Here is a 230,686-nt window from a genome sequence, read left to right on the forward strand (position 1 = left end):
AATGAAACAATTCCACCGTTTTTCCAAATGGTTACTGTGGAGTAAGTTTGTTTTAGTTGTTTTTGAGAAATTGGAATAAAATCATTGGAGATAAGAATATCCCCAGCAAATTCATTAGTAATTAGTTCAGCATCGCATCGTCCAGGTGGCGGAATAGGAGGAGGACAGGGGCAAATAGGTTGACAAATGATAGATAAAGGAGCAAAACAACCGATGTTTTTATGGGGTTTCAATGGAATCCCTCCTTTTAAAAAGGTATTTATTATTATTAAATGTAACAGCATGGCCGATGTGTTAAGAATGGACAAAAAAAATTAAATCGTGATAGTTTCATAGGCTCATATCTCTTAATAGTTTTTATAGGAAAAATTTAGTTATCTATTAGACAAAAAGTGCTTGTTTTATGTAAATGTGGCATTTAATATAAAATTGACTGTATATTTACAAAATTTAAACAAAATACATTTTTAGTTTAAATGAAGTTAATATATATTCGATACAATAACCAGTGTAATTAATTTATTATATGAGGAGGATTCATGTGGAAAGAACAGCTTTACGAAAAGTAAAAGGTCTTATTGGATTATTAATGGTTTTTGTATTAGCATTCGTATCATTTCCGTGGAGTACATCAGTCAAAGCGGAAGAGAAGAAGCAAGAAAAGGCACCAAGTGAAAAGAAGATAGTTTTTCCAGTCGTAAGTGATGTACATATTAAAAATAGTGGAACAGATGATACGTTTCGCTGGAAAAGAGCGATTGAACAGTTCAATACCCTTGCACCAAAGCAAGATGCGTTTGTTATCGTAGGTGATTTCACAGATACAGGGTCCGTGCAGCAATATGATCGTTTCATGCAAGTATATAATGAAAATGCAAATAAAGATGCAGTACGAATGAATTCTTTAGGCAATCATGATTATTGGAACGGTTTAACTGTAGAGGGAGCGCAGAAACGTTTCTTAGAAAAAACAGGTATGGAATCGATTTACTATCATAAAGTGGTGAAAGGGTATCACTTCCTTGTAATGTCTCCAGAGGATGGGACAACTCATGGATATTATTCAGACAAGCAAATTAATTGGTTAAAAGAAGAGATGGCAAAAGCGCAAAAAGATGATCCAGAAAAACCAATTTTCGTATTTTTACACCAACATATTAAAGATACAGTATACGGTAGCCAAGAATGGGGAACGAAAGATAGTGCGAAAATTAATGAGGTATTAAAACAATACCCACAGGTTATTACGTTTTCAGGTCATTCACATTATCCGTTAGATGATCCAAGATCGATTCATCAAAAAGACTTTACATCAGTTGGTACATCTTCTGTAAGCTATATGGAAGTTGAAGGTGGTAAAGTACAAGGAAATATCCCGCCAGGAGCTAGTACATTAAGCCAAGGTTTATTAGTAGAAGTAGATGATAAAGAAGTAACGATTAATCGCCGTGATTTCCATACAAATTCTTGGACAGGCGAACCGTGGAAAATTCAGTTGCCATCAAAGAAAGAGACATTTACACATGTAGAAGATCGTGATAAAGAAAAGCCTTACTTTGCAAAAGATGCGAAGTTATCGGTATCAAATGTAACAGAAAATGCAGCAACAGTAACATTCCAACAAGCGTTGGACAACCTTCTTGTTCATTCTTACCGTGTACAAGCAAGAGATAAGCAAACGGGAGAAATAAAGAATAAATTGTTGGCATTCTCAGAGTTTTATCGTGATCCAGTGCCGAAAGAACTGACATTTACGCTTGCAGGACTAGATGGCGGGAAAACATATACACTGGAAGTCGTTGCGATTGATTCATTCGGAAATGAAAGTGTACAACCATTAACGGCAGAAATTACTACGAAAAAAGATAATATTGACCCGAATGTGAAAGTACCCAAGGCGGATGTTTTTGATGTGAACTTTGCAGATGGTACATTTAAAGACAATTCATCATTTGGTACAAAAGGTGATGTTAAGGGTAATGTGACTATTGAATATGATAAAGCATTGAAAAAGAATGTTATGAAGCTAAACGGAAAAGCAAATACATTTGGATATCTTCCGTTTTCAGCAGCACAAAAAGAGAAAGTAGCAAATACGTTTACGTTAGAAACTGTGTTTTCAATGAATGAAATCCGTGGGCAAGGTATTTTACAAAATACAGAGAGCGGCGGAATTGGCTTTGAATCTACAGGAAGTGGTTATGTAGAATTATGGGCTCATATTGGCGGTAGCTATAAGCGTGTTGGCGTTCAATTAGAGGCAAATAAAACGTACCATTTAACTGGAACGTATAATGGAAGTGAAGTAGCCATTTACGTAGATGGTAAAAAAGTAAATAGCCAACCAGCTACAGGAAAAGTATATCACCCGAACGTACCATTTGCACTTGGTGCAGATCCAGATAGCAACGGGAATGGCGGTATTCCGTTAAATGGACAAATTGCGCTTGCAAAATTATATAGTAAAGCGTTAAGTTCTTCAGAAGTATTAGCAGCATATAATGAGTTTTCTAATCGTGCAAAATTAGAGCAAGTAAACGCGTTATATGAAGAGCTTGGAAAAGTAAAAGAAGTGTTAGCTGGTACGTATGAGTTTGGTGACAAACCAGGTCAATATTCAAAGGAAGCATTTCAAGCACTAGAGAAAAGCTATAACATTGCAAAGCAAGCATTTGAAAATGTAGGAAGTACTGGAGAGCAAATCGTTCAAGCGTATAACGAATTAAAAACAGCTAATGTAACATTTATACAATCTAAAGTAGCAGAAGAACAACCGAAAACACCGAAAGAAAAATTACAAATCAATATTGAATCTGCAAAAGCAGTAGTGAAAAAAGCGCAAGCTGCAAATGTAACGGACGGTTCAGTGAAATCATTGAGTCAAAAAATTACAGTGGCAGAATCTGTATTAAAAGATACGAAAGTAAAAGATGCACAAGTAGAAACGATGAATCGTACGTTGGAATATGCGATTTCACTCGTTGAAAAAAGCATAAACAAATAAGAGAGAAGAAAAAGAAGCTTATCATGATAGGCTTCTTTTTTGTTATACTAAAAATAGTATAGAATGAGGGAGCGAATAATTTGGAAGAGAAAAAGCTAAAAAGAATTCTTGAATATGTATGGATCGCGGTTGTGCTCCTTGTAGGATATTATTTCTTAAAAGAGAAAAGTATATGGGTTCTATTTTTAATGACGTTTTTATTAGCGGGTTTAGGCACGTTATTTATTAATTTCTTCTTTGATAGTCTAAATGCATGGAAGAAGAAAAAGAAGGGAACGAAGTAAAGGAGGGAATATATGCAAAAGTGGAAGCTCATATATCAGGTGATTCTTTTCATAGTGCTTGTAGGTATTGGCGTTTTAAAATATTCTACACCGATAGGAAATTGGGCATCGTTTACAGCTTGCATCGGCATATTTTTCATTTTACAATCGTTAACGAAAAAATATAATAATACAGAAAGATAGCTCACCGTTTTATCGGCGAGCTATTTTGTTATGCTTTTTTCTCTTCATCATTTGTTTTTTCAGTAGCTAAATGACTATGTTTTCTAGAGTAGAAGAAATAGAAACATAAGCCAACTATAAGCCAAGCTATAAAGCTAATCCATGTCGTTTTAGACAAATTAATCATTAAATATAAACAGCAAAGAATCGCGACAACTGGTAATACAGGTACGAAAGGTGCGCGGAATCCACGTTTTAAATCAGGATGTGTTTTTCGTAAAATGAGTACCGCGCAGCAAACGAATGTAAAGGCTGTTAATGTGCCGATGTTTACTAAATTCGCTAGTAAATGTAAGTCTAAAAGTCCTGCTAATAAAGCGGCAACAACACCAGTGATCCACGTGTTTAATAAAGGGACTTTTACTCTATTATTCACACGTGCTAACGCTTTTGGAAGTAGCCCGTCGCGGCTCATCGCATAAGAAACGCGAACTTGTCCATACATAACGACTAAGAGAACGGTTGTCATTCCAGTCATCGCTCCAACAGCGAGTAGTCCTGCAATTGTATCTTCGCCAACGAAGTGTAAGGCAAACGCAACTGGATCAGAAACATCTAATTGTGTATACGGAACCATACCTGTTAAAACGAAAGATACAATCATGTATAAAACAGTACAAATAAGAAGGGAACCGATAATGCCAATTGGTAAATCGCGCTGTGGTTTTTTCGTTTCTTCTGCAGCGGTGGCGATTGCATCAAAGCCTAAGAAGGCGAAGAATACAGTGGCAGCTCCAGTAATGATACCGTCGTATCCGAATGGAATGAATGGCGTCCAATTTTCAGGTTTTACGTATTTTGCGCCTGCTACGATAAAGGCGATAATAACAGCTAACTTGATAAGAACCATAACATTATTAATGCGTGCGCTTTCGCGTATACCGAAACTTAAAAGGCCCGTAATGAGTAGTAAAATACAAACAGCCGGTAAATCAATAATGCCGCCTTTTCCTACGCCAGGGGCCGAGGCGATTATGGCGGGCAGATGGATGTTAAACCCTTGTAGTAAAGATTGTAAATAACCAGACCAACCGACAGCTACAGCCGCGACTGCAAGTAAATATTCGAGCATTAAACACCAGCCGACGATGAAGGCGACGACTTCTCCGACTGTCATGTATGCATAAGTATACACACTTCCTGAGACAGGGATAGAAGAAGCAAATTCGGCATAGCAAAAGGCTACACAAGCACAAGTAAATGCAGCAATAAGGAATGATAGCATAATACCAGGACCAGAATGTTTCGCTGCGACTATACCTGTTAATACAAAGATCCCTGTCCCAATTACGGCGCCAATTCCTAAAAATGTTAAATCAAGTGCAGTTAATGTTCTCTCTAACTGCCGTGGTGATTCAGTACTAAGCGGTTTTTTTCGTAATAATGACTTCACTTTGGACTCTCCCCCCGTTTTTTCATTTCCATAACTGCGAATATAGTATGAGCCCACTAGAAAAGAGTATGTAAGTAAATGGAGGTACAGTTATGGTAGGTAGTTTTTTAAAATTGCTGGATTAATCTTAATATAATTCAGAATATTTTGTCAAATAAAAATATGACAAATAAAATGCGAATGAATAGGGGAAACTACTGGCAGGAATGGACGAGGATTAACAGAGTGACAAAACCACTCGTAAAAGTTTCACTTTATAAAGTAGGAGAAGATGTTATGTTATTTTATTTTGAACTTGTCGTCATTTTACTTTGTACAAAATTAGCTGGTGATATTAGTGTTAGGCTTGGCCAGCCTTCTGTACTTGGTAAATTAATTGTCGGTATTATTATCGGTCCGGCTGTACTTGGTATTATTAATAGTTCTGAACTCATTGATGAACTGAGTGAGATAGGTGTTTTACTACTTATGTTTATGGCAGGGCTTGAAACAGATTTAGAAGAGTTAAATCGAAATTTGAAATCTGCATTCGCAGTAGCGATGGGAGGAATTATTTTCCCGTTCCTTGGTGGGTATTTAGCAGGACTTGCGTTTGGCATGTTACAGTCGCATGCGATTTTTTTAGGGTTATTACTTTGTGCCACTTCGGTTAGTATTTCTGTTCAAACATTAAGAGATTTAGGGAAAATGAATACGAGAGAAAGTACGACGATTTTAGGGGCAGCTGTATTTGATGATGTAATTGTTGTTATTTTATTAGCATTTGTGATGAGTTTTTTAGGTACACAAGATGTAAATGTAACGCTTGTCATTGCAAAGAAAATTATCTTTTTTGTCAGTATCGTTTTCATATCTTGGAAAGTTGTTCCATGGATTATGAAAATGCTCGTACCACTTCGCGTAACAGAAGCGTTAATTAGTGCAGCTCTTATTATTTGTTTCTCATTTTCGTATTACAGTGAAATGATGGGGATCGCAGGTATTATTGGGGCATTTGCAGCCGGAATTGCCATTTCGCAAACAGAGTATAAGCACGAAGTAGAGCATAAAATTGAACCGATTGCATATGCGATATTTGTGCCAGTGTTCTTCGTAAGTATTGGAATGGAAATTACATTTCAAGGTATCGGAAGCCAGCTTTGGTTCATTATCATCATGACGCTTATTGCGATTTTTACAAAGTTAATCGGATCAGGTTTAGGAGCAAGACTGACAGGGTTCAACCTTCAATCTTCTATTAGTATCGGTGCGGGGATGGTTTCGCGCGGAGAGGTGGCGCTTATCATCGCAGCGAATGGACTTGCGGCGAATTTATTAGCGAAAGAAAATTTCACAGCGATTGTTATTGTTGTTATATTAACGACGATTATTACGCCGCCTCTTTTGAAGAAGTATTTTGTATAGAGAGGAAGAGCTTATCTGATGTAGGTAAGCTCTTTTTTATTGGAAAAAAGCAATAGTCATATAGCGTGAATAGGTTGTAATTATGGTAAAATCTACGTATATGATAAGTCGAGGAGAGAAAATGTGTGAGGATTACGAAGGGGAAGGTTATCGGTGTAATCATACTTATTGCACTATGTATACCATTTACTGCATGGAAAGAATCAAAAGTGAAAGATTTTCCAGTTTCTATTTTTTCTTCTTATGTAGAAGACGAAAATCCGAAAGACTATAAGTACACTGCTTTTGTACCTGACTTTGCAATTTGGATACATGGATGGGAAAAACAGCGATCTGAAGGTGAAATAACGTCATATAAAAAAGGGGATCGAACTGTAATTGTTCACCATCCTCCTGGCGATGATGGTTTTTATCTTTTTGAAGCAAGAGAAAATAAGTGAAAGCAACCGTAAGAAGTGGAGGTTAAATAGTGAAAGCTTCAACATTACTATTTAAAATTGAAAGTAATATGGATCAATTTTCACCAGCTGAAAAGAAGGTTGCCATGTACATAATGGGGAATGCAGAAATTGTTCCGAACTTAACGACGAAAGAAGTGTCAACGAATGCAGGCGCAAGTGAGGCGAGTGTTGTTCGCTTTTGTAAGTCGATTGGGATTGGAAGCTTTAAAGCATTTAAAATCGCGCTCGTTCGTGAATTGACGATTGCTGATTATAATATTAATGATTTTTCAGTTATGAATACGGAAGATGGACCGTATGACTTGTTTAATAAAGTTACGTATGTGAATAAAGCTGCAATTGAGGCGAGCGTTACTGCGATAGATAAAAAGGAACTTGAGAAAGCTGCAGATCGTATTGTAAATGCAGATAAAATTATATTTTACGGGGTAGGCGGGTCAGCTACTCCGGCGATGGACGGGGCTTATAAATTTACAAGACTCGGATTTACAGCGATGATGCTATCTGATTTTCATATGATGTTGCCGCTTGTGACGAATTTAAAAGAAGGCGATATATTTGTTGCAATTTCAACATCTGGTCGTACGAAAGATGTACTTGAAATGGCGCAGTATGCGAAGAGACAGGGTGCAACTGTTATCGGAATTACGAAGCTTGATCAATCATCACCGTTATATAAAGAGGCGGATATTCGTCTTTGTATGCCAGATGTAGAGCAAGATCATCGTATTGCGAGTATTGCTTCGAGAATGACACAGCTGAACATGATTGATGCTTTATATGTGATTACTTTTAATCGTATTGGTAATAAAGTGTTGGATCAATTTATGGAGACAAGAGAAGAAGCTCTGCGATTACGGAAGTTAAAATGAAAAGATGGGGAACCCATCTTTTTTTTCGTACAGACATAAATTCGTCATGAAAAGAAATAAAATTTCATAAAATAATAAAGTAATATTGATTTTAAATTTCTTGAAGTTATAATGAAAGTATGAAATTAAATTTCAAAGTGGGTGGTAATATGTTAGAAAATTTATCGACAGAACATCGTAATGAGAAGACGATGAATTTAGATGAGATGAGCATAAAAGAAGTGTTACAAAGTATGAATGAAGAAGATCGAACTGTTGCGTTAGCAGTTGAAAATGAAATAGAAGAAATTGAAAAGGTTGTACAGATTGTCATTAAATCCTTTGAAGATGAGGGCCGATTAATTTACATTGGGGCTGGTACGAGTGGCCGTTTAGGTATTTTGGATGCGGTGGAATGTCCGCCGACATTTGGAACAGATGATAAAATGGTGCAAGGATTTATAGCAGGTGGATTGAAAGCGTTTACTAAGGCGGTGGAAGGTGCCGAAGACCGCGAAGAGTTAGCAGAAGAAGATTTAAAGAGTATTGGATTAAACGAGAAAGATACAGTAATTGGAATTGCGGCAAGTGGTCGAACTCCTTATGTAATTGGCGGTTTGAAGTACGCGGCTAGCGTGGGAGCGAGCACGGCGAGTATTTCTTGTAATAAAAATGCTGAAATAAGTAAATATGCAAAACTAAATGTGGAAGTAGAAACAGGCGCAGAAATTTTAACAGGATCAACGCGTTTGAAGGCTGGTACAGCGCAAAAATTAGTGCTTAATATGATTTCAACAGCTTCTATGATTGGTGTTGGGAAAGTATATAAAAACTTAATGGTAGATGTTCAATCTACAAATGAAAAGTTAGTAGAACGATCAAAACGAATTATTGTGGAAGCAACAGGCGTTAGTTATGAAGTAGCAGCAGAGTGTTATGAAAAAGCAGAACGTAATGTGAAAGCTGCAATTGTTATGGTGTTATTGCAGTGTGAGTATGGGGAAGCACTGGAGAAATTAAAAGAAGCGAAAGGGTTTGTGAAGAAGGCACTATAAAATAATAGGGAGGGGGATTCTATTATGAAGAAAGAAGAGAGAATGGCCAAAGAGATTTCAGAGCAACTTGGGGGAGTAAAAAATATTCGTGGCATTGCTCATTGTATGACGAGACTACGATTAACGCTTCATGATGAAAGTAAAGTGAATATGGATCTTTTGAAAAAGGTTGAAGGGGTTATGGGTGTTATTGAAGATGAGACGCTTCAAGTTGTTGTTGGCCCAGGGACAGTAAATAAAGTAGCAGCTGCAATGGAAGGTTTAACAGGACTGCGAATTGGTGAGGTGGCAGATCATCACCTTGAAGATCTTGGGCAAGAGATGAAGTCAGAGATTAAGAAGAAAAATAATACACCAGTGAAAAACTTTTTAAGAAAAATAGGAAGTATTTTCATTCCGTTAATTCCAGGTCTTGTTGCGTCAGGGATTATAAACGGGGTCGCTAACTTTGCGAAAAACGCAGGTGCTGATCCGAATGCAACGTGGCTGCAAATGTTACTACTCATTGGCGGTGGTATCTTTACATTCTTAGGAATTTTAGTCGGCTGGAATACAGCGAAAGAGTTTGGTGGGACACCAGTTCTTGGGGCGATTGCTGGTATTTTAATTTTTAACCCGGCAATGGCGAATGTAAAATTATTCGGTGAAGCGCTCGTACCCGGACGGGGCGGATTGTTTGCAGTTATTTTTGCAGCATGGCTTATGGTTGTAGTAGAAAGGCAAGTTCGAAAAGCTGTGCCAAATGCAGTTGATATTATCGTGACACCGCTCATTACTGTGTTAGTAGTAAGTATCGTAACGATGTTAGCCATTCAGCCGGTAGCAGGTTTCTTATCTGAAGGAATTACAAGCGGAATTAATGGTATTTTAAGTATTGGCGGCGCATTTGCTGGAGCAGTGCTTGCTGGAACATTTTTACCTCTCGTTATGGTCGGATTACATCACGGTTTAACACCAATTCATATGGAGTTTATTAATCAAACGCACGTAACGCCTTTATTACCAGTACTAGCAATGGCTGGGGCTGGGCAAGTAGGAGCAGCGATTGCGATTTTTGTAAAAACAAAAAACAAACGACTTCGTAACGTAATTAAAGGTGCATTACCAGTTGGATTTTTAGGAATTGGCGAACCGTTATTATACGGGGTTACATTACCACTTGGGAAACCGTTTCTTACAGCTTGTTTAGGTGCAGCAGTTGGCGGTGCATTTCAAGCAGTTATGAAAACAGCCGCACTCGGAATCGGTGTATCAGGATTATCATTAATTCCGTTAATTGCTGATAATAAATATTTATTATATTTCCTTGGATTAGTAGTGGCATATACGTTCGGATTCATCTTTACGTACTTCTTCGGATTCAAAGAAGAAATGGCAGAAAACATATAGAGAAAGGGATTCCTTTCTCTTTTTCTATTCATAGAAAGGGAGATTCATATGATAGGAGTTTCAATTTATCTTGCAAAAGAACGCGTAAAGAAGCAAGAAGAGTGGCTAAAAGTAGCGAAGGAAAACGGGTTTTCATCTATTTTCACATCACTTCATATACCAGAGGATGATCCTGGTACGTATAAAGAGTTAATTGAAATACTTGGGAAACAAGCTCTCAAATATGAAATGGAATTAATGGTCGATGTTTCTCCAAAATCGTTACACCATTTAGGAATGACGTACGAAAATGTCGAAGAGTTAGTAGACTGGGGCATTACTGGTTTACGAATGGACTACGGCATCACACCGAAAGAAATTGCACGCGTATCTCATAAAATGAAAGTAGCTTTAAATGCGAGTACGATTACAGATTCATTTTGGACAGAGTTAATCATAGAAAATATAAAGGTAGAGAATGTAGAAGCGTGGCATAATTTTTATCCGCGTCCAGAAACAGGATTAGCAAAATCATTCTTACAAAAACAAAATGAATACTTACATGAGTGCGGCATAAAAACGATGGCATTTATTCCGGGAGATGGTGAAAAACGTGGTCCGCTATATGAAGGCTTACCAACGTTAGAAAAGCACCGTAATATGCGCCCACTTGAAGCGTACTTAGAACTTGTACAAGATTGTGGTGTCGATAAGGTGCTAATCGGGGATATAAGCGGAAGTGTAGAGAGTGTACAAGAGATAGCGAGTGCGAGCAGAGGAATTATTCCGCTGCAGTATGAGCCATTGATAAAGAAAAGTGAAGTATTAAAAATGGTAGAACAAGTGCATACAAATAGACTAGATCCAGCTCGTGATGTCATTCGTTCTGTAGAATCGCGAGAGGAGCATAAAGTGATTTTACAGCCGATGGATGCCATTGCAAGAAAGAAAGGCAGCATTACAATTGATAATGAATTGTACGGTAGATATGCAGGAGAGATGCAAGTTGTTGTACATGAGTTGCCTAAGGATGAGAAAGTGAACGTTGTTGGAATGGTTGTAGAAGAGGACTTGTCTTTATTGCCGTATGTTGGTGCTGGAAAAATGTTTCAACTTTTTTTGTGCGATAGAGTAAAAGCTTGAATTAACGCTATTTTGTAGGAAAACATTATCCGTAAAAGGGATAATGTTTTTTGTTTCCTTAAAAAAAGTATTTGACGAATGAAATGAAATACCGTATTGTTTTGACTTGTAAATAAAAGTTCACCATAACAAAACAAAAAGGAGAGTTCAAAATGAATCAACATATTGGGAATTTAATTATTCGTATCGTGTTAGGAGTAACGTTCTTTGCACACGGTTTAGCGAAGTTTCAATCAGGTATCGATAACGTAGCAGGATGGTTTACAAGCATCGGCTTACCAGGTGGTCTTGCATACGGCGTAGCAACAGTTGAATTAGTTGGTGGTATATTATTAATTATCGGTTTAGGCGTAAGATATGTAGGATTGTTATTTGCTCTTATTTTAGCTGGAGCTATCGTAAAGGTAAATGGAGCAGCAGGTTTATTAGGGGATGGAAAGAATCCAGGGTATGAATTAGATCTTGCATTATTAGCAATGGGTGCGTATTTATTTGTTGTAAAAGCAGAAGGATATGTAGATCGTTTCGTAAAAGAGAAAGTAATGAAAGCGAAGTAAACTTATGTATGAATTGTTGACTTGAATCATAATTGTAACTATAATGATTACAACTAATGGATTAAGAATAAAACAATTTAAATATTTTTTTACACAAGTTGTAACTGTATCGATTACAACTTGTGTAAAAAATAAATAAAACGGGAGGAATTAATATGTCTAAATCAAATTTAGAAATTATTCGAAGTACCTATGAAGGATCAGCTTCTTCGAATGCAAAACATTTAGTAGAAGCCCTCGCTGAAAAAGTAGAATGGACAGAGGCAGAAGGATTCCCGTACGGGGGAACTTATATAGGTGTAGAAGCAATTATGGAAAATGTATTTAACCGATTAGGATCAGAATGGGATGATTATAAGGCGAGTGTAAATATGTACCATGAAGTAAACGGAAAAGATGTAATTATTGCTGAAGGTGTTTATTCAGGAGTTTATAAAGAAACGGGAAAATCATTTGAAGCTGAGTTTGTTCACGTATGGCAACTTGAAAATGGAAAAATCGTAAAATTCAAGCAATATGTGGATAGTTATATTGTACGAGAAGCGATGAAGGTTTAAAATAAAATAAGGAAACAAATGGAATCGACTGTGCACAGGCGATTCCATTTGTTTATGTGATTATTAGGGGAATGGGGAGTATATAATATGAAGAAATGGATAATAGGGGCAATTACAATGATTGTAATTGCGATAGGAGCTGTATTCGGTGTTACTAAACTTCTTAATTATATAGAGGAAGAGGAGAAGAGTCTTAAAACACAAAAAGTGATGAGCCAAAAGGACAAGAAAGTTACGGAAGAGAAGCCACAATTTAGTGAGGATGAAATTATTTCTACCATGCATAGGATGGTACATCAAAAAGTGAAATCCTCTGAAAAATGGGGATTTATTGAAATGACAAATAGGGAAATTGTTAGTGCCAAGAAGGCAGTAGAAAGTAGTACAAATTTTAAATATAAATCAAAGTTACTTGCCACTTTAGAGCGCTGGGAGAAAGGGGATTTTTCACAAACGGTTGAGGAGCATAACTTTTTGTGGGAAATTCAAGGTGGTGATACTGGAAAGGCGACAGAACGTTTATCGCCAGAAGAAGAAAAACAGTATGTGAAAGAAATGAAAGGTAAATAAAAACATCGCCACTTTGATGGCGATGTTTTTGATTAAGAATGTTTTCGCATTAAAGCTCTAGTTGGCTGAACAGTAACCGTTTTGAAATGAGAAAATAAATAACATCCCGTCACAACGATCATTGTCCCGAAAATTTGTATCCACGTTAGTTCTTCTCCGAGGAAAAGGAATGCTAAAATAGCTGTAAAAATCGGATTGAAGTTTAGAAAAATACCGGATGTAGTCGCTCCTAATTTTTGCACGCCAATATTCCAAAACACCATACAAAGAACTGTGGAAATAAGCCCAGTATATAAAAGTGATGTTAGGAAAGAAGTATTTATGTTTGTAACAGTGAAGCTCCCTATGTTAAATGGCAGTAATAGAATAACGCCGAAAATACCAGAGTATAATGTTGCCATGAGCGGTGTAGTTGTTTTTGTTGCCCATTTACTACAAACAGAATACATTCCCCAAATACAAACAGCTGCCATCATCCATAAATCGCCGCTATTAAAATGTAGTGAAAATAAAAGTGCAAAGTTACCTTTTAATAGGACAAGAATAACCCCAAAGAATGAAAGAATCATGGATAGAATTTGAAGTGTATTTACTTTTTCTTTTAGAAATAATACTGAAAATAGTGCAATTGAAATCGCATTTAATGTAGAAATAAGCCCTACATTTGTTGCGGATGTTTTTTCTAGTGCTAGAAATTGAAAGATGTTAAAAAGAGCGACCCCTGAAATCCCCATTAGTAGTAGCGGAAGTAGTGCAGCACGAGGTGGAATGATTTTCTTTTCTTTAAACCAAACCATCGGTAATAAACAAACGATCGCAATCATCCATCTTAAATTTGTAAGTGTCATCGGAGACGCGTGATTAACGAGCGATTTTCCAACGACGAAATTTCCTCCCCATAATAAGCTAGTTAGTAATAGTAAAAAGACATAAAAATAAGGCATATTAAAATCCCCTTTGTTGTAATCAATGTGAATTGTAAATAATTTTAGCATTTTTCTTTATTCTGTAATATATTATTTTGTATAATGGATAAAAGTCGATAAAATATTTTGTTTTTGATGATATTTGTGGAAAAATATTCAGTTTTAAATAGATTATAATGTGTTTTTTCGAATAATCATCGGTAATAAAAAGGGGGAATTTTGATGGAGTCGTCAGTTATTAAAGTGTTAGATGATTTAGACGTACAAATTTTAGATATATTGCAGAAGGAGTCTCAAGTAAGTAATGCAGAACTTGCGCGACGCGTTAATTTATCACCAGCTGCGATGCATGCGAGAATAAAAAGATTAGATGGAGAAGGGTTCATTGATAAGCAAGTAGCCATTTTAAATCAAGAAAAGCTTGGTTTTGATTTGTTATGCTTCATTTTTATGAGTACGAATATTCATCAATCGGATAAACTTGACGTGTTGGAAAAAGAATTAGAATCGATGCCTGAAGTGTTAGAGTGTCACTGTTTAACAGGAGAGTATGATTATTTATTAAAGGTTGCAAATCGTGATCGTAAAGAGCTGGAGCAGTTTATTAGAAAACTGAACAAGCTTGGTATTACACGTATACAGACGAGTTTAGCACTTCGTGAAATTAAATATTCGACGGTATTACCGATCCGAAATGAGGAACCGAGCATCGATTAGATTGCTCGGTTTTTTGTTTGTATAAAGTGATTGACGAAGAGAAAAGAGAGATGTATTATTATATAAAATTATGTATTTAAATTCATTTCGGTTTATAAATATTAATATTAGGGGCAAGGGGATATAATATGAAAATCTTTAATGCGGTTACGAGTGATGTGAAAGAAATTTATAGTCTCATTGAAGATTATGCAAAAGAGGGAGTGGTTTTACCGCGCTCTCTTTTATCTCTCTATCAATATTTACAATGTTTATATGTTATGAAAGAAGGGGAAGAAATCGTTGGAGTTGCTGGTTTACATGTGTTAGGGGAGGACCTTGCAGAAGTAAGGTCATTAGTCGTTTCGCATACATATGCAGGAAAAGGAATCGGGCGTATGCTGGTGAACCATGTAATAAATGGGGCAGCGAAAATAAAAGTGAGTAGAGTTATTTCCTTAACATATGAAACGGAATTTTTTCAAAAGTGCGGGTTTGATTTTGTGAATAGAGAGGCGTTACCAGAGAAAGTATGGATTGATTGTAGACATTGTCCAAAGGTTGATTATTGTGATGAGGTGGCGATGATTCGGTATGTTGGTTGAAATTTTCAGAGAGAAAAAAGTCCCACTATTATTTAATTAATAGTGGGTATCTATATTTTAGGGGAAATTAAGAACTTGAATTCGTTTTTCTTACAGCAAAATTAAAAATGGGATTTTTAAGCTCATAGTTATAAGTAGCACCATCGACAAGCCCTACAACTTTATCGCTATCGTAAAGATCAAGCATAAATTGTGCCATTTGTTTTGCAGTGTGGAATTTCGGTACAACATTATTGTATTGGAATTCGTCAATATCAAATGAACGTTTTGCAAATTCTGTTTCAGTTGCAGCAGGAGCTAAAACTTTTGCTTGCAGTTTTGCACCTTGTTGTTTCAATTCGTGAGATAAACCTTCTGTAAATGCACTTACATAGAATTTCGTAGCGCAATACGTAACAGCATCAGCAACGATCGTGTATCCACCGCCCGATGAAACGTTGATAAGCTGGGTTCCATCAACCATGGAATAATCTCGAACGAAAAGAGAAGAGAGTATAGTTAGTGCTTCTATATTTACATGCAACATCGTCTCTATTTTATTTAAATTTTGTTCAGCAATTGAGGCGAAATTACCAAAACCGGCGTTGTTAATCCACGTTTCAATTTGAAAGGCTTGTAGGCTTTCATACAGCTTATAAACATTTTCCGTAATAGATAAATCTGTTCTTCGAATAACAACATCTAATTTTGGATTCATTTCGTTAATTTTTAATTTTAATCCGTCTAATTCTTCTTGTCTTCGAGCTACAAGTATTAAGTTCTTTCCGCGAGATGCAAAGGCTAAAGCTGATTCATAGCCAATTCCAGAACTAGCACCAGTAATAACAGTATATTTCATATAAAGTCCCCCTAAGTTCAAATAAATGTATTATGGTTAGATTTTATTTGTTAGAGTATACTCTAAGTCAAATGTTTTTTATAATTTGATAAGGCTCTAAAATATATGAGGGTAAGCACATGGAGGGAGTTAGAGTATGTACACAATTAGCGAGGTGGCTAAATTAATAGGAGTGAGTACACATACACTACGTTATTATGAAAAGGAAAATATATTAATTGCAAATCGTGATACAAATGGGAATCGACTTTATGAAGAGTCACATATAAAGTGGCTGCAGTTTGTCATGAAATTAAAACAAACGCAAATGCCAATAGCGAAAATAAGAGAATATGCTAGGTTATATTTAGAAGGGGAGCATACAACCGAAGCTCGTTTACAGCTCCTAGAAGATCATAGAAAATCTATTCAGATGCAAAGAGAAAACTTAGTCATTACAGAAAAGATGTTGGAGAATAAGATTATTGCATACAAAGCCTCTTTGGAAAATAAATAGAAAACATAATCCGACCCTTAATTATTTATGATAAAAATGGATTTGATCTTATAGTGTGCCGGCAAATAAAAAGAGCAGCTAGCAAAAGCTAACTGCTCTATTAAAGGGATCTCTCCAAGGGGGAGTGGAGAAAATATTATGTTACTAGCAGTATTGACAGGTTATTAGGAAATATACAAATCGGATGAAAGAAATTTCAAAAAAGCTTTCGGCATTGACAGTTCTTAAAATATTCATGTACAATATTTATGAATGACATTCAGTCATTTTTATGGAGTAGGATATAGTTTGCTTGGAAATGGAACAAATATAATGGTAAATGAGGATGATAGTTGTTATATATAGTAGTGATGTAAGGGAATATTTTTTTAAAACAAAAATGACTGATAGTCAGTCATAAGAGGTGAGAGGTATGAAAAATAGAGCTTGGTTATATGTCATATTAACATGTATCTTCGAAATTTTTTGGGTGTTTGGTTTTAATACCGCCGATACTTGGTGGCATTGGATTATTATTTTAGGTGTTATCGCTGTTGATTTTTACTTCCTTTCTAAAGCGTGTGAACATCTTGCGACAGGAACGGTATATGCCATTTTTGCCGGAGCTGGTACGGTAGGAACTTTCTTAATGGATGTATTCCTTTTCGGCGGAAGTTTCAGTGTAGGAAAGTTATTCTTTATCGTGATGGTTGTAGCCGGCGTTATCGGTTTAAAGTTAGCTGATAATAAAGAAGAAACTGTGGAAGGAGCTGCTTAAAGATGGGTTGGTTTTTCGTATTTTGTGCTGCAATTAGTGAAATAGTCGGTGTGATCGGTCTTAAAATGTATAGTAAAGATAAGACGTTAGCAAATGGTGCGATTTATATAGGTGGATTTGCTACATCCTTCGCATTCTTGTATACATCTTTCTTATTTTTACAAGTCAGTGTTGCGTATGCGGTTTGGATTGGTATTGGAACAGCAGGTGCCGTTTTATTAAACATGTTCCTATTTGGTGAGTCGAAAAGTAAAGCACGTATCATTAGTGTGGCTCTTATTGTATGCGGAGTGACAGGATTAAAGGCTCTTTCATAAAAATATACTGTATCTCCTAACAAGTCGTTAGGAGATTTTTATGATAAAAAGTGCACGATAATTGACAGTACAGCTAGTTATTTTATAAAATGAGTGACAGTCATTCAATACGCGTTTGAAAGGGTTTAGATGATGAATAAAAAAGAGAAAATTGTCTATGCAGCTATTGAAGTGTTTCAGGAAAAGGGCGTTGAAAAAACGAAGATTTCTGATATCGTGAAATTGGCTGGCATTGCACAAGGAACTTTCTATTTATATTTTCCTTCTAAGTTATCTGTTATGCCTGCAATAGCAGAAGTGATGGTTGAAAAGATGATACTTGCAGTGAAAGAAAAAGTGCAAAACGATGCGCCTTTCTTAAGTAAAGTGACGCAAGTAATAGATGCGGTGTTTCACTTTATAGAGGAATATCGTGAAATACAAGCTTTAATGTATGCGGGTCTTGCATCTACAGAACATATAAAAGAATGGGAAGCTGTGTATGAGCCTCTTTATATGTGGTTAAGCGAATTTTTAAGTGAGGCGAAAGAAGCTGGTGAAATTCGTGATTCGGTTCATGCGGAGCGAACAGCGAAGTTATTTATTGCTCTTGTTGAATCAGCGGCGGAACAAGTTTATTTATATGATCATAAAGATGAGGAGCAAGTCGAGCTACAAAAGGCAGAAGTACTAGATTTTTTAACACATGCACTACATATAAAGAAATAGTGAGGTGAACCTGTCTGAAAAGGTAGGTTCATTTTTAAGGGGAACTGAATGATAGTCATTCACCTAATGCTTATGTATGTGTGGAAGGATAGTGTGAAATTCTAATGAGTGGAGGCATCTCTACTCATGATTAGCTCACAAATAGCAGGATAAAGAAAAAGGTTCTTAGGCATTATTTTTTTGAGGAACTTACGGGAAGAGGTGTTAAAAAGTGAAGAAACCGATAAAAGAACAAAAGATGGTATTAGTCATTCTTTTGAGTAATATATTTATCGCTTTTTTAGGGATTGGATTAATCATTCCGGTTATGCCGTCCTTTATGAATGACATGAGTTTAACAGGGAAGACGATGGGGTATCTCGTTGCAGTGTTTGCGATGGCTCAGCTCATTACGTCACCTATTACAGGCCGGTGGGTCGATCTTTACGGTAGGAAGAAAATGATCATCATTGGATTATTTATTTTTGGTGTTTCAGAACTTCTTTTTGGATTAGGAAAAGATGTGTGGATGCTTTATGCAGCACGGGTGTTAGGCGGAATTAGTGCTGCGTTTATTATGCCTGGTGTTACGGCATATGTTGCGGATATTACATCTATGCAGGAACGTCCAAAGGCGATGGGATATTTATCAGCGGCAATTAGTACTGGTTTTATTATAGGGCCTGGAATTGGCGGATTTATTGCAGAGTATGGTATACGTGTACCGTTTTTCGTAGCAGCAGCAATTGCTTTTATAGCATGTGTAATTTCGATCTTTATTTTAAAAGAGCCGTTAACGAAGGAAGAGCTTGCAGAGATTTCTGCTAATACGAAAGAATCAAGTTTTATTGGTGATTTAAAGAAATCATTACATCCAATGTATGCAATTGCATTTATTATCGTATTTGTACTCGCATTCGGATTATCAGCGTATGAAACTGTGTTTAGTCTGTTTTCTGATCATAAGTTTGGATTCACACCGAAAGATATCGCAGCAATTATTACAATTAGTTCAATCTTTGGGGTAGTTGTGCAAGTCTTTATGTTTGGCAAATTGGTCGACATGTTCGGTGAAAAAGTGTTAATTCAAATATGTTTAATTGTAGGTGCAGTATTAGCCTTCGTTTCAACTGTAGTCTTTAATTATTGGATTGTACTTCTCGTTACTTGCTTCATTTTCTTAGCATTTGATTTACTTCGTCCAGCTTTAACGACGTTTTTATCAAAAGCAGCTGGAAAAGAGCAAGGATTCGTTGCTGGTATGAACTCGACTTATACGAGTTTAGGAAATATCGCAGGACCAGCGATGGGCGGAATATTATTTGATATGAATATTCATTATCCATATGCATTTTCAGGAGTTGTTTTAATAGTTGGTCTCGGCATTACATTTATGTGGAGAGAGAAACAGCTAGCTGAAAGTTTTGCGAAGTAATAAAACCCCTTACGACGGTAAGGGGTTTTTGTTTTATAAGCTTAATCCAAACCGTTTTAATTCAATGAAAATCCCCTCTAATTGCTTTCCTTTATCCGTTAATGTGTACTCTACACGAGGCGGAACTTCTGGATATACTTTTCTCGTTATAATGCCTTGAGATTCTAATTCTTTTAGTCGAAGCGATAATGTTTTCGGACTAATCCCGTCCATTGATTTTTGTAAATCACTAAAGCGTAATGTTCCTTCAATAAGAAGGTCACGAATGATTAAAAACGTCCATTTTGTACGAATTACATCAAGGGTTTTAGCAATAGGACAAGGTATGCCAGGTAAACCTTTCGTTAATTCAACTGGATCTATATTGTTCATGGAACTAGCCTCCATAAAATTTTTTTGAATGAATTTGCTTTATAGTATCACAAAACTATATTTTTGGTAACTATATGAAAAAAATATCACTACTTCCATAAAGGAAGTTAGTGCATATACAATAGCAATACGAAATAAAAAGGGTTTAGATGAGGAGGTGATTTTCATGGGGATAAAAAAGTTGTTTGTATTTCTTAGTTTGTTTGTTGTTTGTATTGTACTTGTAGCATGCGGCGTGGAAGAAAAAACTGAAGTCCAGCTATTAAAAGAAATGCCAAAGCCAAAAGCAATGACAATTGATCCCTCACTAAGTAAAAAAGAAGCGACAGAAATGGTTCATGCAGCGCAGCGTTTTTATGCATTTTGGGATACAGGTAAGGAGGAACTTATTCTGCAAACTGTTTCTGAAAATTTTTCCGATAATACATTGCCGAAAGGGCGACCGCAAGGAACTGAAGGATTAAAGTTTGCAGCGCAAAATTTTCGTAAAGTTGTGCCTGATATACATTGCGAGATTGAAGATTTATTAGTCGTCGGTGATAAAGTAACAGCTCGTCTTTCTTTTACAGGAACGCATAATGATAAGAAAATCAATTTTTTTGCAATTGATATTTTACATGTGAAAGACGGAAAGATAACGGAAGACTGGCATTTAGAAGATAATCTTACGCTGAAACAGCAACTTGGGTTAATAGCCGAGGAGTAAAATAAGGGAGAGAAAAGCGATGAAAAATATATTCATTATAAATGGACATGAAAAATACGGTACAAAGGAAGGCAGATTAAATAAAACGTTAGTGGATCATATGGTAACGGTATTAAGCGAGAATCATCATGTGAAAACAACAACGGTTCAAGATGGCTATAGTATTAAGGAAGAACAAGATAAGTTTTTATGGGCCGATGTTGTGATTTATCAAACACCGATTTACTGGTTTAGTGTACCGGGCTTATTTAAAACGTATATGGATGAAGTATATGAATACGGTTTGTTCTTTAAAGGTGCTGATGAATATGGAACAGGTGGTTTATTAAAAGAGAAGCAGTATATGCTTTCTACAACTTGGAATGCACCTGAAAAGGCATTTGGAGATAAGACGAAGTTCTTTGAAGGGGAAAGTTTAGAGTCAGCGCTTAGCCATTTACACCGCGTGCAAAAGTTTCTTGGCATGAGTTCGTTAAAGAGTTTTGCTTGTTATGATGTGGTGAAGCATCCTACTGTTGAGAAGTATTTAGAGAACTTGAAGAACCATTTAGAAGAATTCATTCAATAATTACAGCCATTCCCGTATTTAATGCGGGGATGGCTGTATCCATAACTTCGCAAAATTTGTCGAGCCGAATGAATCAATTGTTACATTTTTTAAAGAAGAAGGGTATGTTTTTTCTTTTTAAAACGGATCCACTTCAGCTAAGTCTGGAGTGTTACTAGGCTGTAGCAAAAGATTTTTTAACGTTCCTACTTCAGAAAGAGCTACTAATATGTAGCCACTAATCAGTACAATAAGCCCAATGACGCGTAACGTTTGTAAGGTTACTTCACGCTTATTTGTTTCTGTAGGATTAGGAGGCGTTGAAGGTGGATTGTTATTCATAAATAAGGCTCCCATCTTTTGTATTTATATATGTGTAAAATCATTATTTAACTTATGGATAGGAATTGTATAGTCATTTTCACTATATGAGAACTGCCTATGAAAAGTGATTAGAAATTTTGGGACGAAAAAAGAGGGGAATCCAAAGGTCATTAAAACTGAACTTTTGGATTCCCCCCTTTTTATTTATCTCGCGCTATTTGTGGAAGCGGATTTCCTGTAAACACCTGGTTGGTGAGGGGGGAATAACCAGTGGGGGATGAACAAACCCCCACTGGTTAAATTTTTTTCATACAAATAAAAGGAGGTTAACCAAAGTAGCTATCCTAATATACGCAACGATTCTTCAATAAAAGCGGGGATGTCTTCCGGTTGTCTACTTGTGACTAGCTGATTTTGGCATACGACTACTTCTTTATCATGAAAGTTTCCGCCAGCATTTTTCAAATCGACCTCAATGGATTTATATCCAGTCACATCGCGTCCTTCAAGTGTTTGTGCAGTGATGAGTAGCTGAGGTCCGTGACAAATAGCAAAAACGGGTTTTTCCGCATCCATAAATGTTTTGCTAAAGCGAACAAAACGCTCATCTGCACGAAGTATATCTGGGGAAAATCCGCCTGGTATGAAGAGGGCATCAAAGTTCTCTGGAGAAACATCATCAATACTTTTATCAATTACGACTTCACTTTTTCCTTGTTTACCGTGTACCGTTTTATCTTTTTCCATTTCAATAGTTGTTAATTTATATCCCTTTTGATTAAAAGCTTCTACTGGCTCTGTGTATTCTGTATCCTCGAAATAATCCGTTATTAAAATAGCAATTTTTTTACTCAGTGCAGTCAGCTCCTTACATTATATTGTCGGTTCCAGAATCATCCTTGGGCAAGGCCTTTTATAAAGTGAAACTTTAATTCATGTTTTTCTCATTCCCTTCCGTTCCTTTGCCCTGTTAATTTAATACATACCCTTTTTATTAGGACGTAAACATGTATTATCGTTTTTGTATGTGAAAATCATAAAATATCGGTTATTTCAGTGATTCTTGTTTGAGGAAGAAAAATAAAAAAGCCAAGGAGGTAATTTATTTTCTCCTTGGCTTTTAATCGTTAAAATGAAGAAATTCGTTTCTTCGTTTTTGGTACAATAATAAATTTGATCCAGAGTACCCCGATAATCATAATGATAAGGCTATGTAAAAATTGTACTGTAGCAATGAGGATAACAATTGAAAATACAATGAGTTGAATGATTAGCAATATAAAGATTAAGCGAAGAAATTGCTTCATTCGTTTTTCAATATCAATTGGATATAATGCTACGATAATATTTCCCGAAAAATATTTCCACAGGGAACGTAGCTGCATAGAAATCATATATAGGACGATGTAAGCGATAGCGCCTTTAACGTATATATTTGGTATAAAATATAAGGCGAAGGCACCGATCAACCCTAAGCGAATATATATACCGAAATAATCATTCCCGCGTAAAAATGCCAGTGTATGTAAATAGAAGAAAGTTGCTCGTTTTTTATGTAATAAAGGTTCAATCCAATTTGTAAGCCATTTCCTTTTATTTACTTGCTTATTCAGTTGCGGAACATCGGTGAAAATGCTAGCAAATTGATAAAAACGAACGTTCATTTTTTCTTCTTGTTCGATTATGTAATCCCACGGTATTCGTTTTGTAGGCTGTTTTTTCGTATATAGAAGTAGGAAAGCAAGTAGTAAGAGCAATCCGCCTAATAGGAGAACATGTGCCGAGTAAAACAGCATGTAAATGATTATGGCGTTACAAGTAATACGAATAATGAACCATATGTTTTTTTCATGACTATCACGCCACATCCAATGTGTATATATGTTCCAAGCTTTCATAATCATTAAAACGATAAAGATTGTACATAAGAAAGGTACAGTTAATTGTAATGATTGCAGGGCAAGTGGAACGAGAATAAGGAACGTAAATAATAATGGGAAAAGTTGAATGATGTAATTATATAGAAGAGATTTTTTAAAATAAGATGTTAGTTTCTCTTCTAATGCAAGTAAATAGACAGCATCAGGTTTTTGCATAAATGTACGGATCGGGCATCTCGTTATAATCGCTGTTAGGACGATTGTAATAAGTAATAAAGATAGTCCTTTAGAAGGAGCTGTCTTAAGAAACTTTGCGTAATAGTAAGCACCTATACAGGCAACGAAGATAAAGCTATATAGTAAACCGTTAATCATACGTGCAAAGTATGTAATGATATTTTGCATATGTTGTTGGAAGCGACTGCTCCATAGTGATTCGATTGACATGTTTTTCACCTCTTTGTTCTATTATATATGTTTTATAAAAGAAAAAACGAGCAAATTGCGTTATGCAACTTGCCCGTTTTTCTTTTCGTTATTTTTTTTCTGATCACGATTCATTAATGGATAGAAGGCAAAGCCGATTACGAATAAACCAATTCCGAGAAGGAACGTTTTTATATCGGCTGCGCCGGTTTTAATAACCCATAGTGCGTAGCAAATTGCAATAACTGCGACTATACCATCTGTAATTCTTGCCCGCATTTCATTTTTATATGTTTCACCAGTTGCGACTAGTTTTAACTGGAAGATTGGTGAAACGAGATATGGAATGAGGTAGGCTAGTGTTGATACGGTAATAACGAATGTATAAGCTTCCGCAATGGTTCCGGATAGTGTTGAGAATAAGAACACTTGCGACATAATGTTTGTTAATCGTAATGAGTAAATTGGACTTCCTTTTTTATTTGTTTTCGTGAAGAAGGAAGGGAAGAAACCTTCTTTTGCTGCTTGATACGGTACTTCTGAGCTTAATAAAATCCAGCCTAAGATGGAACCGAATAGGGAAGTAAGAGCAAGTAATGCCATCAGTTTCCCACCGCCATGACCCATTGCAGCATTTAGCGCATCTGCTAATGGACGTTCAGAAGCTTGTAATTTATCAACGTGAAGAACACCCATTGTTAAAATTGTAATTCCTAAGTAAATCGCAACTGTAATAAGTAATCCAGCCACCGTTGCGCGTTTTACTGTTTTAGGAGAGGTAGCACGGTTTGATAAAAGTACTGCCGATTCAATTCCGATAAATGCCCAAAGCGTTGTAAGAGCAGCTAAGTTTACTTGTGAAAGAAGGCCGTGTGATACACCTGATTTATCGATCATCGGTGTGTACCATTGTCCAAACTTAGAAGCTTCGAATGCAAATAACGTAACGACGATGAATAAAAGGAATCCAGTTACTTTCGTTGTTGTTGCTAAGAAATTTAGCTTTCCAGCTCCGCTTACACCGTTTGTTAATATAATATGAGTTCCCCAAAGTAAGATGGAACAAATCGTAAATGTAATTAGTTTTCCGACTTCTATGTTAAAAGAACCGATTGAAAATAGTAGTCGTGTATCTTTCATAATTGGGAAGAAGAGTGATAAATATCCCGCGAAAGATGTAATGATGGCAACGTTACTTGCCCAGTTTGCAACCCAATATCCCCATACCATACTAAAACCAGCCATTTTTTTCTTTTTTGGTGATGAGAATAAAGCATATGCATGACTTTGTGGCCCTGTCGTTAAATCAGGACGACGAATTGCTAAATTACCGAAAACAAGAGCTAGCATTAAAACACCAAACCCTGTTGTTAACCAAGCTAAAGTGACACCGAGAGGGCTTGCTGTTTGTGCTAACGTACTTGGCACCATGAAAATACCAGCGCCAACCATGTTACCGACAACGAAAGCTGTTAGTACCCAAAAGCCCCATTTTTTTTGTTGCATAGAAAATACCTCCAAAGTTAGTATAACCAAGTCAAGCGAGGAGATATGTATGTCTTCTTAGTAGAGAAGAGAAGTCCCAAACAAAACAAAAAAAGCACGTAATTTGCCGCTACATGCTTTCTATCTTATAAGAAACCCACGACATACCTCTCGATAGCTCTCCACAAACGAAACGTTTGTGACAGTTCTGCACTTATTAAATGCAGACCCAGCAAGCGTGCATGGTGGACACAACTTACTTCGGCAATCATTCCTTTCTCATTCCTTCATCAATGCCACTACATCTCCTGAAACGATACTCTTAATGATTGCAACCTCTACCTCACCGAGATACGAATGAGGATTTAAATATTAAATTAACGTAGTTAAGAGTAACAAATGTATTTTTATACGTCAATGGATATAGTAATAATCAGATTATAGAGAAGAGTTTGTTATTAGGAATGAATAATTATTTGATATAAAAAGAAGCTGATCTAAAACTAGATCAGCTTCTACATATAAGATTAAACGAAATTTAATACAGTTACTTTTTCACGTGTCATAGACTCAAGGCTCTTACGAATACCTTGTGCGCCCATACCTGAACCTTTTACACCGATGAATGGGAAGTGGTCAGGGCCGCGCTCTGTGCGTCCGTTAATTTGAACAGAACCAGTTTCGATTTTGTTAGCAATTGCAAATGCTTTGTTAATGTCTTTCGTGAAGACACTTGCTTGTAGACCGAACTCTGATTTGTTAGCAATCTCAATTGCTTGCTCATCTGAAGAAACACGGATGATTGGAAGGATTGGGCCGAATGGCTCTTCCCAAGCAACTTTCATTTCTTCTGTTACGTGGTCGATTAATGTTGGGTAAATTAAGTTACGCTCACGTTTGTTACCGATAACGATTGTTGCACCTTTTTCAACAGCGTCGTCAACTAAGCCTTGAACGAAGTCAGCAGACTTGTCGTCGATTAACGGAACGATTGTGCTGTCTTGTTCTGGAGATCCAACTGATAGTTCAGCTACTTGCGCTTTTAATAAGCTAACAAGCTCGTCTGCTACGTTTTCGTGTACAAGTACACGTTTAATAGCTGTACAACGTTGTCCAGAGTAAGAGAATGCACCGCTTACGATATGGTTTGCAGCATCTTGTAAGTCAGCATCTTCACGAACGATACCAGGGTCTTTACCACCAAGTTCTAATACAAGTGGAATCATTGCAGCTTTTTTCGCTAAATGTTTACCTGTGTTTGTACCACCTGTGAACGATACCATATTGATGCCTTCGTGTTCTACTAAGTAGTCACCAATTACAGAACCGCGTCCTGTAGCTACGTTTACAAGACCTTTTGGAAGGCCAGCTTTATGAAGTGCTTCAACCATTTTAATACCACTAATTGCACCTTGAGTTGCTGGTTTGAAAATAACAGCGTTACCCATAATTAATGCTGGTGCAAGTTTTGCAGCAGATAAGTTTACTGGGTAGTTAAATGGTGCGATTGCTAATACAACACCAAGTGGTGCGCGTTGGACGATCGCAAGTTTAGACTTCGTTCCGCCAGGGAAGCTATCGCCCATCATGCTTTCTCCGTGCATATGTAAAGCTTCTTCAATTGTGTAACGAATGAAATCAGCTGTACGAACAACTTCTTTCTTCGCATCTTTATATCCTTTACCGACTTCTTTCATAATGATATCGGCAATTTCATCTTGCATATTTACGAGCTCATCAGCCCATTTATATAAATATTTTGCGCGATCTTGTAGAGAAGCTTCCGCCCATGATTTTTGAGCTTCTTTTGCAGATGCAATTGCTTCATCTACTTCTCCGCGAGTAATTGCTTGTACTTGTCCAATTACTTCGTGTAAGTATGGAGATGGAATTTCGATTGTTTCTCCTGAAGAGGTTTCTCTCCATTCTCCGTTTAAATAAAATTTGTACGTATTGCTAGTTGTCATGATTAGTCCTCCTAAAATAGCAACTTGTAAGAGTGAGTATAAGGTGATTGTAGGGGGTTTGATAACATTTTTCAAATGAAATGTTTGTGAAAACGATTTCTTATTCTTTTTTTATTTTGTATGCCCTTTCTTACAGAAGATTCCCTTATTTCAAACGGATGTATCGTATTATGAATCCCCTTCATTTTTTTGTGATAAAAGATTATTTTATTCTATAGCTAAAAAAACAATTGACAGAATACTCAATAAAGTTGTAAGATTATAAATGGAAAATAAATGAAGGGGGTGTGCGTAATGAGTGTAATCGTAAATGTAATGGGCTTAGCTCTGTTAAATGGCAGAAAACATTCATATCATTACGCAACCCGTGCGGATATATAAGGCATCTTTGTCTTATAAAAAGCGTACGTTGCGTATATCGTAACGTACGCTTTTATGCATTTTTGTGCATATCGTCAAGCGGCGGTATGCTTTTTTTTGTTTTCCACGTTACTATATAAAACTTTGGAAGGTGGAAAAATGTGATGAGATTGTATGGATTACGAAATGTAAATGTGATGGGTCTGGATAGTGGGTAAAGAAATGGGAGTGAAACGAGAACGAGAAGGGAGAGGTTACATTGTTATCAGTATTACTAAAGCTAAAATGGTTTTTTAAAGAGCATTGGAAGAGATATAGTATCGCCATTGGAGCTCTTTTAATTGTAAATATAGTTGAAGTCATTCCCCCGAAAGTGTTAGGGGTTACGATTGATAATATAAAAACAGGAACGTTAACGAATGCGGCGATTATGCAATTTATTCTTATTTTAATAGGGGTTACGGTAATTGGATATGGTCTTACTTTCGTTTGGCAACATCAATTGTTTGGTGGTGCATTCGTACTGGAGAAGACGATGCGCTCTAAATTTATGGGGCATTTACTTAAAATGACACCGACGTTTTATCATAAAAATCGTACTGGTGATTTAATGGCGAGAGCGACAAATGATTTAAAAGCAATTGCTATGACAGCTGGTTTCGGTATATTAACGCTCGTGGATTCGAGTTTATATATGCTTACGATTGTCTTTATGATGGGATTTACAATCAGTTGGGAGCTTACATTTGCGGCGCTTATACCGCTTCCGATTATGGCGTATGCGATGAACATATATGGAAAGAAATTGCATGAAAGATTTACAGTTGCGCAAGATGCGTTCGGAGATATGAATGATAAAGTACTTGAATCGATTGCTGGCGTGCGCGTTATTCGTGCATACGTACAGGAGAATGCAGATGAGGGAAGGTTTCATCATTTAGGAGATGACGTATACGAAAAAAATATGAAAGTAGCGAGAATTGATGCATTATTCCAGCCGACTGTGAAAATGCTTGTTGGCCTTAGTTATTTAATCGGTTTAGTGTACGGCGCGTATCTTGTATTTCAATCAAAGGTAACACTTGGTGAACTTGTTTCATTTAACGTGTATTTAGGGATGATGATTTGGCCGATGTTTGCAATTGGCGAGTTAATTAATGTTATGCAACGAGGAAATGCTTCATTAGACCGTGTGAATGAAACGTTAGCATATGAACCGGATGTAAAGGACCCGAAAAATCCAAAGCTTGTACAAGAGCCGGACTATATTCAGTTTGAGGATGTTTCCTTTTCATATCCTTCATCGACTGGAGAAAATTTGAAAAAGGTTTCGTTTACATTAAAACAAGGGGAAACGCTCGGGGTTGTTGGAAAAACAGGAAGCGGAAAAACGACGCTCGTACGTCAGCTTCTTCGTCAATATCCGCTTGGAGATGGGGATATTGCAGTCTCTGATGTGACGTTAGATAAAATAACGAATGAAAATGTACTCGGGTGGATTGGGTATGTACCTCAGGAACATATTTTGTTCTCAAAAACAGCGAGGGAAAATATTTTATTCGGAAACCGAGAAGCGACGGAAGAAGAACTCGAGAAAGCAATTGAAATTGCGGCGTTTACAAAGGATTTAGAGTTTTTACCAGAAGGGTTAGAAACGCTCGTTGGAGAGAAAGGTGTTTCTTTATCAGGAGGGCAAAAACAAAGGATTTCGATTGCGCGAGCTGTTATTCAAAATCCAGAAATTTTAATTTTGGACGATTCTTTATCAGCTGTTGATGCTCGTACAGAAGCAGCGATCATTGAAAATATAAGAACAGAAAGAAGCGGAAAAACGACGATTATTACGACGCACCGTTTATCTGCCGTACAACATGCGGATTGGATTCTCGTTATGGATGAAGGTGAAGTAATGGAAGAAGGTACGCATGAACAGCTTATTCAAAGCGGAGGCTGGTATGCGGAGCAGTTTGAAAGACAACAAGGTGAAAGTGAAAGTGCAGATAGTGGGGTGAAAATATGAGCGTTTCAAAACGATTGTTTCAATATGCGATGAAAGTAAAAGGGACGATTTTTGCAGCGATGCTAATGTTATTTATTTTCGTCATCGCAGAACTTGCTGGTCCTTTCGTCGCGAAAACGATGATTGACGATCATATCGTCGGGATAGAGAAACCTTGGTATGAAACAGAAAAGAGTGAAGAGGCTGTTTCGTATAATGGTACCTTTTATAAGCGAAGTGATCGCTTCCAGGAAGGTGAGAAAAAAGGAAAAGAAGTACGCGTGATGCAAGTCGGTTTTCAATATTACTTTGTACCAAATAAAGTGAATGCTGAAGGATCACGTACTGTAAAAGATGATATGATTACCGTTCAAAATGGTAAGGCAGTGCAAGTGTATAAAGCGAAAGCATTAACGAAAGAAGAAGTGTTTGCATTTTATAAACCAGAAATAAACCCTCTATTATTACTTGGTGGTGGTTATTTCGCTTTATTAGTAGTTGTCTCATTATTTGCATACGGAAAGCAATTTTTCTTACAGAAAGCAGCGAACAAAATTATTCAAATTATGAGGGAAGATGTCTTTTCTCATATTCAAACGTTGCCAATTCGTTACTTTGATCATTTACCAGCAGGGAAAATTGTATCGCGTGTAACGAATGATACGGAAGCCATTCGTGATTTATACGTAACGGTACTGGCGACATTCGTTTCTAGTATCATTTATATTATTGGGATATTCGCTGCGCTATTTTTACTCGATGTAAAATTGGCGACGTTATGTTTACTTATCATCCCGATTTTAATTGTTTGGGCGATTCTTTATAGAAAGTATGCGTCTGTATACAATCATAAAATGCGTTCACGTTTATCTGATATTAATGGAACAGTGAATGAATCCATTCAAGGTATGCCGATTATTCAAGCGTTTCGTCAAGAGCGTGAAACGAAAAAAGAGTTTGAAGAATTAAATGGCGATTATTTTAAATATCAAAATAAAATTTTGAATTTAAATGCAGCAACTTCGCATAATTTAGTGTCTGTATTAAGAAATATCGCTTTTACAGGTGTGATTTGGTACTTCGGTGGCGCTTCATTAAGTGCTTCAGGCGTTATTTCTTTAGGGATACTGTATGCGTTCGTTGATTATTTAACACGATTGTTCTCACCAATTACAAATATGGTAAATCAGCTTGCTAATTTAGAACAATCGCGTGTTGCATCAGAACGTGTTTTTGAATTGTTAGAGGAAAAAGGGGAAGCGGTAGAAGAGGAACGTATGCCTCGCTTACAAGGAAATGTGAAGTTTGATAATGTATCATTTTCTTATAATGGAAAAGATGAAGTACTAAAAAATATTTCTTTTGAAGCGAAACAAGGAGAGACAGTGGCACTTGTCGGTCATACTGGATCAGGAAAAAGTTCCATTATGAATGTACTCTTCCAGTTTTATGAGTTTGAAAAAGGGAAGCTCACGATTGATGGTCACGATGTAAAAGAGATGCCGAAACAAGCAACGCGTGAACATATGGGAATCGTACTGCAAGATCCGTTTTTATTTAGCGGAACGGTTGCTTCTAATGTAAGCTTAGAGAACGAAAAAATTTCAAAAGAGCGCATCGTAAAAGCATTGCGTGATGTTGGTGCGGAACGGTTTGCGAACAATATAAATGAAGAGATTACAGAAAAGGGAAGCACGCTTTCCACTGGAGAACGTCAGCTTATATCGTTTGCTAGAGCACTCGCTTTTGATCCAGCTATTTTAATTTTAGATGAAGCAACGTCTAGTATTGATACAGAAACAGAGGCGATGATCCAACAGGCGCTAGAAGTTGTGAAAAAAGGAAGAACGACATTTATTATCGCTCACCGACTTTCAACAATTAAAAGTGCAGATCAAATTATTGTGCTTGATAGAGGAACGATTTTAGAAAAAGGCTCTCATGATGAACTAATGAAAAAGCGCGGGCGTTATTACGATATGTACAAAACGCAAATGGAAGGAAACCAGAGCGCTTAATATGTATGGAGGAGAACTTGTGATTTTCACAAGTTCTTTTTTAGTGAATCACGACAGTTAAATAAGAAGTATTGTTTTACCTTTTTCTTTATAAATGCTATATTAAAAAATGTTACTTATTTTTTGTATGTAGCATTATTTTCCCCTTTTGTTTGATTATGAAGAAAAAGGATAAACTAAATAAGAACATTTTCATTGAAAAATTGTTCAAGATTGCATACAATCAATATAGTTTTTAAATTCCTATCAGAATACTTGGAGGATTACCATCATGAAAAAATTATTTTCAGTACTTGCAGTAACTACATTAGCGATCGGGATTGTAGCCGGCTGTGGTAAAGAAGAGAAAAAAGATACAGCTAGTCAAGATGCGTTACAAAAGATAAAACAAAGTGGTGAACTTGTAATTGGAACAGAAGGTACATATCCACCGTTCACATTCCACGATTCAAGCAATAAATTAACTGGATTTGACGTTGAATTAGCAGAAGAAGTTGCAAAACGTTTAGGAGTAAAACCTGTATTTAAAGAAACACAATGGGATAGCTTACTTGCTGGTTTAGATGCAAAACGTTTCGACATGGTTGCAAACGAAGTTGGTATTCGTGAAGATCGTCAAAAGAAATATGATTTCTCTAGCCCATATGTTTCATCTTCAGCGGTATTAGTCATTGCGAAGGATAAAGATAAACCTGCTACATTTGCTGATGTAAAAGGATTAAAAGCAGCACAATCTTTAACGAGTAACTATGCAGATATTGCTAAGAAAAATGGTGCAGAAATCACGAATGTAGAGGGCTTTAGCCAAGCGGCGGAATTATTAAATACTGGACGCGTTGATTTCACAATTAATGATAAATTATCAGTGTTAAACTATTTAGAAACGAAAAAAGATGCAAAAATTAAAATTGTAGATACAGAAAAAGAAGCGTCACAAAGTGGGTTCTTATTCCGTAAAGGTAGCGACAAGTTAGTACAAGAAGTAAATAAAGCGTTAGAAGATATGAAAAAAGATGGTACGTACGATAAAATAGCGAAAAAATGGTTCGGTGAAAATGTATCTAAGTAGTGCGTTGGTTTCAGATCGATTGTCTACTTGGATAGATATTATGCAGTCTTCCTTCATGCCTATGCTGAAGGAAGCTGTGTTTACGACAATTCCATTAACGCTTATTACATTTATTATCGGGATTATACTTGCGACGTTAACGGCGCTTGCACGTATTTCAGGTAGTCGTATTTTACAATGGATTGCTCGTATCTATGTATCTATCATTCGCGGAACGCCACTTCTTGTACAGTTATTTATTATTTTCTATGGTCTTCCGACTCTTAATATTGAAGTTGAGCCATATACAGCAGCAGTTATTGGATTCTCATTAAATGTCGGTGCGTATGCATCTGAAATTATTCGTGCTTCTATCCTTTCCATTCCGAAAGGACAGTGGGAAGCAGCTTACACAATTGGGATGACATACCCGCAAGCATTAAAACGTGTTATTTTACCGCAGGCAACGCGCGTATCTATTCCGCCGCTTTCGAATACATTTATTAGTTTAGTGAAGGATACTTCATTAGCATCGTTAATTTTAGTAACGGAAATGTTCCGAAAAGCGCAGGAAATTGCGGCAATGAACTACGAGTTTTTAATTGTTTATTTCGAAGCAGGTCTAATTTATTGGGCAATTTGCTTCTTATTATCTATTGTGCAACAAATATTAGAAAAACGTTCAGAACGTTACACTCTAAAATAACCCTTTCATAAAAGGAGTTTTTGTTTTTATGATTTCAATTCAACATTTACAAAAAAGTTTCGGAGATAATACCGTACTAAAACATATAGATTTATCAGTTGAGAAGGGGGAAGTTGTTGTTATTATCGGGCCATCGGGATCTGGTAAAACGACATTCCTGCGTTGTCTCAACGTGTTAGAAACGCCGAACGCTGGTAATATTCGCATCGGTAATAAAGAGCTCGACTTTTCTCAAAAAGTATCGAAGAAAGATATTGTCAATCTTCGTACGCAAACAGGTATGGTATTCCAGCACCATAATCTATTTCCGCATTTAACAGCACTTCAAAATGTAATGGAAGGGCTCGTTACAGTGAAAAAGATGGGGAAAGAAGAAGCGAAGAAAAAAGCAAACTATTTCCTTGAAAAAGTTGGTCTCGCGGATAAAGTAGACTTATATCCGTTCCAATTATCAGGCGGACAACAACAGCGCGTTGGAATTGCTCGCGCGCTTGCGATGGAGCCGGAAGTATTACTATTTGATGAACCGACGTCAGCACTTGATCCTGAACTTGTTCAAGAAGTTCTGAAAGTCATGAAAGAACTTGCTAAAGAAGGCATGACGATGGTGATTGTAACGCATGAAATGCGTTTTGCGCATCAAATTGCGAACCGCGTTATTTTCATGGATGGCGGTGTCGTTGTCGAACAAGGTACACCAGAAGATGTATTTACAAATCCAAAAGAAGAACGCACAAAGAAGTTTTTACAAATGTTGCAGTAAATGAAGGAAGGTCTCAAGGCATATGCCTTGAGACCTTTTTGCCATATATATTTATTTTTGGAATCCGCCAAGGCTTTGCTCAGCCATTGCAACTAGACGTTTTGTAATTTCTCCACCAACAGAACCGTTAGCACGAGCCGTAGAATCTGCTCCTAATTGTACACCAAATTCTTGAGCGATTTCGTACTTCATTTGGTCGATTGCTGCTGTTGCTCCTGGTACTACTAATTGATTTGAAGAATTTTGGTTTGCCATAGGAATATATCCTCCTTAGAGTTATAAAAATTTTTTTGGTTGGACTAGCTGGATTTGAACCAGATTATCGCCCCGTTGGCGCTAATCCATCGGTAATTAAGTTTGTACTCATAGTATGGATGTTACCTAGAAAGATATACAAAATAATAATTTGTAAATTTTGTAAAAAAATCTTAGTGATTTCGTAAATTATGAAATAAGAGTAATCGTTGTATTTTTTAGAAAGAAGGCTAAACTAAGAGCGATATGAAATATGTTTTTCTTTTTGTATCCCGCTATTGTGGGGCAAATCATTAACTTCTTATTTATGACTTACTAAAATTAAATCGGTAGCAACTTTATAGTTCTATTTTAAGTAGGGGAACAGGACGCTCCTATGCACGGCTAGATGCTCGCTTGTAAATGATAACGTATGGAGGAATCGTGATGGGAATTTGCCCGCTTTGCAACGCATTAGAATCACAAACATATTCTTGTCAAAATTGCCAAGGTATACTCCAAGATTATGGGAAAACTGTAGATTACATAGACGATTATAGTGCGTATATGGATCAAGAATTATTAAGTGCAGTAGATGGTTTAACACATAGTAATTCACAAGAGTACTGCAATCATGTTTTTTATTGCGGGATGTGTAATGTGGAAACAGAGGTTGTAGTGAAACTTGTGTAAATAGAAAACTTCCACCTTATGAATGAGGTGGAAGTTTTTGTTTTCGTATTTGTGAGTGAATCATAGGAGACGGGATATGTTCAGTGTTTGATGGAGTTCCGGATTTTATTTGAGCCATTTTTTCTTTTGCATCGCGCAAAGAATGTTCAGTTAAGTAGATGGCATATTCGTAAAATAATTGGCGCGTCAGTTCACTTTGTTCTTTTAACTTTTCATCTTGGAATACAGTTCGCCCAGGTTTAGAGTTTGCTTCAAAGAGCCACGGGTTTTCCCCTGTGTCTAAACCGATATCAAAACCAATTTCTCCAATATTTCCGGTTACTTGTTCATCGAGCGCGTAACTGATTTGTAAGGCTGTATGTTTTAATTTATTTTCAATTTGAACTTGTTTCGTTGAATCTGGAAAAAGTTCTTGCAGTAATTTTGTATCGCCACCGCTATTTACATGCGTTGTTAAGCTACCTTTACCAGCAATTTTTGCAACGATTGCACTGACCATCCACTGGCCGAAATGATTTTTATTTGTATGAATGCGAAAATCAACAGGTTGCCCATCGAAGCGAAGTAAGGAAATACCTTGTTGTACGATAAACTTTTTTAAATCATGTCCTTTTAATACATGGTTCAGAAGCGTTTCTAATGATTGGTACTTTCTTAGTTTATTTTCTTCATTTTCGCGATAACGGCAGTAGTAGCAATTCTCTGTTTGAGAGTAAAATATTTGATGAATGTTTCTCCCAAAGCTACCGTGTATCGGTTTCATGTAAACAGATTTATACGTGCCAAGAAAGCGTTCTACTTGTTCGAAATGTTGAAAAGCTTCCGTGTTTGGTAATAAGGGAATAATGGATGCATCTTTCATAAGAAGTTGATGCACTTCCCATTTATTGAAAAACCCTGGGTTAAACCACGGAATGGAATAGTCATGCTCTAATTTTCTTTTTGCTCTTACGATCGGTTTATAATTTTCGGCTTTCCGATTTGGTAATCGATCATAAATGACATTCGGTAAAGGGACTTTTTTCTTAATCCACTGCTCCTCTTGAAAGAAATACCCTTCAATTGTTTCATCTTCCCAGTCTATATGTTGCACACCAAAAACGAATACAAATGGTCGCAAGGTGAATGGCGGCGTTAGTAACTCGCCAAGAGAAGTTGATCGGTTTCCTAAAGGGTTAGAAGAGTCATCGTTAAAACCAGTTGTGAAAATCCCGATTAATGGTCCGAAAATAATGGTTTCATTTTGCGTGAATGCATGGATAGTAGTGGAATGAGGAAGTAAAAGTTTTTCTGCAATTTGTTTTCCGATAATGATTTCGCGAGTAAAGGAATAATGAATTTTCACCTCTTCACTTGCAACATGGCGTACGCCGAAGGAAAGAGATGAAATTGGTGGTGTAATGGAAAAAATATAAGGTAAAGTAATACTATTCGGATGCTCATCTGAAATATTTAATGTATATATGTGCTCTTTCAAAATGGGTTTACCTCCTTTCATTATGGTGTGAAGCGACTAAACTTTAGTGGTCCGTGATATATTTTTTCGGCTAATGCATCACTATGACGAATGTAATGTTCGTACGGGGGAATCGTGTTGACATACATAAGCCAAATTGCCCCTTTTTGATCCATAATGGTGGAAAGCTCTAGCTCGAATAACGAAGAATAAGATTCATCTAATGTTTGAAACACTTCATTTATAATGTCATGTAAAGCGTCTTGTAATAATTGTACACCGGTACTAGATAATACGTATTTAATTTTTGAAAATGAATGCAGCGAGGAATCATCCGTTGCCGAAAGTAAAAGTTGATTCGGAAATGAGCTTTTTTGTATAAATTGGCCGATAGCAGTCCACTTCTGTTCTTTATTTTTTTGCAAAATGGTTCGAATATGGAGCGGGTATGTTAATTGATTTGGTGGTTGCAGCATTGTATGGGTGATGTAACGTGCTGATCGTATGTTAGATTTGTACCAAGATATAAATTCATCTGTCCGTTTGATTGGAGTAGAAGTATGATAGTCATCATTTATCGTATCGATATGAAACGTTTTATTTTTATAAGCAATCCGGTATAGACTTTCATTGGAATGTGTATGGGTAGGACGTATAATAATATCTTTTGTTTTTAATAACAGTTTGAAAATGTTTTGTATCGTTGCTATTTCAAATTTTGGTATATAAGGAGATAATTTTGTATTCGTGAGAAATAAATCATGTAGTTCGCTCAAGTCAATGAGTGTGTTATTTAAAAAGGTAGTGGAAGCACGGTTGTGTAATGAGTGAATAATTGATTTTGCTTTGTCGAAGTCTGTTTCCTCGTTAAAAGAAGAACGATCGTAAATATAAGAAGGAATAGGGAATATTTGCTCTTTCCATTTTCCTGTATCTGTATCATAAATCAGACCAGAGACAAGATCTGTTTTAGGATCAATACCAAATGGCGTAAACTGGGCAACGACATTATGATAAAACCGAGCGCGTTTAGCGATTTCGGTGTAATACATTTGCTCATAATGAGGGTGAGAAGTTAAAATACCGAGAACCAACGAAATCACTCCTTTACTAACAAAATGTTGGCATAATAGGCATAGCTATATATTGCAAATACGTTTTTATACCATTATACTTTTGTCCGTATGATGATATGCTATAGTTTTGAAGAAGCGAAAGGTTGATTGTAATGAATATATGGTTAAGTATGTTAACGACGACAGGGCTCGGAGCGATTATTGGAGGATTCACAAATCATTTAGCGATAAAAATGTTATTTCGTCCTCATCGCCCTATTTATATTGGAAAGTTTCAAGTTCCATTTACACCAGGGTTAATTCCGAAACGCCGCGATGAGCTTGCTGTTCAATTAGGAAAAATGGTTGTCGAACATTTGTTAACGCCAGAAGGAATCGGAAAAAAATTAACAAATGAAGAGTTTCAAAAAAGTTTAATTCAATGGACACAAGTAGAAGTGGATAAAGTAATTACGAATGAACAGTCGTTACGACAAATATTAGAAACATGGAATTTAGTACATGTAGAAAAAGAGGCGACCGAGAAAATCGAGCATGTAATTACAGAAAAAATAGAGGCATTTTTAGCAGAGTATTATACATATACATGGGAACAGGCTTTACCTCATTCTGTTCATGAAAAAATAGAGAATACAATCCCGAATGTCTCGGCGTTTATTTTAGAGCGAGGAATTCATTTTTTTGAAAGTGAAGAAGGAAAAGCACGTCTTTCAAAAATGATTGATGATTTCTTTGCTTCTAGGGGAACGCTACTTAACTTAGTCGGAATGTTTTTAGGGAATGTAAGTGTAGTGGATCGTGTGCAGCCAGAAGTTATTAAGTTTTTAGGGCAAGATGGCACAAAGCAACTTTTAACTGATGTACTGCAAAAAGAGTGGGAGAAGTTAAAAGGAAGAGATGTAAAAGAAGTAGAAACGTTTGTAGAAAAAGAAATGATTGTAAACTCCATATTGTCAGCAGTTAAAGTTGAAGAAACAGTGAGTAAATTTTTAAATCAATCTGTTCAGCAAGTATGTGAGCCAGTTCGAGAAACAATTATGGAAAAGGTAGTCCCAAGTGCAGTAACGAAAAGCTTAAAGTGGGGGACAGAAAACGTAGAAAGTATATTAAACAATCTACATCTTGCGGAAATTGTCCAGCAAGAAGTGTCTACATTTTCAACAGAGAGACTAGAAGATTTAGTGCTGTCCATTACAAAAAATGAGCTGAAAATGATTACGTATTTAGGTGCCTTATTAGGCGGAATGATTGGACTCGTGCAAGGGCTATTACTGTTGTTCCTTAGGTAGTAGAGATAAGTACATAGAAATAAAAGTGAAATTTCTTCACATCTCTTGCATAGTTTGATATGGTAAGAAGAGGTGCGTATGTAAATGCACTTAAAAGGCAGTGTGAGCGAAAAGCGCTAGCCTTCTAAAGGAGGAAAAATAAAATGACAAAAAACATTCATGATGTTGCATATGAATTACAAAAAGCAATCGCTGAAAACGAAGATTTCCAAACATTAAAAGCAAGCTACGCAGCAGTACAAGGTGATGCAAATTCAAAGAACTTGTTCGATGAGTTCCGCGCAATGCAACTTGGCCTACAACAAAAAATGATGCAAGGTCAAGAAATCAGTGAAGAAGATAACCAAAAAGCACAAGAAGTTGTAGCTCGCATTCAACAAGATGCTAAAATCACAAAGTTAATGGAAACTGAACAACGTTTAAACATCGTTATCACTGACGTTAACAAAATTATCATGCAGCCACTTGAAGAATTATATAACGCGCAACAACAAGCGTAATAGTGGAAGACGCCCCTGTATAGGGGCGTCTTTTTTGTTTGTTATTTGTGGAAATACTCCGTCTTAATATTCTTTTCCTTCAAAAATGTTTCAATTTCTTTTTGCTTCCTACCATTAACTTTCTTAAAGCGCTTTGTAAAAGAAAAATCAGTTTTGAATAAGTTACCATCTTCAGCGAGTTTTTCTAGTTCTTGCTCTAGTTCTACTGAAAGTGCCGTAGATGCTGAAATGTAATCATGAATTTCCTTCGAAGGCTGTTTGTAATCATCAGGGATCGTATTGCTACTAATAAAATCATGGAAATTCGCATCATTTTGTTTTGCTAAATCTACTAGTTTTTTTAATTTCTCCCGATCGGATTCGGTGACATTCTCGTCAGATATAGCTGACGAAAGTGGAACGATGTTTTCGTATAACTCTCCGCTATAATCTAAATAAGTTTTTATATTTTGTTTCATTTCGTCTTCGTTAATCGTTTCATTCTTTTTTGAGGAAGTGAATATAGTTTCTGGAATTTTTATCGTTACATCTTTAATAGATTGCACATCGTTTTCTTCCTTATGTTGTGCACTGTTTGAACAAGCTGATAGAAATAAAAGAGTAAGTAGCATGAGTAGATATAAAGTATACTTCTTCATTTGAATCTCCTTTCATATTCATTATTATCTTTGTAAAATAGCTATATTCCATTTCAAGTACTTTACTAAAGCTCCGTATAGATGTTTTACCATTTGGTAAGATATGACGGATATGAGTAAACCGACGCAAAAAGCGATGAACACATTATAAACATCGGAATAACTGATTTGATGAAACCCTTTAAAAAATCCTAATCCTATTAATAAAATAGGTGAAATAATTAATAATGGAGTGGCAATGATCAGTGCTAGAAGAACCGGTAATAAAAAGAGTAGTACGAAAAAGGCGATAATGATAAAGGTAAAGTTTAAAATACTTAAGCTCATAACAGAAAATAGTGCGGTTATCATATTTTTAAAGCTTCGTTTACTGTCAGCATTGCTTATTGCATATGAAACAGTAAGTTCTTTAGCAATAGTTTTAGGGTTTCCTAGTTTTTTAGAAATTTCTTCTTCAGATTTCCCATCTTGTTTACCGCTAATAAAATGAGTTTCATACTCTGAGATAATATCCTCTTTTTCTGAATTAGGCATATTCCGTAGGGAGGAACTAAGTTGTTCCAAAAATTCACTTTTGTTCATAACAATCACTTTCCTTTATAAAATGATGAATTACAGCTGAGAATCCTATTTTTTGAAAAGGGGAATACGAATTATAAAGTTCATTCCAATTATTGGGCATTCCAATATTTACAAATATATCATTTAGTAGTGTTCTTTGCAAGGTACTGTAATGTTTTTAATACTGTGACTAGATGAAAGTTTTTCGTGCATTTTTAGATGAGATATAAAACTATTATTTTAGGATAAATAAAGGGTTGTAAGCGGATTCTTTAATGGTTGTCAAAAAACTGTCAAATTCATATTCTTGGAAAAATAATGCATTTGTAATATAATGATAAATAATACTTCACCACATTAATTAACTAGGTGAAATTAAAAATCTTTATTACACACATTATGAAATAAAGGGATGATTAGTTTGAGTACAGGTGTGAAAGCAAACGACGTGAAAACAAAAACAAAAGGAGCAGATCTTGTTGTTGATTGTTTAATTAAACAAGGTGTTACACATGTTTTCGGTATTCCAGGAGCGAAGATTGACTCTGTATTTGATGTACTGCAAGAAAGAGGACCAGAGTTAATTGTTTGTCGTCATGAACAAAACGCAGCATTTATGGCAGCTGCTATTGGTAGATTAACAGGGAAACCGGGCGTATGTCTTGTAACTTCAGGACCAGGGACATCGAATTTAGCGACAGGTCTTGTTACTGCGAATGCGGAGAGTGATCCCGTTGTTGCTTTAGCTGGTGCAGTTCCACGTACGGATCGTTTAAAACGTACGCATCAATCTATGGATAATGCTGCACTATTCGAACCAATCACAAAATATAGCGTAGAAGTAGAACATCCTGATAATGTGCCAGAAGCATTAAGTAATGCATTCCGAAGTGCGACTTCCACAAATCCAGGAGCTACTTTAGTAAGTCTTCCGCAAGACGTTATGACTGCGGAAACGACTGTAGAGTCTATCGGTGCGCTTTCTAAGCCACAGCTTGGAATCGCTCCCACACATGAAATTACATATGTAGTAGAAAAAATAAAGTCAGCGAAATTACCAGTTATTTTACTCGGTATGAGAGCGAGCACAAATGAAGTGACGAAAGCCGTTCGTGAATTAATTGCGGATACAGAACTTCCTGTCGTTGAAACATATCAAGCAGCTGGTGCAATTTCGCGTGAGTTAGAAGATCATTTCTTCGGCCGTGTTGGATTATTCCGTAACCAACCAGGTGATATTTTACTAGAGGAAGCAGACCTTGTTATTTCGATCGGTTATGACCCAATTGAGTATGATCCGAAATTCTGGAATAAACTTGGAGACAGAACGATTATCCATCTTGATGACCATCAAGCAGATATCGACCATGATTACCAACCAGAGCGCGAATTAATTGGTGATATTGCTTTAACTGTAAATAGCATCGCGGAGAAATTACCGAAACTTGTATTAAGTACGAAATCAGAAGCAGTGTTAGAACGATTACGCGCGAAATTATCAGAACAAGCAGAAGTTCCAAACCGTGCTTCAGAAGGTGTTACGCATCCGCTTCAAGTGATTCGTACACTTCGTTCTTTAATTAGTGACGATACAACCGTTACATGTGACATCGGTTCCCATTCTATTTGGATGGCGAGATGTTTCCGTTCTTATGAACCACGTAGATTATTATTTAGTAACGGTATGCAAACGTTAGGTGTTGCACTTCCTTGGGCAATTGCCGCTACTTTAGTTGAACCGGGCAAGAAAGTAGTTTCCGTATCAGGTGACGGTGGTTTCTTATTCTCTTCGATGGAATTAGAAACAGCGGTACGTTTAAATTCTCCAATCGTCCATCTCGTTTGGAGAGACGGCACATATGATATGGTTGCATTCCAACAAATGATGAAATACGGCAGAACATCAGCTACAGAGTTTGGCGATGTTGATCTTGTGAAATATGCGGAAAGTTTCGGGGCGTTAGGTCTTCGTGTTAACACGCCTGATGAATTAGAAGGGGTATTAAAAGAAGCATTAGCAGCAGACGGCCCTGTCATTATTGATATTCCAATCGATTATCGTGACAACATTAAATTAAGCGAAAAATTATTACCAAACCAATTAAACTAATGGAGGCATGATTGAGATGACTGTTGCACAATTCATTGATATTGATGCAAAAAGAACGAAAACGAATAACGAAGTATATCAAACATCTACAATGCTTGCGCTATTAGATGGTATATATGACGGTGTGATTAGCTTTGAGGAACTAAAAGAACGTGGTGATTTCGGCATCGGCACATTTGATCAATTAGATGGTGAAATGATTGCGTTTGATAATGAATTTTATCATTTACGTTCAGACGGTTCAGCAGAAAAAGTAGAACCAGAAGAAACAACACCGTTTGCGACTGTAACGTTTTTTGAAAAAGAAATGAGTTATACGGTAGAGCGTCCGATGAATCGTGAAGAAGTCGAAGCATTATTACATGAATTAATGCCGAGTAAAAACTTATTTTATGGTATTCGAATGGATGGTACGTTCCGCGAAGTAAGAACGAGAACTGTTCCAAGACAAGAAAAACCGTATACACCGCTCGTTGAAGTGACGAAGTCACAACCGATCTTCTCATTTAAACATACAGAAGGTACGCTAGCTGGATTTTGGACACCAGATTATGCGCAAGGTATTGGTGTAGCTGGTTTCCACTTACATTACATTGATGATGAAAGAAGCGGAGGCGGACATGTTTTCGATTATGTTGTTGAAAACTGTACGATCCAAATTTGCCAAAAAGCTCATATGCATTTAGCACTTCCAGAAACAGCTGATTTTATGGCGGCTGAATTATCAAGAGAAAATTTAGAGGATAATATTGCGACTGCGGAAGGTGCAGAGTAAAAAGAGAAGCCGATTCGGCTTCTCTTTTATATTGGATTACTCCCGATATGCGGAACAATGCTCATCAGAAATGAAATAATTCTCTTTACCGGTTAAGGCTGATACTTCTATCAATTGATGCCCAAGTCCATCCCATACCGTAACAGTATATAAGGAGGACCATTCAATATTCCCACGAGCCAGTCGGAAAGAATAATAGTCGTTATCTGTTGTTACTAAAACTTTGTTATAAATAATATTTTTTGTTTTTATATTTTGTAAAATAAGAACAAAGTCTAGTTTATCTTCTTCTTTTGGAATTTGTAGTATTCTTGCTACAAACATTCCATTTGGGTTTTTCTTCGTTTTATATACTTTTTCTGATTCTATTTTTAGTTCAGGCTTGCCCCTCATAGTCTCTCCCTTTACATATGTTTATTTCTTTGAAACAAACGGATGCCCCTCATAATAAAAACGCCACGGATAATGCACAGCTTCTTCTGCATAGTCGATGTTAATACGAGGCCCTGCTGTTATTTTATATTGTGATGACATGTGTTCTTCTTCGGGAACGAGTTCAATATGTAATGTGTCGCTTTGTAATGATACGCCTCGTTCTTCTAACGTAATTCCGAGGGCACGGCATAGTTTGCCAGGCCCGTTCGTTAAATTTTTATACTGTGCCTTTGTAATGTCGGTTTTGTTGAAGCGCGCTAGTTTTATTTCTTCAATCCCGTCTACCGGTTCAAGGGCTCGAATGAGAACACCTTGTGGGGTGCCAACTGGCGCTGTAATGACATTAAAACAATGATACATACCGTAAATTAAATATACGTAAGCATGCCCTGGTGCGCCAAACATGACTTCAGTGCGACCTGTTCGTTTCCCGCCGTAACTATGTGCGGCCTTATCATCGGGACCTTTGTATGCTTCTACTTCTACAATGATTCCGCTTCGTTTTACTCCGTCTACAGTATGTACAAGTTTCTGTCCGAGTAATTTCTTTGCGACTTCTAACGTATCGCCTTCATAAAAGGAAGGAGGTGCCTGCATTGTACTATCTCCTTTGCTGAGTGTATATGTATATAGTAAACCAAATTTTCAGTAGTAATTCTAACTCGTTCTATTTGCTACATTTATTTCATAAATTATGGATAGAGTACAACAGCGAAGAGGGGGAGTGCGACATGATTTATCGCTTACTAGCTCTTAATATAGATGGGACACTACTATACAACAACGGAAAAATTGCAAAAGGATTACGAGAAACAATTGAGTTTGTGAAAAGAAAAGATGTATACGTTACATTATTTACGAGCCGTAATTTTCAGTCCGCTCATAAAGTAGCAAAGGCGTTAAAATTAGATTCTATATTAGTGACACATGGCGGTGCTTTCGTTTCAGCAACGTTAGATAAGCCGTACGTTCAAAGAAGATTATCGGAAGAGAAGACGTTTAACATTGTGCAAGTGTTAGAGCACTTTGATTGTAATGTCCGCATTTCTCATGAACGGTTTTCAATTGGAAATCGTGAGAGAAATACCCCGAACTTAATTGCGCGTACTGTATTATCAAGCGCAGATCCGTTATTTTACCCGGTTCAGTTTGTAGACTCGTTAGGTGATGCGCTTCGTGATCATCCAGTAGCGGCACCAAAAATTGATGTTATTTTCCAAAGTAAAGGTGAAAAAGAACGAGGGCTAAATACATTAAGAAAAGCATTCCAAGATATAGAGTATGTTGAGTGTGATTCAAAACGAATAGAAATTTTGCCGCAAAATGTATCAAAATTACGTGGATTACAATTGCTTGGAGAGCATTTAAACATTTCGCTAAACGAAATGGTTGCAATTGGAGATAGTTTAGAAGATCTAGAAGTAATTGAAAATGTAGGTCTTGGTGTAGCGATGGGGAACTCGCCTGTAGAATTAAAGCAAGCAGCCGACTGGATTACACGTTCAAATAGTGAGAACGGTGTAGAGTATATGATTAAAGAACATTTCCGTAAGCAATTCCCGCTTCCGTTTTTGAAGAATCATAAAAATACACCGAAACGATGAAAGAAAAACGTAGCTTTTGGCTACGTTTTTTATTCATTTTATTTTAGGAATGAAAGCGTTTCACGAAGGTGAATTGTGTCTGAAATCTATACAATTCACTTGAATCCTTTAGAAAACTGTTGTAAAGTGGATGATGTTGCCAAAATAGTTACACCACATGAAATATTCTTCAGATTAATTTTATTGAGCTCCCATAAGTAAAAACATTTCCGCATGTTAGTTTAGTTCACGCATTATCTCAAAAATGAATTGTAGTAATTTTATTAATTAGTTGTAGAGTTTCTTTGTTTTATTTAAATGGATTATTTTAAGTTAATGTGAGTAAGATTTGGTATATATGAAATGAGCTTCTTTTCATAAATCTAGGAATTATAAAAGGGGGAATAAATTTTTTGAGGAAATCATTTAATCAAAAAATAAAAAAATTAAGTAGTAGTTTTATAGTCGTGTTACTAATATGTATGAATTTTTTAATCCATTTACCAAATAAAGCAGAGGCAGCTACAACAGAATTAAAAGGTTTAGGTGATGTATCTTATTACAACGCAGTCATTTTTGGAGATCATAGTGCAACGAGTGCGGATATTGAAGGTGCGATGGCCATTCAAAAAAATATGAATGCATCAAGTTATACAGTCTTAGCAGCTGCAACTGGAGCGAATAATTTAGCTGGAGCGACATGGATAGATGAAGGATATCCATCATTATTACTAGGTGGTCAATTTACGAAAGCGGGAGCAGGACAAGTAATTATCCAAGATGGAACAGTGGCAATGACAAAAGATGGTGATCCAGAAGGCGCAATGAAAACATCATATGACCGCATCTCTTATAAAGAGCAAGCGGAGATTGATGCTAAGTTTAAAGAATTTAGAAAAGACGTTGATGGTGTAATTGGGGATGCGGGCCAATTACACACTGATAAGCCAACACTTAATATGAGCTTTGGAATCGGTGAAGATGTAAATAACCCTAATATTTATGTCTCTTCAGGCCAAACTGGAAAGAAAACATTTGATGTAAAAGACGTTTATCTTCCAAATGTAGAGAATAAAGACTTTATTGTTATTTATTCAGATGCAGAAGAAGTGAGTTTTGGTGGCGGTGCAATTTTGTATGATACAAGAAATACTGGGACGGCAACAGACTTAATTAATACATCTCAAGCATACGACCCTAATTCATCTTTTACTGAGTTAGCTAGTAAGGTAATTTGGGTGTTTCCTAATGCTACAAAGATAACAACTAAAGGTTATGGTGTAGTAGGTAGTGTGTTTGCACCTAATGCAGTTGTAGAGACAAAAGGTGGTTCTATTAATGGACAAGCCTATGTTGGAGGATTACATCAAAGAGATGGATTTGAGGTTCATAACTTTAAATTTAACTGGCCGAAATGGAATAAGCCAGCAGCTGAAAAAGGAAATTTACAAATTAAAAAAGTTGATGAAAACGATGAAAGCATTGTTTTAAAAGACGCAAAATTTGATGTTATAGACAAAGATAATAATGTTGTAGCTACTGTTACAACAAACGAAAAGGGTATTGCGGAAGTTAAAGATTTACCACTTGGTGACTATTTTGTAAAAGAAATTAGTGCACCAGAAGGATATATAAAAGTTGATACACCAGTCAAAGTAACAATTGATAATACAAACGTAATTGAACTTGTTATGAAGAATACGAAAAAAGTAGAGAATGGCCAATTTAAATTATTGAAAAAAGATAGTGAATCTGGTCAACTTTTACCAGGTGCAAAATTTGATGTTGTAGATAAAGATGGGAAAGTTGTGGAAACAATTATTACAGATGATAAAGGTGAAGCTTTATCGAAACAACTTCCAGTTGGAAGCTATACATTAAAAGAAGTAGAAGCACCGAAAGGATATGAATTATCATCTAGTTCAGTTTCTGTTGATGTAGAGACTAATAAAGTAGTGACTGTAGATGTGGTGAATAAAAAGATCCCCGAAAAAGTAACAGGTCAATTTGAAATCGTGAAAGTAGATGCGAATGATAAAACGAAAGTATTATCAGATGCAGAATTTGAAGTGTATAAAGACGGTAAGAAAGTAGATACGTTACGAACAGATAAAACAGGTAAAGTAATTTCTCAAAAATTAGAGCCAGGAAAGTACACATTAAAAGAAACGAAAGCACCACAAGGATATAAATTGTTAAAAGAAGAAATTGAAGTCGTTGTGGAAGCAAACAAAGTAGTACAAGTACAAGTAGAAAACGCAAAAGAACTAGGAAGCTTACAAGTAATCAAAAAGGATGCAGAGAGTGGAAAGGTTCTAGAAGGTGCAGAATTTAAATTAAAGAACGAAGCTGGTCAAGTAGTTGGAGAAGCGAAAACAACGAATAAAGATGGTGTTGTGAAGTTCGAAAACATAGTGCCAGGAAAATACACGTTAGAAGAAACGAAAGCACCGGAAGGCTACAAAGCGCTAGAAGTGACAGTAGAAGTAAATGTTGTAGCGAATGAAGTAGTAAAACAAGAAGTTACGAATGAAAAAGTAACAGGTCAATTCGAAATTGTGAAAGTAGATGCGAATGATAAAACGAAAGTATTATCAGGTGCAGAATTCGAAGTGTATAAAGATGGTAAAAAGGTAGCGGAACTGAAAACAGATGAGAGTGGAAAAGTGATGTCACCGAAATTACCATTAGGTGAATACACAGTGAAAGAGACGAAAGCACCAACGGGCTACAAGCTTTCAAATAAAGAATGGAAAGTAATAATTCAAAATGAGAAAGAAATAGTAAAAGTAGAGGCAGAAAACGAAAAAGTCTTAGGTTCTCTACAAATTATTAAGACGGATGATAAAGATCAAGCAAAACGTTTAGCAGGCGCAGAATTTACATTGAAAGATGCGAAAGGAAATGTTGTAAAAGAAGGAATTACAACAAATGAGTCTGGAACTGTAAAAGTAGACGGACTAGTGCCGGGGGAATATACGTTAGAAGAAACAAAAGCACCAGAAGGTTATGAGTTAACAAAACAAGTAATTCGTGTAACAGTTGACGGTGAAAAAGTTATTGATGTAAAAGTAACGAATAGTAAGAGCCTTGGTCAATTTGAAATTGTAAAAGTGGATGCAGAAGATAAAGCGAAAGTATTATCAGACGCAGAATTTGAAGTGTATAAAGACGGTAAAAAAGTAGAGACATTACGAACAGATAAAACAGGTAAAGTAATCTCTCAAAAATTAGAACCAGGAAAATACACATTGAAAGAAACGAAAGCACCACAAGGATATAAGTTGTTAAAAGAAGAAATTGAAGTCGTTGTGGAAGCAAATAAAGTAGTACAAGTAAAAATAGAAAATGCGAAAGAACTAGGAAGCTTACAAGTAATCAAAAAGGATGCAGAAAGTGGAAAAGTTCTAGCAGGCGCAGAATTTAAATTAAAGAATGAATCTGGTCAAGTAGTTGGAGAAGCGAAAACAACAGATAAAGATGGTGTTGTGAAATTCGAAAACGTAGTGCCAGGAAAATACACGTTAGAAGAAACGAAAGCGCCAGAAGGTTATAAAGCGCTAGAAGTGACAGTAGAAGTAAACATCGTAGCGAATGAAGTAGTAAAACAAGAAGTATTGAATGAAAAAGTGAAAGAAAAAGTAACAGGTCAAGTAGAAATTACAAAGGTAGATGCGAATGATACAAATAAAACATTAGCAGGCGCAGTTTTTGAAATTTTGAAAGACGGAACGAAAATAGACACATTAACAACAGATAAAAATGGTAAAGCAACTTCGAAGAAACTGGAACCAGGAGATTACATTTTAAAAGAAGTACAGGCTCCAGAAGGATACACTTTATCTAATAAGGAAATCAAGTTTACGATTTCTAATCAAAAAATTGAAGTTATAAAACTTCAAATTACAAATCAAAAAGAGCCAGGTGAAGAAACAGAAAAACCAGGTGGAGAAACAGAGAAACCGGGTGAAGAAACAGAAAAACCAGGCGAAGAAACAGAAAAACCAGGTGAAGAAACAGAGAAGCCGGGTGAAGAAACAGAGAAACCAGGCGAAGAAACAGAAAAACCAGGTGAAGAAACAGAGAAGCCGGGTGAAGAAACAGAGAAGCCAGGTAAAGAAACAGAGAAGCCAGGTGAAGAAACAGAGAAACCAGGTGGAGAGATAGAAAAACCAGGCGAAGAAACAGAAAAACCAGGTGAAGAGACAGGAAAACCGGGTGAAGAGACAGAAAAACCAGGTGAGGGAACAGAAAAGCCGGGCGAAGAAACAGAGAAACCAGGTGAAGGAACAGAGAAACCGGGTGAAGAAACAGAAAATCCGGGTGAAGAAACAGAAAAACCAGGTGAAGGAATGGAAAACGTAGATAAAGAAAAACCTAACTTACCAGAAAAAGAACAAGGCGCGTCTCATACGCAACGCCTTCCAGCCACAGGACATGATATGAATTATCTACCATTCATTGGTTTTGCTCTTGTTTTATTAGGAATACGTCTTAGATTTATGATAAAAAATAGCTAATAGTTTTATAAAAGGCATAAGAGAAATGTTATCTCTTATGCCTTTTAGTTTTTGGTTTAAGCTTCAATAACCTTAAGCATTCGATTTAAAAATGCGGCTGATTCAGCACGTGTTGCTGTGCCTTTTGGTACGAATTCATTCCGTTCGTTACCTTTTACAATTCCATATGCATAAACGTTTTGTAATGCTTTTTTATCGTATGTTAAGTTTTGGTCAGTGAATGGTAATTTCACTTCTTTTCTATAAATCCAGTTATATTCTAATGCACGGTCAATCATAATAACAGCTTCATCACGTGTTATTGTAGCATTGGGATCAAATTTATTATTCCCACGACCATTAATGATACCTGCGCTAGCGGCACGGTTAATTCCATCCACTAAAGATGGATGTGCCTCATTTAAGTCTGTAAATTTAGCGTTTCCAGCAGGTAATTTTAAAGCTCTTGACATTAAACTTGCAAACTCAGCTCGTGTGACAAGACGATTTGGCCAATAAGAACCATTGCCGTCACCGAACATGATTTTTCTAGCAGCTAACTGACGAATGTCTTGTTCATACCATCCACCTGTAATGTCGTCTTTTTCATGAGGAACTTCTGGCGGTGGAATAACATCTTTACGATGTTCATTATAGAAAGCATTCGTGCCCTTTAAGAAAGCATCCCATTGTCCGCGTTGAATCATAAATGCAGGGCAGTTTTTTCCGCTCCAAAATTGATGCTTTTGAACGTGATCTAGAGATATGTTTAATTCGTTCATTAAATAGGCTGCTAATTTCCGTGCGTTTTCTACCGCTTTAGCATAATTCCCATCACTGTTCACAGCAATTTCAATTCCGATAGATTCATAGTTTCCAGTCTTATTGCCAGCATGCCATCCAACTTCATTTAATGGAAGGTGTTGATAAATTTCTTTGTCATCTACTGTAAAATGCCAAGATGCTGAACGATCAGTATTTCCGCGGGCTTGACTATCTAGGTACTTCGCATGATTTAACGCGTTAGCACCTTTACTCGTATTAGCAGTTTCATGAATTGTAATGTATTTCGGTTCCATTGCGTAGCCAGGACGAATGTTTTCATTCCCTTTTGGAACGATCATTTCTTTAAATGTAACACCATAAACGTTATTTGTAGGCAAATTAGATGGTGTTTTGAAGAAAGTTACGCTTCTTTTTTCGATAGAACCTGTTTTTTCAAATAATGATGCTTTCGTACCTTCGAATGTAGCTGAAGGAGCATAAATCCATTTCTCAGTTCCGTTCAGTTGAATTTTAAACCAATTTCCAGCTTGTTCAGTAGGAGCTACTGTTTGTGGCTGTAATGTCGTTTCTTCTTTAAACGATTGGAAAGGGAATGAATATATTGATGTTTCATCTTTCACAATTAGTTTTTGATTTGAAAGTTTATGAATCTCTTGTATTTCTAAACTATTATTTTCTTTATTAACCCAACCAGAACCGGATGTAGTTTGTACGTAATATGTATTCCCTTTTTTCTTCGTTGCCTTTACTACTGGTTCAGTAATTTCAATATTTGTTTTGGTTTTTAAGTCGTTTGCATCGTATAGTGGAAGTTTTGTTGATAAGTGGAGAAGATATTCACCCGAGATTTCAAGGTCGTTTTCTTCATCATGTCTATGCTGCTTTGCATGTTCTTCAATACTTTTTAACGCTTGTTCATCAATAGACAATTCCGCAGTTTTCTCTATACTTTCTGCGAATGAATGGGTAGGTGCTACAAATGCTTGTAATGCCAAAGATAATGCTAAAATGTTGTAAAACTTTTTTTTCATAGTTGTTTTAACACGTGATAGTCTCTAAATGTCGTGTTAAGAGTCCTCCTTTAAGTGTATTTAATTTAGTAGCAAGTACTAATACGTTCTAGATTGTAACAAGAGTATATTACAATGTCTATACAACTGGAGAAAGTTCGTTAAAAATCAATATTCAGTTTGTTTTAAATAGGATATCTAAATAAGGTAAAACCTTCTGTATTGACCTACAAACGCCCTTCAAGTAAACTAAAGAGAGTTTGCAAATGAAAAGGTGATAATGTTGTTAATTTCAATTAAAACGTTACAAGATGATCGTTTTTTACGTCCGCTGCAAAATATTGGCGGCTTATTTTTTGAAGATAGTACGATTGGATTTGAACAAGAGGAAGCAAATCTTATCGTTGATATACACATTGAAGAGAATGTGAAAGCATCTGCTCGTTTAACAGATGTTGCTACTGGAAATGTGTATGAAGAAACATTCGCAAAAGATTTATCTGCTTTCACAGATGAAAAAGAGCGTATGAAGCAAGTGAAGCACGTTGTTTCTTATGTATATCTTTCTGTTCTTCAGCAGTTAACTGGTCTTGAACAAAGCTGGGGCATTTTAACAGGAGTTCGTCCGACAAAACTTCTTCATAAAATGCTTCAAAGTGGTATGTCAAAAGAAGAAGCACATCAAGAACTTCGTGAAAGCTATTTAATTCATGAAGAGAAAATTGAACTTCTTCAGCGTATTGTGGATTGCCAATTAGCGGTAGTTCCGGATTTATACCGTTTGAAAGAGGAAGTAAGTATTTATATCGGTATTCCATTCTGCCCAACAAAATGTGCATATTGTACATTCCCGGCGTATGCAATTAACGGACGCCAAGGTTCTGTTGATTCATTCTTAGGTGGTTTACATTATGAAGTTCGCGAAATTGGTAAGTTTTTAAAAGAAAAAGGTGTAACAGTTACGACGATTTATTACGGCGGAGGTACACCGACAAGTATTACAGCAGAAGAGATGGATATGCTGTATGAAGAAATGTATGAAGCGTTCCCAGATGTGAAAAATGTGCGTGAAGTAACAGTTGAGGCAGGTCGCCCAGATACAATTACGCCAGCTAAGCTAGAAGTGTTAAATAAATGGAATATTGACCGCATTAGTATTAATCCGCAGTCATACCATCAAGAGACACTAAAAGCAATTGGACGTCATCATACTGTAGAAGAAACAATTGAGAAGTATCACTTAGCTCGTGAAATGGGAATGAACAATATTAATATGGACTTAATTATTGGTCTTCCTGGTGAAGGGCTAGATATTTTCAAACATACGTTAGATGAAACAGAAAAGTTAATGCCAGAATCGTTAACAGTTCATACGTTATCATTTAAACGTGCTTCTGAAATGACGCAAAACAAACGTAAATATAAAGTAGCTGGTCGCGAAGAAATTACAGCGATGATGCATGAAGCAGAAGAGTGGACGCAAAAGCATAATTACGTACCATATTACCTATATCGTCAAAAGAATATTTTAGGTAACTTAGAGAACGTTGGTTATGCAATGCCGACGCAAGAAAGTATTTACAACATTGTTATTATGGAAGAAGTTCAATCGATTATCGGACTTGGCTGTGGTGCATCAAGTAAATTTGTTCATCCGAAGACAGGTGCAATTACGCACTTCGCAAATCCGAAAGATCCAAAATCATATAACGATGGCTTCGTAAAATATACAGAAGATAAACTGAAAATTTTAGAAGAGCTATTTGTATAAGAAGAAAGAGGTTGTTCCGATTTGGAACAGCCTCTTTTTTATTCCGCTATTTGTGGGAGTTGTGGTCGATACATTTCAAGTTGTGATCGATATATTCGGAAAACCGCTGATGTAATTTCACTTACCGATAAGCGGAACCGTTTGTAAAACTATGTCGATAATAATCAGAAAAATTAGTCAAATCATTAGAGGACAATGTCTACTTATGGACGAAATGATAGATTTATGAAAGAGAAAAGGGGGAAATTGTTGGCATGTACATGACGATAGGGAGAATATTTGATTTAGCGGTTGGTAAGTATCCGAATAAAGAGGCGTTAGTAGAGCCAGAAAAAAATATTTGCTGGACATATAAACAGTGGGATGAGCAAATAAATAAAACGGCGCAAGCTCTGTTGAAAGAAGGGGTAAGAAAGGGAGATACTGTATCTGTCTACTTATATAATTGCCGTGAATTTGTAAACGTTTACTTAGCTTGTGCGAAAATTGGGGCAATCTTTAACCCGATTAACTTCCGTTTAAAAGCAAAAGAACTATCGTATATCCTTCAAGATGCAGCCTCGAAAGTAGTGGTCTTTGAAAAAGCAGTTGAATCAACTGTTGCTATCATTGAGCGAGATTTTCCAAATTCGTCTTTTTGGTATGTAGAAGACGATACACCTTCCTATGCTAGTTCTTACCATGAAAAAGTGAATGCAGCATCAGCTGAAAAAGTAGATATTGAAGTCGATGAAATGGATTTTTGTTCTATGTTATATACGAGCGGTACGACTGGTCATCCGAAAGGCGTACTACATCGCCATCGTGATATGGCTGAGCATAGTATGATTTGTACGTATTTCTTAAAATATAATAGAGATAGTGCCGGACTTGTTGTAGCACCTTTATATCATTGCGGCGAGTTAAATGCTGGAATCATTCCGCGTATTCAAGTTGGCGGAAAGAATGTTATTTTGCATCATTTTGATACGGATAGAGTATTACATACGATTCAAGAAGAGAAGATTACGACGTTTTTTGCAGCACCGACGATGTGGAATATGTTACTGCAAAAAGATTTAACACAGTACGATTTAACGTCGATGAAGATTGGTATATATGGTGGAGCGGCGATGGCGCCAGCATTAGTAAAGGAATGTAAAGAACGTCTTTATATTGATCTTGTACAAATTTATGGAATGACAGAAATGGGACCAGTTGTTGCATTTCTCGTAGAAGAGGATCAAATTACGAAAGCTGGTTCAGCGGGAACACCATGCTTTAGTCATGAAATTCGAATTGTAAAGCCAAGCGAAGATGCACCGGCAGAGCCAGATGATGTATTGCCTCCGTATGAAGTAGGAGAGATTATTTTGCGTGGCCCAACTATGATGGCCGGTTATCATAACCGAGAAGAAGCAAATGCAAAATCGATGTATAAAGGATGGTATCATTCTGGTGATTTAGGCTACTTCGATAAAGACGGTTATTTATTCGTCGCAGATCGTGTGGATGATATGGTAATTAGCGGAGGCGTTAATATTTATCCACGTGAAATTGAAGATTTCCTTCATAGTCATCCTGGTGTATTAGATGTTGCGGTGCTTGGTGAGCCAGATGAATTATGGGGAGAACGTGTTGTGGCTGTTGTTGTAAAGAAAGATGAAGCGATTACAGAAGAGGATTTAGAAATATATTGTAAAGAAAGTGATGAATTAGCAGATTATAAACGTCCACGTCATTACTTATTTGTGGATGAACTGCCTCGTAATGCGAGTGGAAAATTACAAAAATTTGTCCTGAGAGAGTCGTTGAAAGGCGCAAAACAATAGGGAGTAGAACAGTCGTCTATACAAATAAAGCTATCTTTTTTAATAAGAAAAGATAGCTTTATTTTTTTGAAAACGATTGAAAAAATGGTGTGTATTTTCTATTTACACTCTCTTTTATTATTATGTAAAAATACTTTTTAATGGATTACATTTTGCTTATAAATGTATGTAATCCGCTTTAAATAAGGGTTTTGTGAACTTTTCAGGTGGATTGTATAGATGTTGAAATAATAAATGTAGTAAGAGTAGAATAAAGTGATTAGAGGAGAATTATTGCTGAAAGATAAAGAAAGTCAGTCGTCAGATGACCGTATGAATAAAATGGTCATTTAGTATATTTTGGTAGCATGAATATAGTAACAAATTAATATGTAAATGAACAGTCTTGTAATGTGTTTTTATTAGGAATAGTATTTATTGTTGGCTGCCCGAAAAAAGTAGGAATGAACATAATATAGTGAATGAATTGTATTGTTTATTACTTTATGTTGTAGAACTAACGATGGTTTGATGCTGCAAATAATCTTTAGTCTGTACCCCCTTAGTTTAAGGGGTATTTTGGGTGGAATGGATCTCACGATTACAAGTTTAACAATGAATATTGGAGGCTTTATGAGTACATATTTAAAAAGAATATCTGTAATTTGTTTTATTTTTACTGTTTTTATTGGACAAGTTTTTACGCCTATCGTAGGGCATGCTCAAGAATTAAATGCAACAGGATTTGTTGATAGTTTTGCATTTGAAAAGACGAAATTAAGTTATGGAGAAAAGACTACGATACATGTAAACTTTAGTGAAAAACCCGGAAAGAAGATGAAGTCTGGGGATACATTAACGTTAGCACTTCCTCCAGAATTAAAAGGTTATAGTGGCACAATTGCGTTAAAGGATGAGGCAGGGCGTGTTTTTGGCACGTGCCAAATTAATACAAATAATGTAGTTTGTACATTTAATGATACGGTAGAGAAGCTTGAGAATATTAGAGGGAACTTTAATTTCACTGTTCAAGGTACGAATGTTGAAGCAGGAAAGACGAAAGATGTACAAACGAATTTAGGGACAGATTTAGAAAAACAAATGGTAAGTATTACGCATCCAAAAGGAGAGGGTACAGAACCGGGGATCTTTTTCTATAAGTCTGGTGATATTCAGCCAGACAAAAGTAATGAAGTGCGCTGGTTTTTAAATATAAATTTAAAGAAACAATATTTACATGACAATATCGTTTTAAAAGATACATTACAAGAAGGACAAACGCTAAATAAAGATAGTTTTACTATTACTATCAATAATAAAGAGTATTTGTCTCTCGAGCAATTTCAACAGCGAGGTTATGGATATATTAAGTTTACTAGCGATAATTCATTTGAAGTTGTAGTTTATAGAAATATGGGGAACGCCACTTCGTTTACTATTGCCTATACATCAACTATAACTGAGAGTGGGAAAAAGTTAGAGTTTCTACAAAATGACTATAAACTTGACTATCAAATTTTATATGAGAAGCCTACTTCTGAATCTAATAGTGTAAAGGTTGAAAATATATCATTTGGCGGCGGGGCTGAAGGGGTTTTACCTGCGAAAGGAACGTTGCAAATTGTTAAGCATATTGAAGGAAACGAAGGGAAAGTGATCCCAGGTGTTTCTTTTAAATTATTTACAGAGTCAGGTCAGCAAATTGGTGATTCCTATACAACAAATCAAGACGGAATAGTTGAAGCGCCAAACCTTGCTCCAGGTAATTACTATGTGCAAGAAATTGCTGCTCCGAACTACGTAGAATTTGATCCGAAAGCAAAAATTTCTTTTACAATTAAGCAGGATGCTACAAACGGAATAAAACTTATGGTTCCAAATAAGTTAAAAACTACATCTGTTGCAGGAACGAAAACGTGGGAAGGCGATAAAGTAAACGATCGTCCAAAAATGATTAAAGTAGATTTACTGCAAGATGGTAAAGTCATTGCAACGAAAGAAGTTATGGCAGCAAATGGTTGGAAATATGAGTTTGGAAAGTTACCGGCAGTTGATAACGAAGGAAAAGCTCATACGTATGAAGTGAAAGAACAGCCAGTATCAGGATATCAATCGAAAGTTAATGGATATGATATTACAAATATAAAAATCTACGAAGTAACAGAAGTAGAAGAACAAGGTAAAGAAGAATCGATAGAAGAACTGGAAGCTCAAACTAACCCAGAAACACCAAAAGTAACAGAAGAGCCGAAAGAGCTAGAGAAGCCAGAAGTTACGGAGAAACCGGAAATTCATGTAACACCAGAAGAAGAAAAAGCCGAAGAAGAAACAACAGAAGAAATAAAAGAAGAAAAACCGGAAGAACCGAAAGTAACAGAAGAGCCGAAAGAGCTAGAGAAGCCAGAAGTTACGGAGAAGCCGGAAATTCATGTAAAACCAGAAGAAGAATCAACTCAAGAAGAAACAACAGAAGAAATAAAAGAAGAAAAACCGGAAGAACCGAAAGTAACAGAAGAGCCGAAAGAGCTAGAGAAGCCAGAAGTTACGGAGAAACCGGAAATTCATGTAAAACCAGAAGAAGAATCAACTCAAGAAGAAACAACAGAAGAAATAAAAGAAGAAAAACCGGAAGAACCGAAAGTAACAGAAGAGCCGAAAGAGTTAGAGAAGCCAGAAGTTACGGAGAAGCCGGAAATTCATGTAAAACCAGAAGAAGAGCAAATTGAAGAAGAAACAATAGAAGAAATAAAAGAAGAGAAACCGGAAACACCAAAGGTAACAGAAGAGCCGAAAGAGCTGGAGAAGCCAGAAGTTACGGAGAAGCCGGAAATTCATGTAAAACCAGAAGAAGAAAAAGTTGAAGAAGAAACAATAGAAGAAATAAAAGAAGAAAAACCGGAAGAACCGAAAGTAACAGAAGAGCCGAAAGAGCTAGAGAAGCCAGAAGTTACGGAGAAGCCGGAAATTCATGTAAAACCAGAAGAAGAGCAAGTTGAAGAAGAAACAATAGAAGAAATAAAAGAAGAAAAACCGGAAGAGCCAAAGGTGACAGAAGAGCCGAAAGAGCTAGAGAAGCCAGAGGTAAAAGAAAAACCGGAAATTTTAGTAACACCAAAAGAAGAAGAAACTAAAGAAGAAACAATAGAAGAAATAAAAGAAGAAAAACCGGAAACACCAAAAGTGACAGAAGAGCCGAAAGAGCTAGAGAAACCAGAAGTTACTGAGAAACCGGAAATTCTAGTAACACCAAAAGAAGAGCAAACTAAAGAAGAAACAACAGAAGTGTTAAACAAACAAAGTGTACAAGAAAAAGTAGAGGTACAAAACAAGCAAGAGGTACACAGTAAAGCAGAAGTGCAAAAAAAATCTGAGGTATCACCGAGTGAAGAAAATAATAAGAAATCAAAACTTCTTCCTCAAACAGGTGGAGCATCAACAGAAGCTACTTCTGTTATGGCAGGTATGTTCTTATTACTTTTCGGAGCGATGTTGTTTAGACGTCAGAAAAACTAATGAACATGAGAGTTCGTTTGGAAACAAAATGCATGTGAAAAAAGCGGAGACTATAGGTCGCCGCTTTTTTATTTTCGTACTTAGTTAAGCTAAATTTTATTGTTTTAATTGATACGCTTTAAAATCAAATGCTTTATGTTTTTACGAAATCGGGCGATTAGCGTAATGATAATCATACCGAAGAGAATTTTCCATATGTGTTGCCCAAGTATTTGGAAGATCTCTTCTAAATTTTCACCTAACCAATAACCACCGATCAAGAAGAAGGATACCCAAAATAGAGCACCTGAATAAATTGTCATCGCAAAGCGGCGAAATGGTAAGTTGATAATTCCTGCAAAGTACCCTGTGAAATGACGGACACCTGGGATGAAAAAGGCGATAAAGATTAGAAAGTAGCCGTATTTATCGAACCACATTTTTGTTAAATTAATTTTCTTTTGAGTTAAAAATACATATTTCCCATACTTCTGAATGAAGGGCATGCCTAGTTTATTTCCTACAAAGTATTGGAAGGTCATACCTACACTTGTCCCAATAAAAGATAACATAATTAAAATTGGTAGACTTAAATCTCCTTGGTGTGATAAAAATCCTGCATAGGCTAATGTAGGCTCCCCTGGAAACGGAAGCGCAATATATTCTAAAAGTAAACCGACAAGTACTACATAATACCCATATTGCTGAAATAATTCATGAATCCATTCCATGTTGTGCGCTCCTTTTTAAGTGAGTTTTCTCTATTTAAATCGACTTGAACGAATAATAGCGTTCATACTTAATATAGCTCTTTGCTAAGTAGCAAAGAGCATGGGATTGTACATATTACTATGAGTTAAAGTTATAGCGATACAAAAACACATTGAAATCTTCTTCTTTTGGTCCAAAATCAACTGCTTTTTCTTGTATACGCTGGAAGTTTTGTCTGTCATAAAATGCATAGTTGCATGCGTTATCTGTATATAAATATAAAGATGTTACCTCTTCTTTTTTCATGTATTGGAACAAATCGTTTAATAAATATTTTCCAACACCAAGACCTCTCGATTCTTCAGAAACGATAAATAATTGTATACAGCCTTGAAATTGATCTTCTTTTCCTTGTATGAGTTCTTTATATGTTTTTTTTACTTGTATAAATGCTTTTAAGAATTCCTTATTCTCTTTATTCGTTAGGAATAGTTTCAGCGTGTTATAGGAAAAGCTAACGGTGTTATGAAATCTCTTTAAACGGTTTTTATCTTTTTCAGAATCGCCTAAAATAACGCCGATCACTTTATTATCTTTTTCAGCTACTTTACTGAAGGAACTTCCTAAAATACAACTGTGTAGATAAAAATTTAATACTGAGTTTAAGAAATTTTTATCTGTAATGAATTCATTAAATCCAAATGCTTCACCGATTAAATGTTTTATAGGCTCATAGTCTTCCTTAACAAGACTTCTATATTGTACTGTGTTCATAATTTTATACTCCCTTTATTAATGTAAATGACTTATTATAAATAATAAGGTCTCCTCTAAGGGGAGAGTCAATGGTTATATGCGAAAAAATATAAGGGAAGAGATGCAAATGAAAAAAATGTTTTCTATTGGAGAAGTTGCAAAAATAAAGGATATTACGATAAAAGCGCTAAGATACTATCATAAGATGGGGATTCTTATTCCAAAACATGTTGATGAATCAACGGGGTATAGATATTATTCTATAGATCAATTTATTCACATTGATATTATAAAAAGCTGTCGAGAGTTGAACACGAGCATAGTAGAGCTGCAAGAGATTTTTAAGGAACGTAATACGGATAAATTGCTACGATTTTTACAAGTGAAGAGAGAAGAAGCGGAAGAGCATATAAAGAAAATGAAAGAGGTAATGGAAACGATTGATGACTTACATGCGAAAGTAGTGAGTTCACAGGAAATATTAAAGAATGATGAAATCTCTATTGAATTTTTTGAACAGCGTTATGTCGTTGTTGCGCCTTGTAAAGAAGTAGGGAGTTTACAGGAGTTACTGTATTATTCCGATTTAGAGAAAATCGTGCAAGATTATGAAGCGAAAATGGAAATGGAGATGGGGATTCTTTACAACGTAAATGCAAATTGGGATGTAGAACCGAAGTATGTTTTTAATAAAGTACGAGATGATGTACATATGGAAGAGATGCAAAATATAAAAGTATTACCGGGCGGGAAATATATAACGTTAGCGTATAGTAAAGAAAATGAGGAAGAACGTCGAAATACCATAATTAAATACATAAAAGAAAATAATATAGAAGTAGAGAGTTTTATTGAAGTGGAGTTAGTTAGTGATGTTTTCAATACGGAGACGTATAGTTGTCAAATTCAAATTTTGATAGGGGATAGTAAGAATAAGAAGTTTTGATGCTATAAATAAATTTAAATACATCGACTTAACTGGATCGCCTACTTATTAATAAGAGAGACCATCCCAAAAAATGGGACGGCCTCCTTAGATCGTATTATTTACGTGAAAATCCTTCTTCATCAAGGTATTCAGCAGCTTCTGGATAAGAGTTGAATGTACCGTCTAAGTTTACACCAGCGTACACGTTCCACATATCATCCTCTTGAATAAGAGTTAGGATGTGGCCGTCTTCGTTCTTCCATTCTTCTTCTGCAGCAGGTTCCATTGATGTAACAATTTCTTCTGGCTCCTGTGATAGACGTTCAATTACTTTTTCAATTAATGAACGCAGTTCTTCTTCTGAAAACTCACGGATGTTAATCATGCCTTTATCATCTGTTTTATAACCTTTAATGAAGTTTGCATATACAAAGCCGTTTCCATTTGGATGTAAATGATATACAACGTTCTTTTTATCTAAACGACTTTCTTCAAAGTGAAAGTTCACACGTTTTAATGATACGTTCTTTCTTTCTAATTCTGGGAAAGATTCAATAATCGATAATTTTTCTTCAAAAGTTAGCATAGTGCCTCCAAATATATAATAAAAGATTTAATTTATCTATTATAGCATAGTTATAATAGTTTCCAAAGATGCGGCGTGAGCTTACAATTGAATGCGTTTACGTCACGATACTGTAAAAAGTGGGCTAACGAATGTATTCTTTTAGGTGTACAATGGAAAATGGACTTTATATGAAGGTGGTTATTATATGTTTCAAAAAATAGCAAAGGAATGTTTAGCAGGTTTTACTGTTGCGATTGTTGCGTTGCCACTTGCCATTGCATTTGGTATTGCTGCAACGGGAACGTCAGAGGGAGCACTAGTCGGATTGTATGGTGCGATTTTTGCAGGTTTATTTGCGGCTTTATTTGGTGGGACGCCGGGGCAGGTTACGGGGCCAACTGGGCCGATTACGGTTATTGCGACAGGTGTTATTGCGACGCACGGGTTAGAGGCGAGTTTTATAGCCTTTATGATGGCGGGACTGTTTCAAATTTTATTCGGTGTATGTAAGCTTGGCTCTTACGTGCGATATATTCCGTATCCTGTCGTTTCAGGATTTATGAATGGTATCGCATTAATTATTATTTTAGGTGAAATAAAGCATGTGCAAAATAGTTTTCTACTCGTAGTATTAACGATTATTGTAATGATTGTTTCTGGAAAATGGATTAAGGCTATTCCATCTAGTTTAGTTGCATTAGTTGGTGTGACGGCTTTGCTTCCTTTATTTTCTTCTGCGTTAGAAGGGCTTACAGTGAAGTTGCCGATTATCGGAAACTTGTCATTAAATAAGGTGATTGAAAAGATTGGGACGATTCCAGAAGCGATGCCGACGCTTCATATTCCATCTTTAAGTGGAACAGGCATCGCAGAACTTATTTTACCAGCGCTTAGTATTGCTTTATTAGGATCGATTGACTCGTTATTAACATCGGTCGTAATGGATAATGTGACGGGTACACGTCATAAAAGTAATAAAGAACTGGTCGGACAAGGTATCGGTAATATGGTAAGCGGGTTGTTTGGCGGATTAGCAGGGGCAGGTGCGACTGTACGATCTATCGTTAATATAAGAAGCGGTGGTAAAACGGCGCTTTCGGCATGTATGCATAGTGTTATATTATTTATTTTCATTATGGGACTTGGATCGGTCGTACAATACATTCCGCTTGCTGTATTGTCAGGTATTTTAATTTTAACTGGTATTGGCATGTTTGATTGGGAAAGCATGAAGAAAATGAATGTAGCACCAAAAGGTGATGTCATTGTTATGCTTGTAACGATGATTGTCACAGTGAAGTTTGATTTAATGATCGCTGTTGCATTCGGTATTATTCTTTCGTTCATTATATACATGGTGAAATGTAAAGAACGTAAAGCTTCTATTGTAAAAGAAAAGGAAGCGACGTATAAAATTAAAGGTCCACTTTCTTTCCTAACAGTGGATCGTGTTTTTCAGACTTTACAAGACGTAAAGTCTCCGGTTGTTTTACGTATGAAAGATGTGCGCTATATGGATGTATCAGGAGCGATGGCATTGTTAAACTTTGTTGAGCAATCGGATAAAGCGGGCGCGAGTGTGACGCTGGAACATGTACACCCGCATGTTGAAAAGACGATAGTGACGTTGGCGAATGATGAGCAAAAAGATAAATTACAGTTTGTAAAAGCTGAGGCTATATAAGGAAATGCCCTCGTATGAGGGTGTTTTTTTTATTGTATTTAATATCACTATATAGAGATATTTTACGATTATTGACATTTATTAATCTTAGCAGTATAGTAACATCTTAGATTAGCAATATGCTATTATAAGAAGGTATATGAATTTTGAGATTCCTTTATATTCAGAAGGAAGAGCTTTAAGCTGGAGGGAATATTTGATGTACAAACAGTTACCACATGGAGTGAAGATCGGGATTACACGATCAATTGTTGTTTCTTTTGAGAAGTATATGAAAGAAATTGAATGGAATGAAGAAAAATTTGATATGCAGCAATTTGTTGAACAGTGGAAACAATATTTATACACAAAATCAACTTGGATTAATAAAGTAGACGAAGAGTTGAAAGGACATCCAGATTTCCATCAAGCATTAGCGATGAAAGTGAATGAAAAAATTAACGAGTTTATTAATGAAAAACCGAGCGAAGAGCAAGTAGAGCATTTAAAGAGGCATGAAATGCAACACGCAGATGAAATGTGCAAATTAGAAGCTGAATATCATATTGAACGTTTATTAGTAACGAAGTAAATTTTACATAAAGAATAAGCCTGTCCAAGGAGGTGTGATGACCATCTTTTTGAACAGGCTTTTTGTATGAAAAAGAATAAGAGGGGCTGCTTTGGAAGCAGCCTCTCTTATTAGTCTTGTGGTACAAACGCTTTCCAAGAAGATAGATCCATATCTTCTTTTAATATAGATGAAGCAGGGAAGACAAATGACCACGGTTTTGTAGTGTTCGCTTTAATTTCAAGATTCGGTAATGTGAAAGCACCTTTCACAACAACTGCACCAGAAGCATCTTCAATATGAAGAGGAAGCTGCTCTAGTTGAATGTTGTCTTTGCAACCGTTACGAATAAGAAGCGTTGTATGTAAATCACCGTTTTCTTTTCTTGCAGCTTGCAGACCTAGGAAGTTAATTTCACCATCATTTGGAGGTGTTAAATTGTCTACAAAATTACGTAAAGCTTCTTTGCTTGCTTCAGGTAACTGAGCTTCCCAAGATGGGTCTAAATCTAATGCATGCTTACTTTCAAGTTCAAACGCTAATTCCCAATCTGTTTGCGATAGTTCGGCATCTGTAATTGTTTCTTGCTCAAATGTAAAGATGAATGGCATATTTACATTTGCAGGAATATCTCCTAATGCAGAAAGGTTAAATGTTTTGCGGGCACATAGTTTCTTCTCTTTATTTAGAAGGATTAATGTAACCTCTTCGAAAGAAATTGGTTTCGGAACAGTGCTACGAATAAATACAGCTACGTCATAACCATTATCACGTTTTTCAATCTCAATTCCAGATAAAGAAATTTGATATTCTTGTAAACGTGTTAGTTCTTTATGTAAAAATTGATAAATGTATTTTTGTTCTTGTGCTACTGCACCCCAGCTTGGGTGGAAGTAAAGCGTTGGTTTTACAGTTTTATTTTCAGTATTTGTTTCTTCTTGTCCGAATAATTGATTACTAGAGACAGTCGTATCTTTTCCACTTTTCTTAGCTCTTTTTAGGAATGATAACATTATCTTTCACCTCGTTATTGTACGTTTTCAGGAACACCTAAATGTCTTGCAACATAGCGGCACATTTCTTTTTCGAAATTACCATATGTGTATAAAAAGATATCTAAACCTTCTTTTTGATACAGACGAGTAGGGTCTTCTTGTTGATATTGTCTTAGCCCGATGCCTTCTTTTAGGTGGGTCATTGCATCTAAGTGATTTACCCAGTTCTGATCTAGGAAATGAAGGGCAACATATCGTAGCGACTGCTGTAAATCAGTATGGCTATTTAGTTCATTTACCCGCTCTTTATAAAGAGATAATGTTTCTTTCAAAACGGATTGTAAATCTTCCGGTGAATGTACATTATTCGCTGATAGTGATGGCATATTTGTTACTGGTAAAATTTCGTTTATATTTTCTGTTAAACGAGCGAAATCCCATTCTTCCGGAAGCATACCTTCTAAAAGATGTTGCTTAGAAATGGCTTCTACAGCATGATCAATCATTGGAATAATGATTTCAATCATATTTATATCTTCTTGTAACAAGTTATTACGTAATTTATAAATAACGTTACGTTGGTCATTTATTACATCATCTAACTTTAAATTGTACTCGCGCATTGTGAAATGGCTACCTTCACAAATTAATTGTGTACGGTTCACGAAGTCATGAACTTTAGAAGTTAGAATAAGTCCTGTTTCATCTGACTTCAGTGATTTATTTAATTTCTCCATTTCTTCATGTGCGAAACGTTTTAGCATTTCATCTTCTAAAGAAAGGAAGAACTGAGAGCTACCTGGATCTCCTTGACGACCAGCACGACCTTTTAATTGATTGTCAACGCGTCTTGATTCATGGCGTTCTGTCCCGATCACATGTAATCCACCAATCTCATGGACACCCTCACCTAGTAAAATATCAGTACCTCGTCCGGCCATATTCGTCGCAATTGTAATTTGTCCTTTTTGTCCAGCTGTTGCGATTAAATCCGCCTCTTGTTCTGCGCTTTTTGCATTTAATAATTGATATGTAATATGCGCTTCATCTAAGTAACGAGCAACGGTTTCTGATTGTAAAATAGACATTGTCCCAATTAAAATCGGGCGTCCTTGTTTATTGTGTTTTAGAACATCTTCACGTACAGCTTTATATTTAGCATCGGCTGTTACGTACACGACGTCATTTTTGTCTTCACGAATGATAGGACGGTTTGTCGGAATCGGCATAACTTCCATGTTATATACACGGTTAAATTCTTTTTCTTCTGTTTTTGCTGTACCTGTCATACCAGATAATGCTGGATACATACGGAAGAAGTTTTGAATTGTAATGGACGCTTGTGTTTGGTTTTCTTCAGTGATTTCTAAACCTTCTTTCGCTTCAAGAGCTTGGTGTAAACCATCACTTAAAGAGCGACCATCCATAACGCGTCCTGTGAAAATATCTACAAGTAGAATTTTTTCATCATGTACAATATAGTCAACATCACATTGGAAAGCGACATGAGCTCGTAATGCTTGAATCATATAATGATATAAAGTTTGATGTTCTAAATCATATAGGTTATCGATATCAAATAAATCTTCTGTTTTTGTAATACCGTCTTCTGTAAAACTAGCAGATTTCGTTTCTGCATCGTACGTGTAATGAAGAGTATCCTGGAATGACTTAATAACTTTTGCACATAAATAGTGTAAATCAGAGCTGCTTGATTTCTTACCAGCGATAATAAGAGGCGTCTTCGCTTCATCAATTAAAACGCTATCAATCTCATCGATAATAGCAAAATGATAGGGACGTTGTACCTGCTCATTTTTTGAAGAGGCCATATTATCACGTAGATAGTCAAAGCCAAATTCTGTTCCAATACCATATGTAATATCAGCTTCGTAAGCAAGTTTCTTTTCGACAGGATCGATTTGAGGAATATTCAATCCAACCTTTAAGCCTAGAAATTCATGAACTTGGCCAATTAATTCTTTATCTCGTTTTGCTAAATAGTCGTTTACAGTAATAACGTGAACGCCTTTTCCTTCAAGAGCACGTACGTATGTTGGAAGAGAAGAAACTAATGTTTTTCCTTCGCCAGTTGGCATCTCTGCAATATTAGCTTCTAATAGTACAAGGCCACCAATTAACTGCACATCGTAGTGACGTAATCCAAGTACACGCTTTGCAGCTTCACGTACAACAGCAAACGCTTCTACTTTTATATCATCCACTGTTTTTCCATCGTGTAGCATGTTTTTAAATGTGATAGTTTTATGACGTAAGTCTTCATCAGATAAATCAGATAGTTTTTCTTCTAGATTATTAATTTCTTGAACAAGTTGTTCATATTTTTTTAGTTTTCTCTTTTGAGAATCTCCTAACAGCTTTTTTACCGAATTCAGCATGTTGTAAACACTCCTCTTACTGACAATAGCTACATTATAGCACATGTCTATCCTGAATAAGTAGAAGTAGTAAATTGAAGAAAAAACTGGATAAAAATAAGGTGTTATTACATATGATATATTTAAAAGCCGTAAAGAAAGAGAGTATTCAATGTATAATAAATTTGGTATGATAGCTAAATGAGATAAAGTGAAATTTTTCTAAAAAGAGAAGAATATAGTTATCTCGTTTTATGATGTAATATGTATGGAAATTATATATTGAAAGAAAAGAGCTAGAAGATGAATAATAAGTTTGTGAAAGGCGCTGCGATTTTAACGATTACAACGTTTCTATCGAAAGTGTTGGGAAGTTTTTTTCAAATCCCATTACAAAATATAGCAGGAGATGAAGTGCTTGGGATTTTCCGCCTTGTTTTTCCTGTATATATGATAGCTTTAACTTTATCAGTAGCGGGAGTACCGCTAGCTATATCACAGTTAATCGCTGAACTTCATGAGAAGAATGATAAAGATGGGATTGCAAAACTATTTACGTCAGCATCTATTATTGGAGTAATATTTGGGGTGCTTGGATTCTCGGTTATTATGATTGGATCAAGTATGTTTGCAAATATGCTTGGTGGACAAGATACGAGACTCCCATTAATTGTCACTTCGTTTGCTTTATTAATCGCACCATATATGGCGGTATATCGAGGGTATTTCCAAGGTTTTGGAGATATGATTCCTACCGGGGTTTCACAAGTAATTGAGCAGTTCATTCGTGTTTTCTTTATGTTAGCAATTGCATTCTTATTCGTATCTTGGAATAAAGATAGTGATGTTATAACAGGCGGTGCAATGATTGGTTCTTGCCTTGGGGTAATTATGTCACTTATTTATTTGAGATTGAAGTATGTAAAAAGTATATATCGTTATAAAAGTAATACATATTCACTGCAAGACTTTAAAAAAAATGCAAAAAAAATACTTCGGGTCTCGATTCCAATTGCGATTGGAGCATTATCGATGCCGTTGTTAAATTTAGTTGATTCTGTAACGATTCCACATATGTTGCATGAATCCACTACAACGATTCAAGAACAATTTGGTATATATAGTCGTGGCTTTGCATTTACACAATTAATTGTCGTGTTTGCAAGCGCGATGGTATTTCCGTTAATCCCGTTGTTAACTGCTGCATTAACAAAGAAAGATATAGCGTTAGCAAAACACACAATTGAACGAACAAATGAGCTTGCTCATGTTTTAACAACGCCGATAACAATCTGGCTCATGGCACTTACAGTCCCGTTAAATGTGGGGTTGTTTACAGATGCTAAAGGGAGCGGCATGTTAGCTATTTTAATTGGTAGTTCGTATTTCACATCACTTATGGTATTATCAATAGGAATTTTGCAAGGAATTAACCGTTCTAAGCAAGCGGCGTGGATAGTTGTTGGAGCGAGTTTTGTAAAAGTCATATTAAATATAGTACTCGTAAGTCAATTTGGCATAACTGGTGCGGCTTATAGTACACTTATCATATATATCATGATTTGTATCGTAAATTATATATACATTCGAAAAGAATTGGCTTATTCGATTCGCATGGGGAGATTTTTTGCTGTAATTGGAGTATCTAGTATAGTAGGTATAGGATTATATTTCACATCTACTGTAATAAATGTGGTAGATTCTAGACTTATTGCAGTAATATATAGTGGTTTAGCATTTTGTGTAGCCTTTTTCATATATGGCATATGCGCATTAAAGTTGAACTGGATATCCAAAAAGCAAATTCCATTTTTACGTAAGTAAATTTGTCTATAAATGAGTAGGGCTATTTATATGTTTGTGAAAGAAATCAATTTGAAGTTATCCAACTTTTCTTATTAAAGAGTTGATAGCAATTTGTTGAATGACAAAAAGTTGATTGCGAAATGTTGGAGGAGATTAAGAGTGCGGTTAGTTTTATCAGGATATTATGGTTTTTATAATGTTGGGGACGAAGCAATTTTGCAATCAATTATTAAAGCGCTACATGAAGAGGATCCTACTCTTGAGCTTGTTGTACTTTCGAATGACCCCGACTATACAAGAAAAATGTACGGTGTAGAGGCAGTAAATCGCTGGGATATAAGAGCAATTTATAAGGAAATAAAGAAAAGTAACGGTTTAATTAGCGGAGGGGGAAGTCTCCTTCAAGATAAAACGAGTATTAAAAGCATTTTGTACTATACAGGTATTATGCGGATTGCTCGTTTTTTGAAGAAGCCGTATTATATTTATGCGCAAGGAATTGGTCCAATTACGAAAAGACAAAATCGTTTATTAGTGAAATGGCAAGTATCAAAAGCGGCATATATATCAGTTCGTGATGAAGATTCATTTTTGTATTTAAAAGAAATGGGTATTAAGAAAGAGATCGAACTAGTTCCAGATCCAGTATTGGCATGTCAACCAGAAGGAATGAAGTCGGAGTGGCTTCAAAAACATTCGATTCAAGGGAAAGTAATTGCAGTTAGTGTGAGGTATTGGGACGCGAAAGAAGATTATATGAAGAAGCTAGCAGATACGCTGAAAAAATTTAAGCGTGAAGGATATCATATTTTATTCGTACCAATGCATGGACCATTTGATCAAAATGCATCACGCGATATTATTAACTTAATGGGAGAAGAAGCTCATATGCTTCCGTATAAGCTGGATATCCATGAGAAAATTTCAATTTTGTCGGAATGTTCGCTTCTAATAGGTATGAGACTTCATGCGCTTATATTATCAGCGGTTGCTAATATTCCTATGGTCGGTATTTCATATGATCCAAAGATCGATTCATTTTTACAACAAGTAAATCAGCCGATTATCGGAAACGTAGATGGTGACTGGACGGCTGAAACTTTGTATAACGTGGCAACGAAACAACTAGAACAAAAAGAATATGTACAAGCAACATTGGAACAAAGAGTAGAAGAATTGCGAGAACAAATTTCAACAGCGTCTCGCTACATCATAAGTGACTTGAATTCAAAAGAGTTCGAAAAAAGAGGAATGTAATCTTAATTTAAGAGGACATCCTCTTTTTTTATTTTTTGAAAAAAAGAAAATGTCGAAAGAAAAGGAACATTTGTAGAAGAATGTCGAATCTTACAAGTGATTTGAAACTTATGCTCATAAAAAAAGAAGTTTGAGAGATAAGATATATGTTTAATAATCCTAACATTCGTATATAGGGAATGTTAGGATTTGGTGTTTTACTTGGTAAATTATAAGAAAATAGGTTTGGTAATTTTGAAAAATGAGAAGGTAAGAAAATTGTCGAATTATATAAAAATAAGCTGTCGATTAATGTCGTAATATCTCTATAGTTAAATATTGAAATTGGAAACGTTTTTCTGTTATAGTTGTAAATGGTTATAAGAAGATTGTTAAAAATGTAATTCTGACGCGTTTTCCGTTCATTTAAAATATTCTGATTTTATAATCTGGATGCTTTAAAATAAAAGTCGAAAAAATGATCGTTCAGAATTTCGAAAATTCACTTTTTTGTCGAATTTGAGATTTTAAATTGGATGAAAAGAGTGTATGATTTCTTTATGATTCCGTAATACAGGATATTCTATTATTCTGTACAAAGAATACTTTAACCACATTTATATCTACTAGTTTCAAAAATAAATAGAATATCTATTTAAAAACTTATGGAACTAGTATTACATTCCTAAGGAGGAAATATATAAAATGGCAAAGACTAACTCTTACAAAAAAGTAATCGCTGGTACAATGACAGCAGCAATGGTAGCAGGTGTTGTTTCTCCAGTAGCAGCAGCAGGAAAATCATTCCCAGACGTTCAACCTGGTTCTTGGAGTGCAGAGTACATTGATTATTTAGTAGCAAAAAAAGCAATCGAAGGTAAGCCAGACGGAACATTCGCTCCAACTGAAGCAATTGACCGTGCTTCTGCAGCGAAAATTATGGCAATTACATTAGGTTTAGACGTTAAAGAGGGTGCAAAACCATCTTTCAAAGATGCTCAAGATTCATGGGCTGCTAAATATATCGCAGCTGTTGAAAAAGCTGGTGTAATTCAAGGGGATGAAACTGGTAAGTTTAATCCAAACAACCAAATTAATCGTGCTTCTATGGCAACAATGATCGTAAAAGCATACAAATTAGATGGTAAAGTAAGCGGACAATTAGAAACTAAATTCTCTGATTTAAAAGATCACTGGGGTGAAAAAGCTGCTAACATCTTAGTTGCTTTAGATATCACTAATGGTACTGGTAATGGTTGGGAGCCAGATAAATCTGTAACTCGTGCAGAAGCTGCTAAATTTATTGCTAAGACTGACATGCAGTTCGGACAAAAAGAAGAAGCTAAAGTTGAGTCTATTAAAGCAATCAACGCTAAAGAGATCGAAGTTAAACTTGGTGCTACAGTAACAGAAGAAACTGTGAAGAACGCGAAATTTACTCTTTCTCAAGGAGTTGATAACGTAACAGTAGTTGATGCAAAAATCGGTGAAGACAAAAAATCTGTAATCTTAACTTTAGAAGATGGTAAAAGACTTGCGAAAAACAATGCTTATGTTGTAACTGTTGAAAAATTAAACACTGCTGAAGGTAAAGAAATTCCAAAAGCATTAGAAGTTATCTTCTTTAACGATGAAGTAGCTCCAACTGTATCTACAGTATCTACTCCAGACGGAAAAGTTAAAGTTGTATTTAGTGAAAAATTAGATGCAGCAAAAACTGTAACTGTAATTGTTAACGGCCAAAAAGTAGAAGGTAAAGTTGAAAATAATACTTTCACTTCTAACCAAGCTTTAAACCTTCAAAATGGTAAAGAATTCTCAATCATCGTAACTGGTGCTACAGATTTAGCTGATAACACTATGGAAATGTACGAAGGCAAAGCTACTTATAAAGTAGAAAAAGATACTACAGCTCCAGAAGTTAAAGATGTAAAAGTTAAAGAAATTACTGCTGAAGGTAAAGCAACATTAGAGGTTACTTTCTCAGAAGAACTTGCTACAAATGGTCAAGGAACAGTTGTAGTTAAAAAAGGTAAAGAAGAATTAAAATCTACAATTGCTGTTGACGCTCAAGATAAAACAAAGGCAGTTATTGAAGTAACAGGCGCTCTTAAAGAAAAAGAAACTGCTACAGATCTTACAGTTGAATTTGTTGGCTACAAAGATGCAGCTAACAACGTAGGTTCTAAAGTATCTAAAGCAGTAAAAGTTTCAAAAGACGTTGTAGCTCCTAACTTCGTAAAAGTTGAAGCTGATCAAAATAAAGCAGCGACATTCACTTTTGACAAAGAAGTAACTGCACAAAACGGAAAACTTCGTGTGATTAACTTAGATACAAGTAAAGATGTAACTGCTGATGTAACTGTTGCACCAGCAAAAGATAACAAAAAAGGTATTACATTAACATTCCCAGCAAAAGGTAACTACAAAGTAGCTGCTACAAAAGGTCTTGTAAAAGATGCAGCTGGTAATGAGTCTGTAGCATTTACTAAAGAAGTAAAAGTTGTAGAAAAAGAAGCTGAAAAAGAAACAGATAAAGTAGCTCCAGTAGTAAAAGCTGTAGCTTATGATAAAGCGACAAATAAAGTTACAGTAAACTTTGATAAAGAAGTAAAAGGTGGTCAGGTTGCTGAATCAGCTGCTAATGTAAATAATTACACGTTAGCTGGTGCTAAATTACCAGAAGGTACTTTAATTGTATTAGACGGTACAAAAGCAATTATTGAATTACCATCTACATTTACTTTCGAAAAATCAGAAACAGTTAAATTTACAGTAGCTAATGTTGCAAACAAAGATGGAGTAAAAATGGGTACAGCGAACCTATTACTAGAAGTTAAAGATACAAAAGCTCCTGAATTTAAATCAGCTAAAATTACAAAAGTTGATGCTAAAGAAATTACTTTAACATTCTCTGAAGCTGTAAACGTTGATACAACTGACTTCACAGTTGATTTAAACGGTGTAGAATTAACTGTAGCAAAAGCTGACGCAACAGCAGAAGCTGCTAAAGACGTAGTTCTTAAAGTAACAGCTCCAACAGATGTTAACTTAGCAACTGGTACAGTTACAGTAAAAGCTAAAGAACTAGAAAATAATGCTAAATATGAGTTCAAAACTACTGACAAAGCAGAAAACGCACTTGTTGCTTTCAAATCAGTAACAGCAACTCGCTAATTGAAATTCATTTCAATAGAAAGAGTCCACATCATGTGGGCTCTTTTTTTATGGTTAATTTTTATATAAAACGATCTCTAGAGGATAGATCATATTTTGCAAATTAGTAGTTAGTTTTATTGAGAAACAAATCGAAAACGTTTTCAAAAATAGAAGAACACCTCATTAATATGTAAATTATTTGTAAATTCACACCTTTTTCTGTTAAAAAAACATTCGAAAAGGAGAAGAAAATGTCGAAATATAATAATTTCAGTCGAATATAGTCTGAATATTGTATTTATTGTAAAAAATATTTAAGTGATGAAGTGGAAATATATGCTATAATTCCAATTGTGTATTCGATATGAAAAATATACGAAGCGCAGTGAGGGTGGTTTATAGGAAAACAGTTTGTTCATTTCTATATTTGAGTATTATTAATATAATAATGATACGATTAAAAGACTGAAATATCGGAATATGTCGAATCTTCTTTTGAGAAAGTTCTTGATAACGAATGTTTTTGTATAGTATGATGAACTTGTTTCAAAAAATGGTATTTAAACCTTATATTTACATCTAGCGGTTTATATCATTTTATTATGTGAACTACTTTTCATTATAGTATTTTTGTTTGTGTTTTTATTGTTTTATGGTTTTTCTAACTAGCTAGTTTCAAATTTAATATGATATGAAACTAGTAGCATATTCCTGAAGGAGGAAATTTATAAAATGGCAAAGACTAACTCTTACAAAAAAGTAATCGCAGGTACAATGACAGCAGCAATGGTAGCAGGTGTTGTATCTCCAGTAGCAGCAGCAGGTAAATCATTCCCAGACGTTCCAGCTGGACATTGGGGATTAGATTCTATCAATTACTTAGTAGATAAAGGTGCAATCGAAGGTAAGCCAGATGGTACATACGCTCCAGCTGAAGAAATTGACCGTGCTTCTGCTGCGAAAATTATGGCAATTACATTAGGTTTAAAAGTTGAAGAGGGTGCACAACCATCTTTCAAAGATGCTAAAAATCATTGGGCTTCTAAATACATTGCAGCTGTTGAAAAAGCGGGTGTTGTTAGAGGTGATGGTAAAGAAAACTTCTCTCCAGATAAAAAGATTGACCGTGCTTCTTTCGCTTCTATGATAGTAGGTGCTTATAACTTAAAAGATAAAGTTAACGGCGAGTTAGTTACAAAATTTGAAGATTTATTAGATCATTGGGGTGAAGAAAAAGCAAACATCCTAATCAATCTTGGACTTTCTGAAGGAACAGGCGGAAACAAATGGGAGCCAAATAAATCTGTATCTCGTGCAGAAGCAGCTAAATTTATCGCAGTAGCAGATAAAAAATATGGTAAAAAAGATAATGCACAAGCAAATGTAGCTGATGTGAAAATTTCTGAACCAACGAAATTAACATTAACAGGTACTGGTTTAGATAAGCTTGCTGCTGATGATGTAACTCTTGAAGGAGACAAAGCTGTAGCAATCGAAGCAAGTGCTGACGGTACTTCTGCAGTTGTAACACTTGGTGGTAAAGTAGCTCCTAATAAAGATTTAAGCATTAAAGTTAAAAATCAGTCATTCGTATCGAAATTCGTATACGAAGTGAAAAAATTAGCAGTAGAAAAACTTACATTTGATGATGATCGTGCTGGCCAAGCAATTGTCTTCAAATTAAACGACGAAAAAGGTAACGCTGATGTTGAGTACTTAAACTTAGCAAACCATGACGTCAAATTTGTAGCAAATAACTTAGATGGTTCACCAGCAAACATTTTTGAGGGTGGAAACTCTACTTCTTCTACAGGTAAACTTGGTGTTGGTCTTTCGCACGGTGATTACAAAGTAGAAGTTCAAGTTACAAAACGCGGTGGTTTAACAGTTTCTAACACTGGTATTATTACAGTGAAAAACCTTGATACACCAGCTTCTGCAATTAAAAACACTGTATTTGCGGTAGATGCAGATAAAAACGGTGTAGTATACGGTAATAAACTTACTGGAAAAGACTTTAAGCTAAACAGCCAAAACTTAGTTGTTGGTGAAAAAGCACAAATTCATAACGTAGTTGCTACAATTGCTGGAGAAGATAAAGTTGTTGATCCAAACTCAATCAGCATTAAATCTTCAAATCACGGTATTATTTCTGTAGTAAACAACTACATTACAGCTGAAGCTGCTGGTGAAGCTACACTTACTATTAAAGTAGGCGACGTTACGAAAGATGTTAAATTTAAAGTAACGACTGATTCTCGTACTTTAAAATCAGTAAAAGCTAACCCAGATAAATTACAAGTTGTTCAAAATAAAACATTACCGGTTACATTCGTAACAACTGACCAATATGGCGATCCATTTGGTGCTAACACATCTGTAATTAAAGAAGTTCTTCCGAAAACTGGTGTAGTTGCAGAAGGTGGATTAGATGTAGTAACGACTGACTCTGGTTCAATTGGTACAAAAACTATTGGTGTTACAGGTAACGAAGTAGGAGAAGGTACAGTTCACTTCCAAAATGCTAACGGTGAAACGCTAGGTTCATTATATGTGAACGTAACAGAAGGTAACGTTGCATTCAAAAACTTCGAACTTGTATCTAAAGTAGGTCAATACGGCCAATCACCTGATACAAAACTTGACCTAAATGTTTCTAACACAGTTGCATATCAATTATCTAAGTACACTTCAGATCGCGTATACTCTGATCCTGAAAACTTAGAAGGTTATGTAGTTGAATCTAAAAATCCAGCTGTAGCTGAAGCTAAAATTGTTGGAAATAAAGTTGTTGTTAAAGGTTTAAAACCAGGTAAAGTTGATATCCACTTAACGAAAAATGGTGCAACTGCTGGTAAAGCGACAGTTGAAATCGTTCAAGAGAAAATCGCTATTAAATCTGTAAACTTCAAACCAGTTCAAACAGAAAACTTCGTTGAGAAGAAAATTAACATCGGTACTGTATTAGAACTTGAGAAGAGTAACCAAGATGATATCGTAAAAGGTATTAACTTAACGAAAGATACACAACATAAAGTACGCGTTGTGAAATCTGGTGACGACCAAGGTAAACTTTACCTTGATACAAATGGCAATGCTCACTTCGATTTATTCGATCAAGAGCTTGGTCATGTAACAGTATCTCAAACAAGTGATTCTGCACTTCCAAACTTCAGTGCAGACATCTACAATACTTTAACTACTAAGTACACTGACAAAGGTACATTAGTATTCAAAGTATTAGGTGAGAAAGATGTTCTAACAAGCGAAATCGGTTCACAAGCTGTACACGTGAACGTGCTTAACAACCCAAATCTATAAGTCGATTATAGATAGAGTGAAAAATCAGTGGGGATTTATTCCCGCTGATTTTTTTCGTAAATATCGAAAAGAAGCCTCTTGTACATTTACAAGAGGCTTCTTTTATTGCTTAAACTTAAACATATCCCCACTCAAATTCGAATCACTATACACGAACAATACCATGTTAATATTATTGTCTTTCATGTATTGATATACATCTTTTTCGTGATAGTGACGCAGGTCGAGGATGGATGTATGTTTAAAGCTTTGTGCTAAGTGTGGCACGATTGCGTTTGCGAATGAGTCTTTTAGGACTAAGGCGCGTACGTCATTTGGTGCATTGTTATTTTCGGTGACGATTTCTGGATAGTCGTCCGTGTAATAACCTGCGTAGGAAGTTGTATCTTTTTGTTTTTCTACGCCGTATATGTCATCTAAGTTTTGATGAACAGTACCTTTCACATCTTTTGCGGTAACGCTTGTGAAGCTGAAACCGCCTTCCGGTGTGTAGTAGCACAATTTTTCACCAGTTGCATCGATGAGTTGGTATAGTTGGTTGTTGAAGCTGCCGACTACATGTTTATTTTGCGCACATGTACGAGTGTAGTCTTCTTTTTTTATTTCTTTTCCTTTATATATAGAAGATTGTTGCCCGATTGTGTTCATTATATATTGGTAGCCTAAGAAGGCACCGTCCATATTCCAATGATGATCTGTTTTGAAATACATGTCCTGTATTTCTTCGTTCGTATAGTTCTGTTTATAGTGCTCCATCAGTTTTATTGGCTTTACGTCAGCTGGAAGTTTTTTTAGAAAGTAATTTAAATTTTCCTGTGCATATGTGTGAATATGAGAAGGTAATTTAAATGATAATGCATTCGTTTTTGACGGTGGTAAAGCAAAATAAAACTCAACGTTTTGTTCTTTTAAAAACTGAGATAAATCATTTATAGCAGGCATGGATTGATCAATTTCATTATATTTCTTCGTCCAAGCCGGGTTTTTAAGGAGCCATTTATCATCAGTTAAAATAATGTCGTTAATGAGAGATTTGCCCATATTAATTTGAGCGATCGTATAGTTTTTAATAAGCTCATCTCGTCCGATTAATTGATCATTTGTGTATGTTTCAAAATCTTTAAAGAAGCTACCAGTTAGGAGAGCTTCTTTCGTCAGTGCAGGTTTTTGAGCGAGCGGCCGATTTTCAACTGGTGAAATGGCTCGGTCTGGTTTGAGTAACGATAATATGCCAAATGAAAAGATAATGGTGAGAAAACCAATAAACAGGATGAGGTTCCCCAATTTTTTCATAATAACTTTTCCTTCCTACATCAGTTAAAACCTGAAATAAATAAATGGATTATATGTTGAGTTAATCAAGTACATAACCGAAATCATAAATAATGTTAGTAGTAATATAGGACGTACAATTTGCATCGTGAACATATACGTTTTTGGTGCAAGTTCTAGTATGTTTTTCATTCGTTTTAAAATTGGTGTCGCTGCGATAAAGGCAATGAGAAATACGATAATGTATTCATGTACGTATAACATTGTATTGTCATCGATGAAAGATTGTCCCCCTATTCCGAACATCGCTTTTAAATATTGGAATGAGTAAGCGAAGTTGTCAGCTCGGAAGAAGACCCAGCCAATCATAACGATTAGTAATACGTATGCATGTTGCAGCGGTTTCCATAGTTTGTTTAATATTTTTTCGAATCCGGCTTTTTCAATTGAAATAATAAAGCCATAATATAAGCCCCAGACGATAAATGTCCAACTCGCCCCGTGCCATAAACCAGTTAATCCCCATACGATGAAGAGGTTACGATAATTCGCTAGTTTTGAAACGCGGTTTCCGCCGAGCGGGATATATATGTAATCGCGGAACCAAGAACCAAGTGTAATATGCCATCTTCTCCAAAATTCTGAAATAGATTTAGAGATGTATGGGTAGTTGAAGTTTTTCGGGAAATCGAATCCGAACATTTTTCCAAGTCCAATTGCCATATCAGAGTATCCTGAGAAATCGAAATAAATTTGCAGAGTGTAGGCGATAATGCCGATCCATGCCGTTCCAGTACTCATTTCAGATGGTGGTAAGGCAAAAATCTTATCAGCGACGAATCCGACTTGATTGGCGACTAACATTTTTTTTGCTAGTCCGAGAACGAAAATTTGAATCCCTTCTGTGAATCGTTCAAAAGAATGGATGCGCGTTTTAATTTGCTCAGCGACGATATTGTAACGAACAATTGGTCCGGCAATAAGCTGAGGGAAAATAGATATATATAGCGCTAAGTTAAGTGGATTTTTTTGAACATCCCCATCTTTACGGTATATATCGATGACATAAGACATCGCTTGGAATGTATAAAATGAAATTCCAATTGGTAGTGGAATAGGTTCCACATGAATAGATAAGTGCAATACGTTGTTTAAAATGTCTGTGAAAAATGAAATATACTTAAAATAAGAAAGTAATAGTATATTCCCGACCACAGCCATAATTAAAAATGTGACTTTCATATTTTTTCGTTTATCATAATGATGCACGAGTAGGCCAAAGCAGTAGTTTAATACGATGGAAAAGAGCATTAAAAGAACGAAACGCGGTTCGCCCCATGCATAGAAAATTAAACTAAATGCAAGTAATACGAAATTACGTAGCTCGGCACGCACTATAAAATAGAGAAATAATACGAGAGGTAAAAAGATAAATAAGAAAATCGAACTACTAAATACCAAATGACTCTCCTCACTTTTTCTAAATACATTTCGTGAAAAAAAACCGACATATCTATTATATATTCTTTTATATAATGATGCCTTTAATATTTTAGCATGTTAATAATTCGATTAAAATAATTATTCCATTACTGTAGCAGAAAGAATTAGCACTTTGAATGCTAGAGGCGGTAAAGGGTTGGAATAGAAAGAAGCAGCATCCATCTGGATGCTGCTTCTTTTATTCTATTTCTAAATCAACAATTAAGTAAGCGAGTATCACAACAAAGAAAATGCTAACGGCTGGTGCTGTTAATACGTGTCCAGACATAAAGCCGATACCGAGCGATAAGACGAGTGTGCTAGCTAGTAGCATATGTTTTACGCTAAATAGTTTCTTGAAGTTTGTGATGATGCGAATGAATATTTTTATACCGAAATAAAGAAGCGGCAGTAAGTACATAAGGAAGCCAACAATTCCGAATGCGAAGAATAGGTCGTGGAAATCCATTTCGACTAACTTCATTTTCGTTGTATAGTTACCAGCGTACCCCATTCCAAATAGTTTTTGAGATAGTGGTGCTTCTTTATAGTATTGTTTATATACTTTTAAAAACTTGTCGCGATCACTGTAAATTAAACTTTTCATTTCAGAGTCTGTTAGTTCGCCTTGCTTATGTTCTTCTTCTGTAACTACTTTTCCTTCTTTTCGGTCTTTTTCTTCTTGTACTGATTTTTTGTATTCATATATTTGTAAATGGATGGTCATGTTTTTTGCGATAGGAGTTTGCGGTGTAAGTACGAGTAACCCTCCTAATACGACAGCAGCAACAACTGTATTTACAAGATATGTGAATCCTTTTCCTTCTTTTTTACGATGTATCATATATTCAATGAATAAGAAGAAAAGGGCGATACCAAGTGTAATAACGATGGCACCATAGCCTACTTTCGTTCCGATCATAATGCTTGCATACATCGCAACTACAGTTGGAATCCAGTAATACGCTTTTGAGAAAGAAGTTGTTTTATGAACTGAGTATAAGACAACGATTGGGAACATAATTGCGAAAATGGAACTTAAATCATTTCCAGCAAAGAACCATCCTCTTGAACCGATCTTTGAGTTCGGATAGCTTGGGAAATCTGTACCAGTTGCCATAGCCGCGATGATTGAAATACTTAAAATTAACGTTGCATATAAGAAATACGTAATGATTTTATGAAACGCGTAGTCGTTATTTTTTAATTCTTTTAGTGCGATAATATATCCAAACAGTAGTACTATTGGATATACACTTTTCAAAATAAATTTCACTTCTTCTCCAAATGAAACTGGAGATTTGACCATTAAATTATTCACAAGGCCAATTGCGAGTACAATGCCAAATAGACATAAATAAAGAATATACTTTTTCGCGCCTTGTTGTTTATGATGAAGAAGTAGATAACCTAATGCAAGAAGCATAAAGGCGAAACGGACTACGATTCCGACTGTTGCGCTCATGTGTAATACATAGATTGAAAAAGACGTTAATAAATCTAAAATTGGTTGAAACACAATGAATAGCAGTAGGAAATGCGGGAAGTAGTTATCCGTCTGTTTGAACTTAGTAACCATATGTTCCTCCATTTCTTCATTCCTTTATTTCAGAACCTCTATATAAATAGGAAGGAGAATGAATTTCTATATTTAATTTTTATATCAGACTTAAGAATACACCATTTCATTGTAATGGTAAATAGATGAAGAGAGGTGATAAACCGACTTTAATTTCTATATTTTTCAACGGAATTGTATGTTTTATACGAGGTCATATACAAATTACGAGATTATTAGACAGAAAATTGAGAAAAAAGAAGGGTTTTTCACCACCTTTCTATAATTATATAAGTATAATCTTTATGTAGAAAAGAGGGGTATATAATGGAAGTAACAAGTAAAACAGAATCTGTCATTGTGAAATATGAAGGGCACGTTGCAACGGTTATGGTCAATCGCCCAGAGGTGTTAAATGCATTAGATGAGCCAACGTTAAAAGAGTTATTACAAAAATTGAAAGAAGTAGCGGAGAGTTCTGCACACATTGTTGTGTTATGCGGAAACGGCCGTGGTTTTTCTGCGGGTGGAGATATTAAATCGATGCTTTCAAGTAATGATGAAAGCAAGTTTGATGGCATTATGAATACCATTTCTGAAGTTGTTGTGACTTTATATACGATGCCGAAGCTTGTTATTAGTGCTATTCATGGACCAACTGCTGGTCTTGGGTTAAGTATTGCGTTAACAGCTGACTATGTGATGGCAGATATATCATCCGTTATTGCGATGAACTTTATTGGAATCGCTTTAATTCCAGATGGTGGCGGCCATTTCTTCCTTCAAAAGCGCGTCGGTGAAAATATGACGAAGCAAATTATTTGGGAAGGAAAGAAATTATCAGCAACAGAAGCGCTTGATATCGGTTTAATTGATGAAGTAATCGGTGAAGATTTCCAAACGGCTGTGAAGCAAAAAATTAGTGAATGGTCACAAAAGCCGATTAAAGCGATGATTCAAACGAAGCAAATTTTATGTGAAGTAAATCGCTCCAATTTAGAACAAACGCTGCAACTTGAAAAGCGTGGCCAATATGCGATGAGACAAACAGCGGATCATAAAGAAGGCATTGCTGCATTTTTAGAAAAACGTTTGCCTGCATTTAAAGGGGAATAAAGTGAAATTTGAATTAATGGTAGTTTTACTGCCGGTTAATTTAAGGTAAAGGGGAGAAAGTGCTAACACATTTTAGTATAATTGTGTTAGCACTTTTTTTTAGGAGTAATATATGAAAAAAATTATCGGTGTTATCGGCATGATTGTCATAGCATATTATGCTTTGCATAGTACACCATCTATAGCTGTGCGAACTGCGTTGTTTTTTGAAGGACATCCAAGCGTTGCGTTTTCTAGCGAAGTGACGAAAGAAAAAGATGTGAAAAAAGAAGCCATTCCAGCTGAGTACCAAACTCTATATGGTAAGGAAGAGGAATCAGAGCACTATTTCTTTCCTCACGTAAGGGCACATGGATCAGGAATTGATATGCTTAGTGCGTGAAGAAAAAATGGTTTTTCTATAAAGCAGAGCTCGGATGTTATTAAACATAGGAGGATAAATGATGTCAGCATATAACAAGTTAGTAAGAGATCGTGTTCCAGAGAAGATTTTAATGTCTGGAAAAACATATACAGCACAAAAATTAACAGGACAAGCATACATACAAGCTTTAGCGAAAATTGGAACGGAAGAAATTCGTGAATTTGCTTCTATGAAAGAGCGTGAACATGCGCTAGATTCTCTTGCGGATGCACTGGAAGTAATTATCTCATTAGCGCGTGCAGAAGGTGCAACAATTGAAGATATAGAACGTCTTCGTAAGCAAAAAGAAATAGAGCGCGGTGGATTTGAAAGAGGCATTTATTTATTGGATGTTTCAGAGGAATAGTTTCGTAGGGAAAGCATAGCGTTAGTGAGTAACGCTATGCTTTTTTGTTGCAATTAAACTAATAATGAAGAAGATAGCTGTTAATACCGAGCCAATTGTAATAGAAGTAGTAGTGTGAACTGCATAAGAAACTTGTAAACAAAATAATGATGCTAAAAACCAAATGAGTGCAATGTGTATATGTTTTTTTGATATATTCATATTTTATAACTCCTTTTGTATACTAAAAAGAATTTTACCGCAATTTAGAAAATTAAGCTATATGAGTAGAGGATTTATAGTAAATTCGGTATACTAAATAATAGAGAAAATGAGGAGGGAACGACAATGGCACATCATGCGAAAGAAACGATGGAACTTATTAAGGAGCTTGTCTCTATTCCAAGTCCATCTGGAAATACAGAGAAAATCATTCGTTTTATTGAAAACTATGTAAGTGAGTGGAATGTAGAAACGAAGCGTAACAATAAAGGCGCTCTCATTTTAACGGTAAAAGGGAAAAATGATGCACAGCACCGTTTATTAACGGCACACGTTGATACGTTAGGTGCGATGGTAAAAGAAATTAAGCCTGACGGTCGTCTGAGTCTTTCTATGATTGGAGGATTTCGCTGGAACTCTGTAGAAGGAGAATATTGCGAAATTGAAACATCAAGCGGTAAGACGTATACAGGAACGATTTTAATGCATCAAACATCTGTGCATGTATATAAAGATGCAGGTGAGGCGAAACGCGATGAGAAAAATATTGAAGTTCGTATTGATGAGCGTGTGTTTTCAGCTGATGAAGTACGCGAATTAGGCATTGAAGTAGGAGACTTCGTTTCATTTGACCCGCGCGTTCAAATTACAGAGAGTGGATACATAAAATCACGTCATTTAGATGACAAAGTAAGTGTTGCGATTCTATTAAAATTAATTAAGAGATTACAAGATGAAAACGTAACATTACCATATACAACTCATTTCTTAATTTCTAATAATGAAGAGATTGGATACGGTGGTAACTCTAACATTCCAGAAGAAACGGTTGAATATTTAGCAGTTGATATGGGAGCGCTAGGTGATGGACAAGCATCTGACGAGTATACTGTATCTATTTGTGCAAAAGACTCTAGTGGTCCGTATCATTATGCACTGCGTAAACATTTAGTAGAGCTTGCGAAAACGAATCATATTGAATATAAAGTAGATATTTATCCGTACTATGGATCGGATGCATCAGCTGCGATTCACGCTGGATTTGATGTGAAACATGCATTAATTGGAGCGGGTATTGATTCTTCTCATGCATTTGAGCGTACACATGAAAGTTCGATTGCTCATACAGAAGCACTTGTTTATGCATATGTATTATCAGAGATGATTGCAGAATAAGAAAAGAAATAGGCTACCTCCTAGTAGCCTATTTTTTGTTTGTAGAGAAATCGACTTTATTTAACAAAAAGTAAATTAATTGTATTTTATTTTACAATATTAAGAAAGTAGGTTTACTACATAATTCGAGTATTATAAAATGATAGAGGCGCATTAATTTTTTTTGTTCGGATTTATCGAAATTTATATATTAAGATTACGCGTTATTAAAAGGTGATTGTTGAGAGGAGTATTATTTTTTATGAAGTATCGTGCAGTCGCGGCAGGTATTTTAGCCGCAAGTTTATTATCGTCTCCAGTAAGTAGTTTCGCAGCAGCGAAGAAGTTTTCGGATGTTCCTACATGGGCGCAAGAATCAGTTAATTATTTAGTAGAAAAAAAAGCGCTTGATGGAAAGCCAGATGGAACGTTTTCTCCATCTGAAGCAGTAGATAGAGGATCAGCTGCAAAAATCATAGCAGTCGTTCTTGGTTTACCAATTGATCCAAAAGCAAAACCATCTTTTAAAGACGCACAAAGCCATTGGGCAGCACCGTACATTGCTGCAGTGGAAAAAGCAGGTGTAATTAATGGAGATGGTACTGGTAAATTTAATCCATTCAATAAAATGAACCGTGCATCTATGGCATCTATGTTAGTACAAGCGTACTCATTAGATAAGAAAATTATTGGAGAACTTCCAACACAGTTTAAAGATTTGGAACCTCATTGGGGTAAGAAACAAGCTAATATTTTAGTAGCCTTAGAGATTTCTAATGGTACGGGAAATGGCTGGAATCCTGAAGGAACTGTAACTCGTGCAGAAGCAGCTCAGTTCATTGCGAAGGCTGATAAAAATAAAACAAATACATCAAAAAGAATGTATATGAACAGAAACTTTATTACATATCATCAACCATCATTATCATCTGGTATTACTGACGTTCAGCATAAGCCACAAATGGTTGAAGTGAAAGAGCAAAGAGCAGACGGCTGGTTGAAAATTGTAACAAGTAAAGGTGAGAAGTGGACACCTCTACAAGAAAAAACAGAAACAATTAACCAAGACTTTACTGCATATGAAACAGCTTCACATAGTTCTAAAGTGCTAGGTACATATAATGCACAAACAGTAACGATCATGGAAGAGAGTGGCAGCTGGATTCGTATTCGCGTAGGCGCTGGCTTCCAATGGGTTGATAAAAATCAATTAAACCCAGTAAAACAAGAGAACTTCTTAGAAGGTAAAGCAATTATTATTGATCCAGGTCACGGTGGAATTGACTCGGGTAATCCTGGTTATTATGAGAAAGAAAGTCAAACTGTATTAGATGTATCATTACGATTAAAGAAAATATTTGAGCAAAAGGCACCATTTACCGTGATGTTCACTCGTACAGATGATACACGCCCGGGAACAAGTGGTCCTGATTCATTAAAGAAACGTGTAGAATTTGCACAGGAACATAATGGAGATATTTTTGTAAGTATTCATGCTAATGGTTCTGAAGAGAAAAATGGACAAGGTACAGAAACATTATATTATAAGTCAGCAAGAGCAAAAGTAACGAATCCGCATGTAGAAGACAGTAAGTTATTAGCACAAAAAATTCAAGACCGTCTTGTAGCAGCACTTGGAACAAAAGATCGTGGTGCGAAACATCAGGACTTATACGTAACTAGAGAAAATACAATGCCAGCTGTATTAACAGAATTAGCATTTGTAGATAATAAAAGTGATGCAGATAAAATTGCTACACCAAAACAGAGACAAGCTGCAGCGGAAGCGATTTATCAAGGTATTTTAGATTATTACGAAGCAAAGGGTAATAGCGTATCTTCTTTCCGTTAATAAATAAAAAGAGATTGCCAATGGCAGTCTCTTTTATTTATTAACGTTTCTCTTTATTTCCGGCATGTGATATCATTTAATTTTATAAGAAAAGTATTGTAGCAATTGTAATCATAACAATTTTAAACGATAGAGGATGATCATAGATTGAATAATCATAGTAAAACACCTGCATGTATATATACGTATGCATTTCGCGAGGAGGAGCGTGCTTTATGTTACTTGGAAATGCGCTCGTTCTTTGGAATGGAGTCTCACGTTAATATTTTGAAAAGTGATGTCAAAATTGAACCGAGTAGAAGTGCGTTTATAAAAGAGCGCGTTGAGGTTATGTATGAAGGAGACGACTTAGAAAGTATTCTAAAACAAGTGGAACAAATTGATTTGGCGGGGGCGTCATTTAAAGTTATCTTCGTTAAAATCAATGACCTTGGGAAAGAAAATAAAATTGAATATGGGGAAAGACGTCTCATTGAACGCGACCTCGGTATGCATATTGAAGGAGAGGCAGATGTTCGTAATCCAGAGCGTGTATTCGGGATTGTTCCTCTTGGAGGACGCTGGTACTTCGGACACTATGTAGAAAGTGAGCCAGTTTGGTATCATCACATAAAAAAACCGCATAGTTACTCGACATCTCTTAGCACACGTGTTGCGAGATCAGTTGCTAATATTGCTGTACCAAATCCAGATGGAGTACGAGCAATTGACCCGTGCTGCGGTATTGGAACAGTAGTAGTAGAAGCACTTTCTATGGGGATTAACATCGTTGGTAGAGATATTAATCCACTGGTAGTTCTTGGAACGAGAAAAAACATCGCACATTTCGGATTTGAAGGGACAGTAACAATAGGTCCAATTGAGGAAATTACTGAGAACTACGACGTTGCCATTATCGATATGCCGTACGACTTATTTACGCATGCAACACCAGAAGACCAGTTCTCCATTCTTTCAAGTGCGCGCCGCATCGCTAAAAAGGTAGTCGTTGTCACGATGGAAACGATGGACGACATGATTCATGAAGCAGGATTTGAAATTGCAGATCGCTGTATTACAAGAAAAGGATCATTTACTAGACAAATTCTTGTTTGTAAATAAGAAAGGAAGGTCACCCGTTTGGGTGACCTTTTTTGTTTGATATTGATGTGTGATTGGTTGGTAGTGTAGATAGATGAATTAGGGGGATTTGTCGGTAAGTCGATATCCTATGTCGAATCGCCGATATTGTTACATTAGTATATTACTGTTCTTTTAATTTCTCTTGTTGTGCAAGTAATAAATTGCGTAAAACGTGCCCGCGGTAACTTTCTAGTTTTCGTCCTTCAAGATAGCGCACGCCTAATTTTTTTAATTCAGCTACGTACCAGCCTTTCGTTCCGTAATACATTGGATCACTTCCTTTTGCTTTTGAACAGTATATGTGGCAGGGGGAGAGAATTTTCTTTTTTATTCAGTATTAGGGCTACAAAATTGAAAAAACATGTAAGGAGAATATGATATTACTTCTATTTCTAGTTTATTAAAATAGGCTTTATAGTAAGAATTTCTAAAAGTATAAAGGAGGAATATGCTTTGTTTCCAGGTACTTTATATGAAACACATGTTAAAACAAGAAATTTAGAAGTAGCAAAAGAATTTTATACTAAACTTGGATTATTTCATGCTCGCACAATTGAAGAACGCCGTGTAGCATTCTTTTGGTTTGATAAAGATAATAAGAAGGAACAAATGCTGGGCATTTGGGAGGTATCAGAAGAGGAATTCCATAAAAGTCACTTTGCATTCAAGGTTAACTATGAAGAAATCATTCATGCAAGGGAATGGCTTCTTAATAAAGGAATAAACCCAAGGGCCGCTTTCGGTCTTGAACCGTCTGAGCCTATGGTCCAGACGTGGACACCTACTGCAAATCTTTATTTTTATGATCCTGACGGTAATTCTTTAGAATTTCTATATTTACTTCCTGAAAAGAAAAACGTAAAACAAGATGTCATGCATTTAAGTGAGTGGGAAAAATTGCCGAGTGACATATAAAGTGAAACTTTAATCAGTGGGGGTTTTGTTCATCCCCCACTGATTATTAGTTGAACCAATCGGGCTTTTACGGGCAGTTGATCTCCCACCTAACTTCTTTGCTTTCGCTCAATTTTGAGGTGGGGGTCTTACTGCCCGTTAAATGCGGGATAAATTTGATTTTGGCTCCAATCCAGCAAAATAATTTAAAAAGGAACCATAACTTTGCTCAAGTAGTGACGTTATGGCTTTTTTTTGTTTTGTACGGGCTAATAATCATTCGCTGTCTACTGTATAAAAAAATAGACAGTAGTGTATGCTTTTTTACACAATGTATACAAATTTATACCCTATGCGTTGGCATGATATTTGCAATAAAAATAGTATTAACATATAGGGGAGAGATAGAAATGAAGGTTAGTAAAGTGTATACGACAATTGATGCACACGTAGCTGGGGAACCGCTTCGAATTATTACAGGCGGCGTGCCAGAAATAAAGGGAGAAACGCAGCTGGAAAGACGCGCATACTGCATGGAGCATTTGGACCATCTTCGCGAAGTTCTTATGTATGAACCGAGAGGACACCACGGTATGTACGGTTGTATCATTACACCACCTGCAAGTGCTCACGCTGATTTTGGTGTATTATTTATGCACAATGAAGGCTGGAGTACGATGTGTGGTCACGGCATTATTGCGGTTATTACAGTCGGAATTGAAACTGGTATGTTTGAAGTGACAGGTGAGAAACAAAAGTTCATTATTGATAGCCCTGCTGGGGAAGTCATTGCGTACGCGAAATATAACGGGAGTGAAGTAGAGTCCGTATCATTTGAAAATGTTCCTTCATTTGTATACAAAAAAGACGTTCCTATTAAAATAGATGACTATGAATTTCAAGTAGATATCGCGTTTGGTGGAGCTTTTTATGCGGTAGTAGACTGTAAAGAATTTGGTTTGAAAGTCGATTTCAAAGACTTACCTGCGATTCAAACGTGGGGCGGTAAAATTAAGCGCTACATCGAGAGCCAAATGGAAGTAAAGCACCCACTTGAAGAAGGGTTAAAAGGAATATATGGTGTTATTTTCTCAGATGAACCGAAAGGGGAAGACGCAACTTTACGAAATGTAACGATTTTTGCTGATGGGCAAGTAGATCGTTCTCCTTGTGGTACAGGAACTTCTGCAAGAATCGCGACTCTTTTTGAAAAAGATGCTTTACAAAAGGGAGAGCTTTTCGTCCACGAATGCATTACTGACGGGAAATTCGAAGGGGAAGTATTGTCGGTAACCGCAGTAGATACATATGAAGCTGTCGTTCCGAAAGTAACGGGGAATGCCTTTATTACAGGGTTTCATCAGTTCGTTGTAGACCCGAGAGATGATTTGAATCGAGGATTTTTGTTAGAATAAAGTGAAACTTTAATCAGCGGAGGGGTTCATCCTCCACTGATTATTAGTTGAACCAATCGGGTTTTTACGGGCAGTTGATTTCCCATATAACTTCTTTGTTCAACCGAATTTTCAGATGGGAATCTTACTGCCCGTTAATACGGGGTAGAAGAAGGAGGTGGAAAGATATGCTAGTCATAAGCGCGAACGAACAACGAAACTTAGTAAATATGAATGAAGTCATTGAATACGCGGCGCTTGCTTTACAAGAATTTTCCGCAGAAAGAACAATTACACCAATTCGTGGCTCATTACCATTTGCGAACGAGAAAAATACGGCATTAATTATGCCTTCAGTAGCGGAAGGGCTTGAGGCACTTGGCTTAAAAGTAGTAACAGTAGTCCCCGAGAACAAAAAGATAGGAAAGAAAACGATAAACGGGATTGTGATGCTATCAGACTTTCAAACGGGAGAACCGCTCGCACTTTTAGAAGGATCCTACTTAACGATGATCCGAACAGGCGCCTTATCAGGAGTAGCGACAAAACATTTAGCTCGTCATAACGCAAAAACTTTATGCATCATTGGGACAGGAGAACAGGCGAAGGGAATTGCTGAAGCTGTATTTGCGGTGAGAGATATTGAAAAAGTCATTTTATACAATCGAACAGAAGAAAAAGCGTATGCATTTGCGCAACATATACAAGAGAGATTCAATAAACCTGCATATGTTCACACAAATGCAAATGAAGCAATAAGCGAAGCAGACATTATTGTCACAACTACGAACGCATCCACACCAGTCTTCTCAGAAAAACTACAAAAAGGCGTCCACATAAACGCCGTTGGTTCATTCAGACCGAACATGCAAGAACTACCATCCCACGCCATCGCGGGCGCTAACAAAGTAGTAGTCGAATCAAAAGAAGCAGCATTAGAAGAGACAGGGGATCTTCAAGTTCCGATACAGGAAGGTTTATTCAAAGCAAGTGACATTCACGCTGAACTTGGTCAAATTATAAGCGGAGAAAAAGCAGGCCGCGAAAGCGATGAAGAGATTACTGTTTTTAAATCGGTTGGTTTGGCGGTAGTGGATATTATTGTTGCGAAGTATTTGTATGAGAAGGCGGTGGAGCGTGGGGTGGGGAATAGGATTGAGTTTTGAGAGAGGCTGCCTTTTGGTGGTCTTTTTTGTTTATAATGCGCTTTTGCATCTCAAATGTAATGCAAAAGCTAGTGTTAAAGGGCATTTGCAAGCAGTTGTTGAACTCCTTCGCAAGGGAGAGCCCGAATGATAAGAAAGCAGCCGACTTTTATATAAAGAGTCGACTGTTTTTCTGTTTATTTAATACTTTAAGGATACACATCTTAAAGAATATAAGATAATTATGTTCAGAATGCCTTGGTAATTGATTAGAGAAATGAGTTTGGAAAATAGATTAATTTTAGTTAGAGAAGAAGAACTTAGAAAAACATCTAATCATATTATTAGTTTGAATGAAAAAATTAATATATCTTAGTATTTGGTTCTATTGGAGTTGTCTTTGTTTGTCCCTTATTTCCCAATTGGAGAATAAGGGACAAAGTTTTATGAAGGAGTAAATTTAGACACCAAGTATGCAGCTTTTTTACCATTCCCGCCATTCTTCTGTTATATCTTCTTCGGATTCTAAGCCAGCTATTCGTGCAGCTGCATCGATAAATTCATAGAGATCTTCTCTTTCCATTGTTTCGATAAAATGGTCATGTTCGATATTTAGTTCATTTATTTTAATAACTACCTCTTTAACAACTTGCATTACTTCGACTTCGGTTGGGTTCTCCCCTAATTGCTGCAAATTGTTAATGTAAGTGTCAAGAACCGTATTTGTTGCACTTATATTTTCTTCGGTGAAAAATTCCCCATCTTCATCATACTCAACCCATGAGGTTGTTGGTTTGGTTTTTTTCAATTCATCAAATGTCATGATAACCTCCTAAATGTTTTTTTTGACTTTAATTTCATTCTACATTTTCGATCATATATAACAATCATTTTAGAGGGTTTTTTTGTAGGTTGCTAGTTTCTGCGGAATTTGTCGGTAAGTCGATATGTTGTGCTGAAACGTTGATATATTCGGAGTTGTGATTGATATAATTGGATAATCGTTGATATGTTTTTTTGGATTGTTGTATTCATTGGCATTTTAAGAATATTACAGGTTAACTATATTGTTTTATCTAGAAAAAGAGTATAATCATATTGCTGGAATTATTATGAAATAAATGTCGTGCAATGTTAAAAAAATATTAGAAACGGACAAAAGTTGTCCACCTTCTTATGGTAAAGTAATCGTATAACTTAGTGGAAGAATAAGGATAGATTCTGTAGCTGAAATATCTAGTTTTGAATAGTTCTATATTACGTTTTTAATAAGGGATGGTGGGGAATTTGAATGAACGTGAGAAAAAAGCAATAAGACTTTTATCTTTATATGATCGTCTATGTAAGGGGAACGTGTTACTAAAGAAAGAAGAGATAGACAATTTTGGAGTTCATCCAAAAACAATTAAAAGGGATCTAGAAGAGATAGAGTTGTATTTAGAAATGAATTCGGGTAATTCATTGCAATTGGAACAGGACGATAAAAAACAACAAGTTCATTTGTCGCGAAGTAGTGATCTATGGCTTAGCAAAGAAGAAATCCTATCGTTAGGAAAAGTTTTACTAGAAACAAGGGCTTTTTCGAAGGATGAAATGAATACGTTACTTGATAAAATTATGAATCAATCAGCACCGAAAGATCGTGATTTTATTAAGGATGTTATGAGAAATGAGCGTCATCACTATGAACCATTACAACATCAAAGTTCTTTACTTCAAATGATATGGGACATTAGTGATGCGGTTAGAACGAAGAAGTTGTTGGAAATGGAATATAAAAAAGAAACGGCAACAGAAGCAACGAAAAGACAAGTAAAACCAGTAGGAATTCTATTTTCTGAGTATTATTTTTACTTAGCGGCTTTTCCGGTAGAACGTGACTTTGAATTCCCAACGATTTATAGGATGGATCGAATCGCAAACTATGAGATCCAAAAGGAACATTTTAAAGTTAACTATACAGATCGTTTTGAAGAAGGAGAATTTCGAAAGAAAATTCAATTTATGCATTCAGGGCCATTAATGGATCTTACATTCCGTTTTTCAGGCGCATCACTACAAGCTGTATTAGATCGTCTTCCAACTGCACGCGTCGTATCTCAAGATGACGATGGTGCCATCATTGAAGCGAAAGTATTTGGTAAGGGAATCAAAATGTGGTTACTGAGCCAAGGACCTTTTGTTGAGGTGTTGAAGCCAGTGGAATTTCGGGATGAGATGAGGGAGAGTTTGGGGGAGATGCTTGGGAAGTATGAATTATGTAGTAAATAGTGAAACTAGAAGATTTTAAGGAGGATGTTGTTATGTTTAATAAGAATTTACGTGAGGATGCTATTAGAAATTTGAAATCTGAGCAAGAGAGGTATGAGTTGCAAAATAAACAGCTAGTAGAGGATGCTGAAGAACTTTTTGGTATACGTATGCAATTCAAAAGGGTTATTGACGATGCATGGGAGTTTCTTAATAGCTTGCGTAATAAACCGACACAGTTAGATACTGAGTTAGAAGAAATTAAAATTCAAACAAATAAGTTTTTAGGTTTAATTGAGGGTGTAGAACAGGAAATCGAAAAGGCAAATTTAGCTACTGGTGGAACGGCAGCTACAGGTGTGGCTGCAGGAATTGGTGTAGCTGCATTCGGTCCTACTGCAGCAATGGCAATTGCGACCACATTTGGTACTGCATCAACAGGTACAGCTATAGCTTCTTTAAGTGGAGCGGCAGCGACCAATGCGGCATTGGCTTGGTTAGGTGGCGGTGCACTTGCTGTAGGTGGTGGAGGTACTGCTGCGGGCACAGCGGTACTAGGATTAGCTGGTCCAATTGGATGGGCGATTGGCGGTGGTGCGCTGGCTACTGCTGGATTAATTAAGAGCGGTAAAAATAAAAAGATTGCGGAAAAGGCAAATAGACAAGCAGTAGAGATACATAAGTATGTAAAAGTCATTGAAGGAACTAGGAAAGAAATTAAAGAAGTTATTTTACTTTCTTCTAAAAATATGGGGTTATTATCGGAGTTAGTACTAAAATGCCAAGGGTTTTCACATGACTATACTCGACTCTCGGTAGAAGAAAAACACAGATTAGGAGTATTAATTAATAATACAAAGGCTTCAGCAAAACTCCTTAATAGATCAATTGGTGCTAATAATAATTAATATGGAAGTTGATACGTATTAAATGAAATTTTCAGAGGGAAATATGGGGGTTCATCCAGTGGATATGAAGGTGTTGCTAGAGGGTGATTTACGAGAATTTGCAACAGTAGATGCTTATAAAGTTGAGCAAGGGCATATAGAGAAATTAGTTGAAGAATATAAAGGGGTAATGTTAACTACTATTATTAAACAATTTGGATTAGGTCCATATTTTGATAGCTTTAAGGATGGCGGAAATGTAACGACGTTGCATAATGCCCAGAATGATGTATTCTCAAATGAGGCAGATGCCGGGCGTTATAAAGAGTCCTTTAATCGGAAAAATTATGAGAAGGATTTTCCGCAAAAGCGAAAGAGAAAATTTCAAATGAGTGACTCTATATACGATGATTATACAGGGAAACAGCTATCAAAGGATGGAAGTACGCACCTTGATCATGTAGTATCGGCTAAATCAATACATAGTAATGATGAAGCGAGATTGTATATGAATGATGAAGAACGTAATAAGATGGCTACATCAGAAGAAAATTTAGCTTGGACGAATTCAAGTTTGAATCAATCAAAAAATGATAAAGATTTAGATGATTGGATGAATATGGAAAATAGAAAAAATCCTGATAAAACTAATGCTGAGCATTATGAAGTCAATCGTGACACTGCCAGTGAAAAGAATAAAGAAGCAAATAAACACGTTAGTGATACGGTAAAAAATGCAAAAGTTTCATATTATACAAAAAATGTTATATCGACAGGTGTAGATCAAGGTTATAATATGGGGAAAAAACAGGCTATAGGTTTGCTAATTTATGAATTTCAATTGGCGCTTATGGCGGAATTGAAAGGGTATTTCGAAAATTTCAAAGCGTATAAAACAATAAAAAATAAAATTGCAGAGTTTAAGAATGTATGCGGTAGAGTTAGTAAAAGAGTATTATCAAAGGCTAAAGATATATTGGTGGCATTCGGAGAGGGCTTTATTGGCGGATTTATCGCTAATATAGTGACGATATTTATTAATACGTTTGCCACAACAGCAAAGAATATTGCTAGAATATTGAATGATGGTTTACATGCTTTAATTAATGCCTTTAAATTGTTAGTTGCACCTCCAAAAGGAATGTCGACGAAAGAGGCCGTGGTTGAAGCGTCTAAAATCTTTACAACAGCTATAGTAGGTTCTGTAGGTGTTATTTTAACCGAGGCATTTTCTGTTTACTTAAAAACAACTCCTTTTTCCCCGTTTGCTGATTTAATAGCTGGTGTGTTTGGAGGAATACTGACTGGGATTGTTTCTGTGACACTTGTATATGTAATAGATAATTTTCAAAATATATTACGAGGTATTGGAGAGGCATTCCAATTAATAAAGTATCAGATAACGATGAGTGCAGAGAAGGTTAGAGATATATATCACCAAGCTATTTCAGGGGTGGAAGAAGAATATCGATTAATACTTAATCGAATTTATCAAGAATACGAAGAACTAAATCGTTTGCAGGATTTTGCGTTTGATTGTGGCTCATTGTCTAATGTTCAATTTGAAAATAGTATAAAATTAGCTAAAGCACATAGTGTGACGCATGAAGAGATTTTATTAACAGAGAGTGATATTGACGATTTTTTTATGAATTAAATAATGTATTAAATTGATGTTGGTGGAAGACATCGTAAATGAAGTTTGTTTGAAGTGAATAAGTATGTATTTTTGATAAAGGGATCACTTATTGCACCTATATTTAAGGGGATAAGAGATTCCTTTTCTATTGGTTTAGTTGAAAAAATATATATGACATAAATACTACCACATTACAAACTATAATTTACTTATAACAATTTATTAAAATGATTATTCAGGAGAATTGATTCACAAATTTATAAACGGCGGTGTTGGGAATGGATTATAATTTTGAGATTTTATCATTGCTAGATAATTCAATTGAGTTTGAGAAGTTACATAGTAAGTTTAATCGTTTTAACCCTTTTAAAATATTGAAGGTAGATAAATTTGAGATTAGACATTCTAATATGATTGCTTGGCTACTGGATCCTATGGAAAATCATCACTTAGGTTCTATGTTTGTAAATAAGATCCTTTCTAAAACGTTTGTAAAAGTGGAGAATGAGGAGTTAATTGGTCAATATAATTTTATTAAGTTACATAAGCAGTCCCTTCAAGATTTGGAAGTGTTCCGCGAAGTGCAAACGAAAAATAATAAACGAATTGATATTTTGGCAATATCAGAGGCGCAAAAGGTTGCTATTTTGATTGAAAATAAATATAAGTCATCTGAGTCAGATGGACAATTACAAAATTACATAAACTTTGTTAGTGAGAAATATGAAGGGTATACTATCATTTCAATATTTCTAAGTTTAGATGGTAGTGCTCCAAGTCATAAAGACTATTTCACTTTAGACTATGGGGATGTATTAAATATCTTGAAAGGGCAATTAGAAATTTATAGTGAGTATACGTCTAGTACGATAAAAGATTTTCTTTCCTACTATATTGATATATTAGAAGGAGAACTAGTTCGTGATGAGGAAGACATTGAACTAGCATTAACAGTGTATAAGAGCCATAAGGCCGCTGTTGATTTTTTATGTTTAAATGGTAACGGAAAAGTAGTTGGAAAGTTTGTGAATAAAGAGTTGTTAAGCGCTGTAAAGAAATTGAGTGTTGAAGAAAAAGAAGATCTTCGCAAAATTTATAAGAAGTATGCTGAAACGCTCCACTTTATACATGGAGCTGGAAATAGCGTTATGAGAGAGGCATTTTTACAATTTGTAGAGAAAAATCAAATGCCAGAAGATTGTTACCATGAACATATTCGCATTCCATCTTTCATTTTCGAAGAATGGAAACAGCTTGATGAGATTGTTGGTGTTCCTAATTATGAGTGGTGGCTAAACAATGCTCTTATAACTTGGTTTGAGAGAAAAGCAGATGGGCGCATGAAACTTATCGTTGAAGTTGGGCCATTGGAATACAAGCAGAGATTAAAGTTATTATGCAAGTTAGAGGAAAATGGAATTACTATTAAAGAAAAATCAAAAGAAGCTGGATCCATGTATACAAGAATTTATGCTGGATATGAAAATATAAGTGATTGGGCAGATCAAGATGAAATTCTCCGTGTGATGAATGATATGTATAACAATGCTGATTTTAATCAAGTGGTGGCGGCTATAGGCGATACTATAAAAGGGCTTGTATACGGAGAAGAAGATTCTTCTTCTGAAATTGTTGCGGTAGAGAGTAGTCAAACAGACGCGGATACTTTAGCTAATGCTTTTCAATTATTCGCCCATGAACAAAAGTTCCAAGAAGGTTTTTATAATATTCATCACCGATTACCATCATTTATTATGCCGGAGTTTCGCAAACTAGAAGAACAATTTGGAACACCGAAATGGAATTGGTGGTTAAATAACTGTGCAATTATGTGGTTTGAACGTTTGAAGGATAATAGATTGAAACTGACGCTAGAAATTGGACCACTAGAATCACAAAAGAGATTAGCACTATTAACAAGGATTGAAAGTAAAGGGAGAAAAATAAGCGCGGCAGCGAAAAGGCCAGAAGCGTCGTATACAAGGATTTACACAAATACAAGTAATATAAGTAATTGGTCGGATGAAGATGTTGTTATACAGGCTATGAACGAGTTATTTAATGATACGGACTGTCAAAATGTTATTCAAATGTTAACAGATATCGCTAAAGAGGAAGTTCATATTTAAAAAGCATTGCCAAGTGCAGAGGGATGTACTTGGCAATTGTTTTAATGTAATAAAGGAGATTAGTCATTAATGAAATTAGCAACAACACAGATACAACAATTTATATTAAAACAATTAGAGCGTTGTGAGTTGAAAGAACTAGATGTCGAGTTCGCAGTTCGAGGGTTGGATTTTGATCCAAACATGTTTATTCGTGCGGGAGAAAAAGGATTAGAAATAGGGTTTTATAGATTGGTATGGAATAGTCCTGTCGTACCAGATATGACACGGTTTACGCATCACATATTATTATGGGAACATCTAGAGGAATTAAGTGACAGTGAGAAAGCGGTGGAGATTAAAGAGAGTATTATTATTGTGGCTGATTTTAGAAAAAGGCGGTATCAGCAGTGTCAGTTTTGTGATACAAAGACTTTGCCAGAACATCTTGATAGGGATGGTGTATGTCAGGGGTGTGCTAGTGTGCATTTTGGGGTAATATATTGATTTTTTAGAAGTAATTATAGAAATAATTTAAAAGATAGTTCTATTCTTTTATACTTAAATGAGGATGGATGAATAGAAACGAGGAATTATATGAGTAAATTAAGTAACTGTCTATACATGATTGAGCTCCTGCATGCGAGAGGGAAAATGAGAATTAGTGAACTGGCAGAGTTATTAGAAGTGAAAGAGCGGATGGTCCGCATTTATCGTGATGATATTGAAATGGCAGGTATTAAAATTGAAACAACGAAAGGCAGATACGGTGGCTACTCCCTTTCAAATACATCGTTATTTCCTATTAAAAATATGTCTCAACAAGAGCTAGATGCGTTAACATTCTCTATTCAAAAACTAGTTTCAAAAGGTAATGACATTTATTCACGAGACGCACAAGTAGCATTAGATAAACTGAATGCCGTTCGGAAAGTGGAAACGAATAAAGAGCGTCATATTTATTTTGTGCAAAGATCGAAGCCAAACTATGCATTTTCGAATGAAAACCAAAAATATGTACGACTACAAGAAGCGTTATTTACAAGAAGTAAGGTGAAAATACAGTATGAGAAACGGTCTGGTGAAAGATCAGAACGAATTATCGATCCATACGGCTTTGTACACTACAATGAATTCTTTTATTGCCTAGCCCTGTGTAACGATAAAAAAGAAAAACGTATGTTTAAACTATCTCGAATGAAAGATATTAAAACTTTGTATGATACATATAAAATACCTGCTAATTTCGATATTAGGGAAGAATTTCCAAAATTCGGCATTATGAAAGAACCGTTAGAAGTAGAGTTACTAATCTATCCACCATTCGCCGTATCCGTACCAGAATCCATTTGGGGAGAGAATCAAAAAATAGAACATTATGATGATGGCAGTATCCTTTTCCGCGCGACGATGAGCGGGAAAGAGTCGGTTAAGAAGTGGATTTTGGGGATGGGTGCTTCGGTTAAGGTGTTGGAGCCCAGGGGCTTGAGGGAAGAGGTTGTTGAGGAGGGAAGGAAGTTGTTGGAGATGTATGGTTGATAATGTGTTTATTATCATATTAAAATATTGGTAAAATAAATTGTTATATTTTTGGAAGAATATACGGCTGAAAGTGACGCTATTAGTGCTGGTTTTAATGTTATAATCGAATAGAATGTAAAAGGATAGTAGATACATTTAATTACGATAATTATAGTTTTAGTCTATGGTCCTTGAAATTAGACTTTCCTTTATAAGTATATAAAGAATTAACAATTATATTTAAATAGAAAGGATAGAGTATATGAGCAACGAATTTTTATTTTCTTTTTTACAGCCGAAGTATAAGAAATTGGCTGATGTTGCAGAAGCGTTAGAAAAGCAGGTGTATAACGATGTTCCTTCTGCGTTATCAAAGGCGAGGCTTTTTGCGGAGAAGCTAGCAAAGTATGTAATGGAAATGGAAGATATTAATGTATATTACGAAATGAAGCACGTTGAAGTGATACATAAGTTGTATCGAGAAGGAATTTTAAATGAAGAAATGCATTTCCGATTTGAATGGATTCGCAAGATGGGGAATAAAGCAGTTCATGAAGCGAATTTCGGAAGTGTAGAAGATGCATTAAAAGCTCATAAACTTACATATGACTTGGCAGTTTGGTTCATGGAATTATACGAAGATGTTAATTTTAAGGCGCCGGCATATGCAAGCCCGAAAGCTATTGTAGAGCAGACGGTTAATACAGATGATATTAAACAAACTGTAGCAGAAACAGTGGAGAAAAGCCTAGAAAAAACACTTGAAGCGAAGTTCCGTGAAATGCAGGAGACATTACTCAAGTTAACACAGGTACAACAAAAAGAGAAAGAAGTCATACAAGTTGTAACTGAGCAAAAAGAACAAGAGCCGATGGTTGAAGAAGAGATACCTGTAAAGGAAGCAGAACAGGAGCCGGTGGTTGAGGAAAAGGTGCCTGTAAAGGAAGAAGAACAAGAGCCGGTTATGAAAGAAAAAACGCCTGAAAAAGCAGAAACAGCTGATACGGAAATTTTAGAAGAAGACTTTGATTTAATGAGCTATTTGCAAAGTCATGATATAGAAATCATTGATAAACGTTCTGCTGGAGGATCTCTTTGGTTAATTGGTGGTTGGGAATTAAAAGAGCTATTAGATCCATTAAAGCCACGTGAAATTTATTTCCGTTACACAGCTAAAGGTGGTCGCGTGACAAAGCGTAAGCCAGCTTGGTTTTTAATGGGGAATCATAGTGATGGTCCTAAGAAAAAGGAAAGTGTTCCTAAAAAGGAAGTAGAAGAACCGGAGCAAGTGGATGTGCCGAAAGAAATTGAGCAAGAAAAAGAAAAAGAAAAAGAAGTCGTGCAACAAGTAGTAGAAAAAAGAGAAGTGAATGATCAGCAGTTGATAGTTCCTTCTCGATTATTTGAATTGCGTATGAATGAATATGAAGGGAGCCCAGTTTATACATTTGGTGAACATTTTCATTTAGACACTTTTGGAGAGATAAAAGAAGATCATTTACGTGATTGGTATCGAATAGATAAACAAGCTTTTTATGATTTAGCAGTTCAGTTATGGTTTTTAGGTTGTGAGTATCAAGGGAATTTAGCGAAGCTTGTAAACTTGCCTCATGAACAAGAACGAGTATTAATAGAAATTAATGCTACACAAAATGAAGCATTAAGCGAGAAGCTTCCACAACACTTAACAGAGTTATTTGCTAAATTTGGTGTACGAAACATAAAGCAATTACATGGACTGCCAGTGTTTGCAGTTCGCTGGCTTACAGCTGAAGCATTTGATGAATTCTTAGGATGTTTAAAGCAGGAGGAGTCTGGTGCAGATGACGACAGTCCCAGTAGTGGCGTAGAAGAGAATATACAGAACGAAATCGAAGAAGATTTGCAAAATGAGGCTGGAATTGTGGTTTGTTTAGGAACAGAATGCCTAACCATCCCTATTGATATGAAAGATACAATTATTACAACTGAATTAATTACAGGTTGTAATAATTTTATAAGTCAATTAAAGAGTAAATTTGGTGTCCATACGATAGGAGAGCTTTCGAAAGACCTACTTCCATTAAGAGAAGGAATGCAAGGGGTTGGCCCTAAAGTAATTGAAAAATTCTTTAAGCAACTTGGGCAGCTCGGGAAACTTGAAGAAGTAGAAGTAATCGTTGAACCGAAGGGAACACAAGGAGAAGAAGTACTATTAAAAGGAGAGCGAGTAGCGATTCCGTCTTCTTTACAGGAAGAATCTTTAGAGTACGGTGATTATTTAAGTTGTCCATCGCTTATAGAAAAATTGCATGAAGCTGGTATTCGTCAGTATAAACAACTTCCTCTTGATTTACAGGAGCTGAGAAAGTTTCAAGGTGTTGGCGAGTCAGCTGTGAAGAGATTCTTACAGCACCTAAAAGAAAAAGTAGAAGTTGCTGAGAAGAGGGAACAGGAAGAAAGTTTTTACGCGACTATGACGCCAGAAGAGAGAGTACAGTACGAAACAGATCAGTTAAAAGAAATGCTGCAAGAAATGATAGAAACAGGAAGCATTCATACTAAGCTGAAGATAAATGAGAAAGCTCTTGCGATTATGCGTGAACGGTATGAAGGAACATTAAATGGAAAGCGCCCAACATTAGAAGAAACAGCGCAAAATCATGATGTAACGCGTGAAAGAATCCGACAAATCGTTAAAAATTCAGTTGGAAGGATTAGAATGAAAGCGGAAGTATGGTTTCAATTATTCCAAAATAGATTAGAAGCTAGCAGAAACTTTATGGGAAATGACATTCTTTCCGGGAACACTTTTTGTGAGTACTTAATTTTAGAAATGCTAGAGTTAGAGGATATATACCTTTGTTTTGATAATCAATTTTTCACTACGTTAACGAAAGCTGAGTTACAAGATTTTGATAGACAAATTTCTAATATTTTCTCTGAACGATTAAAAGGGAAATTGTTAGAAGAAGAGCAATATGAGGAAATGATAGAGAATGTTGCAGTGGAATTAGGGGTGTCTCCTTTTATTGTCAGGAATACTTGTAATGAAATGATGCGCCAGACAGATCAAAATCAATATGTATTAGCAAAAGCGAAGAAGATTGATGTAGCTGAGATTGTATTGAGACAGTTTCCGAGTGGTGCTGAAGTGTATAAAGAGTATGAGATGCTAAATGAGAAGGCGAATGAAATAATGCCGAATTCATTCTATGGAGAAAGAGATTTTCCTGCTATTTGTACGAGAGATGAAGCTTCAGACACGATTTATTTATGGGGCAGAGGTATTTATATTCACAGTAGCTTCGTTAAGCCGAATATAGAATTAATCGAGGTAATTGCAAAAGAAGCAGCTGACAAATTAGAGAAGAAACCGGTTATTACAGTTACATACTTGTTTGATCAATATGAAGACGTACTACTAGAAAATAATGTTCCAACAGAATATGCGTTGTACACATTATTAAGACATTATGGTTCTAACTATATTGCATTGCCAAAGTTCCCGAAAATTATTCAAATAGGGGACACAGGAAGTATAAGAAATGCAGATTTACTTCGAGATTTCATTAGAAGTAAAGGGCATGAAGTGAGCACGAAAGAATTAAGAGATGAGTTTATGGTAAATCGTGGTTGGAAGCCATTTACGGTGGACTTCACTTTATCTAGTACACAAGATATTATTCAGAGTAATTATGGAGAATACACATTACTAGAATTTTATGAGCAAATGCCAGTTCATATATTTGATCCGATCATAAAGCGCATAAATGAAAAATTAGAAGAAATTCCGCAGTTTCAAATTAATGGCATATTTAAAGAGTTTGAATCATACTGCATTGCAAATGGCATTCATACAAATTACTTACTCTATTATTTACTTCGTTCTAAGTGTGTAGAGCATTTTATGCTGCCGCGTTACCCACACATCGTGAAAATTGGAAGTGAGTTAGAAACTGCTAGTATTAGAACTTTAGTAGAAGATTATATTCTAGAGCAAGGATACGAGGTTTCAAGAGAAGAGGTAATGGATTGGCTTGTCAATGAACTAGGTGCCCGTGAAAACGCTCTGGATATTACACTACAGCTCTCTGATCGAATTTTTTACTACACGAGAGGCCAGTATGCTGAGTATGTACACGAAATGACAATTGGATGGAATGTAGAAAAGCAACTTATGTTAAAAAATGCGGTATTAGATGTATTAGCGAGAGAACAGCAAATAAATGATAAAAACTTTATATTGGTAGAACAATGTCTATCTGAAAATCTTCCAGAATTAGATGGAGGTTTATCTTGGACAGTTGATTTATTCGTAGATTGTTTAAAACGAGATGAAGAGTTTATTTTACTAGGTTCAAGGGGAATAATTATCGTACCTCGTACAAGCTCTATTCAATCAGAGACAGATTTTATCCAATATGTATTAGCAAAAGAATTTGGTGGATCAGCGAAAATGCGCGATGTAAAGAAAAAGCTAATGCAATACGGATTCTCAGCGGATGGAGAGTTGCTATTTGAGACAGAAACGTTACTAGCCGAAGGAAAAGCTCCTTTCGTTCAAATAGGTGATGAGCTTATCTCTAAGCACTTAGTGGAGGTGTAAAAGTTGCAGCAGGACTTAAAAGAAAAAATTGAACCGTATTTACAAAAAGAAGAAGAGATAACGAAAAAAATTGTGCTGAAGACGGTAGAGTTAGTGAGTACGCGTAAAAAATTATCTACACAAGCTTTAGTGAAAAAGTTAGATAGAGATATTGATAGTTTAATATAAGTGTGACATACAGGAGGTGTAAAGCATGCTAATTCAAAAAATCACCTTTCATCATTTTAGACAGTTTTACGACACGCAAAGCATTACGTTTGCAGGAGTAGATAATGAAGGGCTTGTTACAGTCATTTTAGGTGAAAACGGTCGCGGTAAAACAGGTATTTACCGCGGTCTTCTCTTCGGTTTATATGGAGATATGTATTTAGATCAAGATGCTGATGGAAAAGACGATATTGTTTTAACGAATACAAAAGCATTGCAAGAAGATTATGATGGTGAGAAAAAAGGTGTTACTTGTACAGTAACGATTGATTTTCTTCATAATCAAAATGAATTTTCTATTAGTCGTTCCATATTTGCGGTGCAAAATGATAAAGGTGAAAAAATTGAGCGATTACATGCTGCTGAATTAAAGAATGTAACGAACGGAAGTATTATTACAGATAAAGAAGAAATTCAGCAATTTGTAAATGAAATATTAGATGAGCGTGTAAAAAACTATTTCTTCTTTGACGGAGAACGTATCGAGCGCCTTACAAGAGCGTCAGAACAGCAACGTAAAGAAATCGCAAAAGGTATAAAAAACTTATTGAAAATTGATGATTTGCTTAAATCACAAGAAGTGTTACAAGCTCTTGATAAACAAGTGCTAAAAGAATTACAAAAACATTCTTCTGGTGATTATCAAAAGAAGTTAAAAGAAAAACTAGAAAATGATGAAGCGAAAGAAAAGGCTAAGCTAGAACTAGAAACAACTGGCGTACAGTTAGATAAAGCTGAACAACGTTTGGATCATCTTACTACGCAATTAGAACAATTCCAGGAAGAAGCACAGAAAATTAAAGAATTAAAACAACAAGAAGAACTTCTTCAAACGAAGCAACTCGAACAGCGAGCTGCGATGCAACATTTAGTCGGTTTTAACAACACGTTATCTTTATTATTAGCGAAAGATATTCTTCATTCTGTTAAAACAAAGCTAGAGATCGTACTCGATTATCAAACAGAAAAAATGGATATCGGTTTAGAGTTCATTCAAAACTTACTAAGCGATTTAAAATGTATGTGTGGTACTGCTCTGCAAGAAGGCTCTAAAGAGTATGAATCCATTATGAGACTAGAGAAAGTCGCAATTCGTAACGTTGAAAAGAAAGCCTTTTATGAACTACTAACAAACGTTATACAATTAATCGGTTTCCTTGAAGATAAAGAAAACGACTTAAAATATAAACTTGATGAAGTGAGTAAAAAAGAGTACGAATTAGAAACGATTCGCCAACAAGTTGAAAGCTTAAATAAACAACTGTCAGATACAGGTATTGAAGATTTAGCTACTTTAAATAAAGAGCGAAATGATGTACACAAACAACAAGTACAGTTAGATGTGCATATGAAACAATTGCGCGAAAGCATAGAAGAGCTTGAACGTAAAGAAGAGCAATTAGAACTAGCTCTGCGCGATCTAAAAGTGAAAAGTGGCGTACACGCGAAGCTTGCTAAAAAGCAAGAAGAAACAGGGAAAGCTGTAAAAGCAATTAATCAAATGATAAAAGAATTTGAAAAGATTATTATTGCTGACTTAGAAAAAGTAACAACAGATAATCTTCAGCAGCTATTAGATGATAGCGGGAATATGAATATTCAAGAAGTAAGAATTAAAAAGGATTATTCATTAGAAGTATTAAACAGCTACGGTCACTCTTTCCTAGCGAATATTTCACAAGGACAGCGACAAGTATTATCTTTAAGCTTTATTACCGCACTAGCACAAGTTGCAGGCGGACATGCTTCCTTAGAAATGCCGTTATTCATGGACACGCCGTTCGGTCGCTTATCTTCAAAACATGAACTGAACTTATTAAGCTTCTTACCAGAAGTATGTTCACAATGGATACTACTCGTAACAGATAGAGAATTCGGTGATCGCGAAAGAGCCATGTTCTTAGAAAAAGGATGCTGGGGCAAATATTACGAACTTCGCAGCGTCGAACCGAGCGTTACAAAAATTATCGAACATCCAATGTTCATCCCGCAACATTCATAAGAAGGAGGGAGTTATATGGAAGAAACTAAAACATCATTACGTGTCAAAGTACGCAAAGAGTACTTACCATTCTTTAAAGACTTACGAACAAAACATATATTTGAACAACACAGCTCCTTCTTCACACTATGTGCATGTGTAGGAGAACGACTAGGTAGAATAGATGAATCCTATAAAGGAATCGAATTATGCCAAGCCTACACATTCACAACATACGAAAAAACAATTTTACAATCACTCATCTACAACAAAACAAAACAACTAACAGAAGAAAGAGAAATGTTCGCTGAAGCAGAAAAATATGCAGATGCTGGATTTCGCTTTCTAATTGAAGGACCTTTCTCAAGCGTTGCGATCAAACTGGAGAGTGGGGAGTATTCCTTACATTCTGGTAGGGAGGAAGAACTGGAGAAGTTGATGGCGGGGTATGTTTTGGAGTTGGTTGAGGGGGTTCCGTTTTAGGAGGGACATTAGTCGTAATGAGGTTATTTTGTTATAGTAGTGGATAAATAACCTTGTTTAAAAACATACATGAAAATAGATATGATCCAAATGGAGGAAAGCACATGGAAAAATTAATATTACAACAATTGGAATCCCATCTGTGGGAATCGGCGAATATAATGCGAGGGAGTATTGATTCTTCCGATTATAAGAACTACATATTTGGGTTACTATTCCTAAAACGTTTGAATGATGTATTTGTAGAAACAGCCAAGCGTATAGAAGAGGAAGAAGGAGATGACTACGGTTGGACTGACCGTGATGAGCATCAGTTCTTTGTTCCAGAAGGTGCAAGATGGGAAGATATTCGTTCTAAAACACAAGATATTGGTGACGCCATTAATAAAGCATTCGAGAAACTAGAAGAAGAAAACGTATCACTACAAGGGGTACTAGCAAACATCGATTTCAATGATAAAGAGAAGTTGCCGGATAGTCTATTATTACAACTGATTCAACATTTCTCTAAAATCGATTTAAGCAATGCGAGCTTATCAGAGCCCGATATGCTTGGTCGTGCATATGAGTATCTTATTAAGCAGTTTGCAGATGATGCAGGGAAAAAAGGTGGGGAGTTCTATACGCCAAGTGAAGTAGTAGAACTTATTGTGAAATTGATTAAACCAGAAGAAGGAATGCGTGTGTATGACCCGACAGCAGGATCTGGCGGAATGCTTATTCAATCTGTGGATTACATTAAAGAAAAAGGAGGAGACTATCGTAATCTTATTCTGCATGGACAGGAAAGAAACCTTAATACATGGGCAATTTGTAAGATGAACCTATTATTACACGGATTAAGCGACCCACGCATTGAAAAAGGAGATACAATTCGTGAACCTAAGTTACTAGAGGAAGGCGAACTTGTTCTTTATGATCGTGTTATTGCTAATCCGCCTTTTAGTTTAAAGAATTGGGGACGTGAAGAGGCAGAAAGTGATGAATATGGTCGTTTTCGTTTTGGATTACCTCCAAAAAACGCAGGTGATTATGCATTTATACAGCATATGATTGCTACATTAAATCATGAAGGAAAAGCTGGAGTAGTTATGCCGCATGGTGTGTTATTCCGTGGTGGGACAGAAGGAAAGATTCGTACGGGAATTATCGAAGAGGACTTAGTTGAAGCGGTTATTGGTTTACCTTCAAATCTTTTCTACGGTACTGGTATCCCTGCGTGCATCTTACTGCTAAATCGAAACAAAGAGGAACATAAAAAGGGTAAAGTATTCTTCTTAAACGGTGCAAACGACTATCAAGACGGAAAGAATCAGAACGTTCTTCGTGACCAAGACATTGAAAAGATTGTTAGTGCTTATGACAAGTGGGAAGAGCAAGAGAAGTATTGCCGTGTAGTATTACTTGGTGAAATAAAAGAAAACGAATATAACCTGAACATCGCTCGTTACATTAATACAACTGAGGCAGAGGAGCATATTGATGTAGAAGATGCAATAGCCAAACTCCGCCAACTGGAGCAAAAAAGGGAAGAAATTGAAGTAACGATGTATAGTTACTTAAAGGAGTTGGGTTTTGGTGAGTAAAATTAAGGCTACAAAAGGTAAGGAAATTCCTGAAGGATGGGAATATGTCAAAATTGAGGATGTCTTTCAAGCAATTGACGGTGATAGGGGGAAAAACTATCCAAATGAAAATGATTTCTTATCAAATGGACATTGCTTATTTTTAGATACCAAGAACGTTACAAAGAAAGGGTTCTCTTTTAAAAAAAGAAAGTTTATTAGTAATGAGAAAGATAATTCTTTAAGAAATGGGAAGTTAGTTAGAAATGATATTGTAATGACATCAAGAGGTACAATAGGAAATATATCTCTGTATGATGAATCAGTACCATTTAAAAATGTGCGTATTAATTCTGCAATGCTTATTTTACGCCCAAAAAATGAGGGCATATGTAATAAATATTGGATTCAATTATTAAGGGGAAAAGTATTAGAGGAATTTATTCGAAAAGTAAAAGTTGGAAGTGCTCAACCACATATCACAAAAAAAAGCTTGAATAGCTTGAAAGTGTTAATACCTAAATGTATAGAGGAACAACAAAAAATTGCACACATCCTTACCTCAGTTGATGATGCTATTGAAAAAACAGAAGCTATTATTGAGCAAACAGAAGAAGTGAAAAAGGGATTAATGCAGCAACTTTTTACAAGGGGGGTTGGACATACAAAGTTTAAGAAAACAGAGATTGGGGAGATTCCTGAGGAGTGGGAAGTACATGAGTTGGGTGAAGTTACTAGTATCACACGTTTAGCAGGTGCAGAGTATTCAGACTTATGGGAAACAAGAGAGAATGGTGAAATAATTTCTTTGCGAGGATTTAACATTGGAAACAATGAATTAGTCCGACTTGAAGAAGTTGAACGTATTAGTGAATCTCTGTCTGAGCGGTTAATTCGTTCTAAACTATTTGAAGGAGATGTAGTCTTCCCTTGTGTTGGTACTATTGGTAAAGCTGCGGTGATAAGAGAAGCTAACAAATATCATATTAACCAAAATATAGCTAAGATCACAGGACATGACAAGTTAGAACCTGACTATATAGCTTATTTCCTTATGAGTGATATTACACTAAAGCAAATAATAAAGTACAATACTTCTAGTTCACAGCCAAATGTTTTAGTAGGAAACCTGCGGAAATTTGTTATATCAACCCCACCTTTGGAAGAGCAGAGAAAAATTGTAGATATTTTTATAAACGTAGACAAAAAAATAAAAAATGAACACCAAAAGCATGAGCAGTTTAAACAAGTGAAAGCGGGGCTTATGCAGTCGCTCCTTACAGGAAAAATCCGTGTAAAGGTCGATGAACCTGAGGTGAAACAAGTATGACTTACTCTGCTAAATGGAATGAGAAACAGCTTGTTGAAAACCGCATGATTACACAATTGAAAAAACTGGACTATGAACATTTTCATGGTCCTTCTCTTGATTCAGAACGAGAATCAAGAGGTGAAATCATATTAAAAGAACGCTTAAGTAAAGCTATCTTGCGACTAAACCCTTGGCTTTCCGATACAAACCTTGCAAAGGTCATGCGATCTATCACTCATATTGAATCAAGTAGTTTAATGGAAGCAAATCAAAAATTCCACGAAATGATAGTAAACATGATTTCTGTCCAACAAGACCTTGGTAAAGGAAAAAAGAACCAAACAGTAAAATTCATTGATTTCGAAAGACCTGAAAATAATGAGTTCCTTGTAGTAGATCAGTTTACGATTAGTAACGCAAAAGGAAATATTCGTCCTGATTTAGTTATTTTTGTTAATGGGTTACCGCTTGTTATTGTTGAATGTAAGAGCCCAATGCTATCTCCAGATGAACAAATTGGTGAAGGTGTACGTCAGTTACACCGATATCAAAAAAAACATGAGCAGCTATTTCACTACAATCAATTTATGATTGTAACGAGTAATGATCGTGCAAAAGCAGGAACGATAGGGGCAAAAGTACAGCACTATGGGGAATGGAAAGCCCCATATCCGAGAACTGTTGCAGAATTAGGTGTTTCTCCAACACCACAAGATATTTTAACGGCAGGAATGTTAACAAAAGAGAATTTACTAGATTTAATTCGTAATTTTATTGTATATGAGCCAGTAGATGGTCGGACAATTAAAAAGCTTGCTCGCTATCAGCAGTTCCGTGCAGTAAATAAGGCAATTGACCGTATTTTACGTGCAGAAGACAAGACGCAACGTGGCGGTGTTGTTTGGCATACGCAAGGAAGTGGGAAATCTTTAACGATGGTTTATCTTGCGGTAAAGCTAAGACAAGTTAAGGAACTTAAGAATCCTACTATTGTTGTGGTTACAGACCGCAAAGACTTGGATGATCAAATTACAAATACGTTCCGTCGATGTGGTTTCCCAAATCCGCAACAGGCAGAGTCAGTCGCACAATTAAGACAGTTGCTTGGACAAGGTACAGGTTCTACCATTATGACATTGGTACAAAAATTCCAAGAGGATGCGGAGACAAAAGAATTCAAGAACTTATCTACTGCAGAAAATATTTTTGTCATGATTGATGAATCTCACCGTTCTCAATATGGTGGATTAGCGACTACAATGAAAAGCGCTATGCCGAATGCTTGTTATTTAGCATTTACCGGTACACCGATTGATAAGGAAGATAAAAGTACAAATCGTACATTTGGACCATATATTGATAAGTATACAATTGAACAAGCAGTAGAAGATGGGGCAACATTACCGATTTTTTATGAAGGAAGAATGCCCGAGTTGCATGTGCAGGGAGATTCATTAGACGAATTGTTTGATCGACAATTCCGTGAGTACAGTGAAGAAGATCGAGAGCGTATTAAAAAGAAATATGCAACCGAACAAGCAATTATTTCATCTCAAAAACGAATTAAGCGTATTGTGCTAGATATGATTGAGCATTATGAAAAACATATTCAGCCAAATGGCTTCAAGGCACAAATTGTAGCGATTAGCCGTGAAGCGGCAGTTATGTATAAAGAGATGTTGGATGAATTAAGTAATTATGAATCAAAAGTTATTATGTCAGCAAGCCATAATGATGAGGAGCATCTCCAAAAACATCATTTATCAAAAGATGAAGAAAAAGATATAATTGCTCGTTTCAAAAAGCCAATGTCAGAGGATAATCTAAGTTTCTTAATTGTCTGTGATAAGCTACTGACAGGTTTTGATGCTCCAATCGAACAAGTTATGTATTTAGACAAGCCAATTAAAGAACATAATCTTTTGCAAGCTATTGCTCGTACAAATCGTACATATGATAAAAAGACTTATGGATTAATTGTCGATTATTACGGTGTTTCCAGATTTCTAGAACAAGCACTTGCTATTTTCAATAAAGAAGATGTACAAGGGGCTTTACAAAATATTGATACTGAAATACCAAGGTTACAATCTCGTCATCGTTCTGCTATGCGCTTTTTCGACTATATCTCGACAGATAATCTAGAAGCGTGCTTACAGGTGCTAGAACCAGAAGACGTACGAAATGAATTTGACACAGCATTTAAACGTTTTTCAGAAAGTATGGATATGGTAATGCCTAGCCCTAAGGCACATGATTACATAGTGGATTTAAAGTTTCTAGGTAAAGTACGACAAGCAGCAAAGTCTCGTTATCGTGTTGATGAGATGGATATTAGTGACTGTGGAGAAAAGGTGAAACAACTTATAGAAGAGCATCTTGCCGCAGTAGGAATTGCTGTTGTTCACGAACCAATTGATATTCTTTCAAATCGATTTGAAAAACAAATAGATGAAACGAAGACACCGGAAGGTAAAGCGGCTGAAATGGAGCATGCGATTCGCCATGAAATACGAGTTAAAATGGAAGAAAATCCAGTTTACTATACATCTTTAAAAGAGCGACTTGAAGAACTACTTCAAAGGCGTAAGGATCGACAGATGGATATCGACGAGTTGTTGGAAGAATATCGTAATATGGTAAATGATATGCGACAAGCAGCACAAAAGGGAGAAGAACACGGTTTTACTCGTGAGCAATATCCTTTTTATCAAATGTTGGAGAAAGAAATGCCTCCATATGATGATGCAGAGGATTTAAAAGCGTTAACTCATCTTATAACGGATGTTATTCAGCAAGAAGCACATATAGTGGAATGGACGAATAAAGAAGATGTGAAACGTGAAATGCGAAAGAAGATTAAGAAACAACTGCGTGTAAGTACTTGTCCAAAAGAAAAATTGGAGAGCTTAACACAGCAATTGATAGATTTAGCGACAGTACATTATAAGAAATAAAATGATAATATCAAAAGCCATCTCAAATGAGATGGCTTTTGATATTATTCCAATGTTAAAGTAGGACCGTTTACACGTAGCCACTCTTTACGCTGTTCATAATCTGGCAAGATAGAACGTACAAAATTCCAATAGTCATTATTGTGATTCATATATTTTAAATGTGCTAATTCATGCACGAGTACGTAATCTACAATGGACATTGGTGACATGACAATTCGCCAATTCAAATAGATATTCCCCTCAGATGTACAAGTCCCCCAACGCATTCTTTGCTCTTTTAGTTGTACATCATTAGGTGAAACGCCCATCTTAGCGCAGTATAGCTGTAAACGTGATTCTACCTTAGCTATACCGTGTTCAAGGTACCAAGTTTTAAACAACCCCAGTAATTGTCTCCTTTTTTCAGTCTCGTCTATCCCGGCTGGAACGCTTGCGATAAATTTTCCACGTACAAAGTTTAACTGTGATTTCTTTAGATCTTCTTCTCTATATACTTTTAATCGATAATTTCGTCCTAAATAAGAAAATTTTTCACCACTGACAAATTCCTTTGGCAAAGGAGGAGCAATTATTTCATTAACTTCTTTCATTTTTTGAAAGATAGTAGGTGCTTTCTTCCGTATAATTTCCTCAACTTGCTCATTAGTAATACCTGTCGGGACGATGAGCCGAATATCTTCCATCCATTCAACAATAATAGATACATCCTTTTTATCGTCGGCATATTCGATGTCATATTCAATAGCTGTAGTTCCATATTGAAAAGTCGGCATATTATAACTCCTTCCCATGCATATCATCATTTTACGGAATGCATTGTGATGTGGCAAATGTAATGTAATAATTTTTTTGGTGGATATATTAAATAAATGATATCGTTTTATTCATATGTTTTTTACTTGTTGATAGTTTGATAAAATAACAGTAATTGTAATTAATTGTAGCTATGGGGGATAAAGATGCTAGATAAAATAATGATTGGATTTATTAAAGTAAAACAGCGAATTACTCATATCATTGATAGTAAATGTAATTGGATTACGACGATAAAAAATAATGAAGTACATGTAGAAAGGGAAATTGGAATAGAAGAAGAGTTGGATTTAGAATTTAGTGTGAATGAGGAAGAGATCCAACAATTTTGGCGAGATTTAATAAATGTTCAATTAATTAATGTTGACGATTTTGTACGGGAAGAGGAGCGAAATGCCTTTCTTATATCGCTATTTGCAGAATTACCTTTTGTAAAGGTAACAAAAATTAATGGAGAAAGTGCAATTGCATTTGAAGACTTCAAAACCGATAACCTACCAAGTGAAAAATATGATAAAGTCATGCTCTTTTTAGAAGAGATAATAAATGGTACATATAATCCAAGTACGTTACGTGAACAAACGGATGAAAATTTATATAGTAGGAAGTCACGCGCGCGCCAGGATTTAAGATTGTTGGGCTTTTTGAATGAATCCCATGAAATGAATAAACTTCTATTAAGTGAATATGTTCAATCGAAGGATAAGAATGCTTACATCGCACAGCTAGTTTTAAAACAAGAATATTTCCGACATGCTTTATTTGTTCTTGGATTGCTAGAAAAATATTCAAAGGGTAAAAAGAAAGAAGCTCTAGTTGATTTTGGAATGACGATTGTCCGAAATTCATTAGGAGATAATTTGATGGTTGAATCAGTAGCGAGGCGGCGTACGAATAATTTACTAGATTGGCTTGAACAAGTAGGGCTGATTAATAATGAATGGATTCCATCTGAACAATACATAAAAAAGAGTGAAGAAAAGGGCGGTAATATGAGTAGTAGTTTACGTGAAGGCTTTTTAAAGATAATGAAAGAATATTTGGATGCAAAAACAGAAAAATTTGCAGGACATAAGTTAGGATTAACAGTCCGAAATGATATAGCAACAGAGATTATTCGTTTACCATTTATAAATGAGAAGCAGTACAGTGTGATAGGGTCAGTTGGAAAAGGGAATTGGGCAACAGTTCCGTGGATTGCGCTAATGCATAGAGATATTACAACATCGACACAGAGAGGTTATTATATCGTCTATTTATTTAGTGAAGATATGCAACGATTGTATTTGACCATTGGACAAGGTGTAACAGAAACGACTAAAGAAGAGATGCAAAAAATTAAAGAAGAGATTCGTGAACAAATACATATGTCCCAAAAGATGAAAAAAGATGATGAGATTTTCCTAGGGACAAGCCCAAAAGCGAAAGGATATGCGAATTCAACAGCAGCTTATATTGCGTACGATGTTAATAAAATGCCAAGTGAAGGTGAGTTAGTAGAGGACCTAGAAGAAATGCTTCGCTATTATGAGGGATTTATTGCTTATAAAGAGGAAGGAACGAAGTATGAAATGATTTATGAAAGGAAAGAAATGTATTTAGATCAGCAATCCATTATTGATCATGTGTCTTCTTATATTCAAAGTAAAGGTTTTTATTATGAGAAAAAGGATCTTATTAATTTCTTCCTTTCATTAAAGACGAAGCCGTTTGTGATTTTGTCAGGTATTTCAGGTACAGGAAAAACGAAAATTGTGCAGTGGTTTGCGGAGAGTTTAGGGGCTACGGAAGAGAATGGACAATTTACGCTTATTCCGGTTCGACCCGATTGGAGTGATAGCTCTGATTTACTCGGTTATGTGAATCTTCAAGGAGAGTTTCAAGAAAGACCGTTAATTAAAGTTCTTGAAAACGCAGAGGCAAATCCAAACAGACCTTATTTTGTAGTATTGGATGAGATGAATTTAGCTCGAGTGGAATACTACTTTAGTGATTTTTTAAGTGTAATTGAGAGCCGTAAATGGAAAGATGGAAAAATTGTTACGCCACCAGTACTTCCAGAATCAATTACGAATAAGCACATTACGATCCCATCAAATGTATATATTATCGGAACGGTAAACATGGACGAAACGACACATCCGTTAAGTAAAAAAGTATTAGATCGTGCGAATACAATTGAATTTAATACCGTTAACTTAGATTATTTTAATTTCTTAATGGACATGGAAGAGAAGGAAGCTGAAGTTGCTTCAAATCGCTCTTTAGAAACCGAGTATCTTCATCTAAAAGAATGCTTTAAAGAAAACGAAGATCTTGTGAGAAATATATCGAACGTTTTAATAAAAATAAATAAAATACTTGAATCAGTTGGAGCTCAAGTTGGGTATCGTATACGAGATGAAATTTGCTTCTATATGGCATATAACGAACAAGGGAAGTTATTAGCGTTCGATGAAGCGCTTGATTATCAAATATATCAAAAGATTTTACCGCGTCTTGCAGGAAGTGATGGAAGAACAGAAGAGGTATTAAAACAGTTGTATGTATTATGTACAAATGAAGAATATGATAGTGGCAACAATGAGGATTCATATGTTAAGTATCCTCGTTCTGCTAACAAGCTGTCTCATATGTTAAGGAGGTTCGAGTATGATGGTTTCACCTCTTTCTGGATCTAATAATGAGATAGAGCTAGTTAAGATTGAAACAGAGGAGCTATCATTGACGATTAAAGGAAATCCTTATCATGAAAAATATGAGAGTTTAAAAGAATATCACGCTATGAACGCAGATGAAATGATGTATTTTCATGTAGATGGGAAGACGGAATCCGTTTCTGTATTTGATGCAAGGTTGCAGGGGCTGGATGAATGGAATGAACATCCACCAATCTTTTTTGAAAATAGAAGTTATCAGCTTGTTGTTGTTTCGAAAAATAACAACAAGCTGTCCTTTTACCATGAACATCCGGGATTTCGAAAGCAAGTTAGTTCCATTCAAATGGGATCACTTCATGTGTTAATGGGAAATCTTTCGTTTCCGAATGAAGTAGGAAATACTACGTTTGAAATTAAAGATGATCAAGATACTTTATTAACTGTTACATTTGAAGTTTTCCCGGCAAAACTTGATTATAAGGATGATTACAGAGCCTTATTAGATGAAGTAAATGATGAAATTTATAATTTAGCGTTTCATTTACTAAAGAGAACTTACTTAGGAGCATCTGCAATTTACGCTACCAATCCATCGAAGAGTGAGTTTTATCGTATTTTAAGTGATTCCTTTGAGCGATTTATGAAGTCGATCTCTCATATTAAAAGACAACCGCATCATACGCTTATGACTAGGCATCAACTTGTACGAGGAGAAAAAATTCGTAAATTGGATTCTGTCGGAATGAACTATTTGCGAAAGCGACCACACTTGCTGCAAGGAGAAAACAATATACCGACTAAAGGCATTACAGCTTATAAGGGAGTTTCTTATGATACGCTGGAAAATCGATTTGTTAAATGGATGATTCAAAGAGTTATACATAAAATCGATGATTTACTTAAAGCGCTAGAGGAAAAGTCTAGATATACACGTGGTGAAACCGATGAAGATTTGCTGGAACGTGTAAAAAATATGAAGTATCGAATGAAAAATGAATTGAACGATCCATTTTGGAGAGAAATCGGAAAATTGGATCGCTCAGTCTTCTCACTCGTTATTCAAATGGCAGCAGGCTATAGAGATGCGTATCAAATTTTCTTAATGCTATCGCGAGGTTTAACATTACGAGGACAAATTTTTAAAATGTCGGTAAAGGATGTTGCAAGGTTATATGAATACTGGACGTATTTAAAACTTGGACAAATTCTATCTAAAAAATATATACCGCTCCATCAAGACGTTATTCAAGTTAAACAAGATGGTTTATACGTAACGCTTGATGAAAGTAAAACTGCGAAAAGAACGTTCAAACATCCAGTCACTGATGAAGTAATAGAACTTTATTTCCAGAAAAGAAACGGTAGACTGCCAACAGTTACACAAAAACCGGATACGATGCTCGCTATTGAGAAAAAGGGAAAGAACTATCAATATCAATACATTTTTGATGCGAAATACCGAATTGATTTTGCTGAAAGATCTCATTATAAAAGGAAATATGGCACCCCTGGTCCAATGGAAGAAGACATTAATACAATGCATCGTTACAGAGATGCATTAGTAGTGGAACAAGAGGGGCCTTTTGAGCGGACAGCTTACGGAGCGTACGTATTATTCCCGTGGAACCAAGAGGAAGCATACGAGAACCATCCATTTTATAAAAGTATAGAAAAAGTAAATATCGGTGGCTTCCCGTTCTTACCAAACTCAACAAGACTAGTCGAACAATTTCTAGACCATCTCATTGAAAAAAGCCCAGAAGAAATTATAAGAGAAGGTATCCTCCCAAGAGGAACAAAAGAAGAATGGCATTCCTCACTAGAAGAAAAAGTATTAGTGGGTAGCGTGAAAACTGAAAGTGACTATGAAACATATAGGAAAGAAGGCTTATATCAGTTACCAGTCACACAGCTAAAACCAGGATGGCAAGAAGCAAAGTACATAGCATTATATGCACCGAAAAAATGGCACGGAGAAAATGGCGGAATTCAATACGTAGCAAAAATCAAACACATTCAAATGCAACAAAACGATGAGTATGTACATTTCGAACTAGAGCCATGGAAAAAACTAGACTATCTCATCCGTCCAGTAGGATATGGAATTCAAACATACACCATAACAACTATGTCGTTATTAAAAGAAGTACAAGAACTCCCAGAACTCTTCATGAAATCAAAAGAAGAACGAACTCTTTGGAAAACGCTGCGTCGTTTTACGAAGCAAGTTAAGGTTGAGCTGGATCATCGTAATTTAGACGAGGCATCTTCTATTAAGAGTTATTATGTGCAGGATGTTCAGATTTGGGTTGATTATGAGAATGGGGTTGTTATGGTGGGGAGAGATGGGCGAGTTAAGGAAGTTCCTTTGGAGTTGGTTGTTGGTAGGGGTTCGGTGTTGTTTAGGGAAGTTTTAGAAGTGTTAAATGTTAGGGAATAGTGCTTAGATACGAGGGGATTAATGGGTAGGAACCAAGTTTATTTTTGTATGGAACAAGTGAGACGTTATGAACTGTTTTTACTTATTGGAGTTCATAATCTGCGGGATAATCGCAGATATATATATTGATCAATTTAAATGTATTATATTGGATAATATGGTGGACAACCTATTCAAAAAGTCTTTACAATAATGTAAAGACTTTTATATTACGTGGTGATAATAATGAAAAAAGCGTTTGATAGAGTTGGTAATCTTGTTCATGCGAAAGATGCTCATAAGGGCATTAATGGATATACATGCCCTTGCTGTAGGGAAGAAGTAACGAAGGCAGAGGGAGTAAGACAATCGGCTCATTTTCGTCATAGAGGTCGTCAGAAGAGGGAATATTGTGATTTATATGTACAAGGTTTAGGGAATTTTGATAGTTTTAATGACTATGCAACTAAAATGCGCATCCCATATATAACATTTGAAGAGAATGAAGATGATTGGGATTTTTATGCTAGGTTTCCTAAAATAAGAAGGGGACTTACAAGTATGTTTGAGGATTTCCAGCTATATTTTAATGTGACGTGTCTTGAAATGGGGTCTCAAATTTCAGCTATGAAGCTTAGGCATGATTCTGACAATAATAAAATGAAAGTTTCACCAAGGGATTCATACCATTTTGATATAGATGATAAGGAAGCCGCTAAGAAATTAGAATTACATTGGCCAATAAAAATCATTGGTTTTACAAGAGGAATATATATCTTCCGTTTTATTCATGGTGAATTTGTTCGAGTAGAGCAAGAATCTGTAACGATAAGTGATGTGTTTTATGTTGTGGCAAAACGAACAATCATATTTCCCGAGAAGATAATGGTACAAGAGTTGAAGTCTAAAAATGGATGGCTTGCCTATAGGATACAGTTACCTGAGGTGATGGATGATAGATTAATCAGCTCATTTTATAGAGAAACAGGGTATAGATTACAGAATCCATTTTATTATTTAGATTTATTAACACCGTCTATGTATGGAAGGAAGGACTATGCATATATGATTTATTCTAGTATGTGTAGTATGGCTATTACCTTTCAGATATTTCGAAAGAATGATTTTACAGTGGTCCATATAAGTCCTGATATGACATCAAAACAATACGGGAAATGTAAAGAAATAGTAGATGTTTCAAATTTGGAGCAAGGATTTCACACGTTTTACATAAAAAATCATGAGGGGAAAATGTTGAATTTATACGTAGATAGAAAAGCTAACCAGCATAGCGTTATTGAATATGAAGTCCCCTTTATAATTAATGGAGAGAATATAACCGTTTTTAAGGATAAAAAAATGAATATACAGGGGAGATTGAATATACCGGCTGATTACCCTCTTCCTTTATTGAAAAAAGAAATTGATAAATTTCCTTATGTTTTAAGCCGAAGTGTAAGTGATCATAATGTGAGTGAAGGTGAAAGGTTATATACACCAGGTGTATGGAGTGTTGAATTTGTAGGAAATGGGATAGATGACAATTTAGAAATAAATTGGTCAGATTTAATACTAGCATATTTAAAAATAGAAAGTACAAAAACATTTATTATTACAAATAAAAAATATCAGGGTCTTCTTAATTTAGTTGATACGATAGTGGACGAGAGTAAGAAAAAGAAATTGAAATTTTTTCTGACTATGTATCGTAATAGGGTTCCTAAAGATGTTAAAGATTTACTAGATCACATTTAAATCTTCTTGGAGGGGTTATATTGAAAGTTATCTTTGGTGCTATAGATTGGATAAATGAGAGGAAGCAAACGTTTATAAAAGTACTAGCAAAAGTACAGAATAATCACTTGTGTAGATTAGAAGATAGTATCGAGGAATTCCCAAACACAGGGAAAGTGTTTTATTACAAAGTACCATCAGATGCTTATAAAGGGAAATTAGGTTTTTATACGGTAGTTGAAAGTAATACCTATGATATTAATATACCAGTCTCTTCTAAGTATGTAGTTTCACAAGAAGCTTCTAATATTGGATACGTTGAAATTGTTAAGGTGGATTATTCTGTTGAAAGGCATGAACTAGAGCTCGTGTCTCTCATTAAGAATGGGATAGTGAAAACTCATGAATTCACTTCTAAAATAGTACTTTTAACTGCAGATGGGTATTTGATAGGCCCTTATTCACCAAAGCTTAACAAAGAAAATCAATGGATTGCCGAACTTAATGATAACGGGTTGTTGGATGTAAGAAAGAATAATGTTGATATCATTGAATATTATGATGTTAATTTTGGAGTTGAAAGATATTTTATTTCTACAGCTTTTATAAATACAAAAGTGGATCGTTATTTAGATTGTTCGAATAATGATAGGATAGTACGAGATGCTTTAAAAATATTGAAAGATGAGAAAGAGACCCATGAGATTACTAGGAAAATAACAAAGATGTTAGTTGATTTAGTTAGTGAAATTCCTGAAGAAGTAAGAAAAGGTCGTATTTCTCGAGCGGTTAATTTATTGCAAAATCATTTGATTTCACCAGAAGAGATGGAGCTATTTGAAAAAGAATTATTGCAATATGGACCGGTTATAAAAAAAATTAATGAAGAGGTAGATAAGGATTTAGTAGTAGCCCGAAAAAAAATAGAAAGTGATTATAAAAAAGTTATTAACGAAACAAAAAAATTAAAGCTTGAAAAAGAAAATTTAAAAGTAGAATTAAAGAATATGACAGATAAAAAAAATCGAATAGATGACCATATAAAAAAGGCTGAAGAGGCGTTGCAATTAAAGTTACGAGAGATGCAACAAAATGTGTATCAAACAATGTTGAATCTATTGCCTTTACCAATGACCTTGTCCACAGGCAATGAAGCAGAGTCTAGTGTTACTAATGTAAGAAGTTCACAATGGTTTGTTAGAGAGCAAGAAAAAGAAATTATGATAGATGGGATAGAAATACTAATTCGTAACATTATTACGAACTTAGAACGAATTCATGTGGAGAAGGAAAGGGCAGAGCTTATAGCATTAACTACTATCGGGGCCATTTTATTTAGAAATCCAATCATTATAGAAGGTGAAAATAGTTTTGATATAGCACAAATTCTAGGGTGGACAATTGCAGGTAACGATCATATTACTATTTTTCCTGATATAAAGGAGTATTCAAATGAGGTATTAACATCTTATTTTACCCAATATAATCGAATAGATAAGATTAAATCATTACATTTATCAAATATCGAGAGTTCATCTGCTGAGCTGTACATTCCTTCGTTTATTGATTACTGGAGTGTGTCAACAAATTGTAGATATCCTGAATTATTAATAGTTAGTATGAAAGATATAACGGAAGTAAGTAATGATTTTATAGGAAAGTTAAAATATGCTCCGGTTATTAATACAGATTCTATAGGAATAAAAGGCGAATTGCGCAAGGCACGCTTATTAGGAGAAATTAAGTTTGGCTTTATTTCAATAGAGGATTTTGTAGAGAATGAGCTATTAGTTGGGAAATCAAAAGCGTTTCGTGAATTTAAAGATGTGGTAGAAGAAATAGGTATGCAACCTAAAATGATTGTACATACATTTAAACAGTGGTTTTGTTTATTTGAGAAGGTAGATTGTGATGAGGAAATGATCATAAATTGGGTTTTACAAGTGTTTTTACAGAGGTATATTGATATAGAGCAGTTTAATTTTATTGCAGAGGAATTAGATGTGGAAGTGAGTGTATCTTTACCATAGGAGTTGTTTACTCATGGAGTTATTAGAATCAAAGCAAAAAGTTGATATTTTAAATACTCTTAATAATCATGTTAAATCTCAAATTATATTTTACGCGTTAGAGAATGGGGCAATACAGAAGGTTCATTTCTCAAGGCTATATCCTTTTGTTCAACGAATGCTTGGAATGGCAATGTTTCAAGAGATTATATATTTATTTGATAAAGAGGAAAATATGACAATTGCAAAGCAAGTTCTAAACATGCTAAGTAGTTTAGGTGAGGTTGCAAAATTGCCTAATGGTTACTATTTACCTTTGCCAGAGCGAGTGGTAGAGTTGCCGGTCTCAAAGAGGCAAGTTTTATTAAGTTCAACACAAGGTCGGGAAAAAAATACTAATTATATAGGAGTTGGAAGCGGATACGGTTCAGATGAGGTTGACTTGCCAAAGCTAATGTTAGAGGAATGGATGCCTTCTGTTGGAATAAAAGAGTTTTGTCAGATACTAAATCAATCTCAAGTGTGTAATTTATATGATAAACCAGATCAAATATTTATAGGTCGAAAAAAAAGGGAATGGATGAGTTATGAGAATGGAATATCTCAATGTAATGGTGCGGCTATAGTTAAATGCCATATAGCTCAAGGTCCAGCAAGTTATTATTGGCTGAAAAAAATTAGGAATCGGATAAGTTATTATAAGATTCCTAATGAGTATGTTGGCATAGCTAAATTTGCTTTAGAAAAACAAGCTGGAATTAGTAGGACAGCGGAATGTTTTGAGATAGATGCTACATTCTTTAAGGTGAAATTCTTCCATCGCATTCCTGAAAACGAGCGGAATATGCTTATGTTATTTGGGTTTCCAGAGAATGTGTATGATCCATTTTCCTGGATTATACCTACTGTACACTATGGCGACTTTGTTTACGTTATTAATAGATTAGGAATGAAAGTTGATTCTCCATCTATCACTAGTAGGTAAAAGTTTTTTTGTTTCATAGTATTTGATAAATGTATAGATAATAAGAGAGGGGAAGGGAATTTGACTGATTATACGATCAAATCGATATCAAAACGATTGCACCAAAAGCTTCAAGAATATATTGAGGCCCAATACCCAATAAGTGAAACGTCTTTATTACTTGAGCGTAGGAGGTTATTAGAATCCCAAGGTGTTATTTCAAAAGAGCCATATATAGAAGCTACACCGGTATACGAACCAGGTGAGATATATACGGATATTAAAATGCCTAAGCATTGTCAAGAAATGATGATGTCCCTTTCTAAAATGATTCCTGATGTAGGCGTATTCCCGCGACCTTATGTTCATCAAAAGGAAGCTTTAGAAGGTTTTCTTGAGGAGAAAAAAGATTTAGTTATTGCAACAGGGACTGGATCTGGTAAAACAGAATCCTTTTTACATCCTATTTTAAATTCATTATTGGATGAGGGATATAAAAGACCTGAACAATATAAAAGAAATGCTGTAAGAGCATTAATTTTATATCCAATGAACGCTTTAGTGAGTGATCAAATTACGAGGCTACGAAAATTGTTTGGAGATAAAAGGGTTTCTAATTATTTTGAAGAGAAATGTGGAAGACATCCTTTATTTGGAATGTATACATCGCGTACTCCATATCCAGGAGAGCGTACAGAAAAGAAAGATAAATATCAACTTGCTGAAATTATTAAATACTACAATGAAATTGAAGAGAATGATCCAAATTTAGGAGAGGAAATGAAGAAGAGGGGAAAGTGGATAGCAAAAGATTTAAAGAAATTTAGTCGTGGTAAGCGTGGTGAATGGGAATCAAAATATGTAACGATTCCTGGTGATCGAGAACTTTTTACAAGACATGAAATGCAGCAAACACCTCCAGATATTTTAGTTACGAATTACTCGATGTTAGAGTATATGTTAATGCGCCCTATTGAACGTTCTATATGGGAAGAAACAAAAGAATGGTTAGCACAAGATAAAGAAAATAAATTTATTCTAGTATTAGACGAAGCTCATATGTACCGTGGGACAAGTGGTGCTGAAGTAGCCCTACTAATTAGGCGTCTGCAAGCTAGGTTGGGAATTGATCGAGATCGCTTACAATGTATTTTAACGAGCGCAAGTTTAGGTAGTGACAAGGATGATAATGCAGCAACTGAATTTGCAAAGCAGTTGACAGGAAAAGCAGAAACAAGGGAATTTAAGCTTATTAAAGGTACAAGAGAGAAGCGGAAAGCGGGACGTATAGGTACAACGGAAGAAGCAAACATATTTGCCAATATAAATAGTGATCTATTTACAAAAAGAATTTACCAATATCGAGGGTTAAAAAAACATTTGGATGAATTATTAATGCAATTAGATTGGGAAGAAACGCCTTATGATATTGAAGATTTATCTTCATATTTGTACAAACAGTTAGATGGTTTTGGTCCGTTAGAAACTGTTATAGCTTCTATAAGTGGAAACGCTAAAAAGTTTACAGAAATCGCAGAAAGTATATTTCCAAAAGTAGAGAGAGAAGTTGCTGAGAAAGCTACTAGTAATTTACTGATGTTAGCAAATGCAGCAAAAGAAAAAGGAAGAGTTTTATTACCAGTTCGGATTCACTTGTTCTTCAAAGGGGTCTCGGGGATTTATGTTTGTACAAATGCAAGCTGTAATGTGAAAAGGAAAAATGATGAGCAGTCTTTACTAGGGAAAATGTATGATTCGTCAAAATTAAAATGTAGTTGTGATGACGGGGCAAGGGTGTATGAATTATTGACACATCGAAAGTGTGGATCCTCTTTCATTCGTGGGTATGTAGCGAAAAACAACCAAAACTATTTATGGGCAGAGAAGGGTTTTGGAATTGTTGGGGATGAATTGACAGAAATACATTTGTTAGTAGAAAAGCCTCATTCAAAAGTTTGGGATAGTTCTAATCCACCTAATCGTGTTTGGTTAGATATTAAGACTGGCTTCTTAGCATACAATCAACCGAGTGAAGAGGAAGAGTATTTACAGCTATATATTCCGAATCAGAAAAGTCAAGGGAAGAAGAAAAATAAAAAACAAGCTGTAATTACTTTCGATCAATGTCCTTGTTGTATGAGGAAAATAAATGGTACACTTCAAGATTTAAAAACAAAAGGGGAGCAACCATTTGCCAATATAGTTCGCGAGCAATTTATGTTACAACAACCTATTAAAAAAGATAGTAGTTTGCCAAACGAGGGACGTAAAGTTTTGCTATTTTCAGATGGTCGTCAAAAAGCAGCGAGGCTTGCTCGTGATATACCATATGAAGTAGAACTAGATTCTTTCAGGCAAGTAATACTATTAGCGGCACAAAAGCTAATTAGTGGGGATGAAGAAGCAAAATTAAGTGGCTCGTTATATACTGCTGTTTTGGACGTAATAGATAAACACAAGGTACATTTTTTTGAAGATGAAGATAGAAAATCTATTATGAAGAATGTACAAGTATTTAAAGAAAATTTTGATGATGATTATGACGAGTTAATTGATGATGGTGATGTGGAAGTATTAAATAGATTTAAAACCGAACTGTTACGCCAAATTTGTCATCCATTATATTCAATATACGCTACTGCAACAGGATTTATTGAGCCGATGGAAAAAGAAAAAAGGAAGATGAAAAAAGCATTAAAAGAAATTTTGAGTGAAAGTGATATTTATACAATTATAGCAGTGTTTATCCAAGAATTATTAGATAGTGTAGCAATTGATACAACTATTGAACCTCATGAACGTATTAAGGTGAAGGGATTTAACCAAGGGACTTGGGGAGTAGATAGAGGTTATAGATCGAGAAAGCTAAATAAAGTTATTGATATGTATATTGAAAAAGAAGAGGAAAAGGAGCAAGTTGTTGAAACACTTTATAAATTATGTGTAGAACATGAAGCGAAATGTTATTTAACTCCTAAAAAATTGAAACTAGTACCTGGAATTGAAGTGGATTGGTATAAGTGCAATCGTTGTAAGGAATTGAATATGGTTGTAGCAAAAGGGAAATGTATAAATTGTTTATCTGATGAAATTGAAATACTAAGTCCTGAGAGCACAATTTTAGATTCAGAAAAAGGATTTTGGCGCTCTCCTATTAATGGGGTTATAAATAAAAATGAGAAAATTTCTAATTTAACAGTTGAAGAACATACCGCACAGTTATCTCAAAAGGATCCGAAGGTTGCACTTGCAACAACTGAAGAGTATGAACTGCGTTTTCAAGATATTATTTTGAACGATTTAGACGGAGCGGTAGACGTATTAAGCTGTACAACGACTATGGAAGTTGGGGTTGATATTGGTTCATTAACAGCTGTTGGATTGAGAAATGTACCACCGCAAAGGGAAAATTATCAACAGCGAGCAGGACGAGCGGGACGCCGTGGTTCAGCATTATCGACAGTACTCACATATTCTCAAGGTGGTCCTCATGATCATTATTATTTTAAACAACCGGATATGATAATTAGTGGTGCGAGTAGGAAACCGATTATATATATTGATAATGAAAAAATTGCTAAACGTCATCTAAATGCGTTCTTTATTCAAACTTATTTTCATGAGCATGTTTTAAAAGATGGTAGAACAGATGGTGTTTTAAATAGTTCTCTAGGAGATACAAAAGCATTTTTTGAAAGCTCATCACTCCCAAGTATGGATGGATTTGAGGAGTGGTTAAAGTTTGTAACTAGCGATTTACCTATTTATTCTCCTGTGATTTTTAATATTATCCCAGATGAGGTTATTTCGAAGATGGAAGGCTCAGAAACAGCTGCTATAACATTAAAAATTAAAATAATAAAGGAAGCTGCCTCTCAATTAATTAATGATTTACGAGAAAATTATAAGGGAATTAAACATACCTTAATAGATATAGAAGATGAGGATACTGAGCATAATTCTAATAATAAGTTTTTAGATTTCTTATTTAATCATGGTATGTTACCTACATATGCTTTTCCAAAAGATTTGAGTAGTCTTTATATTGAAGAATGGGATCATATTTCAAAAAAGGTAATCACAAAACAGAGGCCACAACTGGAAATAAATAGAGCTTTGAGTGAATACGCTCCAGGAAAACAAGTTGTTGTAGACAAAAAAACATATAGGATAGGCGGTATTTTTGTCCCAACCCCTAGAAATCGATTAAAACCAGCAAGAGATTTGAAAATAGAAGGATTGAAGGAGGTCACATATTGTGATTCTTGTTTATTTGTATCATTAGATGAATTTGATAATACTCAATGTCCTGTGTGCTGCAGTAAGCTGAAAAAAGACTCATTTCTAAGACCAACTGGTTTTTCTCCAGAAAAGGGTAGAGAAGTAAGAGAAGGTGATAGAGAACAAGAGTTTACATATGCGATGCCGCCTCAATTACCAATACCAGTGAGTGAAGAAGGTTTAAATCTAAATACTTTTGAAGATTCCTCCTTACTAAAATATACAAATGCTTTAGATAAGAAGCTTATTGTTATGAATAAAGGTATAGATGGGAAGTCGGGATTTGAAATATGCGTAGATTGTGGTGCTATTTGGGTAGCAGGAGAAAAAGAGCGTAAACCTTTTCATGATGTCCCTTATCGTTTGAAAAAAGAGTTTGGTCAAAAAGAGTCGCAATGTAGAGGAGAAACACGAAAAGTATTTCTTGGAAATGTATTTCATTCGGATTTATTATTACTACGGTTACAATTTGGTAGTGATATAGATTTTAATTCTGAAAAACAATGGGTACATGACGGGTTAAAAACAATAGGAGAAGCTTTAGTGTTGGCAGCAAGTAGAGTCCTAGATATTGACTATAATGAGCTATCGGCAGGCTATCGTTTGTTGCCATTATCTATAGGTGGAGCGGATATATATTTATTTGATACACTTTCAGGCGGTGCTGGATACGCTCATATTGCAGGGACGGTATTAAAAGAAATAATAAAAGAAGCTCGCTATATTTTAGCTGATTGTGAAAATAATTGTGAAAAATCATGTTATAAATGTTTGCGTCATTATGCGAATCAATTTTATCATAATCAATTAAATCGTTTCGTTGCATTGGAACTACTTGATTATGTAGTAAGCGGGACTTTAAAACAATTATCATTAGAAGAACAAAAAGAAATTTTAGCACCTGTTAAAAGAATGATGGAGATTCATAATGAAGTATACGAAGAAATTGAACAAGACGGTAAGTACTTTATAAAGAAAGCTGATGGACATCTTATAGGTGCCAAAAATAATATAGAGTGTAAAATAGAGAAGCAGAATAAAATACCAACCAGATATGTTTCAGCCTATGAGGTATTATATGATCTGCCAAATGTCTACTTAGGCAGTGCAGATGTAAGTAAAGTGATGAGTTAAACAGGGTAGAGAGATTTTATTAATAAGTGTAAATGAAAAACAGGTATTAGGATTGAACTAACAATTCTAATACCTGTTTTTGTTTAGGTGGAGATTGGTATAAATGTCTAAATTAGATCCACATATTTTCTAGTAATTTCTAAAAGTGACGTAAATAATGCCTATTAACTTGTTATTCTTAAGATGTTAATTATTTGAAATTTTATTTAGATAATACTAACCATAACCATGTTCATTATTTTGAAGAAAGAAGTTGATAGGATGTCTCGAGAAATAGATGAATTTTTAAGAACTTATACAAAAGCAATTGAAGAATCGACAGCTGCGGTCTTTGCTGGTGCGGGGCTTTCAAAACCAGCAGGGTTTGTAAATTGGAAAGAGTTATTAAGAGATATTGCGGATGAAATAGGTCTCGATGTGGATAAAGAAACGGATTTAATTGGAGTAGCCCAGTATCATGTTAACGAAAATGGTGGCAATAGAGGAAGAATAAATCAGGTTTTAATAGAAGAATTTACAAAAGATACTTATGTGACAGAGAATCATAAAATACTAGCCAAATTGCCAATTCGAACATTCTGGACAACAAACTATGATCAATTGATAGAAGATTCATTAAAGAGTGAACATAAGAGGAGCGATGCTAAAATTACTCCGGAAAATTTTGCTACAACAATGCCGAATTGTGATGCTGTTATATATAAAATGCATGGTGATATTACACAAGCGCATCAGGCGGTTCTAACTAAGGATGATTATGAAAATTATAACTTAACAAGGCAAATATTCACAACTGCTCTTCAGGGAGATTTGGTTTCAAAAACCTTTTTGTTTATTGGATTCAGCTTTGATGATCCTAACCTTGAATATATTTTAAGTAGAATTAGAATTTTACTAGGGAATAATCAACGCCCACATTATTGTTTTATGAAAAAAGTTCAAAGAAGTGAATATGAAAAAGAGTCTGATTTTTTGTACGCAGAAATTAGACAGGAGCTTAAGATTAAGGATTTAAAACGTTTTAACATAAAAGTACTATTAGTAGAAGAATATAGTGAAATTACTGATGTACTGAGAGTATTGGAAGTTAAGTCGAAACAGAAGAATATTTTTATTTCTGGAAGTGCTTCTAATTATGGGGATTGGGGAGAAAAGCGTTCCTTCGAATTTGCTAGTTCTTTAAGTAAACAACTTATTCGAAATGGTAATAATATTGTTACTGGTTTTGGATTAGGAGTAGGTAGTTGTGTATTATCAGGTGCTTTAGAAGAAATATACAAAGTAAGAACTAAAAGAGTAGAAGAAAGATTGATATCAAAGCCTTTTCCTCAAGCTGCTGCTGCTGAGGTTGATTTAAGAAAATTATGGACTATCCATCGTAATAATATTATAGATAATATTGGTATTTCGATATTTATGTTTGGTAATAAGATAAACGAATCCAATGGTGAAGTTCTTGATGCTGAGGGGGTTATAGAGGAATTTAACATAAGTGTTGATAAGGGTTCAATGCCAATTCCTATTGGAGTTACTGGGTTTACTTCAAAAAAGCTGTGGGAAACAGTAATGGGCGATTTTAATAAATACATCCCTGACCAGAAATTAGAAAAATATTATCGTGTTATCGGGAATGACGAATGTAAAGACGAAGAGGTTATCCGAAATGTAATTCACATAATAAATCATTTGAAAAGAAGTAAATAAATTTTTAGAATAGGAGATTTGGAAAATATGGCGCGTAAGACGTTTATTTCGTATAAATATAGTGAGGCTCGAGACTTAAGAGATGATATTCTTGATGCATTAGGAGAGGACGCACAGTACTATAAAGGGGAAACAAGTGATTCTCCAGATTTAACTGATACAACAACAGAAAATATTAAGAAGAATCTACGTGATATGATATATGAAACTTCTGTATCGATTGTAATTATTTCTCCTAGTATGATTGATAGTGAATGGATTGATTGGGAGATTGAATATTCATTGAAAGAAATTACGCGAGCAGATAGAAAATCTAGGACTAATGGTATTGTTGGTGTGATTATGAAGCACAATGGTGGTTATGGATGGATTGAAACTAATCAAAAGAATGCGGATGGTTGTACTTCAAGGGTCCTTAGTAATAGCAAACTCTACAGTATTATATCAAATAACAGATTTAATTTAAAAACTCCAGAGTATACATGTGGAAAATGTAAAACTGTTAATTCGTTAACAGGATCGTATATATCCATAATAAATGAAGACGATTTTTTAGCAAATCCAAGTAAGTATATTGAAAATGCATTTGAGAAAAGTCAGGGAATTGACAAGTTTAATATTATAAAATCTCGATAATTAATATAAAAGGGCGCGTGTTTTAAATATTTTAAACATGGCTTTAGCCACAGCATATCATAAGGGTATTTCTTCATAATCAATGATCCCTGGATAGCGAATGTCTCTTTTGAACTCCTATCAAATTAAAAGTCAAATTAGGGGATATGTAGCGGAAACCAAAGTGGAGGGGAATGAAATTATGAAATTTAGATATAGTTCTATGTATATTAGAGAAGAAATTAGGTCTATAGAAGATTTGGTAAAGATATTAAATCCAAGTGTAATCCAATTACAATTAGATACTAATATTTGTATATATCTTAGAGAGTTTTATAGGACACCTAGTAAGACAATAGTAGATGAAGTACTTTGGTATGAATTGAAAAAATTTTTTATGCATATTGAACAATATAATGTATCCATTGATTATTCTCTAGGAGTAGAGGAATCCTGTAGGAACCTTAATAATTTTAAAATTAATTATGAGAAGTTAGATGAAACAGTTGATATTTTAAGAGATCTATTCAAAATGGATTTTCTACAAATAATCGAACATAGTAAATTAATTCAATTTTCGGAACCTGTAAAAGATAAGTCAAAACGAAAATTATCTAAAGCTGAAAGTTTAGAGCAAGAAAGTTCATTTCAAAATTTGATTATTTTAAGTTATGCATGTTTACTTAAATTATATTTGATTTATAATGATGTAACTGAATCTTCTAATGTAAAAAAAATGATTAATTATATTGATTTTCTAGCTAATGAAATCAATATAATGAGTTTAACTCATGTAATTTATGGTAATTTATTATTGAGTGGTCATCCTAAGGCTGTAAGATTAATCCATCCGAGTAAAAAAACTATTCCACACTTTATACATGGAATTTGGAATGCTGCATTAGACCTTACGTTACCTACACTAGTGAGTGGAAGATTTAGCTCTGCGAAAAAGGTTCCAGTGTTTGTAACAAGGGATGAATTACTTTGGTTAATATTTGATTCAATGAAAATGAAGTATATGTTTAGTGGTAGTGAGAAGTTTACTCATCCGCCTTTTATAGAAATAGATTTTTCTAAATGTAATTGGAATATGGACGAAATGGAACAAATAAATAAGCATTACAGTAAGATTCAAGAAAAACGTTTATATAATTTTATTATACAAAATGAAAGTGTAGAAGAAAGATTAGATAAGTTAAGGAGCTTATGTTTAGTTCTTGAAAATGATGTGAAAGAATTTTTAAGTACTAAAAATGGGTGGAAGTAACGGAATATTATATAAAAAGCCTTTCTAATCGGTAAAAGAATGAGAGTGGTTTTTAGAGATTTATATATAGTGGATTTGAAAAGATTGAATGCTCTCCTCTATCCTGAAGTAGGAGAAACTATGTATTATCTTGATATTTCACAAATTAATTTAGAAAGTATGATAATAGTTAAAAGGCATAAGTTCACTATCCGAATTTCTAGCTCTCTTCACAACCGAAGAAGAAAACTATATAAAAGAAGCAATCCAGCAGTTTAACCCCTAGTTAAACTGCTTTTCCATTATAATAGAAGAAAAACCAAACGGAGGAAAATCCCATGCCAACCTACAACAAACTAATCCGAAACAAAATCCTACAAATAATAAAAACCAACGGAAAAACACCCACAACAAGAATTCTACCCGAAGACGAATACATAAAAGAAATCTGCAAAAAAACACAAGAAGAACTAACCGAATATCTAGAAGCAGACACAAAAGAACATAAACTAGAAGAACTATCCGACCTACTAGAACTAATAAACGCCCTAGCCGAACACGAAGGCACGACACTAGAAGAAATCAACAGCATCCGTAAAAAGAAAGCAGAAGAAAGAGGTGGCTTCTCAGATCGAGTGTTTTTAATCGAAGTAACCGATAACTAGCCCCTTGCAAGCCCCTACCAAGTAATAAATCACTAAGAAAAAACATAACAAAACAAAAACACCAACAAACACCGTAGTAGGAGTCGAAAAAAATTTTGAAATAACACGCCAAAAACCCAGCCCTCCTTCCTATATATAGTACAAAGAGGAATTTTCATTTTTGAATGGAGACGGGAGGAATTTGGGTGGCGGTGTATCGTACTGTGCAGGTGAATTTTTGGCAGGATGATTTTGTTTTGGATTTGACGCCGGAGGAGCGGTATTTTTATGTTTACTTATTAACTTGTTCGAAGACGACGCAGTGTGGGATTTTTCCTTTTCCGAAGCGGTTAGCGGAGATGGAGACTGGTTATAATCGGGAGACTGTTGATAAGCTTGTGCAGCGCTTTGTTGATTATGGGAAGATTCTTTATGATGCGGATACTCGGGAGTTATTCGTTTTAAATTGGCTTCGTTATAATCCTGTGACGAATACGAATGTGGAGAAGTGTGTGCTTCGTGAGCTTAAGGGTGTGAAGAATAAGGAGTTTGTACATATGTTTCTTCAGAAGTGCGCCGAGGAGGAGCTGAATGTTCCGATGCTTTTAGCACATTTCGGTATGCCGAGTGATTTGGCTGTGGATGATGTTGAGCCAGTTTGTGAGGAGACAGAGGAAGAAGAGGTTATAGAGGAAGAAACGGGGAGTCGCGTGTTTTCTTTTTATGAGCAGCATTTCGGTAGTTTGTCTCCGCATACAGTGGAGGAATTGAGTGCGTGGATGGATGATTTGTCAGAGGAGCTTGTGCTGAAGGCTCTTCAAATTGCATTTGAGAATAATAAGCGGACGGTTGCTTATGTGAAGGGCATTTTGAGAGGGTGGCACGGGAAAGGATTTACGAAAGTATCTGAGGTTGAGGCGGATACGGCGAGCTTTAGGAAGAAGGAGTCGTCTGTTAGCACGGGGGAGACGGAGGAGTTTTTGGCGAGGTGTGAGGAGTGGGAGAAGAATGCGCCGTCTGAGGAAGAGTTGCAGCGCTGTTTAGCGGAGCGCGGGTGGCGTCCATGAGTATTCAAAATGTGGAGGCAGAAAAGACGGTGTTAGGTTCTCTATTACTTGATGGAGAGCTTATTAAGGAGTGCCGTTTGACGGAGCAGTATTTTTCTTTGTCGGTGCACAAGTCTATATTTCAGTTAATGCGAAAGATGGAAGATGAGGGGCAACCGATTGATCTTGTGACGTTCACTTCTAGAGTGGACCCGATGTTTTTGAAGGGAATCGGGGGACTGGAGTATTTTATAGGGTTAATGGATGGTGTGCCTACAATTGCTAACTTCTCTTATTATGAGGGGCTTGTTCGAGGTGCTTGGAAAATGTATCAGGCGGGTGTTCTCGGGCACAAGATGGGAGAGCGTCTTATTGCGGAGAAGAATGAGGAAATTATTGGTGAGACGATTACGGCACTTTGTGAGTTAGAGGAAAAGGACTGTGTATGTGAGTTTGATTTGAAGGATGCGTTAGTTGATTTATATGAAGAGCTTCATCAAGATGCGAAAGAGATTACGGGTATTGAGACTGGTTATATATCGCTGAATAAAATGACGTGCGGATTGCAGGAAGGTGATTTTGTCGTTCTTGGTGCGCGTCCTTCCATGGGGAAGACTGCGTTTGCGCTAAATGTCGGACTGCATGCGGCGAAGTCTGGAGCGGCGGTAGGATTGTTTTCATTAGAGATGAGTAGTAAGCAATTGTTAAAAAGGATGGCGTCTTGCGTAGGTGAAGTGTCAGGAGGTAGGCTGAAAAATCCGAAGCATCGTTTTGCGATGGAAGATTGGGAAAAGGTGAGTAAGGCGTTTGCGGAGATTGGTGAACTGCCGCTTGAGATTTACGACAATGCAGGCGTTACGGTGCAAGATATTTGGATGCAAACTCGTAAGTTAAAGAGGAAGCACGGTGATAAGAAGGTTTTAGTTATTGTAGATTACTTGCAGCTGATTATGGGCGATCCGAAGCATAAAGGCAATCGGTTTCAAGAGATTAGTGAGATTTCGCGTAAGCTTAAGGTATTATCGCGTGAATTAAATGTTTGTGTAGTAGCGTTGTCGCAATTGTCTCGTTCGGTAGAAGCACGGCAAGATAAGCGACCGCTTTTATCTGACCTAAGAGAGACAGGACAAATTGAGCAAGATGCGGATGTCATTATGCTTATGTATCGTGAAGATTATTACGATAAGGAAACGAAGCAGAAAGAGATGACGGAGATTCATGTGGCGAAGCATCGGAATGGACCTGTGGGCAGTTTTAAACTGCGATTTTTGAAGGAGTTTGGGCGGTTTGTGGAGAGGATGAATTAAGTGTTGGGAAAATAGCCGACTATTTTTATATGAAAAAATTATTAAGTTTAATACGCAAATTTTTTGATTTAAAGGCTCTTTAGTATATAAGTGTATAAAAATATTAAGTTAGTGTATTGGAAAAAATGGGGTTCATGTTTATGAAAGAAAGCATTATATTTTTGTATGGGATAACAGAGTATGAATACTTGAAAACTTTATAGGATTGTTGAACAAGAATTACAAGGGTGATGCATAACGAAGATGTATCACCTTTTATTTTTTATGACGTTTTAGGTATTGATAATTTGTAATAAAGTTTGATCAAATGTCCTATATTGATATGCAGGGTTTTTACTTTTTCAGCAAGTGGGTTATTTGTTGAATGGTTAAATACCTATTATTTTGCTGCGGTGAATATACTGGAGGGTATGTTAAGACTTTCATTAGGATAGGAGTGAATAAGTAATTATGAAACAAGCGATACGCGTCCTTATTTCTGGTGCGAGCATTACCGGTCCGGCACTCGCTTACTGGCTTCATCGTTATGGCTTCGACGTGACTGTAGTAGAACGCGCACCCGCATTGCGCTCTGGTGGATATGGGGTTGATATCCGTGGTGCAGCTGTTACGGTGCTTGGACGGATGGGTATACTCGATCAAGTTCGTGCAGCTGACACAAACATGACTGGTGTTTATTTCGTGAACAGCAAAGGTGAGGTTGAAGGTCAATTAAGTGAAGCAAGTCTAGCGAACCAGCATGGTGTGGACATCGAAATCATGCGTGATGATTTGAGTAATATTTTATACGATTTAACTAAGGATACAATTAAATACATTTGGAGCGAGTCGATTACTGCTATACATGAAAATGAAGCAGGTGTAGAAGTCCAATTTATTCATGAAAAGCCACAGACGTTTGATCTGGTCATCGGTGCGGACGGGCTACATTCTAATGTGAGGTCCCTGACTTTTGGTGATGAAGCACAGTTTAAACGTACACTTGGTTGTTATATATCGATTTTCACTCTCGAGAATTACCTTAACCTCGACCACCGCGTACTGCTTTATACAATGCCAGGAAAAACTGTGGGTATGTATAGCGCTCGTGGTAATACAGAGGCAAAAGGTATGCTCCTGTTCCAATCAGAGGCACTGGAGTACGACCGCTATGATGAAGAATCTCAAAAAAAACTTGTAGAAAATGCCTTTGTAGACCATACAGAAGACTGGGAAACTTCACAGATACTTAAAACTATGAAAGAGGCGAATGACTTTTATTTTGATGAGATTTGTCAAATTCACATGCCAACATGGTCAAAAGATCGAATTACATTGGTAGGTGATGCAGCGTATGGCCCATCACCTCTATCAGGGCAAGGTACTAGTCTAGCACTTGTCGGAGCTTATGTATTAGCAGGTGAACTCAAAAACGCGCATGGTGATCATTCCCGTGCCTATGTTGCTTATGAGAAAGAGATGAGAAAGTTTGTTGAGAAGAATCAAAAAATAGGAAAACTAGCTGCTGGGAGCATGGTTGAAAAATCGAACTTTAAAATCTTTCTGCGCAATTTCATGTTACGAGTACCAACCCTTATGGTCGTACAGTTTAAGATTATCTCGAAAATGGTAGCGAAAGCCGCTAACGGAATCGAGCTAAAAGACTATTGATATGAGTATTTAAGAAAAGAGCTTTGTCTCCATGATTTATATTACCGCATGAGATTGATTGTGATAGCTGTTCTTGAAAAGACTGAAAAATCGATAAATATAAATGAGATAATAAAATGAAAAAATTATTTGATAGGGGGAAGTTTTAAGCTGCGATTTTTGAAGGAGTTTGGGCGGTTTATGGAGGGGAAATAGTGAAAAGGATCGAGTATGGCTTGCGAATAAAATAAAGCATAAGTGTTTCATTTCATTAGCTTATGCTTTATTCTTTGATTCTTTTAATATACTCCTTATTTCCCCATAAAGAAGGATTTTCTCTCTGTAGTAATCCATTTCTCCAAATCATCTTGGCTACGTCGGACAAGTCGATTCACTAAAACATCATGCCATACATAATCCTCTAATAGGTATATATGAACGGGGTCATCTGTATAAAAAGCAACATTGCGCTCTTCAAGTGATGGTCCATAAATCATCTCTTTAGAATCTATCGATAAAATAAACCAATGTTCTGTAGAGCGAGTTTCTGTATAAGGTGTGATACGATGGGCTTCTAGATTTTTAATTGGATCTTCAACATGCAGGGTAATGCCTTGTACTGTAACTTTATCAGCTACCTCAGATAGTTCCTCTTTTAATGCTTCATACATCTCATCCCACATTGAAATGACAATACGTTGTTCTGCTTTTTTTATTAATGCCTGACAATAGCTAATGATTGTTTTTTTGTCTTTTAACGTAATCACTCGATTATCCGTTTTTTCCTCGGAAGTTTCTAGTTTTTTTAATGAATCACTGATTCCTTCATAAGTAGACTGCCATTCTGATTGAGCCTTTTGTAAAAAGATTTCAACAGGTAGAGGTGAATAGCGAGTGGTGTCATTTATTTCTTCCTTCATGACAATTCCTTTTTCTACAAGGTTACCTAAAATCTCATAAATTCGCGCTCTTGGGACACCTGAATCCTTACTCACTTGATAGGCTGTGACAGGCCCCTGTTTAACAAGAGATACATAAGATTTAGCTTCATATTCATTAAAACCCATTTTTTTAAGCTGTTGCACTATGTAGTCCACTTTTTTCGTCCTCCGATGTTTGCTTTTATCCCGCTATTTGCCGGGCAGTAAGACTCCCACCTCAAAATTCAGCGGAAGCAAAGAAGTTAGGTGGGGATCGGGCTGCCCGTAAAAGCCCGATTGGTTCAACTAATAATCAGTGGGGGATGAACAAAACCCCCCACTGATTAAAGTCTCACTTTATATTTCAACGTTACAATAACTGTTTACATTTAGCAAATTATTAGTTACTATTCGAATAGTGACTAAAGGGGAGGTTAATAGTATGGATTTTTATTTAGACCCATCAGTATTAATTATTTTGATTGCTTTTGGATTTTTAGCTGCATTCATTGATTCAGTTGTAGGAGGTGGTGGACTGATCGCCTTACCCGCTTTATTATTTACAGGACTGAATCCAGCAAGTGCAGTAGCTACGAATAAACTAGCGTCGACAATGGGGTGTGCAACTAGTAATATTGTGTTTTATCGTTCTGGTAATCTTGATTTGAAATCGGCGTTTAAATTAGTTCCACTCACTTTCATAGGTTCCATAATAGGGGCATGGACCGTTCATTTAATGAACCCAGAAGTACTGAAGCCATTGATGTTGATTATGCTTGGTGCGGTTGCTATTTATACGATATTCAAAAAGGATTGGGGTAGTATTTCTACTCATAAGAAATTGTCTGGTCGACACGTCATTATTTTTACTTTTTTTGTTTTTACTATTGGTTTTTATGATGGATTTCTAGGTCCTGGAACAGGTTCGTTTTTAATGTTTTCTCTTTTATTTATTGGGTATGATTTTTTAAAAGCAGCAGGTAATGCGAAGCTTCTTAATTTAGGAAGTAATGTTGGTGCGTTGTTGATGTTTATGTGTGTAGGGCAAGTAAACTATGCGTATGGTTTTATAATGGGGATTGCTCAAATTGCTGGAGGGATCATTGGCTCTAAATTTGCTATAAAAAAAGGAAGCGGGTATGTTCGTGCTCTTTTCATTACAGTAACTTGTTTATTGTTAGCGAAAAATCTGTATGACTATGTGCAGTAAGTAATGTAGAAAAGGTTAACTATGCAGGCTACATAAATATAATAATTCCTTGTAACATTTTTTAGATGCTACCTTATTCGAAGATAGCATCTAAAAAAATTAAGGTAAGAGGGTGAAAATAATACAAACGAATATTTTCGGGGTATGTTTATGTACGTTAGCGAAATAACTATTCCATATTTTTCTTATAATTAGGCCGCAACACCCCCTTAAAATCCACCTCAGCAATCAACACACTTACTAATATAAGTGTCGCGCCTAAGTATCCTTTCCCAGTAAGTGTTTCACCTGTGAAAACGAAGGCAAAGCCTGCGGAAAAGACAGGTTCTAATGAGAAGATAAGTCCGGTATGTGTAGGCGTCGTGTATTGCTGGGCGATCACTTGCACGATGAAAGCGACTGCGGTGCAAAATATGCTTAAGGCTAAGATGATGAGCCATGAGTTGGTTGTGCTAGGCAGTTTTGGTGTTTCTATAATGAATGAAAAAATAAGACTAAATAGACCGACGAAACCGAGTTGTATGACGCCAAGTGCAATGGAGTTCACATGTTTCGTTACGCTTCCAGTAATGATGACGTGAATCGCATAAAATAAGGCTGACAGTATGCAAAATATATCGCCATTACCGATCTTGAATTCGCTAGTTAATGTTAGTAAGCCGATTCCTATTATCGTTAAAAAGATTCCTACTATAACTTTCTTTTCCGGAATGTGTTTTAAAAATATAGCTGATAATATCGGAATGAAAATGACTGTGAGACATAGTAAGAAACCAGCATTAGAAACACTTGTGTACTTTGTACCGAACGTCGCGAAAATGTAAACGATAAATAAGACAGAAGCGAGTATAAATGCATATTTTACAGTTTTAAAATCGATTTTGAATAAATGTTTGTAAAATATTAAACCTGATAAAAGAAAGGCGATAATAAATCGTAATGCGATTAAGTTGTATTCTTCTATGCCTTCAAGTCCAACCTTTGTAAGTAAGATGGATGCACCCCAAAAGAATGTAACTAGTAGTAGCCCTAAATCCGCTTTTAATTGTAGTTTCATTTCTATTCCCTCGTTATGTATAAATTTTATAATCCCATACCCCTATCCCCATTTTTTATTTTAATGTTAATTCTGAATATTTTAAATGTAAATTTATCGACGTATTTTTCTTTTCCGAATACTGGGGAAGTATTGGTATGTATAAAAAAAGGCCCAGTTTAGAAGGGCTTTTTTCTGTGAGATTTTATTTGTTTACATAATATCTTTACAATCATTTGATAAAATAAAGTCAACTGCATATTGTGAGGGTGGGTGGTTATCCCTTCTTTCCATTTGGAAGGAAAGGGGGTGATAATATGGAGTTTTTGTTTGACCTTGTAAAAGAATTTGTAAAAGCGACTGTACGTGAAGTTTCAGCGTATTTTTTGCGGAAGCAACTTCTGAGTAAGGACAACAAAAAACCCACTCCGCGCCGTAGGAAGCAAAAGGGTGGGTTTCGTAAAAAATAATAACGTATAATAACCACCACCCTATACGGTAGCAGTTAAGGAAGAGATGTTAGCGCATCTCTTCTTTTTATTATATGCCATTTTATTTGATGTCATACTTATATAGTATTCTACGGAAAATATATCATATTCCTATTTTGTGGTCAATTTGATTACATAATTGAAAAGGTGTAGTCCTATTCCTCTTCAAAATGAAAAATATTCCGATTAATAAGTTGGTGGAGATATTGATCCATTTCTGCTGCAGAAACTTTTCTTTCATTTTTAAACCACCACGTGCTTAATGAGGTGATTGCCCCTGAATAAAATTCAATGATTAAATCATTTGGCATCGTATGATTTTTACAAAGTTGATTTAACGCTTCTATTTCTTGTTTTCTCGTTTCGTGACTTAAATACTGTGTCCGGCTAATAAATTGTTCATCAGACATTTGCGTCTCTAATATTTTACCGATTTCTTCATGATGTAGAAATTGTTCCATTACTTGAAATGGTTTACTTAATCGATCTGAAACCGGTATTTCAGCAATTATTTTGCTGTATCGTTTAAATCCAAATGCTAATAAAGCATCTTTATCTTCAAAATGTTTATAAAAGGTTGTTCGGTGTACCATCGCACGATCACAAATTTGGTTAATCGTGATAGTACTATATTTTTGTTTTGATTGCGTCATTAATTCAAATAAGGAATCCCACAATAATTTATGTGTACGTCTAATACGTAAATCAAGTTGTTTTTCACTATCATTCATCTACAATTCTCCTTTTTTGTAGATTAAGTATACAATGGCTGAAAATTGATTCTCCCTTTTTAATCTACATATGTATATTATATTACATGTGTTCCGGTTTATTTAAAGCTTTTTACGTAAGAAATAGGAGGAGAATTTGCAAATGAATATGACAACTAAGAGCCCTGCAAGTGGCAAAGTTGATATTTCTAATATGAAACATACCCCGATTTTAATTGCATTACTTTTAGGGGCAATGGTTGCATTATTAAACGAAACATTGCTTGGTAATGCGCTAACCGTATTAATGAAAGAGTTTGACGTAACAGCTTCAACGATTCAATGGCTTTCTACAGCTTACATGTTAGTAGTTGGTGTTTTAGTCCCAATTACAGCATTACTTCAGCAATGGCTCACAACGAGACAAATGTTTTTGATCGCTATGGTAACGTTTTTAGTCGGTACATTAATTGCGGGATTCGCACCGACATTTTCTGTTTTATTAGTCGGCCGTATCGTCCAAGCTGTAGCGACGGGATTAATTACACCGTTATTAATGAATACGATTTTACTCATTTGTCCCCCTGAAAAACGTGGTGCCACAATGGGATTAATCGCACTTGTGATGATGTCTGCTCCAGCAATTGGTCCTACATTATCTGGAGTAATCGTCGATTCACTCAATTGGCGCTGGTTATTCTATATCGTTATTCCGATCGTGATCATTTCAATTTTGATTGGGATGAAGTACATTCAAAATGTTACAGAGTTAACGAGGCCAAAAGTGGATTATCCATCTATCCTTTTATCGACATTAGGATTTGGCGGACTTGTGTATAGCTTTAGTGCATCGGGTGATTTAGGATGGTCCGATGCGAAAGTGTATGGCACTTTACTTGTTGGGCTTATCTCATTATGTATTTTTGTCGTTCGACAATTGAAAATTGAGAATCCAATTTTAGAATTACGAGCATTTAAAGTTCCGATGTTTACATTATCAGTTGGATTAATTGTCATTGTGATGATGTCGTTATTTTCAACGATGACTTTATTACCGATGTTCCTGCAAACAGTGTTACTCGTTACAGCTTTTAAATCAGGAATTATCATGCTTCCAGGAAGTATTATTAGCGCCATAATGGGACCAATCGCAGGTAAACTGTTTGATAAATTTAGTCCGAAAGTTATTATCGTTCCTGGTATTGTGTTAGTAGGGATTGCAATGTTCTTATTTAAAGGCATTACTCCTGACACATCAATGGTACAAATTATTGTCATGCATAGCGTATTAATGGTTGGACTCATGTTTGTTATGACAGCACAAACATACGGCTTAAATCAATTAACACCAGATTTATATCCGCACGGAACAGCACTGTTTAGTACGTTACAACAAGTAGCTGGCGCAATTGGTACGGCTATCTTTATTTCGAAAATGTCTTCAGGAACAACTAGCTATATGGAAAGTTCAGCAAATCCAATGGATCCAGTAGAGAAATTAAACGGTTTAACATCAGGATTCCAAGGTGCATTTACACTTGGATTAATCTTTATCATTGTTGCGTTTATCGTATCGTTGTTTTTAAAAGAAGAGAAAGAGGGAGTAAAGGCATCGAGGGTTTTACAGAACGAGAATTAAGGTTTATATAAAAAAGACATCTTTAAGAGATAAAGATGTCTTTTTACATTTCTTTTGTAACATCATACCTTAACAACTGCCCCTGATCATAAAACCTCTCAAAAATAATCCCCATTACATAGAAGAATACTAGCCCGAAACCAATATGAATGAGTGTAAAAGTAGCTCCAAACGAAGAAAATTCATACACGAGAATTGGCAATTTCGCAGTTGTCCAAACGCCTAAGAAAAATACGATGTATCGAATGCTTGCGCCTTTCTTTAATAGGAGTGCTGCAATTGGGAAGGCAACGTAGAGGGGACCAGCTGCAATGCCGCCTAATAATAGAGAGAATAAGATTCCGTATACGCCGGATTTTTCGCCCATATATTTCATAAGCGTTTCTTTTTTCACCCATTGATCAAGTAATCCTACAAATATTAGGACAGGTGGGAGTAAAAACAGCATATCTAAAATGCTATTTCCTGTTAGTTGTAATGCGCTCCATCCTAAAGATTGATTTATAAAAGTTAATACAATGAGTCCCAGTAATAAAATGAAAAAGAAGCGATATCTTTTTAGTTCCTTCATACCATCACCACCCAAATGATATAGGAGAATAGGAGAGACATGAGCAGAGCAGATGCATTACGTGCGTAAGCAAAGCTTCGCCCGAATATCTTTTGTTCCATCGGTAATGTTGTAATTCCTACTGACATGAATGTAGACATAAGTGCCGCAACTTGAGGAAGGCCTGCGCCGTGTTGGACTAACGTATTACCGAGAGGAAATACGACGAAGCTTGGAATAAGTGCAACGGAGCCGAGTATCGCTGAATAAATAATACCGATGAATCCAGATTGCTCCCCAATAATGGAAGAGATGAAAGACGGTGTTAATATAGAAAGCGATAAGCCAACGAAGAGCATGATGGAGAGCATCGCAGGTAGAAGATTGCGAAACATTTTCCATGACTTCATTAGAGCTTCTTTCGTTTTATTGCGGTCTTTCATAAAAGAAATCCCCGTAAGAATAATGGCTAAAGTGTAAAGGATCACGCCGTTAATCATGATTGGATTCCTTTAAGTCCTTATATTTGTCTATGAAAAAGGATAAGTTCTTCATTTTTTCTTCAATATCCATTTGGAAATCTGCCAATTGTTCCTTTCCAGCAGGTGTAATTTTGTACATCTTTCTCGGTTTGTCTTGATGATCTGTACTTACATAAGATTCAATCGCACCTTCGTTTTCTAATTTCTTTAGCGTACGATATAAAATGGCGCTATCGATTGGATTGACGGGAAGTTCTTCCTCGCACTTTTGTAATAATTGCCCGCCATAGTTATCACCTTCTGCCAAAAATAACAAAAGAAATGCACCTGTATGTCTTCCTGTATGTTTCATGGATATACCTCCTTGAATGAATTAGGATATATACTGTTAATGACAGTATACTGTTGTTAACAGTATATGGTGCATGAGGTGCTATGTCAATTTTAAAATGTGCGAATTTCGAGGGGCAATTACAAGGATACTGTTGATAAACTACCAATGAGAAGGGTTGTACATTAAAAAACACACAAAAAAAAGACACTCTCAAGAGTGCCTCTTATTAGCAGCCGAATCCGCCGCCCCAACAGCTAGCTCCTACGATGATCAATAAGATAAAGAGTACAACAAGTAAAGCAAATCCGCCGCCGAAACCGCAGCCTCCACCACAACTACCGCCATATCCCATATTAACTCCTCCTTCCATAAAGACCATTTAATTAATGGATTTAATTTACTTTATGTTTTTACGGATAAACTTGAGCAGGTCCTTTTGAAAAATAAAAGATACTTAGATTTTATAAGAATTGACGACCTTATTTTGTCACGGGTATTATGCTGATGACATATTGTATTTTATTCTGTGTATTGGGGGAAGGAGGATCTTTATGGCCAATTCTGAAATGATTTTACGATTACTTACGGATTTAAAGATTGAACAGCAAGCTTTAAAAGAACAGTTGGAAAAAATACAAACAGCTGTGACTACTCTTGAAGAAAAATCAGCGATTGTGGAAGAGAAACCAACGACTATTGAAGAAAAACCAGCTGTTGCTGCTGCAAAGCAAAGAGCTCATTCTGGACACCCAACATCTTTTCGTGCTTGGAGAGCATCTGCTCAAAAGAATTCATAAAAATATAAGAAAAGAAGACATCGATTACGATGTCTTCTTTTGCTTGTACAATCCAAATGCGATAAGAAGGTATATATCCATATTGCTTTAAAAATAAGAAGAAAATAACGATTGTCGACTCCTGTTTTAGTATAGCATGTAATAATAAATAATTTTATGCAATTCTGCATATATATAGATTATATGATGTTAATCTTATATATTTTAGTTGTCTGTTATTTGTTTTAATTCATTTACTTATATTATTTTTTTGAGCGCCCCAGTGATGGGGCTTTTTTTTATAATTGTTTTAAAGCGGAAACCCCTGAAGCATAATAAGGGGGCTCATAACTAGGCAAATGATTATTGGTGCTTAATGAGATGAAGTTCAGGATGTTGCTTCTGAATTTCTTCTAAATGGATTACTATTTATTTTTAAACTGTTCCCCATAAATGATAAACCATACCGAAAACAAAAAAAGCTAGTCCTACAAACAGAACGATTAAAGCAAGCATCCCGTTTTTATTATGTTCCATAAAGTCAGCTCCTTTTTTAGTTATATACAAAAAGCCTTTAGTTGTAATTATGGCTAAAGGTTTTAATCTTCATACTGTGTAGTTTATAAAAGAGTTGTACTTCTGTATGAATTTGGAATATGATTGTTTAAAGAGTAGGTGATGAGTACATGCAGGAAACAAAACAATTCCCGCTTATATCTGGAAATCTCTCATTAGATTTAGTAAATACAGAGCTAGTTAGGCGTGGACAACGTTATGATTTATTAATAACGGATGAAGATGTATTAGAATGGCTATATGTAATAAAGGTTAATCTGCCTTTTTGGAATGAAAAAACACTTATAGGGATTCAAGAGCGCATGAATCAAGTTACATCTAGCATATTAGAGGTAAGAGAAATACTGAGAAAACAGTTTGAGGTAATTGCTGATCAGCACGAAATTTCAAATGATTTTATTACGTATTTAGAAAAACAAATTGAGAAAGCACCATTTACATATAAAGTCATTGCACAGCGTCTAGTGCCTATCCCAGTTGGAGAAATTGAGGATGTACTTGTATCGTTAATTGCATTTGATGCTTTAACGTTAATAGCAGAAAATGAGCTTATTTCTCTTAAAAGGTGTTCAAATCCCGAATGTGTTTTATTATTTATAGATAAAAGTGGAAAACGAAAATGGTGTTCTATGAAAATATGTGGGAACCGGAAAAAGGTAGCAAAATTCCAGGATCGAAAATCTGGAGAAGTTTAGGGAATCAACTTATAACAGTTGATTCTGTTTTTCTGTATTTTTAAACTAACCCCTAAAGTGTGAATTGACTGGTTATTTTGTTCGGGATATAATTATTGATAAATAAGGGAGGCGAATGATGGATAATATAACAGCAGCTAAGCAGAAAGAGGCTCAACCAATAAGTGTAAGGTATTTTGCAAAAATGAAAGGGAAAGGAAGAAGTCCATTACAAGTAAATATAAAGGACTCTTTAACGGGATTATTGGGGGGATTTTTAACGATTCTCACCTTAACATATTTAACGAGTATAACTTCTACAGAATTGCTCATGGCTCCATTTGGAGCGAGTTGTGTATTAGCGTTTGGAGTTTGGAATGCACCGCTATCTCAGCCGCGTAATGTTATTGGAGGACATTTGATTTCAACTTTCATTGGTCTATCAATATATCATTTGTTTGGGAATGAATATTGGACAATTGCTTTAGCAGTAGGGATAGCAATAGCTGTTATGATGTTAACGAGAACAACACACCCTCCGGCAGGGGCCGATCCAATTATCGTTATTTTAGGAGCATATAGCTGGAGTTATTTAGTAACGCCGGTTTTAGTTGGTTCTCTTATTATTGTAGTTATTGCTTTATTTATTAATAATATGAGTAGTAAAAGGAGCTATCCAACTTTTTGGGTATAGTTTGTAAAGTGAAAAACAATATAAATAATTATATTATTTTTACTATGTTTCATTTTTTATATAGAAAAAGCCTTTAGTCGTAATTACGACCAAAGGCTTTCATTCTCATGCTTTTTAGTTTACAAAGAAAAGACACCCATATAAGAGTGTCTTTTCCAATAGTTTTTTAGCAGAAGCAAGAAGCTCCAACGATGATTAATAAAATAAACAATACAACTAATAGTGCAAATCCTCCAGAAAAACCGCAGCTTCCACCGCAACTACCACCAAATCCCATAATAGTTCCTCCTTTAATAAGAGGGGAAAACAAAGGGTCACTCATGTTTTTTAACGGATTCCATTTACTTTATGTTTTGACGCATAAACGTGAGCAGGTCCTTTTGAAAATAAAAAAAGACACCTTAAGATGCCTTTATCCCGCTTTAATGGGCAGTAAGACCCCCACCTCAAAATTCAGCGAAAGCAAAGAATTTAGGTGGGGGTCGGGCTGCCCATAAAAGTCCGATTGGTTCAACTAATAATCAGTGGGGGATGAAGAAAACCCCCACTGATTAAAGTTTCACTTTATGTAATTAATACTCGTTAGCATAAAACTCTTTTATTAGTTTTATTTCATTTGTATTCGGGTCAAACTTAAATATTTTAATTTGATTAGATTCGTCTTTATAGGCAAATGTATTATCGCCAACTGGGGTCATATTGCTCGTGTTTACGATAGGGTCACTACCATGGTCAGTAATTTCTACAGGTTTCTCACGATCCCAAAATGCAATGACAATGATCAAGATGATAAGGCATATACGTATGAACCTAAGTTCTCTTGCTACAGGATGCTCCATATGATAGTCTCCTTTTTCATTTGATAGATTGTGTGTATAAAAGAGATACTTCCTATGAGAATATAAATAAAAAAGACACTGTAAAGTGTCTTTTTTATTTGAGTTATGCGCATTGCTTAATAAGACGCTAGTTCCTCAGTATGAATATGAGTAACTATGTAGGGTAGTTTCATTATAACATTTTAACCATTACTGGGTCTATATGGAATTTTATTAATGGTTATGTTTGATTATTCAGGATGATAAACATGGTGAAATATGTAAGTTATCTACGGTAATTGTAAAATATAATGATGTACATAACTAGTCTTGTAATGAATGTAAGCAACAGCTGATTAATTGTTAGTATTTTTCTTTGTAAAAAAATATTCAATAATTTATCATTGCAACCGCTTACTCTTTGTGTATAATAAAGGTAAGTTAATAAGTAAAAGGATTGTTACTGTTCGGCAGGCAAAACCTAAATTGATCTAGAGGCTACGGGTGTAGTGTGGCTTTTGGAATCAGTTTAGGTTTTTTTTATACCTTTTGTGACTTTAAGAAGAAGAAGGCGGAACAATATGAGAATCCATAAAATCTTAAATAACAATGTTGTTTGTACGATGAAGGATAATGAGACAGAAGTTGTACTTATGGGCAGAGGTTTGGGATTTCAGAAAAAAGTTGGCGATGCGATTGATGAATCTAGGATAGAAAAAACCTTTGTATTAGAAACAAGAGAATTATCAGAGAAACTCGCTAGGTTGCTAACTGAAATTCCTGTAGAAAATTTAGAGATTACAGAGAGAATTATTCAGTTTGCTAAGACTGTTTTGCCGGGGAGTTTAAGTGATTATATTTATCTTACATTAACGGATCACTTAAGTTTCGCCTTAACTCGGCATAAAGAAGGAATGGATCTTAAAAATACTTTGCTTTGGGAGATTAAGAGGTTCTATCAGAAAGAGTTTGAAATTGGTCTACAAGCTTTGAACATAATTGAAGAAGAGACTGGGCTTAGACTTTCTGAAGATGAAGCAGGGTCAATTGCACTACATTTCGTTAATGCGCAGCAAGGAGAGCCGGCGATGCAACAAACGGTAGCGATGACGAAAATCGTCCAAGATATTTTAAATGTTGTAAAGTATCACTATAAGATGAACTTAGATGAAAGTTCATTTAATTATAGTCGGTTTGTAACGCATTTACGGTATTTTGCTCAGCGCTTAATGCAGAAGGAATTGAACTCGGCCGATGATGATTTTTTATACGAGCAAGTGAAAAGTAAGTATGAAGAGGCGTATTGTTGTACAGAAAAAATTGAAGCGTATTTACGGAAAGTACATAATAGTCATCTTTCAAAAGATGAAAAAGTGTACGTAACGTTGCACATTCATCGTGTAACGAAACGCAATGAATTATGTAATTGAATAAACGGGATTGTTACTGTTTGGCAGGCAAAACCTAAATTGACTTGTAATGGAGTGATTCGTATGTATCACGTCGTTATGGTTAGTTTAGGTTTTTTCTTTTATAAAAATAATAAATGGGATGATTGTAAGGAGGGGGAACGATTATGAAGTATGAACAGTTGGCAAAAGACATATTGAAACATGTTGGAGGAAGAGAAAACATAAATAGCGTTGTACATTGTATAACTCGCTTACGATTTCAGTTAAAAGATGAGGGGAAAGCAAATACGGAAGTACTGAAAGGTATGGAAGATATTGTGACGGTTATGAAAAGCGGCGGACAATATCAAGTTGTAATTGGTAACCATGTATCCGACGTGTATAAAGCGGTTATTGTTGCCGGAGGATTTCAAGAGACAGAGGAAGAAGACGCTAGTGATAAGAAAAAGAGTAGTCTTATAGATATTCTTTCTAGCATTTTCACTCCTATTTTAGGAGTGTTAGCTGCAACTGGGATGATTAAAGGATTTAATGCATTATTTGTAGCGTTAGGCTGGTTAAGTACACAGTCAGGAACGTATCAAATATTAAATGCAGTTGGCGATTCGTTATTTTATTTCTTCCCAATCTTCCTTGGATATACAGCAAGTAAGAAATTCGGAGGATCACCATTCATCGGTATGGCAATTGGGGGAGCGTTAGTCTATCCGGCTTTATCCGGTTTAAAAGCAAGTGAGCCATTATTTACGTTATTTGCAGGAACGATGTTTGAATCACCAATTCATATTACGTTTTTAGGCATACCAGTTATTTTAATGAACTATGCATCATCTGTTATTCCGATTATTCTCGCTGCTTATTTTGGAGCGAGAGTAGAACAGTCTTTAAAGCAAGTGATTCCGGATGTTGTGAAAACATTTGTACTACCATTCTTAACGTTACTAATCGTTGTACCAGTTACATTTCTCGTTATTGGCCCAATTGCGACGTGGGCAGGGCAGTTTTTAGGACAGGCAACGCTTTGGGTGTATCATGCAAGCCCATTAGTAGCGGGTGCTTTACTCGGTGCTTTCTGGCAAGTACTCGTCATATTTGGCCTTCATTGGGGCGTCGTTCCGATTGGCTATAACAATTTAGCAGTAAACGGTGTTGATCCGATATTAGCACTTATATTTGCTGCTTCATTTGCTCAAATTGGTGCGGTACTTGGTGTTTGGATGAAAACGAAAGACAAGAAATTAAAAACACTTAGTATTCCAGCTTTTATTTCAGGTATTTTCGGTGTTACAGAGCCAGCGATTTATGGTATTACACTTCCGCTAAAAAAGCCGTTTATTATGAGCTGTATTGCTGGAGGAGTTGGCGGCGCAATACTTGGCGTATTTGGTACACAAGCTTATATGACAGGCGGACTTGGTATATTTACGCTTCCGACATTTATTAGTCCGAAAGATGGGATTACAGCTGGATTTTGGGGCGCAATTGTTTCGATGGTTGTTTCTTTAATAGTAGGTTTTATTTTAACTTACTTATTTGGTTTTACGAAAAAGCAAATATCTACAGAAACAGAGGAAACAAGTAATAAAATTGCTGCATCAAACGATGATGAAGTAATCTTTAGTCCTTTCCATGGCGCCGTTATGCCGCTTCAAAACATTGACGATGCTGCATTTGCATCAGGTGCGTTAGGTGAAGGAGTTGCAATTGAGCCTTCAGAAGGAAAGTTGTTTTCACCAGTTTCAGGTACGATTTCTGCGCTATTCCCGACGAATCATGCGATAGGAATTACGGCGGATTCAGGTGCTGAAATTTTAATCCATATTGGAATGGATACTGTGAAATTAAATGGCGAATTTTTCTCTTCTCATATTGAACAAGGAGTGAGAGTAGAAAAAGGGCAATTACTTATTGAGTTTCATATAGCTGAAATTCAAAAGGCGGGTTACATTGTGACAACACCAGTTGTTGTTACAAATTATGATAAATATAGCATCAAAAAAACGGAGATAGAAAAGATTCAAGCAGGAGATTCTTTACTAAAGTTAGGAGTTAAATAGTAGTTACATTTCATACAGGTTCAAACGAAGAAAGGTATTCTTTAAAACTTACAATGCCTTTCCTCGTTCATTCTTATATAAAGGAGTTTTTCTATATGTCTAAAGTTAATTTTCCAAAAGGGTTTTTATGGGGTGGAGCAACTGCAGCCAATCAAGTTGAAGGCGCATATGTAGAAGACGGAAAGGGATTAACGACGGTTGATCTATTACCAACTGGTGAAAATCGTTGGGATATTATGAAAGGAAATATTCATTCCTTTACACCGGTAGAAGGAGAGTTTTACCCGTCACATGAAGCGATTGATTTTTATCATCGTTATAAAGAAGATATCGCTCTATTTGCAGAAATGGGATTTAAAGCATTACGTGTATCGATTGCGTGGACACGTATTTTCCCAAGTGGTGATGATGAAAAACCAAATGAGGCAGGATTACAGTTTTATGATAATTTGTTTGATGAACTGTTAAAGCACGGTATTGAACCAGTCGTTACGATGGCTCACTTCGATGTGCCTGTGCATTTAGTAGAAAAGTATGGAAGCTGGAGAAGTAGAAAGCTTGTCACTTTCTTTGAGACGTACGCAAAAACAATTTTTAATAGATATAAAGATAAAGTGAAATATTGGATGACGTTTAATGAAATTAATATGCTTTTACATTTACCTTTCATGGGGGCAGGTCTAGCATTTAAAGAAGGTGATAATAAAAAACAAATTCAGTATCAAGCAGCGCATCACCAACTTGTCGCAAGTGCGTTAGCTGTAAAAGCGTGTCATGAAATCATTCCAGATGCAAAAATCGGTTGTATGCTTGCGGCAGGTGCGACGTATCCGTACACATGTAATCCAGACGACGTTCTTCGCGCGATGGAACAAGACCGTGAATCATTCTTCTTCATTGATGTACAAGCAAGGGGAGCATATCCTGGATACGCAAAACGCTTCTTTAAGGATAACAATTTAACAATTGAAATGGAAAAAGAAGATGAGGAAATTTTAAAAGAGCATACAGTTGATTATATTGGATTTAGCTACTATTCAAGCCGAGCAACAAGTACCGATCCAGAAGTGTTAAAAAGTATAACGAGCGGAAATGTATTCGGTTCTGTTGAAAATCCATATCTTGAAAAATCAGAGTGGGGATGGACGATTGATCCGAAAGGCTTCCGTATTACAGCGAACCAACTGTACGATCGTTACCAAAAACCGTTATTTGTTGTTGAAAATGGCCTTGGTGCAATCGATCAATTAAATAGTGAAGACGAAGTGAATGATGCATACCGTATTGATTACCTAGAGAAGCATATGATTGAAATGTCAGAAGCAATCCAAGATGGAGTAGACATTATCGGATATACAAGCTGGGGCCCTATTGACCTTGTAAGTGCTTCTACTGGAGAAATGAAAAAACGTTACGGATATATATACGTTGATAAAGATAATGAAGGAAAAGGTTCATTAAAAAGATCGAAGAAGAACAGTTTCAATTGGTATAAAGAAGTAATTAAGACGAATGGTAAGAGTCTGGAATCTTAAGTTTGAAAGGGAGACATCTTAATGGATGTCTTCTTTTTTCGTTGTGAATAATGGAGCAACATTTCCCTTTACACAAACATAACGGTATAATATAGTTAAGTTAAGTGAACTTAACTATTAAAAATGAAATAACAGCATGGAGGAAGAATGCTATGACTAGAACGTATAAAGAAGTAATTAATGAAATGAATCGAGCCTACACGGAACTCTACATTTTACTATTTCAGGATTTAAAGGATGAGTTCGGTCTTACTGGGCAGCAAGAGAGCATGCTATTTCATATTAATTTAAATGAAAACACGACAGCAAATCACATTGCGACTACTTTTAATATATCGAAAAGTGCTGTCAGCCAAGTTTTATCGAAGTTGGAAAAGCAGAAGATGATTTCGAAACAAGTTAATCCTAACAATAAAAGGGAGTATTTCCTTACACTCGGACCAAACGGTAGTAAATATATCGAACGATTGTCAGAGTTAGATGATGTATTAATTGAGAAATACTTTTCTAAAATCGATATAAATGCTTTAGAGCAAATGACTGATACGTTAACGAAAATAAATAAAGTGATATTGGAAGAGAAACAGAAGGCTCTTGATTGTAATGAGTAAAAAGGAGGGGAAGCATGTGATGAGTTACATACCAAATATGATTACGATAGCAAACTTTGTGTGTGGGCTTTTGGCTATTCACGCTGTTTTCGTTCACGATATGTATGGTGCAGTTATGTTCATTATTACAGGTATGGTATTTGATCTGTTTGATGGTATGGTTGCTCGGAAACTAGATTCTGTTTCGGAAATGGGCGGAGAACTAGATTCATTTGCGGATTTAGTGACCTTTGGTGTGGCACCGTCTATTCTTGCATATAGTGCCTCGTTAAAAGATTTGCAGTCTATCGGGATGCTATGTGCGCTTGTTTATAGTGTTTGCGGAATGCTTCGGCTTGCGAGATTTAACACGCAGCAAAGTAAACTCCCAACCTTTATCGGCATGCCCATTCCATTCGCGGCAATGTGTCTTCTTATTTTATGCCTCCTAAATAACCCAGTTTCCGTGGCATTTGGCACATGCGTACTCGCTTATTTAATGGTGAGCAAAATCAAATTCCCCCATTTTAAAAAGGATATATCGGAAAGCTTGAAGTCCGAAAGATGGGATTAATAGGAAAGATAAGGAGAATAACATGATTCGTATGGCATTAAGATCATTCAACATACAAATATATTGTTTGCTAGGCGTGATATTATTGGGATGGTTGATGACACCTTTTCGAGCCCAGTTTGTAGGGATAAGCATTGGCCTTTTAGTAAGTATGTACTGCGCCTGGATTTTAGGAAGGCGTATCGAAAAGTTCGGAGATAGTATCGTAAAAAAAGAAAAAGCACCAATGCTTGGTATGATGAATCGGTTTGCAGCCGCAATACTCGGAGCGATTATTATGTATGAAATTGAACACCATGAATTCATGTGGACATTTGCAGCTGGAATTATGGGTGGGTATTTCTTGATTATTATTAATTTAGGGTATTACAGTATGAGGGATGCGAAGGAATAAAGTGCTGTGTAAATAACTAATTTGGATGTGAAAACCTTCCTTTATCAATTTAGCCAAGAAGACTCCTTCCTCAAGGAGCGTGAAGGACGTAGCCCAGCGAGTAGGTGGGAGATGAATTGGCTTCGAACAAGAGATGGCAGGAAGTCATCTTAATTGTTCGACATATGTAAAGTGTGTTACCGGACAATTTGTCATAATCACTTCACTATTAATCAAATGTATGTTTGGTTTATAATAGACATATATCGAAATGGAGGTGAAACGAAGGATGATCAATAAAGCGTATAAATTTCGTATCTATCCAAATAAAGCACAAGCGATCCTGATCAATAAAACGATTGGTTGTTCTCGTTTTGTATTCAATCACTTCCTATCTCTATGGGATAATGCATACAAAGAAACAGGAAAAGGTTTGACATATGGTACATGCTCTGCCAAACTTCCTGCCATGAAGAAAGAGTTTGTTTGGCTAAAAGAAGTGGATAGTATTGCTATTCAATCGTCTGTTCGCAACCTTGCGGATGCTTATACACGCTTTTTTAAAAAACAAAACAGTGCCCCGCGTTTCAAATCTAAAAAGAACAACGTACAATCTTATACCACAAAACAAACAAATGAAAACATTGCTGTTGTGGGAAACAAAATGAAATTGCCGAAACTAGGTCTTGTTCGATTTGCCAAAAGTCGTGAAGTAAAGGGACGTATTTTAAATGCTACGGTTAGACGGAACCCTTCTGGCAGATACTTTGTATCATTGTTAGTTGAAACAGAAGTGCAAGAACTTCCGAAAACAGATTCTTATATTGGAATGGATGTAGGATTAAAAGATTTCGCCATTTTGTCAGATGAAACAATCTATAAAAATCCTAAATTTTTTCGCTCATTGGAAGAGAAGTTGGCAAAAGCACAGCGTGTTCTTTCTAGAAGAATGAAAGGATCTTCTCGCTGGAATAAACAACGAGTAAGGGTAGCTAGAATTCATGAATACATAGCTAATGCTAGAAAAGATTACTTGGACAAAATCTCAACTGAAATCATCAAAAACCACGATGTTATCGGTATAGAAGATTTGCAAGTATCGAATATGTTAAAAAATCATAAGTTAGCAAAAGCGATTAGTGAAGTATCTTGGTCACAATTTAGAACGTTGCTAGAATACAAGGCAAAATGGTATGGAAAACAAGTCATTCCGGTATCCAAAACATTTGCTTCAAGCCAATTATGTTCTTGTTGTGGGTATCAAAATAAAGACGTTAAGAATCTAAATCTTCGTGAATGGGATTGTCCTGAGTGCAATAGTCATCACGACAGAGATATTAACGCAAGTATCAATCTTAAAAATGAAGCTTTAAGGCTTCTAACCGTAGGAACTACGGGGATAGCCTAATGAATTAGAAGCCGCTAGGCTTCTGTACTTAGGAATCTCCCACTTCAAACAGTCCGTAAGGACGTTAAGTGGTGAGTAGTTCAAAGAGAGCTTTTTATTACAAAGAAAAGACACCCATATAAGAGTGTCTTTTCCGATAGTTTTTTAGCAGAAGCAAGAAGCTCCAACAATGATCAATAAAATAAACAATACAACTAGTAAAGCAAAGCCGCCGCCACAATTACTACTACAACTACCACCAAATCCCATAATAGTTCCTCCTTTAATAAGAGGGGAAAACAAGGGGTCACTCATGTATTTTAATGGATTCAACTTACTTTATGTTTTTTACACAATAATTGAGCAAGTCCTTTTGAAAATAAAGAAAAGACACCCTAAGGTGCCTTCCTCCGACTTGAACCATCTTAATTTTAATAATATTGGACTCCCGTCCGAATATTATTTTACCATGTTAAGTTGTTTTTGGAAATATTTCATATCGATAATTGCAATACACGTTTTAGTTTTTGAATTATGTATCTGTCTAAACGTTGAAATTAATAAAGGAACGATATACTTGAGGGTTTTTATGAGTGATTGCAATCATACCATTAAAAAGAACCCCATAAATGATAAACCATGCCACTAACAAAAAACACTAATCCTAAAAACAAAACAATTAAAGCAAGTACTCCATTTTGATTATGTTCCATAAAATTAGCTCCTTTTAGAATTATATTTATCCCACTTTAATGGGCAGTAAGATCCCCACCTCAAAATTCAGCGAAAGCAAAGAAGTTAGGTGGGGGATCAACTGCTCATAAAAGTCCGATTGGTTCAACTAATAATCAGTGGGGGATGAAAAACCCCCACTGATTAAAGTTTCACTTTATATACAAAAAAGCCTCTAGTCGTAATTATGGCTAAAGGCTTTGAGCATTATACTTTTTAGTTAATAAAATCTTATAAGAAGAATTTATAATGTTTTTTATCGAATTTGGAACTGAAAATGTACTAGCTTGATAATGAAGCCTGGCTATTAGAATTGAAAAATTTTAGTTTTATTATAATTAATAGAAATGAGAGTAGTGTGAATATAAATCCGCTCCAAATAAGCTGGTGAATACCTAAGTTTGAAATGAACCAGCCTCCAATAGTGGTTCCTAAAGTAATCCCGAGATTTGAGAACGAAACGAATAGACTGTTACCAAATTCGGGTGCTTCTTTAGCTTCACTTATTAACCATGTTTGACCAACAATTAATCCACCAGCATGTACGATTCCCCAAATAATACGATGAAAATCATTGGAACAAGGTAGGAACCTAAATAATAAACCAATATGTAAACAATAGAATATAGGATAGGGAATGATATTACAGTGTTGATTATGCTTTTTTGTAGGAGACCACCAAATAAATGATTACCTAAAATCATAACTATACCAAATATGAATAGCATGATACTGATGAGAGATCCATTCATGGAAGTTACTTTTGCAAGGTACTCGGCGAAGTAGCTGTATACGGAAAACATGGCTGCAAAAAGGAATGTGACGGTTAAAATATTTAACCATAATCCTGGTTTGCCGAGTATACGAATTTGTTTGCCGAAAGACATTTTTTCTTTAACAGGCATAGAAGGAAGTAGGAGTAGTATTCCAATGAATGCAAGAGTGTTAACGAATGCTCCGAATAAGAAAGCCATTTCGAGTGAAAATTGGTCTGCAAGGTAAGATGTTAGTGGTACACCTAAAGCAAAGCCAACAGTAATTCCCATGAAAACTTTTGTAACTGCTTGACCGCTCTTTTCTGGAGGGACAAGTTTAGCAGCTGTTACAAGAGCGATTGAAAAGAAGAGTGGATGAAGCGCTGCCGGTAAAATACGAAAAATAAGCATGATTTCAAATTGCGTTGTATAAGCGTAGATTAAATTTGAAATAACAAATATGAAAATTGCTGTTAATAAAATTATTTTGCGATTAATACTAGAGACGAGCAGAATTAAAAACGGACCAGAAATAGCAACAACTAGTGCAAATATACTTACTAAAAAGCCAGCTTGTGTAGTTGAAATTCCGAATTTTTCAGTGATTTGTGGTAATACGCCGACAATACCCATCTCGGTAGTAATAATTCCGAACACACCTATTGCGAGTATCAGAATAAGTAAAGGATTTACTTTTTTCATTTATTAAACTCTCCATTCGTATCAGTATTTTGAAAGTAAATTCATTAACAAAGAAGCATTATTATAAGCATGATTGGATGCCAACATTATCAGGACTATGTAATTTAAAATACAATAACAGATATCTAAATAACTAGATGTGATATGTTAAAAAAATTTCTCCTTTCGATGTTTCTTGCTTTTATAGGCAGTGCAATTTATACAAAAGTCATTGGATACCTGTAAAAAAGCAGAATGTGTGAAAGCTAATAATCAATTAGTATGTTGATTATTAGCTTTCATTTTATAATTTGTTTTGGACGTATTTAGAAAACTCTCGTATTGTTTTTTCATTTCGACGATAGTAGGTCCATTTTCCAATTCGATCAGATTGTAGTAAACCTGCTTTTTTCATAGTTAATAAATAACTAGAAATAACTGATTGGGCTAAGCCAGTTTTAAGCTGGATATCTCCTACGCACACTCCGACTTGAAAGCTAAGGCCTTGCTCTAGATAAGGTTTTTCATCGAAATGGTTTTCTGGATTTTTCAACCATGATAAAATTTGACATCTTGTTTCATTTGACAATGCTTTATAAATTAATAAAGGTTCCATAAGGATATTATATCTACTTTTATAGATTTGTAAATGGGTTTTAGTGATTTTAAGGGAAGAAGGTATAGTTGATCCCCTTGAATAGGAATAAGGTGCTCTTGATCTGTACCCTTTGTAAAGGACATTCTAAAAAAAGTTAGGCAACCTAAAAAAGATGATTACTGTATGCAAACAGGAGTCATCTTCTTTACATTCTATTGATAGAAAGAGTGATTATAGTACGTCATATATTTCTTAATTTCATGTCTTAACTGAACAAACGATTCACATGGTTATATACTACAAGGGTTGCATGTGAAGATTTAAGAGAAATTTTATATTTACCCCACTTTTTATTTTAAAAGTTTTTCCTATCCTATAAACAACAAGATCATAGATGAAAATGTAAAGTTAGGGGATTCTACATGCATACAGGAGTTTTGATGAGTTATTTGTATACTTATTTTTTTACTATTATTTTTTGTATTGTGTTTCAAATTGGCTTTTATTTTAAAGCGAAAAAAAATATATCTATTCGGCATTTTCTATGGGTATATGTTTTTCTGTTCTACCTTTCGCTAGTGTATAAGGTGACGCAAATCGCGACTGTATGGGATATAAGTAGATATGAAACGTGGATTCGTGTAAATCAAATTAACTTGACTCTATTTGATACGGCAGGTAGTACGACGTATCTTTTGAACATTGTACTGTTTATGCCGTTAGGTTTTTTACTACCGACTATTTGGCCGCAGTTTAGAAAAATGAAAAACACCGTATGTACGGGATTCTTTTTTTCATTGGCAATTGAGTTAAATCAATTACTAAATAATAGAATTACAGATATTGATGATTTATTTACGAATACCCTCGGGGCGCTTGTTGGGTATGTATTATATAAAATATTATATACAGCATTATTTAAAATAATATTAAAAAGAGAGGGGAAAAAGCTGGATACGAACTCTTCTTTAGTTATAAAATACGAAGCTGTTTTTTGTCTAGTATGTTCATTTGTAGGTGCGATGTTCATTTATTATCCAGCTTTATTTGGGAGACCTGTAATCATTCAGTGAGGTGATTTTGTCCTTGTAAGATATCCTCGTTTATAAAATGATTCTAGTTCTCCAGGCTCAAACACGGTAAAATTTGAATGGATCATTCTGTTTTTCTAATTTAATAGATCCATTTTATGTATTACATGATAGGCAGGTGTAAATGTGTTACATGTTCAATTATCTCAATACTTATTAAAAGAGTCTAAACCAGCTCTTCATACAGATGAAAAACGAGTATATATGTTAAAAGATGAAGGGTTATCACCGTATCCTATTTATTTAAATCACCCTATTATGATAGGAGTGGGAACGAATTGGAATCAGCATACAGGATTCGAAGAAATCATTAAAGGATTTATGTGTACACATAACAAATTTCCTATGTATATGTTATTTGAAACTTATTTATGTAGAGACTTTATTGAAGGATTTTTAGAAGAGAATAAACTTCATTTTGAGCTAGTTTTTACTAATAAGAAAAAGGATACGAACTTTTTTAAAGTGTGCATTACCAATAGTGATGATATAACAACACTTATGAAGTATTTCTTCCAATCAGCACAAGATTCTCTCTATACGTTATTAAGCTATTCAGCAGACTGTAAGATGATCAGTAATCGTACGGGTGAGATTGAAATAAAGGCTGACAGTTTCTATCCAAGCTTTTCATTTATGTATGATGCGCAAGAATTATTTATTATTGGTGGAGAAGAAAAATGGTCACATATCCATTATATAAAAAGATTTTTTCATCTTGAGCAGATTACAGATGAGCTAACTATTGTTGTAAGAAAATGAGAGATGAGAAGAAATAGATGAGTAAACCCTCAAGTATAGAACGATATACTTGAGGGTTTTTATGTAGGAAGAAGGGCCTTGTATCATATATTTTATTCTTCATTCAATGTAAGTCTCATCCTAATTTCATTTGTAAAAACAATGTGTGGAATAGATCATTGAAGAAGGCTTTTCTCTTTTTCCCGAGAATGAACAGTAATATATAATCTAATTTCCGTGAATGTAATAGGGAGGCAGTGAAATTTGAACAGGAAAATTTGGTATGTATTTACTTGTTTCGCTTTTTTAGTAGCTAGTTATATTATTGTCCAATACTTTATTTTGAATGGATTTCAAACAGGACTTGTAAAAGCGAAGCTTATGTTTGGATCTAAATTAAGTGCGTTCTGGTATATGATGCTACTTATACATATTACAACTAGTATAGTAGCATTAGTAATTGGCCCTTTTACATTATCCACTAAATTTAGAGAAAGAAATATCAACCGTCATCGAATAGTTGGGAGAATCTATATGGTTGGTATATTATTAGGAGGCGTTTCTGGACTATATCTATCCTTTTATGCCACGGGAGGATTGGTAGCGAAGCTAGGTTTCGGTTTGTTATCCGTATTTTGGCTAACATCAGCATATGAAGCGTTACATAGAGTTAAGAATAAAAAAATTAAAGAACATCGGAATTGGATGATTAGAAATTATTCTTTAACCTTTGGAGCAGTTACATTAAGAATTTGGCTACCGTTGTTTATCGTTCTATTTGGAATAGAGCGGTTTGAACTTAGCTACGCTATTATTGCTTGGTTAGCGTGGGTACCCAATTTAATTGTTGCAGAATTATTCATAAGAAAAAGACTTAATAAAGGAAAATACGAAGGAAATGAGGATTTACATTTTTAATGTAAATTTGCTGTCATATTGAGTGCAGAATTCTTCAGTAATTGAATGTTTTTAATAGGTTAATTATGTGCAAAAATAGGATGGCCTATTGAAGCCATCCTATTTTTATTTGTATTACCAACTAGCAGCTCCCGTACTTTCCTTCAACCACTTCACCCAATCCAAATCTTCTACCTTAAGCAAACTCAGCGAAACACCCTTCATATCTAAAGAAGTTAGCAGTGTCCCAACTTTTACGAACTCCACATGTAATCCTTCAAGCTCACATAAACGGCGAATATCATTTGCGAAAATGTATTGTTCCATTAATGGGGTTGCGCCGAGTCCATTAATGAGGATGGCGAAGTTGTCGCCTTTTCTCCAGCGATAAATGCTTTTAAGTTTGTTCATTAGTTCGATCGCTAATATTTCAGAAGAGGATAGTGCTTCTTTACGGTATCCTTTTTCTCCGTGAATGCCGACGCCGTAGAAGACTTCATCGTCGTTTAATGAAAATGAAGCTTTTCCTTTCATAGGATCGTTTGCAGGTGAAAGGGCGACGCCTAATGTGTGTAAGTTTTTGATGATAGATTGCCCAAGCATTGTTAATTCTTCTAAAGAATGGCCTTCAAGAGCAGCCGCACCAAGTATTTTTTGAACGAAAACAGTACCAGCGACGCCACGTCTTCTTTTATTAAACGAAGCATCATCTTCAATTGAAACGTCGTCATTTACGATGATGTGGTCAATTTGTCTTCCTTCTTCTTTTGTGATTTGTTCTGCTGCTAAAAAGTTTGCTACGTCATCTTTAAAGTTTTTGATGATGAATAAAATACTCTTATTTTTTGGCATGAGGCGAGTTGCTGCAATAATTTGTTCCACTGTAGGCGGAGTGAAAATACTGCCGTTTACGGCCGCAGTAAGCATACCTTTTCCTACATAACCAATATCAGCAGGTTCGTGTCCACTACCACCGCCGCTTATGATAGCGACGTTTTGCTTCAGTTTTTCTATATCTTTTACATAAATGATGTTATTTGTTTCATCGTAATTTACTTTTTCGTTATGTTCAAAATAAAAGCCATGCATCATATCTTGAACAACATTTTCTACATCATTCATAATCTTTTTCATTGCTTTTTCCACCCTTTAATTACTTTGCTGATTGCTCCAGTAATAGTAGTAATTGATTGTTTATCATATTTTTCATGAGAGAAGACATAATGGACGGATCTACTTCGCATTTGCTTTCAATCCAATCTTTTATCGTTCCAACGAAGCCGTGACTATAAAAAGAGGCAATCGTATTTTTTGTCTCATCAGAAAGGCTGAATCCACAGCTCATAGATAATTCATCAATAATTTTCATATATAAGTTTTTCGTATGCTCAAATAAATAGTGGTTAAACGAGTTTTGCTCAATGACTTTAAAAGCATTTCGGTAAAATTTTTGATTTTCATAAAAGTAATCAAATAATAAATCGAAAATATTTTCCCACGTTTCATAGTCGAGAAAGTCGATAATGTTCTCTTTCGTTTCTTCTCTATAAATCCAGCTTAATAGCTCAAATTTATCTTTAAAATGATAATAAAAAGTTTGCCTACGCATTTGACAGTGTAACATAATATCGCTCACTGATATTTTATGAAACGACTCTGTTTCCATTAAATATTTCAATGAATTCGCGATTATCTTTTTAGAAATTATAGAAGAGGTCATCTGAATCATCCCTAGAATGTTAGTAATATGAAAATCCTATCTACAAATGAGAGCGGTGTCTTTAGACAGATTGTCCATTTTGTCCGTTTACTATAAAACGCTTTCATTTTAACATGGATAGTAAGAAGAAGATTTCAAATATATCACAATATATTAAAGGAATTGAGGGAGAATCACAATGAAAAAGATTATAAATAAACCAGAAACATTAGTAATGGAAATGTGTAACGGAATGGTTATGGCTCATCCAGAGCTTGAGCTTTTGAAAAAATATAAAGTCATTAAGAAAAAAGAAATGAACGAAAATAAAGTAACGTTAATTAGTGGCGGCGGTAGTGGTCATGAGCCAGCGCATGCAGGACTAGTCGGAAAAGGAATGTTAGATGCGGCAGTGTGCGGAGATGTATTCGCTTCGCCTTCACAAATTCAGGTATATCAAGCAATTAAAGAAACAGCGAGTAAAAAAGGTACGTTATTAATTATTAAAAATTACAGCGGCGATATTATGAATTTCAAAAACGGAGCGCATTTAGCGACTGAAGATGGAATTGAAGTCGACTACGTAAAAGTGGACGATGATATTGCGGTAGAAGATAGTCTATATACAGTAGGACGACGCGGCGTTGCGGGCGTTATTCTCGTTCATAAAATTGCCGGCGCAGCAGCGGAAGTAGGTATGGATTTAGGAGCGGTGAAAGCTGTCGCAGAAAAAGCAGCGGCTAACGTGCGCACAATCGGTTTAGCGTTAACGTCTTGTACTGTTCCAGCGAGCGGATCACCTACTTTCACACTTGCGGAAGATGAAATGGAATACGGCGTAGGTATTCACGGCGAACCAGGAATTAAACGTGAAAAAATGTTGTCAGCTGATGAATTAGCGAACCGTATGACAAATGATCTTGTAAAAGATTTAGGAGTAAAAGACGGCGAAGAAATTGCGCTTTTAGTTAACGGTTTTGGCGGAACACCACTGCAAGAACTTTACTTATTTAACAACGCAGTTACACGAGAACTAGCTGCAAGAAACATTAAAATCAATAGAGTATTCGTCGGTAATTATATGACGAGTATCGATATGGCTGGTATGTCTTTAACGGTAATGAAGTTAGATGATGAGCTAAAAACATTACTATCGAAAGAATGTAATACACCAGCGTTTAAAGTAGATGGGCCAGTTGAAAGTGTTGAGTATGTAAATGTACTTGAAGGAGCAGAAGAAAAGGAAGTTTCCTTTGAAATAGAAACAGCGGAAGAGCACGCTGTTATTAAAAATAATGTCATTACATTAAACAACATAATTTATCTCGTTGATAAAATGAGCGATATTATTATTAAAAATGAAGTACCGTTCTGTGAGTTAGATACACATGCGGGTGACGGCGACTTCGGAATGAGTGTAGCAAAAGGATTTAAGCAATTAAAACGTGAGTGGCATTCTATTGTAGATCAAGAGAACGTAACGATCGGGTCATTCCTTGACGGTTGCTCGATGATTATTATGGAACATTGCGGCGGCGCATCTGGTCCAATTTGGGGCGGAGCATTCCGTGCAGCTAGTAAAGCAGCAGGCGAGAAGCGTGAGTTAACAGTGAAAGAATTCGCAGAAATGTTGCAAGCAGCACTGCAAGGCATACAATCTATCGGTGAAAGATCATTCGGCAGAGGAGCGGTAGTTGGTGATAAAACACTTGTTGACGCACTTGCTCCATGTGTAGACTCTTGGTTAGCTAGCGCTTCAAACGAAGAAGACATGAAAACTGCCTTTGAAAAAGGTGCAGAAGCAGCGGTCAAAGGAGCAGAGTACACGAAAGAAATCGTAGCTCGCATGGGCCGCGCTGGTGCAGTTGGTGAAAGAAGCTTAGGATATCCAGATGCAGGTGCGCATGCACTTGGAGTTATCTTTACGGAGATTGCGGGTAGTTTGAAATAGGAATTAGAAAGTCCCCTCTGCCTTGTGGTGGAGGGGATTTTTTATAGTTGAGTGATATATAATTTCGCTAGATGTTTTCTACGTGAAGATGGGTATGTTTATAAATACTAAAATAATAGTTCTAAAAAAAGCAACGTGATTTCCTATAAATATGGAATTCAGGTTGCTTAATTGTATTTTTGAAAAACTAACTAATTGACAGAAAGTGCTCCAAAATTATGGTCGGACACCTTATGAAGTGGTTTGGAAGAGATGGAGAGATTGTTCCATAAGGTGTACCTTTTAGGATACATTATATTTGGTGTTTCTTGTATTTTAGAAAATTAAATGTTTTAGTAGTTAGATTTGTAAAATGTTTATATTTATAACAATTATCAAATGGTAATTGTAATAGAAAGGGAAGTTGGGGTGAAATTGATTATACATAGTGAACGAGTGAATCTCGTTACTTTAATAAATAGGGAGTTTTTATAATGGACAAAAAAATTAAGAAGAAAAGTAAACAGAATACTTAAGCATGGACGAAAAAAAGAAGCTGGGAAGAAAGGGAGTGTACAGAAATTAGATATCGTTTCGGAGATTACGCTAGTAGTTCAGGTAATGACACTAATCAAAACGTTAATAGAATTTGAAAATTTGTTTCTATGAGAAAAGTGAAAGAGTCCTAATTTAATAGGACTCTTTTTTGCTTGTTATGGAGATGTTAGTTAAGCCAACCAGTTGTATATTCAGGATCAGCTTTTAAATTTAAAACATGTGTAAATGACCAGAATCCTATAGAACCTGTAGCTGCAATTCTAAATTTACCAGTTGCAAAAGCCCAGCCAGCAGATGCCCAATGGCTTGCGCCTATGTCGGTTACAATAATTGATGGATTAATGTTAGTGTGTCCGTTATCAGCACTTAATGTTTTCGTTACATCTCTTGAGCCTAGTGGATGCTGAAATCTAACTTTCACCCAATAGATACTAGCGAAAATACCAAATACAACTACCTTTTGTGTTACATTTCTTTCTTTAACTGCATAACTTGCAAGAGTGTTAAATGGGGCCTCATTTTGAGGTTTAACTTCTTCGACAACGCTTGCTATGATAGAACCATTACTGAAAGATCTTGATTCACCTGGATTTAAAGTTGTAGTAGCTTGAAGTGCTTTTACAAATTCTTCGCTATTAAGCGCTTTCACAAAGTTTTTCTTATCTTCATCACTTAATTGAGCATACTGTTCATATGATTTTTTTGCTTCTGGATCAGTTGTAGCTAAATGCTTGATGTGGTTTTCAAATTCGATTTGTTGTTGTTCGATGGTGTTAGTTGTTGTTTCTGTTGCGGCGGCGAAAGACTGATTCACAAAAAGACCTGTGAACGTTAGTATGAAGGCTAAAAGATAGACGATTGGTTTTACTAGTTTTTTCAACATAATTCCCCCTATGCTTTGTTAATTTACGTAAATGCTCCCCTCAAATAAAGTAGTTTTGATTGTTATTAATCCTAAGAACATTAATAGAACAAAAACTACAAAAACTATAAAAATGATAATTATTACTTTTTGTTTCTTTGTAAATCGTTTCAATTTCTACACCTCTTTTCTTGTTCTCTATTAATAAATTATCATTCATTTTAGGGAAGTTAGCAAATCCGTAAATTCATACATATATTATAATGAATTGTAAAATATTTCAATATTTTACTTGCAATTGGAATATCATGATCTGTTGGTTCATTTTGGAAATTGTAATCTCGAATTCTTGTTCATTACTAATAAATGAAAGTTAGATTAATGGTTAAAAGTAGCAAGCAAAAATAAAAAGAACCTTTAGTGGGTTCTTTTTATTTTGTTAATAATTATTTATGTTACGCATTGTAAGGGGGTAATGACATAACTTTTTAGTATTATATTGTGTTAAATAGTTTCACCGTGTGCATATTGAACTAAATCTACATTTTCTTTTGATACAGATTGTAAGTTTGTAGTGTTACTGAAGCTGAAAGATAAAAAACCTGTGACAATAGTGAAAATTAATAGAGATTTTTTCATTATTTTAAAGCTCCTTTCTCTGAAGCCTTTTTATCAGCTTCATTTGTCATGTGTAGATACTTGCTCGCTTTTTCATACGATTTTAACTCGTAAAACTTATTACCTAGAACAGCTGAATAATCTTTTACGTATTTCCATAACTCTTCTTTCTTAAAATAACAAATTCCTGCCAAAATGATGTCTTCTAATTCATCTGTACTTATATTGTCATTTAATCCTTTTAGAATATTGAAATGATGGGTGTACTCTTCATTTGATATTTTTAATCCATTTTCAATATGCAATCTGACAGTGTTTGTATCATTTAATTTGAAATACTCCTGTGCTAATAAGAACAATGTTTTTTGGTTGTTTACAAGTGATCCATTTAGGTATTTAATTGCTAGTTCGGAAAGATTTTGATCTGCATACAATAATCCTAAATTATGTTTCACTTTTGCTTGTTGACGCACTTGCTCCATGTGTAGACTCTTGGTTAGCTAGCGCTTTAAACGAAGAAGACATGAAAATTGCCTTTGAAAAAGGAGCAGAAGCAGCGGTTAAAGGCGCAGAGTATACGAAAGAAATCGTAGCTCGCATGGGCCGTGCCGGTACAGTTGGCGAAAGAAGCTTAGGCTATCCAGATGCAGGTGCACATGCACTTGGAGTTATCTTTACGGAGATTGCGGGTAGTTTGAAGTAGGAATGAGAAGATCCCCTCTGCCTTATGGTGGAGGGGATTTTTATAGTTGATATGTAGAAGACTTCTTTCGGTGCTCTCTCTGTAAAGATATGAGTTTGTTAATATTTTTGATAAAATCTTATTTCAAAACTACAACTAATATTTCTCAACATTAATATATTGAAAATAGTTAGAATATTTAAGATAATCATTTATGAAGCAATATATTATAAAAAAAGGGGGAATTTATTTTGTTACGTCGCTTATCTATTTGTACTTTATTAACAGCTTTTATGTTTACTTTGTTTACATTTAACGGCTCTGCTTTTGCGGCTACGAATACTACTGAAAATAAAACTGTAGTAGCAGCTTGTGCAAAGGGAGGTACGGTAGGTGTATATGGTGCAAAGATGCGCAGTGGTTACACTGTTGGATCACCTGTCTTACATACATTTAATGATGGTGCGAAAATTACTGGAACATGGGTAACTGGTGAATATGTTCAAGGTCATTACAGTAATTCTAAACAGTGGTTAAAAGTTACATATAAAGGGATGACAGGTTATGTATCCCATACAACATTATATAACGTTTGCTCATAAAACTATGTACTATAATAGCTTTTGATGTATTGAGCTAATCTCTACTAGGGATTAGTTCTTTTTTGTCTCCTAGTTTTTAATGGAGCATTTTTTGAAAAAAACCAACGATTCATTAAATCGATGGTTTTATGTTTATATATTATTCATTTGTATCTATATCAAATTTTTCATTGCTTTTTGCTTATTTGAGACTTAGTTTTTTTGTGATTGCAACTTATCGATTTTCCAGTGTGCTCCTAGAGGATCTAAAGAGCTTTCAATATAAAACATATATTCATCTGCGGTACTTGGTACTTCAAAAGCTATTTTTAATTCTACCGTTTCATTTGGTTTAACTTGTATATCAGAAGGGTTTTGATCAAGCACCTTTCCTTCATAGGCCTTTCCGGCTTTTTCATCTTTTAAGTTATATTTTAATTCTGATAGTCCAATCGTTTGACCTCGTACATTTTTTACAGAGACATTAACAACGACGGAATCGTTACTAGCATTTAAATATGCATTTTGAACGGCGGTCAAGTAATAGCCTCCCTTAACACTCTCACCAACTAATAAAATACCTTGTTCCAAGCGGCTCATATCTTCTTTTTCTTCAAAATTTATTAATTCTTCATTTTCATTTTTTGCGGTGGGTTCTTCTATTGGACCATTTTCAACGGCACTATCTTTTTTATCTTGTGTGCAAGCAGCCGTAACACTGACTAATACTAGAATTAAAGTAAGTAATATGAATGATTTTCTCATAAAATTAATCTATCTCCTTAAGTTTCTTAATTTTGTGCAACTATACATATAAGATTAACATAATGTCTCATTATTGGCTCAAAATAGGTAATCTTTTAGACACCTTATTCTTTTTACTTTTAATATACATTCGATTGGGTCTCACGATATTTGTTAATCTTGTAAATCATTGTCTTAGTAATATCGAGGGTTATTATAGATATATGAATCATATAATTTGTCCCTATCAAAATGAATGTTTCTTGCATCTAATATATTGTAAATATATTTTATTTTGAAAGGATGTGATTATATGGCTCATAAATCTACTGGAGTGTTTCGAGTTCCAGTTTCTGAAAATGGGATTATTCCAACTGCTCTCAACATTATGTTAAACAATGATTCACGCTGCCATACTAGTGATGTAACGGTAACTGTTAAGAGAAGTCGAAACATTTCTTTCCCAACTCAAAATGAATTAGTTGAAATCTCTCGTACGTTTGTTTCTTTAGAACCAAACAGAACAACTAAGATTGTATTGTTTACGCCAGAATTCCAAATAGAAGATTTTCTTGATGTCATCATTAGTGGAAATAAAGATGATGTTAAGGATGTTCTTGTATATTCTTTCTTAGCAGATTCAGCAGGTCACAATCTGCCATCTACTGTTTTCAGAAATGCAGAATACACTTTTGCTTGCTGACACCGTGATGATGTATTCTTTACTGTCATATATGTGAAGGAAAATGTTAAATAGGATTTGATTTAACTTTTATTTGGGTTCTCCAAAGAAGCCTGCTTTAGCTAAATAAACAAGGAACTGACTAATAGGTTCCTTGTTTATTTGCATGTAATATGAAATTTAGTGTCAATGATTTCAAAAGCAACTTGGTTATACATGATGTTTTAGACATGATACAACATACCTCTTTATATATCCGCAAGTAAAACAACATAATACCCAAATCTCTATAACAATATAATTTTTCATATATCATTTAATGTATATCGGAAAAATAAGTATTAAAGGATTGATTTTTATTATTCTGATGATTATAATAAATGAAAATCAAACAATTCTTATGTTGAGAAGTGGAGGGACGGGCCCTATGAAACTTCGGCAACCTCGTTTTAGACGAAAGGTGCCAAATCCTGCAGGTGAAAAAACACCTGAAAGATAAGAGCGGTTCACTTAGTCAAGAAGGCTACTCTTATTTCGTTAAGAGTAGCTTTTTTTATGGCTAAAAGTTAAAGGGGGAATAGGTAGTGGAGTACGGTTTTTGGTTACCGATTTTTGGGGGATGGCTTCGAAATGTAGATGATGAATCTATGCCGCCTACGTTTGAGTATGCAAAACAAACAGCGCAAGCGGCAGAACAATTAGGTTTTTCAACAACACTTATTGCAGAATTAAATTTAAATGATATAAAAGGTGTTTCAGCACCAAGTTTAGAGGCGTGGACAACTGCGGCAGCACTTGCAGCAGTAACGGATAAATTAGAGATTATGACAGCTGTCAGACCTGGCTTCCACAATCCAGCTGTTACAGCGAAAATGGCAGCGAATATAGATCAATTAAGTAATGGTCGTTTTACATTAAATGTAGTTTCAGCATGGTGGGAAGAAGAAGCGAAACAGTACGGCGGAGTATTTACTGCACATGATGAAAGATATGATCGCACAGAGGAATTTGTCACAGTTTTGAAGGAGCTTTGGAAAGAAGAAAAGTTTTCTTATAAAGGGAACTTCTATGAGCTTCATGATACACATTTAAGTCCAAAACCTGTGCAGAAAAAAGGCATTAAGCTTTATGCAGGTGGTGAGAGTGAGCGAGGAAAAGAAGTAATTGTAAATCACGCGGATGCATATGTAATGCACGGGGGAACAGTGGAAGAAGTATTTGTAAAAATAGAAGATATGAAGAATCGTAGAAAGAAAGTCACAGAGGAGCCATTGCAGTCATTCGGGCTCGCGGCTTACGTCATTTGTCGTGATACAGAAGAAGAGGCATTAGAAGAATGGAGACGCATAACGGATGTGAAAGACGATGCTCTAGGTTATGCGGGTTATCAAGACTTTATTAGTAAATCGCATTTGGAACAGCAAGTGAAGCTCAATGATTATTCCGTATCTAATCGCGGGTTACGTCCTAATTTAATCGGAACACCAGAACAAATTGCAGAAAGGATACTTGCTTTTGAAAAAGTGGGTGTTACGTTATTACTTTTACAATTTTCACCGCAGCTTGAAGAGATGAAACGATTTTCTGAAAAAGTGATGCCATTAGTTGAATCAAAAAGAAAGGAATTGATTACAAATGAGTAAAATTTACATATTACATGAGAATAAGGAATGGACGGATCATTTGGTGAAAAGGTTGGAAGAACTGGAGTTACCGTATGAGGAATGGCTTTTAAATGAAGGAACACTTTCGTTAGAAAAAGAACCTCCTCAAGGTGTTTTTTATAGCCGCATGAGTGCCTCTTCACATACGAGAGGGCATCGATATGCACCTGAATTGACTGAAGGGGTTCTTGCTTGGCTAGAGGGATACAGGCGAACAGTATTTAATGGGTCTCGTGCGTTACGCCTTGAAGTAAGTAAATTGAATCAATATGCAGCATTAAGAAAATTTGGGATACAAGTGCCGAAAACAATTGGTGCTGTTGGCCGTGATCATATAGTAAAAGCAGCAAAGGAGTTAGGGAAAGTACCGTTTATTACAAAGCATAACCGTGCAGGTAAAGGCCTTGGTGTTCAACTCTTTCATTCCATTGATGCTTTAGAACAATATTTGGATGGTCCGGCATTTGAAGAACCCATTGATGGAATTACTTTAATCCAGCAATATATTGAAGCGCCCGAACCATATATTACACGTTGTGAGTTTGTAGGCGGCCAGTTTGTATATGCAGTTAAAGTAGATACATCAGAAGGATTTGAACTTTGTCCAGCAGATGCGTGTTCGATTCAAGATGCTTTTTGCCCAGTAGGAGAAGAGAGTAAGAAAGAGTCGTCAACAAAATTTGAAATTATATCAGACTTCCAAGAGCCAATTATTGAACAATACAAAGAGTTTTTGAAAGAAAATGAAATTACCGTTGCTGGTATTGAATTTATTCGCAGTTCGGATGGAACAATTTATACGTATGATATTAATACAAACACAAACTATAATTCTGACGCAGAGTCTGTAGCGAATCAATTTGGTATGCTTGAACTTGCTACATTCCTTGGAAGAGAATTAGAGAAACAAGTAGAGTCAGTTAAATAATATATAAGGTTCTAGTGAAAATCTTTGTTAAAGTAATAGTGGTCGTATGACCAAGTTTAGGATATCCAGATGCAGGTGTGCATGCGTTTGAAGTGATATTTGCGGAGATTGTGAGTAGTTTGAAATAGGCATAAGAAGATCCCCTCTAGCTTAAACTAGGGGGGATCTTCTTATGCCTATAATATATTTCAATAATCGATTCTATATAAAATCTTGCATACTCTTAGCGTGGTTATTTTCCAAAATGCTGGCGGTACCCCATGTAGAGGTTATGAGGAATGGTGTTTTTTATACGATTATCTATTCTTGGATATTATAAATAGCATCTATATGAACTTATTTTTTATTAAAAATAATAGAGTTTTTCAACAAGGTATTTCCTTTGTGGGAGAAAATGGTCCCAAATTCTTTTAGTTAAAAGCTCATGTCTTAAATCGATTCATATTTGAGGTATGACAAATGCGAAAAATGAAAAACGCGAATCCAATCGTGATAAAAGTTTGGAACTAGATAATGAATAAGGCACATAAAGAAAAGGTACCCATATATAGGTACCTTTTCTAATAGTTTTTTAGCAGAAACAACTGCATCCGATAATGATTAATAGAATAAATAATACAACTAATAAAGCAAATCCTCCAGCGAAACCGCAGCCTTCGCCGCAACTACCACCATATCCCATACCAATAGTGCCTCCTTTGGATAAAAGGGTAAAACTAGGGTTCATTCCATGGATTTTAATGGGTTCACTTTACCTTGTGTTTTAAAGAATGAATTGAGCAGGTCCCTTTAAAAATAAAGAAAAGACGCCATTAGGCGCCTTTCTTTTAGGTAGATAGGACTTTAGTTTTCCAATCTAAAGAAATTTTGTATCAGCTCTTTGTGAGTATATCATAATATCTGATTGATTTATTATGCATTGTTACATACTTTTCTAATAACCTCTATTTTCCATTTGATAAAATAAAATCCCAATATTACCAAAAATTAAATAAATATTTCTACATATTCAATATATTTACAAAAATTACAAAAGTGATAGATTTAAGTTGTAAGCTATAAAAACTATTAAAGGGGGATTTATTATGTTCAAGAAATTAGTAGTGGGAGCATTAGCAACTGGTATTGCATTAACAGGAGGAATTGGGGCAGTTTCGGCTGATACGCAAAAAGCTGTGAACTCTCCGAAGCAAGCAGCATGCTCAATTCCTTATGAGTATTCTAATGGTAAATTCAAAAGAACTCTCTATTACTCAAATGGAGTATATGCTAATAGTTTTAATGAAAATGTTTGTGGCGGGACGATTACATGGTATTTAAAACATGTTCAAAATGGAGTTGCTTTTTACGAAGGTAATTTAAAATAGTAGATTTTTTGAACCTCATTTATTGAGGTTCTTTTATTTTTAGTTTTTAAACTGATTCTCCATAAAAAAAGCACTCAAAGGTTCTTTCCTCAGATTGAAACCATTTAAACTCTAATAATATGTATTGGGCATCCGTCTGAATATTATTTTATTATGTTAAACAATATGGATCGTTGAGCAATATGATTCAATCCTATTATTAATCAACTTTATAGAAAGGTATGCTCAAGCGCTGTCATAAAGGTTGGGGGATTTATTAAATAGAAATAATTAGTTGTAATATAAAGTGTTTTTTACCTAATAAACCTTTTGAATTCTAAATATTAACTCCAAAGTAATTCATTTCATAAATTTTAATTTTTTGTTAACACTGTTATTATTTTATATATTATTATTCCAATAAGCGTTGTGTTAATTAGTTATTTTCTGATAATATCTCTGTGTGTTCTACTCTAATAATTATAAAAAGGTGGTGTTTTCTTTATGTCAAACATGTTTCATCAAATTGGTGATGCGATTGAAAGGAGTATGTATTTTAAAACTTGTTTTTATATCTTAACAGGAGCTCTGCTTATTTATATTGGTTACATTGTAGGTAAGTGGGTGGGTTCTGCTGTATTTTAAAGTAAAAAATGGAATTTAATCAAGAAAAGAGAATTTTTTCAAAAGGTGTAGTAATATAAAATTAATATTACTTAAACGTAATATGATTAACTTAAGAATAATAGATATTATTAAGGATTCAGTATTAAAAAATGAGCTGCCTAATTTAGCAGTATTAAGTAATGAGGAATTAAAAACAATGATGTTCATGGTGTCTACAGCAGTTTTTTTACTGGTCACTTTACTGTGTATTACGTTATATTTTAAAACACACGATAAACGTTTTATGTATCTTGGATATGTATCATTATTTTTAACTTTTTTTGTTATTGGTACTTTTTCATAATTAAATGTCCAATGGTTTATCACAAACTAAATTAAGAAGAGCATATATAAGAGAGAAAAGGCATTCATAAGAATGCCTTTTCTTTATCAATAGCCCGAGGAGAAGAGAATATACAGATTTCGATGTGCTACTTCTTGAGCAAATAGTTGTAATTCATCAGGTACAGAAATAGACATACAAAAATGTCATCTTTTCCTATGATTCTACAGAAAGAATAGCGTATTTTTCATTTTAGGGGGCATTTCTTTTTATTAGCTTGATAGCGATGTGACAGTACCCCATGCCCGTCAAGCTAAGATTTTAAGACACCCCTAAACGAAAATTACATATTACTTGTTTCTATCATTGCTAGTATTTGTTGTGGGAGCAATTAGCTCAACAACATGGGTATGTATAGTGACCTCTAATAAGGTATTTTATTTAAAAACGCAGTCTATTTTTTCTCTATCGTAATCTAGAATCCAATTATTATATTTTTCATAAATACCTTGGATAGAATCAATTGAAGCGGCTATCAAATCCGCGCCTCTATCATCGTAAATATGAAAAATAGTACCTTTTTTGATATTTATAAAAAAGACATCGTGAAGAATCTTCGGTTTTATTCCCATATCTTGATTACAAATTGCTTTTATCATTGTTGCATATTTAATATCAGATACTTTACATGTAAGGACAAACCTATGTGTTTTATATTTACCTTCTTCATCATCTTCCGGAAAAAGATAAGGGACTGTTATCCCATTTAATTTATATAAAACTTTTTTAGTTTTAATATAAGGAGAAAATACTTTTAGTTTATGTTTGAAAACTGATTTATTTCCAAAATCATCTATATTAGATACAATAATAATGTCATCTTCAGGAGCATGCAAGGTATTAAATAAATTAACTGCTCTTTCGTATACCTTTAGTAAATATGGACTTTTTGCATAGGCGTGTTTTACTTCATAATTTACACCTAACTCGAATCTAATTCCAATTTCCCAATTATAAAACAACGACGGTTTTAACTCCAATTTAGGGAAATGTTCATTCATATAATCTTTTAGTAGCATATTTGCACCTCATTTCATTCTATATTTCTATAATATAACATGGTAATAGAGAGAAAGCAGGTAACCTCCAGATTACCTGCTTTTTCTAAAATAATTAATCTCTGAGAATTTTTCCATTTTTATCTAAAGTCGCTATTCTTTTCCCTGCTTTATTTAATAATTTGTAAAAGCTTCCACCGTGAGGATTATTACCTCGGTCTCTAACAATCATCCAACCTGATTTAGGGTCTTTTAATCTTCCAGCAGTTTTAATTGTAAATTTCGATAGATTTACAGATTGTTGGCCTAATCTTATAGCAGCAGGTACTATTCGTAATATTGCCAAAACAATCGCTGGAATTACCGGTGCTAGGTACATTACATGATCTTGAACAACTTCAACTTCATTTGGATCAATATTTGCCATAACTTCTTCATAAGTTAATTCTACTTCATTAGTGTAATTATATTCATCAGCATATCCTTTCGTAGGGGCTAATGACGTAATACCTAATGATAAAACTGAAGCCATAAGTATAGATTTAATAAATTTTTTCATTGTATTCCCTCCAATTACTTTTTTTTACTATATATCCAAATATTAATTTTAATAGAACTTAATTGCAAGTCTAGTTATATATGTATTTTTTTGTTATGATTTACATGTAAAGAAATATAAATTTAACTAGGTTTATGATTGTAAATGTTCAGAAAACACGAAGTTTTAAACCTGAATCTTAGGGGGAATTATCTTTTTCTTATACTTGGCTTCACCATACATGCCAACCAACCTAAGGTTTTGTATTACTCCCAAAATGAAATTACCGTTGCGGGTATTGAATTTATTCGCAGTTCGGATGGAACAATTTATACGTATGATATTAATACAAACACAAACTATAATTCCGGCGCAGAGTCTGTAGCGAATCAATTTGGTATGCTTGAGCTTGCTACATTCCTTGGAAGAGAATTAGAGAAACAAGTAGAATCAGTTAAATAATAGATAAGTTTCAAGTGAAAACCTTTGTTAAAGTAATCATGGGAGTATGGCCGAGTTTAGGTGAGTACTACTTACAAGCTCTTATGGTTTTTGTACTAGAACGAAAAACAGCCCAAGTTTCAATGAGGAACTTGGGCTGTTTGTATGTTGTATTTCTTTTCTATTTATATATCCGCAAGTAAAACAACATAATATTAATATGGAAAAATATAAAAATATGAGTTTTTGCATATTTCAAAACTTAATATATCCTTCAAAAAATTTTAATAGTATAATATGTTTTGTCATATTATTTTAGATTTTTCAACAAAATATAAAAATAGAGAACGTATTGGGAGAAGGAATTATGTACACAAAACTATTAAAATCAATTACATCATTAACACTTATTGGTGGCGCTTTATTATATACAAATGGAAGTGATGTGAAAGCTGCTGAGGCGGGTATTTTTTCTGATGTTCCTACATCGCATTGGTCGTATCCCGCGATTAAAGATTTAGCGAGTAAAAATATTATTTCCGGTTATGGAAATGGAAAGTTTGGTTTTGGTGATGTTGCGACGAGAGAACAAGTTGCAGCTTTAATTTATCGTGTGTTAGTACCGAATAAGCAAGGTGGTACGTTCAGTAATGAAGGTGCTCGTTACGTATTAAAAGATGGATCAACTTTAAATAATCCGTATCGAGATATTCGCTCAGGTTCAACATTGTTTCCTGAAGAGGTTTTAACGTTAACGAAATTAGGGGTTTTTAAAGGTGATGCAAACGGTGGATTTAGACCGAAAGATTCTGTTAGCCGCGCAGAAATGGCACAAATTCTAACAAATGCTTTTCATCTTTCAGCGAAACAAAAGCATACATTTAACGATGTTCCAAGTGGTTTTTGGGGTGAAAATGCAATTAGTGCGGTGCAATCAAACGGGATTGCTTCTGGTACAGGCAAAGGGGGATTTGAGCCATATAGCACGGTAAAACGTGAACAGTATGCACAGTTTTTATATAATACTTTGAAATATAAAAAGCCTGAAGTTGCGGTGCAAAATACAGGGGATGCGGCATTATTAGCGGCATTTAAAGATGAAGTGCAAAAGCGTATTAATGCGTATGAAACGAATATTACACTTCCATATAAAACGAAAAATAGTGATCATGAAGAAGTAATGAAGACACTTTTCAATGCCTATAAAGAAGTCGCAAGTAAAAATGAGTATACAAATTATAATAGATCGAATGTTTCATATGGAATTTCTGGATCACCTGGAAATTATACGTTTACGTTAAAGATTACATATCGTGAAACGAAAGAACAAACGGAATATGTAATGAAGCAAGCAAAGGCAATCGTTTCTTCTATTACTCAAGTTGGAATGGATGATCACGAAAAAGTGAAGGCGATTCATGATTATGTCGTAAAGCATATTTCTTATGATACGTCTTATAAAGCTTACACAGCATATGAAGCACTCGTAAATCGTTCTGCAGTTTGCCAAGGTTACGCACTATTAACCTATCAATTATTAAAAGAAGCTGGTATTGAGAATCATTTTGTAGTAGGAACTGGAGACGGTCAGCCTCATGCTTGGAACTTAGTGAAAATCGAAAACAAATGGTATCACCTTGATACGACATTCGATGATCCAATACCAGATGAACAAGGCCGCGTAACATATTCTTATTTCAACTTATCAGATGAGCAAATCGCAAGAAATCATGAGTGGAACCGCGGGGACTATCCGCAAGCTACAACAAATTATTATAGTACATTAACAAATAAAATTGCGGTAGGTGGTACGAAAATCCCTGCATATCAGCAAATATTAAAAGATACAAAGTTAAATTATTTAGGAAATGAATACATCGCAAATAACTATAATGAATTCAAAAATAAAATGCAGCAACGTTATAACGCAAAGTCACCAAAGATTGAAATCCTTTATAAACAATCAATGGATGGCGCATTGCAAGATGTGAAAGAAGTAATTGGAGAAATCGGTTATCCACAAGGGGCAAACCGTGTTTCTTATAAAGCTGAGCCGTATAATGCAAAAGAGGGATATTCTTTAGTGACGATTACGTTTATGTAAGAAACAACCTAGATCATATGAGATCTAGGTTGTTTTTTTATGACTTAATTTGACATATACAGTCTAACTGTATAAAATCAAACTATACAGTTGAACTATATAGTTTAGCTATATATTTATCGTTACATTGGAGGTCTTTATGAATAGAGATAAAAATTTACCATTAACGGAAACAACGTATTACGTCCTTTTAGCGTTATTAGAGCCAGCTCATGGATATTTAATTATGCAAAAGGTGGAGGAACTGAGTAATCATCAAGTAAAAATCGCAGCGGGTACATTGTATGGTGCGGTTGAAAATTTATTAAAACAAGGGTTAATAGAATCGGTAAAAAGTGAAGATAAACGAAGAAAAGTGTATGTCATTACGGAACGTGGGAAAGAAGTATTGCACTTAGACTTTATGAGAATGCAACACATTATTGAGGTTACAAAGAGTTTATTACACGTATAGTTAGGGGGAAACGATGATGTGGAGATTGAAATTCTTTTTAGACTTTGAGAAAGAGGAAAAATGGTTAGAAGAGATGGCTTGGAAAGGCTATCAACTAGAAAGCAATACATTTGGTTATACATTTAGATATACAGAGCCGGAAGATGCGACGATTAGAATAGACCATAGAGTATTTAGTAGAAAAAGTGAATTTATTAATTACTGCACATTATTTGAAGATAGTGGCTGGGAGCATATAGCTGGTAATCGTTGGTCAGGTACGTACTATTTTAAAAAGGTAAATGAGGAAAGTGAAGATGACATTTTTTCAGATCAAATGTCACGAGCAGGGAAGTATAAACGTCTATCTAAAACATTTTTAGAATTAGCGATCTGTTATGTGCCGATATTATTTTTATTTATGTATAGTAGTAATACGATGAATTTAGGAGCATTTGTAAATCCGAAAGAACTATACTTGACTCCAGGATTATGGGATAAGCAAGGCGTATCGTTTCTATGGTCATTCTTATTTGAAACGCCATTTGCATTAATGAGAGGACTTTTTTTAACATTTATCCCCATTTCGACATGTATGTTTTTCTTTTTCTCATATAAAGCAAATCGGTTGTATGAAGAAAGAAGATGATAGGAGGTATCCCTTTAATGCTGACGCTTTGAGGGGATTTTTTGAGTTCGTAAATGGTATCTCTTTAAAATAGATAAAGGGAAAGAATGTGCATTGGAAACAAGTTATTATAATTTTAATTTTGTAAACAGTATTAGATGGAATAATATTCTTAAAATATCCAAAATTAACCTACATTGAAAATCTTTATATGTTAATATTAAAAAAGGTGTGTGTAATATTCTTTATGAACACGCTATGTTAAGGATAAGGGGATTCAATTATGAATTTTAAACAACTAATCTTGGCGGGGACAGTTATTGCATCAACAACACTAACGCCCCTAACAAATGTACAAGCAGAAAACAAGATAGGATTTAAAGATGTTCCTGTAAACCATTGGTCTTATAAAGCAATTATGGATTTACAAGAGAGAAATATTGTAGCTGGTTATGGAAACGGAATGTTTGGTTTTGGTGATAACATTACACGAGGACAAGTAGCTAGACTAATATATGCTTACTTGAAGCCAGTAGATGAACTTACTACACAAAATCCTTTCACAGATATAGAAGGGCATATGTTTGAAAAAGAAATTTTAGCTCTTAATAAAGCTGGTATTATGAACGGATTTGGTAATGGGAAGTTTGGTCCAGATAATGTTTTAACACGTGAACAATTAGCTGTTGTATTAACAAAGGCTTTTAACTTCCAAGCAACATCTACTACCACTTTCAAAGATGTTGATAAAAATTACTGGGCAACAAGTGCTATCAGCGCATTACAAGAAAATAAAATCACGACGGGCACGGGTGATAATAAATTTGAACCGCAAAGTCTCGTGACTCGTGAGCAGTATGCACTATTCTTATACAATGCAATTAATAAATCAGAAAAAGAGCCTGACTTAAAGCCTACTGTTATACCGCAAGATTTAGCAGATGATGATATTTATTATTATGAAGGTTGGATGGAGAGCTCATCTGTACTGAAAAAATCTGTATCGAAGGAAGCACAAAATCTTGTTACTCAAATCAACACAAAATATAATGCCGAATTAAAGTATGCAGCGATAGGTGGTCCAGGTTCAGAGGTCGTTTTATTTTCTCCGGTATTAGAGGGGATTCCAGAATTTTTTGGGAATTTCACTGTCAGGGGTGATGATGAAAATAACTTTAGCGTTAATTTTGTAATTGAGAGAGGCCAAGGTAATAAGGCGTTACTAGAGTTAGGGAAAAAGTGGATCACTATGATAAATCCAAACTTAGATTTGAGTAAAGAGATTGATAATATAGTGGCTTCTAATACACGCACAGGTAATTTTGAAATAAATAAAAACAATCTTAAAATAGAGATAAGCTTAGAGAAGCAAAATTCTAGTAGCGATCTAATGAGTGTTAAAATCCAAAAGTAAAAAAGAGGAGTGAAGTTTCACTCCTCTTTTAATTATGCTATTTCTACTTTTATCCCGCTATTCCACCTATGATGCTAACAGGAATTATAAACCCGTAGATCAAATGAATCCTGAAAAAATCAAAAAGTGTCATCACTGCAATTGTGCATGGACTACAAAAAAGATCGGATACAGATGACCAGCATAAATAAATTATTGTATTTCTCAATAAACAAAAACAACTTAACATGGTAAAATAATAGTTGGATGGGAGTCCAATACATATTATTAAAATTAAGATGGTTCAAGTCGGAGGAAGGCACCTTAGGGTGTCTTTTCTTTTTTACATTTAAACGCATTTTAGATACAAAATAACCGATTTCTTATACGGTAAGAAACCGGTTATTTATTTCCCTACTTTTTTAGGGGGCTTTTTCTTATAATGGTCTTAAATCATAAATAAAAGATAGAGTAAAAACTATATAAGAAATAAATGTAACGAAAACAAGAAAACATATAAACTGAGAATTAGATACATATTGTTCTATTCTTTTTTTTATGTTAATTCGTATTATTTTTCAAATGTGAAGTATCAATTGGGATTTGAGCTTTCCAAGATCCATTTATTTTTCCAATTCTAGTTATATTTACGTCTAAAGTAAGAGGCTGTTTAAAAACGTCTTTTTCTACATTAGTTATAACAAATGTAGAAACACCTTCGGGTTTATCATTATCACGGATGCCTATTTTATCTAATTTTTTACCTGCTGCCACAAGTTCAAAAGGAAGACGATCATCTGCATCATGGATAAATGATAACCTCCCATCATTTTTAATCTCAGGGTTTTCCTCTTGTTGCCCATTAATTTTACCATCACTTTCGAGATCTAATCCGGATGTATCAAATTCAAATGGTACTAAACTTCCGTCAGCTTTTTCCATTCTATAATGAACGGATATACGTAAATCTGCGATGAATAATTCTTTGAGATGCACAGTAATACCTTGATCTGTAATTTTTTCATCAATAGGAATATATTTACCATTCTTCATCATATCTTGTATGACGCCATTTTCATCTGCTATTCCTTCATTTACAACTTTATCATTTGTAATTGCATCAGAAAAATATGAAGCAACATTTGTAGCCGCCACTTGTACTTGTGGAATCATTGCTGTTGTGAAAAGTGCTGCTGCAGCTATTCCTATATAAATGAAACGTTTTGATTTTTTACTCATGTTTGTAAAGAGCCCCTTCTTCTGTTGTTTTTTGTGATTTATATTAGCAACATTCTCTAACTTGGAACGACTTTCAAATGTTTTCCATGCTTTTTCTATATCAATTTTGATTTCTTGTGGTGAATTTGCACATTCTTCATCTAGCATTACGTTTTCCCATTGATTTAATTTACTGATTTCTACTAATAAATCTTGGCATGCTTCACATGTATCTAGGTGCTTTGTGAATTCCTTTCTTATATCATGAGAAAGTTCGCCATCAATATATGTTTGAATAAATCCGATATCATAACATTTCATTTGTTATGCCTCCTCCATTTGTTTATAAATCTTGCGAAATTTCATTTTGGCTCGGACCAATAATGTTCCAATAGAAGATATTTCAATTTGAAGTATTTCTGCAATTTCTTTATATTGAAAACTAGAGAATTTCATTAGTAAAAGGGTTCTTTCTCGATCATTCATTTTATTTAGTATCGTTTGGACCTTTGTAATTTCTTCTTTTCTTATCCAATCATCGTCTAATGATGAAACATTTTGTACGTCATGGTATTGGATTTCTTTATCAATTTTCGCTTGCTGCCTTTTTTCAGATCGGAAATGGTTATAGGCTACATAAGTAGAAGATTTAATCAACCATCCAGGTATGTTTTCAATTCCTTTCCAATCGCTACGATATAATTGTAAAAATACTTCTTGTGCTAACTCTTCAGCGATAGATTGATCTTTAACAATCCATATAATCTGTTTCACAGCATAAGCATAGTACCGCTTAAATAAATCTTCAAAGGGCATATCAGATGCATGACTTTCTTCATTTTCTATAGTTAACATATTAGTTTAAACCTCACTTTCAATTTGATACCTGTATTATAGAGAAACCAGAAAAACGGATTTTGTGACAGTTTTTCTGGTTATTTTTTTATATTTTTTATTATGTATTAAAAAAAGCATCGTCTGATCAAAAGATAAATGTAAAAAGGGAAATGAAAACATAAAAACTATAACTCTTGTAGTAGTTGTCTATTCATGTATAAGAAAACAGTTAGTTTGTTGCCAAATTGTATCAAAACGTACAATTTTACTTCTTCTATTTTTATGAATATGTACAATTACATAAAATTTAAGTGAAAAAGAGAGTATACTTTCTTATTGTGTAATAAAGATAAAGCCCGCCTACGGAAATAGGCGAGCTTTTTTAACAAATAAAGAAAAGACAACTTTTAAGGTGCCTTCCTTCGAGTTGAAACATTTTACGTATATTACTTTACTAGGTTAAGTATTGTGATGAGTATCTCTTTTAATTTAAATGAACTAGAGTAGTGCATCACTTTATTTTTAAGCATCCTTCTCAACAAAGGTAAATACTTTCATTATCCTTTTCACTACAAAGGGTAGTAATTTAGAAGCTAAAAATGCAAGTACGAAAGCAATTCCCCATGTTTTCATCCATGATTTGAGAAATAAAGCTGTATATCCAACATTCATTGAAACCATGACGAAAGAGATAATACTAGATATACCTAAAATCATAAAGATATTAAAAATTATTGGTTCAAATTTTTTATTGATTTTCAAAATTAACACCTATTTTCTATATATGCTTTGCTGTATTTAATTTTAACAACATCTAATCTTACAGTTTGAAATCTAGGTTGTCCAGCTTGTTGTACTTTTCTATAGTAGCAATATTGTTTGGAATAAAGTTTCACCATATTGCTATTAAACTAAAATATTAAGATTGAACCTAAACGAAATTTATAGCATCGAAGTTCATTTTGGAGGGGGGAATGTAATACTACATCTTTAAAGTATTCGTTACACTTGAACCTCTGCACATTGCGTGGGGCTTTTTTCATGAAGAAAGGACACTCACGTGAGTGTCTTTTCGATAGTTTTTAGCAGAAGCAAGCAGCTCCAACGATGATTAATAAAATAAACAATACAACTAATAAAGCAAATCCTCCAGTGAAGCCACAGCCGCCACAACTACCACCAAAGCCCATAACAGTTCCTCCTTTTAATAGGAGGGGAAACCCAAAGGTTCACTCATGTATTTTAACGGATTCAATTTATTTTATACTTTTACGAATGAATGGAGCAGGGCCTTTTCAAAATAGATTTATTTATTCTTAGAAGGAGTTCAAGGGCAAAATAGGAGAATCTATATTATTCTTTAAGAGAGAATAAATGAAAAACAAAATATCCAAAAATAAAGATGGAAATCCGCTTTTATACCTTTCACTAAAATAATACTAGCATTATATATTATAAGGAATACTTGTCCTTAATTGTAAATGAAAGGGGGGAATTGATATGAGTTATGGCTATGGTCATCCTCCTGGAAAATGTCATAAACATCACAATGAAACTTTGTCAACGGGTGTATTACGTAGACATTCCGCTACGTTATTTCTTACTGTTGAGGCTATGAATGTTGATCCAGATGATATTCATAGAGTAACTGTTGAAATGTTTGATTGGTCATCTGGCTCACCGGTATTGTTACCATTAGTAGATCCTTCAACACAAACATTGACACCTAATAGATATGTTACTTTTCGTTCAGCGGCTCTTCCTCCAGCACTTTTTGCTTATGAAGTAAGAATAATTCATCCGAAAGATAGAGATGTTGTTACGAATGTTTTTGGTCTTAGTGCAATAGTATTTAATCCACAAGAAGGAAATAATGTTTTACAACATGATTTAGCAAAATTAGATCTTAAATAGATTTTGTAAAAGTCTATTTATTGGGCATGATTAAAAAAAGAGTAGGATGTAATCCTACTCTTTTTTAGCGTTAATTAAAATTTTAAAAGAAATCCTTTATCATTTTAGCATCTTTAATATTTACTATCACACCTTCTACCTTATCTTTCTTCTCATCTTTAGCAATCGTAATTTGTTCCTTATTATCAACCCACACAAGAAATTCGTCTTTTGAGTCATCTTTATATGTAATGGTAATAGTAGAATGTGCAGATTCTCTCTTTTTTTGATCTAAAGTGATTGTTTTAGGTGTTCCATTTTGAACTGCTGAAACGATAGATTTTATCATTTCTTCGTTATCTGTTTGGGATTTGGAAGTAGTATGATTTGTTGTTTTGAGTATTTCAATGTCTGTAATATTAGCGGAATTTAATTGAAAGGTATTTTGTGTATGTTCTTGCTTAGCTTGTGGAGATTTGTCTGTATCTGAGGTGCTTGTACAGCCTATTAAAGTGAAAGATAGAGCGGTTAGAGTGCATATAGATATGATTTTTTTCATAGTATCCCTCCTCATGTTCAATTATAACAATTTTCTGTTGATTTAGGTAGTTATTGTAAGTAGATTTATCCCGCTTTAATGGGCAGTAAGACCCCCACCTCAAAATGCAGCGAAAGCAAAGAAGTTAGGTGGGGGATCAACTGCCCATAAAAGTCCGATTGGTTCAACTAGTTTTAGGATAGAAAAAATTCACATAACTTTTTTCATATTTTATGTTTAACATTGGGAAAATAGGTGTACTACATATAATATAACAAATAATTCATTTTAAAGGAGGAAGTTAAAGATGGAAACGAAGTATAGTAAACCTTTTGTATATGAATTTATTACGGAGAAAGAGGTCATGAATGCGGCGAATGATCTAGTGAAGAAAGGAATAGACCAAAAAGATATTTACGTATTAACACATGAGAAAGAAAGGACAGATAGAATCGCAGACAATGCAGACGTGAATACAATTGGGATAAAAGAGGAGGGACTTGGGACAAGCATTATTAACGTCTTTCAAAAAACGGGAGATCAGTTAAGAAATAAGATGCAGGAGTTAGGGCTTAATGAGGAAGAAGCGAACTTCTATGAAGAAAAGCTGGATGAAGGGAAAATCTTGTTATTCGTTAAGGATTTAGAAAGAGTCGGTGAATGGTTACAAGAAAGAAGATGCATGTATTCTATTTAAATTTGTATCCTATAAATCTATTACGAAAAGGAGATTGGAAATATGAGTGAGAGCGGGCTAAAAGAACAAATTACGGGTAAAGTTGAAAAGAAGAAGGGACAAGTGAAAGAAGGAATTGGTGAAATTACAGAAGATAGAGAGTTGAAAAATGAAGGGAAGTGGGAGAAGACGAAAGGAACTATAAAAGAAAAAGTCGGAAAAGTGAAACAAAAGATAAATGATGGATTGGATCATAAAGAATAGTACATGTTTATCAAGCTTTGGTTACATACCAAAGCTTGATAAATCCATTATAAAAATAATATAGGAGGTCTAATTGTGGGACTTATTATTACGTGTATTGTAGGTGGACTTATTGGGGCGTTAGCTGGAATGATTACAGGAAAAGACTTTCCTTTAGGTATAGTTGGTAATGTTATTGCCGGATTAATCGGATCTTGGGTAGGTAGTGCCTTATTTGGTCACTGGGGCCCTGAATGGGGAGGCATCTTTATTCTTCCAGCTTTATTAGGTGCAATCGTCTTTATTTTAATCGTTACATTCTTTTCTAGAATGCTACGGAAAGCATAAGTATGATAATGAATAGTAATCTTAAGTTTGTTATATATAGCTATGAGGTTAACGAACTGATAAATATACATAAAAAAGCATCCAATTAAAATAATTTGGATGCTTTTTTTATGTAATCTGCATAGGAATGAGCGGGGGATGAAGGCCCCCCGCTCATTGAAATTACACTTTTTATTATGTATTAAACCATCGTTACTTTTTCACAATTATTTATTTTTACGACCTGCCTTGGTTCTATATGAGATAAGTCATCGCTATTGCCTATATCAACTACAATTGTATTCGTTAGTATGTTAATAATGGAACCAACTAATTTTGTAGCTTGATCGTGTCGATAAGAAAATTGAACAAAATCTCCCTTTTTAAAGTTGTGCTCTTCCATAGATAGATCCCCCTAAAAATAATGTTTATACATTATACATACACAAATTTATAAGGTTTAAACATTTGGTAGTATTTTTTTTAGTGTTAAGCTGAGAAAGGTGTAGAAAATTTATTTATAATGAAAATGAAAAAAATATGTTTAAAACTAATTTTTATGGGTAATTAAATAGTAGTAGTTTGAGATAAGGGGGCGGAAATAATGAATTTGGCAATAAATATTTTGCAAAATGATTTAGGTTATACAGTACAACTTAATGGTGAGATTGATGCGTATACGGCATCAGATTTAAAAAATAAGATCATGCCTATTGCAAGTGAGAAAGAGGTTTATATAGTAGTAGATTTTAATAAGGTAGATTATATGGATAGTACAGGTTTAGGCGTTTTTATAGCGCTATTAAAAGCAATTAAGAAAAATGATGGGAAACTAGAGTTTATTGGTGTATCTAAAAGGTTAAAAAGATTATTTGATATTACAGGGTTAACAGAAATATTAAATTTGAATTCTGATTTTGAAAAAGTAGAAAGAAGGTGACTAGGGATGATGGAGAGATTTGAAAAGATAGAAATGAAAATTCCGGCAAAAGCAGAATATGTAGCTATTATTCGTTTAACAATGGCTGGTGTTGCAAATCGAATGGGCTTTGCTTATGACGATATAGAAGATATGAAAATTGCTATTAGTGAAGCATGTACAAACATTGTACAACATGCATATAAAGAAGACGTTGGAGAGATTACAATTGTCTTTGGTCTATATGAAGATCGATTAGAAATTATGGTTGCGGATAATGGAGTTAGCTTTGATTTTAGCACCTTAAAAAGTAAAGTTGGTCCGTATGATATTAATAAACCAGTAGAACATTTGCCGGAAAATGGTTTAGGTTTATATTTAATAAATACGTTAATGGATGATATACAAATCATGCATGATGAGGGCATGACAGTTTTAATGACAAAATATATACAAAGAGAGCAGGTGGAGAATGATGGAAATCCAATCTCAACCTACAAATCTTACTAAAGAAGACGTTATTAAATTAATTGCAGAATTCCAAGAAAACCAATGTGATGAAGCACAGGAAAGACTGGTTAATCATTATAAAAATCTCGTACATTCCATTGCATATCGCTATTCAAAAGGTGGGCCTATGCATGAGGATATTATACAAGTAGGAATGTTAGGGCTCTTAGGCGCAATAAGAAGGTATGATTATTCGATAGGGAATGCTTTTGAGCCGTTTGCAATACCTACGATAGTAGGGGAAATAAAGAAGTATTTACGTGATAAAACTTGGGGCATTCATGTTCCAAGGCGAATTAAAGATTTAGGCGGAAAGATTAAGCTTGCGATAGAGGAGTTAACAGATCACCTGCAACGTTCACCGAAGATAATAGAAATCGCAAATCATTTAGGACTATCCGAAGAGGAAGTGCTAGAAATTATGGATGCGAAAAATAATTATCGAGTATCTTCCTTAGATGATGTAGTTGAAAATTCATCTGATGGAAGTTCGGTAGCGAGAATTGAATCTGTAGGTGAAGTAGAGCAAGGATATGAAGAGACAGAAAGACGTCTCGTTTTAAAGGATATTTTTAACGTATTAAATGAGACAGAAAAGAGTGTTATTCATTATATATTTGGAGAAAATTTAAATCAAAAAGATACAGGGGAACGGTTAGGTATTTCACAAATGCACGTTTCTCGTATTAAAAGACAAGCGATAAGTAAATTGAAGCAAGCAGCGTTTTTAGATACATAAAAACTTTAAAGAATTATGTTTAAAACATGAGAAAAGGGGTAGTTATTAAGTATAGGAGGAGATATGAAAATGTCACACGATGTGAAAGAACTAATCAAAGGATTGAATGAAGATTTAGCAGGAGAATACTCAGCAATTATTATGTATAACCATAATGCAGCTACAGTTTCTGGTATATATAGACAAGTGTTAAAGCCTTTCTTTGAATCTGAAATTAGTGATGAACAAGGACATGCCCTATATTTAGCGGAGAAAATTCAGACGCTAGGTGGTACACCTACTACAATCCCTTTACCAGTGAAACAAGTAGAAGATGTTAGAGAAATGTTAGAATCCGCTAGACAATCAGAATATGAAACAATTAAGCGTTATGAAATGAGAAAAGAACAGGCAGCGAAATTAAATATGACAGAGTTAGTTGTAAAGTTAGAAGATATGATCGCAGATGAAACAAATCATATGGAAGAATTAGATCGCCTTTTAAATGACAAAGCGATGGTGTTAAATTAATAGTGGAAATTTATCCCGCTTTAATGGGCAGTAAGACCCCCACCTCAAAATTTAGCGAAAGCAAAGAATTTAGGTGGGGGATCAACTGCCCATTAAAGTCCGATTGGTTCAACTAATAATCAGTGGGGGATGAAGAAAACCCCCACTGATTAAAGTTTCACTTTATAGAGTGAAAGAACAAACTCTCATTTCTAGGGGGTTTGTTCTTTTGCTGTATAAATATGTTTGAGTAGGAAATTTTCATTTTGTAACTGAGTATGCAATACTAGAAAAATAGAAAATGATAATAGATTTACATTTTAAATAAGAAAAGGGGAAATAACTTGTGTCCATTTTAATTGTCGATGATAATCCGGTTAACATTTTTGTAATTGAAAAAATTTTAAAACAAGCCGGATATCAGGATCTTGTATCGCTTAATTCTGCACAAGAGCTTTTCGAATACATCCATTTTGGAAAAGATTCTTCCAGGCATAATGAAATTGATTTAATACTATTAGATATTATGATGCCTGAAATTGACGGACTTGAAGTTTGTAGGCGATTACAAAATGAGGAGAAGTGTAAAGATATTCCTATTATTTTTGTAACAGCTTTAGAAGATGCGAATAAATTAGCTGAAGCGCTTGATATAGGCGCAATGGATTATATTACGAAACCGATAAATAAAGTTGAATTGTTAGCGCGTATGCGTGTAGCATTACGCTTGAAATCGGAATTAAATTGGCATAAAGAACAAGAAGAAAACCTTCGTAATGAATTAGATTTAGCTACACAAGTACAAAGAAACTTATTAAGTAGCCCATTAAGAGAAGATCATATAAAAATTGAAGCAAGTTACTTACCTTCATTCAAACTAGCTGGAGATATGTATTATTGGTATAAAATCGATGAAAACCGCTACGGTATTATATTATTAGATGTGATGGGACATGGTGTATCTGCTTCATTAGTTTGTATGTTTATCTCGTCTGTTTTACGTGAATCGATTAAATGTTTAATCGATCCAGAACTCGTCATTAAAGACTTAAATAAATATATGACCCTTTTACATAATGAAAATGACAATATCCCATATTATTTTACAGCGATATACTTAGTAGTGGATACAGAAAAGGGAACAATTGAATATGTAAATGCAGGACATCCTTCTGGGTACGTTTTAGTTGATGAAGCGAATGTAGTGGAACTAAATCGCGGGAGTTGTGCGGTAGGATTTTTTGATGAAATAAAAGTTGAAAAGACTGTTATACCTTTTGAGAAGAACGCTCAAATAGTATTGTTTACAGATGGTGTGCTTGAAGCAATTGCAAATGATGAATTTGAGTCTGAAGAGAAATTACGTACTTTTACGGAAAGAAAATGGGGAGATTTAGAAGGCGAGATAGAAGGGTTTTATAAGGAAGAACAGAAGAAAACACAATCAGATGATATGTGTCTAATTATGATACAAACGAATGCGAAATAAAAAGCGTATGAAATCCAAACAGAGGATTTCATACGCTTTTTATTGTATTTTTTGATAGATTTGTTCGTTAGGATTAAACTGGATATAATGCGGCATTATATGTGAAAAACGAAGAGTTTCTTTATTTCCTAAACATAGGAATCCATTGTGGCCTAAACTTTCATAAAATAGTTGCTGTACTTGGTTTTGAAGTTTACTCGTAAAGTAAATTAAAACGTTACGGCAAAGTATAATATGAAATTCGTTAAAAGATTGATCAGTTACTAAATTATGCTGCGCAAAAATAATGTTTTGTAACAGGGATGGATTAAAATAAGCAAAACGACTATCTGTTGAATAATAGTTAGAAAATGCTTGTGTACCGCCAGCTTGTAAATAGTTTTTCGTATAAGTTTGCATTTTATTTAACGGAAGGATGCCTTGTTTTGCTTTCTCTAACACATCTGTATTCATATCTGTTGCGTAAATAACAGCTTTTTCACTTAATCCTTCTTCGTGAAGTAAGATGGACATTGATAATACTTCTTCACCAGTTGCGCATCCAGCATGCCAAATTCTAATTTCAGGATGCTTTCTTAATTCAGGAATAACATGCTCTCTTAGCGCCTTAAAAAAGATAGGGTTACGGAACATCTCAGTTACATTAATCGAGAAATCGTTTAATAACTGTTCTAAAAACCCTTCCTCATGAATTACCTTTTCAATTAATTTTGAAATGGTAGGGATATTAGAAATCTGCATTCGATTACAAATCCGCCTATAAATAGATGTGCGAGCATATTGGCGAAAATCAAATCCGGATAGTTTAAATACCGCTTCTAATAGTAAGTCAATTTCTAAGTTTGTGCGCTTATCCATATCTACAGATGGATCAAAATTATAATACTTATTTTCCACTTAAACTAAACCTCACTTATTTTATTAACCATACACTCATTACCGAATAGAGTTGATGTAAATTTAATGGTTTACTTATATAATCTGAAGCGCCAGCAGATAAACATTTTTCTTTATCATTTGGCATTGCTTTAGCAGTTAATGCAATAATAGGTATTTCATGTAACCCTAAGTTCATTCGGATATGTTCCATCGTTTCATAACCGTCCATATTCGGCATCATAATATCCATTAAAATAAGGTCAATAGTTGTATTGTTTTTTAGTATTTCTAAACACTCTATGCCGTTTTGTGCAGTAATAATGTTGGCATGTTGTTTTTCTAATGCATTTTGTAATGCAAATATATTTCGATGATCATCATCGACAATTAAAATAGTTTTCTCTTGGAAGACGTTATTTGTTTCTGGCGTCACGATAGTTTCCTCAATAACTTCAGCAGGAATAACATCTTCTATCGTTGCTGCGACTTCTAAATTGGATACTTGTATATCAGTTAACCCATTTGGAAGGTTAGGGATATATATGGTGAAAGTACTGCCTTCTCCTACATTACTCTCTAACGTAATCCAACCACCTAATAATCTAGCAAACTCTTTACAAATAGATAAACCTAAGCCTGTACCACCATATTTCCGAATCGTTGCTCCATCTGCCTGTTGAAAGGCTTCGAAAATAAGTTGGTGCTGTTCTTTAGCAATACCAATACCAGTATCTTCTACTGAAATTGTAATCCAATCATGACTGATAGACTGCATATCATGACTCAAATTGGTTGTTTCTATCGGATCGAAATGTAAAGAGACAGATCCTTTTTCCGTGAATTTAAATGCATTGGATAATAAGTTTTTAATAATTTGCTCAAGCCGTTTTGCATCTGTATAAAATAAATCAGGAATCGTATCACTATCTTCAATAGTAAATTCAACATTTTTTTGTGCAGCTATATGTAAAAAGTTTTGCTGCATATTTGCTGCCATATCACTTATGTTCGTTGCTTCAAAAATCACATCTAGTTTCCCGGCTTCTACTTTAGATAAATCTAGTATGTCATTAATTAAAGTAAGTAAATCTTTCCCAGATGAATGAATAACGGTTGCTAATTCAATTTCATCATCGGATAAATGATTATCATGATTTTCTCTTAACATTTCAGATAATAGTAAAATACTATTTAACGGTGTGCGTAATTCATGTGACATATTTGCTAGGAATTCTGATTTGTATTTTGAGCTACGTAATAACTCACTTGCTTTTTCTTCTAATTCTGATTTAGTAATTTGTAAGTCAGCTGTCTTTTGCTCGGCCTCTTCCGTTCTAGACTCTAATTGTTCATTCGTTGTTCTTAATTCTTCGGCTTGCATTTGTAGTTCTTCAGCTTGCGTTTGTAATTCTTCTGATTGAACTTGCAACTCTTCTGTCATTGCTTGTGATTCATGTAAAAGAGTTTGAATTCGCATACGTCCCATAATACTATGGATCGTTAAACCTAGGTTATCAACAGTTTGTTGAATTAAATCTTGATGTAAGTCTGAAATCTCAGTTACACTTACTAACTCCATTACTGCAATCACTTCATCTTCAAATAAGATAGGGACGACCAGTAGGTTTTGAGGGCGTATTTCTAATAAGCCGCTAGTGACATAACGAAATTCTTCTGGTATTTCTCGAAGAATAAAGCTTTGTTTTTCTAAAGCACATTGCCCAATTAAACCTTCACCCATTTTAATGGATTGTTTTCCAACATCAGAACCTTGATCGGCGAAAGAAGCTTTCTTCACATAGTAGACAGTGTCTTCAATTTCTTCACGTACATAGAATGCACCGCAAGAAGTTTGCGTTTTTTGTATAATTCCACTAAGAATTTTGTTACCTAACATCTCAATAGAAGGTACACCTTGATACATTAAAATTAATTCTGCAAGCTCGGTTTGTAACCACTCTCTTTTAGATATTTCGTCTAGTAGATGGTTCGTTGTATAAGCAAGATCTTTTATTTCATCCCGCGTGTTTACATGAATTCTTTCCGTAATTTTTTCTTTCGAAGAAATGGATTTAATAACTTGAATTACGTTTTTAATCGTTTTTGTAATGGAATTCGAAATATAGAGTGAAATGATAATAGAAATACAAGAAAGTAAGAACAATAAACTGTATAACCAAATCTCTAATTTATTATTTTCAGTATCTAATTGTGCAGCTCTTTTTTTCGTTAGTTGCTCCTCTACACCACGGAAGTTAGTTATCTGCGATTGTAATGACTGAATTTGAGTCGTATCGATTGCTTGTACGTTATTACTATTATGATTTGTAATTAATGGGTGAATCTCTTTATTAATCCAACTAGTAATGTTTTTATTAATCTGTTTTAATTTTTCTTGCTGAGAGGGGTTATCCTCTAATAGAGCCAAAAGATCTTGATAATGTTTTTCGTAATCCTTTTCCGCAGCGTTAAGAGATTGAACGTAATTTGCATCATTAGAAGTGATAAATCCTTTCGCTTTATTTTCAATTGTTAGCAATTCTTTCTCCACTTGATTCGTCAAATTAAGAACTTTAAAATCGTGATCAATAATAAAATTACGAGATTTTTGTAAACTAGAAATCTCATTATTTAACATAATGAAAGAGATAAGCAAGAACAAAATGATAACTAAATAACCAGCCATAATTTTGTAGCGAATACTAAATTTTGCTTTCGATGTCATTAAAAATTCCTACCTTCAAGGTTATTCAAAGTTTTCAATTGTAAAGAATGAAAAACGTAATATATATTATATCAGTTTTCATAAGGCCAAAGTAGAAATCCCCCTATTGTATTAGGGGGTTCTTTTTTAATAGAGGAAATCATTTTGAAATATAAAAACATATATGAAAAGTAACGATCGAGGGAATAGGGGAATCATAAAACTTTTAAGAAGGAAAGAGTGTTCTTAAAGCTTTTTTTGCATCTATTCCTTCAAAGACAAATAATACAAGCTCTCTCTTTTTTACAGTAAGGAAAAAGGATATTAATGTGCTTAAGCTTTTAATAGAAGTAAGTGTTCCATGTTTACTTATAAATAAATTAGTTTGAAATGTTGTCATTAAAGCATAAAAATGATGAATCTGCGTTATTGTAGGTGTTTCATTATAAAGAATAGTAGTAGATTGGATTGCATTCATCGAAATATTCCTTTCCATATAGTAAGCATAACAATATAAACATACCCGTTTTAAAAAATGTTAAACATATAAATAAGAAAAAATATAATTATAGTATTTTTACGTTTAGAAAGGGTTACGAAGGGTATACATATACTACAAAGAGATTGACTGAAGATGAATTATAAGATTTCTAGTCTATAAAAATAATACTTTTACTTTAAATAAAAAGGAGTCTGGTATACATGAATGAAATGATGATTGATATTACATTTGATTTAATTTACTTGTTAAGTAGTTCGCTTGTAATCCTTTTATTATTCGCTTTTTTCGTAAATGGTTATGTTAATAAGAAGATTAGTGTATACAGAAATGAAGAAAGATAAAGATACATTATATAAAACTTTAGGAGGTTAATAGTTATGAATGTAGATAGAAAAATAGTAGGTGTTTTTAGAACAATTGATGATGCGGCATGTGTTATTAATGAATTGAATGATAAAGGATACTCGGCGGATAATATTTCAGCTATTGCGAAGGATCAAAAGGAAATTGAACATTTGGAAGAAAAATCGGGTGAAAAAGTGAATCATGAAACTGCACATAAAGCGGATATCTTTTCAGCGACAGGGCTTGTGGCAGGAGGAGTAGCAGGCGGACTCGGTGGTTTATTAACAGGTCTTGGTATACTTGCCGTTTCTGGAATGGGTCCAATCGTAGCAGCGGGACCTATCGCAGCAGCTATTGGAGGAGCCGGTATTGGCGGAGGAGCTGGAAGTTTAATAGGAGCATTTATCGGATTAGGAATTCCTGAAGAACATGCTAAAAAATATGAAGAATACATTTACGATGGAAATATATTAATTTTAGTAGATGCAAAATTAGATGATAAGTTAGAAATCTATAAAATATTTGATAAGCATAATGCGTATAACTCCGATTTCTTTAAATAATATGTACTTCACATATCAATGATGAAAAATGTAAACATAGTGAATATCGTTTTTGATCTTACAACTTTGGCGCGGCCGAGGAGTCGTATGACTATAAGAGAGGAAGGGCTTATAGTAAAAGATCAAGTTCTATTCTGTTATTTAAAAGGGAAGAGGTGTCTTTTCGTGATTGTAAAAATAGTAAAGGATAGTAGTAATAGCTTCCTTTGTACGGTTCAAAATAAAAATGGAGATCAGTATGTGAAGAAATGGTTTCGTAAACAGAAAAACAATGAAGAATTAGGGCGACCAACTTTTAAAGAAGTAGAAAAGGACTGGAAAGAAAATAGAGAATCTTTTATGTATCCCAACATTAAAGCGCTTTATTAAAATTAAACATAATGCGTGTTTTATTCTTACAAAACTGTCACATTCCTGTAAGGTAATTCAATAGATTAGTTACTTTTTCCATGTCATAATAAAGACATAAGAAAGCTAATTAAAACTACAACTTATTAGGAGAGTGTCAGTCATGATTGTAACAACAACGTCTGGAATTCAAGGTAAAGAAATTATTGAGTATATTGATATTGTAAATGGTGAAGCTATTATGGGTGCAAATATTGTCCGCGACTTATTCGCTTCTGTTCGTGATGTTGTCGGTGGTCGTGCTGGTTCTTATGAAAGCAAGCTAAAAGAAGCTCGTGATATCGCAATGGATGAAATGAAAGAACTTGCAAAACAAAAAGGTGCGAACGCTATCGTTGGTATTGACGTAGATTATGAAGTTGTTCGTGATGGAATGTTAATGGTTGCTGTAAGTGGTACAGCTGTACGTATATAAGTAAGTAAAAAACAGGCTCCCCCTTGAAGTTGATGCTTTGAGGGGATTTTTTTGTTTCATGACTACAGTTAAAATGAAGAAGAGTGGATGGCGTATTATAAGTACAAAAAATAAGATGATGGCGAATGTACTAACTCGCTAAAATGATAAGCTGAAAAGTTATATTGTACATATGTTTAAAATGGGCAAAACGTTATTGTAAAAAATGCTAGGATTGCTCCTAGCATTTCGTGAGGGGGTATTGCACGGGAATTTAGATAATAAGCAGACGTACCCGCTTATTTCAAATGTAGTATATATTGTTTTCAAGGAGAAAAGTAAGAAATACAACAATCTTTATATATGTTTAACGAGAGTGTTAACTTTATGATAAATAATAAAATTGTTATTTGAGGTAAGGGGAGAAATAATGGTATGAATAACTTTAGAGGGTGTATAGTTTATAGAAATAAATGATTGAGCATGTAAAGAGTTGTATTACATAAAATTTATAATGAATGGAGGCAGTCACATTATGTTTTGGTTAGGATGTTTTTTAGGATATATTGTAGGTTCAGTTATTACATGTGCTCTACTTTACTATGGGTATAGATCCAATGAAAATAAAAAAGTGGATATACAAAAGAGGGGGGAGAGGAAAATCAATAAAAAAGGTGTATAGGATGTGGAAGGTAAGATGATAACGTTGATGCAAAAATAAAGGACAGTACATATTTTATATGACGACTATGTACTGTCCCGCTTATTCTTTTTGGATTATGAAAAGTTTTTTCCTGTCTTGCAATAAATTTCATAGGCAAAAAAACCAAATAAATAGCCTATTCCAGATCCTAAACTAATGGAAAGCAGTGAGAAATCCGGAAAAAACATACCGAAAACCAAACCAATCATACAGCCAACAAGCATTCCCATAGGTATTAAACTATCTAATAACAGTTGAGCTTTTTGAGATTTTTTCTTACCTAATTTTCCATTATTGTATTTATGTTCTAATCTTTTAATTACAAATACTACAATTCCACCAACTATTACAACAGGCGCGATTGCCGTGATTAGCCACATGTGAAAATCTCCTTTTACCTTTTAATAGAATTATACCAGATACTTACAATTATATGTTTCTAAACGTATTATTTAGTCTATTTAAAAGGTCAATCAAAAAGACTTCTTCTTTTGCATTTAATAACTCGTCAAAAACACTTTTCCTTTCGTTTTCTCAGCAGACTGCACGACATCAACCGCTGTTTTCACATCCGCTAAATCATATGTTGAATGTACTTTCATAAAACGTAATTGCTTATTTTCCACTAAGCGAATTAAGTGACGAAACGTTTCTTGCCATTTATATGGTGACACTTCTTTATTCCAATGTCGTAAATGAAATATGTTCGCGTGCACTTTTGCTTTCGTGACAATCTCTGCCCAGTTCACTTGTATGCCTGATAGAAGACCGATTGTTAAAAAGTGCCCGTTTGGACGTAAGGAGAAAGCTAATGCATTTCCATCCGGTCCTCCGATAGAATCAATCGCAGCATCCGCACCGAGCCCGTTTGTTAATTCCATAACAGTTTCATAAAGAGGGGCAGTGGAAGTATCAATTACATATGCAGCACCAAGGCGCAGTAATTCTTCTGTATGCTTATTATTTCTTGTAATAGCAATTAATCGGAAGTTTAAAATTTGTGATAACTGCGCAAAAAGATGACCAATAGCGGATCCACAAGCATTTACTAATAAAATGTCATTACTCTGTAAGTTTAACGTTTCTGTACAAGTAACCCACGCCGTAAGGGGATTAATATACATTTGTGCCGCTGTGAAATCATCGATGGAATCAGGAATAGGGACTACAAAATCAGCTGATGTCTTCACATATTCTTGCCAAGTACCTTCGCCTCGTAACGGTAAAACACGTTTACCGATAAGGTCTCTAGTAACGCCCGCGCCAACATCTTCTACAATACCAACACCTTCATAACCAGGTATGTTAGGTAAAGGGATTCTATGAGCGTACGCTCCGGTTATTGGAATTAAGTCAGATGGATTAATCGGCCTAACTAACATACGAACGAAAACTTCATTATCTTTTAATGATTCTATATTTTTATATTTAACTTGTAATACATCTTTTGGGTTCCCAAACTCATGAAATTGAATGTGTTTTCCGTGCAAGATAAATGTTCCCCCTTAGTTTGATTGGGTTTATTATAGCATTTTCAGTTTAAATGATTATTTCATTAGCACTAAATAAAAGGGAACAGAAAGTCGTCGTTTATACTTTGAGGAGATTTTGATTGTGCAAACTTTTAAAATATACATTAATTATGTAGCATTGTATGGATTGCTGAATAATAATCTTACATAAACATCAATGAATTTCGATATACAATAATTCATATTTGCATTTGGTAATGAGGATGAAGAGGAATAAGTGACTTATCCCGCTATTTGTGGGAGTCGGGCTGTATGTAAAAGCCTTCACTTTATCAAAATGTAAGTTGCATCTTGTATAATGTAATGGTGGAGGTCAGATATGAAAAAAATAAGTTTAAATATAGATTTGGATGCAAATGTATTGGAAGTGGTATTTATTCCAAGAAGGTTTATTATTTTATGGATTACACTCGTATATATAGCTTCAATACTTTTAGAATTTCGTAATAATATTTTCTCTATGGATAGTTTTTTCTTTACAATAGTCATTGTTATTCATACTATTTTTCATTGGTATGCGAGTTCATTAAAAAATAGGCAATTGTTGTACTTCTTTTTTATACAACTTTTCATTGTGTTTTTGGCTGCGTTTATTGCGACAAATGCTTCGATAGCGATTTTTGTTGGATTAACTCCTATTTTAATCGCCCAAAGTTTATATGTTTATAACAATATATTTAAAGTAATGGCAGTTTTTACTCTTATGTATGCAATATTCTGTGCTGCAATTAGTATTAATTATGGTGTGAATAAATTAGCTATTCTTATCTCTATGTTTCTTTTAGTGTTAGCAATTATTATTCCTTTTTCTTATATTAATAAGCAGCAATTTGATGCACGTAATCGTATACAGAGCTATATTCAAGAGTTAGAGTCTGCATATATGAGAGTGGAAGAATTGACATTAGCTAATGAAAGGCAGCGTATGGCAAGAGATTTACATGATACGTTAGCGCAAGGTCTAGCAAGTTTAATTATGCAATTGGAAGCAATAGATGCCCATATGCAGAAAGGGAATACAGGACGCTCTCAAGAGATCATGAAACAAACTATGATAAGGGCGAGACAAACTCTACATGATGCAAGGTTGGTTATTGATGATTTGCGTCATACTACTAATTCATTTAATGAAGCAGTAGAGGAAGAGATTCAACGTTTTTCTGAGGCTACATCTATACAAGTGAGATTTACTATTCAAAGTCCCCCACATATTTCAAACTTAGTAAAAGAGCACTGTTTATATGTAATTAGTGAATGTTTAACGAATATCGCAAAACATTCACAGGCCACAGATGTACATTTAAAAGTTGAATATATCAGTGATCTTGAACAACTTACTATTGAAGTTGAAGATAATGGAATTGGTTTTGACACTAGATATATCGGTAAGAATCCTGGACATTATGGTTTAATTGGTCTAAATGAGCGTGTTCGATTGATTAAGGGAGAAATACATATATTGAGTGAAAAGATGAAAGGTACGAAAGTGTATATTCAAGTGCCTATAAATAAAGAAGGAGATAGCCATGAAGCATAATGTATTAATTGTAGATGATCATTTCGTTGTAAGAGAAGGTCTGAAATTAATAATAGAAACGAGTGATTCATTTCAAATTATAGGTGAGGCTGCAAATGGAGAAGAAGCTCTTTCTTTCATAGAGAAAAAGGAACCTGATGTCATTTTAATGGATTTGAATATGCCTAAAATGAGTGGTTTAGAAACAATTGAGGCTTTGAATAAAAAACAAAACCATACGCCGATTATCATATTAACTACTTATAATGAAGATGAATTAATGTTAAAGGGAATTGAGTTAGGAGCAAAAGGATATTTGCTAAAAGATACGGATCGTGAGAATTTGTTTCGAACGTTAGAAGCGGCTATTCGAGGTGAGATTTTACTACAATCAAATGTTATGGAAAAGATAGTGAACTATAAAAGGAAAGAAATACATACTGATAAGGTTGAAGGAAACAATTTAACAGAAAAAGAATTGTTTGTGTTAAAAGCCATTGCGCGCGGATATAAGAATAAAGAAATTGCATTCGATATGGGGATAGCTGAGCGAACGGTAAAAGCGTATTTAACAAATATATACAATAAATTAGGTGTTAATTCACGGTCAGAAGCAGTAGCTGTATCTATTGAAAGGAAGTTAATTCATTTTTAAAACATTATATATGCCCAATCGTACATTATAGGCTTGCCCTTTTGTACGATTTTTTTATTTCTTTCTCGTGTTATGCTTCAGAAAGTATGAGAGATTTAAGAACATTGTAATTGTATTACAATTACAGGCGTTTCTAATGTAGGAAAGGAAGAAGAATAAGTAAATGGAAACTTTGCTTTTAATTTCTGTATTAATTTTCTTTATTTGGCTGCAAAGCAAACAAAGAAAATTAAACTGGATAGATATTATAACTTTTCTCATGATGATAGGGATTATTACTTATATGGCGCCGCAACCAATGACTAGGGATTTACAAGCAGAGTTACTGGCAGTTACGCTTTTTTCTTTCGCTATTGGTGTTTGGCAAGGTGGGGGAATTACAGTCTGTTATGAGGATGAAATTTTATATATGACAAATGGAAAACAGTTTTCCATTTCATGGGTTCTCTTAATAATTGGCAACATAATTATTATTAATATATTTGAAGATGGATTTACATTTAATGGACCTTGGTTTCTTTTGTGTAGTGTTGTCATTACATCTGGGGTGAAAACCAGTATTCTATGTGTTCTGTACAAATTAACAGTGCGAAATTGAATAGAAAAAAAGATATTTTTTTATCTTAATATAGAACGTATTACTGTAAGTTCATCAAAAGATTGTAGTCGATAAAAACGAGAAGAAAGAATGGGGGAGTTAGCTTAGATGTTTCTACCTATTACTACATTTGATAGGTTTAGTTGGCTGGGAAATGTTGCATTCTCTTCAGAAAAGGTTAGCAGGAATCGGGTGTTTTTGAGGGCGGAAGAACTAAATGCTAATTTGTATGAAAAGAAATATATAGACTCAGTTAGTAATATTCATGAGAAAATAACGATAGATGTTGTGAAATATGGTGATAATTATGTATCGGGCCATGCGGAACCTTATGCAACAGTTGTCATAACGAGCGGCGATATGCTTGTTGGATGTAGACGGGTTAATGAGTATGGAGAGTTTAAAATATATACGAATAATCATCTGGAAGAGTATTTGATAATAAAAGTTCAGTTGATATCAGATGGTTTTTATCAAGAAAGTATAATAGTAAAGGTAGATTGTTAATTTATAATGATTCCAGTTTTTGTTTACTAAATAAAATTAAAAGGAAGCAACAAATTGTTGCTTCCTTCTTCTATTAAGCCGAAGCTTTCTTCATTCTCTCAAGTAAACTAGATAAAATATGTGTACGATAAGATTCTAGTTTTTTACCTTCATAAGTACGGATACCTAATTTTTTCAGTTCTTTAACATACCAACCTTTGCTTCCGAAATACATGTGATCGCTCCCCTTCAACTTTGTTTTTATTTGTTCTGATTGTACTTGGAGGTACAGGTAATATAATGAAGGAAATGAATTTCGCGCGAAAATGGTTAACTTTGTTGCAAAAGACATATATACTAAGGATAGTATATAACGAGGTGGGCAAGACGTGATTATAGAGAAGCACGAAATTCAAATTGACCAAATTACGAGCGGTAAAGTGAATATCTTTACTTTCTATAGGAATAGAAAGCAAGTTGATGATCATTTTTTACGATTACAAGAACCATCGCTTACAGCAAACTACTTCTTCCATTTTCATTTTGATGCAGAGAGCTTGCATCTACTGCAGGAAGAGTTTCCGAGCGTATATCCGTACAACGGTAGTGAAACGATTCACGACTGGACGGAAAAGATGAAAGCAGAATTGCAACATCAGATCCAAACAGGAAAATGGAATAAGCGCGTACGTATCGGTAATCGCATTCTAGATGTGGTGTTTACGTGGTGTGACGAAGATATAGTAGAGTAAAAAGAAGCGGATGACGCTTCTTTTTTTAGCGCTGGAATAAAACGAGCTTACCTGCAGAAGATGTACAGCGATGTGTTTTTTCGTGCAATCCTTTTTCTTGTAAAATAGATTCACCTTTTGCTTTCGCTTCTTTTTCAGTTGCCGCCTCGAATGATTCGTCTAATGCTTTTGAACCATCTTTTTCAAAGACTGTTAGAACGTATACTCCCATGAAAATTCCCTCCAATAATAAAAATCAGAATCTTATAACTATTTTGGCATAAATCACTAGAATATGCAAAGAAATATATGACATTGCGTGTTACAATAAGGTGAAACTTTAATCATCGGGGAGTTATTCATTCCCGATGATTATTAGTTTTCAGCAATTTTAATTTTGATAAAATGAAACTTTTGAAAGATAGAAAGGATCGTTATTTGTGAAACAAGTGAAGTTTATACATGCGGCTGATTTGCATTTGGATAGTCCGTTTAAAGGGATGGAAATGAATGTTGCGCAGTCTGTTTGGGAGAGAATGAAGCAGAGTACGTTTGAATCGTTCGAGCGTATTGTTGATAAAGCGATTCAAGAGCGCGTTGATTTCGTATTATTAGCCGGGGATTTGTATGATGCGGAGACGAGAAGTTTGAGAGCGCAAGTGTTTGTGCGCGAGCAAATGAAGAGACTGTCGCAGTACGATATCCCTGTTTTTATTATTCACGGTAACCACGATCATTTAGGAGGAAGTTGGGCAGCAATTGAGTTTCCGGAAAATGTTCATGTGTTTACGGAGCCTTATGTAGAAGAGAAATCATTTTATAAAAATGGTGAGCTATTAGCTTCTATTTACGGGTTTAGTTATTTGCAGCAAGCGGTAACGGATAATATGACAGCACAGTATACGAAAATGAGTGATGCGCCTTTTCATATTGGCATGCTTCACGGAAGTGTGGAAGGGGATGCAGAGCATAATCGCTATGCACCGTTTCAAATTCGTGAGCTGAAAGAAAAGCAGTTTGATTATTGGGCTCTTGGCCATATACATAAACGTGAAATTTTATCAGAAGAGCCGTGCATTATTTATCCAGGGAATATACAAGGGCGTCATCGTAAGGAGACAGGGGAAAAGGGTGCGTATCTTATTGAACTTACGAAACAAGGAACGCAATGTTCATTTTTCCATACGGCGGATGTTGTATGGGATGAGATAGAAGTAAATATTGATGAGCTTGAAACTGTCGATGACCTTATGACGGCAGCATCAAGTACGATGAATGCGTGCCGAAGAGAAGAGGGAGGGACGCTACTAACTGTCATATTTACAGGGCAGGGCCCACTTTCTCCTTATTTACGTGATGAAAAACGTGTGGAAGAGATTTTTCATATTTTAGCAGCTGGCGAAGAGCGAAAAGACTTCGTATATGCGATGAAGTGGAAAAATGAGACGGTTTCTTTTGCGGAAATCGAGCGTTTGAAAGAGGAAAATCATTTCGTCGGTAGTGTGCTAAAAGAGTTAGAAGCTTTCACTAATATGGACGGCGTGTTGCGCACGATTTGGACATCTCCTGTAGCGCGTAATAGTATTGAATCTTTTACAGAAGAAGAGAAGAAAGAGATTCAAAAGGAAGCGGAAAATATTATTTTAGAGCAATTATTCCAGCAAGAGAGGGATAAGAAATGAGAATTGAAAAACTCCATATTTATGGGTACGGAAAATTAGAAAATGTGGAAATGGATCTGTCATTGCTGACGGTGTTGTACGGTGAAAATGAAGCGGGGAAATCGACAATTCGCTCATTTATGAAAAGTATTTTATTCGGTTTTCCGACGAGAGGACAGCGCCGTTATGAGCCGAAAGAAGGCGGCAAGTATGGCGGTGCGATGACTGTGCAAACAGAGAAGTACGGCCGTTTGAAAATTGAACGGTTGCCAAAGACGGCAGCTGGCGAGGTGACCGTGTATTTTGAAGACGGGAAAACGGGCAACGAGGAAATTTTACACGATATAGTAAGCGGGATGAATGAAAGTTTATTTGAATCTGTCTTTTCATTTGATATGCACGGTCTTCAAAATATTCATCAGCTAGGCGAAGCGGATATCGGAAATTATTTATTTTCGGCAAGCGCAGTCGGAAGCGATGCGTTGTTGCAGCTCGATAAAAAGTTAGAAAAAGAAATGGATCAGCGTTTTAAGCCGAGTGGTCGTAAACCAGAAATTAACGTGTCACTGCAAGAAATGAAGAAGCTTGAAGAGAAGATGAAAGAGTGGCAAGGGAAAATTGGCACGTATGAAAAGCAAGTGGAGCAGTTAAAAGAAAGTGAAGAGAAACTTGCTTCTGTTCGCGTGGAAAAAGAGAGTGCAGAAAAGCGAAAGCAAGATTATGAAATATTAGCAGCGCTTGAACCTCTCGTTATTGAAAAGCGTGCGCATGAGAAAGTGTTACAAAACGAGAGCGGGCAGTTCCCTGTAAACGGGATGGGGCGTTATGAAGCGATTAAGGCGAAGATGGAGCCGCTCCAATTACAAGTTGATTCGCTCCATAAAAAAATAGAGAATGTGCAATCGGAAATTGAATCGATTCAAATAGATGAAGCGTTTTTACAAAAAGAAAGTTACGTGGAAGAACTTCGTATGCAGCATATGTCTTACGAAAATGCACGCCAAGAAATGCGTGATATGACAGGAACGATTACGAATATAAAAGAAGAGCTGGCAGAACTAGAGCAGCAAATTGGTGCTACTTTTGAAAAAGAAACAGTCCTTTCGTTTGATATGAGTTTGGCAACGAAAGAATTGATTACGCAAACAGTACAAAAGGCACGTGAATTAGAAACGCAAAAAGTACAGCTTGATGATCGTTTTAAAGTAGCACAGGAGCAATTAGAAGAACAAGAAGAAAACATAAGACAGATTAAGCAGCAAATGTTAGCGGATGAAGAGCGAAATGCGTTAGCGGAGAAAGAGAAGTCGTTCCAAGATGCGGCGTTTATCGGTATGGGCGCAGAGAGAATGAAGCGCAAGTATGAGGAAAAAGCAGGAGCGGCAGTGCAAAAGAAAAAGCAGTGGCAAAGAGTTTGTCTTCTGTTACTTCTTATTAACACGCTTGTTTTATTCACGAGTTTATTTATAGATAACCGCTTACTCTTATTTATTAGTGTCATTATTTTTGTAGGGATTGTTCTTGCCCTTGTTTTATATAAAGATCCGTCAAGTGGATTACAAGAAGAACTTCTTACTCTTCAGCAAAGTGCTGGCGGGAGGCAAAGTGAAGAAGCGATGTCTGTGCGCTATGAGTTAGAAAAAGATGAAGAGGTTCGTAAGCTATTTGAACGTGAGTCGTATAAGTTGCAGCAAATGGAGCGAGCGTATGATAAAGTCGTTTCATCATATGAGGAATGGGAGCGAGAAACGTTCCGCATTAGCGAACAAGTAGATGTGTATAAAATGCGCTATACGTTCCCTGATTTTTACACGTATGCGCACATATTGCCAGCGTTTGAGCGTATGGAAAAAATGCAGCAATTATATCGTGAGTTAGAGAAACAAGGCGCTCGGAAATCTTCATTATATGAAATGATTTCGCAATTTGAACATAAACTAGAAACTGTTATCGGTAGTGCGGAGTATAGTAAGTTGCACGAGGCACAAAGTCGTATGCAAAATGAGAAAGAAAAGCGCCAAACTTGTAAGCAGCGAAAAGAGAAGCTTGCGGAATGGCAAGAAGAATATGAGTTCATGCAAGAGCAATTGAAACAACTGTTAGTAGAACGAGATAGTTTATGGCATATCGCACATTCTACAGATGAAGAGATGTTTTTAGAAGCAGGTAAGCTGGCAGAAAAACGTGAAGATGCTGAGAAACAAGTAGGGCGTTTATTACCGCAAATTGATCTGTTAGAACAGCGTTTAACGAGTTTATCATTAGCTGAACATTATGAGGCTGACGGTTATGAGGAAAAATTAAAGCAAGAACTGACAGCTGCGCAAAACTGTCTTACAAAGGAAAAAGAATTGACAGAGCGCATTGCGAAACATCGTATGGAAATCGCGAATTTAGAAGAAGGTAGTACGTACGGTGATTTATTGCACGAATGGGAAATGAAAAAAGCGCAAGTGCGTGAACAAGTGAAGAAGTGGGCTGCTTATGCGGCTGCGAAGACAGTGTTAACGAAAACGAAACAATATTATCACGAAGTACATCTTCCTCGTATTTTACAAAAATCAGAAGAGTATTTCGTCTATTTAACAGGCGGACGATATAGTAAAATCTTTTCGCCGTCAGAGACGGAACCGTTTATTGTGGAACGTAACGACGGTATGCGTTTTTACAGTCCTGAACTAAGCCAAGCGACAGCGGAGCAGTTATATTTATCGTTACGATTTGCGTTAGCGAAAACGTTTGAGCATGATTATCCATTTATTATTGATGATAGTTTCGTGCATTTTGATGCGATAAGGACGAATCGTACAATTGAACTCATAAAGGAAATTGCGAAAGATAGACAAGTCATCTTCTTTACATGCCATGCGCATTTATTAACGTATTTTACAGAAAAACAGATTATAAAATTAACGCATAAGCGTAAAGAAAATGAGTTGTAGTATGCTATACTAAAAGTAATTGATATGGTGGAGGAATTCGAATGAAAAAGAAAATTGCAGAATATGAAGTTGGTGAACAAGTCGATGTTTTCTTGTTAATTAAAACAGCGACAAAAGGTTTAGCAAGCAATGGGAAACCATTTTTAACAGTAATCTTACAAGATCCAAGTGGAGATATTGAAGCGAAGCTATGGGACGTATCGCCAGAAGTTGAGAAACAATATGTAGCAGAAACAATCGTTAAAGTAGCTGGTGATATTTTAAACTACAAAGGACGTATTCAATTACGTGTGAAACAAATCCGTGTTGCGAATGAAAATGAAGTAACAGATATCTCGGATTTCGTAGAAAAAGCACCAGTGAAAAAAGAAGATATGGTTGAGAAAATTACGCAATACATATTTGAAATGAGAAATCCAAACATTCAGCGTCTAACAAGACATTTGTTAAATAAGCATCAAAATGAATTTTTAGAATATCCAGCGGCGACAAAGAACCATCACGAGTTCGTATCTGGACTAGCTTATCACGTTGTATCGATGCTTGATTTAGCGAAAGCTATTGCGGCTTTATACCCATCGTTAGATAAAGACTTACTATATGCAGGCGTTATTTTACATGACCTTGGTAAAGTAATCGAATTATCTGGCCCGATTTCTACAACATACACGTTAGAAGGAAACTTACTTGGCCACATTTCTATTATGGTGAACGAAATTGGTAAAGCAGCAGACGAGCTGCAAATCGATGCAGAAGAAGTATTAATCCTTCAGCACATCGTCCTTTCTCACCACGGAAAAGCAGAATGGGGTAGCCCAAAACCACCATTAGTAAAAGAAGCAGAAATTCTGCACTACATCGATAACTTAGATGCAAAAATGAACATGATGGACCGTGCATTAGGACGCACAAAACCAGGCGAATATACAGAACGTGTCTTTGCACTTGATAATCGTTCGTTCTATAAGCCGACGTTCCATAATTAATAGTGTGAATCGAATGGCCTCATTAAGTGTTAATAAGCTTAGTGGGGCTGTTTTTTTATTAAAAATGAAATGAAATAGTTAAGAAGTACGCATGGGTGTAACGAAGAACTAATAAAACATATCTTGCCACTAGAATGGGAGCATATCAACTTTTTAGTTGAGTAACGCCAGCATTTCAGAAAAAATAAAATAAGCTGTCCATATGGGCAGCTTATTTACATAATTCTTATTATTGGAAGTTGATTAATATTAGCTTATTTGTCTTATAAGTTAAATTGAGAACAATTAGATTCCCAAATATTTCAGTTCTTTTTGTATGTTATTCAAAGCAAATCCCTCTCGTTCTCGAAAGGGGTTATTTGATTCGTTCGAAGATAATTTCAAAATATTGCGCGTATCCTGCGATTGATGGTGCAAAGATTTGAACAAATTTCCAACCGTCTTCAGCATGTTCGGCAATAATACGCTTATAATCTTCTTTAGGTTCCCCTTTCCAGTTATTAACTTCGACTTTCACGAATTTGTAATCGTACATATCCTTTCCCCCTTTTCCTAATTGTACCATTTCGAAGGATCGATTTGTTATGATTTTTGGATGTATATGGTATTCGCATTCAGTTAATATAACGTAACATTATCGGTAGCAAGGACAAGGAGGGACCCTACTCTCACAAGGGAACCTCCTTTTTACGTTCTATGGATCTATACATTTTTTTATACATTCCTATCCTGAAGGGGATTTTAAGATTTCTGTTTGTTACTGAATTAGTTGAAAAACTGTATAAAACCTTGCATACTTCTTAGCGTGTTTTTTTAATGCTGGCGATATCCTACATCCATCAACTTATGAATTTTATAATGTCTCCAAACCAAGAATTTCTTGTGTTTGTAGTCCAAAATTTTATGCAATAAAAAAATATCTCGAATTTGAGATAAATCCCTTGCTTTTTAATCACTTGAGGTGTAAAGTGATAGTAACGAAAGCGATTGAGTCATATGAAAAACATACACTCATTTGCTTTCGATTTACAAAACAAAGTAACTTATTCAGTAAAAACTAAGATGAATTTACAAAAACATAATGAGAATAAATTGAAAAGCTAAGAAGCATATTATTTTTTAGGTATCACTTGACTAGTAAAATGAAACGGAGGAATTACTAATGTATGAAATTAAAGGGCATCATCACATTTCAATGGTTACAAAAAACGGAAGTGAGAATAACCATTTTTATAAAAACGTGCTTGGTTTACGTCGCGTGAAAATGACAGTAAACCAAGATGATCCGTCCATGTATCACTTATTTTACGGAGATAAAACAGGAAGTCCGGGTACAGAGCTATCATTTTTTGAAATTCCTTTAGTAGGAAAAACATATCGTGGTACGAATGCAATTACTCGAATTGGATTACTCGTTCCTTCAGAGGAAAGCTTGCATTACTGGAAAGAACGCTTTGAGAAATTTGATGTGAAACATAGTGAAATGACAACATATGCGAATCGTCCTGCTTTGCAATTTGAGGATGCTGAAGGTCTTCGCTTAGTACTACTCGTTTCAAACGGAGAAAAAGTAGCGCACTGGGAAACTTGGGGAAAATCAGAAGTTCCTGCTGAACATCAAATTCAAGGAATGGGTTCTGTGGAAATGACAGTTCGTAGACTTGATAAAATGGCGAGTACACTTACAGAGATGTTTGGTTATACAGAGGTTAGCCGTAGCGAAGAGGAAGCAATTTTCCAATCCATTAAAGGAGAGGCTTTTGGAGAAATCGTTGTGAAATATTTAGATGGTCCTACTGAAAAGCCAGGCCGCGGTAGCATTCACCATTTAGCAATTCGTGTGAAAAATGATGCAGAGCTTGCTTATTGGGAAGAACAGGTGATACAAAGAGGCTTCCAGTCTTCAGGAATCATCGACCGTTTCTATTTTAAAAGCTTATATTTCCGTGAATCAAACGGAATCCTATTTGAAATTGCGACAGATGGACCAGGATTTACAGTTGATGGCGATGTAGAACATTTAGGAGAAAAACTTGATTTACCGCCGTTCTTAGAAGATCAGCGAGCAGAAATTGAAGCGAAATTAGCACCTATTGAAGAGAAATAATAGAAGAGAAAATATAAATTTAAAAACCATTGGAGGAATATAAAATGAACCAATTAAAAGGAATTCACCACGTTACAGCAATTACAAGTAGTGCAGAAAAGAACTATGAGTTTTTCACTCACGTTTTAGGAATGCGTTTAGTTAAAAAAACAGTAAACCAAGATGATATTCAAACGTACCATTTATTCTTTGCAGATGATAAAGGTAGTGCAGGAACAGATATGACATTCTTTGACTTCCCAGGTGTTCCAAAAGGAGTACACGGTACAAATGAAATTTCAAAAACTTCATTCCGTGTTCCAACTGACGCAGCGTTAGCGTATTGGGTGAAACGTTTTGACCGTCTTGAAGTAGAACATACAGGAATTAAAGAGCAATTTGGTAAGAAAACTCTTTCTTTCGTTGATTTTGATGATCAGCACTATCAATTAATCTCTGATGAATTAGATAACGGGATAGAATCAGGTACACCGTGGCAAAACGGTCCAGTTCCATTAGAATATGCAATTACTGGCTTAGGACCTGTATTTATCCGCATTGCAAACTTTAGTTTCTTCAAAGAAGTGTTAGAAAAAGTTCTATTATTTAAAGAGATTGCGCAAGAAGGAGAATTCTATTTATTTGAAGTGAACGAAGGTGGAAACGGTGCATCTGTCATTGTAGAACATAATACGGTTCTTCCTGAAGCACAACAAGGTTTTGGTACAGTGCACCATGCTGCATTCCGCGTAGAGGACCGTGCTGTATTAGAAGAATGGATTGAGAGAATCGGTAGCGTTGGGCTTCCGTCATCTGGTTATGTAAATCGTCACTTCTTCGAGTCATTATACGCAAGAGTTGCACCACAAATCTTATTTGAATTCGCAACAGATGGCCCGGGATTTATGGGAGATGAGCCATACGAAACACTTGGAGAAAAATTATCGTTACCTCCGTTCCTAGAGCCAAAACGTGAAGAAATCGAAAAATTAGTTCGTCCAATTGATACAGTGAGAAGTACGAAGGAATTTATTAAAGAGTAACAATAGAGATAGTAAGTAGGAGAGCAAGTAGTTTTAGCGAATCGCTGGAACTGCTTGCTTTTTTTATTTTCGCTTTATAAGTATTTTGCTAAAATGAATGTAAAACTGATGGAGGAATAGAATGACGAAAATAAGTGGGTATACTTGTAGATGCTGCGGTACATATCATAAAGAAATTCCAACGAGCTATGGATCATCAGCTCCTATTTATTATTATGATGCTGAACCTGAAGAGCGAGAAGATAGATTTGAAATGAACGATGATTTATGCGTGATGGATGGAGAACACTTCTTTATGCGAGGGAGTATTGAAATTCCTATCATTGGTACAGATGAACATTTCATATGGGGTGTATGGGTTTCATTAAGTGAAGCGAATTTTGATAAGGTGAATGAATTTTGGGATAAACAAGAACTGTTAGAGCCGATGTTTGGGTGGCTTTCGACGGATTTACCATATGAGTTGGAAACAGTAAGTTTGAAAACGATGGTTCATCCGAGAGCCGATGGCATTCGTCCTTATATTGAACTAGAGCCGACAGACCATCCTCTAGCTGTGGAATTTAGAGAAGGAATAACGATGGAACGGGTACAGGAAATAGCGGAACAACTTTGTGTAAATAGTGATGATGAGTGCTGATATTTTTTCAGCGCTCTTTTTATTATATGGAATAAAATAATTGACTTACTTTTCGTTTGTAACTATAATAGTTACAAAGTAACCATCACTAATGGCAGTGAGTAATATTTTTTTAGTATAATTGTAACTATGCTGGTTACAATTGAAAATAATCATAAAACAACCAAAAAATGTAAAAACTTTAAATAGCAACAAGAGAAAGGAGACGGGAATGTTGAAACGGTTTAAGTTTTATATGATTAGCGGTATTGTGCTCGTTTTGTTAATCGTTTGTAACTTCGTTGATAAGCCGATTGCGAAGGTTGGAGAAGTGAAAAATACTGTTATGATGAAGCTGAATACGAAAGAGAGTATGGCGCAGATTGATGGGCAGACGATATACTTTAAGCAAATTGGTGAGGGGAAGCCGCCTTTACTTATGCTTCACGGGTTTGGTGGTTCATCAGATGGGTTTAGTGATATTTATCCGGAACTTGTAAAGGATCACACGATTATAGCGGTTGATATTTTAGGATTTGGACGTTCTTCGAAGCCGGTTGATTTTCAGTATTCGTTTCCTGCGCAAGTGAATTTATATTATAAGTTAATGAAGAAACTCGGGTACGATCAATTCGCAGTACTTGGTCATTCGATGGGCGGAGAGATGTCTCTAAATTTAGCGTATTTATATCCGGATGCAGTAACGCATCTCGTTTTGGCGGATTCTACAGGGATTGAGTCTTTCCAGCAAAAAGAAAGTTATGAAGTGCCGCCGCTATCAACGGACTTACAAACTGTAACAGAGATTACAGATTATAATAAAAATGCAGTGAAAAATAGTCGCGACGATAAAGAGCATTATGATCAGTTGACGAAAATGAGAGAGCGTCGTATCGCGATGGAGGCCGATAAAATTAAGGTGCCGACTTTAATTATATGGGGACGACACGATAAGAGCGTTTCTTGGAAAAATGGTGAACTGTATCATGAGCTATTTGCGAATAGTACGTTCCATATCATTGAAAAAGGATACCACGCACCGTTTCGTCAGGAGCCAATAGAGTTTATGGAATATGTACAAGCGTTCTTCGCGAAGAATCCACAATAAATTTTAAGCATAAATCCACTTCTTTCCTCATACAGTGAAACTAATAAGGCTTGTCTAAGGAAAGGAATGAAGTACAGTGGAAACTTTACCATGGTGGGTGTATCTTGTAATCGTCGGGATCGTATTAAGTGGCTACATGGTTTTATATACTTCAAAAAAAGAGCAAGAGATGGATAATGAGTTTATTGAAAAAGAAGGCGAAGTTTATATGAAGCGCTTAGAAGAAGAGCGAGAGAAACGGAATCAGGATAGTGATAAAGATTCGGTTTTATTATAATTATGGGAGAGTGGATAACGTATTGTTATCCACTCTTTTATTTTCCGAAATATATCAACGATTCGACATGGAATATCGACTTACCGACACAAAGCGACAATGTTAAGAGGCACGATTATTGTTCGGGAAATTATTATTGGAGCATAGCATATGAAATATACACACTACATAGCGCCATTACAAGCTGTAACGCACAAGTTGCACAACCTACGCAACGACAACTCGCTTTACTCTTCATCAGTTATTTGTCCATACTAGGCATAGAGAGGTGATAAACACAGTATGATTTTTAGTGAACGTTTAAAACAAGAACGAGAAAAACGAAATTGGTCGCAACATGATTTGGCTGAAAAAATTCATGTAAGTAGGCAGTCTGTTTCAAAATGGGAGACGGGAAAGAACTATCCGAGCATTGAAATTATTATTCATTTAAGCGATTTGTTCGGTATTACGATTGATGAACTGCTAAGGAGCGATGAAGAGTTGACGCAAAAAGTAATTGAAGATAGTAAACAGTTAGCATATCCAAAATGGAAGGTGTTTTTCGATAGTCTATTCATGCTAGGAGTATTTTTGTTTCTTACAAAAATCGTTGTATGGATGTTAAATAAGTTCGCCGGAGCGAGCATTACACTTGTAGCAGATGCGCCGTATGTGATGAATTTTTTACCACTTATATTAATGGTTATAGGTGGCATGGCTTCTGATAAGCTGAAGAAAATATATAGATAGAAGAAATAATTCCCCGCACTAGCTGTTCTTTCTACTCAAATTGTGTACTATAAAGGATAGATAGGAAGGGTAACTAACTGTTACGATTTATTTAACCAATTATAACCAAAGTTAATTAAATATATCAGTAAGCCCTGCTAGTCAAGTGATTGGCTAGTAGTGAGGGTTAACTGCGGGCAATCCCTAAAGCTGATTGAACTACAACGTGGCTAGAAATAGCGAGCGTGAATGTCGCGAAAGCAGAAAAAATCAATCAGATGGTGCAAGGTTAAATCCTAAACACTAGAACAATGGGTCTTCCGCCTCGAATCATCTAAGTCAAAATGGATAAGATGAACGTTCAACGACTATCTCGTATAACTGACGAGAGTACACCACAAGCCTATGGTGGTGGAAAAATCCTCTATCTCTAAAGAGATAAACATATAGTCTGCGCTCATGTGAAAACATGAGAAGTTCATAAGAGAACTGGCTAAGGAATTGCGCCCTTAGTTGAACGAGATAAATTTAATTAAATCTATCAAACCTCATTGAATCCATCGAACGTATGTGCTACGTTGGGTTTAATGAGGTAAGAATAATAATGAAATTTTCACGAGTTAGTCAAGTATCAGAATTAACAGGTTTGCATCCTAGTAGTCTCAGGAGAATGCTGGTGGGACACGCTACTATTCAGAAGAACAAATCTTTCATTAAAGGAGTTAAATTCTGATGATATTAGCGAAGAAAGTCAGACTGATTCCAACGCCTGAACAAGAACAAGTGCTTAGAAACCATGCTGGTGCTGCAAGATTTGCTTATAACTATTGTAAAAGAATGAGTGATAGATACTATAAGCTATTTGGAAAATCTGTTTCACAGTTAGCTTTACAGAAACGATTTACAAAGATCAAGAAGCGAAAGAGATATGAGTGGTTAAAAGACATTAATGCACAAGTGCCCAAACAGGCTTCAAAAGATTTTGATACGGCGAGAAAACATTCGTTCAAAAAGTACAAAAATGGTTATCACACTTCTTATAAATCCAAAAAAGATTTAATCCAAGGATTTTATGCCAATTATGAAAGACTGATTATAGGAAAGAAAGTAGTTCATATTCAATCTATTGGAGAAGTGAAAACAAGCCAACAACTACCAAGAAACAAAAAACCATCCAATCCAAGAGTTACATTTGATGGTCGTCACTGGTGGATGAGTGTTGGGTTCGAAGAATCCTTTGAAGCACAAGAATTAACCGATGAGTCGATTGGTGTGGATGTTGGTTTAAAAGAGCTGTTTGTGGCTTCTAATGGTACGAAAGAACGAAATATAAACAAAGATGCCAAGGTTAAAAAACTTTTGAAAAGGAAAAAGTCAGCACAAAGAGATATGTCTAGAAGATTTAAAAAAGGTGTAAAAATTCAATCTGCCGGATATGAAAAAGCTAAAACTGAGCACCTGCGGTTATCTAGGAAAATTATGAATATCCGAAATAACCATATCCATCAAGCAACAGCTAAATTGGTGAAAACCAAACCAATGAGGATTGTTGTGGAAGACTTATCTATCTCAAACCTGTTAAAAAACAAAAAACTATCGAAAGCATTTTCATTTCAAAAATTAAACTTCTTCTTTCAATGTTTATCATACAAGTGCGAGAAGTATGGCATTGCGTATGTAAAAGCTGATAAATGGTTCGCCTCAAGCAAGATTTGTTCATGTTGCGGCGTTAAATACGACCATTCAGTTCAACCAGAAGGACAGTGGAGTTTAAAAATACGTCAGTGGCGTTGTGTTAGGTGCAATAGCCATCATGATAGGGATGTAAATGCGTCGATAAATTTATCAAGATGGGTACAATAAATGCTTGATAATAGGAGGTAACGATACTGCCTCGTGTGGAGTGTTATACCCCTCGTCCCTTCGGGGTTGCGAGAACACGATGAAGCACTAACTCGTGTAAATTTGATTGAATTGTATAGATTTAGTTAAGTTTATCGTATCGGGACATTTAGAATGGAATTTCATGAACAGAAGATTTTGCCGGCAGTGAGGCAAATTAAAGATTTGGAGAAGCTATTACATAGTTCGTATGAGTATATTGTTATTTTAGATATTCATGTTGGTCAATTGAAGAGTGTTGTGTCACTTGCGAAGCAGCATAGTAAAAAGGTGTTTTTACATGTTGATTTGATTCATGGATTACAAAGTGATGGGCATGCGACGGAGTTTTTATGCCAAGAATATAAACCGTACGGGTTACTTTCGACAAAGGCGAGCGTGATTATGAAGGCGAAGCAAAAGGGTGTCGTCTCAATTCAACGCATCTTTTTAATTGATTCTAGCGCGATGGAAAAGAGTTGTAATTTGTTAGAAAAGACGAAGCCGGATTATATAGAGGTGCTTCCTGGTGCGCTAACGGATGTGATTGCTGAAGTGAAAGAGCGTACTGGTGTCCCGATTTTAGCTGGTGGTTTCATTCGTACTGTGGAAGATGTTGAAAGAGCTTTAAGTGCTGGTGCGACAGCAATTACGACATCAAAAAAAGAACTATGGAAACATTACCAAAAAAAGTGACGAAAATGTGAAAAAATTCTGTTGACACCGCTTTCATGAAAGGTTAACATTATAGACAAGTTAATAAACGTGACGGAGAAAAGAAGAGATCCACATTTCATTGTTTCTATATAAATTTATATAGAAGCGTGCAAAGCTGTGGGTCTTTTTCTTTTGACAAAAACGAATGGCCATTCATTTTACCTCTATCACATTTGGAAGCGTTTAAATTGATTGTGGAGGGATACTATGTCAGCATTTTTAGGAGAGTTAGTAGGGACTGCGTTGTTAATCTTACTTGGTGGCGGCGTTTGCGCTGGTGTAAGTTTAAAGAAATCGTTTGCGAAAGATTCTGGTTGGATTGTTATTACAATGGGCTGGGGCTTAGCGGTTGCTATGGCAGCGTATGCAGTTGGATCAATTAGTGGGGCACATTTGAATCCGGCTTTAACGATAGGATTAGCATTTAAGGGAGCGTTCCCATGGAGTGACGTACCAGGTTATATCGCAGCACAAATGATTGGAGCAATTATCGGGGCAGTTCTTGTATATTTACATTACTTACCACACTGGAAAGAAACAGAAGATCCAGGAACAAAATTAGGTGTATTTGCAACAGGTCCAGCAATTCCGAACACATTTACAAACCTTTTAAGTGAAATGATTGGAACATTCGTTTTAGTATTTGGTATATTAGCAATTGGAGCAAATAAATTTGCAGATGGATTAAATCCATTTATCGTAGGTTTCTTAATTGTAAGTATTGGTTTATCATTAGGTGGAACAACAGGATACGCGATTAACCCGGCTCGTGATTTAGGTCCGCGTATCGCACACTTCTTCCTTCCGATTGCAGGAAAAGGCGGTTCAAACTGGAAGTATGCATGGATTCCAGTAGTTGGTCCAATTTTAGGTGGATCACTTGCAGGATTATTCCATCAAGTTGTATTTGAAGGAAAACAAAATGCAGCACTTATTTATGTGATTATTGCAACTGTGATTGTACTAGCAATCTCTTATATGACAAGTAAAAAAAGTGAAAGCAATACAAATAGTAGAAAAGTAGCATAGGGGGAAACCGATATGAAAAAATATATTCTTTCTTTAGACCAAGGAACAACTAGCTCACGCGCAATTCTGTTCAATAAAAAAGGTGAAATTGTTCATTCGGCTCAAAAAGAGTTTACACAGCATTTTCCAAAGCCAGGTTGGGTAGAGCATAATGCACAAGAAATTTGGGGATCTATTTTAGCAGTTATCGCAACTTGCTTAAGCGAAGCAGATGTAAAACCAGAACAAATCGCTGGTATCGGTATTACGAACCAACGTGAAACAGCAGTTGTTTGGGATAAAACGACTGGTAAACCAATTTATAACGCAATCGTATGGCAATCTCGTCAAACAATGGAGATTTGTGATGAGTTAAAAGAAAAAGGTTATAGCGAAATGGTTCGCGAAAAAACAGGTCTTTTAATTGACGCATACTTCTCTGGTACGAAAGTAAAATGGATTTTAGATAACGTTGAAGGTGCAAGAGAAAAAGCAGAAAACGGCGAGTTATTATTCGGAACAATTGATACGTGGCTTGTATGGAAACTATCTGGTGGTAAAGCGCACGTAACAGACTACTCAAATGCATCACGTACATTAATGTTTAACATTCACGACTTACAGTGGGATGATGAGCTTCTAGACATGTTAACAGTACCAAAGAGCATGCTTCCTGAAGTACGTCCGTCATCTGAAATATATGGTGAAACAATTGATTATCACTTCTTCGGTCAAAATATACCGATTGCAGGTGTAGCTGGTGACCAGCAAGCAGCATTATTTGGACAAGCTTGTTTCGGTGAAGGTATGGCGAAAAATACTTATGGAACTGGTTGCTTCATGTTAATGAACACAGGTGAAAAAGCAGTAGCTTCTGAGCACGGTCTATTAACAACAATTGCATGGGGTTTAGATGGTAAAGTAAACTACGCACTAGAAGGAAGTATTTTCGTAGCAGGTTCTGCAATTCAGTGGTTACGTGACGGAATGCGCATGTTTAAAGATGCAAGTGAGAGTGAAGTGTACGCATCACGCGTTGCATCAACTGAAGGTGTATACGTTGTACCAGCATTCGTAGGATTAGGTACACCATACTGGGATAGTGAAGTACGCGGCGCTATGTTTGGTGTAACGCGCGGTACGACGAAAGAGCATTTCATCCGTGCAACACTAGAATCTTTAGCTTACCAAACGAAAGATGTATTATGCGCAATGGAAGCAGATTCAGGTATTGAATTAAAAACATTACGCGTTGATGGCGGAGCAGTTAAAAATAACTTCTTAATGAAGTTCCAAAGTGATATTTTAGACGTTCCTGTAGAGCGTCCAGTAATCAATGAAACGACGGCTTTAGGTGCAGCATATTTAGCTGGTCTTGCGGTTGGATATTGGAAAAACCAAGGTGAAATTAAAGAACAGTGGCATATGGACAAACGCTTTGAACCAACGATGGAAGCGGAAACAAGCGAAGAGCTATATGCTGGATGGAAAAAAGCAATTGAAGCAACAAAAGCTTTCAAATAATCATAAACAGTGTTATAATGGTGACAAGTTAATAATTCGGTAGGAGATTTGGAGAGACCACAACACGCTATAGAGGCGAAATCTATAGCGGAGTTCGTGGTCTCTTTTTTCGTTATCAAAGGGAGGAATTACCATGAAATTTTCAAGTAAACAACGTAAAGACGTATTAAACGGAGTAAATAAACAAGAGTTAGATGTGATCGTAATTGGTGGAGGTATTACTGGTTCTGGTATTGCATTAGATGGGGCAACACGCGGGTTATCAACAATTGTGTTTGAAATGCAGGACTTTGCAGCAGGTACATCAAGTCGTTCAACGAAGCTTGTACACGGTGGTCTACGTTATTTAAAACAACTTGAAGTGAAAATGGTAGCAGAGGTGGGGAAAGAGCGTGCGATCGTATATGAGAACGGTCCCCATGTAACAACACCAGAGTGGATGTTACTTCCGTTCCATACAGGCGGTACGTTCGGATCATTCAGTACATCAATTGGTCTTCGTGTATACGACTTCTTAGCAGGCGTAAAACGAAGCGAGCGTAGAAAAATGTTTAACCGTGAAGAAACATTAAACAAAGAGCCTCTTGTAAAAAAAGAAGGATTAAAAGGCGGCGGTTACTACGTAGAATATCGTACAGACGATGCGCGTCTTACAATTGAAGTAATGAAAGAAGCAATTGAACACGGCGCAAAAGCTGTTAACTACGCAAAAGTAGACGGTTTCTTATATAAAGATGGAAAAGTATGCGGTGTACGTGTAATTGATTTACTAGATGGCGAAGTATATGAAGTGTACGGTAAGAAAATTGTAAACGCAGCTGGGCCTTGGGTAGATACACTTCGTGAAAAAGATAACTCGAAAAAAGGGAAAGTACTTCAGTTATCAAAAGGTGTGCATTTAGTAATTGACCAAAAACGTTTCCCATTAGGGCAAGCAATTTACTTCGATACACCAGATAAACGTATGGTGTTCGCGATTCCTCGCGGCGGAAAAACATACGTAGGTACAACAGATACGTTCTATGATAAAGACGCAGCTGTACCACACATGACAACAGAAGATCGCACATACATCATTAATGCGATTAACTACATGTTCCCAAGTGTAAAAATTACAGAAAAAGATGTGGAGTCAAGCTGGGCTGGTGTACGTCCATTAATTTATGAAGAAGGTAAGAATGCATCTGAAATTTCTCGTAAAGATGAAATTTGGACTTCTGAATCTGGCTTAATTACAATCGCAGGTGGTAAATTAACAGGATACCGTAAAATGGCTGAAATGGTAGTAGACTACGTAACAAACCTATTACAAAAAGAAGGTCATAGTGCATATCCGAAGAGTGACACGAAACATATGCCAATCTCTGGTGGACATGTAGATGGTTCACACGGATTCCCAGCATTTGTTGCGAAAAAAGCAGACGAAGGTACGAAATCTGGTTTAACGAAAGCACAAGCAGAAGAATTCGCGAAATTCTATGGCTCTAACGTTGACGTACTGTTCGACTTAGCGAAAAAACATAAAGACGAAGCGAAAGAATACAACATGCCACTAGACGTTCTAATCCCACTTGTATACGCAATGGATTACGAAATGACAGCAAAACCAGTTGACTTCTTCGTACGCCGCAGAGGCGCTGTATTCTTCAATATCCACTGGGTATACGAGTGGAAAGAAGCAGTAATCAACTACATGGCTGCGAAACTAGGCTGGAGCAAAGAAGAGCAAATGAAATATACAGCTGAACTAGAAAAAGCATTAACAGATGCTGTAATTCCTGTAGATCAACAAGAGCAAGCAGCTGCGTTAGCGTAAAATAGAGAAACACCTGAAGGAGAACCCTTCAGGTGTTTTTTATCTTGACTAAAAATAAATAGAATGTGTTACAATGATGATAGAGTATATAGTATGAATTTTGCATAAAATAAAGAAGACAGAAGCCTGAGAAACTTCTGCCTTGTGTAACCTAACTTGCTATTGTGGTGGTAGTAGGTGCGGTTATAAGACAACTACATTAACGTTTTAGCCGAGAACCGCCCTTACCTTTTCCACGAAGTGAACTGGACCCGAAAAGTTAGACATATATTTAAGCAGCTAATAAGGATTGAATTCTGTATTTTACAGGAGGCAATCCTTTTAATTTTGCCTTAATCCTTTTATTATTGTAATAATAAATATAATTCTCTAGTTCTTCCCTAAAGTGTTCCATACTTTCAAAATCTTTAAGATAAAGTAATTCAGATTTTAATAAGCCAAAGAAATTTTCAATGACTGCATTATCTAAGCAATTTCCCTTACGGGACATACTTTGAGTTATATTATTTTCTCTTAAAATATATTGATATCTATCCATTTGATAGTGCCAACCTTGATCTGAATGAAGGATAGGAGTATCTTCTTTATCCAAGCATTTTAAAGCCTTATCTAACATCCTTTCGACTAGAAGGAATGTAGGGCGTTTCTCAATATTATAGGAAATAATCTCACCATTAAACAAGTCTAGAATAGGAGATAGGTAGAGTTTTTCACCAAACAAATGAACTTCAGTAACATCTGTAACCCACTTTTCATTAGGCTTAGAGGCCTTGAAATCACGCTTCAAGACATTTGGCGCTACCTTCCCAACCTTCCCGCGATAAGAGCGGTATTTAGTGATTCTTACCAACGATTTTAACCCTAATTGATTCATTAAGCGAAGGACGGTTTTGTGGTTAATGGTATAGCCCTGATTACGTAATTCAAGTGTGATACGCCTATAGCCATATCGCCCTTGGTGTTCCTGAAAAATCTGCTTAATACTTTCTTTAACCTCGTTATATTTATCTTCACGACTCATTTGTTTCACCCAGTAATAATATGTACTACGAGCCATTTCAGCCGCTTTAATCAAGTCGATAATTTTATATTCATGCCTTAACTCATATATTATGTGTGCTTTGTCTTTTTCAGAGATTGTTGTTTTTGTTGAATTAAGGCGTGTAACTTTTTTAAATAAGCATTTTCCATGCGTAAGTATTCAATTTCTTTTTGTAAATCATTTTGAGAGTTAATATTTTGTTTTTTCTTAGGTGCAATAGCCTGTTTCTTCTTCACAGTGGAGTACCCCTTACTTGTTTTACGAAGAGCATCTATCCCCTGTGATTCTAGCATTGATCGCCACTTCCTAACGGTACGAGGAGATGGAACGTTGAACATAGCGGCCGCTTGTAGGGGCGAAGCTCCTGTATTGTTCATAAAATTCAATACTTCCATTTTAAACTGAATGTCATACCTTGTACATTTAGAGTTTAAGGACTCTATTCCTTGTTCTCTAGTACGTGCCACCCACTCTTTTAATAACGATATACTGACTTGATATTTTTTGGCAGTCACTTTAAAAGAATCATTTGTATTTAAATAATGTTCAACGGCATTTCTTTTTAATTCGAATTTATATTTTCTAGACATAATAAAACCGCACCTCCAATTGTTAGTTATTTGTCTAACAAATTGGGTGCGGTTCAAAGCAGGGTGGTTCTCGCTTTTTTGTATACAGAAATTAGCCACGGACCGACGTATCTTCTACCGATGACAACGCCAGCTCCAGTTAGGATACCATACACTAATTTAATTACAAACATCGCGATCATTTTATCACCTCCCCCTTTTTTCAAAATGGAAGAGATGATTACCACACCTACTAGTTATAGCTTATTAAGTTACGTATTCATTGTATTATGTTTTAAAATAGGGAACAAGACATATAGATAAAAAGCCCTAGTTTTAAATGGTTGGTTTGTCATATACAATTTGCTTGTGAGATGCCTATAAGTTAAGGTTTTCATTCAACTTTACTTCTTGTTAAATAAACAAACAAACATAACTAAAAAGATAAGGATACTGATAACAACGTTCAAATGAAATACACAGTAGAACTAGAAAAAGCAGTAGATCAATAAGAACAAACATATAGAATTTCAAATACTACACTTGTATTTTATAACCAAAAAACCTAATATTTAGTTTGTTGAGAAAAATTAATACAAAAAATAAGATACCGATATGAGGTGTATCATGAAAAAATTAATTACTTATGATTCTGAAATCCAGATGGCATATCTTTATTTAATTCCATCCACTTCAAATATTGAGATTGAGTCGACTGAAGAATTGGAAGAAAATCCAAAGTTGAATTTAGATATAGATCAATTTGATCGTATAGTGGGAATTGAGTTTTTTGGAGAAAATGCTGATAAATTAAAAGAATTAACAAATATGAGTAAAATCTATAAAAAGAAAGCTTCAAACGATAATGCATACATATACTCATTTAGAGTTTCTCAGGATAATTATTTGCAAAAAGTGTTATTTCAAAATGTTGTATTTTATTTTGCAGATAAGAAGTATGAAGAATTTATTGGTTTTGATATTATCAAGCCATCTTTGTATGGCCATGAGATATTAGATTCTTTAAGTGAGTAATTAGTGTTTGGATTTATGCGAAAGAGGACTCAATTAAATGGGTTCTCTTTTTAATTGAGCGGTTCTTTAAGGGTGAGAGAAATCTTGACTACAGAAAACCACCTGAAGGGGAGCCTTTAGGTGGTTTTTTGTTTTATTATGAATGTGCTAAAGTCTCGACTAAGGTGTTGTATTATAATAAAAGGTTTACTCTTAGTGAAGAAAAATTAAAGTAAAAAAAACGGTATGGACATTGCCAGCCGTATTTTTTTATGAATTTATAAAACTTTTCCATACAGTGCGTCGTCTAATATATGGGAAGGAGGAAATGATGTGGATGAATTAACGGTAGAAGCGTTTGAAATAGAAGATAAGGAACTCCTTATCGATGAAATTATGAACAAGTATGGACAAGAAGTCTTACAGCTTGTGTATTCATATGTGAACAATAAAGAGGTTGCTGAGGATGTAACGCAAGATATATTTGTGAAATGTTATAAATCTCTTCATACATACAAAGGGAAGTCGAATGTGAAAACGTGGTTATGGAGAATTGCGATAAATCAATGTAAGGACTATATAAAAAGTTGGTATAACAAAAAGGTGATCGTGACAGAGGATGAATCGGCTTATATGGGGGTTCAAAATGATAGTGTCGAACAAACTGTCATTCAAAATGCGGAGGACCGTGAGCTCGCTTCTGCAGTAATGAATTTACCGATAAAATATCGAGAAGTCATTTATCTATTTTATTATGAAGAATTATCAATTAAAGAGATTGCTATTGTAATAGACGTGAAAGAAAACACGATAAAAACGAGACTGAAAAAAGCGAAGGAGCTTTTGAAGAAAGGATTGGAGGAATAATCAAATGGAAGATCGATTAAAAGGCCTGCGAAAATCAATGGAGAATACAACGTTTAAACATTTGAGTTTTTCTGATCAGCACCAGAAGCGGGTGCGTGAAAAAATCAATCAATCGTCTGAAAAGGAAGAAGATGTCCTTTTAGCAGTGTTGCAACTTCTTATGAATGAAAAAACAGGTTATGAATTAATGCAGTTACTGCGTGGGAGAGGGATTCAAAAATTCGAAGGTGATGAAGGGTCTCTATATACTGTATTACATCGTCTAGAGCAGAATCGCTTTATCCAATCTAGCTGGGATCACGAAGGAGCTAAATATTATCAATTAAATGATAAAGGAAACAAGATGCTGCGAAAGGCAGAGAAGAATGCTACGAAGGCACGATTTATATTAAAAGGCTTAGTACAGGAGTGAGAAAAAATTGAACAAAAAAGGGGAGCATTTTTTAAAAGAAGTTACGAACCATATTAAATCAAAAGAAGCGAAGAGCTTTGTAGCAACTGAACTAGATTTTCACTTAAAACAGGCAAAGAAAACATGGATAGAAAAAGGATTAAGTGAGGAAATTGCTGAAAATAAAGCTGTGGAACAAATGGGGAGTCCGATTAAACTAGGGCAAGAACTTAATAAACTTCATAAGCCAAAGGTGGATTGGTTCTTAATTAGTTTATTAGTGATTGCGATGGGATTAGGATTTTTGCCGGTTATAGCTTTTGGATATATGAATGATTTACTAATGAATAAGGTGATATCTGTTATTCTCGGTATTGCAACAGTTGCAGTGATGATGCTGACTGATTACCGGAAGTTAGAGAGATTCGGGTGGCTGTTTTACACAATTGGTGTACTTACTTTGTTAATATTATATTGTTTTCCGAGCGTTTCGGTGGCTGGAGAACCGTTAATAAAAATTGGTCCCGTTGCAATTAGTCGCTTAATGGCGATACCTTTCTTCTTTCTAGCTTGGGCTTCTTTTTTCAATAATAGTAGGTTGAAAGTTAGATACTTTGTGGTTTTATATTTATTTTCTTTGTATTTATTCTTAATTGGATCAGCTATTGCAACAATGTTTATTTATATCACGATGGTATTCGTTATGCTTTGGTGGAGTAAATTAGGAAAGAAAAAGGCATTGATTATTACGGTTGTACCCATTTGTTTATTTATTATTAAGGTATCCTTTTCCGTGACCTCAGCAAAAACATACTACTTGGAGAGATTTTTAGGGTATATAAATCCAGAGAGTGATGCACGTGGCACAGGGTTTATGTATATACGTTTAAAAGAGAAAATGTCGTCAGCGGGTTGGTTTGGGACATATGGGGATATAAAGTCCATCCCTAATCCGGATACTGATTTTGTATTTGCAAGTTTGACTTACTATTATGGGTATTGGCTTGCGCTAATTCTTGTCTTCGTTCTTTCTCTTTTTGCAGCAAGATTAATAGTCATATCCTATAAAATAAATGATCGGTACGGTAAATTGCTGCTCGTTGGTGGAGTGACTCTTTTTGTATTCCAGTTCATTTATAATGTCGGAATGATACTAGGATTATTGCCGCATGCTGCTATATCCTTACCTTTTATTAGCTACGGATTAACGCCGACTGTATTTCATGCGCTTATAATGGGGATTGTGCTGAGTGTATATCGGCGTAAAGATATGTCGTTTAGAATGAGAAAAACACCTTAAGATTTATATAAGTTGTCTATAAAAGTATTCATTATTATGATCAAGTGCAAACGTAAATAGATAGTAGAAGAGGGTTATGATAAATAACCCTCTTTTTTATGTTTAAATAAGTGAACTTGCTTTAATAGAAGTACATAATTCAGAACGAGAAATTGATTCAGCTAGTTGCTGTAAATAGGAGTATTCTTCCGTATCTTTTTCGGAATTGTTAGAATCCAATAAAGGCGAAGAAAGAAGTACATCAATCGTAAGTATCTCTGCATCATGAGAAATGATGTTATAACCTGCAAATACAGGCCGTTTTAAGTCTTTTACTTTTTGAATCATCTGATGAAATTTCGTAACATTTATATTGATTTTTGCTAATGGAAAGCATTTGTGGGCGGGATTCTCGATAGTTTTTCTAATTTTATAATCGTATACGTAATAGTAGTTTTCTTGTTCTTCTAGTTTTTGTAACTCTTTCGTTAATAAATGGTATGTATCTGTAAGACCAGTTGTGAGTGCATCTCGTTCTGCGCCAACTAATAATGTGAAAGGTCTTGGTGATGAGATTGAAAGGGTGCGGACGTTTAGATCAGTAAAAGTGGGATTAGATTTTAAAATGGTATGTAATTTTTCGGTAGGAAACTCACCGTTATAAATAGCAATAAAATAATGGTTCATTTTTTCACTCCTTAGCTTTTTCTAAACTGATATATTCTACTTTAAAGGTGTAAATCCTGCATAAAAAAGAAACACCTTGAATCATCAAGGTGTTTTTGTTATAAGCTCAAAACTCTCCGAATTAGCCCCAAGTATAAAAGGACTAACTTCGCCAACGCTATAAAGTTGCAACTCATGCATCGCGCGTGTACAAGCAGTGTAGAACAATCTACGAACGCTCTCATCACTGTACACATCTTTAGAAGCGTCGTAAATAATAACAGCGTCAAATTCGATACCTTTCGCTAAGTAAGCAGGGATCACGACAATGCCTTGCTCATACTCGGCTGAGTTACTCTTCACGAGTTTAATATTCTCGATATGACTAAGTGCTTCGTAGGCAGCGGCGCTTTCAGCTGCAGATTTACATATAATTGCGATTGTATTGTGCTGTTGTTTTTGTAGTTCAGCAACTTTGGCAGTAATATGTTCGTGCAGTTCGCCGTCATTCGATACTTTCGTCACTGTAGGTTTCTCACCGTCACGTTCAAAGGCGTGAATGTGCTCTCCTTCCGGTACGAGAGCACGTGTAAATTCAATAATCGGTTTTGTTGAGCGATAGCTACGAGTTAAGTTGATACCGTTCGTTTCATCTGGTCCGTATAAGCTAGTAAGTGTATTGAAATTCACTGCTTCACTCGCATGGGCAAATATCGCTTGGTTAAAGTCTCCGAGTACAGTCATTCTTGCAGCAGGGAAGAGACGTTTTAAAAACTCAAATTGAAACGGCGAATAATCTTGCGCTTCGTCTACGAGTACGTGTTTAATCGATCTATTCGTTTGGAAGCCTTCAATTAATTCTTTTAAAAGTAAAAATGGAGTCGCATCCTCGTAATATAGCTTTCCTTCATCGAGCATGTTTACTGTTAATGAGCAAATGTCATCCCACTCTTTCGGTTTTTCCCCAGCAACCCATGATGCATCTGTGAAGAGTTGTTTATATATGCCTGTAAAATTGATGAAGCGCAATGTTTGAACGCCTTTACGAAGCGGCTTCAATTTTTTACGGACAATCATCCGTCCAAGTACTTTCGTTTCTTTCTCAAAATCATTAAAGGAGTTGTCGTCAAACTCGCCTTTTTTCTGTAAATATTTATAAGCCTTTTGGTATTCATCTTTACTAAGTAATTCAATTTCCTCTTCTACCCAAGGCTTTTTCAGTTCTGTTTTTTCAATTGCATCTATTTGTTTATTTAGCCAATCCGTTAACTTTTCAATTCGATTATGGAAGCGGAGGGAGGAGTCAGTATTGTAAAACTGCTCTGTAATTTCTTTAGCAGAAGCAATTAACTTTCCTCTAAATTTCATTCCTCTAAATAGCATGCCTGAAGATTCAAGAGATTGTCTGTACGCTTTAATCATCTCGAAAAATTGAGTAGATGCTTTAAATCGAATGCTCGCATTTCTCGTTTTATAAGTAGGGCTATTCGTTTCAGTTAACATATATTCTAATTGTTCATAAGGGTCTTCCACATCAAATGACTTACTGAGTCTATGGTTTAAATATTCTTGGAATGTCACTTGCTGCATATTTTCTTCACCGAGTTCAGGTAGTACGTTAGATACGTAGCTGTTGAACATAGAGTTAGGGGAGAAGAGAATAATTTGATCAGCTTTTAACCATTCGCGATATTTATATAGTAAGTAGGCAATTCGCTGGAGGGCAGCTGACGTTTTACCACTACCAGCAGCTCCTTGCACGATAAGTAGTCGACCTTCATCGTGACGGATAATTTCATTTTGCTCGCGCTGAATTGTAGCGACGATGCTTTGCATATGTTTGTTCGTACCTTTTCCGAGCGCTTGTTGCAAGATTTCATCGCCAATTGTAAGGCTCGTATCGAACATAGAATCAATCTCGCCATTTTGAATAATGTATTGTAATTTTTTCTCCACATTACCGTGAATTACGCCGCCTGGTGTACTGTATTCAGCTGGTCCTGGCGGATAATCGTAATAGACACTCGAAATAGGTGCGCGCCAGTCATATATAAGAAAGTTTTCTCCGCTTGCATCAGTAAGTGTAGCTACGCCGATATAAATTTTCTCCGCAGCAGATTCTCCTTCTTCTTTGAAATCAATTCGTCCGAAATAAGGTGCTTTATGCATACGTCTTAATGCGGCAAGTCGATTAAAGGTGTGCTTATGGGTAATTTGTGTGACAGCTAGTGACTGAGCTTGTTGTCTTAAGTTGATAACTGTTTCAAGGTAATCATCGAAAGTATCGGTATTCACTTTCACGTCATCCCAAAAGTGTTTACGAATATGGATTACTTCTGCCCGGCGTCTGCCAGTTTCGTTTTCCAGTTTACCAATTTGCTCCGTAATCGTTTCTATTACGGTATCCAATCGTTTTTGCTCTAAATCAAGTTTTTTGTTCATACGTAAGCACTCCTTTAAAAGTGAAAAATAGAGGTTGACTGAAGATGTGTTTTGGTGTACAATTAAGATACGGATAAATACGTTCTTTGTATTTTATAAAACGTGTTTCTGTACTAATTTAACATAGTTTCTTCATTTAATCAATGATAATAAGATAAACCTTGGTTCCGTGTGTGATGGAATCAAGGTTTTTTTGTGTTTTCCTTTAAGGAAGAATTGTAATTTTATTGAGGAGAATGTAAGTAAAGCAAAGAAGAAAATTAGGAATAGGGGATACTGATGGAAAAATACTTTGAGGAAGCACATCGTTTTTGTTCTCGTAATAGAAATCACTTGGAAAAGGATGTTATATGTGGTTGTTTCTATTGTTTAGAAATTTTCCATCCAGAAAAAATTACAGAGTGGTGGGATGATGATAACACAGCAGTTTGTCCGCATTGCGGGATTGACTCTATTGTAGGAGAAAGTTCTGGATTTAAAATCACAGAAATGTTTTTAAGTGAAATGCATAAAAGATGGTTTTAGTTAAACGAATGATAAAATTAACTTTTGTTAACGAAGAGGGTACATAAAAAAGCTCGGGCCGAAGCCCAAGCTTTTTTCAATTCATTATTTCTTTTCGTCTTTTTTAGCGTCAGTTTTCTTCTCTTCGAAAAGATCTTTTAAATCTTTATCGTCAACTTTTACGTCAGCTTTTTTGATTTCTTTCATCATAAGATCGTTCATGAACTCGCCGTCTTGTGCTTTCTTCTGAACGATTTCTTTTTTGATGTCATCTTTAGATTGTTCGAATGATTTTTCTGGTTCTTTAATGTCTGTTACTTTAATGATGTGGTAACCGAATTGTGATTTCACAGGCTCGCTTACTTCATCTTTTTTCAGTTTATAAGCAGCATCTTCGAATTCTTTAACCATTTTACCAGCTCCGAAGAATCCTAAGTCGCCACCTTTTTCTTTTGAACCAGTATCTTCAGAGTATTGTTTCGCTAACTCTTCGAAAGATTTACCTTGTCCAAGTTCTTCTTTAACTTTTTTCGCAGTCGCTTCATCTTTTACAAGAATGTGGCTTGCTTTAATTTCAGGCTTGTAGTTATCTTTTAATTCTTTATCAGTGATTGTTTTTTCAATTGCTTTTTCTTGAGCTAATTGAGCACGCACACCAGTTTTTAAAGTTTCTTCTTTAATACCTTGTTGTTTTAATAGTGTATCGAATTGATCACCGTATTGTTTTTTCATTTCATCGAACTTTTTGTCTACTTCTTTGTCTTCAACTTTGTAGTTTTTA

The 230,686-nt window shown here is 35.3% G+C and carries 209 protein-coding genes, 7 pseudogenes and 2 riboswitches (2 of these 218 only partly in view); of the genes and pseudogenes, 145 read left to right on the forward strand and 71 right to left on the reverse strand.

The window, feature by feature from the left end; all coding sequences use genetic code 11:
* A protein-coding gene (locus J0835_RS04440; protein WP_087979547.1) for an S-Ena type endospore appendage crosses the window boundary here: on the reverse strand, positions 1-233 show its start. It extends 235 nt beyond the left edge of the window; the window shows 233 of its 468 coding nt (coding positions 1-233); it begins with the start codon at positions 231-233; the stop codon falls past the left edge of the window.
* Between the two features lie 308 nt (positions 234-541).
* Between J0835_RS04440 and J0835_RS04445 the strand changes: the two genes are divergently transcribed.
* From J0835_RS04445 to J0835_RS04455, 3 genes are all read left to right on the forward strand, one after another.
* Positions 542-3,004 (forward strand): LamG-like jellyroll fold domain-containing protein, encoded by a 2,463-nt coding sequence (locus tag J0835_RS04445; RefSeq protein ID WP_140386676.1) that lies wholly within the window; start codon positions 542-544, stop codon positions 3,002-3,004.
* An 80-nt stretch (positions 3,005-3,084) separates the two neighbouring features.
* Complete coding sequence (locus tag J0835_RS04450) at positions 3,085-3,288, forward strand: hypothetical protein (RefSeq protein ID WP_000391504.1); 204 nt, start codon at positions 3,085-3,087, stop codon at positions 3,286-3,288.
* Between the two features lie 12 nt (positions 3,289-3,300).
* Complete coding sequence (locus J0835_RS04455; protein WP_001174855.1) at positions 3,301-3,471, forward strand: hypothetical protein; 171 nt, start codon at positions 3,301-3,303, stop codon at positions 3,469-3,471.
* Between the two features lie 28 nt (positions 3,472-3,499).
* On the opposite strand, the gene J0835_RS04460 is transcribed toward J0835_RS04455, so the two are convergent.
* On the reverse strand, positions 3,500-4,903 hold the full coding sequence (locus J0835_RS04460; protein ID WP_087979549.1) for an amino acid permease: 1,404 nt from the start codon (positions 4,901-4,903) through the stop codon (positions 3,500-3,502).
* Between the two features lie 180 nt (positions 4,904-5,083).
* On the opposite strand from J0835_RS04460, the gene J0835_RS04465 reads away from it, so the two are divergent.
* The 9 genes from J0835_RS04465 to J0835_RS04505 all read left to right on the forward strand — a co-directional run bounded on the left by J0835_RS04465 (position 5,084) and on the right by J0835_RS04505 (position 12,869).
* A complete protein-coding gene (locus J0835_RS04465) occupies positions 5,084-6,307 on the forward strand; it encodes a cation:proton antiporter (protein WP_140386680.1) in 1,224 nt (407 codons plus the stop codon).
* A gap of 125 nt (positions 6,308-6,432) precedes the next feature.
* Positions 6,433-6,747, forward strand: a complete 315-nt coding sequence (locus J0835_RS04470; RefSeq protein ID WP_087979550.1) for an outer surface protein — start codon at positions 6,433-6,435, stop codon at positions 6,745-6,747.
* 29 nt (positions 6,748-6,776) lie between these two features.
* Positions 6,777-7,640, forward strand: coding sequence for a MurR/RpiR family transcriptional regulator (locus J0835_RS04475; protein ID WP_087979551.1), 864 nt, complete (start codon positions 6,777-6,779; stop codon positions 7,638-7,640).
* 149 nt (positions 7,641-7,789) lie between these two features.
* Positions 7,790-8,674, forward strand: coding sequence for an N-acetylmuramic acid 6-phosphate etherase (murQ, locus tag J0835_RS04480; protein WP_075312087.1), 885 nt, complete (start codon positions 7,790-7,792; stop codon positions 8,672-8,674).
* A gap of 24 nt (positions 8,675-8,698) precedes the next feature.
* A complete protein-coding gene (locus tag J0835_RS04485; RefSeq protein ID WP_087979552.1) occupies positions 8,699-10,063 on the forward strand; it encodes a PTS transporter subunit EIIC in 1,365 nt (454 codons plus the stop codon).
* A 48-nt stretch (positions 10,064-10,111) separates the two neighbouring features.
* Positions 10,112-11,185, forward strand: coding sequence for a DUF871 domain-containing protein (locus tag J0835_RS04490; protein ID WP_087979553.1), 1,074 nt, complete (start codon positions 10,112-10,114; stop codon positions 11,183-11,185).
* Between the two features lie 152 nt (positions 11,186-11,337).
* The gene (locus J0835_RS04495) at positions 11,338-11,742 is read left to right on the forward strand and encodes a DoxX family protein (protein ID WP_076535758.1); all 405 of its coding nucleotides are present in this window, start codon (positions 11,338-11,340) and stop codon (positions 11,740-11,742) included.
* A gap of 155 nt (positions 11,743-11,897) precedes the next feature.
* Positions 11,898-12,299: a nuclear transport factor 2 family protein gene (locus J0835_RS04500; RefSeq protein ID WP_087979554.1), complete on the forward strand. Its 402-nt coding sequence runs from the start codon at positions 11,898-11,900 to the stop codon at positions 12,297-12,299.
* 87 nt (positions 12,300-12,386) lie between these two features.
* Complete coding sequence (locus tag J0835_RS04505; RefSeq protein ID WP_087979555.1) at positions 12,387-12,869, forward strand: PRK06770 family protein; 483 nt, start codon at positions 12,387-12,389, stop codon at positions 12,867-12,869.
* Positions 12,870-12,901: 32 nt separating this feature from the next.
* On the opposite strand, the gene J0835_RS04510 is transcribed toward J0835_RS04505, so the two are convergent.
* Complete coding sequence (locus J0835_RS04510; RefSeq protein ID WP_087979556.1) at positions 12,902-13,813, reverse strand: DMT family transporter; 912 nt, start codon at positions 13,811-13,813, stop codon at positions 12,902-12,904.
* A 204-nt stretch (positions 13,814-14,017) separates the two neighbouring features.
* Between J0835_RS04510 and J0835_RS04515 the strand changes: the two genes are divergently transcribed.
* Both J0835_RS04515 and J0835_RS04520 read left to right on the forward strand, forming a co-directional pair.
* A complete protein-coding gene (locus J0835_RS04515; RefSeq protein ID WP_048545677.1) occupies positions 14,018-14,512 on the forward strand; it encodes an Lrp/AsnC family transcriptional regulator in 495 nt (164 codons plus the stop codon).
* A gap of 128 nt (positions 14,513-14,640) precedes the next feature.
* Positions 14,641-15,096 (forward strand): N-acetyltransferase, encoded by a 456-nt coding sequence (locus J0835_RS04520; RefSeq protein ID WP_087979557.1) that lies wholly within the window; start codon positions 14,641-14,643, stop codon positions 15,094-15,096.
* 67 nt (positions 15,097-15,163) lie between these two features.
* On the opposite strand, the gene J0835_RS04525 is transcribed toward J0835_RS04520, so the two are convergent.
* Positions 15,164-15,934: an SDR family NAD(P)-dependent oxidoreductase gene (locus J0835_RS04525; RefSeq protein WP_087979558.1), complete on the reverse strand. Its 771-nt coding sequence runs from the start codon at positions 15,932-15,934 to the stop codon at positions 15,164-15,166.
* A gap of 136 nt (positions 15,935-16,070) precedes the next feature.
* Here J0835_RS04525 and J0835_RS04530 point away from each other — a divergent pair, with 136 nt between their 5' ends.
* The 5 genes from J0835_RS04530 to J0835_RS04550 all read left to right on the forward strand — a co-directional run bounded on the left by J0835_RS04530 (position 16,071) and on the right by J0835_RS04550 (position 19,626).
* Positions 16,071-16,430 carry a MerR family transcriptional regulator gene (locus J0835_RS04530; protein ID WP_061677862.1) on the forward strand — a complete coding sequence of 120 codons (360 nt, stop codon included), beginning with the start codon at positions 16,071-16,073 and terminating at the stop codon, positions 16,428-16,430.
* A 412-nt stretch (positions 16,431-16,842) separates the two neighbouring features.
* Entirely contained in the window at positions 16,843-17,187 is a 345-nt protein-coding gene (locus J0835_RS04535) for a DMT family transporter (RefSeq protein ID WP_064473857.1), read from the forward strand.
* 2 nt (positions 17,188-17,189) lie between these two features.
* Complete coding sequence (locus J0835_RS04540; RefSeq protein ID WP_000539670.1) at positions 17,190-17,504, forward strand: DMT family transporter; 315 nt, start codon at positions 17,190-17,192, stop codon at positions 17,502-17,504.
* A gap of 129 nt (positions 17,505-17,633) precedes the next feature.
* Entirely contained in the window at positions 17,634-18,212 is a 579-nt protein-coding gene (locus tag J0835_RS04545; protein ID WP_087979559.1) for a TetR family transcriptional regulator, read from the forward strand.
* Positions 18,213-18,423: 211 nt separating this feature from the next.
* Positions 18,424-19,626 carry an MFS transporter gene (locus J0835_RS04550; protein ID WP_048545666.1) on the forward strand — a complete coding sequence of 401 codons (1,203 nt, stop codon included), beginning with the start codon at positions 18,424-18,426 and terminating at the stop codon, positions 19,624-19,626.
* A 33-nt stretch (positions 19,627-19,659) separates the two neighbouring features.
* Here J0835_RS04550 and J0835_RS04555 read toward each other — a convergent pair whose 3' ends face one another.
* On the reverse strand, positions 19,660-19,998 hold the full coding sequence (locus J0835_RS04555; RefSeq protein ID WP_001059468.1) for a winged helix-turn-helix transcriptional regulator: 339 nt from the start codon (positions 19,996-19,998) through the stop codon (positions 19,660-19,662).
* Between the two features lie 166 nt (positions 19,999-20,164).
* Here J0835_RS04555 and J0835_RS04560 point away from each other — a divergent pair, with 166 nt between their 5' ends.
* Positions 20,165-20,704, forward strand: coding sequence for an ester cyclase (locus J0835_RS04560; protein WP_087979560.1), 540 nt, complete (start codon positions 20,165-20,167; stop codon positions 20,702-20,704).
* A gap of 19 nt (positions 20,705-20,723) precedes the next feature.
* Positions 20,724-21,272: an NAD(P)H-dependent oxidoreductase gene (locus tag J0835_RS04565; RefSeq protein ID WP_087979561.1), complete on the forward strand. Its 549-nt coding sequence runs from the start codon at positions 20,724-20,726 to the stop codon at positions 21,270-21,272.
* Between the two features lie 117 nt (positions 21,273-21,389).
* Here the strand turns inward: J0835_RS04565 and J0835_RS04570 are convergent, their stop codons facing one another.
* The 5 genes from J0835_RS04570 to gapN all read right to left on the reverse strand — a co-directional run bounded on the left by J0835_RS04570 (position 21,390) and on the right by gapN (position 27,333).
* Entirely contained in the window at positions 21,390-21,593 is a 204-nt protein-coding gene (locus tag J0835_RS04570; protein ID WP_087979562.1) for a hypothetical protein, read from the reverse strand.
* Positions 21,594-21,914: 321 nt separating this feature from the next.
* A complete protein-coding gene (locus J0835_RS04575) occupies positions 21,915-22,430 on the reverse strand; it encodes a type 1 glutamine amidotransferase domain-containing protein (protein WP_087979563.1) in 516 nt (171 codons plus the stop codon).
* Positions 22,431-22,702: 272 nt separating this feature from the next.
* Positions 22,703-23,902: an ABC transporter permease gene (locus J0835_RS04580; RefSeq protein ID WP_087979564.1), complete on the reverse strand. Its 1,200-nt coding sequence runs from the start codon at positions 23,900-23,902 to the stop codon at positions 22,703-22,705.
* A gap of 60 nt (positions 23,903-23,962) precedes the next feature.
* Positions 23,963-25,387, reverse strand: coding sequence for an amino acid permease (locus J0835_RS04585; RefSeq protein WP_087979565.1), 1,425 nt, complete (start codon positions 25,385-25,387; stop codon positions 23,963-23,965).
* Between the two features lie 146 nt (positions 25,388-25,533).
* Positions 25,534-25,715: riboswitch (Lysine riboswitch) on the reverse strand.
* A 178-nt stretch (positions 25,716-25,893) separates the two neighbouring features.
* Entirely contained in the window at positions 25,894-27,333 is a 1,440-nt protein-coding gene (gene gapN / locus J0835_RS04590) for an NADP-dependent glyceraldehyde-3-phosphate dehydrogenase (RefSeq protein WP_087979566.1), read from the reverse strand.
* A 619-nt stretch (positions 27,334-27,952) separates the two neighbouring features.
* Between gapN and J0835_RS04595 the strand changes: the two genes are divergently transcribed.
* The 5 genes from J0835_RS04595 (at position 27,953) to J0835_RS04615 (ending at position 34,227) form a co-directional block, all read left to right on the forward strand.
* Positions 27,953-29,713: an ABC transporter ATP-binding protein gene (locus J0835_RS04595; protein WP_087979569.1), complete on the forward strand. Its 1,761-nt coding sequence runs from the start codon at positions 27,953-27,955 to the stop codon at positions 29,711-29,713.
* Positions 29,710-31,710: an ABC transporter ATP-binding protein gene (locus tag J0835_RS04600; RefSeq protein WP_087979570.1), complete on the forward strand. Its 2,001-nt coding sequence runs from the start codon at positions 29,710-29,712 to the stop codon at positions 31,708-31,710. The genes J0835_RS04595 and J0835_RS04600 overlap by 4 nt, the downstream gene beginning before the upstream one ends.
* Before the next feature lie 271 nt (positions 31,711-31,981).
* Entirely contained in the window at positions 31,982-32,779 is a 798-nt protein-coding gene (locus tag J0835_RS04605; protein WP_000732850.1) for an amino acid ABC transporter substrate-binding protein, read from the forward strand.
* Positions 32,766-33,464 (forward strand): amino acid ABC transporter permease, encoded by a 699-nt coding sequence (locus tag J0835_RS04610; RefSeq protein WP_033657688.1) that lies wholly within the window; start codon positions 32,766-32,768, stop codon positions 33,462-33,464. The genes J0835_RS04605 and J0835_RS04610 overlap by 14 nt, the downstream gene beginning before the upstream one ends.
* A gap of 28 nt (positions 33,465-33,492) precedes the next feature.
* A complete protein-coding gene (locus tag J0835_RS04615; protein ID WP_000623593.1) occupies positions 33,493-34,227 on the forward strand; it encodes an amino acid ABC transporter ATP-binding protein in 735 nt (244 codons plus the stop codon).
* Positions 34,228-34,278: 51 nt separating this feature from the next.
* On the opposite strand, the gene sasP is transcribed toward J0835_RS04615, so the two are convergent.
* A complete protein-coding gene (gene sasP, locus J0835_RS04620; RefSeq protein ID WP_000013339.1) occupies positions 34,279-34,482 on the reverse strand; it encodes a small acid-soluble spore protein, SasP family in 204 nt (67 codons plus the stop codon).
* A gap of 426 nt (positions 34,483-34,908) precedes the next feature.
* On the opposite strand from sasP, the gene J0835_RS04625 reads away from it, so the two are divergent.
* Positions 34,909-35,154 carry a hypothetical protein gene (locus tag J0835_RS04625; RefSeq protein ID WP_000510463.1) on the forward strand — a complete coding sequence of 82 codons (246 nt, stop codon included), beginning with the start codon at positions 34,909-34,911 and terminating at the stop codon, positions 35,152-35,154.
* A gap of 16 nt (positions 35,155-35,170) precedes the next feature.
* On the opposite strand, the gene J0835_RS04630 is transcribed toward J0835_RS04625, so the two are convergent.
* On the reverse strand, positions 35,171-36,631 hold the full coding sequence (locus tag J0835_RS04630) for a YheC/YheD family endospore coat-associated protein (protein WP_087979571.1): 1,461 nt from the start codon (positions 36,629-36,631) through the stop codon (positions 35,171-35,173).
* 20 nt (positions 36,632-36,651) lie between these two features.
* Positions 36,652-37,704 (reverse strand): YheC/YheD family protein, encoded by a 1,053-nt coding sequence (locus J0835_RS04635; protein WP_087979572.1) that lies wholly within the window; start codon positions 37,702-37,704, stop codon positions 36,652-36,654.
* Positions 37,705-37,838: 134 nt separating this feature from the next.
* Here J0835_RS04635 and J0835_RS04640 point away from each other — a divergent pair, with 134 nt between their 5' ends.
* Positions 37,839-38,975: a DUF445 domain-containing protein gene (locus J0835_RS04640; protein ID WP_140386677.1), complete on the forward strand. Its 1,137-nt coding sequence runs from the start codon at positions 37,839-37,841 to the stop codon at positions 38,973-38,975.
* A gap of 143 nt (positions 38,976-39,118) precedes the next feature.
* A complete protein-coding gene (locus J0835_RS04645; RefSeq protein ID WP_000164619.1) occupies positions 39,119-39,475 on the forward strand; it encodes a YlbF/YmcA family competence regulator in 357 nt (118 codons plus the stop codon).
* Between the two features lie 41 nt (positions 39,476-39,516).
* Here the strand turns inward: J0835_RS04645 and J0835_RS04650 are convergent, their stop codons facing one another.
* Both J0835_RS04650 and J0835_RS04655 read right to left on the reverse strand, forming a co-directional pair.
* Positions 39,517-40,113 carry an NDxxF motif lipoprotein gene (locus J0835_RS04650; RefSeq protein ID WP_087979574.1) on the reverse strand — a complete coding sequence of 199 codons (597 nt, stop codon included), beginning with the start codon at positions 40,111-40,113 and terminating at the stop codon, positions 39,517-39,519.
* 24 nt (positions 40,114-40,137) lie between these two features.
* A complete protein-coding gene (locus J0835_RS04655; protein WP_087979575.1) occupies positions 40,138-40,695 on the reverse strand; it encodes an HAAS signaling domain-containing protein in 558 nt (185 codons plus the stop codon).
* Positions 40,696-41,095: 400 nt separating this feature from the next.
* Here J0835_RS04655 and alsS point away from each other — a divergent pair, with 400 nt between their 5' ends.
* Together alsS and alsD are read left to right on the forward strand one after the other, a co-directional pair.
* Positions 41,096-42,784, forward strand: coding sequence for an acetolactate synthase AlsS (alsS, locus tag J0835_RS04660; protein WP_087979576.1), 1,689 nt, complete (start codon positions 41,096-41,098; stop codon positions 42,782-42,784).
* A gap of 16 nt (positions 42,785-42,800) precedes the next feature.
* The gene (alsD, locus tag J0835_RS04665; RefSeq protein WP_087979577.1) at positions 42,801-43,559 is read left to right on the forward strand and encodes an alpha-acetolactate decarboxylase; all 759 of its coding nucleotides are present in this window, start codon (positions 42,801-42,803) and stop codon (positions 43,557-43,559) included.
* Positions 43,560-43,595: 36 nt separating this feature from the next.
* On the opposite strand, the gene J0835_RS04670 is transcribed toward alsD, so the two are convergent.
* Together J0835_RS04670 and J0835_RS04675 are read right to left on the reverse strand one after the other, a co-directional pair.
* Positions 43,596-43,952: a hypothetical protein gene (locus J0835_RS04670; RefSeq protein ID WP_087979578.1), complete on the reverse strand. Its 357-nt coding sequence runs from the start codon at positions 43,950-43,952 to the stop codon at positions 43,596-43,598.
* Positions 43,953-43,973: 21 nt separating this feature from the next.
* A complete protein-coding gene (locus J0835_RS04675; RefSeq protein ID WP_087979579.1) occupies positions 43,974-44,591 on the reverse strand; it encodes a DNA-3-methyladenine glycosylase in 618 nt (205 codons plus the stop codon).
* Between the two features lie 134 nt (positions 44,592-44,725).
* On the opposite strand from J0835_RS04675, the gene J0835_RS04680 reads away from it, so the two are divergent.
* Both J0835_RS04680 and J0835_RS04685 read left to right on the forward strand, forming a co-directional pair.
* Positions 44,726-45,598, forward strand: a complete 873-nt coding sequence (locus J0835_RS04680) for a Cof-type HAD-IIB family hydrolase (RefSeq protein WP_087979580.1) — start codon at positions 44,726-44,728, stop codon at positions 45,596-45,598.
* A 392-nt stretch (positions 45,599-45,990) separates the two neighbouring features.
* Entirely contained in the window at positions 45,991-50,097 is a 4,107-nt protein-coding gene (locus tag J0835_RS04685) for a SpaA isopeptide-forming pilin-related protein (RefSeq protein WP_140386678.1), read from the forward strand.
* Positions 50,098-50,153: 56 nt separating this feature from the next.
* Here the strand turns inward: J0835_RS04685 and J0835_RS04690 are convergent, their stop codons facing one another.
* Complete coding sequence (locus J0835_RS04690) at positions 50,154-51,893, reverse strand: S-layer homology domain-containing protein (RefSeq protein WP_140386679.1); 1,740 nt, start codon at positions 51,891-51,893, stop codon at positions 50,154-50,156.
* Between the two features lie 259 nt (positions 51,894-52,152).
* Here J0835_RS04690 and J0835_RS04695 point away from each other — a divergent pair, with 259 nt between their 5' ends.
* From J0835_RS04695 to J0835_RS04705, 3 genes are all read left to right on the forward strand, one after another.
* Positions 52,153-53,643 (forward strand): coproporphyrinogen III oxidase, encoded by a 1,491-nt coding sequence (locus J0835_RS04695; protein WP_002007015.1) that lies wholly within the window; start codon positions 52,153-52,155, stop codon positions 53,641-53,643.
* Positions 53,644-53,897: 254 nt separating this feature from the next.
* Positions 53,898-55,454, forward strand: coding sequence for a fatty acid--CoA ligase (locus J0835_RS04700; protein ID WP_087979582.1), 1,557 nt, complete (start codon positions 53,898-53,900; stop codon positions 55,452-55,454).
* A 612-nt stretch (positions 55,455-56,066) separates the two neighbouring features.
* Complete coding sequence (locus J0835_RS04705; protein WP_144537690.1) at positions 56,067-58,946, forward strand: Cna B-type domain-containing protein; 2,880 nt, start codon at positions 56,067-56,069, stop codon at positions 58,944-58,946.
* A gap of 104 nt (positions 58,947-59,050) precedes the next feature.
* Here the strand turns inward: J0835_RS04705 and J0835_RS04710 are convergent, their stop codons facing one another.
* Together J0835_RS04710 and J0835_RS04715 are read right to left on the reverse strand one after the other, a co-directional pair.
* The gene (locus J0835_RS04710) at positions 59,051-59,656 is read right to left on the reverse strand and encodes a DedA family protein (protein ID WP_087979587.1); all 606 of its coding nucleotides are present in this window, start codon (positions 59,654-59,656) and stop codon (positions 59,051-59,053) included.
* A gap of 118 nt (positions 59,657-59,774) precedes the next feature.
* Positions 59,775-60,410: a GNAT family N-acetyltransferase gene (locus J0835_RS04715; RefSeq protein WP_087979588.1), complete on the reverse strand. Its 636-nt coding sequence runs from the start codon at positions 60,408-60,410 to the stop codon at positions 59,775-59,777.
* Positions 60,411-60,489: 79 nt separating this feature from the next.
* On the opposite strand from J0835_RS04715, the gene J0835_RS04720 reads away from it, so the two are divergent.
* Positions 60,490-61,338 carry a MerR family transcriptional regulator gene (locus J0835_RS04720; protein ID WP_087979589.1) on the forward strand — a complete coding sequence of 283 codons (849 nt, stop codon included), beginning with the start codon at positions 60,490-60,492 and terminating at the stop codon, positions 61,336-61,338.
* 97 nt (positions 61,339-61,435) lie between these two features.
* Here J0835_RS04720 and J0835_RS04725 read toward each other — a convergent pair whose 3' ends face one another.
* Positions 61,436-61,906, reverse strand: coding sequence for a hypothetical protein (locus J0835_RS04725; RefSeq protein WP_087979590.1), 471 nt, complete (start codon positions 61,904-61,906; stop codon positions 61,436-61,438).
* Positions 61,907-62,051: 145 nt separating this feature from the next.
* Between J0835_RS04725 and J0835_RS04730 the strand changes: the two genes are divergently transcribed.
* The gene (locus tag J0835_RS04730; protein ID WP_140386682.1) at positions 62,052-63,572 is read left to right on the forward strand and encodes a SulP family inorganic anion transporter; all 1,521 of its coding nucleotides are present in this window, start codon (positions 62,052-62,054) and stop codon (positions 63,570-63,572) included.
* 199 nt (positions 63,573-63,771) lie between these two features.
* A complete protein-coding gene (locus tag J0835_RS04735) occupies positions 63,772-64,143 on the forward strand; it encodes a hypothetical protein (protein ID WP_064473720.1) in 372 nt (123 codons plus the stop codon).
* 110 nt (positions 64,144-64,253) lie between these two features.
* Here the strand turns inward: J0835_RS04735 and J0835_RS04740 are convergent, their stop codons facing one another.
* Both J0835_RS04740 and secA2 read right to left on the reverse strand, forming a co-directional pair.
* On the reverse strand, positions 64,254-65,135 hold the full coding sequence (locus J0835_RS04740) for an accessory Sec system S-layer assembly protein (RefSeq protein WP_087979592.1): 882 nt from the start codon (positions 65,133-65,135) through the stop codon (positions 64,254-64,256).
* 14 nt (positions 65,136-65,149) lie between these two features.
* The gene (gene secA2, locus J0835_RS04745; RefSeq protein WP_087979593.1) at positions 65,150-67,516 is read right to left on the reverse strand and encodes an accessory Sec system translocase SecA2; all 2,367 of its coding nucleotides are present in this window, start codon (positions 67,514-67,516) and stop codon (positions 65,150-65,152) included.
* Positions 67,517-67,798: 282 nt separating this feature from the next.
* On the opposite strand from secA2, the gene J0835_RS04750 reads away from it, so the two are divergent.
* The 4 genes from J0835_RS04750 (at position 67,799) to J0835_RS04765 (ending at position 77,017) form a co-directional block, all read left to right on the forward strand.
* A complete protein-coding gene (locus tag J0835_RS04750; protein ID WP_087979594.1) occupies positions 67,799-69,319 on the forward strand; it encodes a putative polysaccharide biosynthesis protein in 1,521 nt (506 codons plus the stop codon).
* 141 nt (positions 69,320-69,460) lie between these two features.
* Entirely contained in the window at positions 69,461-70,558 is a 1,098-nt protein-coding gene (gene csaB / locus J0835_RS04755) for a polysaccharide pyruvyl transferase CsaB (RefSeq protein ID WP_087979595.1), read from the forward strand.
* A gap of 684 nt (positions 70,559-71,242) precedes the next feature.
* On the forward strand, positions 71,243-73,714 hold the full coding sequence (locus tag J0835_RS04760; protein ID WP_087979596.1) for an S-layer homology domain-containing protein: 2,472 nt from the start codon (positions 71,243-71,245) through the stop codon (positions 73,712-73,714).
* A 714-nt stretch (positions 73,715-74,428) separates the two neighbouring features.
* Complete coding sequence (locus J0835_RS04765) at positions 74,429-77,017, forward strand: S-layer homology domain-containing protein (protein ID WP_087979597.1); 2,589 nt, start codon at positions 74,429-74,431, stop codon at positions 77,015-77,017.
* A 102-nt stretch (positions 77,018-77,119) separates the two neighbouring features.
* On the opposite strand, the gene patB1 is transcribed toward J0835_RS04765, so the two are convergent.
* The 3 genes from patB1 to J0835_RS04780 form a co-directional block, all read right to left on the reverse strand.
* Positions 77,120-78,310, reverse strand: coding sequence for a secondary cell wall polysaccharide O-acetyltransferase PatB1 (gene patB1, locus J0835_RS04770; RefSeq protein ID WP_087979598.1), 1,191 nt, complete (start codon positions 78,308-78,310; stop codon positions 77,120-77,122).
* 24 nt (positions 78,311-78,334) lie between these two features.
* Positions 78,335-79,750: an MBOAT family O-acyltransferase gene (locus tag J0835_RS04775; RefSeq protein WP_087979599.1), complete on the reverse strand. Its 1,416-nt coding sequence runs from the start codon at positions 79,748-79,750 to the stop codon at positions 78,335-78,337.
* Positions 79,751-79,970: 220 nt separating this feature from the next.
* On the reverse strand, positions 79,971-81,350 hold the full coding sequence (locus J0835_RS04780) for an O-antigen ligase family protein (protein ID WP_087979600.1): 1,380 nt from the start codon (positions 81,348-81,350) through the stop codon (positions 79,971-79,973).
* Positions 81,351-81,656: 306 nt separating this feature from the next.
* Between J0835_RS04780 and J0835_RS04785 the strand changes: the two genes are divergently transcribed.
* The 3 genes and pseudogenes from J0835_RS04785 (at position 81,657) to J0835_RS04795 (ending at position 83,215) form a co-directional block, all read left to right on the forward strand.
* Positions 81,657-82,445 (forward strand): enoyl-CoA hydratase, encoded by a 789-nt coding sequence (locus J0835_RS04785; protein ID WP_000454176.1) that lies wholly within the window; start codon positions 81,657-81,659, stop codon positions 82,443-82,445.
* A gap of 112 nt (positions 82,446-82,557) precedes the next feature.
* Positions 82,558-82,871, forward strand: a pseudogene (locus J0835_RS04790) (hypothetical protein).
* A gap of 17 nt (positions 82,872-82,888) precedes the next feature.
* Positions 82,889-83,215, forward strand: coding sequence for a nucleoside triphosphate pyrophosphohydrolase (locus J0835_RS04795; protein WP_060629731.1), 327 nt, complete (start codon positions 82,889-82,891; stop codon positions 83,213-83,215).
* A gap of 21 nt (positions 83,216-83,236) precedes the next feature.
* On the opposite strand, the gene J0835_RS04800 is transcribed toward J0835_RS04795, so the two are convergent.
* The gene (locus J0835_RS04800) at positions 83,237-83,416 is read right to left on the reverse strand and encodes a hypothetical protein (protein WP_087979601.1); all 180 of its coding nucleotides are present in this window, start codon (positions 83,414-83,416) and stop codon (positions 83,237-83,239) included.
* A gap of 126 nt (positions 83,417-83,542) precedes the next feature.
* On the opposite strand from J0835_RS04800, the gene J0835_RS04805 reads away from it, so the two are divergent.
* The 3 genes from J0835_RS04805 to J0835_RS04815 all read left to right on the forward strand — a co-directional run bounded on the left by J0835_RS04805 (position 83,543) and on the right by J0835_RS04815 (position 87,524).
* A complete protein-coding gene (locus J0835_RS04805; RefSeq protein WP_087979602.1) occupies positions 83,543-84,592 on the forward strand; it encodes a M42 family metallopeptidase in 1,050 nt (349 codons plus the stop codon).
* A gap of 241 nt (positions 84,593-84,833) precedes the next feature.
* Entirely contained in the window at positions 84,834-86,423 is a 1,590-nt protein-coding gene (locus tag J0835_RS04810) for an N-acetylmuramoyl-L-alanine amidase (protein ID WP_087979603.1), read from the forward strand.
* Between the two features lie 147 nt (positions 86,424-86,570).
* Entirely contained in the window at positions 86,571-87,524 is a 954-nt protein-coding gene (locus J0835_RS04815; protein ID WP_087979604.1) for a TRM11 family SAM-dependent methyltransferase, read from the forward strand.
* A gap of 142 nt (positions 87,525-87,666) precedes the next feature.
* On the opposite strand, the pseudogene J0835_RS04820 reads toward J0835_RS04815, so the two are convergent.
* Positions 87,667-87,866 (reverse strand): annotated as a pseudogene (locus tag J0835_RS04820) (YflJ family protein); the annotation flags it as partial.
* A gap of 132 nt (positions 87,867-87,998) precedes the next feature.
* Here J0835_RS04820 and J0835_RS04825 point away from each other — a divergent pair.
* From J0835_RS04825 to J0835_RS04835, 3 genes are all read left to right on the forward strand, one after another.
* Entirely contained in the window at positions 87,999-88,460 is a 462-nt protein-coding gene (locus J0835_RS04825; protein WP_087979605.1) for a VOC family protein, read from the forward strand.
* Positions 88,461-88,801: 341 nt separating this feature from the next.
* Positions 88,802-89,854, forward strand: a complete 1,053-nt coding sequence (locus J0835_RS04830; protein WP_140386683.1) for a proline racemase family protein — start codon at positions 88,802-88,804, stop codon at positions 89,852-89,854.
* Between the two features lie 167 nt (positions 89,855-90,021).
* Entirely contained in the window at positions 90,022-90,999 is a 978-nt protein-coding gene (locus J0835_RS04835) for an ornithine cyclodeaminase family protein (RefSeq protein ID WP_087979607.1), read from the forward strand.
* A 463-nt stretch (positions 91,000-91,462) separates the two neighbouring features.
* Here J0835_RS04835 and J0835_RS04840 read toward each other — a convergent pair whose 3' ends face one another.
* A complete protein-coding gene (locus tag J0835_RS04840) occupies positions 91,463-91,801 on the reverse strand; it encodes a hypothetical protein (RefSeq protein WP_087979608.1) in 339 nt (112 codons plus the stop codon).
* A 452-nt stretch (positions 91,802-92,253) separates the two neighbouring features.
* On the opposite strand from J0835_RS04840, the gene J0835_RS04845 reads away from it, so the two are divergent.
* The 13 genes from J0835_RS04845 (at position 92,254) to J0835_RS04905 (ending at position 112,476) form a co-directional block, all read left to right on the forward strand.
* The gene (locus J0835_RS04845) at positions 92,254-93,249 is read left to right on the forward strand and encodes a helix-turn-helix transcriptional regulator (protein ID WP_087979609.1); all 996 of its coding nucleotides are present in this window, start codon (positions 92,254-92,256) and stop codon (positions 93,247-93,249) included.
* Positions 93,250-93,281: 32 nt separating this feature from the next.
* Positions 93,282-94,136: a DNA polymerase III subunit gamma/tau gene (locus tag J0835_RS04850; protein WP_087979610.1), complete on the forward strand. Its 855-nt coding sequence runs from the start codon at positions 93,282-93,284 to the stop codon at positions 94,134-94,136.
* Positions 94,137-94,200: 64 nt separating this feature from the next.
* Complete coding sequence (locus J0835_RS04855) at positions 94,201-95,772, forward strand: hypothetical protein (protein ID WP_242250114.1); 1,572 nt, start codon at positions 94,201-94,203, stop codon at positions 95,770-95,772.
* Positions 95,773-96,032: 260 nt separating this feature from the next.
* Positions 96,033-97,883, forward strand: a complete 1,851-nt coding sequence (locus tag J0835_RS04860; RefSeq protein WP_087979694.1) for a PDDEXK-like family protein — start codon at positions 96,033-96,035, stop codon at positions 97,881-97,883.
* A 69-nt stretch (positions 97,884-97,952) separates the two neighbouring features.
* Complete coding sequence (locus J0835_RS04865; protein ID WP_087979612.1) at positions 97,953-98,369, forward strand: hypothetical protein; 417 nt, start codon at positions 97,953-97,955, stop codon at positions 98,367-98,369.
* Between the two features lie 90 nt (positions 98,370-98,459).
* Complete coding sequence (locus tag J0835_RS04870) at positions 98,460-99,401, forward strand: helix-turn-helix transcriptional regulator (RefSeq protein WP_087979613.1); 942 nt, start codon at positions 98,460-98,462, stop codon at positions 99,399-99,401.
* Between the two features lie 244 nt (positions 99,402-99,645).
* Entirely contained in the window at positions 99,646-103,971 is a 4,326-nt protein-coding gene (locus tag J0835_RS04875; RefSeq protein ID WP_087979614.1) for a sigma factor-like helix-turn-helix DNA-binding protein, read from the forward strand.
* A 3-nt stretch (positions 103,972-103,974) separates the two neighbouring features.
* Positions 103,975-104,139, forward strand: a complete 165-nt coding sequence (locus J0835_RS04880; RefSeq protein WP_176373319.1) for a hypothetical protein — start codon at positions 103,975-103,977, stop codon at positions 104,137-104,139.
* Between the two features lie 25 nt (positions 104,140-104,164).
* Positions 104,165-106,180, forward strand: a complete 2,016-nt coding sequence (locus J0835_RS04885; RefSeq protein ID WP_087979615.1) for an AAA family ATPase — start codon at positions 104,165-104,167, stop codon at positions 106,178-106,180.
* A gap of 15 nt (positions 106,181-106,195) precedes the next feature.
* On the forward strand, positions 106,196-106,642 hold the full coding sequence (locus J0835_RS04890; RefSeq protein WP_000393174.1) for a hypothetical protein: 447 nt from the start codon (positions 106,196-106,198) through the stop codon (positions 106,640-106,642).
* 104 nt (positions 106,643-106,746) lie between these two features.
* Positions 106,747-108,228: a type I restriction-modification system subunit M gene (locus J0835_RS04895; RefSeq protein ID WP_087979616.1), complete on the forward strand. Its 1,482-nt coding sequence runs from the start codon at positions 106,747-106,749 to the stop codon at positions 108,226-108,228.
* On the forward strand, positions 108,221-109,537 hold the full coding sequence (locus J0835_RS04900) for a restriction endonuclease subunit S (protein WP_176373320.1): 1,317 nt from the start codon (positions 108,221-108,223) through the stop codon (positions 109,535-109,537). The genes J0835_RS04895 and J0835_RS04900 overlap by 8 nt, the downstream gene beginning before the upstream one ends.
* Entirely contained in the window at positions 109,534-112,476 is a 2,943-nt protein-coding gene (locus J0835_RS04905) for a type I restriction endonuclease subunit R (protein WP_087979618.1), read from the forward strand. Before J0835_RS04900 ends, J0835_RS04905 begins: the two co-directional genes overlap by 4 nt.
* Before the next feature lie 44 nt (positions 112,477-112,520).
* On the opposite strand, the gene J0835_RS04910 is transcribed toward J0835_RS04905, so the two are convergent.
* Positions 112,521-113,252, reverse strand: a complete 732-nt coding sequence (locus tag J0835_RS04910; RefSeq protein ID WP_087979619.1) for a M48 family metallopeptidase — start codon at positions 113,250-113,252, stop codon at positions 112,521-112,523.
* A 186-nt stretch (positions 113,253-113,438) separates the two neighbouring features.
* On the opposite strand from J0835_RS04910, the gene J0835_RS04915 reads away from it, so the two are divergent.
* The 14 genes and pseudogenes from J0835_RS04915 to J0835_RS04980 all read left to right on the forward strand — a co-directional run bounded on the left by J0835_RS04915 (position 113,439) and on the right by J0835_RS04980 (position 136,708).
* The gene (locus tag J0835_RS04915; RefSeq protein ID WP_087979620.1) at positions 113,439-115,973 is read left to right on the forward strand and encodes an MrcB family domain-containing protein; all 2,535 of its coding nucleotides are present in this window, start codon (positions 113,439-113,441) and stop codon (positions 115,971-115,973) included.
* Positions 115,948-118,392 carry a restriction endonuclease-like protein gene (locus tag J0835_RS04920; RefSeq protein ID WP_140386689.1) on the forward strand — a complete coding sequence of 815 codons (2,445 nt, stop codon included), beginning with the start codon at positions 115,948-115,950 and terminating at the stop codon, positions 118,390-118,392. The genes J0835_RS04915 and J0835_RS04920 overlap by 26 nt, the downstream gene beginning before the upstream one ends.
* Before the next feature lie 225 nt (positions 118,393-118,617).
* A complete protein-coding gene (locus tag J0835_RS04925; protein WP_087979622.1) occupies positions 118,618-120,126 on the forward strand; it encodes a hypothetical protein in 1,509 nt (502 codons plus the stop codon).
* A 20-nt stretch (positions 120,127-120,146) separates the two neighbouring features.
* A complete protein-coding gene (locus J0835_RS04930) occupies positions 120,147-122,135 on the forward strand; it encodes a hypothetical protein (protein WP_087979623.1) in 1,989 nt (662 codons plus the stop codon).
* Between the two features lie 13 nt (positions 122,136-122,148).
* Positions 122,149-123,099 carry a hypothetical protein gene (locus J0835_RS04935; protein ID WP_087979624.1) on the forward strand — a complete coding sequence of 317 codons (951 nt, stop codon included), beginning with the start codon at positions 122,149-122,151 and terminating at the stop codon, positions 123,097-123,099.
* A 60-nt stretch (positions 123,100-123,159) separates the two neighbouring features.
* Positions 123,160-128,493, forward strand: a complete 5,334-nt coding sequence (locus tag J0835_RS04940; protein ID WP_087979625.1) for a DEAD/DEAH box helicase — start codon at positions 123,160-123,162, stop codon at positions 128,491-128,493.
* 261 nt (positions 128,494-128,754) lie between these two features.
* A complete protein-coding gene (locus tag J0835_RS04945; RefSeq protein WP_242250112.1) occupies positions 128,755-130,197 on the forward strand; it encodes an SIR2 family protein in 1,443 nt (480 codons plus the stop codon).
* A 27-nt stretch (positions 130,198-130,224) separates the two neighbouring features.
* Positions 130,225-130,833 (forward strand): TIR domain-containing protein, encoded by a 609-nt coding sequence (locus J0835_RS04950; RefSeq protein WP_087979627.1) that lies wholly within the window; start codon positions 130,225-130,227, stop codon positions 130,831-130,833.
* Positions 130,834-131,014: 181 nt separating this feature from the next.
* A complete protein-coding gene (locus J0835_RS04955) occupies positions 131,015-132,082 on the forward strand; it encodes a hypothetical protein (RefSeq protein ID WP_087979628.1) in 1,068 nt (355 codons plus the stop codon).
* A gap of 108 nt (positions 132,083-132,190) precedes the next feature.
* Positions 132,191-132,347, forward strand: a pseudogene (locus tag J0835_RS04960) (MerR family transcriptional regulator); the annotation flags it as partial.
* A gap of 52 nt (positions 132,348-132,399) precedes the next feature.
* Positions 132,400-132,726: a nucleoside triphosphate pyrophosphohydrolase gene (locus J0835_RS04965; protein WP_087979629.1), complete on the forward strand. Its 327-nt coding sequence runs from the start codon at positions 132,400-132,402 to the stop codon at positions 132,724-132,726.
* A 185-nt stretch (positions 132,727-132,911) separates the two neighbouring features.
* Complete coding sequence (locus J0835_RS04970; RefSeq protein ID WP_087979630.1) at positions 132,912-133,772, forward strand: DnaD domain-containing protein; 861 nt, start codon at positions 132,912-132,914, stop codon at positions 133,770-133,772.
* Positions 133,769-135,058: a replicative DNA helicase gene (gene dnaB / locus J0835_RS04975; protein WP_140386684.1), complete on the forward strand. Its 1,290-nt coding sequence runs from the start codon at positions 133,769-133,771 to the stop codon at positions 135,056-135,058. The genes J0835_RS04970 and dnaB overlap by 4 nt, the downstream gene beginning before the upstream one ends.
* A gap of 450 nt (positions 135,059-135,508) precedes the next feature.
* Positions 135,509-136,708: an FAD-dependent monooxygenase gene (locus J0835_RS04980; protein ID WP_087979632.1), complete on the forward strand. Its 1,200-nt coding sequence runs from the start codon at positions 135,509-135,511 to the stop codon at positions 136,706-136,708.
* A 290-nt stretch (positions 136,709-136,998) separates the two neighbouring features.
* Here the strand turns inward: J0835_RS04980 and J0835_RS04985 are convergent, their stop codons facing one another.
* Positions 136,999-137,784, reverse strand: coding sequence for a TrmB family transcriptional regulator (locus J0835_RS04985; RefSeq protein WP_087979633.1), 786 nt, complete (start codon positions 137,782-137,784; stop codon positions 136,999-137,001).
* Between the two features lie 265 nt (positions 137,785-138,049).
* On the opposite strand from J0835_RS04985, the gene J0835_RS04990 reads away from it, so the two are divergent.
* Complete coding sequence (locus J0835_RS04990) at positions 138,050-138,817, forward strand: TSUP family transporter (RefSeq protein ID WP_087979634.1); 768 nt, start codon at positions 138,050-138,052, stop codon at positions 138,815-138,817.
* Positions 138,818-138,986: 169 nt separating this feature from the next.
* Here J0835_RS04990 and J0835_RS04995 read toward each other — a convergent pair whose 3' ends face one another.
* Positions 138,987-139,874, reverse strand: coding sequence for a DMT family transporter (locus tag J0835_RS04995; RefSeq protein WP_087979635.1), 888 nt, complete (start codon positions 139,872-139,874; stop codon positions 138,987-138,989).
* Between the two features lie 296 nt (positions 139,875-140,170).
* Here J0835_RS04995 and J0835_RS05000 point away from each other — a divergent pair, with 296 nt between their 5' ends.
* On the forward strand, positions 140,171-140,323 hold the full coding sequence (locus J0835_RS05000) for a hypothetical protein (RefSeq protein ID WP_016082654.1): 153 nt from the start codon (positions 140,171-140,173) through the stop codon (positions 140,321-140,323).
* 176 nt (positions 140,324-140,499) lie between these two features.
* On the opposite strand, the gene J0835_RS05005 is transcribed toward J0835_RS05000, so the two are convergent.
* Positions 140,500-141,075 carry a TetR/AcrR family transcriptional regulator gene (locus tag J0835_RS05005; protein WP_087979636.1) on the reverse strand — a complete coding sequence of 192 codons (576 nt, stop codon included), beginning with the start codon at positions 141,073-141,075 and terminating at the stop codon, positions 140,500-140,502.
* Between the two features lie 142 nt (positions 141,076-141,217).
* Here J0835_RS05005 and J0835_RS05010 point away from each other — a divergent pair, with 142 nt between their 5' ends.
* Positions 141,218-142,693, forward strand: coding sequence for an MDR family MFS transporter (locus J0835_RS05010; RefSeq protein WP_087979695.1), 1,476 nt, complete (start codon positions 141,218-141,220; stop codon positions 142,691-142,693).
* Positions 142,694-142,736: 43 nt separating this feature from the next.
* Here the strand turns inward: J0835_RS05010 and J0835_RS05015 are convergent, their stop codons facing one another.
* The 4 genes from J0835_RS05015 to J0835_RS05030 all read right to left on the reverse strand — a co-directional run bounded on the left by J0835_RS05015 (position 142,737) and on the right by J0835_RS05030 (position 144,411).
* Positions 142,737-143,264, reverse strand: a complete 528-nt coding sequence (locus J0835_RS05015; RefSeq protein ID WP_140386685.1) for a permease — start codon at positions 143,262-143,264, stop codon at positions 142,737-142,739.
* Positions 143,261-143,743, reverse strand: a complete 483-nt coding sequence (locus J0835_RS05020) for a hypothetical protein (protein ID WP_000606992.1) — start codon at positions 143,741-143,743, stop codon at positions 143,261-143,263. The genes J0835_RS05015 and J0835_RS05020 overlap by 4 nt, the downstream gene beginning before the upstream one ends.
* On the reverse strand, positions 143,736-144,077 hold the full coding sequence (locus tag J0835_RS05025; protein ID WP_087979638.1) for a PadR family transcriptional regulator: 342 nt from the start codon (positions 144,075-144,077) through the stop codon (positions 143,736-143,738). The genes J0835_RS05020 and J0835_RS05025 overlap by 8 nt, the downstream gene beginning before the upstream one ends.
* 208 nt (positions 144,078-144,285) lie before the next feature.
* Entirely contained in the window at positions 144,286-144,411 is a 126-nt protein-coding gene (locus J0835_RS05030; RefSeq protein WP_000540377.1) for a YjcZ family sporulation protein, read from the reverse strand.
* Between the two features lie 199 nt (positions 144,412-144,610).
* Between J0835_RS05030 and J0835_RS05035 the strand changes: the two genes are divergently transcribed.
* From J0835_RS05035 to J0835_RS05045, 3 genes are all read left to right on the forward strand, one after another.
* Complete coding sequence (locus J0835_RS05035) at positions 144,611-144,856, forward strand: hypothetical protein (RefSeq protein WP_000013675.1); 246 nt, start codon at positions 144,611-144,613, stop codon at positions 144,854-144,856.
* Positions 144,857-145,521: 665 nt separating this feature from the next.
* Positions 145,522-146,106: a CGNR zinc finger domain-containing protein gene (locus J0835_RS05040; RefSeq protein WP_087979639.1), complete on the forward strand. Its 585-nt coding sequence runs from the start codon at positions 145,522-145,524 to the stop codon at positions 146,104-146,106.
* A gap of 118 nt (positions 146,107-146,224) precedes the next feature.
* Positions 146,225-146,779, forward strand: coding sequence for an HPP family protein (locus J0835_RS05045; RefSeq protein ID WP_087979640.1), 555 nt, complete (start codon positions 146,225-146,227; stop codon positions 146,777-146,779).
* 166 nt (positions 146,780-146,945) lie between these two features.
* Here the strand turns inward: J0835_RS05045 and J0835_RS05050 are convergent, their stop codons facing one another.
* Both J0835_RS05050 and J0835_RS05055 read right to left on the reverse strand, forming a co-directional pair.
* Entirely contained in the window at positions 146,946-147,056 is a 111-nt protein-coding gene (locus J0835_RS05050) for a YjcZ family sporulation protein (RefSeq protein WP_000505686.1), read from the reverse strand.
* A 295-nt stretch (positions 147,057-147,351) separates the two neighbouring features.
* A complete protein-coding gene (locus J0835_RS05055) occupies positions 147,352-147,618 on the reverse strand; it encodes a YmzC family protein (protein ID WP_087979641.1) in 267 nt (88 codons plus the stop codon).
* A gap of 560 nt (positions 147,619-148,178) precedes the next feature.
* On the opposite strand from J0835_RS05055, the gene licT reads away from it, so the two are divergent.
* From licT to tnpB, 7 genes are all read left to right on the forward strand, one after another.
* The gene (gene licT, locus J0835_RS05060) at positions 148,179-149,027 is read left to right on the forward strand and encodes a BglG family transcription antiterminator LicT (RefSeq protein ID WP_087979642.1); all 849 of its coding nucleotides are present in this window, start codon (positions 148,179-148,181) and stop codon (positions 149,025-149,027) included.
* Positions 149,028-149,173: 146 nt separating this feature from the next.
* On the forward strand, positions 149,174-151,066 hold the full coding sequence (locus J0835_RS05065; protein WP_087979643.1) for a beta-glucoside-specific PTS transporter subunit IIABC: 1,893 nt from the start codon (positions 149,174-149,176) through the stop codon (positions 151,064-151,066).
* Positions 151,067-151,161: 95 nt separating this feature from the next.
* Positions 151,162-152,601, forward strand: coding sequence for a 6-phospho-beta-glucosidase (locus J0835_RS05070; protein ID WP_087979644.1), 1,440 nt, complete (start codon positions 151,162-151,164; stop codon positions 152,599-152,601).
* A 152-nt stretch (positions 152,602-152,753) separates the two neighbouring features.
* On the forward strand, positions 152,754-153,212 hold the full coding sequence (locus J0835_RS05075) for a MarR family winged helix-turn-helix transcriptional regulator (RefSeq protein WP_046953918.1): 459 nt from the start codon (positions 152,754-152,756) through the stop codon (positions 153,210-153,212).
* A gap of 19 nt (positions 153,213-153,231) precedes the next feature.
* Positions 153,232-153,765 (forward strand): CDP-diacylglycerol--serine O-phosphatidyltransferase, encoded by a 534-nt coding sequence (gene pssA, locus J0835_RS05080; protein ID WP_048567077.1) that lies wholly within the window; start codon positions 153,232-153,234, stop codon positions 153,763-153,765.
* Between the two features lie 22 nt (positions 153,766-153,787).
* On the forward strand, positions 153,788-154,159 hold the full coding sequence (locus J0835_RS05085) for an ATP synthase subunit I (RefSeq protein WP_087979645.1): 372 nt from the start codon (positions 153,788-153,790) through the stop codon (positions 154,157-154,159).
* Positions 154,160-154,427: 268 nt separating this feature from the next.
* Complete coding sequence (gene tnpB / locus J0835_RS05090) at positions 154,428-155,546, forward strand: IS200/IS605 family element RNA-guided endonuclease TnpB (protein WP_087979646.1); 1,119 nt, start codon at positions 154,428-154,430, stop codon at positions 155,544-155,546.
* A gap of 144 nt (positions 155,547-155,690) precedes the next feature.
* Here tnpB and J0835_RS05095 read toward each other — a convergent pair whose 3' ends face one another.
* The 4 genes and pseudogenes from J0835_RS05095 to J0835_RS05110 form a co-directional block, all read right to left on the reverse strand.
* Positions 155,691-155,795, reverse strand: a complete 105-nt coding sequence (locus J0835_RS05095) for a YjcZ family sporulation protein (protein ID WP_075310385.1) — start codon at positions 155,793-155,795, stop codon at positions 155,691-155,693.
* Positions 155,796-156,539: 744 nt separating this feature from the next.
* Positions 156,540-157,714 (reverse strand): annotated as a pseudogene (locus J0835_RS05100) (MFS transporter).
* 283 nt (positions 157,715-157,997) lie between these two features.
* The gene (locus J0835_RS05105) at positions 157,998-158,309 is read right to left on the reverse strand and encodes an ArsR/SmtB family transcription factor (RefSeq protein ID WP_087979647.1); all 312 of its coding nucleotides are present in this window, start codon (positions 158,307-158,309) and stop codon (positions 157,998-158,000) included.
* A gap of 194 nt (positions 158,310-158,503) precedes the next feature.
* Positions 158,504-158,581 (reverse strand): annotated as a pseudogene (locus J0835_RS05110) (TetR family transcriptional regulator); the annotation flags it as partial.
* A 132-nt stretch (positions 158,582-158,713) separates the two neighbouring features.
* Between J0835_RS05110 and J0835_RS05115 the strand changes: the two are divergent.
* From J0835_RS05115 to J0835_RS05125, 3 genes are all read left to right on the forward strand, one after another.
* Positions 158,714-159,364, forward strand: coding sequence for a VanZ family protein (locus tag J0835_RS05115; RefSeq protein WP_000556858.1), 651 nt, complete (start codon positions 158,714-158,716; stop codon positions 159,362-159,364).
* A 144-nt stretch (positions 159,365-159,508) separates the two neighbouring features.
* On the forward strand, positions 159,509-160,144 hold the full coding sequence (locus tag J0835_RS05120; RefSeq protein WP_087979648.1) for a hypothetical protein: 636 nt from the start codon (positions 159,509-159,511) through the stop codon (positions 160,142-160,144).
* Between the two features lie 243 nt (positions 160,145-160,387).
* Positions 160,388-161,041, forward strand: a complete 654-nt coding sequence (locus J0835_RS05125; RefSeq protein ID WP_087979649.1) for a DUF2306 domain-containing protein — start codon at positions 160,388-160,390, stop codon at positions 161,039-161,041.
* A 114-nt stretch (positions 161,042-161,155) separates the two neighbouring features.
* Here J0835_RS05125 and dhaQ read toward each other — a convergent pair whose 3' ends face one another.
* The gene (dhaQ, locus tag J0835_RS05130) at positions 161,156-162,154 is read right to left on the reverse strand and encodes a DhaKLM operon coactivator DhaQ (protein WP_087979650.1); all 999 of its coding nucleotides are present in this window, start codon (positions 162,152-162,154) and stop codon (positions 161,156-161,158) included.
* Between the two features lie 19 nt (positions 162,155-162,173).
* Complete coding sequence (gene dhaS, locus J0835_RS05135) at positions 162,174-162,740, reverse strand: dihydroxyacetone kinase transcriptional activator DhaS (RefSeq protein WP_000204216.1); 567 nt, start codon at positions 162,738-162,740, stop codon at positions 162,174-162,176.
* A gap of 178 nt (positions 162,741-162,918) precedes the next feature.
* On the opposite strand from dhaS, the gene dhaK reads away from it, so the two are divergent.
* Positions 162,919-164,670, forward strand: a complete 1,752-nt coding sequence (dhaK, locus tag J0835_RS05140; RefSeq protein WP_087979651.1) for a dihydroxyacetone kinase subunit DhaK — start codon at positions 162,919-162,921, stop codon at positions 164,668-164,670.
* Positions 164,671-165,373: 703 nt separating this feature from the next.
* Here dhaK and J0835_RS05145 read toward each other — a convergent pair.
* The 3 genes from J0835_RS05145 to J0835_RS05155 form a co-directional block, all read right to left on the reverse strand.
* Complete coding sequence (locus J0835_RS05145; RefSeq protein ID WP_242250111.1) at positions 165,374-166,090, reverse strand: hypothetical protein; 717 nt, start codon at positions 166,088-166,090, stop codon at positions 165,374-165,376.
* Positions 166,091-166,573: 483 nt separating this feature from the next.
* Positions 166,574-166,708 (reverse strand): hypothetical protein, encoded by a 135-nt coding sequence (locus J0835_RS05150; protein WP_254912982.1) that lies wholly within the window; start codon positions 166,706-166,708, stop codon positions 166,574-166,576.
* Complete coding sequence (locus tag J0835_RS05155; protein WP_242250110.1) at positions 166,708-167,169, reverse strand: hypothetical protein; 462 nt, start codon at positions 167,167-167,169, stop codon at positions 166,708-166,710. Before J0835_RS05155 ends, J0835_RS05150 begins: the two co-directional genes overlap by 1 nt.
* Here J0835_RS05155 and J0835_RS05160 point away from each other — a divergent pair.
* A pseudogene (locus tag J0835_RS05160) lies at positions 167,148-167,390 on the forward strand (DAK2 domain-containing protein); the annotation flags it as partial. The gene J0835_RS05155 and the pseudogene J0835_RS05160 sit on opposite strands and share 22 nt — an antisense overlap.
* Positions 167,391-167,620: 230 nt before the next feature.
* Positions 167,621-167,971 (forward strand): SH3 domain-containing protein, encoded by a 351-nt coding sequence (locus J0835_RS05165; protein ID WP_000946188.1) that lies wholly within the window; start codon positions 167,621-167,623, stop codon positions 167,969-167,971.
* A gap of 192 nt (positions 167,972-168,163) precedes the next feature.
* On the opposite strand, the gene J0835_RS05170 is transcribed toward J0835_RS05165, so the two are convergent.
* Positions 168,164-168,715: a DUF4352 domain-containing protein gene (locus J0835_RS05170; protein ID WP_087979653.1), complete on the reverse strand. Its 552-nt coding sequence runs from the start codon at positions 168,713-168,715 to the stop codon at positions 168,164-168,166.
* A 292-nt stretch (positions 168,716-169,007) separates the two neighbouring features.
* On the opposite strand from J0835_RS05170, the gene J0835_RS05175 reads away from it, so the two are divergent.
* The 3 genes from J0835_RS05175 (at position 169,008) to J0835_RS05185 (ending at position 171,968) form a co-directional block, all read left to right on the forward strand.
* Positions 169,008-169,397, forward strand: coding sequence for a hypothetical protein (locus tag J0835_RS05175; RefSeq protein ID WP_087979654.1), 390 nt, complete (start codon positions 169,008-169,010; stop codon positions 169,395-169,397).
* Positions 169,398-169,771: 374 nt separating this feature from the next.
* Positions 169,772-169,878, forward strand: a riboswitch (SAM riboswitch).
* A gap of 82 nt (positions 169,879-169,960) precedes the next feature.
* Entirely contained in the window at positions 169,961-171,019 is a 1,059-nt protein-coding gene (locus tag J0835_RS05180) for an LLM class flavin-dependent oxidoreductase (RefSeq protein WP_087979655.1), read from the forward strand.
* Positions 171,012-171,968 (forward strand): ATP-grasp domain-containing protein, encoded by a 957-nt coding sequence (locus J0835_RS05185; protein WP_087979656.1) that lies wholly within the window; start codon positions 171,012-171,014, stop codon positions 171,966-171,968. The genes J0835_RS05180 and J0835_RS05185 overlap by 8 nt, the downstream gene beginning before the upstream one ends.
* 571 nt (positions 171,969-172,539) lie before the next feature.
* Here J0835_RS05185 and J0835_RS05190 read toward each other — a convergent pair.
* Entirely contained in the window at positions 172,540-172,650 is a 111-nt protein-coding gene (locus J0835_RS05190) for a YjcZ family sporulation protein (RefSeq protein WP_000540371.1), read from the reverse strand.
* Between the two features lie 403 nt (positions 172,651-173,053).
* Here J0835_RS05190 and J0835_RS05195 point away from each other — a divergent pair, with 403 nt between their 5' ends.
* Together J0835_RS05195 and J0835_RS05200 are read left to right on the forward strand one after the other, a co-directional pair.
* On the forward strand, positions 173,054-173,335 hold the full coding sequence (locus tag J0835_RS05195; RefSeq protein ID WP_087979658.1) for an LCI fold-containing protein: 282 nt from the start codon (positions 173,054-173,056) through the stop codon (positions 173,333-173,335).
* 483 nt (positions 173,336-173,818) lie between these two features.
* Positions 173,819-173,959 carry a hypothetical protein gene (locus J0835_RS05200; protein WP_176373322.1) on the forward strand — a complete coding sequence of 47 codons (141 nt, stop codon included), beginning with the start codon at positions 173,819-173,821 and terminating at the stop codon, positions 173,957-173,959.
* Positions 173,960-174,700: 741 nt separating this feature from the next.
* On the opposite strand, the gene J0835_RS05205 is transcribed toward J0835_RS05200, so the two are convergent.
* On the reverse strand, positions 174,701-175,342 hold the full coding sequence (locus J0835_RS05205; protein ID WP_087979660.1) for a DUF3885 domain-containing protein: 642 nt from the start codon (positions 175,340-175,342) through the stop codon (positions 174,701-174,703).
* A 94-nt stretch (positions 175,343-175,436) separates the two neighbouring features.
* The gene (locus J0835_RS05210) at positions 175,437-175,880 is read right to left on the reverse strand and encodes a hypothetical protein (RefSeq protein WP_061139925.1); all 444 of its coding nucleotides are present in this window, start codon (positions 175,878-175,880) and stop codon (positions 175,437-175,439) included.
* Between the two features lie 243 nt (positions 175,881-176,123).
* On the opposite strand from J0835_RS05210, the pseudogene J0835_RS05215 reads away from it, so the two are divergent.
* The 5 genes and pseudogenes from J0835_RS05215 to J0835_RS05235 all read left to right on the forward strand — a co-directional run.
* Positions 176,124-176,321 (forward strand): annotated as a pseudogene (locus tag J0835_RS05215) (alpha-L-glutamate ligase); the annotation flags it as partial.
* A gap of 346 nt (positions 176,322-176,667) precedes the next feature.
* A complete protein-coding gene (locus tag J0835_RS05220) occupies positions 176,668-178,404 on the forward strand; it encodes an S-layer homology domain-containing protein (RefSeq protein ID WP_087979661.1) in 1,737 nt (578 codons plus the stop codon).
* 139 nt (positions 178,405-178,543) lie between these two features.
* Positions 178,544-178,858 (forward strand): PadR family transcriptional regulator, encoded by a 315-nt coding sequence (locus tag J0835_RS05225; protein ID WP_001078066.1) that lies wholly within the window; start codon positions 178,544-178,546, stop codon positions 178,856-178,858.
* Positions 178,859-178,871: 13 nt separating this feature from the next.
* Positions 178,872-179,486, forward strand: coding sequence for a DUF2812 domain-containing protein (locus J0835_RS05230; protein ID WP_087979662.1), 615 nt, complete (start codon positions 178,872-178,874; stop codon positions 179,484-179,486).
* A 262-nt stretch (positions 179,487-179,748) separates the two neighbouring features.
* Positions 179,749-180,879, forward strand: a complete 1,131-nt coding sequence (locus tag J0835_RS05235) for an S-layer homology domain-containing protein (RefSeq protein ID WP_087979663.1) — start codon at positions 179,749-179,751, stop codon at positions 180,877-180,879.
* 540 nt (positions 180,880-181,419) lie between these two features.
* Here J0835_RS05235 and J0835_RS05240 read toward each other — a convergent pair.
* From J0835_RS05240 to J0835_RS05255, 4 genes are all read right to left on the reverse strand, one after another.
* Positions 181,420-182,397 (reverse strand): DUF4179 domain-containing protein, encoded by a 978-nt coding sequence (locus tag J0835_RS05240; protein WP_087979664.1) that lies wholly within the window; start codon positions 182,395-182,397, stop codon positions 181,420-181,422.
* Positions 182,398-182,400: 3 nt separating this feature from the next.
* Complete coding sequence (locus J0835_RS05245) at positions 182,401-182,931, reverse strand: RNA polymerase sigma factor SigX (protein WP_087979665.1); 531 nt, start codon at positions 182,929-182,931, stop codon at positions 182,401-182,403.
* A gap of 504 nt (positions 182,932-183,435) precedes the next feature.
* On the reverse strand, positions 183,436-183,675 hold the full coding sequence (locus J0835_RS05250; RefSeq protein WP_087979666.1) for a DUF2798 domain-containing protein: 240 nt from the start codon (positions 183,673-183,675) through the stop codon (positions 183,436-183,438).
* Between the two features lie 320 nt (positions 183,676-183,995).
* Positions 183,996-184,103, reverse strand: coding sequence for a YjcZ family sporulation protein (locus tag J0835_RS05255; RefSeq protein WP_087979667.1), 108 nt, complete (start codon positions 184,101-184,103; stop codon positions 183,996-183,998).
* A 310-nt stretch (positions 184,104-184,413) separates the two neighbouring features.
* Here J0835_RS05255 and J0835_RS05260 point away from each other — a divergent pair, with 310 nt between their 5' ends.
* The gene (locus J0835_RS05260) at positions 184,414-184,827 is read left to right on the forward strand and encodes a hypothetical protein (RefSeq protein WP_087979668.1); all 414 of its coding nucleotides are present in this window, start codon (positions 184,414-184,416) and stop codon (positions 184,825-184,827) included.
* A gap of 82 nt (positions 184,828-184,909) precedes the next feature.
* Here the strand turns inward: J0835_RS05260 and J0835_RS05265 are convergent, their stop codons facing one another.
* On the reverse strand, positions 184,910-185,365 hold the full coding sequence (locus tag J0835_RS05265; RefSeq protein WP_087979669.1) for a hypothetical protein: 456 nt from the start codon (positions 185,363-185,365) through the stop codon (positions 184,910-184,912).
* A 286-nt stretch (positions 185,366-185,651) separates the two neighbouring features.
* Between J0835_RS05265 and J0835_RS05270 the strand changes: the two genes are divergently transcribed.
* From J0835_RS05270 to J0835_RS05280, 3 genes are all read left to right on the forward strand, one after another.
* Positions 185,652-186,041: a general stress protein gene (locus J0835_RS05270; protein WP_000448808.1), complete on the forward strand. Its 390-nt coding sequence runs from the start codon at positions 185,652-185,654 to the stop codon at positions 186,039-186,041.
* Between the two features lie 42 nt (positions 186,042-186,083).
* Entirely contained in the window at positions 186,084-186,284 is a 201-nt protein-coding gene (locus J0835_RS05275) for a CsbD family protein (RefSeq protein ID WP_087979670.1), read from the forward strand.
* Between the two features lie 75 nt (positions 186,285-186,359).
* Positions 186,360-186,611, forward strand: coding sequence for a GlsB/YeaQ/YmgE family stress response membrane protein (locus tag J0835_RS05280; protein WP_000522902.1), 252 nt, complete (start codon positions 186,360-186,362; stop codon positions 186,609-186,611).
* Positions 186,612-186,792: 181 nt separating this feature from the next.
* Here the strand turns inward: J0835_RS05280 and J0835_RS05285 are convergent, their stop codons facing one another.
* The gene (locus J0835_RS05285; RefSeq protein WP_087979671.1) at positions 186,793-186,993 is read right to left on the reverse strand and encodes a methyltransferase; all 201 of its coding nucleotides are present in this window, start codon (positions 186,991-186,993) and stop codon (positions 186,793-186,795) included.
* A gap of 201 nt (positions 186,994-187,194) precedes the next feature.
* On the opposite strand from J0835_RS05285, the gene rsbV reads away from it, so the two are divergent.
* From rsbV to J0835_RS05310, 5 genes are all read left to right on the forward strand, one after another.
* Positions 187,195-187,530, forward strand: a complete 336-nt coding sequence (gene rsbV, locus J0835_RS05290; RefSeq protein WP_087979672.1) for an anti sigma b factor antagonist RsbV — start codon at positions 187,195-187,197, stop codon at positions 187,528-187,530.
* Between the two features lie 6 nt (positions 187,531-187,536).
* Positions 187,537-188,019: an anti-sigma B factor RsbW gene (gene rsbW, locus J0835_RS05295; protein WP_087979673.1), complete on the forward strand. Its 483-nt coding sequence runs from the start codon at positions 187,537-187,539 to the stop codon at positions 188,017-188,019.
* Complete coding sequence (gene sigB / locus J0835_RS05300) at positions 187,982-188,758, forward strand: RNA polymerase sigma factor SigB (protein ID WP_087979674.1); 777 nt, start codon at positions 187,982-187,984, stop codon at positions 188,756-188,758. Before rsbW ends, sigB begins: the two co-directional genes overlap by 38 nt.
* Before the next feature lie 69 nt (positions 188,759-188,827).
* Positions 188,828-189,268 (forward strand): ferritin-like domain-containing protein, encoded by a 441-nt coding sequence (locus J0835_RS05305; protein ID WP_087979675.1) that lies wholly within the window; start codon positions 188,828-188,830, stop codon positions 189,266-189,268.
* Between the two features lie 325 nt (positions 189,269-189,593).
* The gene (locus J0835_RS05310) at positions 189,594-190,736 is read left to right on the forward strand and encodes a fused response regulator/phosphatase (protein WP_087979676.1); all 1,143 of its coding nucleotides are present in this window, start codon (positions 189,594-189,596) and stop codon (positions 190,734-190,736) included.
* Between the two features lie 39 nt (positions 190,737-190,775).
* On the opposite strand, the gene J0835_RS05315 is transcribed toward J0835_RS05310, so the two are convergent.
* The 3 genes from J0835_RS05315 to J0835_RS05325 all read right to left on the reverse strand — a co-directional run bounded on the left by J0835_RS05315 (position 190,776) and on the right by J0835_RS05325 (position 194,797).
* Complete coding sequence (locus tag J0835_RS05315; RefSeq protein ID WP_087979677.1) at positions 190,776-191,633, reverse strand: CheR family methyltransferase; 858 nt, start codon at positions 191,631-191,633, stop codon at positions 190,776-190,778.
* Between the two features lie 16 nt (positions 191,634-191,649).
* On the reverse strand, positions 191,650-194,340 hold the full coding sequence (locus J0835_RS05320; protein WP_087979678.1) for an ATP-binding protein: 2,691 nt from the start codon (positions 194,338-194,340) through the stop codon (positions 191,650-191,652).
* A 205-nt stretch (positions 194,341-194,545) separates the two neighbouring features.
* On the reverse strand, positions 194,546-194,797 hold the full coding sequence (locus J0835_RS05325) for a hypothetical protein (protein ID WP_048561747.1): 252 nt from the start codon (positions 194,795-194,797) through the stop codon (positions 194,546-194,548).
* Positions 194,798-195,021: 224 nt separating this feature from the next.
* Between J0835_RS05325 and J0835_RS05330 the strand changes: the two genes are divergently transcribed.
* The 4 genes from J0835_RS05330 to J0835_RS05345 all read left to right on the forward strand — a co-directional run bounded on the left by J0835_RS05330 (position 195,022) and on the right by J0835_RS05345 (position 196,552).
* Entirely contained in the window at positions 195,022-195,162 is a 141-nt protein-coding gene (locus J0835_RS05330) for a hypothetical protein (protein ID WP_001004564.1), read from the forward strand.
* A gap of 36 nt (positions 195,163-195,198) precedes the next feature.
* Positions 195,199-195,729 carry a general stress protein gene (locus tag J0835_RS05335; RefSeq protein WP_001100080.1) on the forward strand — a complete coding sequence of 177 codons (531 nt, stop codon included), beginning with the start codon at positions 195,199-195,201 and terminating at the stop codon, positions 195,727-195,729.
* Between the two features lie 165 nt (positions 195,730-195,894).
* On the forward strand, positions 195,895-196,098 hold the full coding sequence (locus J0835_RS05340) for a DUF4028 family protein (RefSeq protein WP_140386687.1): 204 nt from the start codon (positions 195,895-195,897) through the stop codon (positions 196,096-196,098).
* Positions 196,099-196,240: 142 nt separating this feature from the next.
* Entirely contained in the window at positions 196,241-196,552 is a 312-nt protein-coding gene (locus tag J0835_RS05345; RefSeq protein ID WP_000637510.1) for a YbjQ family protein, read from the forward strand.
* A gap of 756 nt (positions 196,553-197,308) precedes the next feature.
* On the opposite strand, the gene J0835_RS05350 is transcribed toward J0835_RS05345, so the two are convergent.
* Entirely contained in the window at positions 197,309-197,614 is a 306-nt protein-coding gene (locus J0835_RS05350) for a hypothetical protein (protein ID WP_087979681.1), read from the reverse strand.
* 117 nt (positions 197,615-197,731) lie between these two features.
* Positions 197,732-198,727 (reverse strand): zinc-dependent alcohol dehydrogenase family protein, encoded by a 996-nt coding sequence (locus J0835_RS05355; protein ID WP_087979682.1) that lies wholly within the window; start codon positions 198,725-198,727, stop codon positions 197,732-197,734.
* Positions 198,728-199,085: 358 nt separating this feature from the next.
* Here J0835_RS05355 and J0835_RS05360 point away from each other — a divergent pair, with 358 nt between their 5' ends.
* The 4 genes from J0835_RS05360 to J0835_RS05375 all read left to right on the forward strand — a co-directional run bounded on the left by J0835_RS05360 (position 199,086) and on the right by J0835_RS05375 (position 202,042).
* Positions 199,086-200,303, forward strand: coding sequence for a sensor histidine kinase (locus J0835_RS05360; protein ID WP_087979683.1), 1,218 nt, complete (start codon positions 199,086-199,088; stop codon positions 200,301-200,303).
* The gene (locus J0835_RS05365) at positions 200,293-200,937 is read left to right on the forward strand and encodes a response regulator (RefSeq protein WP_087979684.1); all 645 of its coding nucleotides are present in this window, start codon (positions 200,293-200,295) and stop codon (positions 200,935-200,937) included. Before J0835_RS05360 ends, J0835_RS05365 begins: the two co-directional genes overlap by 11 nt.
* Before the next feature lie 163 nt (positions 200,938-201,100).
* A complete protein-coding gene (locus tag J0835_RS05370) occupies positions 201,101-201,535 on the forward strand; it encodes a hypothetical protein (RefSeq protein ID WP_087979685.1) in 435 nt (144 codons plus the stop codon).
* A gap of 108 nt (positions 201,536-201,643) precedes the next feature.
* Positions 201,644-202,042: a hypothetical protein gene (locus tag J0835_RS05375; protein ID WP_087979686.1), complete on the forward strand. Its 399-nt coding sequence runs from the start codon at positions 201,644-201,646 to the stop codon at positions 202,040-202,042.
* A gap of 73 nt (positions 202,043-202,115) precedes the next feature.
* On the opposite strand, the gene J0835_RS05380 is transcribed toward J0835_RS05375, so the two are convergent.
* Complete coding sequence (locus J0835_RS05380) at positions 202,116-202,256, reverse strand: YflJ family protein (RefSeq protein WP_000273535.1); 141 nt, start codon at positions 202,254-202,256, stop codon at positions 202,116-202,118.
* A gap of 154 nt (positions 202,257-202,410) precedes the next feature.
* On the opposite strand from J0835_RS05380, the gene J0835_RS05385 reads away from it, so the two are divergent.
* The gene (locus J0835_RS05385; RefSeq protein ID WP_000582797.1) at positions 202,411-202,773 is read left to right on the forward strand and encodes a hypothetical protein; all 363 of its coding nucleotides are present in this window, start codon (positions 202,411-202,413) and stop codon (positions 202,771-202,773) included.
* A gap of 25 nt (positions 202,774-202,798) precedes the next feature.
* Here J0835_RS05385 and J0835_RS05390 read toward each other — a convergent pair whose 3' ends face one another.
* Entirely contained in the window at positions 202,799-202,984 is a 186-nt protein-coding gene (locus tag J0835_RS05390; protein ID WP_000539550.1) for a YhzD family protein, read from the reverse strand.
* A gap of 208 nt (positions 202,985-203,192) precedes the next feature.
* On the opposite strand from J0835_RS05390, the gene J0835_RS05395 reads away from it, so the two are divergent.
* Genes J0835_RS05395 through yhaM form a run of 3 tightly spaced genes read left to right on the forward strand, consistent with a single transcriptional unit; the run spans position 203,193 to position 208,341 of the window.
* Positions 203,193-204,434 (forward strand): metallophosphoesterase family protein, encoded by a 1,242-nt coding sequence (locus J0835_RS05395; RefSeq protein ID WP_087979687.1) that lies wholly within the window; start codon positions 203,193-203,195, stop codon positions 204,432-204,434.
* Positions 204,431-207,355: an ATP-binding protein gene (locus J0835_RS05400; RefSeq protein WP_087979688.1), complete on the forward strand. Its 2,925-nt coding sequence runs from the start codon at positions 204,431-204,433 to the stop codon at positions 207,353-207,355. The genes J0835_RS05395 and J0835_RS05400 overlap by 4 nt, the downstream gene beginning before the upstream one ends.
* Before the next feature lie 41 nt (positions 207,356-207,396).
* Entirely contained in the window at positions 207,397-208,341 is a 945-nt protein-coding gene (yhaM, locus tag J0835_RS05405; protein WP_000726645.1) for a 3'-5' exoribonuclease YhaM, read from the forward strand.
* A gap of 355 nt (positions 208,342-208,696) precedes the next feature.
* On the opposite strand, the gene J0835_RS05410 is transcribed toward yhaM, so the two are convergent.
* On the reverse strand, positions 208,697-208,876 hold the full coding sequence (locus J0835_RS05410; RefSeq protein ID WP_000272495.1) for a DUF4177 domain-containing protein: 180 nt from the start codon (positions 208,874-208,876) through the stop codon (positions 208,697-208,699).
* 627 nt (positions 208,877-209,503) lie between these two features.
* Here J0835_RS05410 and J0835_RS05415 point away from each other — a divergent pair.
* The 11 genes from J0835_RS05415 (at position 209,504) to glpD (ending at position 221,131) form a co-directional block, all read left to right on the forward strand.
* Entirely contained in the window at positions 209,504-210,448 is a 945-nt protein-coding gene (locus J0835_RS05415) for a ring-cleaving dioxygenase (protein ID WP_087979689.1), read from the forward strand.
* Between the two features lie 44 nt (positions 210,449-210,492).
* On the forward strand, positions 210,493-211,470 hold the full coding sequence (locus J0835_RS05420) for a ring-cleaving dioxygenase (RefSeq protein ID WP_087979690.1): 978 nt from the start codon (positions 210,493-210,495) through the stop codon (positions 211,468-211,470).
* Positions 211,471-211,591: 121 nt separating this feature from the next.
* Positions 211,592-212,110, forward strand: a complete 519-nt coding sequence (locus J0835_RS05425) for a DUF2199 domain-containing protein (protein ID WP_087979691.1) — start codon at positions 211,592-211,594, stop codon at positions 212,108-212,110.
* A 211-nt stretch (positions 212,111-212,321) separates the two neighbouring features.
* Positions 212,322-213,197, forward strand: coding sequence for an alpha/beta fold hydrolase (locus J0835_RS05430; RefSeq protein ID WP_087979692.1), 876 nt, complete (start codon positions 212,322-212,324; stop codon positions 213,195-213,197).
* A 76-nt stretch (positions 213,198-213,273) separates the two neighbouring features.
* Positions 213,274-213,474 carry a sporulation YhaL family protein gene (locus J0835_RS05435; RefSeq protein ID WP_000449229.1) on the forward strand — a complete coding sequence of 67 codons (201 nt, stop codon included), beginning with the start codon at positions 213,274-213,276 and terminating at the stop codon, positions 213,472-213,474.
* A 282-nt stretch (positions 213,475-213,756) separates the two neighbouring features.
* Positions 213,757-214,206 (forward strand): helix-turn-helix domain-containing protein, encoded by a 450-nt coding sequence (locus J0835_RS05440; RefSeq protein ID WP_087979693.1) that lies wholly within the window; start codon positions 213,757-213,759, stop codon positions 214,204-214,206.
* 711 nt (positions 214,207-214,917) lie between these two features.
* Positions 214,918-216,048 (forward strand): RNA-guided endonuclease InsQ/TnpB family protein, encoded by a 1,131-nt coding sequence (locus J0835_RS05445; RefSeq protein WP_144537688.1) that lies wholly within the window; start codon positions 214,918-214,920, stop codon positions 216,046-216,048.
* A gap of 153 nt (positions 216,049-216,201) precedes the next feature.
* Positions 216,202-216,762, forward strand: coding sequence for a glycerol uptake operon antiterminator GlpP (gene glpP / locus J0835_RS05450; RefSeq protein ID WP_087979696.1), 561 nt, complete (start codon positions 216,202-216,204; stop codon positions 216,760-216,762).
* Between the two features lie 228 nt (positions 216,763-216,990).
* Entirely contained in the window at positions 216,991-217,812 is an 822-nt protein-coding gene (gene glpF, locus J0835_RS05455; protein ID WP_001272205.1) for a glycerol uptake facilitator protein GlpF, read from the forward strand.
* A gap of 12 nt (positions 217,813-217,824) precedes the next feature.
* Entirely contained in the window at positions 217,825-219,315 is a 1,491-nt protein-coding gene (glpK, locus tag J0835_RS05460) for a glycerol kinase GlpK (RefSeq protein ID WP_087979697.1), read from the forward strand.
* A 133-nt stretch (positions 219,316-219,448) separates the two neighbouring features.
* Positions 219,449-221,131 (forward strand): aerobic glycerol-3-phosphate dehydrogenase, encoded by a 1,683-nt coding sequence (gene glpD / locus J0835_RS05465; RefSeq protein ID WP_087979698.1) that lies wholly within the window; start codon positions 219,449-219,451, stop codon positions 221,129-221,131.
* A 271-nt stretch (positions 221,132-221,402) separates the two neighbouring features.
* On the opposite strand, the gene J0835_RS05470 is transcribed toward glpD, so the two are convergent.
* Together J0835_RS05470 and J0835_RS05475 are read right to left on the reverse strand one after the other, a co-directional pair.
* Positions 221,403-222,763 (reverse strand): IS3-like element ISBce15 family transposase gene (locus J0835_RS05470; protein ID WP_085963576.1). Its coding sequence is split into 2 segments (ribosomal slippage): positions 221,403-222,307 and positions 222,307-222,763, totalling 1,362 coding nucleotides; the frame shifts between segments, so codons are not numbered across the junction.
* Between the two features lie 53 nt (positions 222,764-222,816).
* Positions 222,817-222,945 carry a hypothetical protein gene (locus J0835_RS05475; protein WP_000561152.1) on the reverse strand — a complete coding sequence of 43 codons (129 nt, stop codon included), beginning with the start codon at positions 222,943-222,945 and terminating at the stop codon, positions 222,817-222,819.
* 424 nt (positions 222,946-223,369) lie between these two features.
* On the opposite strand from J0835_RS05475, the gene J0835_RS05480 reads away from it, so the two are divergent.
* The 4 genes from J0835_RS05480 to J0835_RS05495 all read left to right on the forward strand — a co-directional run bounded on the left by J0835_RS05480 (position 223,370) and on the right by J0835_RS05495 (position 226,314).
* Positions 223,370-223,777: a DUF2283 domain-containing protein gene (locus tag J0835_RS05480; RefSeq protein WP_087979699.1), complete on the forward strand. Its 408-nt coding sequence runs from the start codon at positions 223,370-223,372 to the stop codon at positions 223,775-223,777.
* 312 nt (positions 223,778-224,089) lie between these two features.
* The gene (locus J0835_RS05485; protein WP_087979700.1) at positions 224,090-224,623 is read left to right on the forward strand and encodes a sigma-70 family RNA polymerase sigma factor; all 534 of its coding nucleotides are present in this window, start codon (positions 224,090-224,092) and stop codon (positions 224,621-224,623) included.
* Positions 224,624-224,627: 4 nt separating this feature from the next.
* The gene (locus tag J0835_RS05490) at positions 224,628-225,035 is read left to right on the forward strand and encodes a PadR family transcriptional regulator (RefSeq protein WP_087979701.1); all 408 of its coding nucleotides are present in this window, start codon (positions 224,628-224,630) and stop codon (positions 225,033-225,035) included.
* A 7-nt stretch (positions 225,036-225,042) separates the two neighbouring features.
* Positions 225,043-226,314, forward strand: coding sequence for an FtsW/RodA/SpoVE family cell cycle protein (locus tag J0835_RS05495; protein WP_087979702.1), 1,272 nt, complete (start codon positions 225,043-225,045; stop codon positions 226,312-226,314).
* 102 nt (positions 226,315-226,416) lie between these two features.
* Here J0835_RS05495 and J0835_RS05500 read toward each other — a convergent pair whose 3' ends face one another.
* Positions 226,417-226,980 carry a hypothetical protein gene (locus tag J0835_RS05500; RefSeq protein WP_087979703.1) on the reverse strand — a complete coding sequence of 188 codons (564 nt, stop codon included), beginning with the start codon at positions 226,978-226,980 and terminating at the stop codon, positions 226,417-226,419.
* Positions 226,981-227,064: 84 nt separating this feature from the next.
* Positions 227,065-229,401: an RNA polymerase recycling motor HelD gene (gene helD, locus J0835_RS05505; protein WP_087979704.1), complete on the reverse strand. Its 2,337-nt coding sequence runs from the start codon at positions 229,399-229,401 to the stop codon at positions 227,065-227,067.
* Positions 229,402-229,680: 279 nt separating this feature from the next.
* Here helD and J0835_RS05510 point away from each other — a divergent pair, with 279 nt between their 5' ends.
* Positions 229,681-229,926, forward strand: a complete 246-nt coding sequence (locus tag J0835_RS05510; protein WP_087979705.1) for a cytoplasmic protein — start codon at positions 229,681-229,683, stop codon at positions 229,924-229,926.
* A gap of 84 nt (positions 229,927-230,010) precedes the next feature.
* Here J0835_RS05510 and prsA read toward each other — a convergent pair whose 3' ends face one another.
* On the reverse strand, positions 230,011-230,686 hold the 3' portion of the coding sequence (prsA, locus tag J0835_RS05515) for a peptidylprolyl isomerase PrsA (protein WP_087979706.1). 191 nt of this gene lie beyond the right edge of the window; 676 of the gene's 867 nt are visible here — the last part of the coding sequence; the start codon falls outside the window, past its right edge; the stop codon is at positions 230,011-230,013.

Source organism: Bacillus cereus group sp. Sample62 (genome assembly GCF_036851315.1).
In the GTDB taxonomy this organism is placed as follows: domain Bacteria; phylum Bacillota; class Bacilli; order Bacillales; family Bacillaceae_G; genus Bacillus_A; species Bacillus_A wiedmannii.

What these genes read in the sequence shown, in the direction of transcription:
- J0835_RS04455 (WP_001174855.1), top strand. Translation starts at nt 3,301, where the DNA reads ATGCAAAAGTGGAAGCTCATATATCAGGTGATTCTTTTCATAGTGCTT.
- J0835_RS04465 (WP_140386680.1), top strand. Translation starts at nt 5,084, where the DNA reads ATGAATAGGGGAAACTACTGGCAGGAATGGACGAGGATTAACAGAGTG.
- murQ (WP_075312087.1), top strand. Translation starts at nt 7,790, where the DNA reads ATGTTAGAAAATTTATCGACAGAACATCGTAATGAGAAGACGATGAAT.
- J0835_RS04485 (WP_087979552.1), top strand. Translation starts at nt 8,699, where the DNA reads ATGAAGAAAGAAGAGAGAATGGCCAAAGAGATTTCAGAGCAACTTGGG.
- J0835_RS04490 (WP_087979553.1), top strand. Translation starts at nt 10,112, where the DNA reads ATGATAGGAGTTTCAATTTATCTTGCAAAAGAACGCGTAAAGAAGCAA.
- J0835_RS04495 (WP_076535758.1), top strand. Translation starts at nt 11,338, where the DNA reads ATGAATCAACATATTGGGAATTTAATTATTCGTATCGTGTTAGGAGTA.
- J0835_RS04500 (WP_087979554.1), top strand. Translation starts at nt 11,898, where the DNA reads ATGTCTAAATCAAATTTAGAAATTATTCGAAGTACCTATGAAGGATCA.
- J0835_RS04505 (WP_087979555.1), top strand. Translation starts at nt 12,387, where the DNA reads ATGAAGAAATGGATAATAGGGGCAATTACAATGATTGTAATTGCGATA.
- J0835_RS04510 (WP_087979556.1), bottom strand. Translation starts at nt 13,813, where the DNA reads ATGCCTTATTTTTATGTCTTTTTACTATTACTAACTAGCTTATTATGG.
- J0835_RS04515 (WP_048545677.1), top strand. Translation starts at nt 14,018, where the DNA reads ATGGAGTCGTCAGTTATTAAAGTGTTAGATGATTTAGACGTACAAATT.
- J0835_RS04520 (WP_087979557.1), top strand. Translation starts at nt 14,641, where the DNA reads ATGAAAATCTTTAATGCGGTTACGAGTGATGTGAAAGAAATTTATAGT.
- J0835_RS04525 (WP_087979558.1), bottom strand. Translation starts at nt 15,934, where the DNA reads ATGAAATATACTGTTATTACTGGTGCTAGTTCTGGAATTGGCTATGAA.
- J0835_RS04530 (WP_061677862.1), top strand. Translation starts at nt 16,071, where the DNA reads ATGTACACAATTAGCGAGGTGGCTAAATTAATAGGAGTGAGTACACAT.
- J0835_RS04535 (WP_064473857.1), top strand. Translation starts at nt 16,843, where the DNA reads ATGAAAAATAGAGCTTGGTTATATGTCATATTAACATGTATCTTCGAA.
- J0835_RS04540 (WP_000539670.1), top strand. Translation starts at nt 17,190, where the DNA reads ATGGGTTGGTTTTTCGTATTTTGTGCTGCAATTAGTGAAATAGTCGGT.
- J0835_RS04545 (WP_087979559.1), top strand. Translation starts at nt 17,634, where the DNA reads ATGATGAATAAAAAAGAGAAAATTGTCTATGCAGCTATTGAAGTGTTT.
- J0835_RS04555 (WP_001059468.1), bottom strand. Translation starts at nt 19,998, where the DNA reads ATGAACAATATAGATCCAGTTGAATTAACGAAAGGTTTACCTGGCATA.
- J0835_RS04560 (WP_087979560.1), top strand. Translation starts at nt 20,165, where the DNA reads ATGGGGATAAAAAAGTTGTTTGTATTTCTTAGTTTGTTTGTTGTTTGT.
- J0835_RS04565 (WP_087979561.1), top strand. Translation starts at nt 20,724, where the DNA reads ATGAAAAATATATTCATTATAAATGGACATGAAAAATACGGTACAAAG.
- J0835_RS04570 (WP_087979562.1), bottom strand. Translation starts at nt 21,593, where the DNA reads ATGAATAACAATCCACCTTCAACGCCTCCTAATCCTACAGAAACAAAT.
- J0835_RS04580 (WP_087979564.1), bottom strand. Translation starts at nt 23,902, where the DNA reads ATGTCAATCGAATCACTATGGAGCAGTCGCTTCCAACAACATATGCAA.
- J0835_RS04585 (WP_087979565.1), bottom strand. Translation starts at nt 25,387, where the DNA reads ATGCAACAAAAAAAATGGGGCTTTTGGGTACTAACAGCTTTCGTTGTC.
- gapN (WP_087979566.1), bottom strand. Translation starts at nt 27,333, where the DNA reads ATGACAACTAGCAATACGTACAAATTTTATTTAAACGGAGAATGGAGA.
- J0835_RS04600 (WP_087979570.1), top strand. Translation starts at nt 29,710, where the DNA reads ATGAGCGTTTCAAAACGATTGTTTCAATATGCGATGAAAGTAAAAGGG.
- J0835_RS04605 (WP_000732850.1), top strand. Translation starts at nt 31,982, where the DNA reads ATGAAAAAATTATTTTCAGTACTTGCAGTAACTACATTAGCGATCGGG.
- J0835_RS04610 (WP_033657688.1), top strand. Translation starts at nt 32,766, where the DNA reads ATGTATCTAAGTAGTGCGTTGGTTTCAGATCGATTGTCTACTTGGATA.
- J0835_RS04615 (WP_000623593.1), top strand. Translation starts at nt 33,493, where the DNA reads ATGATTTCAATTCAACATTTACAAAAAAGTTTCGGAGATAATACCGTA.
- sasP (WP_000013339.1), bottom strand. Translation starts at nt 34,482, where the DNA reads ATGGCAAACCAAAATTCTTCAAATCAATTAGTAGTACCAGGAGCAACA.
- J0835_RS04625 (WP_000510463.1), top strand. Translation starts at nt 34,909, where the DNA reads ATGGGAATTTGCCCGCTTTGCAACGCATTAGAATCACAAACATATTCT.
- J0835_RS04640 (WP_140386677.1), top strand. Translation starts at nt 37,839, where the DNA reads ATGAATATATGGTTAAGTATGTTAACGACGACAGGGCTCGGAGCGATT.
- J0835_RS04645 (WP_000164619.1), top strand. Translation starts at nt 39,119, where the DNA reads ATGACAAAAAACATTCATGATGTTGCATATGAATTACAAAAAGCAATC.
- J0835_RS04650 (WP_087979574.1), bottom strand. Translation starts at nt 40,113, where the DNA reads ATGAAGAAGTATACTTTATATCTACTCATGCTACTTACTCTTTTATTT.
- J0835_RS04655 (WP_087979575.1), bottom strand. Translation starts at nt 40,695, where the DNA reads ATGAACAAAAGTGAATTTTTGGAACAACTTAGTTCCTCCCTACGGAAT.
- alsD (WP_087979577.1), top strand. Translation starts at nt 42,801, where the DNA reads ATGACTGTTGCACAATTCATTGATATTGATGCAAAAAGAACGAAAACG.
- J0835_RS04670 (WP_087979578.1), bottom strand. Translation starts at nt 43,952, where the DNA reads ATGAGGGGCAAGCCTGAACTAAAAATAGAATCAGAAAAAGTATATAAA.
- J0835_RS04675 (WP_087979579.1), bottom strand. Translation starts at nt 44,591, where the DNA reads ATGCAGGCACCTCCTTCCTTTTATGAAGGCGATACGTTAGAAGTCGCA.
- J0835_RS04680 (WP_087979580.1), top strand. Translation starts at nt 44,726, where the DNA reads ATGATTTATCGCTTACTAGCTCTTAATATAGATGGGACACTACTATAC.
- J0835_RS04690 (WP_140386679.1), bottom strand. Translation starts at nt 51,893, where the DNA reads ATGAAAAAAAAGTTTTACAACATTTTAGCATTATCTTTGGCATTACAA.
- J0835_RS04695 (WP_002007015.1), top strand. Translation starts at nt 52,153, where the DNA reads ATGTTGTTAATTTCAATTAAAACGTTACAAGATGATCGTTTTTTACGT.
- J0835_RS04700 (WP_087979582.1), top strand. Translation starts at nt 53,898, where the DNA reads ATGTACATGACGATAGGGAGAATATTTGATTTAGCGGTTGGTAAGTAT.
- J0835_RS04705 (WP_144537690.1), top strand. Translation starts at nt 56,067, where the DNA reads ATGAGTACATATTTAAAAAGAATATCTGTAATTTGTTTTATTTTTACT.
- J0835_RS04710 (WP_087979587.1), bottom strand. Translation starts at nt 59,656, where the DNA reads ATGGAATGGATTCATGAATTATTTCAGCAATATGGGTATTATGTAGTA.
- J0835_RS04715 (WP_087979588.1), bottom strand. Translation starts at nt 60,410, where the DNA reads ATGAACACAGTACAATATAGAAGTCTTGTTAAGGAAGACTATGAGCCT.
- J0835_RS04720 (WP_087979589.1), top strand. Translation starts at nt 60,490, where the DNA reads ATGCGAAAAAATATAAGGGAAGAGATGCAAATGAAAAAAATGTTTTCT.
- J0835_RS04725 (WP_087979590.1), bottom strand. Translation starts at nt 61,906, where the DNA reads ATGCTAACTTTTGAAGAAAAATTATCGATTATTGAATCTTTCCCAGAA.
- J0835_RS04735 (WP_064473720.1), top strand. Translation starts at nt 63,772, where the DNA reads ATGTACAAACAGTTACCACATGGAGTGAAGATCGGGATTACACGATCA.
- J0835_RS04740 (WP_087979592.1), bottom strand. Translation starts at nt 65,135, where the DNA reads ATGTTATCATTCCTAAAAAGAGCTAAGAAAAGTGGAAAAGATACGACT.
- secA2 (WP_087979593.1), bottom strand. Translation starts at nt 67,516, where the DNA reads ATGCTGAATTCGGTAAAAAAGCTGTTAGGAGATTCTCAAAAGAGAAAA.
- J0835_RS04750 (WP_087979594.1), top strand. Translation starts at nt 67,799, where the DNA reads ATGAATAATAAGTTTGTGAAAGGCGCTGCGATTTTAACGATTACAACG.
- J0835_RS04760 (WP_087979596.1), top strand. Translation starts at nt 71,243, where the DNA reads ATGGCAAAGACTAACTCTTACAAAAAAGTAATCGCTGGTACAATGACA.
- J0835_RS04765 (WP_087979597.1), top strand. Translation starts at nt 74,429, where the DNA reads ATGGCAAAGACTAACTCTTACAAAAAAGTAATCGCAGGTACAATGACA.
- patB1 (WP_087979598.1), bottom strand. Translation starts at nt 78,310, where the DNA reads ATGAAAAAATTGGGGAACCTCATCCTGTTTATTGGTTTTCTCACCATT.
- J0835_RS04780 (WP_087979600.1), bottom strand. Translation starts at nt 81,350, where the DNA reads ATGGTTACTAAGTTCAAACAGACGGATAACTACTTCCCGCATTTCCTA.
- J0835_RS04785 (WP_000454176.1), top strand. Translation starts at nt 81,657, where the DNA reads ATGGAAGTAACAAGTAAAACAGAATCTGTCATTGTGAAATATGAAGGG.
- J0835_RS04795 (WP_060629731.1), top strand. Translation starts at nt 82,889, where the DNA reads ATGTCAGCATATAACAAGTTAGTAAGAGATCGTGTTCCAGAGAAGATT.
- J0835_RS04800 (WP_087979601.1), bottom strand. Translation starts at nt 83,416, where the DNA reads ATGAATATATCAAAAAAACATATACACATTGCACTCATTTGGTTTTTA.
- J0835_RS04805 (WP_087979602.1), top strand. Translation starts at nt 83,543, where the DNA reads ATGGCACATCATGCGAAAGAAACGATGGAACTTATTAAGGAGCTTGTC.
- J0835_RS04810 (WP_087979603.1), top strand. Translation starts at nt 84,834, where the DNA reads ATGAAGTATCGTGCAGTCGCGGCAGGTATTTTAGCCGCAAGTTTATTA.
- J0835_RS04830 (WP_140386683.1), top strand. Translation starts at nt 88,802, where the DNA reads ATGATATTTGCAATAAAAATAGTATTAACATATAGGGGAGAGATAGAA.
- J0835_RS04835 (WP_087979607.1), top strand. Translation starts at nt 90,022, where the DNA reads ATGCTAGTCATAAGCGCGAACGAACAACGAAACTTAGTAAATATGAAT.
- J0835_RS04840 (WP_087979608.1), bottom strand. Translation starts at nt 91,801, where the DNA reads ATGACATTTGATGAATTGAAAAAAACCAAACCAACAACCTCATGGGTT.
- J0835_RS04845 (WP_087979609.1), top strand. Translation starts at nt 92,254, where the DNA reads ATGGTGGGGAATTTGAATGAACGTGAGAAAAAAGCAATAAGACTTTTA.
- J0835_RS04850 (WP_087979610.1), top strand. Translation starts at nt 93,282, where the DNA reads ATGTTTAATAAGAATTTACGTGAGGATGCTATTAGAAATTTGAAATCT.
- J0835_RS04855 (WP_242250114.1), top strand. Translation starts at nt 94,201, where the DNA reads ATGAAGGTGTTGCTAGAGGGTGATTTACGAGAATTTGCAACAGTAGAT.
- J0835_RS04860 (WP_087979694.1), top strand. Translation starts at nt 96,033, where the DNA reads ATGGATTATAATTTTGAGATTTTATCATTGCTAGATAATTCAATTGAG.
- J0835_RS04865 (WP_087979612.1), top strand. Translation starts at nt 97,953, where the DNA reads ATGAAATTAGCAACAACACAGATACAACAATTTATATTAAAACAATTA.
- J0835_RS04870 (WP_087979613.1), top strand. Translation starts at nt 98,460, where the DNA reads ATGAGTAAATTAAGTAACTGTCTATACATGATTGAGCTCCTGCATGCG.
- J0835_RS04875 (WP_087979614.1), top strand. Translation starts at nt 99,646, where the DNA reads ATGAGCAACGAATTTTTATTTTCTTTTTTACAGCCGAAGTATAAGAAA.
- J0835_RS04885 (WP_087979615.1), top strand. Translation starts at nt 104,165, where the DNA reads ATGCTAATTCAAAAAATCACCTTTCATCATTTTAGACAGTTTTACGAC.
- J0835_RS04890 (WP_000393174.1), top strand. Translation starts at nt 106,196, where the DNA reads ATGGAAGAAACTAAAACATCATTACGTGTCAAAGTACGCAAAGAGTAC.
- J0835_RS04895 (WP_087979616.1), top strand. Translation starts at nt 106,747, where the DNA reads ATGGAAAAATTAATATTACAACAATTGGAATCCCATCTGTGGGAATCG.
- J0835_RS04905 (WP_087979618.1), top strand. Translation starts at nt 109,534, where the DNA reads ATGACTTACTCTGCTAAATGGAATGAGAAACAGCTTGTTGAAAACCGC.
- J0835_RS04910 (WP_087979619.1), bottom strand. Translation starts at nt 113,252, where the DNA reads ATGCCGACTTTTCAATATGGAACTACAGCTATTGAATATGACATCGAA.
- J0835_RS04915 (WP_087979620.1), top strand. Translation starts at nt 113,439, where the DNA reads ATGCTAGATAAAATAATGATTGGATTTATTAAAGTAAAACAGCGAATT.
- J0835_RS04920 (WP_140386689.1), top strand. Translation starts at nt 115,948, where the DNA reads ATGGTTTCACCTCTTTCTGGATCTAATAATGAGATAGAGCTAGTTAAG.
- J0835_RS04925 (WP_087979622.1), top strand. Translation starts at nt 118,618, where the DNA reads ATGAAAAAAGCGTTTGATAGAGTTGGTAATCTTGTTCATGCGAAAGAT.
- J0835_RS04935 (WP_087979624.1), top strand. Translation starts at nt 122,149, where the DNA reads ATGGAGTTATTAGAATCAAAGCAAAAAGTTGATATTTTAAATACTCTT.
- J0835_RS04945 (WP_242250112.1), top strand. Translation starts at nt 128,755, where the DNA reads ATGTCTCGAGAAATAGATGAATTTTTAAGAACTTATACAAAAGCAATT.
- J0835_RS04950 (WP_087979627.1), top strand. Translation starts at nt 130,225, where the DNA reads ATGGCGCGTAAGACGTTTATTTCGTATAAATATAGTGAGGCTCGAGAC.
- J0835_RS04955 (WP_087979628.1), top strand. Translation starts at nt 131,015, where the DNA reads ATGAAATTTAGATATAGTTCTATGTATATTAGAGAAGAAATTAGGTCT.
- J0835_RS04965 (WP_087979629.1), top strand. Translation starts at nt 132,400, where the DNA reads ATGCCAACCTACAACAAACTAATCCGAAACAAAATCCTACAAATAATA.
- dnaB (WP_140386684.1), top strand. Translation starts at nt 133,769, where the DNA reads ATGAGTATTCAAAATGTGGAGGCAGAAAAGACGGTGTTAGGTTCTCTA.
- J0835_RS04980 (WP_087979632.1), top strand. Translation starts at nt 135,509, where the DNA reads ATGAAACAAGCGATACGCGTCCTTATTTCTGGTGCGAGCATTACCGGT.
- J0835_RS04990 (WP_087979634.1), top strand. Translation starts at nt 138,050, where the DNA reads ATGGATTTTTATTTAGACCCATCAGTATTAATTATTTTGATTGCTTTT.
- J0835_RS04995 (WP_087979635.1), bottom strand. Translation starts at nt 139,874, where the DNA reads ATGAAACTACAATTAAAAGCGGATTTAGGGCTACTACTAGTTACATTC.
- J0835_RS05000 (WP_016082654.1), top strand. Translation starts at nt 140,171, where the DNA reads ATGGAGTTTTTGTTTGACCTTGTAAAAGAATTTGTAAAAGCGACTGTA.
- J0835_RS05005 (WP_087979636.1), bottom strand. Translation starts at nt 141,075, where the DNA reads ATGAATGATAGTGAAAAACAACTTGATTTACGTATTAGACGTACACAT.
- J0835_RS05010 (WP_087979695.1), top strand. Translation starts at nt 141,218, where the DNA reads ATGAATATGACAACTAAGAGCCCTGCAAGTGGCAAAGTTGATATTTCT.
- J0835_RS05015 (WP_140386685.1), bottom strand. Translation starts at nt 143,264, where the DNA reads ATGAAGGAACTAAAAAGATATCGCTTCTTTTTCATTTTATTACTGGGA.
- J0835_RS05020 (WP_000606992.1), bottom strand. Translation starts at nt 143,743, where the DNA reads ATGATTAACGGCGTGATCCTTTACACTTTAGCCATTATTCTTACGGGG.
- J0835_RS05025 (WP_087979638.1), bottom strand. Translation starts at nt 144,077, where the DNA reads ATGAAACATACAGGAAGACATACAGGTGCATTTCTTTTGTTATTTTTG.
- J0835_RS05030 (WP_000540377.1), bottom strand. Translation starts at nt 144,411, where the DNA reads ATGGGATATGGCGGTAGTTGTGGTGGAGGCTGCGGTTTCGGCGGCGGA.
- J0835_RS05035 (WP_000013675.1), top strand. Translation starts at nt 144,611, where the DNA reads ATGGCCAATTCTGAAATGATTTTACGATTACTTACGGATTTAAAGATT.
- J0835_RS05040 (WP_087979639.1), top strand. Translation starts at nt 145,522, where the DNA reads ATGCAGGAAACAAAACAATTCCCGCTTATATCTGGAAATCTCTCATTA.
- J0835_RS05045 (WP_087979640.1), top strand. Translation starts at nt 146,225, where the DNA reads ATGGATAATATAACAGCAGCTAAGCAGAAAGAGGCTCAACCAATAAGT.
- J0835_RS05050 (WP_000505686.1), bottom strand. Translation starts at nt 147,056, where the DNA reads ATGGGATTTGGTGGTAGTTGCGGTGGAAGCTGCGGTTTTTCTGGAGGA.
- J0835_RS05055 (WP_087979641.1), bottom strand. Translation starts at nt 147,618, where the DNA reads ATGGAGCATCCTGTAGCAAGAGAACTTAGGTTCATACGTATATGCCTT.
- licT (WP_087979642.1), top strand. Translation starts at nt 148,179, where the DNA reads ATGAGAATCCATAAAATCTTAAATAACAATGTTGTTTGTACGATGAAG.
- J0835_RS05065 (WP_087979643.1), top strand. Translation starts at nt 149,174, where the DNA reads ATGAAGTATGAACAGTTGGCAAAAGACATATTGAAACATGTTGGAGGA.
- J0835_RS05070 (WP_087979644.1), top strand. Translation starts at nt 151,162, where the DNA reads ATGTCTAAAGTTAATTTTCCAAAAGGGTTTTTATGGGGTGGAGCAACT.
- J0835_RS05075 (WP_046953918.1), top strand. Translation starts at nt 152,754, where the DNA reads ATGACTAGAACGTATAAAGAAGTAATTAATGAAATGAATCGAGCCTAC.
- pssA (WP_048567077.1), top strand. Translation starts at nt 153,232, where the DNA reads ATGAGTTACATACCAAATATGATTACGATAGCAAACTTTGTGTGTGGG.
- J0835_RS05085 (WP_087979645.1), top strand. Translation starts at nt 153,788, where the DNA reads ATGATTCGTATGGCATTAAGATCATTCAACATACAAATATATTGTTTG.
- tnpB (WP_087979646.1), top strand. Translation starts at nt 154,428, where the DNA reads ATGATCAATAAAGCGTATAAATTTCGTATCTATCCAAATAAAGCACAA.
- J0835_RS05095 (WP_075310385.1), bottom strand. Translation starts at nt 155,795, where the DNA reads ATGGGATTTGGTGGTAGTTGTAGTAGTAATTGTGGCGGCGGCTTTGCT.
- J0835_RS05105 (WP_087979647.1), bottom strand. Translation starts at nt 158,309, where the DNA reads ATGGAACCTTTATTAATTTATAAAGCATTGTCAAATGAAACAAGATGT.
- J0835_RS05115 (WP_000556858.1), top strand. Translation starts at nt 158,714, where the DNA reads ATGCATACAGGAGTTTTGATGAGTTATTTGTATACTTATTTTTTTACT.
- dhaQ (WP_087979650.1), bottom strand. Translation starts at nt 162,154, where the DNA reads ATGAAAAAGATTATGAATGATGTAGAAAATGTTGTTCAAGATATGATG.
- dhaS (WP_000204216.1), bottom strand. Translation starts at nt 162,740, where the DNA reads ATGACCTCTTCTATAATTTCTAAAAAGATAATCGCGAATTCATTGAAA.
- dhaK (WP_087979651.1), top strand. Translation starts at nt 162,919, where the DNA reads ATGAAAAAGATTATAAATAAACCAGAAACATTAGTAATGGAAATGTGT.
- J0835_RS05145 (WP_242250111.1), bottom strand. Translation starts at nt 166,090, where the DNA reads ATGTTGAAAAAACTAGTAAAACCAATCGTCTATCTTTTAGCCTTCATA.
- J0835_RS05150 (WP_254912982.1), bottom strand. Translation starts at nt 166,708, where the DNA reads ATGAAAAAATCTCTATTAATTTTCACTATTGTCACAGGTTTTTTATCT.
- J0835_RS05155 (WP_242250110.1), bottom strand. Translation starts at nt 167,169, where the DNA reads ATGGAGCAAGTGCGTCAACAAGCAAAAGTGAAACATAATTTAGGATTA.
- J0835_RS05170 (WP_087979653.1), bottom strand. Translation starts at nt 168,715, where the DNA reads ATGAGAAAATCATTCATATTACTTACTTTAATTCTAGTATTAGTCAGT.
- J0835_RS05175 (WP_087979654.1), top strand. Translation starts at nt 169,008, where the DNA reads ATGGCTCATAAATCTACTGGAGTGTTTCGAGTTCCAGTTTCTGAAAAT.
- J0835_RS05185 (WP_087979656.1), top strand. Translation starts at nt 171,012, where the DNA reads ATGAGTAAAATTTACATATTACATGAGAATAAGGAATGGACGGATCAT.
- J0835_RS05190 (WP_000540371.1), bottom strand. Translation starts at nt 172,650, where the DNA reads ATGGGATATGGTGGTAGTTGCGGCGAAGGCTGCGGTTTCGCTGGAGGA.
- J0835_RS05195 (WP_087979658.1), top strand. Translation starts at nt 173,054, where the DNA reads ATGTTCAAGAAATTAGTAGTGGGAGCATTAGCAACTGGTATTGCATTA.
- J0835_RS05200 (WP_176373322.1), top strand. Translation starts at nt 173,819, where the DNA reads ATGTCAAACATGTTTCATCAAATTGGTGATGCGATTGAAAGGAGTATG.
- J0835_RS05205 (WP_087979660.1), bottom strand. Translation starts at nt 175,342, where the DNA reads ATGCTACTAAAAGATTATATGAATGAACATTTCCCTAAATTGGAGTTA.
- J0835_RS05210 (WP_061139925.1), bottom strand. Translation starts at nt 175,880, where the DNA reads ATGAAAAAATTTATTAAATCTATACTTATGGCTTCAGTTTTATCATTA.
- J0835_RS05220 (WP_087979661.1), top strand. Translation starts at nt 176,668, where the DNA reads ATGTACACAAAACTATTAAAATCAATTACATCATTAACACTTATTGGT.
- J0835_RS05225 (WP_001078066.1), top strand. Translation starts at nt 178,544, where the DNA reads ATGAATAGAGATAAAAATTTACCATTAACGGAAACAACGTATTACGTC.
- J0835_RS05230 (WP_087979662.1), top strand. Translation starts at nt 178,872, where the DNA reads ATGATGTGGAGATTGAAATTCTTTTTAGACTTTGAGAAAGAGGAAAAA.
- J0835_RS05235 (WP_087979663.1), top strand. Translation starts at nt 179,749, where the DNA reads ATGAATTTTAAACAACTAATCTTGGCGGGGACAGTTATTGCATCAACA.
- J0835_RS05240 (WP_087979664.1), bottom strand. Translation starts at nt 182,397, where the DNA reads ATGAAATGTTATGATATCGGATTTATTCAAACATATATTGATGGCGAA.
- J0835_RS05245 (WP_087979665.1), bottom strand. Translation starts at nt 182,931, where the DNA reads ATGTTAACTATAGAAAATGAAGAAAGTCATGCATCTGATATGCCCTTT.
- J0835_RS05255 (WP_087979667.1), bottom strand. Translation starts at nt 184,103, where the DNA reads ATGGGCTTTGGTGGTAGTTGTGGCGGCTGTGGCTTCACTGGAGGATTT.
- J0835_RS05260 (WP_087979668.1), top strand. Translation starts at nt 184,414, where the DNA reads ATGAGTTATGGCTATGGTCATCCTCCTGGAAAATGTCATAAACATCAC.
- J0835_RS05265 (WP_087979669.1), bottom strand. Translation starts at nt 185,365, where the DNA reads ATGAAAAAAATCATATCTATATGCACTCTAACCGCTCTATCTTTCACT.
- J0835_RS05270 (WP_000448808.1), top strand. Translation starts at nt 185,652, where the DNA reads ATGGAAACGAAGTATAGTAAACCTTTTGTATATGAATTTATTACGGAG.
- J0835_RS05275 (WP_087979670.1), top strand. Translation starts at nt 186,084, where the DNA reads ATGAGTGAGAGCGGGCTAAAAGAACAAATTACGGGTAAAGTTGAAAAG.
- J0835_RS05285 (WP_087979671.1), bottom strand. Translation starts at nt 186,993, where the DNA reads ATGGAAGAGCACAACTTTAAAAAGGGAGATTTTGTTCAATTTTCTTAT.
- rsbV (WP_087979672.1), top strand. Translation starts at nt 187,195, where the DNA reads ATGAATTTGGCAATAAATATTTTGCAAAATGATTTAGGTTATACAGTA.
- rsbW (WP_087979673.1), top strand. Translation starts at nt 187,537, where the DNA reads ATGATGGAGAGATTTGAAAAGATAGAAATGAAAATTCCGGCAAAAGCA.
- sigB (WP_087979674.1), top strand. Translation starts at nt 187,982, where the DNA reads ATGATGGAAATCCAATCTCAACCTACAAATCTTACTAAAGAAGACGTT.
- J0835_RS05305 (WP_087979675.1), top strand. Translation starts at nt 188,828, where the DNA reads ATGTCACACGATGTGAAAGAACTAATCAAAGGATTGAATGAAGATTTA.
- J0835_RS05320 (WP_087979678.1), bottom strand. Translation starts at nt 194,340, where the DNA reads ATGACATCGAAAGCAAAATTTAGTATTCGCTACAAAATTATGGCTGGT.
- J0835_RS05325 (WP_048561747.1), bottom strand. Translation starts at nt 194,797, where the DNA reads ATGAATGCAATCCAATCTACTACTATTCTTTATAATGAAACACCTACA.
- J0835_RS05330 (WP_001004564.1), top strand. Translation starts at nt 195,022, where the DNA reads ATGAATGAAATGATGATTGATATTACATTTGATTTAATTTACTTGTTA.
- J0835_RS05335 (WP_001100080.1), top strand. Translation starts at nt 195,199, where the DNA reads ATGAATGTAGATAGAAAAATAGTAGGTGTTTTTAGAACAATTGATGAT.
- J0835_RS05345 (WP_000637510.1), top strand. Translation starts at nt 196,241, where the DNA reads ATGATTGTAACAACAACGTCTGGAATTCAAGGTAAAGAAATTATTGAG.
- J0835_RS05350 (WP_087979681.1), bottom strand. Translation starts at nt 197,614, where the DNA reads ATGTGGCTAATCACGGCAATCGCGCCTGTTGTAATAGTTGGTGGAATT.
- J0835_RS05360 (WP_087979683.1), top strand. Translation starts at nt 199,086, where the DNA reads ATGAAAAAAATAAGTTTAAATATAGATTTGGATGCAAATGTATTGGAA.
- J0835_RS05365 (WP_087979684.1), top strand. Translation starts at nt 200,293, where the DNA reads ATGAAGCATAATGTATTAATTGTAGATGATCATTTCGTTGTAAGAGAA.
- J0835_RS05370 (WP_087979685.1), top strand. Translation starts at nt 201,101, where the DNA reads ATGGAAACTTTGCTTTTAATTTCTGTATTAATTTTCTTTATTTGGCTG.
- J0835_RS05375 (WP_087979686.1), top strand. Translation starts at nt 201,644, where the DNA reads ATGTTTCTACCTATTACTACATTTGATAGGTTTAGTTGGCTGGGAAAT.
- J0835_RS05380 (WP_000273535.1), bottom strand. Translation starts at nt 202,256, where the DNA reads ATGTATTTCGGAAGCAAAGGTTGGTATGTTAAAGAACTGAAAAAATTA.
- J0835_RS05390 (WP_000539550.1), bottom strand. Translation starts at nt 202,984, where the DNA reads ATGGGAGTATACGTTCTAACAGTCTTTGAAAAAGATGGTTCAAAAGCA.
- J0835_RS05400 (WP_087979688.1), top strand. Translation starts at nt 204,431, where the DNA reads ATGAGAATTGAAAAACTCCATATTTATGGGTACGGAAAATTAGAAAAT.
- yhaM (WP_000726645.1), top strand. Translation starts at nt 207,397, where the DNA reads ATGAAAAAGAAAATTGCAGAATATGAAGTTGGTGAACAAGTCGATGTT.
- J0835_RS05410 (WP_000272495.1), bottom strand. Translation starts at nt 208,876, where the DNA reads ATGTACGATTACAAATTCGTGAAAGTCGAAGTTAATAACTGGAAAGGG.
- J0835_RS05415 (WP_087979689.1), top strand. Translation starts at nt 209,504, where the DNA reads ATGTATGAAATTAAAGGGCATCATCACATTTCAATGGTTACAAAAAAC.
- J0835_RS05420 (WP_087979690.1), top strand. Translation starts at nt 210,493, where the DNA reads ATGAACCAATTAAAAGGAATTCACCACGTTACAGCAATTACAAGTAGT.
- J0835_RS05425 (WP_087979691.1), top strand. Translation starts at nt 211,592, where the DNA reads ATGACGAAAATAAGTGGGTATACTTGTAGATGCTGCGGTACATATCAT.
- J0835_RS05430 (WP_087979692.1), top strand. Translation starts at nt 212,322, where the DNA reads ATGTTGAAACGGTTTAAGTTTTATATGATTAGCGGTATTGTGCTCGTT.
- J0835_RS05440 (WP_087979693.1), top strand. Translation starts at nt 213,757, where the DNA reads ATGATTTTTAGTGAACGTTTAAAACAAGAACGAGAAAAACGAAATTGG.
- J0835_RS05445 (WP_144537688.1), top strand. Translation starts at nt 214,918, where the DNA reads ATGATATTAGCGAAGAAAGTCAGACTGATTCCAACGCCTGAACAAGAA.
- glpP (WP_087979696.1), top strand. Translation starts at nt 216,202, where the DNA reads ATGGAATTTCATGAACAGAAGATTTTGCCGGCAGTGAGGCAAATTAAA.
- glpF (WP_001272205.1), top strand. Translation starts at nt 216,991, where the DNA reads ATGTCAGCATTTTTAGGAGAGTTAGTAGGGACTGCGTTGTTAATCTTA.
- glpK (WP_087979697.1), top strand. Translation starts at nt 217,825, where the DNA reads ATGAAAAAATATATTCTTTCTTTAGACCAAGGAACAACTAGCTCACGC.
- glpD (WP_087979698.1), top strand. Translation starts at nt 219,449, where the DNA reads ATGAAATTTTCAAGTAAACAACGTAAAGACGTATTAAACGGAGTAAAT.
- J0835_RS05475 (WP_000561152.1), bottom strand. Translation starts at nt 222,945, where the DNA reads ATGATCGCGATGTTTGTAATTAAATTAGTGTATGGTATCCTAACTGGA.
- J0835_RS05480 (WP_087979699.1), top strand. Translation starts at nt 223,370, where the DNA reads ATGAAAAAATTAATTACTTATGATTCTGAAATCCAGATGGCATATCTT.
- J0835_RS05490 (WP_087979701.1), top strand. Translation starts at nt 224,628, where the DNA reads ATGGAAGATCGATTAAAAGGCCTGCGAAAATCAATGGAGAATACAACG.
- J0835_RS05500 (WP_087979703.1), bottom strand. Translation starts at nt 226,980, where the DNA reads ATGAACCATTATTTTATTGCTATTTATAACGGTGAGTTTCCTACCGAA.
- helD (WP_087979704.1), bottom strand. Translation starts at nt 229,401, where the DNA reads ATGAACAAAAAACTTGATTTAGAGCAAAAACGATTGGATACCGTAATA.
- J0835_RS05510 (WP_087979705.1), top strand. Translation starts at nt 229,681, where the DNA reads ATGGAAAAATACTTTGAGGAAGCACATCGTTTTTGTTCTCGTAATAGA.